This window comes from Streptomyces sp. G7(2002) (genome assembly GCF_028870195.1).
GTDB classification, from domain to species: domain Bacteria; phylum Actinomycetota; class Actinomycetes; order Streptomycetales; family Streptomycetaceae; genus Streptomyces; species Streptomyces nigrescens.
Genome location: NZ_CP102609.1, coordinates 8,242,953 through 8,472,161, shown reverse-complemented (window position 1 = coordinate 8,472,161; position 229,209 = coordinate 8,242,953). Strand labels below are relative to the sequence as shown.

General features: G+C 71.1%; 195 protein-coding genes and 6 pseudogenes (2 of these 201 running past the window's edge). 114 read left to right on the top strand and 87 right to left on the bottom strand.

From position 1 onward, the window contains the following. Both uriH and uriT read left to right on the top strand, forming a co-directional pair. Window positions 1–830, top strand: the 3' portion of a protein-coding gene (gene uriH / locus NUT86_RS36355) for a uridine-preferring nucleoside hydrolase UriH (protein ID WP_274739611.1). The gene continues 118 nt to the left of window position 1, outside the view; 830 of the gene's 948 nt are visible here — the last part of the coding sequence; its start codon lies beyond the left edge, outside the window; it ends in the stop codon at window positions 828–830. Continuing rightward, the gene (uriT, locus tag NUT86_RS36350) at window positions 827–2,284 is read left to right on the top strand and encodes a uridine transporter UriT (RefSeq protein ID WP_274739609.1); all 1,458 of its coding nucleotides are present in this window, start codon (window positions 827–829) and stop codon (window positions 2,282–2,284) included. The genes uriH and uriT overlap by 4 nt, the downstream gene beginning before the upstream one ends. A 131-nt stretch (window positions 2,285–2,415) precedes the next feature. Here uriT and NUT86_RS36345 read toward each other — a convergent pair whose 3' ends face one another. Both NUT86_RS36345 and NUT86_RS36340 read right to left on the bottom strand, forming a co-directional pair. Continuing rightward, on the bottom strand, window positions 2,416–2,544 hold the full coding sequence (locus NUT86_RS36345; protein ID WP_018088708.1) for an LPFR motif small protein: 129 nt from the start codon (window positions 2,542–2,544) through the stop codon (window positions 2,416–2,418). A gap of 103 nt (window positions 2,545–2,647) precedes the next feature. Then, complete coding sequence (locus NUT86_RS36340) at window positions 2,648–3,787, bottom strand: baeRF2 domain-containing protein (protein ID WP_159484632.1); 1,140 nt, start codon at window positions 3,785–3,787, stop codon at window positions 2,648–2,650. A 275-nt stretch (window positions 3,788–4,062) separates the two neighbouring features. Between NUT86_RS36340 and NUT86_RS36335 the strand changes: the two genes are divergently transcribed. Together NUT86_RS36335 and NUT86_RS36330 are read left to right on the top strand one after the other, a co-directional pair. Continuing rightward, on the top strand, window positions 4,063–4,473 hold the full coding sequence (locus NUT86_RS36335; protein WP_371874779.1) for a DUF2795 domain-containing protein: 411 nt from the start codon (window positions 4,063–4,065) through the stop codon (window positions 4,471–4,473). Window positions 4,474–4,593: 120 nt separating this feature from the next. Continuing rightward, the gene (locus tag NUT86_RS36330; protein ID WP_093639342.1) at window positions 4,594–5,073 is read left to right on the top strand and encodes a DUF5709 domain-containing protein; all 480 of its coding nucleotides are present in this window, start codon (window positions 4,594–4,596) and stop codon (window positions 5,071–5,073) included. A gap of 74 nt (window positions 5,074–5,147) precedes the next feature. On the opposite strand, the gene NUT86_RS36325 is transcribed toward NUT86_RS36330, so the two are convergent. Both NUT86_RS36325 and NUT86_RS36320 read right to left on the bottom strand, forming a co-directional pair. Next, on the bottom strand, window positions 5,148–5,687 hold the full coding sequence (locus tag NUT86_RS36325) for an isochorismatase family cysteine hydrolase (RefSeq protein WP_266445148.1): 540 nt from the start codon (window positions 5,685–5,687) through the stop codon (window positions 5,148–5,150). Window positions 5,688–5,701: 14 nt separating this feature from the next. Beyond that, window positions 5,702–6,328 (bottom strand): DNA polymerase ligase N-terminal domain-containing protein, encoded by a 627-nt coding sequence (locus NUT86_RS36320; RefSeq protein WP_018088703.1) that lies wholly within the window; start codon window positions 6,326–6,328, stop codon window positions 5,702–5,704. A 410-nt stretch (window positions 6,329–6,738) separates the two neighbouring features. Here NUT86_RS36320 and NUT86_RS36315 point away from each other — a divergent pair, with 410 nt between their 5' ends. From NUT86_RS36315 to NUT86_RS36305, 3 genes are all read left to right on the top strand, one after another. Continuing rightward, window positions 6,739–8,046 (top strand): NAD(P)/FAD-dependent oxidoreductase, encoded by a 1,308-nt coding sequence (locus NUT86_RS36315; RefSeq protein ID WP_274740734.1) that lies wholly within the window; start codon window positions 6,739–6,741, stop codon window positions 8,044–8,046. A 126-nt stretch (window positions 8,047–8,172) separates the two neighbouring features. After that, window positions 8,173–8,817 (top strand): hypothetical protein, encoded by a 645-nt coding sequence (locus tag NUT86_RS36310; protein ID WP_018088701.1) that lies wholly within the window; start codon window positions 8,173–8,175, stop codon window positions 8,815–8,817. Beyond that, the gene (locus NUT86_RS36305; RefSeq protein ID WP_229837863.1) at window positions 8,814–9,824 is read left to right on the top strand and encodes an SMP-30/gluconolactonase/LRE family protein; all 1,011 of its coding nucleotides are present in this window, start codon (window positions 8,814–8,816) and stop codon (window positions 9,822–9,824) included. Before NUT86_RS36310 ends, NUT86_RS36305 begins: the two co-directional genes overlap by 4 nt. A gap of 44 nt (window positions 9,825–9,868) precedes the next feature. Here NUT86_RS36305 and NUT86_RS36300 read toward each other — a convergent pair whose 3' ends face one another. Then, window positions 9,869–10,282, bottom strand: coding sequence for an Asp23/Gls24 family envelope stress response protein (locus NUT86_RS36300; RefSeq protein WP_018088699.1), 414 nt, complete (start codon window positions 10,280–10,282; stop codon window positions 9,869–9,871). A gap of 256 nt (window positions 10,283–10,538) precedes the next feature. On the opposite strand from NUT86_RS36300, the gene NUT86_RS36295 reads away from it, so the two are divergent. The 3 genes from NUT86_RS36295 (at window position 10,539) to NUT86_RS36285 (ending at window position 14,763) form a co-directional block, all read left to right on the top strand. Then, on the top strand, window positions 10,539–11,171 hold the full coding sequence (locus tag NUT86_RS36295; protein ID WP_018088698.1) for a class I SAM-dependent methyltransferase: 633 nt from the start codon (window positions 10,539–10,541) through the stop codon (window positions 11,169–11,171). A gap of 350 nt (window positions 11,172–11,521) precedes the next feature. After that, window positions 11,522–13,024, top strand: coding sequence for a sodium/proline symporter PutP (gene putP / locus NUT86_RS36290; RefSeq protein ID WP_274739603.1), 1,503 nt, complete (start codon window positions 11,522–11,524; stop codon window positions 13,022–13,024). Window positions 13,025–13,350: 326 nt separating this feature from the next. After that, window positions 13,351–14,763: an amino acid permease gene (locus tag NUT86_RS36285; RefSeq protein ID WP_093639362.1), complete on the top strand. Its 1,413-nt coding sequence runs from the start codon at window positions 13,351–13,353 to the stop codon at window positions 14,761–14,763. Window positions 14,764–14,787: 24 nt separating this feature from the next. On the opposite strand, the gene NUT86_RS36280 is transcribed toward NUT86_RS36285, so the two are convergent. Further along, window positions 14,788–15,399 (bottom strand): GOLPH3/VPS74 family protein, encoded by a 612-nt coding sequence (locus NUT86_RS36280; RefSeq protein ID WP_159484640.1) that lies wholly within the window; start codon window positions 15,397–15,399, stop codon window positions 14,788–14,790. A gap of 252 nt (window positions 15,400–15,651) precedes the next feature. Here NUT86_RS36280 and NUT86_RS36275 point away from each other — a divergent pair, with 252 nt between their 5' ends. After that, window positions 15,652–16,512: a DUF4190 domain-containing protein gene (locus NUT86_RS36275; protein WP_018088694.1), complete on the top strand. Its 861-nt coding sequence runs from the start codon at window positions 15,652–15,654 to the stop codon at window positions 16,510–16,512. A gap of 169 nt (window positions 16,513–16,681) precedes the next feature. Here the strand turns inward: NUT86_RS36275 and NUT86_RS36270 are convergent, their stop codons facing one another. Together NUT86_RS36270 and NUT86_RS36265 are read right to left on the bottom strand one after the other, a co-directional pair. Further along, window positions 16,682–18,085, bottom strand: coding sequence for an alpha/beta hydrolase family protein (locus NUT86_RS36270; protein WP_274739599.1), 1,404 nt, complete (start codon window positions 18,083–18,085; stop codon window positions 16,682–16,684). Window positions 18,086–18,356: 271 nt separating this feature from the next. Then, window positions 18,357–18,785: a DUF6010 family protein gene (locus NUT86_RS36265; RefSeq protein ID WP_266445132.1), complete on the bottom strand. Its 429-nt coding sequence runs from the start codon at window positions 18,783–18,785 to the stop codon at window positions 18,357–18,359. Window positions 18,786–19,488: 703 nt separating this feature from the next. Between NUT86_RS36265 and NUT86_RS36260 the strand changes: the two genes are divergently transcribed. After that, the gene (locus NUT86_RS36260; RefSeq protein WP_274739596.1) at window positions 19,489–20,145 is read left to right on the top strand and encodes a TetR/AcrR family transcriptional regulator; all 657 of its coding nucleotides are present in this window, start codon (window positions 19,489–19,491) and stop codon (window positions 20,143–20,145) included. A gap of 264 nt (window positions 20,146–20,409) precedes the next feature. On the opposite strand, the gene NUT86_RS36250 is transcribed toward NUT86_RS36260, so the two are convergent. Both NUT86_RS36250 and NUT86_RS40525 read right to left on the bottom strand, forming a co-directional pair. Beyond that, window positions 20,410–20,577: a hypothetical protein gene (locus NUT86_RS36250; protein ID WP_266445198.1), complete on the bottom strand. Its 168-nt coding sequence runs from the start codon at window positions 20,575–20,577 to the stop codon at window positions 20,410–20,412. A 90-nt stretch (window positions 20,578–20,667) separates the two neighbouring features. Next, window positions 20,668–21,855 carry a DUF6214 family protein gene (locus NUT86_RS40525; protein ID WP_323182496.1) on the bottom strand — a complete coding sequence of 396 codons (1,188 nt, stop codon included), beginning with the start codon at window positions 21,853–21,855 and terminating at the stop codon, window positions 20,668–20,670. Window positions 21,856–22,048: 193 nt separating this feature from the next. Here NUT86_RS40525 and NUT86_RS36235 point away from each other — a divergent pair, with 193 nt between their 5' ends. Next, on the top strand, window positions 22,049–23,446 hold the full coding sequence (locus NUT86_RS36235; RefSeq protein ID WP_274739595.1) for an FAD-dependent oxidoreductase: 1,398 nt from the start codon (window positions 22,049–22,051) through the stop codon (window positions 23,444–23,446). 221 nt (window positions 23,447–23,667) lie between these two features. Here NUT86_RS36235 and NUT86_RS36230 read toward each other — a convergent pair whose 3' ends face one another. Continuing rightward, on the bottom strand, window positions 23,668–24,039 hold the full coding sequence (locus tag NUT86_RS36230) for an ArsR/SmtB family transcription factor (protein WP_274739594.1): 372 nt from the start codon (window positions 24,037–24,039) through the stop codon (window positions 23,668–23,670). Between the two features lie 166 nt (window positions 24,040–24,205). Here NUT86_RS36230 and NUT86_RS36225 point away from each other — a divergent pair, with 166 nt between their 5' ends. From NUT86_RS36225 to NUT86_RS36190, 8 genes are all read left to right on the top strand, one after another. Continuing rightward, on the top strand, window positions 24,206–25,309 hold the full coding sequence (locus tag NUT86_RS36225; RefSeq protein ID WP_109894865.1) for an NADH:flavin oxidoreductase/NADH oxidase: 1,104 nt from the start codon (window positions 24,206–24,208) through the stop codon (window positions 25,307–25,309). Between the two features lie 145 nt (window positions 25,310–25,454). After that, a complete protein-coding gene (locus NUT86_RS36220) occupies window positions 25,455–26,540 on the top strand; it encodes a WD40/YVTN/BNR-like repeat-containing protein (protein WP_026169471.1) in 1,086 nt (361 codons plus the stop codon). Window positions 26,541–26,699: 159 nt separating this feature from the next. Next, entirely contained in the window at window positions 26,700–27,377 is a 678-nt protein-coding gene (locus NUT86_RS36215; protein WP_026169470.1) for a uracil-DNA glycosylase, read from the top strand. A 23-nt stretch (window positions 27,378–27,400) separates the two neighbouring features. Continuing rightward, entirely contained in the window at window positions 27,401–28,501 is a 1,101-nt protein-coding gene (locus tag NUT86_RS36210; RefSeq protein ID WP_274739592.1) for a phospholipid scramblase-related protein, read from the top strand. Beyond that, window positions 28,494–29,522: an N-acetylglucosamine kinase gene (locus tag NUT86_RS36205; protein ID WP_274739590.1), complete on the top strand. Its 1,029-nt coding sequence runs from the start codon at window positions 28,494–28,496 to the stop codon at window positions 29,520–29,522. Before NUT86_RS36210 ends, NUT86_RS36205 begins: the two co-directional genes overlap by 8 nt. An 84-nt stretch (window positions 29,523–29,606) precedes the next feature. Beyond that, entirely contained in the window at window positions 29,607–30,560 is a 954-nt protein-coding gene (locus NUT86_RS36200; RefSeq protein WP_371874780.1) for a sirohydrochlorin chelatase, read from the top strand. Window positions 30,561–30,839: 279 nt separating this feature from the next. Then, a complete protein-coding gene (locus NUT86_RS36195) occupies window positions 30,840–31,583 on the top strand; it encodes a VOC family protein (protein WP_159484652.1) in 744 nt (247 codons plus the stop codon). Between the two features lie 69 nt (window positions 31,584–31,652). Beyond that, window positions 31,653–31,994: a nuclear transport factor 2 family protein gene (locus NUT86_RS36190; RefSeq protein ID WP_159484654.1), complete on the top strand. Its 342-nt coding sequence runs from the start codon at window positions 31,653–31,655 to the stop codon at window positions 31,992–31,994. A 17-nt stretch (window positions 31,995–32,011) separates the two neighbouring features. On the opposite strand, the gene NUT86_RS36185 is transcribed toward NUT86_RS36190, so the two are convergent. Continuing rightward, window positions 32,012–33,109 carry a lactonase family protein gene (locus NUT86_RS36185; protein WP_159484656.1) on the bottom strand — a complete coding sequence of 366 codons (1,098 nt, stop codon included), beginning with the start codon at window positions 33,107–33,109 and terminating at the stop codon, window positions 32,012–32,014. 179 nt (window positions 33,110–33,288) lie between these two features. Next, window positions 33,289–34,797 carry an FUSC family protein gene (locus tag NUT86_RS36180; protein WP_274739587.1) on the bottom strand — a complete coding sequence of 503 codons (1,509 nt, stop codon included), beginning with the start codon at window positions 34,795–34,797 and terminating at the stop codon, window positions 33,289–33,291. A 226-nt stretch (window positions 34,798–35,023) separates the two neighbouring features. On the opposite strand from NUT86_RS36180, the gene NUT86_RS36175 reads away from it, so the two are divergent. Beyond that, window positions 35,024–35,503, top strand: a complete 480-nt coding sequence (locus tag NUT86_RS36175; RefSeq protein WP_018088677.1) for an Lrp/AsnC family transcriptional regulator — start codon at window positions 35,024–35,026, stop codon at window positions 35,501–35,503. Window positions 35,504–35,528: 25 nt separating this feature from the next. Further along, window positions 35,529–36,287 carry an HAD family hydrolase gene (locus NUT86_RS36170; protein ID WP_159484660.1) on the top strand — a complete coding sequence of 253 codons (759 nt, stop codon included), beginning with the start codon at window positions 35,529–35,531 and terminating at the stop codon, window positions 36,285–36,287. Between the two features lie 84 nt (window positions 36,288–36,371). On the opposite strand, the gene NUT86_RS36165 is transcribed toward NUT86_RS36170, so the two are convergent. Next, window positions 36,372–37,451 carry a sugar ABC transporter substrate-binding protein gene (locus NUT86_RS36165; RefSeq protein ID WP_229837868.1) on the bottom strand — a complete coding sequence of 360 codons (1,080 nt, stop codon included), beginning with the start codon at window positions 37,449–37,451 and terminating at the stop codon, window positions 36,372–36,374. 641 nt (window positions 37,452–38,092) lie between these two features. Then, window positions 38,093–38,941, bottom strand: coding sequence for an SDR family oxidoreductase (locus tag NUT86_RS36160; protein ID WP_274739584.1), 849 nt, complete (start codon window positions 38,939–38,941; stop codon window positions 38,093–38,095). A 96-nt stretch (window positions 38,942–39,037) separates the two neighbouring features. Here NUT86_RS36160 and NUT86_RS36155 point away from each other — a divergent pair, with 96 nt between their 5' ends. The 3 genes from NUT86_RS36155 to NUT86_RS36145 all read left to right on the top strand — a co-directional run bounded on the left by NUT86_RS36155 (window position 39,038) and on the right by NUT86_RS36145 (window position 41,610). Further along, entirely contained in the window at window positions 39,038–39,499 is a 462-nt protein-coding gene (locus tag NUT86_RS36155; RefSeq protein ID WP_026169467.1) for a MarR family winged helix-turn-helix transcriptional regulator, read from the top strand. Between the two features lie 66 nt (window positions 39,500–39,565). Then, window positions 39,566–40,225: a TetR/AcrR family transcriptional regulator gene (locus NUT86_RS36150; protein WP_148588585.1), complete on the top strand. Its 660-nt coding sequence runs from the start codon at window positions 39,566–39,568 to the stop codon at window positions 40,223–40,225. Then, window positions 40,222–41,610, top strand: a complete 1,389-nt coding sequence (locus NUT86_RS36145) for a carotenoid oxygenase family protein (protein WP_274739583.1) — start codon at window positions 40,222–40,224, stop codon at window positions 41,608–41,610. Before NUT86_RS36150 ends, NUT86_RS36145 begins: the two co-directional genes overlap by 4 nt. Window positions 41,611–41,652: 42 nt before the next feature. Here the strand turns inward: NUT86_RS36145 and NUT86_RS36140 are convergent, their stop codons facing one another. Next, window positions 41,653–42,819 carry a PucR family transcriptional regulator gene (locus NUT86_RS36140; RefSeq protein ID WP_274739582.1) on the bottom strand — a complete coding sequence of 389 codons (1,167 nt, stop codon included), beginning with the start codon at window positions 42,817–42,819 and terminating at the stop codon, window positions 41,653–41,655. Between the two features lie 111 nt (window positions 42,820–42,930). On the opposite strand from NUT86_RS36140, the gene NUT86_RS36135 reads away from it, so the two are divergent. The 8 genes from NUT86_RS36135 (at window position 42,931) to NUT86_RS36100 (ending at window position 54,499) form a co-directional block, all read left to right on the top strand. Then, window positions 42,931–44,100 (top strand): lactate 2-monooxygenase, encoded by a 1,170-nt coding sequence (locus NUT86_RS36135; RefSeq protein ID WP_159484666.1) that lies wholly within the window; start codon window positions 42,931–42,933, stop codon window positions 44,098–44,100. Continuing rightward, window positions 44,097–45,110: a 2-hydroxyacid dehydrogenase gene (locus NUT86_RS36130; RefSeq protein WP_274739581.1), complete on the top strand. Its 1,014-nt coding sequence runs from the start codon at window positions 44,097–44,099 to the stop codon at window positions 45,108–45,110. Before NUT86_RS36135 ends, NUT86_RS36130 begins: the two co-directional genes overlap by 4 nt. A 309-nt stretch (window positions 45,111–45,419) precedes the next feature. Beyond that, window positions 45,420–46,706, top strand: a complete 1,287-nt coding sequence (locus NUT86_RS36125) for an MFS transporter (RefSeq protein WP_274739580.1) — start codon at window positions 45,420–45,422, stop codon at window positions 46,704–46,706. Between the two features lie 284 nt (window positions 46,707–46,990). Next, the gene (locus tag NUT86_RS36120; protein WP_274739578.1) at window positions 46,991–48,298 is read left to right on the top strand and encodes a hypothetical protein; all 1,308 of its coding nucleotides are present in this window, start codon (window positions 46,991–46,993) and stop codon (window positions 48,296–48,298) included. Window positions 48,299–48,467: 169 nt separating this feature from the next. Beyond that, window positions 48,468–49,517, top strand: coding sequence for a UDP-N-acetylmuramate dehydrogenase (locus NUT86_RS36115; protein WP_274740733.1), 1,050 nt, complete (start codon window positions 48,468–48,470; stop codon window positions 49,515–49,517). Between the two features lie 207 nt (window positions 49,518–49,724). After that, window positions 49,725–49,865: a hypothetical protein gene (locus NUT86_RS36110; RefSeq protein WP_020397713.1), complete on the top strand. Its 141-nt coding sequence runs from the start codon at window positions 49,725–49,727 to the stop codon at window positions 49,863–49,865. A 93-nt stretch (window positions 49,866–49,958) separates the two neighbouring features. Next, window positions 49,959–53,099 carry a lantibiotic dehydratase gene (locus NUT86_RS36105; RefSeq protein WP_274739575.1) on the top strand — a complete coding sequence of 1,047 codons (3,141 nt, stop codon included), beginning with the start codon at window positions 49,959–49,961 and terminating at the stop codon, window positions 53,097–53,099. Then, the gene (locus NUT86_RS36100) at window positions 53,096–54,499 is read left to right on the top strand and encodes a lanthionine synthetase C family protein (RefSeq protein ID WP_274739574.1); all 1,404 of its coding nucleotides are present in this window, start codon (window positions 53,096–53,098) and stop codon (window positions 54,497–54,499) included. Before NUT86_RS36105 ends, NUT86_RS36100 begins: the two co-directional genes overlap by 4 nt. Before the next feature lie 74 nt (window positions 54,500–54,573). On the opposite strand, the gene NUT86_RS36095 is transcribed toward NUT86_RS36100, so the two are convergent. From NUT86_RS36095 to NUT86_RS36085, 3 genes are all read right to left on the bottom strand, one after another. Next, complete coding sequence (locus NUT86_RS36095; RefSeq protein WP_018088661.1) at window positions 54,574–54,858, bottom strand: acylphosphatase; 285 nt, start codon at window positions 54,856–54,858, stop codon at window positions 54,574–54,576. Between the two features lie 70 nt (window positions 54,859–54,928). After that, entirely contained in the window at window positions 54,929–55,702 is a 774-nt protein-coding gene (locus NUT86_RS36090; RefSeq protein ID WP_159484680.1) for a DUF72 domain-containing protein, read from the bottom strand. A gap of 80 nt (window positions 55,703–55,782) precedes the next feature. After that, window positions 55,783–56,604: an alpha/beta fold hydrolase gene (locus NUT86_RS36085; RefSeq protein ID WP_174876299.1), complete on the bottom strand. Its 822-nt coding sequence runs from the start codon at window positions 56,602–56,604 to the stop codon at window positions 55,783–55,785. A 76-nt stretch (window positions 56,605–56,680) separates the two neighbouring features. Here NUT86_RS36085 and NUT86_RS36080 point away from each other — a divergent pair, with 76 nt between their 5' ends. Further along, on the top strand, window positions 56,681–57,154 hold the full coding sequence (locus NUT86_RS36080) for a MarR family winged helix-turn-helix transcriptional regulator (RefSeq protein WP_018088658.1): 474 nt from the start codon (window positions 56,681–56,683) through the stop codon (window positions 57,152–57,154). 102 nt (window positions 57,155–57,256) lie between these two features. Here NUT86_RS36080 and NUT86_RS36075 read toward each other — a convergent pair whose 3' ends face one another. Further along, on the bottom strand, window positions 57,257–57,874 hold the full coding sequence (locus tag NUT86_RS36075) for an MBL fold metallo-hydrolase (RefSeq protein ID WP_274739570.1): 618 nt from the start codon (window positions 57,872–57,874) through the stop codon (window positions 57,257–57,259). Window positions 57,875–58,077: 203 nt separating this feature from the next. Between NUT86_RS36075 and NUT86_RS36070 the strand changes: the two genes are divergently transcribed. The 3 genes from NUT86_RS36070 (at window position 58,078) to NUT86_RS36060 (ending at window position 59,969) form a co-directional block, all read left to right on the top strand. Beyond that, entirely contained in the window at window positions 58,078–58,809 is a 732-nt protein-coding gene (locus NUT86_RS36070) for a dienelactone hydrolase family protein (RefSeq protein WP_274739568.1), read from the top strand. 286 nt (window positions 58,810–59,095) lie between these two features. Beyond that, complete coding sequence (locus NUT86_RS36065) at window positions 59,096–59,728, top strand: TNT domain-containing protein (protein WP_148588590.1); 633 nt, start codon at window positions 59,096–59,098, stop codon at window positions 59,726–59,728. Window positions 59,729–59,735: 7 nt separating this feature from the next. Next, window positions 59,736–59,969 (top strand): hypothetical protein, encoded by a 234-nt coding sequence (locus NUT86_RS36060; protein ID WP_159484685.1) that lies wholly within the window; start codon window positions 59,736–59,738, stop codon window positions 59,967–59,969. A 72-nt stretch (window positions 59,970–60,041) separates the two neighbouring features. On the opposite strand, the gene NUT86_RS36055 is transcribed toward NUT86_RS36060, so the two are convergent. Together NUT86_RS36055 and NUT86_RS36050 are read right to left on the bottom strand one after the other, a co-directional pair. Continuing rightward, a complete protein-coding gene (locus tag NUT86_RS36055; RefSeq protein WP_274739566.1) occupies window positions 60,042–60,689 on the bottom strand; it encodes a response regulator transcription factor in 648 nt (215 codons plus the stop codon). Then, window positions 60,674–61,939 carry a sensor histidine kinase gene (locus tag NUT86_RS36050; RefSeq protein ID WP_274739565.1) on the bottom strand — a complete coding sequence of 422 codons (1,266 nt, stop codon included), beginning with the start codon at window positions 61,937–61,939 and terminating at the stop codon, window positions 60,674–60,676. Before NUT86_RS36050 ends, NUT86_RS36055 begins: the two co-directional genes overlap by 16 nt. Before the next feature lie 261 nt (window positions 61,940–62,200). Between NUT86_RS36050 and NUT86_RS36045 the strand changes: the two genes are divergently transcribed. Further along, window positions 62,201–62,641 carry a hypothetical protein gene (locus NUT86_RS36045; RefSeq protein ID WP_274739563.1) on the top strand — a complete coding sequence of 147 codons (441 nt, stop codon included), beginning with the start codon at window positions 62,201–62,203 and terminating at the stop codon, window positions 62,639–62,641. 37 nt (window positions 62,642–62,678) lie between these two features. Here the strand turns inward: NUT86_RS36045 and NUT86_RS36040 are convergent, their stop codons facing one another. Next, window positions 62,679–63,146: a MarR family winged helix-turn-helix transcriptional regulator gene (locus tag NUT86_RS36040; RefSeq protein WP_266445048.1), complete on the bottom strand. Its 468-nt coding sequence runs from the start codon at window positions 63,144–63,146 to the stop codon at window positions 62,679–62,681. Between the two features lie 379 nt (window positions 63,147–63,525). On the opposite strand from NUT86_RS36040, the gene NUT86_RS36035 reads away from it, so the two are divergent. Together NUT86_RS36035 and NUT86_RS36030 are read left to right on the top strand one after the other, a co-directional pair. Further along, a complete protein-coding gene (locus NUT86_RS36035) occupies window positions 63,526–64,077 on the top strand; it encodes a DUF4142 domain-containing protein (RefSeq protein ID WP_274739561.1) in 552 nt (183 codons plus the stop codon). Next, window positions 64,050–64,196 (top strand): hypothetical protein, encoded by a 147-nt coding sequence (locus NUT86_RS36030; RefSeq protein WP_274739560.1) that lies wholly within the window; start codon window positions 64,050–64,052, stop codon window positions 64,194–64,196. The genes NUT86_RS36035 and NUT86_RS36030 overlap by 28 nt, the downstream gene beginning before the upstream one ends. 94 nt (window positions 64,197–64,290) lie before the next feature. On the opposite strand, the gene NUT86_RS36025 is transcribed toward NUT86_RS36030, so the two are convergent. Beyond that, the gene (locus NUT86_RS36025) at window positions 64,291–65,430 is read right to left on the bottom strand and encodes a substrate-binding domain-containing protein (protein WP_274739558.1); all 1,140 of its coding nucleotides are present in this window, start codon (window positions 65,428–65,430) and stop codon (window positions 64,291–64,293) included. A 554-nt stretch (window positions 65,431–65,984) separates the two neighbouring features. On the opposite strand from NUT86_RS36025, the gene NUT86_RS36020 reads away from it, so the two are divergent. The 7 genes from NUT86_RS36020 to NUT86_RS35990 all read left to right on the top strand — a co-directional run bounded on the left by NUT86_RS36020 (window position 65,985) and on the right by NUT86_RS35990 (window position 75,491). Then, complete coding sequence (locus NUT86_RS36020) at window positions 65,985–68,360, top strand: ATP-binding protein (RefSeq protein ID WP_401849920.1); 2,376 nt, start codon at window positions 65,985–65,987, stop codon at window positions 68,358–68,360. A gap of 25 nt (window positions 68,361–68,385) precedes the next feature. Further along, window positions 68,386–68,817, top strand: coding sequence for a roadblock/LC7 domain-containing protein (locus NUT86_RS36015; protein WP_018088646.1), 432 nt, complete (start codon window positions 68,386–68,388; stop codon window positions 68,815–68,817). A gap of 153 nt (window positions 68,818–68,970) precedes the next feature. Then, window positions 68,971–69,384 (top strand): DUF742 domain-containing protein, encoded by a 414-nt coding sequence (locus tag NUT86_RS36010; RefSeq protein WP_018088645.1) that lies wholly within the window; start codon window positions 68,971–68,973, stop codon window positions 69,382–69,384. Next, window positions 69,332–69,946 carry a GTP-binding protein gene (locus NUT86_RS36005; protein WP_159484697.1) on the top strand — a complete coding sequence of 205 codons (615 nt, stop codon included), beginning with the start codon at window positions 69,332–69,334 and terminating at the stop codon, window positions 69,944–69,946. The genes NUT86_RS36010 and NUT86_RS36005 overlap by 53 nt, the downstream gene beginning before the upstream one ends. A gap of 269 nt (window positions 69,947–70,215) precedes the next feature. Next, a complete protein-coding gene (locus NUT86_RS36000; protein WP_274739555.1) occupies window positions 70,216–71,973 on the top strand; it encodes a PKD domain-containing protein in 1,758 nt (585 codons plus the stop codon). 322 nt (window positions 71,974–72,295) lie between these two features. Next, a complete protein-coding gene (locus tag NUT86_RS35995; RefSeq protein ID WP_026169457.1) occupies window positions 72,296–73,255 on the top strand; it encodes a LysR substrate-binding domain-containing protein in 960 nt (319 codons plus the stop codon). A 229-nt stretch (window positions 73,256–73,484) separates the two neighbouring features. Continuing rightward, a complete protein-coding gene (locus tag NUT86_RS35990; RefSeq protein WP_018088641.1) occupies window positions 73,485–75,491 on the top strand; it encodes a collagenase in 2,007 nt (668 codons plus the stop codon). Window positions 75,492–75,550: 59 nt separating this feature from the next. On the opposite strand, the gene NUT86_RS35985 is transcribed toward NUT86_RS35990, so the two are convergent. From NUT86_RS35985 to NUT86_RS35970, 4 genes and pseudogenes are all read right to left on the bottom strand, one after another. Next, window positions 75,551–76,597, bottom strand: a complete 1,047-nt coding sequence (locus NUT86_RS35985; RefSeq protein WP_274739553.1) for an NAD(P)H-dependent flavin oxidoreductase — start codon at window positions 76,595–76,597, stop codon at window positions 75,551–75,553. Between the two features lie 131 nt (window positions 76,598–76,728). Continuing rightward, the gene (locus tag NUT86_RS35980; protein ID WP_018088639.1) at window positions 76,729–76,977 is read right to left on the bottom strand and encodes a hypothetical protein; all 249 of its coding nucleotides are present in this window, start codon (window positions 76,975–76,977) and stop codon (window positions 76,729–76,731) included. Between the two features lie 85 nt (window positions 76,978–77,062). After that, window positions 77,063–77,806: a DUF4232 domain-containing protein gene (locus tag NUT86_RS35975; RefSeq protein ID WP_266445028.1), complete on the bottom strand. Its 744-nt coding sequence runs from the start codon at window positions 77,804–77,806 to the stop codon at window positions 77,063–77,065. A 160-nt stretch (window positions 77,807–77,966) separates the two neighbouring features. Continuing rightward, window positions 77,967–78,258: pseudogene (locus tag NUT86_RS35970) on the bottom strand (hemin ABC transporter ATP-binding protein); the annotation flags it as partial. A 274-nt stretch (window positions 78,259–78,532) separates the two neighbouring features. On the opposite strand from NUT86_RS35970, the gene NUT86_RS35965 reads away from it, so the two are divergent. The 3 genes from NUT86_RS35965 to NUT86_RS35955 all read left to right on the top strand — a co-directional run bounded on the left by NUT86_RS35965 (window position 78,533) and on the right by NUT86_RS35955 (window position 81,763). Further along, the gene (locus NUT86_RS35965) at window positions 78,533–79,594 is read left to right on the top strand and encodes a PP2C family protein-serine/threonine phosphatase (RefSeq protein ID WP_018088637.1); all 1,062 of its coding nucleotides are present in this window, start codon (window positions 78,533–78,535) and stop codon (window positions 79,592–79,594) included. A gap of 41 nt (window positions 79,595–79,635) precedes the next feature. Continuing rightward, on the top strand, window positions 79,636–80,037 hold the full coding sequence (locus tag NUT86_RS35960) for a hypothetical protein (RefSeq protein ID WP_274739550.1): 402 nt from the start codon (window positions 79,636–79,638) through the stop codon (window positions 80,035–80,037). Window positions 80,038–80,518: 481 nt separating this feature from the next. Next, complete coding sequence (locus tag NUT86_RS35955; RefSeq protein WP_274739547.1) at window positions 80,519–81,763, top strand: GNAT family N-acetyltransferase; 1,245 nt, start codon at window positions 80,519–80,521, stop codon at window positions 81,761–81,763. A 243-nt stretch (window positions 81,764–82,006) separates the two neighbouring features. On the opposite strand, the gene NUT86_RS35950 is transcribed toward NUT86_RS35955, so the two are convergent. Further along, complete coding sequence (locus NUT86_RS35950) at window positions 82,007–85,318, bottom strand: BTAD domain-containing putative transcriptional regulator (RefSeq protein ID WP_274739546.1); 3,312 nt, start codon at window positions 85,316–85,318, stop codon at window positions 82,007–82,009. A gap of 146 nt (window positions 85,319–85,464) precedes the next feature. Between NUT86_RS35950 and NUT86_RS35945 the strand changes: the two genes are divergently transcribed. Continuing rightward, on the top strand, window positions 85,465–87,021 hold the full coding sequence (locus tag NUT86_RS35945; RefSeq protein WP_274739544.1) for an FAD-dependent oxidoreductase: 1,557 nt from the start codon (window positions 85,465–85,467) through the stop codon (window positions 87,019–87,021). A 120-nt stretch (window positions 87,022–87,141) separates the two neighbouring features. Then, window positions 87,142–87,804: a GDSL-type esterase/lipase family protein gene (locus NUT86_RS35940; RefSeq protein WP_266445016.1), complete on the top strand. Its 663-nt coding sequence runs from the start codon at window positions 87,142–87,144 to the stop codon at window positions 87,802–87,804. Between the two features lie 153 nt (window positions 87,805–87,957). Here the strand turns inward: NUT86_RS35940 and NUT86_RS35935 are convergent, their stop codons facing one another. The 5 genes and pseudogenes from NUT86_RS35935 to NUT86_RS35915 form a co-directional block, all read right to left on the bottom strand. Next, the gene (locus tag NUT86_RS35935) at window positions 87,958–89,022 is read right to left on the bottom strand and encodes a D-alanyl-D-alanine carboxypeptidase family protein (RefSeq protein ID WP_274739542.1); all 1,065 of its coding nucleotides are present in this window, start codon (window positions 89,020–89,022) and stop codon (window positions 87,958–87,960) included. 373 nt (window positions 89,023–89,395) lie between these two features. Then, complete coding sequence (locus NUT86_RS35930; RefSeq protein ID WP_148588989.1) at window positions 89,396–89,818, bottom strand: hypothetical protein; 423 nt, start codon at window positions 89,816–89,818, stop codon at window positions 89,396–89,398. Window positions 89,819–90,263: 445 nt separating this feature from the next. Continuing rightward, window positions 90,264–90,908 carry a vitamin K epoxide reductase family protein gene (locus NUT86_RS35925; RefSeq protein WP_274739541.1) on the bottom strand — a complete coding sequence of 215 codons (645 nt, stop codon included), beginning with the start codon at window positions 90,906–90,908 and terminating at the stop codon, window positions 90,264–90,266. A 259-nt stretch (window positions 90,909–91,167) separates the two neighbouring features. Next, the gene (locus tag NUT86_RS35920) at window positions 91,168–91,809 is read right to left on the bottom strand and encodes a response regulator (RefSeq protein WP_018088630.1); all 642 of its coding nucleotides are present in this window, start codon (window positions 91,807–91,809) and stop codon (window positions 91,168–91,170) included. Beyond that, window positions 91,806–92,549: pseudogene (locus NUT86_RS35915) on the bottom strand (sensor histidine kinase); the annotation flags it as partial. The pseudogene NUT86_RS35915 and the gene NUT86_RS35920, both read right to left, overlap by 4 nt. Here NUT86_RS35915 and NUT86_RS35910 point away from each other — a divergent pair. After that, a complete protein-coding gene (locus tag NUT86_RS35910) occupies window positions 92,520–93,077 on the top strand; it encodes a GlcG/HbpS family heme-binding protein (RefSeq protein ID WP_274739538.1) in 558 nt (185 codons plus the stop codon). The pseudogene NUT86_RS35915 and the gene NUT86_RS35910 sit on opposite strands and share 30 nt — an antisense overlap. 629 nt (window positions 93,078–93,706) lie before the next feature. On the opposite strand, the gene NUT86_RS35905 is transcribed toward NUT86_RS35910, so the two are convergent. Beyond that, window positions 93,707–94,609 carry a LysR family transcriptional regulator gene (locus NUT86_RS35905; protein ID WP_018088627.1) on the bottom strand — a complete coding sequence of 301 codons (903 nt, stop codon included), beginning with the start codon at window positions 94,607–94,609 and terminating at the stop codon, window positions 93,707–93,709. 188 nt (window positions 94,610–94,797) lie between these two features. Between NUT86_RS35905 and NUT86_RS35900 the strand changes: the two genes are divergently transcribed. Continuing rightward, window positions 94,798–95,103 carry a DUF1330 domain-containing protein gene (locus NUT86_RS35900; RefSeq protein WP_274739537.1) on the top strand — a complete coding sequence of 102 codons (306 nt, stop codon included), beginning with the start codon at window positions 94,798–94,800 and terminating at the stop codon, window positions 95,101–95,103. 245 nt (window positions 95,104–95,348) lie between these two features. Here NUT86_RS35900 and NUT86_RS35895 read toward each other — a convergent pair whose 3' ends face one another. The 5 genes and pseudogenes from NUT86_RS35895 to NUT86_RS35875 all read right to left on the bottom strand — a co-directional run bounded on the left by NUT86_RS35895 (window position 95,349) and on the right by NUT86_RS35875 (window position 100,171). Continuing rightward, window positions 95,349–95,675 (bottom strand): helix-turn-helix domain-containing protein, encoded by a 327-nt coding sequence (locus tag NUT86_RS35895; RefSeq protein WP_148588997.1) that lies wholly within the window; start codon window positions 95,673–95,675, stop codon window positions 95,349–95,351. Window positions 95,676–95,705: 30 nt separating this feature from the next. After that, on the bottom strand, window positions 95,706–96,440 hold the full coding sequence (locus NUT86_RS35890) for a hypothetical protein (protein WP_274739534.1): 735 nt from the start codon (window positions 96,438–96,440) through the stop codon (window positions 95,706–95,708). Between the two features lie 683 nt (window positions 96,441–97,123). Then, window positions 97,124–97,963: a hypothetical protein gene (locus NUT86_RS35885; RefSeq protein ID WP_274739533.1), complete on the bottom strand. Its 840-nt coding sequence runs from the start codon at window positions 97,961–97,963 to the stop codon at window positions 97,124–97,126. Window positions 97,964–98,246: 283 nt separating this feature from the next. Further along, window positions 98,247–98,573 (bottom strand): annotated as a pseudogene (locus NUT86_RS40760) (MerR family DNA-binding transcriptional regulator); the annotation flags it as partial. A 914-nt stretch (window positions 98,574–99,487) separates the two neighbouring features. Then, window positions 99,488–100,171 carry a restriction endonuclease gene (locus NUT86_RS35875; RefSeq protein WP_274739531.1) on the bottom strand — a complete coding sequence of 228 codons (684 nt, stop codon included), beginning with the start codon at window positions 100,169–100,171 and terminating at the stop codon, window positions 99,488–99,490. A 177-nt stretch (window positions 100,172–100,348) separates the two neighbouring features. On the opposite strand from NUT86_RS35875, the gene NUT86_RS35870 reads away from it, so the two are divergent. Beyond that, window positions 100,349–100,492 (top strand): hypothetical protein, encoded by a 144-nt coding sequence (locus NUT86_RS35870; RefSeq protein WP_274739530.1) that lies wholly within the window; start codon window positions 100,349–100,351, stop codon window positions 100,490–100,492. Window positions 100,493–100,550: 58 nt separating this feature from the next. After that, window positions 100,551–100,807, top strand: a pseudogene (locus tag NUT86_RS35865) (transposase); the annotation flags it as partial. On the opposite strand, the gene NUT86_RS35860 reads toward NUT86_RS35865, so the two are convergent. The 4 genes from NUT86_RS35860 to NUT86_RS35845 form a co-directional block, all read right to left on the bottom strand. Next, complete coding sequence (locus NUT86_RS35860; RefSeq protein WP_274739529.1) at window positions 100,797–101,111, bottom strand: hypothetical protein; 315 nt, start codon at window positions 101,109–101,111, stop codon at window positions 100,797–100,799. The pseudogene NUT86_RS35865 and the gene NUT86_RS35860 overlap by 11 nt on opposite strands. 175 nt (window positions 101,112–101,286) lie before the next feature. Then, a complete protein-coding gene (locus tag NUT86_RS35855) occupies window positions 101,287–101,577 on the bottom strand; it encodes a hypothetical protein (protein WP_148589005.1) in 291 nt (96 codons plus the stop codon). Next, a complete protein-coding gene (locus NUT86_RS35850) occupies window positions 101,574–102,188 on the bottom strand; it encodes a ParA family protein (RefSeq protein ID WP_266444979.1) in 615 nt (204 codons plus the stop codon). Before NUT86_RS35850 ends, NUT86_RS35855 begins: the two co-directional genes overlap by 4 nt. 908 nt (window positions 102,189–103,096) lie before the next feature. Continuing rightward, window positions 103,097–103,558 carry a MarR family winged helix-turn-helix transcriptional regulator gene (locus tag NUT86_RS35845; protein ID WP_274739527.1) on the bottom strand — a complete coding sequence of 154 codons (462 nt, stop codon included), beginning with the start codon at window positions 103,556–103,558 and terminating at the stop codon, window positions 103,097–103,099. 92 nt (window positions 103,559–103,650) lie between these two features. On the opposite strand from NUT86_RS35845, the gene NUT86_RS35840 reads away from it, so the two are divergent. Then, window positions 103,651–104,022, top strand: coding sequence for a VOC family protein (locus NUT86_RS35840; protein WP_274739525.1), 372 nt, complete (start codon window positions 103,651–103,653; stop codon window positions 104,020–104,022). A 2-nt stretch (window positions 104,023–104,024) separates the two neighbouring features. Continuing rightward, entirely contained in the window at window positions 104,025–105,005 is a 981-nt protein-coding gene (locus NUT86_RS35835; protein ID WP_274739524.1) for a DNA-3-methyladenine glycosylase family protein, read from the top strand. Window positions 105,006–105,842: 837 nt separating this feature from the next. Here the strand turns inward: NUT86_RS35835 and NUT86_RS35830 are convergent. Next, a complete protein-coding gene (locus tag NUT86_RS35830) occupies window positions 105,843–107,156 on the bottom strand; it encodes a cytochrome P450 (protein WP_274739522.1) in 1,314 nt (437 codons plus the stop codon). Between the two features lie 614 nt (window positions 107,157–107,770). Here NUT86_RS35830 and NUT86_RS35825 point away from each other — a divergent pair. The 3 genes and pseudogenes from NUT86_RS35825 to NUT86_RS35820 all read left to right on the top strand — a co-directional run bounded on the left by NUT86_RS35825 (window position 107,771) and on the right by NUT86_RS35820 (window position 109,454). Beyond that, complete coding sequence (locus NUT86_RS35825) at window positions 107,771–108,511, top strand: hypothetical protein (protein ID WP_018088612.1); 741 nt, start codon at window positions 107,771–107,773, stop codon at window positions 108,509–108,511. Between the two features lie 364 nt (window positions 108,512–108,875). Further along, window positions 108,876–109,000: pseudogene (locus NUT86_RS40755) on the top strand (IS481 family transposase); the annotation flags it as partial. Between the two features lie 76 nt (window positions 109,001–109,076). Continuing rightward, window positions 109,077–109,454, top strand: coding sequence for a nuclear transport factor 2 family protein (locus tag NUT86_RS35820; RefSeq protein ID WP_018088611.1), 378 nt, complete (start codon window positions 109,077–109,079; stop codon window positions 109,452–109,454). A 153-nt stretch (window positions 109,455–109,607) separates the two neighbouring features. On the opposite strand, the pseudogene NUT86_RS35815 reads toward NUT86_RS35820, so the two are convergent. From NUT86_RS35815 to NUT86_RS35805, 3 genes and pseudogenes are all read right to left on the bottom strand, one after another. Next, window positions 109,608–110,458, bottom strand: a pseudogene (locus tag NUT86_RS35815) (transposase). A gap of 125 nt (window positions 110,459–110,583) precedes the next feature. After that, complete coding sequence (locus NUT86_RS35810; protein WP_229837880.1) at window positions 110,584–110,961, bottom strand: DUF6193 family natural product biosynthesis protein; 378 nt, start codon at window positions 110,959–110,961, stop codon at window positions 110,584–110,586. A 564-nt stretch (window positions 110,962–111,525) separates the two neighbouring features. Continuing rightward, on the bottom strand, window positions 111,526–113,595 hold the full coding sequence (locus NUT86_RS35805; protein WP_274739519.1) for an FAD-dependent oxidoreductase: 2,070 nt from the start codon (window positions 113,593–113,595) through the stop codon (window positions 111,526–111,528). Here NUT86_RS35805 and NUT86_RS35800 point away from each other — a divergent pair. Together NUT86_RS35800 and NUT86_RS35795 are read left to right on the top strand one after the other, a co-directional pair. Next, window positions 113,532–114,233 carry a DUF317 domain-containing protein gene (locus NUT86_RS35800; RefSeq protein WP_266444956.1) on the top strand — a complete coding sequence of 234 codons (702 nt, stop codon included), beginning with the start codon at window positions 113,532–113,534 and terminating at the stop codon, window positions 114,231–114,233. The genes NUT86_RS35805 and NUT86_RS35800 overlap by 64 nt on opposite strands. Further along, window positions 114,188–116,824 carry an NACHT domain-containing protein gene (locus tag NUT86_RS35795; protein ID WP_229837882.1) on the top strand — a complete coding sequence of 879 codons (2,637 nt, stop codon included), beginning with the start codon at window positions 114,188–114,190 and terminating at the stop codon, window positions 116,822–116,824. The genes NUT86_RS35800 and NUT86_RS35795 overlap by 46 nt, the downstream gene beginning before the upstream one ends. Before the next feature lie 363 nt (window positions 116,825–117,187). On the opposite strand, the gene NUT86_RS35790 is transcribed toward NUT86_RS35795, so the two are convergent. Then, window positions 117,188–117,610, bottom strand: coding sequence for a secondary thiamine-phosphate synthase enzyme YjbQ (locus tag NUT86_RS35790; RefSeq protein ID WP_018088602.1), 423 nt, complete (start codon window positions 117,608–117,610; stop codon window positions 117,188–117,190). 145 nt (window positions 117,611–117,755) lie between these two features. On the opposite strand from NUT86_RS35790, the gene NUT86_RS40750 reads away from it, so the two are divergent. The 6 genes from NUT86_RS40750 (at window position 117,756) to NUT86_RS35765 (ending at window position 123,743) form a co-directional block, all read left to right on the top strand. Then, complete coding sequence (locus tag NUT86_RS40750; protein ID WP_362608349.1) at window positions 117,756–117,845, top strand: putative leader peptide; 90 nt, start codon at window positions 117,756–117,758, stop codon at window positions 117,843–117,845. 386 nt (window positions 117,846–118,231) lie between these two features. Then, window positions 118,232–119,155 (top strand): ABC transporter permease, encoded by a 924-nt coding sequence (locus tag NUT86_RS35785; protein WP_262371297.1) that lies wholly within the window; start codon window positions 118,232–118,234, stop codon window positions 119,153–119,155. After that, window positions 119,128–119,991 (top strand): ABC transporter ATP-binding protein, encoded by an 864-nt coding sequence (locus NUT86_RS35780; RefSeq protein WP_401849786.1) that lies wholly within the window; start codon window positions 119,128–119,130, stop codon window positions 119,989–119,991. The genes NUT86_RS35785 and NUT86_RS35780 overlap by 28 nt, the downstream gene beginning before the upstream one ends. A gap of 118 nt (window positions 119,992–120,109) precedes the next feature. Then, the gene (locus tag NUT86_RS35775) at window positions 120,110–121,153 is read left to right on the top strand and encodes an ABC transporter substrate-binding protein (protein ID WP_274739512.1); all 1,044 of its coding nucleotides are present in this window, start codon (window positions 120,110–120,112) and stop codon (window positions 121,151–121,153) included. 1 nt (window position 121,154) lies between these two features. After that, window positions 121,155–122,360, top strand: a complete 1,206-nt coding sequence (locus NUT86_RS35770) for an LLM class flavin-dependent oxidoreductase (RefSeq protein WP_274739510.1) — start codon at window positions 121,155–121,157, stop codon at window positions 122,358–122,360. 180 nt (window positions 122,361–122,540) lie between these two features. After that, entirely contained in the window at window positions 122,541–123,743 is a 1,203-nt protein-coding gene (locus NUT86_RS35765; RefSeq protein WP_274739509.1) for an NAD(P)-binding domain-containing protein, read from the top strand. Here the strand turns inward: NUT86_RS35765 and NUT86_RS35760 are convergent. The 6 genes from NUT86_RS35760 to NUT86_RS35735 all read right to left on the bottom strand — a co-directional run bounded on the left by NUT86_RS35760 (window position 123,704) and on the right by NUT86_RS35735 (window position 130,508). Next, the gene (locus NUT86_RS35760) at window positions 123,704–124,297 is read right to left on the bottom strand and encodes a GTP-binding protein (RefSeq protein WP_159484739.1); all 594 of its coding nucleotides are present in this window, start codon (window positions 124,295–124,297) and stop codon (window positions 123,704–123,706) included. The two genes, NUT86_RS35765 and NUT86_RS35760, sit on opposite strands and share 40 nt — an antisense overlap. Continuing rightward, window positions 124,278–124,652, bottom strand: a complete 375-nt coding sequence (locus NUT86_RS35755; RefSeq protein WP_018088595.1) for a DUF742 domain-containing protein — start codon at window positions 124,650–124,652, stop codon at window positions 124,278–124,280. The genes NUT86_RS35760 and NUT86_RS35755 overlap by 20 nt, the downstream gene beginning before the upstream one ends. 10 nt (window positions 124,653–124,662) lie before the next feature. Continuing rightward, window positions 124,663–125,070 (bottom strand): roadblock/LC7 domain-containing protein, encoded by a 408-nt coding sequence (locus NUT86_RS35750; protein ID WP_018088594.1) that lies wholly within the window; start codon window positions 125,068–125,070, stop codon window positions 124,663–124,665. Then, a complete protein-coding gene (locus NUT86_RS35745) occupies window positions 125,067–127,517 on the bottom strand; it encodes a sensor histidine kinase (protein WP_274739506.1) in 2,451 nt (816 codons plus the stop codon). The genes NUT86_RS35750 and NUT86_RS35745 overlap by 4 nt, the downstream gene beginning before the upstream one ends. A 168-nt stretch (window positions 127,518–127,685) precedes the next feature. Then, window positions 127,686–128,450, bottom strand: coding sequence for an MHYT domain-containing protein (locus NUT86_RS35740; protein ID WP_274739504.1), 765 nt, complete (start codon window positions 128,448–128,450; stop codon window positions 127,686–127,688). A gap of 735 nt (window positions 128,451–129,185) precedes the next feature. Further along, window positions 129,186–130,508 carry an MFS transporter gene (locus NUT86_RS35735; protein ID WP_274740732.1) on the bottom strand — a complete coding sequence of 441 codons (1,323 nt, stop codon included), beginning with the start codon at window positions 130,506–130,508 and terminating at the stop codon, window positions 129,186–129,188. Between the two features lie 122 nt (window positions 130,509–130,630). On the opposite strand from NUT86_RS35735, the gene NUT86_RS35730 reads away from it, so the two are divergent. Genes NUT86_RS35730 through NUT86_RS35720 form a run of 3 tightly spaced genes read left to right on the top strand, consistent with a single transcriptional unit; the run spans window position 130,631 to window position 133,526 of the window. Then, the gene (locus NUT86_RS35730) at window positions 130,631–131,383 is read left to right on the top strand and encodes a (Fe-S)-binding protein (RefSeq protein WP_274739503.1); all 753 of its coding nucleotides are present in this window, start codon (window positions 130,631–130,633) and stop codon (window positions 131,381–131,383) included. Continuing rightward, window positions 131,380–132,870 (top strand): lactate utilization protein B, encoded by a 1,491-nt coding sequence (locus NUT86_RS35725; RefSeq protein WP_266444924.1) that lies wholly within the window; start codon window positions 131,380–131,382, stop codon window positions 132,868–132,870. Before NUT86_RS35730 ends, NUT86_RS35725 begins: the two co-directional genes overlap by 4 nt. Then, on the top strand, window positions 132,867–133,526 hold the full coding sequence (locus NUT86_RS35720) for a LutC/YkgG family protein (protein WP_274739501.1): 660 nt from the start codon (window positions 132,867–132,869) through the stop codon (window positions 133,524–133,526). The genes NUT86_RS35725 and NUT86_RS35720 overlap by 4 nt, the downstream gene beginning before the upstream one ends. A gap of 92 nt (window positions 133,527–133,618) precedes the next feature. Here the strand turns inward: NUT86_RS35720 and NUT86_RS35715 are convergent, their stop codons facing one another. Continuing rightward, on the bottom strand, window positions 133,619–134,002 hold the full coding sequence (locus NUT86_RS35715) for a hypothetical protein (RefSeq protein WP_078518555.1): 384 nt from the start codon (window positions 134,000–134,002) through the stop codon (window positions 133,619–133,621). A 306-nt stretch (window positions 134,003–134,308) separates the two neighbouring features. Further along, the gene (locus NUT86_RS35710; protein ID WP_148589818.1) at window positions 134,309–135,469 is read right to left on the bottom strand and encodes an NAD-dependent formate dehydrogenase; all 1,161 of its coding nucleotides are present in this window, start codon (window positions 135,467–135,469) and stop codon (window positions 134,309–134,311) included. 356 nt (window positions 135,470–135,825) lie between these two features. Between NUT86_RS35710 and NUT86_RS40745 the strand changes: the two genes are divergently transcribed. The 5 genes from NUT86_RS40745 (at window position 135,826) to NUT86_RS35690 (ending at window position 140,655) form a co-directional block, all read left to right on the top strand. After that, on the top strand, window positions 135,826–136,104 hold the full coding sequence (locus NUT86_RS40745) for an FmdB family zinc ribbon protein (protein WP_159484749.1): 279 nt from the start codon (window positions 135,826–135,828) through the stop codon (window positions 136,102–136,104). 78 nt (window positions 136,105–136,182) lie between these two features. After that, window positions 136,183–136,821, top strand: a complete 639-nt coding sequence (locus NUT86_RS35705; protein WP_020397710.1) for an AmiS/UreI family transporter — start codon at window positions 136,183–136,185, stop codon at window positions 136,819–136,821. Window positions 136,822–136,845: 24 nt separating this feature from the next. After that, a complete protein-coding gene (gene fmdA, locus NUT86_RS35700) occupies window positions 136,846–138,096 on the top strand; it encodes a formamidase (protein ID WP_159484751.1) in 1,251 nt (416 codons plus the stop codon). A gap of 143 nt (window positions 138,097–138,239) precedes the next feature. After that, a complete protein-coding gene (locus NUT86_RS35695; protein ID WP_229837887.1) occupies window positions 138,240–139,691 on the top strand; it encodes a hypothetical protein in 1,452 nt (483 codons plus the stop codon). Between the two features lie 166 nt (window positions 139,692–139,857). Further along, entirely contained in the window at window positions 139,858–140,655 is a 798-nt protein-coding gene (locus NUT86_RS35690) for a hypothetical protein (protein ID WP_274739498.1), read from the top strand. On the opposite strand, the gene NUT86_RS35685 is transcribed toward NUT86_RS35690, so the two are convergent. Then, the gene (locus NUT86_RS35685) at window positions 140,549–141,133 is read right to left on the bottom strand and encodes an NUDIX hydrolase (RefSeq protein WP_342456272.1); all 585 of its coding nucleotides are present in this window, start codon (window positions 141,131–141,133) and stop codon (window positions 140,549–140,551) included. The two genes, NUT86_RS35690 and NUT86_RS35685, sit on opposite strands and share 107 nt — an antisense overlap. A 330-nt stretch (window positions 141,134–141,463) precedes the next feature. Between NUT86_RS35685 and NUT86_RS35680 the strand changes: the two genes are divergently transcribed. Together NUT86_RS35680 and NUT86_RS35675 are read left to right on the top strand one after the other, a co-directional pair. Next, the gene (locus NUT86_RS35680; protein ID WP_274739496.1) at window positions 141,464–143,341 is read left to right on the top strand and encodes a WD40 repeat domain-containing protein; all 1,878 of its coding nucleotides are present in this window, start codon (window positions 141,464–141,466) and stop codon (window positions 143,339–143,341) included. Between the two features lie 191 nt (window positions 143,342–143,532). After that, window positions 143,533–144,363: an SDR family NAD(P)-dependent oxidoreductase gene (locus NUT86_RS35675; protein WP_274739494.1), complete on the top strand. Its 831-nt coding sequence runs from the start codon at window positions 143,533–143,535 to the stop codon at window positions 144,361–144,363. A gap of 34 nt (window positions 144,364–144,397) precedes the next feature. On the opposite strand, the gene NUT86_RS35670 is transcribed toward NUT86_RS35675, so the two are convergent. After that, on the bottom strand, window positions 144,398–145,870 hold the full coding sequence (locus NUT86_RS35670) for an aldehyde dehydrogenase family protein (RefSeq protein WP_274739493.1): 1,473 nt from the start codon (window positions 145,868–145,870) through the stop codon (window positions 144,398–144,400). A 330-nt stretch (window positions 145,871–146,200) separates the two neighbouring features. Here NUT86_RS35670 and NUT86_RS35665 point away from each other — a divergent pair, with 330 nt between their 5' ends. Further along, on the top strand, window positions 146,201–147,379 hold the full coding sequence (locus tag NUT86_RS35665; RefSeq protein WP_274739492.1) for an SGNH/GDSL hydrolase family protein: 1,179 nt from the start codon (window positions 146,201–146,203) through the stop codon (window positions 147,377–147,379). 80 nt (window positions 147,380–147,459) lie between these two features. Here the strand turns inward: NUT86_RS35665 and NUT86_RS35660 are convergent, their stop codons facing one another. Continuing rightward, complete coding sequence (locus NUT86_RS35660) at window positions 147,460–148,341, bottom strand: AraC family transcriptional regulator (protein WP_274739491.1); 882 nt, start codon at window positions 148,339–148,341, stop codon at window positions 147,460–147,462. A gap of 167 nt (window positions 148,342–148,508) precedes the next feature. On the opposite strand from NUT86_RS35660, the gene NUT86_RS35655 reads away from it, so the two are divergent. Beyond that, a complete protein-coding gene (locus NUT86_RS35655; protein WP_274739490.1) occupies window positions 148,509–149,282 on the top strand; it encodes an alpha/beta fold hydrolase in 774 nt (257 codons plus the stop codon). A 185-nt stretch (window positions 149,283–149,467) separates the two neighbouring features. Here NUT86_RS35655 and NUT86_RS35650 read toward each other — a convergent pair whose 3' ends face one another. Beyond that, window positions 149,468–151,285 (bottom strand): ABC transporter ATP-binding protein, encoded by a 1,818-nt coding sequence (locus tag NUT86_RS35650; RefSeq protein WP_109894725.1) that lies wholly within the window; start codon window positions 151,283–151,285, stop codon window positions 149,468–149,470. Window positions 151,286–151,409: 124 nt separating this feature from the next. Between NUT86_RS35650 and NUT86_RS35645 the strand changes: the two genes are divergently transcribed. Continuing rightward, window positions 151,410–151,868, top strand: coding sequence for a MarR family winged helix-turn-helix transcriptional regulator (locus NUT86_RS35645; RefSeq protein WP_274739489.1), 459 nt, complete (start codon window positions 151,410–151,412; stop codon window positions 151,866–151,868). 86 nt (window positions 151,869–151,954) lie between these two features. After that, window positions 151,955–154,885, top strand: a complete 2,931-nt coding sequence (locus tag NUT86_RS35640; protein ID WP_274739488.1) for an FAD-binding and (Fe-S)-binding domain-containing protein — start codon at window positions 151,955–151,957, stop codon at window positions 154,883–154,885. Window positions 154,886–154,997: 112 nt separating this feature from the next. On the opposite strand, the gene NUT86_RS35635 is transcribed toward NUT86_RS35640, so the two are convergent. Next, window positions 154,998–156,368, bottom strand: a complete 1,371-nt coding sequence (locus tag NUT86_RS35635) for an alpha-amylase (RefSeq protein WP_159484773.1) — start codon at window positions 156,366–156,368, stop codon at window positions 154,998–155,000. Window positions 156,369–156,699: 331 nt separating this feature from the next. Between NUT86_RS35635 and NUT86_RS35630 the strand changes: the two genes are divergently transcribed. Beyond that, entirely contained in the window at window positions 156,700–158,118 is a 1,419-nt protein-coding gene (locus NUT86_RS35630; RefSeq protein WP_262040689.1) for a Gfo/Idh/MocA family protein, read from the top strand. Between the two features lie 56 nt (window positions 158,119–158,174). Here the strand turns inward: NUT86_RS35630 and NUT86_RS35625 are convergent, their stop codons facing one another. Next, window positions 158,175–159,596 (bottom strand): cation:dicarboxylate symporter family transporter, encoded by a 1,422-nt coding sequence (locus NUT86_RS35625; RefSeq protein ID WP_148589257.1) that lies wholly within the window; start codon window positions 159,594–159,596, stop codon window positions 158,175–158,177. Between the two features lie 260 nt (window positions 159,597–159,856). Then, complete coding sequence (locus NUT86_RS35620) at window positions 159,857–160,624, bottom strand: hypothetical protein (protein WP_401849772.1); 768 nt, start codon at window positions 160,622–160,624, stop codon at window positions 159,857–159,859. Window positions 160,625–160,849: 225 nt separating this feature from the next. Here NUT86_RS35620 and NUT86_RS35615 point away from each other — a divergent pair, with 225 nt between their 5' ends. Together NUT86_RS35615 and NUT86_RS35610 are read left to right on the top strand one after the other, a co-directional pair. Next, window positions 160,850–162,649 carry an ABC transporter transmembrane domain-containing protein gene (locus tag NUT86_RS35615; RefSeq protein WP_274739486.1) on the top strand — a complete coding sequence of 600 codons (1,800 nt, stop codon included), beginning with the start codon at window positions 160,850–160,852 and terminating at the stop codon, window positions 162,647–162,649. Then, window positions 162,646–164,427, top strand: a complete 1,782-nt coding sequence (locus NUT86_RS35610; RefSeq protein WP_274739484.1) for an ABC transporter ATP-binding protein — start codon at window positions 162,646–162,648, stop codon at window positions 164,425–164,427. The genes NUT86_RS35615 and NUT86_RS35610 overlap by 4 nt, the downstream gene beginning before the upstream one ends. Window positions 164,428–164,636: 209 nt before the next feature. Here NUT86_RS35610 and NUT86_RS35605 read toward each other — a convergent pair whose 3' ends face one another. The 3 genes from NUT86_RS35605 to NUT86_RS35595 all read right to left on the bottom strand — a co-directional run bounded on the left by NUT86_RS35605 (window position 164,637) and on the right by NUT86_RS35595 (window position 166,858). Continuing rightward, entirely contained in the window at window positions 164,637–165,458 is an 822-nt protein-coding gene (locus NUT86_RS35605) for a hypothetical protein (RefSeq protein WP_274739483.1), read from the bottom strand. A 170-nt stretch (window positions 165,459–165,628) separates the two neighbouring features. Continuing rightward, a complete protein-coding gene (locus NUT86_RS35600; protein WP_274739481.1) occupies window positions 165,629–165,937 on the bottom strand; it encodes a hypothetical protein in 309 nt (102 codons plus the stop codon). 129 nt (window positions 165,938–166,066) lie between these two features. After that, window positions 166,067–166,858 (bottom strand): metal-dependent hydrolase, encoded by a 792-nt coding sequence (locus NUT86_RS35595; protein ID WP_093646792.1) that lies wholly within the window; start codon window positions 166,856–166,858, stop codon window positions 166,067–166,069. A 1,245-nt stretch (window positions 166,859–168,103) separates the two neighbouring features. Here NUT86_RS35595 and NUT86_RS35590 point away from each other — a divergent pair. Both NUT86_RS35590 and NUT86_RS35585 read left to right on the top strand, forming a co-directional pair. Beyond that, the gene (locus NUT86_RS35590; protein ID WP_159484783.1) at window positions 168,104–170,617 is read left to right on the top strand and encodes a DEAD/DEAH box helicase; all 2,514 of its coding nucleotides are present in this window, start codon (window positions 168,104–168,106) and stop codon (window positions 170,615–170,617) included. Window positions 170,618–170,669: 52 nt separating this feature from the next. Continuing rightward, a complete protein-coding gene (locus tag NUT86_RS35585; protein ID WP_018088563.1) occupies window positions 170,670–171,539 on the top strand; it encodes an acyl-CoA thioesterase in 870 nt (289 codons plus the stop codon). On the opposite strand, the gene NUT86_RS35580 is transcribed toward NUT86_RS35585, so the two are convergent. Both NUT86_RS35580 and NUT86_RS35575 read right to left on the bottom strand, forming a co-directional pair. After that, window positions 171,470–172,366: a DUF6397 family protein gene (locus NUT86_RS35580; RefSeq protein WP_266444237.1), complete on the bottom strand. Its 897-nt coding sequence runs from the start codon at window positions 172,364–172,366 to the stop codon at window positions 171,470–171,472. The two genes, NUT86_RS35585 and NUT86_RS35580, sit on opposite strands and share 70 nt — an antisense overlap. Window positions 172,367–172,445: 79 nt before the next feature. Further along, window positions 172,446–172,853 carry a roadblock/LC7 domain-containing protein gene (locus tag NUT86_RS35575; protein ID WP_093646789.1) on the bottom strand — a complete coding sequence of 136 codons (408 nt, stop codon included), beginning with the start codon at window positions 172,851–172,853 and terminating at the stop codon, window positions 172,446–172,448. A 169-nt stretch (window positions 172,854–173,022) separates the two neighbouring features. On the opposite strand from NUT86_RS35575, the gene NUT86_RS35570 reads away from it, so the two are divergent. Continuing rightward, on the top strand, window positions 173,023–173,451 hold the full coding sequence (locus NUT86_RS35570) for a PPOX class F420-dependent oxidoreductase (RefSeq protein WP_026169442.1): 429 nt from the start codon (window positions 173,023–173,025) through the stop codon (window positions 173,449–173,451). Between the two features lie 46 nt (window positions 173,452–173,497). Here NUT86_RS35570 and NUT86_RS35565 read toward each other — a convergent pair whose 3' ends face one another. Then, window positions 173,498–174,112, bottom strand: a complete 615-nt coding sequence (locus tag NUT86_RS35565; protein ID WP_018088559.1) for a GTP-binding protein — start codon at window positions 174,110–174,112, stop codon at window positions 173,498–173,500. A gap of 320 nt (window positions 174,113–174,432) precedes the next feature. On the opposite strand from NUT86_RS35565, the gene NUT86_RS35560 reads away from it, so the two are divergent. Further along, a complete protein-coding gene (locus NUT86_RS35560; protein ID WP_266444231.1) occupies window positions 174,433–175,044 on the top strand; it encodes a class I SAM-dependent methyltransferase in 612 nt (203 codons plus the stop codon). Window positions 175,045–175,068: 24 nt separating this feature from the next. On the opposite strand, the gene NUT86_RS35555 is transcribed toward NUT86_RS35560, so the two are convergent. Further along, on the bottom strand, window positions 175,069–175,965 hold the full coding sequence (locus tag NUT86_RS35555) for an oxygenase MpaB family protein (protein WP_266444228.1): 897 nt from the start codon (window positions 175,963–175,965) through the stop codon (window positions 175,069–175,071). 101 nt (window positions 175,966–176,066) lie between these two features. Beyond that, window positions 176,067–176,513: a hypothetical protein gene (locus NUT86_RS35550; RefSeq protein WP_106430823.1), complete on the bottom strand. Its 447-nt coding sequence runs from the start codon at window positions 176,511–176,513 to the stop codon at window positions 176,067–176,069. Between the two features lie 89 nt (window positions 176,514–176,602). On the opposite strand from NUT86_RS35550, the gene NUT86_RS35545 reads away from it, so the two are divergent. Beyond that, complete coding sequence (locus tag NUT86_RS35545; protein WP_018088555.1) at window positions 176,603–177,385, top strand: hypothetical protein; 783 nt, start codon at window positions 176,603–176,605, stop codon at window positions 177,383–177,385. A gap of 629 nt (window positions 177,386–178,014) precedes the next feature. Here NUT86_RS35545 and NUT86_RS35540 read toward each other — a convergent pair. Further along, the gene (locus NUT86_RS35540; protein ID WP_042161392.1) at window positions 178,015–178,197 is read right to left on the bottom strand and encodes a hypothetical protein; all 183 of its coding nucleotides are present in this window, start codon (window positions 178,195–178,197) and stop codon (window positions 178,015–178,017) included. A gap of 148 nt (window positions 178,198–178,345) precedes the next feature. Here NUT86_RS35540 and NUT86_RS35535 point away from each other — a divergent pair, with 148 nt between their 5' ends. Both NUT86_RS35535 and NUT86_RS35530 read left to right on the top strand, forming a co-directional pair. Further along, window positions 178,346–181,324 carry a DEAD/DEAH box helicase gene (locus tag NUT86_RS35535; RefSeq protein WP_274739472.1) on the top strand — a complete coding sequence of 993 codons (2,979 nt, stop codon included), beginning with the start codon at window positions 178,346–178,348 and terminating at the stop codon, window positions 181,322–181,324. Next, the gene (locus NUT86_RS35530) at window positions 181,321–182,634 is read left to right on the top strand and encodes an SWIM zinc finger family protein (protein WP_174876301.1); all 1,314 of its coding nucleotides are present in this window, start codon (window positions 181,321–181,323) and stop codon (window positions 182,632–182,634) included. The genes NUT86_RS35535 and NUT86_RS35530 overlap by 4 nt, the downstream gene beginning before the upstream one ends. A 22-nt stretch (window positions 182,635–182,656) precedes the next feature. Here the strand turns inward: NUT86_RS35530 and NUT86_RS35525 are convergent, their stop codons facing one another. Next, window positions 182,657–183,577, bottom strand: coding sequence for a LysR family transcriptional regulator (locus tag NUT86_RS35525; protein ID WP_274739469.1), 921 nt, complete (start codon window positions 183,575–183,577; stop codon window positions 182,657–182,659). Between the two features lie 251 nt (window positions 183,578–183,828). Between NUT86_RS35525 and NUT86_RS40515 the strand changes: the two genes are divergently transcribed. From NUT86_RS40515 to NUT86_RS35475, 11 genes are all read left to right on the top strand, one after another. Continuing rightward, complete coding sequence (locus NUT86_RS40515) at window positions 183,829–183,927, top strand: putative leader peptide (RefSeq protein WP_316246551.1); 99 nt, start codon at window positions 183,829–183,831, stop codon at window positions 183,925–183,927. A 194-nt stretch (window positions 183,928–184,121) separates the two neighbouring features. Next, window positions 184,122–185,285: a dimethylsulfone monooxygenase SfnG gene (gene sfnG / locus NUT86_RS35520; protein ID WP_274739467.1), complete on the top strand. Its 1,164-nt coding sequence runs from the start codon at window positions 184,122–184,124 to the stop codon at window positions 185,283–185,285. Window positions 185,286–185,331: 46 nt separating this feature from the next. Next, window positions 185,332–186,549, top strand: a complete 1,218-nt coding sequence (locus NUT86_RS35515) for an acyl-CoA dehydrogenase family protein (RefSeq protein WP_274739466.1) — start codon at window positions 185,332–185,334, stop codon at window positions 186,547–186,549. 63 nt (window positions 186,550–186,612) lie between these two features. Further along, the gene (gene ssuE / locus NUT86_RS35510; RefSeq protein WP_274739464.1) at window positions 186,613–187,167 is read left to right on the top strand and encodes an NADPH-dependent FMN reductase; all 555 of its coding nucleotides are present in this window, start codon (window positions 186,613–186,615) and stop codon (window positions 187,165–187,167) included. A gap of 65 nt (window positions 187,168–187,232) precedes the next feature. Then, the gene (locus NUT86_RS35505) at window positions 187,233–188,438 is read left to right on the top strand and encodes an SfnB family sulfur acquisition oxidoreductase (RefSeq protein ID WP_274739462.1); all 1,206 of its coding nucleotides are present in this window, start codon (window positions 187,233–187,235) and stop codon (window positions 188,436–188,438) included. Between the two features lie 49 nt (window positions 188,439–188,487). After that, a complete protein-coding gene (locus NUT86_RS35500; protein ID WP_274739460.1) occupies window positions 188,488–189,648 on the top strand; it encodes an LLM class flavin-dependent oxidoreductase in 1,161 nt (386 codons plus the stop codon). Window positions 189,649–189,812: 164 nt separating this feature from the next. Next, on the top strand, window positions 189,813–192,872 hold the full coding sequence (locus NUT86_RS35495) for a glycoside hydrolase family 2 TIM barrel-domain containing protein (protein ID WP_274739458.1): 3,060 nt from the start codon (window positions 189,813–189,815) through the stop codon (window positions 192,870–192,872). A 149-nt stretch (window positions 192,873–193,021) separates the two neighbouring features. After that, window positions 193,022–193,942 carry a homocysteine S-methyltransferase gene (gene mmuM / locus NUT86_RS35490; RefSeq protein WP_159484801.1) on the top strand — a complete coding sequence of 307 codons (921 nt, stop codon included), beginning with the start codon at window positions 193,022–193,024 and terminating at the stop codon, window positions 193,940–193,942. Window positions 193,943–194,095: 153 nt separating this feature from the next. After that, window positions 194,096–194,893 carry a basic amino acid ABC transporter substrate-binding protein gene (locus tag NUT86_RS35485; protein ID WP_274739456.1) on the top strand — a complete coding sequence of 266 codons (798 nt, stop codon included), beginning with the start codon at window positions 194,096–194,098 and terminating at the stop codon, window positions 194,891–194,893. A gap of 11 nt (window positions 194,894–194,904) precedes the next feature. Beyond that, a complete protein-coding gene (locus tag NUT86_RS35480) occupies window positions 194,905–195,690 on the top strand; it encodes an amino acid ABC transporter permease (protein WP_026169437.1) in 786 nt (261 codons plus the stop codon). A 5-nt stretch (window positions 195,691–195,695) separates the two neighbouring features. Continuing rightward, window positions 195,696–196,526, top strand: coding sequence for an amino acid ABC transporter ATP-binding protein (locus NUT86_RS35475; RefSeq protein WP_446750805.1), 831 nt, complete (start codon window positions 195,696–195,698; stop codon window positions 196,524–196,526). 123 nt (window positions 196,527–196,649) lie between these two features. Here NUT86_RS35475 and NUT86_RS35470 read toward each other — a convergent pair whose 3' ends face one another. Next, window positions 196,650–197,507, bottom strand: coding sequence for a hypothetical protein (locus NUT86_RS35470; RefSeq protein ID WP_159484803.1), 858 nt, complete (start codon window positions 197,505–197,507; stop codon window positions 196,650–196,652). A 134-nt stretch (window positions 197,508–197,641) separates the two neighbouring features. Between NUT86_RS35470 and NUT86_RS35465 the strand changes: the two genes are divergently transcribed. Beyond that, window positions 197,642–198,607 carry an acetylxylan esterase gene (locus NUT86_RS35465; protein ID WP_159484805.1) on the top strand — a complete coding sequence of 322 codons (966 nt, stop codon included), beginning with the start codon at window positions 197,642–197,644 and terminating at the stop codon, window positions 198,605–198,607. A gap of 24 nt (window positions 198,608–198,631) precedes the next feature. On the opposite strand, the gene xylA is transcribed toward NUT86_RS35465, so the two are convergent. Then, window positions 198,632–199,795: a xylose isomerase gene (xylA, locus tag NUT86_RS35460; RefSeq protein WP_026169436.1), complete on the bottom strand. Its 1,164-nt coding sequence runs from the start codon at window positions 199,793–199,795 to the stop codon at window positions 198,632–198,634. Between the two features lie 130 nt (window positions 199,796–199,925). Here xylA and xylB point away from each other — a divergent pair, with 130 nt between their 5' ends. From xylB to NUT86_RS35430, 6 genes are all read left to right on the top strand, one after another. Beyond that, window positions 199,926–201,356: a xylulokinase gene (gene xylB, locus NUT86_RS35455; protein WP_274739452.1), complete on the top strand. Its 1,431-nt coding sequence runs from the start codon at window positions 199,926–199,928 to the stop codon at window positions 201,354–201,356. A gap of 64 nt (window positions 201,357–201,420) precedes the next feature. After that, window positions 201,421–202,695 (top strand): ROK family transcriptional regulator, encoded by a 1,275-nt coding sequence (locus NUT86_RS35450; protein ID WP_274739451.1) that lies wholly within the window; start codon window positions 201,421–201,423, stop codon window positions 202,693–202,695. A 162-nt stretch (window positions 202,696–202,857) separates the two neighbouring features. After that, complete coding sequence (locus tag NUT86_RS35445; protein ID WP_274739448.1) at window positions 202,858–204,270, top strand: family 2B encapsulin nanocompartment shell protein; 1,413 nt, start codon at window positions 202,858–202,860, stop codon at window positions 204,268–204,270. A 125-nt stretch (window positions 204,271–204,395) separates the two neighbouring features. After that, the gene (locus NUT86_RS35440; RefSeq protein ID WP_018088537.1) at window positions 204,396–205,811 is read left to right on the top strand and encodes a family 2B encapsulin nanocompartment shell protein; all 1,416 of its coding nucleotides are present in this window, start codon (window positions 204,396–204,398) and stop codon (window positions 205,809–205,811) included. A 243-nt stretch (window positions 205,812–206,054) separates the two neighbouring features. Continuing rightward, window positions 206,055–206,693, top strand: a complete 639-nt coding sequence (locus NUT86_RS35435; RefSeq protein WP_159484813.1) for an N-acetylmuramoyl-L-alanine amidase — start codon at window positions 206,055–206,057, stop codon at window positions 206,691–206,693. 152 nt (window positions 206,694–206,845) lie between these two features. Beyond that, a complete protein-coding gene (locus NUT86_RS35430) occupies window positions 206,846–208,060 on the top strand; it encodes a phosphodiester glycosidase family protein (RefSeq protein WP_446750846.1) in 1,215 nt (404 codons plus the stop codon). Window positions 208,061–208,096: 36 nt separating this feature from the next. Here NUT86_RS35430 and NUT86_RS35425 read toward each other — a convergent pair whose 3' ends face one another. Continuing rightward, on the bottom strand, window positions 208,097–209,278 hold the full coding sequence (locus NUT86_RS35425) for an MFS transporter (protein WP_274739443.1): 1,182 nt from the start codon (window positions 209,276–209,278) through the stop codon (window positions 208,097–208,099). After that, window positions 209,275–209,469 (bottom strand): hypothetical protein, encoded by a 195-nt coding sequence (locus NUT86_RS35420; RefSeq protein WP_018088533.1) that lies wholly within the window; start codon window positions 209,467–209,469, stop codon window positions 209,275–209,277. Before NUT86_RS35420 ends, NUT86_RS35425 begins: the two co-directional genes overlap by 4 nt. Window positions 209,470–209,766: 297 nt before the next feature. On the opposite strand from NUT86_RS35420, the gene NUT86_RS35415 reads away from it, so the two are divergent. Beyond that, a complete protein-coding gene (locus tag NUT86_RS35415; protein ID WP_159484817.1) occupies window positions 209,767–210,627 on the top strand; it encodes an Ig-like domain-containing protein in 861 nt (286 codons plus the stop codon). Between the two features lie 68 nt (window positions 210,628–210,695). After that, window positions 210,696–214,013: a bifunctional lysylphosphatidylglycerol synthetase/lysine--tRNA ligase LysX gene (lysX, locus tag NUT86_RS35410; protein ID WP_274739440.1), complete on the top strand. Its 3,318-nt coding sequence runs from the start codon at window positions 210,696–210,698 to the stop codon at window positions 214,011–214,013. 117 nt (window positions 214,014–214,130) lie between these two features. Here lysX and NUT86_RS35400 read toward each other — a convergent pair whose 3' ends face one another. From NUT86_RS35400 to NUT86_RS35360, 9 genes are all read right to left on the bottom strand, one after another. Further along, window positions 214,131–215,282 carry an alkaline phosphatase family protein gene (locus tag NUT86_RS35400; RefSeq protein ID WP_342456271.1) on the bottom strand — a complete coding sequence of 384 codons (1,152 nt, stop codon included), beginning with the start codon at window positions 215,280–215,282 and terminating at the stop codon, window positions 214,131–214,133. An 87-nt stretch (window positions 215,283–215,369) separates the two neighbouring features. Beyond that, window positions 215,370–216,293, bottom strand: coding sequence for a galactokinase (locus tag NUT86_RS35395; protein WP_274739439.1), 924 nt, complete (start codon window positions 216,291–216,293; stop codon window positions 215,370–215,372). Beyond that, window positions 216,290–218,152, bottom strand: coding sequence for a class I SAM-dependent methyltransferase (locus NUT86_RS35390; RefSeq protein WP_274739437.1), 1,863 nt, complete (start codon window positions 218,150–218,152; stop codon window positions 216,290–216,292). The genes NUT86_RS35395 and NUT86_RS35390 overlap by 4 nt, the downstream gene beginning before the upstream one ends. 5 nt (window positions 218,153–218,157) lie before the next feature. Then, a complete protein-coding gene (locus tag NUT86_RS35385; protein WP_266444245.1) occupies window positions 218,158–219,429 on the bottom strand; it encodes a glycosyltransferase in 1,272 nt (423 codons plus the stop codon). Between the two features lie 2 nt (window positions 219,430–219,431). After that, complete coding sequence (locus NUT86_RS35380; RefSeq protein WP_109894659.1) at window positions 219,432–220,241, bottom strand: alpha/beta fold hydrolase; 810 nt, start codon at window positions 220,239–220,241, stop codon at window positions 219,432–219,434. 7 nt (window positions 220,242–220,248) lie between these two features. Then, window positions 220,249–220,566, bottom strand: coding sequence for a phosphopantetheine-binding protein (locus NUT86_RS35375; RefSeq protein WP_159484827.1), 318 nt, complete (start codon window positions 220,564–220,566; stop codon window positions 220,249–220,251). Further along, window positions 220,556–222,076, bottom strand: a complete 1,521-nt coding sequence (locus NUT86_RS35370; protein ID WP_342456270.1) for a 4'-phosphopantetheinyl transferase superfamily protein — start codon at window positions 222,074–222,076, stop codon at window positions 220,556–220,558. The genes NUT86_RS35375 and NUT86_RS35370 overlap by 11 nt, the downstream gene beginning before the upstream one ends. A gap of 116 nt (window positions 222,077–222,192) precedes the next feature. After that, a complete protein-coding gene (locus NUT86_RS35365) occupies window positions 222,193–225,507 on the bottom strand; it encodes a beta-ketoacyl synthase N-terminal-like domain-containing protein (RefSeq protein WP_274739434.1) in 3,315 nt (1,104 codons plus the stop codon). Next, window positions 225,500–229,209: the 3' portion of a type I polyketide synthase gene (locus tag NUT86_RS35360; protein WP_274739433.1), read on the bottom strand. It continues 3,475 nt past the right edge of the window; the window shows 3,710 of its 7,185 coding nt (coding positions 3,476–7,185); the start codon falls outside the window, past its right edge; its stop codon occupies window positions 225,500–225,502. The genes NUT86_RS35365 and NUT86_RS35360 overlap by 8 nt, the downstream gene beginning before the upstream one ends.

Here is a 229,209-nt window from a genome sequence, read left to right as displayed (position 1 = left end):
AGACGCTGGAGAAGGTGACCCGCAACGCCCTGTCCGTGGCGCGGATCGCCGGGATCACGGGTGTGCCCTTTGCCGCCGGCTGCCCGCGTCCGCTGGTCCGGGCCATCGAGACGGCGCCGGACATCCACGGCGAGACCGGCCTCGACGGCCCGGAGCTGCCCGAGCCGGCCATCGAGCTGGACCGCCGGCACGCGGTGGACCTGATCATCGACACGGTGATGTCCCACGAGCCGGGCGAGATCACCATCGTCCCGACCGCGGGTCTGACGAACATCGCGCTGGCCGTGCGCAAGGAGCCGCGGATCGCGGAGCGGGTCCGTGAGGTCGTCCTGATGGGCGGCGGCTACCACGAGGGCAACTGGAGCGCGGTCGCCGAGTTCAACATCATCATCGACCCCGAGGCCGCGCACATCGTCTTCAACGAGCGCTGGCCGGTCACCATGGTCGGCCTCGATCTGACGCACCAGGCGCTGGCGACCCCCGAGGTCGATGCGAAGATCGCCGCGGTCGGCACCCGCCCCGCCAAGTTCGTCGGTGAGCTGCTGGACTTCTTCCGCGAGGCCTACCGCGAGAACCAGGGCTTCGACCACCCGCCGGTGCACGACCCGTGCGCGGTCGCGTATGTCATCGACCCGGACGTCATGACCGTACGCAAGGCCCCCGTCGACATCGAGCTGCGCGGCGCGCTGACGGTCGGCATGACCGTCACGGACTTCCGTGCGCCCGCCCCGGACGACTGCACCACCCAGGTCGCGGTCACGCTCGACCACGAGCGGTTCTGGAACCTCGTCGTGGACGCGCTCGAGCGGATCGGCGACATCGAGGCATGAACACTCCCACCGAGACGAGCACCGCCACCGGAGAGCGCCCCGCCGAGGGGACCGGCGGCGGGTCCGGTGTCCGCATCGGCGTGCTGGTCACCGCGCTGCTCGCGGCCTGTTTCGCCTTCCAGCTCAACGCCAGCATGCTCAGCCCCGCGCTGAAGAACATCGAGGACACCCTCGGGGCCAGCTCCGCGGAGATCGGTCTCACCCAGACCGCGTTCTTCACCTCGGCGGCGCTGTTCTCGCTCTTCCTCCCTCGGCTGGGCGATGTCATCGGGCGCCGCCGGGTGCTGGCCGGGATGCTCGCCCTGATGGTCGTCGGCTGTGTCGTCGCCGCGCTGGCGACCAGCGTGCCGATGCTGTTCGCCGGCCGCATCATCCAGGGGGTCTGCGGTCCGGTCGTCCCGCTGTGTCTGATCATGCTGCGGGTGGAGGTGCAGGAGCCGAAGCGGTACGGCACCCTGCTCGGCGTGATCACCGCCGTCAACGGCGGGATCGCCGGTGTCGACTCGCTCGCGGGCGGTTACCTGGCCGACAGCCATGGCTTCCAGTCGGTGTTCTGGGCGATGGCGGTCGTCGCCGCCCTGGCCACCGTCCTGGTCGCCACCCTGACCCCCGAGTCGAAGGCGCCCGCCGCGACCCGGATGGACTGGCCCGGAGTCGCGCTGCTCGTGGTCTCGGTCGGCTCACTGCTGATCGCACTCAACGAGGCTGGCAAGCTGGCCGCCGCCGACTGGCCGCTGATCGCCGTGCTCCTCGTGCTGGCCGCGGCCGCCTTCGCCCTGTTCTGGCGGACCGAGAACCGCAGCGCGCACCCGCTGGTCGCCACCCGGCACCTCCAGCAGCGTGCGACCTGGGCGACCCTGCTGACCACCGTGCTCACCATGACCGGGGTGTTCGCCGTCATGAACGGGCTGATCCCGGCGTTCGCCCAGGACGCCCAGGCCGGTCTCGGGATGAGTGCCGAGCAGTCCGCGTTGTGGACGCTGTCGCCGTACGCGCTCGCCGGACTGGCCATGGGCCCGCTGGCCGGCCGCCTCGCCGCGACCTTCGGCTACGGCCGCATCCTGCGGTTCGGCCTGGTCGGTTCGGTGGCGACGGTCGCCCTGATGCTGTTCACGATGCACAGCCAGTCTCAGCTCCTGCTGCTGGTGACGTCCATCCTGGTGGGCATCGCCTACGCGGGCGTGGCGAACATCGTCCTCAACGGGCTGGGCATCGTCCTGTCCCCCAGCGAGAACCCGGGCTTCCTGCCCGGTCTGAACGCGGGCGCCTTCAACCTCGGCGCGGGACTCAGCTTTGCGCTCCTGTACGCGGTCAAGACCGCCGCGTCACCGACGGACCCGGCGTCGTCCGGCGGCTACACCGCCGGCATGATCGCGGGCGTGGTCATCCTGGCCGCGGCCATTGCGACGTCCTTCCTGATCCCGAAGCCGGTGGCGGCCGAAGCACAGAGCTGAGGCGGCGCCGGAGACAACGGACCGCCCGCCGACCGGATTTCCCCGGGCGGCGGGCGGTTCCGTCGCGGTGTGCGTCGTCTGCGGTGTGCGGCGTCCTGGTTTCCGCCGTCAGTGGTGTCCGCTTTCCGCCGTCAGTGGTGTCCGCGCGCGGTGTCCGAAGCCCCGCCGAAGAGCCGGGCCACGGCCCGGAACGGCAGGGTGACGACGGTGGCGAGGGCACCGCCGATCTGCCTGAGAACATCTGCGATCGCTCGCAACATGAATGAGCCTCCGTCATGGCCGTCCGGCCGCACACCTCACGTGTCGCCGTTGGCCGGTCGATGTCCGGGTCACATGGTCAGGAGCGCCTGCCGGGGCGGCAGGTCACTCGGGTGTCGCTTCGTCCGTCCAGCGCAGGATGGCGCCGAGCCCGCCGGACGGTGCCCGCTCGGGGTCACGGACCACCACGATGTCGGCGCCGCTCGCGGCCGCCGACCGCACCAGTGCGTCATCCGCCCGTGCGGCTGCCGGACGTGTCTCACCGAGGTACGGCAACTCCGTTCCCCGTACCCCGAGTTGATCGACTTCGGAGCCCACCCAGACCTGCCGGGCGATGTCCGAGCCGTGCGGGCTGACCAACAAGGTGTCGATCCGGTGTTCCCGGGCCGCCTCGACCAGGGCGGGGATGCCGGCCGCGGCGTGCGGGGCGCTCTTGCCTCCCGGCCCCGCACCGGTGCGGAAGCGGTCCGTCACCTGCGCGATGTGCTCACGCTCCTGAACTGCCCTCACCTGGGCGATGTCCCGGTCCACCAGCGTACTCTCAGCGCCGGGCGCCCGCCCGCCGTGTTCGCTCTCATACGTGAGGGCGCGCAGCGGTTCGGGCAGCTTGTCGTGCACCAGGTGGCGTTCGCGGGCGTCGCCGATCAGGATGACGGCCTCGGCGCCACACTCCTCGAACGCCTTGTGCACCGCCTCGGCGATCTCTCCCGCGTTGTGTTCCCAGGTGTTCTCCACCTTGGCGCGGAAGTGCCCTTCGGACCAGTCGCCCGAGGCGGTGCGGTGGAGGGGCCAGTCGGCGCCGCTGACCTGACCGGCGTCCTCGGTGCCCCGGTGGCCGAGTACGGCGAAGTCCGCTCCCGTCCGGTCCAGACGGACCACGAGGCAGACCGGGTCGTCGCCGACCGCGGCCAGGAGGGGAGTGACCCGGGGCACCGGCCCCCAGGCCGCGAACGGGGTGGCCGGGGGCCCGGGGAGCGGGGTGTCCAGCACGATCACCCCGTGGGCGGCGAACAGCACCCGCCCGGAGTGCTCCCCGGGATCGCCTTCGTGCCGCGTGAGCAGCGCTTCGTGCACCGCACCGCAGGTGGCCTCGTCCGCGCCGAGCGCGAACAACTGCGCCGTGGTGGCACTCGCCGTCAACTCTTGCTGTTTTTCGGCGTCCTCGGTGTGGTGCGAGATATCGGCATAGACGGATGCCCAGGGGCCCGGCCGGTCGATGACCGGTTTCAGGAGCGAGAGTCGCATGGCGCTGCCTCCTTGGCTTCCTCGGATTCCGTGGTTTCTCCTGTTGTGCGGTGGGCTGTCGTCGGTGTGTGGTGGGCTGCCTTACGAATTCCCGTTCCCGAAAGGCGTATGCATCAAGGGCATATGCATCTGCGGTCACGTTCCGTGCCCGTCCGCGCGATTTCCGTGTGCATGGTTGAAACAGCGCCGCCGGGTTGTTAGGGCTGGGGGACCAGGGAAACTGGGAGTAACGCGACGGGTCTGTATGACTCGTGGAGCCGGAGGCACCCATGGTCATGGAACACGGAACGGACAAGACCGGCCCCGCCCGGGACGACGTGATGAAGAAGCAACTGCGGGGGCAATTGACGGCGGAGCGCTCCCTGCGGACGGATGAGGAGCATGAACTCCAGCCGGCGGGCGAGGACCAGCCGGTGGCGGCCTGGTCCCCCGAGAGTGACTTCCGGGGCGGCACACCGAGCGGGATGACCGAGCAGGACGTCGGGCTGCGCTCCGAACTCGCCCAGCACCTCGGGCGGAGCCTGTACCCGGCCGACAAGAACGCGATCATCGAGACCCTTCGGCGCAACAACGCACCGGACCGGCTGGTCTCCATGGCCGAGCGGCTGCCCGCACACGAGCGGTTCGGCAATGTGCAGAGCATCGCCGAGGCCGTCGGGATCGCGACGGAACACCGGCGCGCCTGAGGCCGGGCCGGTCCGCCCGTTCCTGGCGCTGCCGGGAGCCACCAGGTGGCGGACAATTGGCGTAGACGCACCTGCCGCACCCCGCGGCCGGGCGAATGGACGGGAAGAGGGAGGGCGGTCATGTCCGACGACGCGATGGGCGACGAGGTCTACCAGCCGCCCAGATCCGATCCCCAGGACAACCCCAACGACCTCGACATGGAGGACGCCCTCGACGAGCCGGGCCTCGACGAGACGCTGGACACGGGCTATTCGCCACCCGAGAGACCTTTCGTGGTGAACCACGAGGGGACCACCGCGCGGGAGCTGCACGACCGCGAATCGCTCGAACACCGGCTGTCGGTGGAAGTGCCGGACGTCTGCGCTCCCGACGGCGACGGGATCGGCGATCTTCCGGACGGGGTGGGGGAACCGACGGACCTCGAATGCGGCGACGAGCGGGCCGGCCGGCTCGTGGGCTCCGACGAGGGGTTCTGGCGCGGTGGCAGCAATGACATCGCCGCCCGGGACGTCGGGATCGACGGCGGCGCCGCGTCGGCGGAGGAGGCGGCGGTGCATATCGCCCGGGACAATGCGGGGGACGGAGAGGGGGAGGTCTAGACCCTGTCGCCACCGTCCCGCCCGCTCGCTCCGGGCCCCCGGGGCCCGCGGTCTCCCCGGTTCACGGCATTCCCTCAGAACACATCGGCATCCGCTGAGCGCACGATCCGGGCCTGCATATTGCGCTCCATCATGCGCAGCGCGGCATCGGCGAGATCCTGGTGGATATGCGCACAGGCGTCCTCGGCGACGATGACCTGAATATGCCGGATATGGGCATCGAGCGCCGAATAGAGCACGCATTGTTCGGTGACCTGGCCACAGAGCACGATCGTGTCGATACCGTGCTGTCGCAGCAGATATTCCAGCGGCGTTTCAAAGAAGGCCGAGTGCCGCGCCTTCACCACGAACAGCGATTTTCCGTCCGGCCGGACCGGTTCCACCAGATCGGCGTGCGGGCCGCTGAGCACCGTGTCCAGAAGTTCGTCGTGGTGCGACCGCCACAGGCCGAAATTGTCATTGACGTAGATGACCTCGACTTCGTTCTTTCGGGCCCGTTCGATCAGCTCGGTGATATGCGGCAGGACCTGCCGCACCGAGGGCAGGAGACGTTCCGCGTCCTCGTGCTCATAGGCATTGAGCATGTCGATCACAATGAGCGCCTTCGCCGCCATGGCACGGTCCCCGGTCAGCCGCCGCCCCGCCCGGTGCCCTCCTCGGCGGCCACCCGCTTCAGGGTGCGACCGCTGCGTACGGAGCGGGCCCGCCGGGCGTCCGGTGTACCGCGCCGCCCGGCCCGGTCGTCGTGCTCCTTGACCAGCAGCCAGGACTCCCGCTTCCCGGGGCCCTCGCCGGTGCGGAACCGGGTGAGCGCATAGCCGCCGTGGAGCTTGCTGCCGTCGAGCCAGAAGGAGACATGGCCGTCCTCCAGCGCCTGGCGGAACGACAGGGCGCGGCCCTTCTTCTTCCGGGGCAGCGGGCGGTAGCTGCCCTGGTCCCAGACGATCACGGTGCCCGCGCCGTACTCCCCCTCCGGGATGACGCCCTCGAATTCCCGGTACTCCAGTGGATGGTCCTCGGTGGGCATCGCCAGCCGCTTGTCGTGCGGGTCGGCCGACGGGCCCTTGGGCACGGACCAGGACTTCAGCACCCCGTCGACCTCCAGCCGGAAGTCGAAGTGCAGGGTGCTCGCGTCGTGGATCTGGACGACGAAGGAGGAAGTGTCCCCGGCGCCCGCCGGGGCGCCCGGTGGCTCGCGCGTCCGGTCGAAGTGCCGTTTGCCGCGGTATGCCGTCAGTCCGTCCTTGGCGCCCATGTGCCCCGCCTGCCCTTCGTGCCGATGGCCGCATCTCTCACTGTCACGCGGGGCGGCCGGCGACGCATGTGCGGACGTGACCACCCGGTCGGGCGGGCCGCCGTGCGGTACCGCCGGTCCGGCGCTGCTCACCGGCTCGGCCCGCACCCGCTTCGGTGTCTTCGCGGCGGCCTCGCCTCCGCGCGGGGCCCGGCATGCACGGTGCTCCCTCAGCGTGCCGCCAAGGGGCCGGGCTTTCAGAATGAGAGGGGACCCATGTGTACCCGGCCGCACACCGGTTAGCCGACAGGGCACCACGGTGTGCCCGCGCCGGCCGTCGGCCCGCACCCCACTGTGCCCCGTCAGGCCCGGCGCCCGAGCACCATCCTCGACAGGCAGGAGTCCCCGTGAACCGCCGTCGTCCTCGGATCGTGATCGTCGGAGCCGGCTTCGCCGGTTACGAATGTGCCCGCACGCTCTCCCGGCAGGCCAAGGGGGCCGCCGAGATCGTGCTCATCAACCCCAATGACTACTTTCTGTATGTGCCGCTGCTGCCGGAAGTGGCGACCGGGATTCTGGAGCCCCGCCGGATCTCGGTATCCCTCACGGGGACCCTGCCGGGCGTCCGGCTCGTCCTCGGAGAGGTCCATGACGTGGACTTCGATGCCCGTCGGGTGGACTACACCGACCCCGAGGACCGGGACGGCTCGCTGACCTACGACCGGCTGGTGCTGACCGTCGGCAGCGTCAACAAACTGCTTCCCGTCCCCGGCGTCGCCGAGCATGCCCACGGCTTCCGCGGGATGCCCGAAGCGCTGTACCTCCGCGACCACATCACCCGTCAGATGGAACTGGCCGGTGCGGCCGAGGACCCGGCCGAACGGGCCGCCAGGACCACCTTCGTCGTCGTGGGCGCCGGCTACACCGGTACCGAAGTCACCGCCCAGGGCGCGCGGTTCACCGACTCCCTGGTCCGGCAGAACACCGCACTGCGGGACGGCCCACGCCCCCGCTGGCTGCTGCTGGACATCGCCGACCGGCTGCTGCCCGAGCTCGACGAGCGGCTGTCGCGCACCGCCGACCGGGTGCTGCGCGCCCGCGGCGTCGAGATCCGCACCCGCACCTCCGTCAAGGAAGCGACCATGGACGGGGTCCTGCTCGACGACGGCGAGTTCGTCAGCAGCCGCTCCCTGATCTGGTGTGTGGGCGTACGGCCCGACCCGCTGGTCTCCTCACTGGGGCTGCCCACCGACAAGGGGCGGCTGTGCGTCGACAAGTTCCTGGGAGTGCCCGGCCGGCCCGAGGTGTTCGCCTGCGGTGACGCCGCGGCCGTTCCCGATCTGACCCGCCCCGGCGAGACGACGCCGATGACCGCCCAGCACGCCCAGCGACAGGGCAAGGTCGCGGCGCGCAATGTGGCGGCGTCCTGCGGGCAGGGCACCCCGCGCGCCTACGAGCACCTTGACCTGGGCTTCATGGTGGACCTGGGCGGAATCCAGGCCGCGGCGAACCCGCTGCACATCCCGCTGTCCGGCCCGCTCGCCGGTGCGGTCACCCGCGGTTACCACCTCATGGCGATGCCGGGCAACCGTATCCGGGTGGCCGCCGACTGGTTCCTGGACGCGGTGCTGCCGCGCCAGGCAGTCCAGCTGGGCCTGGTCCGCTCCTGGTCGGTACCGCTGGACACCGAGACCCCCGAAGTGGCCCGGGTGGCGGGCGGCAGGCCGGAACGGGCGTGAGGGCCGGGGGCGGGTGTTCCGCGGATGCCGAATGCGGAGGGGTCTGCTTGGCTTGCCGGTGAACGATCCGTGCGGCGTGTACGGGCAGTGTCCGCAAGCCGTCGACCACAGGATTCCGGAGGCGAGATGGACCTGCACCGTAGCCCGGTCGCCCGCGCATGGCGGAATTGGCGCCGGCCCGCCGACCGCACCGTCCCCCGCGGCCCGCTGGACGCCGAGGACACCAGCCGGCGGTTTCTGATGTACGGCGTCATGCCGCTCTGGTTCGTCCCTTCGGTGGCGGACTGGATCATGCACCGGCGTACCCGGATCGAGGAGACCAGCGGAGTCCGGGAATCGGCGGTGCATGCGCTGATGATGGCGGAGGCCGGGGTGCCGGTCGCCATGGGACTGCTGGCCAAGGTCAATCCGCTGGTGCTGACCGTCATGGGCGGTGCGGCCCTGGCGCACGGCGCGACCGCGCTGTGGGACGTGAACCTGGCGACGACCGAGCGGGAAGTCCGTCCCATGGAGCAGCACATCCACAGCTTCCTGGAGGTCCTGCCGCTCACGGCGCTGGCATTCCTCGCCTGTCTGCACGCCGACCAGGTCCGCGGCACACTTCGGGGCGGCCGCGGCGCCGACGACTGGAAGCTGCTGCCCAAGGAAAACCCGTTGCCCGCCCGCTATTTGGCCGGCATCGGACTCGGTCTCAGTGTGTGCGTGGCGCTGCCGTACGCCGAGGAGATGACCCGGTGCGTCAAGGCGGCCCGGCGCCGCGGGACGCTGTGAGCGGCCAGCTCACGGAGCGCGCCGGACGGGCCGGGCCGCAGGCGTTGCCGGCGCTCCGTATCGTCGCGCCCGAGATCGAGGGCCCCGAGGACGTGGTGGCCGACGCGGACGGCAACCTGTTCGCGGGCGCCGCGGACGGCACGATCTGGCGGCTGCGCCTGCCGGCGCCGGACGCGGCGGGCCGCGCAACGGCGGTGGCACACACCGGTGGCAGACCGCTCGGCCTGCAGCCCCTCCCGGGCGGCGGGCTGCTGGTCTGTGACGCCCGGCGCGGTCTGCTGCGTATCGACCCGCGGCACGGGACCGTCCGTGTGCTAGCCGACGAGGTGGACGGCGCGCCCCTGCGGTTCTGCAGCAATGTCACCGCCGCGGTGGACGGCACGGTCTACTTCACCGTCTCCAGCCGTCGCTACGGCCTCGACGAGTGGCTGGGCGACTTCCTGGAGCACACCGGAACCGGGCAGCTGCTGCGCCTGCGGCCCGACAGGGCCCCCGAAGTCCTTCTGGAGGGGCTGCAGTTCGCCAATGGCGTGGCCCTGGCTCCGGACGAGTCCTTCCTGGTCGTGGCCGAGACCGGGGCCCGCCGCCTCAGCCGCTACCGGCTCACCGGCCCCCGCGCCGGGACCGCCGACACCCTGGCCGCCGATCTGCCCGGCTACCCCGACAACATCTCCCGCGGTCCCGAGGGGGAGTTCTGGGTCGCCCTGGCACGGCCACCGGCCGCCGGTGTGGAGTTGCTGCACGGCATGCCGCGCGGGGTCCGGCGGGCGGCCTGGGAGGTCTCGAAGCGGCTGCGGCTCTCGCTGCCGCCGCATCCCACGGCGCGGGTGCTGGCGGTCCGTCCCGACGGCGGAACGGTCCGCGATCTGCGTGCCGTGCGGTCTCCGTACCGGATGGTCACCAGTGTCTGCCGGACGGAGCGTCTGCTGGCCATGGGCAGCGTCGCGGAACGCGGTATCGCCGTCTGCGCCCTCCCCGGCGCGGACGGCACGGCGTCCGCGCACTGACCCTCTGCGCGCTCGGCGCCCGCCGCCGCGGACCGGCAGGGCTGCTACCGCACCCGCTCCGGCTCTTCCTCCTCGTCGGGGAGCCGCACATCGCTGACCGCGATGTTGACTTCCACGACTTCGAGGCCGGTCATCCGCTCCACCGCGGAAATCACGTTTTCCCGCACCGCCTTCCCCACCTCGGGGATGACCTCGCCGTACTCGACGACGACGTCCAGGTCCACCGCCGCCTGTTTCTCACCGACTTCGACCTTGACGCCGTGCGTGGTGGACGTACCTCCCCCGGGTACGCGTTTGCGCAGGGCTCCCACCGACCGCGAGAGTCCGCTGCCCAGGGCATGAACTCCTTCCACATCACCGGCCGCCAAAAAGGCGATCTTCGCGACCACACCGTCGGCGATGGTCGTCCGCCCCAGCTCCCCGGTGTTCCGCGACCCGCGCTCTGCGAACTCGGTCATTGCTCATCACCCCAGTACTCCATCGAGGGGAAGTCTTCGGCCCTCTCTTCACGCTATGGCCGTACGGGTGACGCTGCCTCCCGAAACGGGCCGCGGCGGCTGCGGGCGGCCGGCCCGCCACCCTCCCCACCTTTGCCGATACAGCAAGGAACGTTGTCAATACCGACGGTCCGGCGGAACATCCCGGCAAGGGCGGTACGGCACGGAAACGGCGGTACCGCACCTGACCCTTGCGCACGGACCGAGGAGGACACCCATGACCCATGACGTCACCGTCCCGGACCAGGAATTCTGGGACGCCCGCTACGCGGAGAGCGACCGGATCTGGAGCGGCCGCCCCAATGCCGCCCTGGTCCGGGAGGCCGGCGACCTCACCCCGGGCAGGGCACTGGACCTGGGCTGCGGGGAAGGAGCGGACGCGCTCTGGCTCGCCGAGCGGGGGTGGGAGGTCACCGCCGTCGACATCTCCCGTGTCGCCCTCGACCGGGCGGCCGGGCACGCGGCGGCGACAGCCGTCGCCGACCGCATCACCTGGCAGCACTGCGATCTCGGTACCGCGTTCCCCGCCGGTACCTTCGATCTCGTCACGGCCCAATTCCTGCATTCCCACAGCGATATGCCCCGCGAGGACATCCTGCGGAAGGCCGCCGGCGCCGTCGCGCCCGGCGGGGTGCTGCTCATCGTCGGCCATGCGGGAATCCCCGCCTGGGAACCCGACTCCGAGGTACCGCTCCCCACTCCGGACGAAGTCGTCGGGGCACTCGGCCTCCCCGACGGACAGTGGGACCTGCTGCGCTGCGAGGAACACCCGAGCTTCCGGACCGGCCACGACGGAAAGCCGGACCCCCGCACCGACAACACCGTGAAGCTCCGCCGCCGGACCGCCTGACGCCCGCCGCGCCCCCCGGCCCCCATGGCCGGAGCCCCCCCCAACCCCACCCGGAACCTCCAAGTCCCGTACAAGGAAGGGGGGTTGCCCCATATCAGGGGCCGGGCACCGCGATATGGTCCTGGCCCGGCCCCGTCCCGGGCCCGCGGGGACCGGGGGCCGGGGGGGCTTGCGGTCGCCAAGGACATCTGTCAAAAGGGTGCCGCTCCCGGTGGCGGATCCGTATCGTCTGCTCGCGCCGGAGCCTTCTCGCCCCGGGATCTCCTCGTGAGATCTCCCCGGGGGCCCGTGCCTTCGATGGCAGTGCCAGCAGCTAGGGAGCAGTGGTGACACCCCTGATCGTACCCGTCATGATCACATTCGGGATATTCCTGCTCGCCATGGTGGCCGTGGGCATCTGGACGTATCAGGACACCGTGACGTTCTCCGATTTCGCACTGGGCGGGCGCCGGCTGCGGGCACCACTGGCGGCGCTGTCCGCGGGCGCCAGTGACATGTCCGGCTGGCTGTTCCTGGGGCTGCCCGGCGCCGTGTACGCGGCCGGCATCGGCGCCTCATGGATCGCCGTCGGCCTGGCCATCGGCACCTATCTCAACTGGCTTCTGGTCGCACCGCGGCTGCGTACCTACACCGAGCTGGCCGGCGACGCCAAGACGCTCTCGTCGTATCTGGAGGAGCGGTTCGAGGACGGCAGCAGAATGCTGCGCCTGGTCTCGGCGACCGTCACCGTCGTGTTCTTCACCGTCTACGTGGCGAGCGGACTCCTGGCCGGGGGCGTGCTGTTCGAGGGAATCTTCGGAGGCGGCTTCGAGTTCGCGCTCACCGTCTTCGCCGTGGTGATCGTCGTCTACACCGTCCTGGGCGGCTTCCGCGCGGTGAGTGTCACACACTCGATACAGGCCACGGTGATGTTCTGCGCGGCAGTGGCCCTCCCGGCGATCGGCATCGCGATGCTGGGCGGGTTCGGCGCGCTGCACGGTGCGCTCACACGCGAGAGCCCGGCCCTGCTGGACATGAGGGCGGAGGCCGGCTTCGACGGCAGCCGGTGGACGTCCGGCGGGCCGCTCGGCGCGGTGGCGGTGATTTCCCTGCTCGCCTGGGGACTTGGCTACTTCGGCCAGCCCCACATCCTGGCCCGCTTCATGAGCATCCGCAGCACCCGCGAGATTCCCCGGGCCCGCCGGATCGGCGTGAGCTGGGTGGTCGTCTGCCTGGCGGGCGCCTCGCTCGTGGGACTGGTGGGGATCGCCGCGCTCGACCAGACGCTGGAGAACCCGGAGACCGTCTTCATCGCGCTCTGCGCCCAGTTGGTCAATCCCTGGGTCGCCGGCATCCTGCTGGTCGGCGTGCTGGCCGCGATCAAGTCCACCGCGGACAGCCAGCTGCTGGTGTCGGCGATGGCCCTCACCGAGGACTTCTACCGGGCGTTCGTCAAGCGGCAGGCCTCGGACGCGACCATGGTGCTGGCGGCGCGCGCAACGGTGGTCGTGGTCGCCCTGGTGGCCTACGTCATCGCACTCAGCGGCGGCGCCGTGCTGGACATCGTCGCGTACGCCTGGGCGGGCTTCGGTGCGGCCTTCGGCCCGGTGATCCTGCTGTCACTCTACTGGCCGCGCATGACCCGGGCCGGGGCGATGGCCGGCATCGTGACGGGGGCGGCCACCGTCGTCCTCTGGAAGCACATCGACCCGCTCCTCGGGCCGCTGCAGTCCGGCATCTACGAGATGGTACCGGGGGTCCTCGCGGCCACCGCGGCGGCGCTGCTCTTCGGCAAGTTCGTCGGCCTCCCGCCGCGCCGCACCTGGGCGGGCCCCATGGAGCGCAAGCCCGCCACGACGGTGCCGGTCGGCTGAGGTCAGCGTTTCCTCGCGAACGCGCGAACTACCCGACCGAAGTACCGCGTTCGGGGCCGCCCGGTCAGCTACGGACGGTGAGCGGCACGGAAGTGGCTGCGGACGGCCCGGCAACAGCGCCCGATCCGCGCAACTCGCGCTCCACATGCGGTCGTTACGCCCCCTTGCGGGGACCGATCACCGAAAGGTCCCACTTCACCGCGTGCCGAAGCATTCACCCCGCGTAAGTAGACCGTCCGAATAGCGGGCGTTCACTCCGTAGCGCAACACGTCCCCTCACACTCGTCAGGCTCACCGAACGTCACACCCAATGAACAGGCACGACCATGAGTCGGACAATCACCCGGTCACCCCAGGACTCCCCGGACGCCGGGCAGAACTCCGAGTCCGTGTTGTCGCACGGCCTCAAGCAGCGCCATCTGTCGATGATCGCCCTCGGCGGGGTCATCGGCGCGGGGCTCTTCGTAGGCTCCGGGGTCGGTATCGCCGCGGCCGGACCGGCCATCGTCCTCCTCTTCATGGGTACCGGCGCACTGGTCATGCTGATCATGCGGATGCTCGGCGAGATGTCCGCGGCCCGGCCGTCCACCGGCTCGTTCTCGGTGCACGCCGAGGAGGAGATCGGCTCCTGGGCAGGGACCACCTCGGGCTGGATGTACTGGCTGATGCTCTGCGCCGGTGTGGCCGCCGAGGCGACCGCGGCGGGCACGATCATGCACTCGTGGGTGTCGTTCATCCCCGCCTACGGCTGGGTGGCGATCTTCATGGTGTTCTTCTGCGCCAGCAATCTGACCGCGGTCAAGAACTTCGGCGAGTTCGAGTTCTGGTTCTCCGCGGTCAAGGTCGCCGCGATCGTCGCGTTCCTGGTGCTGGGCCTGCTCGGCATTCTCGGAGTGTTCGGCAGCGCGCCCGGAACGAGTCATCTGACCGGTCACGGCGGCTTCTTCCCGACGGGCGTCGCCGGACTCGCCGCGGGGCTGCTGACCACCATCTCCGGGTTCGCCGGCCTGGAGACCGTCACCATCGCGGCCGCGGAGTCCGACAATCCGAGCCGGAACGTGGCCCGCGCCGTCCGCACCGCTGTCTGGCGCATCGCCGTCTTCTACATCGGCTCCATGGCCGTGGTCGTCACACTGGTGCCGTGGAACGACCCCAAGGTCGCCACGGACGGCCCGTACGTCACCGTGCTCGACCAGCTCGGAATCCCGGCAGCCGGCACGATCATGCAGATCGTGGTGCTGGTGGCCCTGCTCTCCGCGATGAACGCCAACATCTACGGCTCCTCGCGCATGGCGTACTCCCTCGTCAGCCGGGGCCAGGGCCCTCGCTTCCTGGGCAAGGTCACCAGGGGCGTGCCGGCCGCGGCGGTGCTGGCGTCCTGTGTGTTCGGCTTCGCGGCCGTGATCGCCGGAATCGTCTGGCCGACCACCGTGTTCGCCTGGCTGCTGAACATCGCCGGCTGCTCGGTGCTGGTCGTCTGGTCCATCGTCTGCCTCACCCAGCTGAAGATGCGCCGCCGGCTGGAGCGCGAGTCCCCCGAGCTGCTCTCGGTGCGGATGTGGGGCTTCCCCTATCTGACCTGGCTCACCCTCGCCGGCATCCTCGGTGTCTTCGCCGTCATGGCCGCCAACGCGGACGGCCGTCATCAGCTCATCGGCACGGCCGTCGTGGTGGCGGTACTGGCCGGCGCCGGCCACCTCAAGCAGCGCCGCGACCGGCAGGCCGCCGAAAGCGCCTGAGCGCGGTACACCGCACCGGGACGCTCAGTCGCCGTTCCCTCGCCAGATGTTGTCGAAGGCCGCCTTCTCGAGGGAGCGGCGCTGCCGTTCGGCCTCCAGCTCCCTGACGGCGTCGTGGACGGCGACGAGCACGGTGGACACCGCGTCGTCGGTCACGCCCGGCTCGTCTCCGGTGCGTGTGCCGTTGATCCCGGCGGCTGACGCGAGGGTGGTGAGGACGGCCTCCTGCGAGGTCCAGCGGTCCTCGGCCTGACGGCGGGCGGGGGAATCGGCCAGCACCGTCCGACCGGTCCGGAAGGGCCGCCAGCGGCGGTGTTCCCGAGTGACCTGCCCGTCGTCCTCAAGGGCGGCCAGATAGGCCGCCGCCAGGCCCTCGCCCCTGCGCCACAGCCAGTCGTCGACCGACTCGTACGGCGTCTGCTGGACGAGCGACGAAGCGGCTTGGTCCAACAGGCGGTCCGGAATCGTCGGCCGGTAACCCGGCACGATCTGATCGCCGTCCAGCCGCACGGCCCGGGCGCCGAGAAGATCGATCAGTTCGGCTCCCGCAAGCGCGAGTGACAGGTCACCCCGCTCAAGAGGGCGGCCGGACTCCACGTCCATGGCAACGATCAGCAGGTCCCGCGGTGTGGTCATGGAGGGCTCCTCTCCGTCCCATGGTCGCGCTTCGGACGGCTGATCGCCCGCCGGCCGGCCCAGCTGTCCGCTGCTCCTGGAACAGGCGGCCTCGACCGTGGCCGTCGGATGACGCCCGGTGAAGGGTCTGACGGGACTGACGGCATGTGAGCGACTACAGGTGCCAGGCCTGTCCGGACCTGTCCGAAATTCCGTAATGAGTGAGCAAAGCGACTGCTAATCTCGTCAGTTCATCTACTTCGAGGACTGTGCATGACCGTGCCCACTCCCCCCGACGGCAAGCAGCCCGGTGACCGGACGCCGGACGACCACAACCCGTGGAGCCCGCCGCCGCCCGGACCGCCCCCGGCCCGCTGGGAGCCGTATCCGATGGCCCCCATACCGGCGTCGCAGGCGCGCAACGGCATGGGTATCACCGCCCTGGTACTCGGCATCGTCGGCATCGTCCTCGGCCTGCTCATCATCTTGTTCTGGATGTCCTGGCTGCCGGCCCTGCTGGCCGTGATCTTCGGCTTCGTCGGGCTGAGCCACGCGCGCACGGGCCGGGCGACGAACAAGGGGATGGCACTGACCGGCGTGATCCTGGGCGGGGTCGGCCTGCTGGCCGCTGCCGGTGGCGGCATCTTCACCGTCACCGTGGTCAAAAAGGTCACCGACAGCGCACGCAGCAAGGTCAAAGAGGTGAAGGCCTCCGCGTCGGCGTCGGAAAAGGCCCGGCACCTGTCCTTCGGCGAGTCCTACACCTTCGAGGACGGACTGAAGGTCACGGTCACCAAGCCGGAGCCGTTCACCCCGGACGACTACGTCCTCGGTCACGCCAAGGGCAACAAGGCGGTCCAGGTGACGGTCAAGGTGGTCAACACCGGCACCGAGCGCGTGAAGGTGGACACCGGACTGCCCGAAGTCAGCGACGCGAACGGAGCCTCGACGGAGCTGGTGATCGACGGAAGCGGGCGGCAGAAGGTCATCACCGGCTACGTCCTCCCCGGCAAGGAAGCCGTCGGGAAGTACGCCTTCTCGCTGCCGCCCGATGCCGCCGACCGGATCGAGGTCGAGTTCAGCCCCGACGCCATGCGGTGGGACGACGCCTACTGGAGCGGCCCCACCCGCTGATGGGGCATCTCCGCACTCACTCACTGATGGGGCAACTCGAAGCCACCGCCGCCCGGTGAGTGCGGATCTGCGACCAACTCCCCTACGCTCGCCCGGCCCTGCGAGGTCGTCGGAGACTGAAGTACCTGCCGGACACCGGCGGCCCGCGACGAGGACGCCGCGGCGGAGCTCAGCGGCCGGACAGTTTCTCCTGCAGCCAGTCGAAGACGACTTCGCAGTGCTGCTGCGGGGCCATCGGGGAGCAGTGCAGCTGCGCCCCGGTGGCCGCGGTGAGTTTCACGTAGTCCTTGGGCGCTGTCAGCTTGTCGAACAGCTGGCGTGGCTGCCCCGGATAGAACTGCTCGAAGTCGTAGTCGAGCACCAGCGTCGGCATCTTGATGCGGCCCACGACGTCCGTGATGTCCAGCGACTTGATGAGGGTGGCCGGGGTGTAGAAGTCGGTGAACATCTTGCCCTGACGGGCCGCGAGCATCGCCGGCACCGAGAAGGGTTCGAAGCGTTTCTTCATCGTCGCGGCGGCGGACGGCGGCAGCTCGGGGACGACCTCTTTGTTCCAGATGTTGTTGGTCTTCTCCTTGTCCGGGGTGAGGATCTCCCGGATCTCCGGAGGGAAGCCCAGCCAGGGCGAGAGCACACCGGGCATCGCCACCAGAGCGGCGATCCGGTGCTCGAAAGCCGCTGCCCGTGGGGCCAGGTCCCCGGCCATGCTCAGCCCGGTCAGCCCGATCTTTCTGCTGTCCACGTCCGGGCGGGCGGTCAGCCAGTCGACGATCGGGGTGACGACGGTCTCCCAGCGCGGCGTGAAGACCACTTGGTCGACGAAGAGCAGCTGGCCCTGGCCGGGCCCGTCGTACACCAGGGCGTTCCAGCCGCGCTGCAGGGCGGCCGCGACGCCATAGGTCCACATGTCGACGTCCTGCCCGTCGCTGCCGTTCGTGAGGATCACGGTGGGGCGCCGCTCGCCGGAGCTGTCCGGCCGGAAGAACCACACGGGCAGGGGGGTCTTCCCGTACGGGATGCGCGCCGTCACCGGGACCGGGTCGCACCGCTCGCAGAACGCGTCCCAGGAGCCGCGTCCCGCCTTGTACAGCTCCTCCTCGGTGCCGGGGGTGTCGGAGCCGAGGACGAAGAACAGTGCCTGGGCGTAGTACTGCGCGGCCCGCAGTGCACGGAAGCGAGTGGTCTCCGTCCCGGGCTCACCGCTGCTGGGCGGCTTCCTCAGCTGATCGCCGAGATTCTTGAAGGTCTCGGTGTACGTCTGCGCGGAGAGGCCGGCCTTGTTGATCGTGTTCACGGCGGTGAGGACCTCGCCCACCTCACTGGCGCCGTAACCGGAACCGCCGAGCGCGAGGAGCCCGTTGAAGTTGAAGGCGGGGTCCTTGAAGAGCGTCATCACGCCGGGCGTGGGATCGCTCGCCGAGGCGTAGGCCCGGGCCGTGCGACGCGCAGTGGGCGCCGTCGCGGGCGACGCGCTGCACCCGGCGGCCAGGAGGGCCCCGGCCCCACCGACGAGCCCGGTCAACGTGGTGCGGCGCGTGGGGCCGGAGGCGCGATCGGCCGATACGTACGTCATACGGCCCGAACGTACGAGCCGCGCCCCCCGGCCCCCCTCTGCGACACCCGCCCTTCCCCCGAACGCCACGCCCCGCAGCCCGCGGGTTACCCGGCGGCGCAACCGGGCGCCGCCTCCCAGTGAGAGCAGAGCGGTGCGAGCAACTTGGTGGGAACAACTTGGTGGCTTTCACTGTGAAGATGGGCCGCTCTGCGACACGGCAGCGTTAAGGAGGTTGACCGCCGCGCGCCCTTCGCCGCGTTATCGGCGGGCAGCCTCCGGTACATGCGCGCTACGCGGGCGGCAGTTGTTCTGCGGTGCGGCGACGTGCCGCAGGCCCGTTACGGAGGAAACCGACCAATGACGGGCCCCCTCGCAAGCACCACAGGGCGATGACAGGGTCGCAAAGGGCGCATCCGAGGGCGGAGTCGTGGGCGAAGGGCAGAATGGGGTTGCCCTTGAGGTGGTGGAGCAGGTCCCAGGCGGTGTGCAGCAGCCAGGCGATGCCGATAAAGGTCCAGGATTCCAGCCCGCGGTAGCCAACGTAGGTAATGACAGCCGTTCCGAGAAGCTCCCAGCCACCGAAACCGCCGCCGCTCAGATAAGCGGCGCCTGCTCCCACCACCATGATCGCATTGAAGCGGCGCCGGTGCGGCTCGCGAATCAGGCCCATGCACAGGGCGTACAGGGCGCCGACCAGAACGGGCAATAGGAATTCCATGCTTGGTGACCTTTACAGAGTACGGCTGGGTGGTGGTGGGGTGGTGTAGTGGTGTGGCAGGCAAGTCACTGAAGGGCAAGGACCCGCTTGTAGGGTCGAGTCCAGCCTGCGCCCCGAACCAACCTTGACGTTATGCGGCCGCAGCGCCACCGCCCAGGTTCATTGATGCCAGCTTTCAACGGCATAGCGCCAAGGGCTGTTAAGGGGACCTGACGGGGCATGGCATTTTGCGCGCCGGCATCGGACTGGAATTCCCGCCCGGCGAATCTGCGTCTTGATGGGGCGTCTTGGAGTCGTAGTTGGAAATGCCACGGACGGCGCTATTGCCTCTACGGAGATCGCGCCTTGTCGCCCACCTCGGCCGACAGGACGTCACACTCACCGCGAGCTCGCCCTGCCGGGCCTCCTGAGCAAGCCTGATACACCGTCAAGAACGTCACGAAAAGCGCCGCAAAAGCTCAGCTGGAGTACGGCCAGAGGCGGCCAGAGATGATCGAGCCCGTATCTCGACGTGAGCCCGGGACGGCTCGTTGACCTGGGAAGACACAGGTCACGAGACCGTCCCGGGCCTCATCGTCACCCGATTCGGGCGATCCCCCGCGTCGCCCGAATCGGGCTGCTTGACCGGATCCGTTCCGAGGACGGAGATCCGGAGTCATACTGAGTGTGTTGGCCCCCAGCCAGTCAACGCAGGAGTTACAGGATGTCCCCCCGCAGCGCATCGGTCAATGAAGAATTGCGGCGGCGCTCCCGCGAGCGGCTGCTGCAGGCGACGGTCGAGCTGGTGGCGGAGCACGGCTATGAGGCGACGACGCTCGCGGACATCGCCCGTCGGGCGGGGGTCGCGCGCGGGCTCGTCTCGTACTACTTCCCCGGTAAGCGGCAGTTGCTCCAGTCCGCCGTGCACCGGCTGATGCACCGCACGCTGCAGGCGGCGCTGGAGCGTGCGCCGCGGCCGAACGGACCGGACGCGGGGCAGGAGCTGATGGCTCGGGCCATCGACGCGATCCTGGGGCTGGCGCATGATCACCCCTTGCTGATGCGGACGCACATGGCAGGAATTCTGACGGCCGCGGGGTTCATCCAGTGCCCCGAACAGCAACGGCTGGCCCAGTTGCTGCGGGAGACGGTCGTGGCGTACGGGTCGTCCGATCCGGATGCCGACTATCCGCTGCTACGGGCGCTGTTGATGGGATCGGTGGTGGCGATGCTGCTGCCGGGAGCGGCCATGCCGCAGGCGCGGCTGCGTGCCGAACTGCTCCAGCGCTACGGGCTCGCATGGGAGTCGGGGGTCCCGCCGGACGAGGGGGCACCCGGCGGGACGCGGACACCGGGACCGGTGCGGGGCGGTCAGCGGTAGCCGGGCTGAGGCTGGACGTTGAGTGACCGTGGCTCACTTCCCGGGCGGTGGAGGGGTGGTCGCTGCGATCCGGGCCCGAAATCGGCGCCATGGAGGGCTGGTTGTGCGGCCATGCCGGGCGGCACACGGTGCAGGCATCACCACCACGGGACATGCCCGGGAGGGCGACCGCCGCCCAGCTCGACCGGCTGCGGGCGGCGGACGACGGACGGCGGGCGGCGCGCGGTTCGACCTGCTCTTCCTGAATTTGGCGATCGCCCGCCATCAGGGCGCGGTCTCCATGACGGCGGATGTGCTCTCGCAGGGCAACAACGCGCCATGGAGGAAGTCGCGTAGGAAGTCGCGTAGGAAATAGCGAACGAGGTCATCGAGCAGCAGGGCGCCGAGATCGGGCGACGCATGCAGCGGATACAGGCGAAGGTGGTGGCCCACCAGGGCCTGTCTCCCCGGTCCCCGTGGGCCTGCGGCGGCTCGGCACCAGCCGCCACAAGCGGCGGCCCACGGAGATCGGGGAGACAGGCCCTAACGCTTGTTGTGACGTGGTGTCAGGAGACCCTCGTCGCGGGCGCCGGCGATCAGCCGAAGCGATCTGCGGCGGTTACGGCCGGTGGCGAGCATGACGGCCAGCACCGGATCGCGCCCCTCCCGCTGCGCTTGGCGGTACGCGTCCGCGGCGATCTTGCGGCGCTCACCGGTCCGCGTCCGGGCGAGGACGGCGGAGCGGGCGCGCTCGGCCGGTGTGGCGGAGGCGGATGGCGAGGACGGCGGCGAGGCGTCGGGGGGCGGCGACGGCGCGGCGGACGTGGACGACGCGGCGGGCGAGGACGGCGCGGACGATGCGGAGGGGACTGGCTGCTCGGAGCTCTGCCCGGAGGCTCGCTCGTAGGTCTCCTCGGAGGCATGCCCGGAGATCTGCTCAACAGGAGAGTCGGTGGACGCGCCGGCAGGCGGGTCGGCGGGGTAGCCGGTGCCGGTTCCCGTGGCCGTCCGGTGCAGTACGCCCTCACCATGGGCGAGGCCGGTCGCACCCGTCGGCCCCGCGCCCATCGGCCCCGCGCCCGCCGGTCCCGCTCCCGGCAGTCCCGCCCCCATCGCCCCCGCCTCCGCCGCCTCACCCGTCAAAGGCGTCGCGCTCTCCGTCGCCGCTGCCGCTGCCCCCGTTCCGGCGGCCGTCGGTTCCGCTTCCGGATCGTGCCCCGGCGCCGGTCCGGCCGTGGTGGGCCGGAGGTGCCCCGTCGGCCCGTGGGGCGACGACGGCCGCGGGCCGCGCATCGGCTCGGGTGCCGCGCCGCGCGCCGGGGCCGGCTGTGGCCCGGCCTGCGGTCCGCCGGCCCGTTCCGGTGTGGCGTCCGCCGGACCGGCCTGCCGGGGTGTGGGCCGGGTCTTGCGCGGGCGCCCGGTGGCCGCCCGGAAGGCATCGTCCAGGGGGCCCTCGATCCAGCGGGCGAGGTCGGCGAGGCCGTCGAGCGTCAGCGGTGGGTCGGCCCGTACGTCCTCGACGGTGATGTGGTCGTCGGAGACCGTCACGAGGACATCGACCCGGGCGCCGTCGGCAAAGGTCAGCCGGGCGCTGCACCAGGGGCCCAGCGGGTCGAGCCGGGGCAGCGGGCACCCGGGGCCGTGGGAGCCGGCCGGTTCGTCCGGGGCGGCGGGGTCGGGGGCGGGCGCGGCGGAGCCGTGCGCCTGCAGCTCCCACGTGGGCCACTCCAAGGGCGCGCCCTGGGCTTCATATCGGTGATTAACGGTATAAAAGTCACTTTCCGACACATTGAAAACCTAGCCCCCAGCTCACCCGGCCCAGTAGCGCGGCACGCTCATCCCACGGGGAGCAACCCCGATAGCGCATCTCCCGCCGCGCGCCCGCCGGTGCGATCCTGGGGGTATTCCGCGGAAGGGGCCACTCGTGCTTCGTGTCGCAGTGATCGGTTCCGGGCCCAGCGGCGTCTACACCGCCCAGTCCCTGATCGAGCAGCAGGCCGTACCGGACATCGAGGTGTACGTCCTGGACCGCCTGCCCTGCCCGTACGGTCTGGTGCGCTACGGCGTCGCGCCGGACCACGAGAAAATCAAGTCGCTGCAGAACAATCTGCGCACGGTTCTGGAACATCCCAAGGCCCACTTCCTGGGAAACGTCGAGGTGGGGGCGCCGGGGCTGGGCGTCGAGGAGTTGCGGCAGATCTTCGATGCGGTGGTGTTCTGTGTGGGCGCCGCCACCGACCGGCATCTGGGCATCCCCGGCGAGGAGCTGCCCGGCAGCCACCCGGCGACCGAGTTCGTCGCCTGGTACAGCGCGCATCCGGATGCGGCCGCGCTCCGTTTCACCCTCGCGGCCAGGTCCGCCCTCGTGATCGGGGTGGGGAACGTGGCGGTGGACGTGGCGCGGATGCTGTCCCGTGGGGCCGCCGAACTCGCCGCGACGGATATGCCGCAGGGGCCGCTCAGCGCGCTCGCGGACAGCCGCGTCGAGGACGTCTGGATGGTCGGCAGGCGCGGCCCTTCCCAGGCCAAGTTCACGACCAAGGAACTACGGGAGCTGGGCTCGCTCCCGGATACGGACGTGCTGGTACGGCCCGAGGAGCTGGCACACGATCCCGCGTACCGGGACCCGGGCGAGCTGCCCGCGGTGGCGCGGCGGAATGTCGAGGTGCTGCGCGGCTGGGCGGAGCGGCAGGCGGCGGGCCCGGAGAGCCCGGACGCGGGGCCCGCCTCGTCCCCCGCGCGCCGTCGGCGCCGGATTCATCTGCGGTTCTTCCTGCGGCCCGTCGAAATGCTGGGGGACGCCACCGGTGTGCGTGCGGTCCGGTTCGAGCGGACGGCGCCCGACGGGCGCGGCGGGGTCGCGGGGACCGGTGAATTCGAGGAGATCGAGGGGCAGTTGGTACTGCGTTCGGTCGGCTACCGGGGGACGCCGCAGCCCGGTCTGCCGTTCGACGAGACGACGGGGACGGTGCCGCATCTGGCGGGGCGGGTACTGCGGGACGGGGCGCCGCTCCCGGGTGTGTACGTGGCGGGCTGGATCAAGCGGGGTCCCACGGGGGTGATCGGCACGAACCGGCCCTGCGCGAAGGAGACCGCGTTGTCGCTGCTGGCGGACGCCCCCGCATTGGCGGAGCGCGCAACGGCCGGGGAGCCGGTGGAGGCGCTGACCCGGGCGGGGCAGCGGCCGGTTCCGTGGCCGGGCTGGCTCGCCATCGAGGCCGCCGAGGCGGAGTGGGGCCGCGGACTGGGCCGTGGCACCGTCAAGCTGCCGGACTGGACAGGGCTGTTGGACGCGGCGCGCTCGGCGGGGCAGATCGGCTGAGACCGCGGGCGGAGCGGCGGAAACCGCGGGCAGGGAGCCAGGGGCGCGGGCGGATCGCTCAGCTCGGTCGCGGGCGAGCCGATCGGCTCGGTACGTGGCGGATCGCCCAGCTGGGCAGGTGGGCGGACCGATCAGCTAGGCGCGTGGGCGAGCCGATCACCCGGATCCACGGGCGGACCGCATGCGTCCGCAGGTGAGGCGCCGTACCGGACCCGGGCCTGTCACTCCTCCCCGAGGCGGCGGGCCTGCAGGTCCGCCCCCCGGAGGACGCCGTCGATCAGGCCGGGGAACAGTTCGTCCAGGTCGGCCCGGCGCAGTCCGTTCAGCTTGGCCGTGCCCCGGTAGAGCTGCTGGATGACGCCGTGCTCGCGCAGCACCCGGAAGTGGTGGGTACAGGTCGACTTGCTGACCGGGAGCTCGATGTCCGCGCAGTTCAGTTCGCCCTCGGCGGCCGCCAAGGTGCAGACGATGCGCAGACGCATCGGGTCGGCGAGCGCATGCAGCACGTCGGCGAGCCGGATGTCCTCGCGGGCCGGGTGCTCCAGCGAGCGGGCGCCCGACGAGGTACGCGGGGAGGTCGTATCGGTCGGCATGACGGCTCCTGATTCCTTCTGCGGGACGCGGTAGGGCCTGGCGCACCGACCCGCCCGCTCATTGTACGAGAAGCGTCGTAGTTTGACATCCACCGTAGTACGACGCCTATCGTATGAGGGCGGGTTCCGGTCGGTACCCGTTCATCTTCAGGTACAGGAGCCTGCTGTGAGCGCACTGTTCGAGCCCATCACCCTTCGCTCGCTGACCGTCCCGAACCGCCTCTGGATGGCGCCGATGTGCCAGTACTCCGCGGCGCCCGACGGCCCGGCAGAGGGGGCGCCCGGCGACTGGCACTTCCAGCACCTGGCCGCGCGAGCAGCGGGCGGAACCGGCCTCATCCTCGCGGAGGCGACCGCGGTGAGCCCCGAGGGCCGTATCAGCCCGTACGACCTCGGACTGTGGAACGACACCCAGACCGAGGCGTTCCGACGTATCACCGACTTCCTCAAGGCGCAGGGAACCGTTCCCGGCATCCAGATCGCCCACGCCGGCCGGAAGGGCTCCACCGAACGCCCCTGGGTGAACCGCGGCGCCCCGGTCCTCCCCGGTCAGCGGCACGGCTGGGAGCCGGTCGCGCCGAGCCCGGTGCCGTTCGACGACGGGTTCACGACGCCGGCGGAGCTGTCCGTGGCGCAGATCCGTGAGCTCGTCGCGCAGTTCGGCGCGTCGGCGCGGCGGGCGCTGGCGGCCGGCTTCCAGGTGGTCGAGATCCATGGTGCGCACGGCTATCTGATCAATGAGTTCCTCTCCCCCTTCACCAACCGGCGCACCGACGAGTACGGCGGCTCGTACGAGAACCGGACGCGGTTCGCGCTGGAGGTCGTGGACGCCGTACGGGCGGTCTGGCCCGACGAACTGCCGGTCTTCTTCCGGATCTCGGCGACCGACTGGCTCACCGAGGACGAGAGCGATGCGCGCGAGGGCTGGACGGCCGACGACACCGTGCGCTTCGCCCGTGATCTGCGGGAGCACGGCATCGATCTGCTGGACACCTCCTCGGGCGGCAACGCGCCCGATGCGAAGATCGCCACGGGGCCCGGCTACCAGGTGCCGTTCGCGGAACGGGTCAAGAAGGAGAGCGGCCTGGCGGTGGGCGCGGTCGGTCTGATCACCGAGGCGCGGCAGGCCGAGAAGATCATCGCGGACGGTCAGGCGGACGCCGTGCTGCTCGGCCGTGAGCTTCTGCGCTCCCCCAGCTTCGCGCAGCACGCGGCGCGGGAACTGGGTGCGGAGGTCACGTTGCCGCAGCAGTACCACCGGGCCGTCTGAGGCCTCCGGAGGGCGTGCGGCGTCCGCGGGCGAGAGCGGGTGCCGCACCGTCCGACCTGCACGGATACGTGCCGGGACGCCATTGTCAGTGGTCGGGTGCAGACTTGCCACATCTGAGACAACGGCGTCCCGGAGGTGTTCCGGCATGACTGACGTACTACTCGCGGTGGGCACGCGCAAAGGGCTCTTCATCGGCCGTCGGCGGCACGGTGACTGGGAATTGAGCGGTCCGCATTTCCCCGCGCAGGCGGTGTACTCCCTCGGGATCGACACCCGCCGCGCGACGCCCCGGCTGCTGGCCGGTGCCGACAGCGCCCACTGGGGCCCGTCGGTGTTCCACTCCGACGACCTGGGCGAGACCTGGCACGAGCCCTCCCGCCCCGCGGTCAAGTACCCGCCGGACACCGGTACTTCGCTGGAGCGGGTGTGGCAGCTGCATCCGGCCGGGCCCGCCGCGCCCGATGTGGTCTACGCGGGCACCGAGCCCGGTGGGCTGTTCCGCTCCGAGGACGGCGGCGAGACCTTCGAGCTCGTACGGGCGCTGTGGGACCACCCGAGCCGGGAGCAATGGGTGCCGGGCGGCGGCGGGCTGGCCGTCCACACGGTGATCACCGACCCGCGGGACGCCGACGCGGTCACCGTCGCCGTCTCGGCCGCCGGGGTCTTCCGTAGCCGTGACGGGGGCGCCAGCTGGGCCCCGTCGAACAAGGGCGTGAAGGCGGTCTTCCTGCCGGATCAGCATCCGGAGTTCGGCCAGTGCGTCCACAAGATCGCGCAGGACCCGGTCAACCGCGACCGGCTGTATCTGCAGAACCACTGGGGCGTCTACCGCAGCGATGACGCGGGCGCGCAGTGGACGGACATCGGCAGCGGACTCCCCTCGGACTTCGGCTTCGCCGTCGCCGCACATCCGCGCACGGGGGATGTCGCCTACCTCTTCCCGATCACCGCCGATATCGACCGGGTGCCGGCCGAGCACCGCTGCCGGGTCTACCGCACCGGCGACGCCGGCCGGAGCTGGGAGCCGCTGAGCGCGGGACTGCCGGACGAGGACCATTACGGCACGGTGCTCAGGGACGCGCTGTCCGTCGACGACAGCGACCCCGCAGGGGTGTATTTCGGCAATCGCAACGGCGAGGTCTACGCCAGCGCGGACGACGGCGACAGCTGGCAGCAGCTCGCCTCCCATCTGCCGGATGTGCTGTGCGTGCGGGCGGCCGCCGTTGCCTGAGGGGGAGGAAGACGGAGGAAGGTGGAGGGCGGGGAAACGGCCGGAGCACCGGGGAACGGAGCGGTGGGGCAGGGCAGTTGGGGCCTCCCGCCGCTCCGGGTGGCCGGAGCGCGGGCCATCGGTTGAAGGGGAGGGGGCCGCGGCCAGTAGGGTGATCCCGTGGCTGCACAACCTCTCCAAGACATTGTCGAAGCGGGCTGGGCCAAGGCACTTGAGCCCGTTGCCGGACGGATCTCCGCGATGGGTGACTTCCTGCGGGCGGAGATCGCCGCGGGACGCACCTATCTCCCGGCCGGCAACAACGTGCTGCGCGCCTTCCAGCAGCCCTTCGACGAGGTGCGGGTCCTCATCGTCGGGCAGGACCCCTATCCCACGCCCGGGCATGCGGTCGGGCTCAGCTTCTCCGTGGCGCCGGACGTCCGCCCATTGCCCGGCAGCCTGGAGAACATCTTCCGCGAGCTGCACTCCGACCTCGGGCTCCCCCGCCCCTCGAACGGCGATCTGACACCGTGGACCCGGCAGGGCGTACTGCTGCTGAACAGGGCGCTGACCACGGCTCCCCGCAAGCCCGCCGCACACCGCGGCAAGGGCTGGGAGGAGGTCACCGAACAGGCCATCCGGGCACTGGTGGCGCGCGGACGCCCGCTGGTGTCGGTGCTGTGGGGGCGCGACGCACGCAATCTGCGGCCGCTGCTCGGCGATCTGCCGGCCGTCGAGTCCGCCCACCCCTCCCCCATGTCCGCCGACCGGGGCTTCTTCGGCTCACGGCCCTTCAGCCGGGTGAACGACCTCCTGGTGCGGCAGGGCGCACAGCCCGTCGACTGGAGGCTGCCCTGACACCGGGCGATAGTGTGCCCCGCATGACGAATGCGAACATCCCTGCGGGTTGGTACGCCGATCCTCAGGGCACCCCCCACCAACTTCGCTGGTGGGACGGGTCCCAGTGGACGGAGCACACCCACCCGGGACAACAGGCCGCGGCGCCGGCCCAGGGCGGGGCACCCCAGCCGGGCCCCCAGCCGGGCCCCCAGCAGGCGCCTCAGCAGCAGGCCGCCCAGCAGCCCCCGCAGCAGCAGATGCCGCAGCAGTTCGCTCCGCAGCAGCCCCCGCAGCAATTCACTCCGCAGCAGCCCGCGCAGACACCGGGCCAGGCCCCGTATCCGGGCCCACAGCAGGGCGGCGCACCGCACGGCCAGGGTTACGGCTACCCCCAGCAGGCGCCCGGCCAGCACGCGCCCGGCCAGCCGATGCAGCAGCCGTACGGACAGCAGCCGATGGCGGGCCCGCCGGGAGCGCAGCCGGGCGCCGTACAGCAGCAGGTGCAGCAGCAGGCCGGCGTGGCGCCCGGCGGTCCGGGCGGCGGCACCCTGTTCACCGAACCGGTGCTGGTGGTCAACCAGAAGGCCAAGCTCATCGAGGTCACCAACGAGTACGGCGTCTTCGACCAGCACGGCAACACCCTGGGCGCGGTCGTCCAGGTCGGTCAGAGCACGGCCAAGAAGGTGCTCCGCGTCGTCTCCAGCCTCGATCAGTACATGACCCACAAGCTGGAGATCCGGGACGCGTACGGCCAGCCGCAGCTGGTGCTGACCCGGCCCGCGAAGTTCATCAAGTCCAAGGTGATCGTGCAGCGTCCGGACGGTTCGCCGGTCGGCGAGATCGTGCAGCAGAACGCCATCGGGAAGATCAACTTCGCGATGATGGTCAACGGCCAGCAGATCGGCGCCATCAAGGCCGAGAACTGGCGCGCCTGGAACTTCGCCATCGTGGACCACGCCGACACCGAGGTCGCCCGGATCACCAAGACCTGGGAGGGCCTCGCCAAGACGATGTTCACGTCCGCGGACAACTACGTCCTGCAGATCCACCAGCAGCTGCCCGACCCGCTGCTGAGCCTGGTCGTCGCCACGGCCCTGACCGTCGACACCGCCCTCAAGCAGGACGCCCGCGGCTTTGGGTGAGCCGGCCGGCCGCGGCCCGGACACCCTCGGGGCCGGCCATGTCCTCGGCGTCGACTCGGGCGGCTCGGGGCTGCGGATCGCCGTCGCACGCGCCGACGACGCCGAGGCCCGGCCGCTGGCCGTCCGGGCCTCGGACGAGCCGGTACGCACCGGCCCCGCGGGCATCGACGCGGAGCATCTGCTGTCCCAACTACTGCCCGCAGCAGCCGAGTTGGCGCGGGAAACCGGGGCCGACGGGTTCGCCGCGGTGTGCGTGGGAGCGGCCGGGATGGCCACGCTGGGCGAGGAGCTCCGCGCCCGGCTGCCGGACGCGCTGGCGACCGCGTTCGGGGTGCGGCGGCTCGCGCTCGCCGCGGACGCGGTCACCGCGTACGCCGGGGCGCTGGGCCAGCGGCCCGGTGCGGTGATCGCCGCGGGCACCGGCATGATCGCCCTGGGCACCGACCTGACCCCGGCGGGCGGTTGGCGCCGCGCGGACGGCTGGGGCCATCTGCTGGGTGACTGCGGCGGCGGCGCCTGGATCGGCCGCGCCGGGCTGGAGGCCGCGCTGCGGGCGTACGACGGACGACCGGGCGGTTCGGCCGCCCTGCTGGCGCGCGCGGAAGCGGTGTTCGGGCCGGTCACCGGGCTGCCCGGCGCGCTCTACCCACGCCCCGACCGGCCCGCCGTACTGGCCTCGTTCGCCCCGGAGGTCGCCCGCTGCGCCGCCGAGGACGACACGGTGGCCCTCGGCGTCCTGCGTGCCGCGGCGGGTCATATCGCCGATGCCGCGGCCGCGGTCTGCCCGCCGGGCGCCGGCACCACAGTGGCCTGTACCGGTGGGCTGTTCCACATGGGCGAGCCCCTGCTGGCTCCGCTGCGTACGGCTCTCGCCGAGCGGCTGCCGGACGCCCGTACGGCAGCCGCCGCCGGCAGCCCGCTCGACGGGTCGCTGGCCATCGCCGCAGCACTGGCCCGCGACCGGCTGACGCTGCCCACCGATCGGAAGTTGTTGCAGATCACACGGCCTGCGCCGGGGTGACGCGCGGGATAAATCGGGACGGATACCGCTCCACCGAACCCTCCCTCCGCGCGAGGGCGGTCGGAGGCGTTAGCATGCGACGCCATGAGTTCCCCCACTGGGCCCGCACCTGGCTCGCCCGATTTTGACGCCGCCTCCCCGAGCCCGGGAGCCGCACCCGGTCTGCCTGTACGAATGCCGCGACGGCAGTCCGGCCGCCACCGCAAGCCGGAGCCGCTCGCCGCACCCGAGGGCGCTCCCGCCCTGGTGCTGGCCGTACCGGGCTCCCCCTCCGCCGCCTCGCGCAGCCTGGCGGAGGAGGTCTCCAGCATCGCCCGCTCCGAACTCCCGGGCCTCGACGCCCGGATCGGCTATGTCGACGGGGGCGACGACGAGTTCCCGTCCCTGGAGGCCGTACTGGCGCGCGCCGCCGCCGAGCACAAGGACCGGGTGGGCGCCGACGGACAGCCCGACCCCGGCCCCGCCGCCGTCGTGGTGCCGCTGCTGGCCGGACCGGACAGCGCCCTGCTGCGCCGGATACGCCAGGCGATGATGAACAGCGGCTCCGGCGCCGAGCTGACCGATGTCCTCGGCCCGCACCCGCTGCTCGCCGAGGCACTGCACGTCCGGCTGTCCGAGGCCGGTCTTGCCCGGGCGGACCGTGCCCGGCTGTTCACGGTCGCCACGGCGGCGGACGGCATCATCCTCGCCACCGTGGGCGGCGAGGAGGCCGTACAGGCCGCCGGGATCACCGGCATGCTGCTCTCCGCGCGGCTCGCGGTGCCGGTGCTGGCCGCCGCCCTGGACGAGGAGGGCGCGATCTCCCGTACCGCCGAGCAGCTGCGGGGCTCCGGTTCGCAGCAGCTGGCGCTGGCCCCCTACCTGATCGGCCCGGAGATCACCGACGGCCTTCTGGAAGCAGCCGCGGCGGAGGCGGGCTGCGCCTCGGCCGAGGCGCTGGGCGCCTACGGCACGGTGGGCCGGCTAGTGCTCTCGAACTACGCGGCGGCGGTGGGCATCACCCTGCCGACGCAGGCGCAGGGGGTTCCGGTCCGCTAGGCACTCCGGGACCGGACACCGTTTTCCGAAGGGCCGTCTTCGCGCAGCGCGCGGGGCGGCCCTTCGCCGTGTCCGGGCGGAGGCGATACGTCCGATTCCTCGCTGAGCGGCACAGACGCCCGTCAGGCGGCCCAGAAGGGCGGAGTTCACGGTGACGGCGGGCGGAGGGCGGTACGCCCGCGAGAGACGCCCACAGGGCGCTTGCCGTACCCCTGGCGCGCCGACCGATGAGTCCGGGCATCCGGTGACGTTGCAGAGCGGGCGCATAGGATCGCCGGCATGGCACTGCGACCTGTTCAGGTGAACATCAAGGCCCTTGATGCGTCGGCGGTCGGCCGGTTCTGGGCGGAGGCGCTCGGCTGGAGTGCTTACAGCCCCGGCGTGACCACCTATGTCGGCCCCGCCGGCGGCCCCGTGTGGCCGGCCCCGGTCGCCGTCGGCATCGACGTCGTTCCCGTCCCTGGACCCAAGACAGCAACAAAGAACCGTGTGCACCTCGATCTCGCCACCACCTCTGCGGCCCATCAGGCGGAGTTGGTCGCGCGCCTCCAGACGCTCGGTGCGACACCCGCCGACGTGGGCCAGGGCAACGTGCCGTGGACTGTCCTCGCCGACCCGGAGGGCAACGAGTTCTGCGTGCTGGAGCCTCGGGAGATCTACCGGGACACCGGGCCGATCGCCGCGGTGGTGGTCGACTGCGCGGATCCGCGGGCCATGGCCCGGTTCTGGGGTGAGGCGATGGACTGGACCCCGCACGAGGTGACTGACGATCAGGCGGTGTTGCGCTCCGCCAAGGGTGCCGGCCCGTACCTCGAGTTCCTCCGCACGCCCGGCGTGCAGACCGTGCCGGACCGCGTCCATCTCGACCTGTTGCCGTACCCCGGTGACGACAAAGCAGCGGAGGTGGCCCGGCTGCGGGCCCTCGGCGCCACCGACCTCGACCTCGGCCAGGGTGACGTCCCGTGGACGTGCCTGGCCGACCCGGAGGGCCACGAGTTCTGCGTCCTCGCCCCGTCACCCTGACGTCCTGGAGAGACCGGTCGCCGGCCGCTCGTCCTCCTGGGCGAGCGGGCCGCCCACGGAGGGAAGTTCATGTCGCACGTCGATGTCGTCCGCGCCGCCTTCGCGGCCTATCTCGCCCAGGACCGCGGGGCCATGGACCGGCTGCTCGCCGAGGATTCCGTCTTCACCAGCCCGCAGGACGATCACCTCGACAAGGCCGCGTTCCTGGAGATCTGCTTCCCCACGGCGGACCGGCTGCGCCGGCAGGAGATCCTCGATGCCGTCGCCATCGATGACGAGCAGGTCTATGTCCGGTACGCATACGAGCTGGCGACGGGCGAGTGCCATCGCAATGTCGAGGTGATGACGGTGCGGGACGGCCGGGTCACCGAGACCCAGGTGTACTTCGGCGGGCGCTTTCCGCAGGGGTGAGGCGGTCCCGGCGCAGGTCAGCCGAAGACCACGCAGGAGGCGGCCGGTGCCTGGACGGATCCGGTCCTGACCGGGATGCCGGTTGCCGGGTCGACGGTGAACCAGGTGACGTCACCGGAGCGCTCGTTGGCGGCGTAGAGGTGCCGGCCGTCGGGGTGGAGTGTCAGGTCGCGGGGCCAATGGCCGCCGCAGGGAACGGTGGTGACGAGAGCTGCGGTGTCGCCGGACGCGCCGAGGGAGAGGACCGCGAGGCTGTCATGGCCCCGGTTGGCGGCCCAGGCGAAGCGGCCGTCCCGGGAGAGGACCAGTTCGGAGGGGAAGGTGCTGCTCCCCTGCGTTCCGCCTCCGCTCCGTGCCGAGTCCTCGGAAGCGGAGCCCTCGGCGGCCCCGTCCGGGAGGAGGCGGGTCTCCCCCAGCGGCGTCAGCACCCCACGGCCGGCGTCCCAGCGGCAGACCGTCACCGTCGGGTCGAGTTCATTGATGACGTAGGCACGGTCGCCGCGCGGGTGGAAGGCGAGGTGGCGCGGGCCGCTGCCGGGCCGCAGCCGGGCCTCCGCGTGGACGGTCAGCGTCCCGTCGCCGGTGCCGAGGGCGCAGCTGCGCACCGAGTCGGTGCCCAGGTCGACGCTGAGCAGCCAGCGGCCGCTGGGGTCGGGCACCACGGCATGGGCATGCGGGCCTTCTTGGCGGTCGGTCCGCGGGCCGTTGCCCTGGTGGGCGAGCACGGTGGCGGGGCCGGAGAGTGTGCCGTCGTCCCGTACGGGGAGCGTACTGACGCTGCCGGAGCTGTAGTTGGCGGTGATGAGCCGGCCGTCGGCCAGGGTGAGGTGGGTGGGGTCGGCGCCGTCCACGGGGACGGCGGGGGCGAGCAGCTCGGGCCCGCGGGCGGTGAGGGCGAAGGCGGCCGCGGCGCCGTCCGGGGTCTCGCTGACCGCGTAGAGGTGCCGGCCGTCGGGGCTCGGCGCCAGGTAGGAGGGGTTGGGGACGGCGTCGGTGGAGTACAGGGGGGTGAGGGCGCCGGAGTCCGGGTCGACGGACGCGGTGGTGATGCCGAGGCCGCCGGCCGTGGTGAACGATCCGATGTACGCCCGCCGGCCGTTGACGCTCGTCCCCACTGGTCCGCCCTTCGTCCGCCTGCCCGTTGAGGTGCTGCGGCGACGCTAACAGTCACGGGCGGGGCGTCCGGGGCGATGGCCGGTTCCCGCCCTCGGGCCCCTGACGTACGCACGCCACAGGGCGCTCGGGACGCCACGGAGGGCGCGTGGGCGGGCCGTCCGTGCGCGGTGCCCGCGGGTCAGGCGTCGACCAGCGGGGAGCGCGGGGAGCTCCGCAGGGGCGCCGAGAGTTCGGCCAGCGCCCGCTCCAGGCCGTGCAGATGGACCAGCGCGGGTTCCGCCGCGGGAGGCTGGGACACCGCGACGGCGGCGGCCGCCGTGTGGCGTGTGCTGCGTGGTGTGGTGAGGGCCTCGACGGCGGCCTCCACGCGCTGGCAGGCGGCGGTGAGCCGGGCGTCGTGGGAGGCCTCCGGGTCGGCGGCGATGGAGGCCAGCCCGCGGACCTCACGGGCGCAGTCGTCGAGCAGCGACAGCACCTGACGGGCCCGTGCCTTACGGGCGCGCAGCGGGCTGAGGGGGTGCACCAGCGGGGCGAGCGAGAGCCGCACCCGGCTCAGCAAGGGCGCGAGTTCGGCGACGTGCGGGGCGGGGTCCGCGGTCGTGGAGCCCGCGAGGCGGGCGGCGGCCTCGGCGGTGCACTGGTGGACACAGCGCAGGGCACGCTGGATCCAGGCGTCGGTGGTGGCGTGGGTGGTGACGGGCAGCACGAGGAGCACGGCCAGGGCCGCGCCGAGCGCCCCCACACCGGTCTCGGCGAGCCGCAGCGCGAGCAGCGCGGGATCCAGCACTCCCAGCAGCCCGTACAGCAGCCCGGCCATCAGCGTCACCGCGAGCATCATCCAGGTGTACGAGACCGCGGCCGTGTAGAAGATCCCGAACACGCAGACCGCGACGAGGGCCATCGTGGGGACGAGCGCTCCGTGCAGCGGGACGGCGACGACCAGCCCGATGCCGATGCCGAGCACCGTGCCGAGGGCCCGGCGGAAGCCCCGGACCAGGGTCTCGCCGCGCGAGGTGGTGTTCACGAAGATCCACCATGTGGCACCCACCGCCCAGTACCACCGCTGTTCGGAGAGCAACTGGCCCACGAGGAGGGCGAAGGTGCTGCCGGCGGTCGCCTGGATCGCCTGGCGGGTGGTCGTCCGGGCCAGCCCCCTCGCCCCCTGCGGGACGGGCACGGCCACCTGAGGCAGCCGGAGCTCGTAGCACCACACGGCGAAGCGGACGGTGGAGGAGGCGAGCAGTGCGAGGGTGACCGCGGTGCACAGCTCGGGCAGCTGGGACGGCACCGTGTGCAGGAACTGCGTCGCGAAGAAGGTCATGAACGCGAACACGCCCAGGGCATGACCGCGTGGCCCCCAGCGGCGGGCGTAGACCCCCGCGCCCACGACGGCGACGAAGACCGCGTCCCGCGCCACCGGGTGATCATGCAGCACCGCCGCGGCGGCGAGCACCGGGAAGCCGACCGCGGGCAGCAGCGCGGTGGTGGTCATCTGGCCGCGGACCGTGGTGTCGGTGACCGTGAAGAGGGCGAGCAGCGCGGCGAGCCCGCCGGTGATGGCCGCGACGAGCGAGTGTCCGGTGAGCCCGCACACCATGACCGCCAGGCCGATGCCGAGGACGGACCGAGTGGCGCTGCGCAGCCGCAGCAGCCCTGGATCCGGAGCCACGAACACCCTCTTCAGCACAGCTTCCGCCCCTTCGACATGTCCGCATGAAAAAGGCGCCGCGGGATCCGCAGCGCCATCGACGGGGCCATCACAGCATCACTTCGGCAGGTTGCTCAACACAGGCCATGGATGCTGTGCCATTGGTACAGTCTCATGGCCTCCATGTACGCCGAGAGGAGGCCAATGGGCGGGAGCGTGACCGAGGGTGACAGCTCCTGACAGCCCCCGTGAGGAGATGTTGAGCATGGCCGTGGACGCCCTGGACGCCAAGATCCTGCGGCTGCTGCTGGAGCAGCCGCGCACCAGCGTCCGGGAGTACGCCCGCCTCCTCGGCGTCGCCCGCGGGACCGTCCAGGCGCGTCTCGACCGCCTCGAACGGGACGGCGTGATCACCGCCTACAGCCCCCGGCTGTCCCCCGCCGCGCTCGGCCACCCCGTCCTCGCCTTCGTCCACATCGAGGTCACACAGGGGCATCTGGAGGAGGTGGCCGACGCACTGGCGGAGGTGCCGCAGATCATCGAGGCGTTCTCGACGACCGGCGGCGGGGATCTGCTGACCCGGGTGGTGGCACGGGACGCGGCCCATCTGGAGGATGTGATCCAGCAGCTGATCAGCCTGCCGGGCGTGGTCCGCACCCGTACCGAGATGGCGCTGCGGGAGCGGGTGCCGCACCGGATGCTGCCGCTGGTCGAGGCGGTGGGCGGCGGCGCCGGGCCGCGATGAGCCGCCGCTTGGCATCCTGGTGGGCATGAGCACCTCGCCCGCCTCCCCGGTCACGTCCGTCCCGCCCGCTCCGGTGATCTTCGATCTCGACGGCACCCTGGTGGACAGCGAGCCGAACTACTACGAGGCGGGACGCCGGCTGCTGGCCGACCACGGCGTGCCCGACTTCAGCTGGGAGCACCACACCCGCTTCATCGGCATCGGCACCCGCGAGACGCTGGAGACGCTCCGCCGGGAGTTCGGCCTCGACGCCCCGGTCGAGGAGCTGCTGGCCGGCAAGAACCGCGCCTATCTGGAGCTGGCGCGGGCGCACACCGAGGTCTTTCCCGAGATGCGCGTCTTCGTGGAGCGGCTGTCGGCGGCCGGGCATCCGATGGCGGTGGCGTCCGGCTCGTCGCGGGCCGCGATCGAGGCGGTGCTGGCCGGTACCGGGCTCGATGCGCTGCTGACCACGGTCGTGTCGGCCGAGGAGGTGGCGCACGGGAAGCCGGAGCCGGATGTGTTCCTGGAGGCCGCGCGCCGACTGGGTGTCGCTCCCGCGGACTGTGTGGTGCTGGAGGATGCGGCGCCCGGTGCGCTCGCGGCACACCGGGCGGGGATGCGGTGCATCGCCGTTCCCTATGTGGCCGGCACCGTCGACGACCCGGCGTTCGCCCGCGCCGGACTGCTGTTCAAGGGCGGCCAGGGGGAGTTCACGGCACAGGCCGCGCACGACTGGCTGCGACGAGGGGGAACCGCCGCGGTTGAGGAGAGGCCCGGCCGGGGTGGCCGGGCGGGCAGCTGACGGCCGCGCCTGTCGGTGGCCGGCGCACGATCACCGGCCGCCGACAGGCGCGTCTTGCCTCATGCTGCGCTCACTGAGCGTTTGTCACTCCAGGCCGACGGACTTGCATGCGTCGGCGAGGTCCTCGCAGAGCAGGTCGGTCCGGACGGCGCCGTCGCGCACCACGGTGTTCTTCATGTTCTTCTTGGTGACGATCTGTGCCTTGAACAGCTCGGCGGGGATACCGGACTTGCTCTTGCTGTCGGCAGTGGTCGTCGTCAGGGACTTGATGCTCTTGCCGCGCAGCAGACGGAAGGCGATTTCGGCGGCGGTTTCGGCCTCCGGCCTGACTTCCTTGTAAATGGTGAAGTACTGGGTTCCGGCCACCAGCCGCTGCAGCGCGGGGAGTTCGGCGTCCTGGCCGCCGACCGGAACATCCTTGATCCCGGCAGACTTGAGTGCCGCGGCGATGCCGCCCGCCATACCGTCATTGGCCGAGTAGACCGCGTCGAAGCCCTCCGCGCCCTGGGCGTTGATGACGTCGGTCATCTCCTTCTTGGCCGTCGCCGCCGACCAGTTGGGGATGTCCTTCTCGTAGACGATCTTGCGCACCTTGCCGTCGAGGACCTCATGGGCACCCTTCTTGTAGGCCGGTGCATTCGGGTCGGTCGGCGAGCCGTTCATCATGACGACGTCGGAGGCGGCCGCCTGGGAACCGAGGGCGGCGAGAATCCCCTGCGCCTGGAGCCGGCCGATCTTCTCGTTGTCGTAAGAGACATAGGCCGCGACATCGCCTTCGGCGAGCCGGTCGTACGCGACGACCTTGACGCCCTTCTTCGCGGCCGAATCCACCCAGCTCTTGGACGCCGCGGCGTCGACCGGGTCCAGAATGATGACCTTGACGCCCTTCTTCACCAGGGCGTCGAACTGTCTCCTCTGAGCGTCGACCTGCTGCTCGGCATTGTGGTATTCGACCTTGCATTCGAGGCACAGCGATGCAATACGCGACGAAATGATACGGCGGTCGAACTTCTCATAGCGGGCCGCTTTACTCTCCGGGAGGAGCAGACCTATGGAGTCCTTGCCGGCACCGGCATCCTTTTGATCGCTTCCGCAGGCCGCCAAGGGTGCTGCGAGCGAAAGCGCCACCGCGCCGGTGAGGGCACGCCGCATTATTGCATTCATTTCCGGTACCTCCAAAGGGGCCGCCTGACCGGCCCAGAACGGCTGAAGTGAACGCCACCTGCGGCCCTACCGTCAAGAATCAAAGTCACAACGATATGAAAGTGAGTTGTGAGTTGACTCTCTGAACCGCCGTCACCCGACGGGCGTTCCGGACAGTACCGAAAAGTTCAATTCGTTCCGTATCACTCCGGAACGTTCCATTTCCCGGCCCGGCACCCGACCTCGAATCCCGAAGTGTAACGCGGGGTAACACCCCACCCTTCCCCGTCACCCCATCCGTCAACCAGGGCATATCTGAACGGAGTTGCCCGACCACGCCGGACCACCGCTCGCGAGCGGTACAGCGGGCACCTTTCCTCTCGCGTACCGGACCGCGAAGAGGGGGAGAGGGAAAATAGGTGCTGCGCACAGCTTTCCGGAGTGGCCGGTGGGCCGACTAGCCCCCGGCGCCGTCCTGGTCAGGACAGCCGATGCGCCGACTGCCGCCGCCCCGATGACGAACTGTCGCGGAACATTTCCCGGCCGCACACCGCAGTCAATTACAGCGACACCAATGGGAATTCCCCGGGAATCACGCCGGGGACTTCCCTCGGGAATCCCTTCGACTTGATCTTCTGCCGCCGATTCCCTCTGATTCCCCCTCAGCCGACCCAGCCACCCGTGAGGCCGAGCACCGCCGAGCCGTCGAGGTCGGTGAGCTTGGTGCCGGTGAACTCGCGTGCCCAGTCCGACGTCTGGAGGCGGAACGCGGGCCGGTCCGCGGTGAGCGCCTCCAGCACGGCCCCGGCGGCCTCGGCGGGAGTCTGTGCACTGCCGAGGAACTGTGCGACGGTGCGGTCCAGGTACGCCTGCAGCGCGTCCGCGTACGGCCCCGCGGCGGCCACCTCGGCCGCCAGATCGACCCCGATGTTGTTGACGAACTCGGTGGCGACGGCGCCGGGCTCGACCACGGACACGGACACACCGAGTCCGGCCGCCACCGGCGCCAGGCTCTCCATGTATCCCTCGACGGCGAACTTGGCCGCGCAGTACGCCTCGTTGAAGGGCTGACCGATGATCCCGCCGACGCTGGTGACGGTGATCAGACGGCCACCCGTGGCCCGCAGATGCGGCAGTGCCACCTTCGAGACATGGAGGACGCCGAAGAAGTTCACCTCCATCACCGCGCGCACATCGGCGACGCTCTCGTTCTCCAGGGTGCCGAGGTGTCCGGCACCGGCGTTGTTGATCACGGCGTCGAGGCGGCCGTGATCGGCGATCACCCCGTCGACCGCGGCGGCGACGGAGCTCTCGTCGGTGACGTCCAGCTGCCGGACATCGAGCTCCACCCCCGCTTCCTCTGCCGCCTTGCGCAGCGCACCGGAGCGGCCGGTGTCGCGCAGCGTCGCCACCACCCGCCAGCCGGCGCGCGCCGCGGCCACCGCGGCGGCCAGGCCGATACCAGAGGACGTACCGGTGATCAGAACAACCTTGGACGAGGGGGAAGACATGGCGAACCTTTCGGCTGACGTAACGAGACGAGTTAAGTGCGTGTACACACACCATAAGCATTATGTGTGCATGCACGCAACCGGTAGCCTTGCCGCATGGCGAAAAGGAAGCTCACCCAGGCCGAGATGCCCGTGGCCGATCACGCCTTCTACGGGCTGGTCTGGGCCGGAACCGTCCTCACCGAGCGTGTGGACCGCGCCCTGAGCAAGGCCCACGACCTGCCGGTCTCCTGGTTCGAGGTCATGCTCTGGCTCGCCTCCAGCCCGGAACCGGTCCCGGCCTCGGTGCTCGGCAACAGCACCATGCTCAGCCGCAGCCAGGTCTCCCGTGTCGTGGACGCCCTCCAGAGCCGCGGACTGGTCACCCGCACCCCCTCCGCCCGCGACGCCCGCTCCGTCGAGGTGTCCCTCACGCCGGAGGGCCACCAGCTCTTCGAAGAGGCCGACGCCACCCGGCGCGCCTGCCTGGCCCCGGTGTTCACCGACCTCCTCGACCAGGAGGACCTCGAAGCGCTGAGCGCGGTGTGGCGGAAACTCAAGGCCAACAAGGACGGCTGATACGGCGGGATCCGGGGTGGGATCCCGCTCGGGTAACAGTGTTACCCACAGGGTACGTTGTTACCCATGAGCACGCTCTATCAGGATGCCCAGCGCGCCGGCCAGGAAGCCGTGCGCACCGCGATCCTCGACCGCGCCATCAGCCTGCTGGTCGCGGAGGGTCCCGCCGCGCTGACGATGCGACGGATCGCCACCGAGGTCGGCTCGTCGACCAAGGTTCTCTACACCATGTTCGGAGGCAAGGAAGGGCTCGCCGACGCCCTGTACCGGGAAGGGTTCGCCCGGCTGCGCCGGGCGCAGGAGCGCGTTCCTGCCGCGGCCGACCCGTTGACACGACTGAGCAACCTCGGGACGGCCTACCGGGAGCACGCCCTGGCCGAACCCGCCTACTACCGCGTGATGTTCGAGCAGGCCGTCCCCGGCTTCCGGCCGAGTGCCGAGGCACTGGCCGTCGCCGAGACCGCATTTGAGGCCTCGACCGCTGCCGTGACCGCCTGCATCGACTCCGGGGCCTTCCGGCCGGGCGACGCCCAGGAGATCGCGAAGATCCTCTGGGCCGCGTCACACGGGGCGGTGAGCCTGGAGATCGCCGGACACTTTCCCCCGGACACCGCCGCGCACCGCTACGAAACGCTGATGAAGGCGGTGGCGCAGGCCTTCAGCGCCCGGCCCGCCACCGCCACCGCCGACTCCGCCTCCCCCACCGAAGAGGGCCAGACTTCATGACCGGCAACCGCTATCTCTCGGGGGCGTTCACTCCGGTCACCGAGGAGATCACCGCCTACGACCTGCCCGTCACCGGCCGGTTACCCGCCCATCTCAATGGCCGCTACCTGCGCAACGGGCCCAACCCACTGGGCATCGAGGACGCCGCCACCCATCTCTGGACCCTCGGTGCGGGCATGGTCCACGGCGTCCGGATCCGCGACGGCCGCGCCGAGTGGTACCGCAACCGCTGGGTCCGCTCCACCGCGGTCGCCGACCGGCTCGGTGAACCACGGCGCGGGACGCCCGTCGACGAGTTGATGGACATCTCCCCCAACGTGCAGGTCGTCGGTCTCGCGGGCCGTACCTTCGCACTCATCGAGGGCGGGATACGCCCGTACGAACTCACCTACGACCTGGACACGATCGGCCCCTGCGCGCTCGGGGCGACACCGCAGGGCTACAGCGCCAACGCCCACTCCCTCTTCGACCCCCGCACCCGTGAGCTGCATTCGCTGGCCTTCCGCTACGGCTCCGACCAGGTCCAGCACATCGTGATGGACGAGTCCGGCGTGGTCCTGCGGGCCACGGCCATCGAGGTGCCGGGCAACCCCTATATGCACGACTTCGCCCTGACCGACCGCCATGTGCTCCTCTTCGACTCGCCCGTGGTGTTCAGCGCCGCTCATCTGCCCACCGGGATCCCGTTCGTCTGGGACGGCAACCGCCCGGCGCGGGTGGGCGTGATGCCGCGGGCCGGGGGTGCGGTGCGCTGGTTCGAGGTCGCGCCGAGCCTGGTGGGGCACACGCTCAACGCCTACGAAGACGGCAGTGAGGTCGTCATCGACGTCGTCCGGCACCCGGAGGGCTTCGACATCAGGGATGTCGGCACCAGCCGCCCCACACTGGACCGCTGGACGGTCGATCTGACGGCCGGAAAGCTGCGCGAGGACCGGCTCGACGACCGTGTCCAGGAGTTCCCACGGCTCAACTCCCGCTACAGCGGGCGTCCTTACCGGTACGGGTACACCGCCGCGGTCGAGCTCTACGCGCCATCCGCCGGGCCCGGCGACACCCGGCCGGACGAGGGGTTCAGTAACGCGCTGCTCAAACACGATCTGCTGCGCGGCACGTCCGAGGCGCACGAGTTCGGGCGGTACGGGGCTGTCAGTGAGGGCGTGTTCGTCCCCGCCGGGTCGCCCAACGCCGAGGACGACGGATATGTGATGGCGTACGTCTTCGATCCGGAGCGCGGCGCCACCGATCTGGTGCTGTTGTCGGCCCTGGACTTCACCGGTGAGCCGATCGCCCGTATTCATCTGCCCGTGCGTGTCCCGCTCGGTCTGCACGGCAGTTGGGTGCCCGGGGACGAGCGGGAGGTGCCTCGCTACGCCCTGGCCGGGTGAGCCTCAGCAGCCCGGTGGCCGGGCGGGGAGCCGCCGGGCTGTTCAGTGGGCGATGGTCCGGGCGATGTCCAGGGTGAGGCGCTGCCAGGGGTCGCGTGGGTCGCGCTGGGTGAGGTCGCTGATGCGGCGCAGACGGTAGCGCAGCGACTGGGGGTGGAGGCCGAGCCTGCGGGCGGCGGCGTTCGCGGAGCCCGTGTCGAGGTAGGTGGTGAGCGCCTCCATGAGGTGGTGGCGGCCGGGCTGGACGAGGGGGCCGAGGATCAGACGGCTGAGGTGTTCGGGAGTGGCGGCGGGGCGGCCGCCGAGCAGCGCCAGTACCTGGGCGTCCCCGTCCGTCAGCACCCGCGCGGGATGGTGGGCGTGTGCGGGCGCCGTGTCCAGGGCGTCGGCCGCGAGACGGTAGGCGACGGCGATCCGGTCCAGGCTCTCCCCCGAGATCGCACAGCCGCGCAGGCCCCGCTCGTGCAGGACCTCCGGCGCCCGCCCGCCGGCCGCGGCGGGCAGCAGCAGGACGAGGCGCGAGCCGCGGACCGTCGCCGGGAAGGTGCTCGCACCGCCGGGACCGTTGAGCGCGGCGAGGAGCCCGAGGGCGGCTTCCTGGGTCACGGCGGGTCCGGCCACCTCCGTGGGCTCGGCCACCAACAGGCAGTAAGGGTCGGGGAGTTGGACTCCCAGCCGTGCGGCCCGGTCGGTCAGTGCCCCGATGGAGGCGTGCCGGCCGGTGATCAGGTCGTCGAGGAGCAGCCGCAGTGCCCGGTCACGGTCCCCGGCGAGGTCCTCGCTGGTGGCGGTGTACGCCGTGGCCATCTCCTCGGCGAGCGTGTCGAGGGTGGTCAGCGCCATGCGTGTGAGGGCGAAGGCGTCCGGTGCGCCCAGCGGGGGCGTGGCGGCCGCGATCGCGTCCGTCAGGACCGTCGCCGCGACCCGGTAGGCCCGCAGGACCGCCGGCATCGGGCGGCCGTCCGCGGCCCGCGCCGCCGCGATCCCGCGGAACCGCCGGAGATCGGCCGGGGTGAGTGCGCCGTCGGTGACCCAGAGATGGAGCAGCCGGTCCAGTGCCCAGGCGGCGATGGCACGTACCTCGTGCAGCCGGCTGTCGTCGAGCGCGGCGTAGGCCGGTACCTGCTCGCGCACGGCGGCGACGATCGTCGCGACGGCCCGTGGGTCAGCGATCAGCTGCTGCCGGACGCGCTCCCGTTCCTCTGTCACAGGGTGATGATTCCACCCGCGTGTTGTGCGCAGCGCGGTGGACGGGTCTTGTCACTGTCGCCAGGATCTCGGGTGAGCACGCAGTCTCAGCGACGAGAGGCGGGAGTACGGATGGCGAAGCACTGGGCGGACTTCCAGTACGAGATCTATCTCCACGGCATGACGGGCGCCGTACCGCGGCTGCCGACGGATCTGACCCGGCTGGAGCGGCTCGCCGAGCAGCGTCTCGGCCCCGGCCCGGTCGGCTATGTGGCGGGCAGCGCGGGCACCGGCAGCACCGCCGACGCCAACCGGGCCGCACTGGACCGCCGCCGGATCGTCCCGCGGATGCTCCGCGATGTGCACGAACGCGATCTGTCCGTGGAGGTGTGCGGCCGTGCGCTGCCCGCGCCGCTCGCGCTGGCGCCGGTCGGCGTGCTGTCGATCATGCACCCGGACGCGGAGTCCGCCGCCGCGCGGGCCGCCGCGGCGCAGGGCCTGCCGTACATCTTGTCCTCCGCTTCCAGCACGCCCATGGAGCAGGTCGCCGAGGCGATGGGTGACGGGGAGCGGTGGTTCCAGCTGTACTGGGCGAAGGACCGCGAGGTCACCAGGAGTTTTCTGCACCGGGCGAAGGCGGCGGGCTACACCGCACTGTTCGTCACGCTCGACACCCCGCTCCTCGCCTGGCGGCCGCGCGATCTCGACCAGGCCTATCTGCCGTTCCTGCACGGTGTGGGCACCGCCAACTACTTCAGCGACCCCGCGTTCCGGGCAGGGCTCGCCAAACCGGTCCACGAGGACCCGAACGCGGCGGTCCGGCACTTCGTGGGGATGTTCGCCGACCCCGCCAAAACCTGGCCGGACCTGGCGTTCCTGCGGGAGAACTGGGACGGCCCGATCGTGCTCAAGGGCATTCTGCACCCGGATGACGCGCTGCGGGCCGCCGAGGCCGGTGTGGACGGTGTGGTCGTCTCCAACCACGGCGGCCGCCAGGTGGCGGGCTCCGTGGCCGCCGCCGATGCGCTGCCCCGGGTCGCCGAGGCGGCCGCCGGCCGGCTCACCGTCCTCTTCGACAGCGGTATCCGCACCGGCGACGACATCTTCAAGGCGCTCGCCCTGGGCGCGAAGTCGGTGCTGGTGGGGCGGCCCTACGCCTACGGGCTCGGCCTCGACGGCCAGGCGGGTGTCGAGCATGTGCTGCGCTGTCTGCTCGCCGAGTTCGACCTCACCCTCGCGCTGTCCGGGCACTCCCGCCCCACCACTCCGACCGCCGACGACCTCATCGAGGGATCCGTATGACCACCGCGCCGCAGTCGGCCCCCACCCCGGAGCCGCACCCCGTGAAGAACCTGCTCGCCGTCGTCTCGCCGCATGTCGGCGGCCGTACCGCCGGTGCCGCGCTGGCCGGTCTCTTCCCCGGCCAGGCCCGGGTCACCGTCGTCGAGTCGGCCGACGAGGACCCGGCGGCGCTGCGCGAGGCCCACCTCCTGATCACCGGTCTGAGCCCGGTCACCGCGGACCACCTCGCCGCCGCACCGCATCTGGAGCTCATCCAGTGCGCCAGCCACGGCTTCGACTACGTCGACCTGGACGCGGCCCGCGAGCGGGGCGTCCCGGTCTGCAACATCGGCTCCAGCGGTGCGGAGAAGCAGAACGTGGCGGAGCAGACCTTCGCCCTCATGCTCGCCCTCGCCAAGCAGCTGGTCCCGGCCCACACGGCCCTCGTCGAGGCCGACTGGGCGCTGCCGCGCCTCCAGCAGTCGCTGACCGAACTGTCCGGCAAGACCCTCGGCATCATTGGCCTCGGCCATATCGGCGAGGAAGTGGCGCGCCGCGCCGTCGCGTTCGACATGACCGTCGTCTATACGGGGCCGAGGCCCGCCGGACCGGAGACCGAGGCCCGCCTCGGCGGCGCCCGCCATCTGAGCCTCGACGACCTGCTCCGCACCGCCGACTACGTCACCCTGCACGCCCCGCTCAACGACCGGACCCGCCACCTCCTCGACGCGGAGCGGCTCGCCCTCCTCAAGCCCACCGCGTTCGTCATCAACACCGCACGCGGCGCCCTCATCGACCAGGACGCCCTCGCGGACGCCCTGGAGGCGGGGGCCCTCGCCGGCGCCGGCCTCGACGTCTTCGACCCCGAACCGCCCACGGCCGCGCTGCGCCTGCTCAAGGCCCCGAACGTGGTTCTCTCCCCGCACGTCGCGGGCGTCACCCGCGAGACCCTGGTCCGCATCGCCCTGGCGGCCGTGCAGAACGTCATCGGCCATCTGGAGGGCAAGCCGCTGCGGGACGTCGTGTCGTAACGGCAACGGCACCCTCGCCGCGGCGAGGCGCGGGTGCGTGCTCCTTTCTGAATTTCAGCCATTGTTCCGGGCGCCGGACGTCGGGCCCGAACACAGGAGCGGTGCGGCGCGGTGGCGCGTTCCTGGCGCGCCACCGCCATTTCTCGACACTTTCGACGGCTGACGCCCCGGCAACAGGAGTAGCGTCCGCCCGGCATCGGCTCCGATGCGCTCCTCGCCACCCGTCGGTGGGCACCCCTCAAGCGGTGCCCGCCGACGGGTGCCCGGGGGCGCAAGGCAAGGCTCACCAGGAAAGGCTGGCGCACGCTCGTGGAACCCCGTGGACGCACCCGTTGGGCGATCGGCGGACTGCTCGCCGGCGGTATCGTCGTCAACTTCCTTGACCGTACGGCGATATCGGTGGCGAGCTCCTCGATCGCCGACGAGTTCGGGCTGGACCTGCAGCAACTCGGTGTGGTGCTCTCGGCCTTCACCTGGTCGTACTGTCTGGTGCAGTTACCCGCCGGCATGCTCGTGGACATCCTGGGCGTCTCGCGGCTCACCCGGATCGCCTCCGCGTTGTGGGCCGTCGCGGGCCTGCTCACCGCGGTGGCCGGCGGGGTCGGCCCCATCATCCTGGCGCGCCTGCTGCTCGGGGTGGCCGAGGGTCCCTCGATGGTCGGGGCCTCCAAGGCGACCGCGGCGTGGTTCCCCGTCAGTGAGCGCGGGATGGCGACGGCGCTGTTCGACGGCGCCACCAAGCTGGCCAACATGGTGTCGTTCCCGGTGCTGGCGTTCGTGATGAGCGAGTGGGGCTGGCGGGCGGGGTTCCTGTTCAGCGCCGCGGTCAGTCTGCTGTTCACCGTCGTGTGGTGGTGGGGCTACCGGGACCCGTCCGAGTACCGCTCCCTGCGGCCGGCGGAGCGGGAGTTCATCCTCCGGGGCGGGGCACGGGACACCGACCGGGGCGGGCTGCGGCAGTTCCGCTCGGCCCTGCGCTCCGGCAGGGTCTGGACCGTGGCCTGCGGTTTCGCCTGTTACGGCTACACCATCAACATCGTGCTGACCTGGATGCCCGAGTTCCTTCAGCGGGAGTTCCATGTGCGGCTGCTGCAGTCCGGCTTCTACTCGATGGTCCCCTGGGCGATCGCGACGGTCGCCGAACTCGCCGTGGGGGGCTGGCTGGTGGACCGGCTGATCCGCCGGGGCCGCGACCCGTGGGTGGTCCGCAGGACCGTGTTGACCTGCGGGCTGGCGCTGGGCGGCACGATCGGCGCCGCGGGGAGCGCCGGATCACCCGCCGTCGCGGTCTGCTGGATGTCCGTCTCGCTGGCGGGGCTGGCCATCGCCGCGCCGGTCGCCTGGGCGCTGCCCGGGCTGCTCGCACCGCCGGGAGCGGTGGGGGCGGTCAGCGGGCTGATGAACTTTCTCAATACGGCGGCCACCGCGGGCGGTGTGCTGCTCACCGGCTGGCTGGCGCAGATGACCGGGTCGTTCGACGCGCCCTTCCTGTTCGCGGTGGCCGTGCTGGCGGTCGGGGTCGGGCTCTACTGGAGGGCGCTGCGCCCGGTACCCGTGCGGGAGCAGGATCCGGCCCGGCAACTGCACAAGGTCTGAGGCACGGGGTTGCGACGCCTCATGATCGGCTCCGGTACTTGCACATCATGTGCAAGAGCTGTGTCAGTCATCACAGATTCGCTGTCCGGCTCCCGGGAATCCCTAGTATGGCTGGGCAGTTGGCGGCAGGGGGCGTGGAAAGCGGCTATGGAGACCATCGGTCCGATTCCGCTCCCACCCGACCCGGCTCCGGAGCGCCTGCGGCAGTCGCCGGAGCTGACCGGTCCTGCCCCGGACACCACTTTTCCCGCATCGAGCGCCGCCGCGGCCGAGGTTCTCCGCCGATGAACGATACGTCTGTGTTAGCGACCTGTCTGGCGCGATTGTCCTGGCCACCGGAGCGGCTGGCCCGTGAGATCAACAGGCGCTGCGGCAACGGCACCATCAGCAGCAAGGCCCCGTACAACTGGCTGAAGGGCTCCTGCCCCCGGCGCCGGCTGCCGTACATCATCGCCAAGATCCTGTCCGACCATCTCGGCGAGCCGGTGACGGTCGAGGCGTTGTGGCCCGAGCACTTCCCGTCCACGGCCCCGCAGTTCCGGCCGGCCCCCGCTCGGCAGCGTCTCGCGACGCCCGTCCAGCGGCCGGCCGCCCTCGATCCGCTCACCGCGTCGGTGGACTGGCTGGTGGCCGACGAAGCGGTGCCCCCGCCCTCGCGGTCGCGCGGCGACGAGGTCCCCGGGGTCGCGGTCGAGATGCTGACCGTCAGAATCCAGCAGCTGCGGCAGCTGGACGACAGCGGCAGCAGCGGTCTCGTACTGGACTGGGCGCTGCAGGACCTCCAGTGGGCGGAAAGGCTGGCCGCCAAGTACTCCTACGACGCCTCGACCGGGCGGCGGCTGCACCGCATCATCGCCGAACTCGGCCAGCTCACCGCCTGGCTGACGGCCGATCAGGGCATGGACGAGCTGAGCAACTCCCGCTTCCTGTCCGCGCTGGGCGCCGCACGGGCCGCCGGCGACCGGCCGCTCGCCGCGTACATCATCTCCTGTATGAGCTACCGGGCCGGGTGGGCCGGCCGGGCGGAGGAGGCGCTGCGTCTGATCCGTATCGCCCGCAAGGGGTCGGCGCAGGAGGACATGGGCATCGGGCAGGCGCTGCTGGCCACCCGCGAGGCCAGAGCCCATGCCAGTCTCGGCGACGAGGCGGCCTGTCAACGGGCCCTGGAGGACGCTGCCGAGCTCAGCCGGACGGGCAGGCCCTCGGCCGAGCCGCCCTGGGCGTACTGGCTCACCCCCGCGGTCATGGTCGCCGACGCCGGCCGGGCCTGGCTGGAGTTGGGGCGGCCCAAGCGGGCGGAGGAGCATCTCACCCGCGGGATCGACATGCTCCAGGGAAGCCAGCCGCGCAATCTGCTGCTGCACAGCGCCTCGCTGGCCGAGGCGCGACTGGCGCGCTGCGAGCTCGACGGCGCGGCGGAGGCCGCCACGGACGCGCTGGCCCTGGCCGAGAACGTCAGCTCGCAGCGCGCCCACGCGCGGCTGATGGCGCTCCGGCGGCGCTTTGTGCGGTACGACAGTGCGGTGGCGCGTGACATCGTGCAACGGGCCGACGATCTGCTGACGGCGGGCCAGGCGCAGGCGGCGGGCTGAGGCGTGAGCGCGTTGTCCCGTCGTCCGCCGTGCCGTTCCCGGGCCGTCGGCAGGACACCGGCCCCCTCCCCTCGTGCGGGAGCGCGGCAGGGCGTCCCGCCCGTCACACACTGAGGGACGGCCGCAGCACCGCGCGCTCCCCTGACACGACCCCTCGACACGGAACGGCATCCAGGAGAAACAGGAACATATGCGAGTCACTCACGAGGCACCGCTCGCCCCGATGACCACGCTGGGCATCGGAGGACCGGCGGCGGTCCTCTTCGAGCTGTTCGACCCCGCGGACTTCCCCGAGTTCGTCACGCTGGCCGACGCCTCCCCCGGCGAGCCGGTCTGTCTCGGCGCAGGAAGCAATGTGGTGGTCAGCGACGCCGGATGCGAGGGCGCCGTGCTGCGGATGAGCACCAAGGGCCTGCGCATGACCGGGAGCACCGCCGATGGACGGGTGCTGGTCGAGGTCCAGGCCGGTCATCCCCTCGGCGACCTGGTCGACACCACCATCGCCGAGGGCCTCACGGGGCTGGAGATGCTCGTGGGCATCCCCGGGACCACCGGCGCCACCCCGGTCCAGAACGTCGGCGCCTACGGTCAGGAGACCGCCGACTGCCTGGTGGAAGTGACGGCGTGGGACTGGGAGTTGCACCGTATGGTCACCCTGGACGCCGCGGCCTGCGGGCTGGGCCACCGCACCAGTGTCTTCAAGCACTCCCGCCGGTGGACGCTGCTGACCCTGGTCTTCGCGCTGCGCCGGTCCGCGCTGAGCGCGCCGGTGACCTACCGGACGGTGGCCGGTGTGCTCGATGTCCCGGTCGGGAGCAGCGTTCCGCTGGAGGAGGTGGCCCAGGCGGTGCTCACTGTGCGACGGAGCAAGGGCATGGTGCTGGGCTGCAGCGGCACCGACGACCGATCGGTGGGCAGTGTATTCCTCAGCCCCGAGATCTCCGCCGCGCAGGCCAACGGCCTGCGGGCGCGCCACGCGCCGGTGAACCGCTTCCCCGACGGCTCGACCCGGGTGAGTGCGAGCTGGCTCATCCGGCAGGCCGGTTTCGAGCTGGGCACCCCGGTCGTCACGGGCGTTCGCCTTTCCTCGCTGCACTACACACTGGTCGCCGATGAGGGGGCGACCGCCGCCGGTTTCACCCGGGCGATCGAGCTCGTACGCCAGGAGGTGCTGCGCCGCACGGGGGTCCGGCTCACCTCCGAACTCGACTTCCTCTGAGGCGGCACACCGGCCGTGCGGGGCGCGTGCGGCCGAGGCCGGGCGCAACGTAACACAGGCCCGGAGCAGGGGCGTTGCTCCTTGGCCAAACATCAAACGTGCTTGACCCCGGTCCGCGGCCTCGGATGGAATACGTCGGCGGTTGCGAAATATCCGCGCAACAACCGGAAATACTCCGGAATTGAATTAACTTTCTTGGAGGGGATCATGGAGAACGTCACCATCAACGTGGACGAATTCGACCTCGACCTGGACATGGAAATCATGGAGTCGGCCGACACCGCCGTGAAGGCGCAGGACTCGAAGCTCATGACGCAGGTCTGCCCGCCCACCTCCTGGCGCTGCTGAGACACGGGTGCGGGGTGGTGCGGGAGGTCGTCCCGCACCACCCCGCACCGTCGTCGGGCGAAGCGATGACAGGGGAACGGGGCGGGGGCGGACATGAGCGGTACGGGTGAGGTGGCCTTCGAGTGCGGGACGGTGGCTCTGGTGCGGGCCGCGGCCCTCCTCCTGCCACCGGACGATGCCCCGGCCCGGCAGCCCGACGAGGCCCTGCCCGAAGAGGAGCGGCTGCGACGGCACATCGCCCAACTCGCCGCCGACCCACGACTCATGGAGGCGGTGAGCCTGGCCAGCGCGAGCCTGGCAGCGGAGGCGGACCGGGTTGTCGCGGGGGAACGGCTCAGACTCAAGTCGCTGCGTCGTCTCGCGATATCGCTGACGAAATACCGCTCACGGATGTCCCACCGCCCCACCCCGTTCGGCTTGTTCGCGGGGGTCGGTCTCGCCGGATTCGGACCGGCGCCCGCACGGGAACCGGTCGGCGGCGGGCGCAGCGTGACCCGGCCGGACGCGGCCTGGCTGGACGCCGTTCTGGAGCCCCTGCGCGAGGTCCCCGCCGTACTGGAGCGTTCACGGCTCACGGCCAACAACCTGCACACCGTACGGAACGGCCGGCTGGTGCTGGTCGACCACCATGACCGCACCGGAGAGCGGCAGTTGGCCGGATCGGTGAGCCACACCCGGGTGGTCCGGCACCTCCTGGCCGCAGCCGCGCGCGCCACCCCCTTTCCCCGGCTGGTGGAAGAGGGGAAGCGGCAGTTCCCGCAGGCGCCCGAAGGCGCGGTCGAGAGCAGCATCGTGCAGCTGGTCCGCGGCCACTTCCTGCTGACCGACCTGACGCCGCCGCCCGACTGCACCGCCCCCCTCGACCACATACGCGACCGGCTGCACGGGGTCGACCATCCGACGGCGCATGAACTCCGCTCCATATATGCGGAGTTGCAAGCCCTGGACGCCGCGCCGCCGGGCGGCCGGCGGGCCCGGCTGACCGCGGTATCCGCGCGGATGCGGGCGCTCCAGCCGGCGGCCGACGTCCTTCAGACGGACCTGTCCCTGGACGTGCGGCTGACGCTGCCGGAAGAAGTGGCCCGGGAAGCGGCCCGTGCCGCGACGGTGCTGTGGCGGACCTCTCCCGTCCACCGCGGCAATCCGCATCTGCGCGACTACCGCCTGGCCTTCCTCGAACGGTACGGCACCGATCGCCCGGTGCCGGTGCTGGAACTGCTCGACGAAGCGCGGGGGTTGGGGCTGCCGCGCCCCCACAGCGGGCCCGCTGCCCTGCCCTCCCCCGAGCCCGGGGAGCGCGACCGGGTCCTCGGCGAACTGCTGATGGACGCGGCCCGCCGTGGCGCCCGGGAAGTGGTGCTCGACGAGGAGACCGTACGTGCCCTGGAACCGGCGGAGCGCGGACCGGCCCCCCTGAGCATGGAGGTAGGAGCCGAGCTGGTGGCGCCGGACTGGGAGGCCCTGTGTGACGGGGACTTCCATCTGGTGCTCGCGCCTCAGGCAGTGTCGCCGCTGGCGGGGGCGATGTTCAGCCGGTTCGCGCCGGTGCTCGGCCAGTCGGGCGCGCGGATTCAGGAGCTGGCGCTGCACGCGGAGCAGAGCGCGCCGGACGGCGAGATCCCGGCCTGTGTCGCCTACCGGCCCAGGGTGGCGCGCTCCGGCAATGTGTCCGCCGTTCCGCAGTGGCTCTCCCATCGCCTCCCCCTGGGTGTGGGACCCGCCATGGCGGAGACCGCGCAGGATCTGCGTCTGGAGCATCTGGCGGTCCATGCGGATACGGACGGTCTGCGGCTCGTCGACGGAGCGACCGGCCGCAGGGTGCGGCCGCTGTCGTACTCCATGCTCCACCCGGGCAACGGTCATCTTCCGCACGTGGCGCGGTTCCTGCTGGAGCTCGGGCAGGAGGGCCGGTCCTTCTGCGCACCGTGGAGCTGGGGCAGCTGGGCCTCGGCTCCGGCGCTGCCGCGGGTGCGCCACGGCCGGACCGTGCTCTCCCCGGCGCAATGGCTGCCGGACCGGGCGCTGCGCGCCGCGGCCGGCCGGGGGGACGAGGAGTGGGGTGCGCAGGTCGGGCAGTGGCGGCGGCGCTGGGGCGTCCCCCGGCGGGTGCTGCTCACCAAGGCCGACCACCGCGTCGCGGTCGATCTCGACGACCCGCTGCAGCTTCTGGTCCTCCGCGACGAGGTGCGGCGGGCGACCGGTCTGACGCTGGTGGAGCGGTTCGGCGGCCAGGAGGAACGGCAATGGTTCCAGGGCCCCGAGGGCTCCCATGCCGCCGAGTTCGTCTTCCCCGTCTTCGCCCGGCCCGCCGGCCGGAGCGCCGCGCAGGGCACCCGGCAGGCCCCTCCCGTGACGGCGCCGACCCCGCTCCTGACGGGTGGACCCGACAGCGGCCGCGGCGCGCGTACTCATCTGCCCGGTGGCGAGTGGCTCTACGCGAAGATCTATGTGCCCCGGGCCCGCCAGCCGGAGGTGCTGGCCCGTCACCTCGGGGCGCTGACCGACCCCGAGCTGCTGCGCAGGGCGGGCGCCGACCTCTGGTTCTTCCTCCGTTACGAGGATCCCGTCCCGCACATCCGGCTGCGGTTCCACGGCAAGCCGGACTCCCTGTGGCCGGTGCTGCTGCCCGAGCTCCACTCCTGGGCGCGGGCGCGTGCGGAGGCGGGGCTCCTCGGGAACGTGGTCCTGGACACCTACGAGCCCGAGGTCGAGCGGTACGGCGGACCGGCCGCCCTCGGGCACGCCGAGCGCGTCTTCCACGCCGACAGCGAGTCCGTCGTCACGCTGCTGGCCATGGCCCCCGACCAGTTGGACGAGCCGTCGCTGCCGGCCGCGCTGGGCATCCTCGACATCCTCACCCGCCTCGGCTCTCCGGACGAGGCGCTCAACTGGCTCAGCAGCCCGTCGGTGCTGGAGCGCCGGGGAGAGGTCCCGCGGGCCCGGAAGCAGGAGGTCGCCGCACTGCTGGACGCACACGCCCGGCCCGGCCCGCCGGCCGCGGCGGACGGCTGGGGCGTCGGGTGGAGCACCCGCGGCCCGGCGCTGGCCGGCCTGCGCGAGGTGCTGTCCGCCGGTGCGACGGCCCCTGACCGGACGGCGCGGATCGCCCTGAGCCTGACCCATATGCACTGCAACCGGCTGCTCGGCCCGCTGCGCGAACAGGAACTGACGGCACATGCGACGGCCCGTGAGGCGCTGGCACTGTGGCTCGGACGGAAGCGGAACAACAGATGACCGCACCCCTCGCGCTGTGCGACGCGGCGTCGGACCTCGCCCACCGCGTCGCCGATCTGCTGAGCTCACCGGAGCAGGTGGCCGGCACCGCCCACGAGGCGTTCGCCGCGCTGCCGCCGGAACTGCTGCAGCCCGCCTGGCAGCCCGCGTCGCTGCTGCTGGGACACCCCGGCATCGCGCTGCTGCACACCAGGTGCGCCCGGAACGACGCCCGGTATGCGGCGGTCGGGCACGCCCACCTCGCGGCGGCCGTCGCGGCGACCACCGAGGCCGGCCCGGCCGCGGTCGGTGATCTGCTGCTGCCCGCCCGGCTGCACGCCCAGGAGCACGGCGGATACACCCGGCTGCTGACGCGCAGCGCCGAGGTGCACGCCGGATACGTCCGGGCCCATGTCGCCCGGCTGGTGGCCCGGCGGCAGGAGCACGGCCCGGGGCTGGCGGCCGGCGATTACGACGCGATCTCGGGCCTGGCGGGCGAGGGCCGTGGCCTGCTGCTGGCGGCCGACCACGGCGACGAACGGTGCGCGCGGGCGCTCCGCGACGTCCTCGGCTTTCTGGTCGGGATGACGCATCCCCTGCCGTCCCCGGCAGGAGACGGCAGCCGGATTCCGGGGTGGTGGTGCGCCCCCGACCGGTATCTCGTCCCGCGGGACCGGGCGGAGTTCCCGAACGGCGACTTCAACGTCGGTGTCGCGCACGGGATTTGCGGCCCGCTCGCCCTGATGTCGCTGGCGTACCGCTCCGGACACCGGGTGCCGGGGATGCCGGATGCCCTCCGCCGGATGGCCGACTGGGTGGTGAGCCTGGGCCACCCCGACGAGCTGGGCACGCAGTGGCCCGGCCGCGTCGCCCACCCGGAGGCATCCGGGGAGCCTTCCCACCCGTCCCGGCAGCGCCGGCGGTCCCGGGAGGCGGGGGCGAGGAGCCGGCCGGGATGGTGTTACGGGACCTCCGGGATCGCCTGGACCCTGTATCTGGCCGGGCGGGCGCTCGGCGACCGCCGGCTGACGGACCTGGCCGAGGACGCGCTCAGCGGACTGGTGCGCCGCCCGTACGATGCGGCCGTGTCCGCCGACCCGGGCTTCTGCCATGGCCGGGCGGGCATCCTGCACACCGTCAGCCGGATGGCCGTCGCCACCGGGCGGACCGAGTGGTGGGCTGCGGCGGACGAACTCGCCCGGGAGCTCGTGGCGGAGTGCGATACCCGAACTCCCTTTGGCTACCGCCAGGTTCTGCCGCCCTCCCCCCTCTCGGAACCCGCACCGCACCGGGTGCACAACCCCGGTCTGCTGGACGGCGCCGCCGGAATCGCCCTCGTACTGGCCGACTACGCCGACGCCCGCCGGGGAGTCGCCCTCGACGAGGTGAACGGCTGGGACGCGGCTTTCCTCATGGGCTGACGCGGTCGTTCAGGGTGCCAGCCCGTGACACATCGGGGCCGGGGCCGGGGCCGGGGCCGGGTCCCGTGGCCAGGTCAGAATCCCCCGGGTGTCGGCCGGATCTCGAAGCCCGTCAGCCCTTCCGGCTCTTCCTCCCGTACGGACACGGCATCGACGGTGGCCAGGGGCGGCCCCTGGTGCGCCCAGTCCACCAGCTTCTGCACCCGCCCGGGCTCCCCCTCGCACACGGCCTCCACCGTCCCGTCCGGAAGGTTCCGCACCCAGCCGGCCACTCCGAGCCGGTCGGCCGTGCGCCGGCAGGTGTCGCGGAAGAACACACCGTGCACCTCTCCGGAGACCACCACCCGTCTGCGGATCACCCGTGCCTCACCTCGTCACCTCGTTCGCTCGCCCCGCCGGTACGAGCGCAGATATATCCCGGCCCCACGGTCACCGGGCGGCGCCACGCCCGGACGGCGCACGGCTCACGGAGCGGCCGGCGGCCGCGACGGCCCGGGCGAATCGGGTGGCGTCACGGACGGCCGCCCCGCCCGGATCGTTGTTGAAGTAGGTGTAGACGTCGGCCCGGTCCGGCCAGGTGTCGGCGATCCTCCGCGCCCAGGTGGTGAGCGCCTGTCCGCCGTAGCGCGGCCAGGGTTCCGCGCGGCCCTCGTGGAAGCGCAGATACCCCCAGTCGGCGGTCCGCCACAGGGGCGTCACGGGCCGGGAACCCCGGTCCGCCCAGCACAGCGCGGCGCCCCGACGCTCCAGCACCGTACGGATCTCCGCGGTCCACCACGACGGGTGGCGGGGCTCGACGGCCACCCGGGTGCCGGCGGGAAAGCAGCCGAGGCAGTCGTCCAGCAACCCGGCGTCCACCCGGAGCGTGGGCGGCAGTTGGAGCAGAACGGGCCCGAGCCGGGGGCCGAGGGCGGCGGCCCGCGACATCAGCCGCCCGACCGGCTCCTCGGGATCGCGCAGCCGCTTGATGTGGGTCAGATAGCGGCTTGCCTTCACGGCCATCACGAACCCGTCGGGGGTCCGGTCCCGCCAGTCCGCGAAGGTCTTCTCCTCGGGAAGCCGGTAGAAGGCGGCGTTGCTCTCGACGGTGGCGAAGTGCCGCGCGTACTCCTCCAGCCACAGCCGCTGCGGCCGGTCCTGCGGGTAGAGGACCTCCCGCCAGTCCTTGTACTGCCAGCCGGAGGTTCCGACGAGAACGGTCATGACCGCATCCTTGCCCGCGGCGGGGCCCGGCATATCAGCCGTGCGGGGCGCCGGTGCACTACCGCGCATCTCGGCGCCCCCTACGCGCCTACGGTGCGCAGAAACTCCCCCAGGGACGCGTTGAAGGCTTCCGGGCGTTCCATGTTGGGGTAGTGCGCGGCGCCGTCGATGGTTCTGGCACGGCCGTGGGTGACGCTGTGCACCAGGCGTTCCCCCATGCCGATTTGGTCGGGGGCGTCGATGGCGCCGCTGAGGGCCAGCACCGGAACGGTGATCTTCGCCGCCCGCGCCCAGGTGTCGGCCACGGGGACCTGCCAGTCCGGTTCGGTGCCGGTGTGCTTGGCGAGCGTCCGTGCGGTCATCTCCCGCAGTCGTCGTACGACGTCCTGGTCGACGTCGTCGAGTGTGCGGTGGGGGCCGGGCGCGAACAGCATGAAGGCGTCGATCCAGCCCTCGACGTCACCGGCGGCCAGGGCGCGGGCCTGCTCGGCCATGACGTCCTTGACCCAGGGGTCATGGAACTCCGGCTCACTGGTCCCGGCGCCGCTGACGACCAGCGCGCGCACCAGCCCGGGGTGCTCCAGCGCGGTGTCCACCGCGGTGGCCGCGCCCATCGACAGCCCGACGAGGACCGCGGGGCCGACGTCCAAGTGACGCAGCAGCGCGGCGAGATCGTCGGTGTGCCGGAATGCGCGGGTCGCGTTCGAGGAGGCGCCGTGGCCGCGGGCGTCCGGGGCGATCACCCGGTGGTTCCGTGTGAGGGCCGGTAACTGGTCGTCCCACATGCCGCTGTCCAGGAAGCCGCCGTGCAGCAGGACCACCGGCCGGCCGGCACCGATGTCGCGGTAGGCGAGGTGGCCGTCCCCGGTCTCGAAGGAAGACATCTCAAGGTCATCAGTCATGTCAGCCAGGTCAGTCATGACAACCAAGGTGCCATCTCTGGCGGGGAATTGGCAACCAAGGTGTCATCCTGGTGGAATGACCGATACCGAACCGCCCCTCGCGCCCGACGACCTCGCCCACCGGCTCACGGAGGTGTTCGACCTCGTCGGCCCCCTGTACCGCCGCGTACAGCGCAAGGTCGAACAGTCCGCACCGATCGAGGGGCTGTCCGTCGGCGTGCGGGCCGTACTGGACCTGCTCCGCGACAACGGACCCATGACCGTTCCGCAGATGGGCCGCGCACAGGCGCTGAGCCGGCAGTTCGTCCAGCGCATGGTCAATGACGCCGCGGCACGACAGCTGGTCGAGATCACACCGAACCCCGCCCATCAGCGGTCTTCCCTGATCCGGCTGACCGATGAGGGCAGGGCCGCCATCACCGCCGTACTGGCGCGTGAGCACGCCCTGCTCCGTCAGGTCGAGGGGGATCTGACCGACGCCGACGTCACGGCGTGCGTGCAGGTGCTCACGAAGATGCTCGCGCTCTTCGACCACGTGGAGGTGGGCTGAGGAGCGCGGGCGCTTCGCCCCGCGCTCCCGGGCACGGCCGGGTCACGCGGCGACCGGTCACCGCCGGGCTCCCAACGGGCGGCTACCGTTCCCGACAAGCAGTCACCGCTCCGAGCACGGCGACAGCGCGCCCGGCGGCAGCCAGCTGTAACACCCGCCCGCTTCCTCGTCGAGCCAGCCGTTGACGCTGTGCAGGCCCCGCTCGTTGATCTGCGCGTCATGGATGCCGTAGGCACGCTCCGGCTTGACCGCCCGGACGAAGTCGATGGCCTCCGACGTGCGCAGCCACGATGCCTGCATGGGCACGAACAGCGTCTCCACCGGCTGGTCGGGCACATGGAGCGAATCGCCGGGGTGGTAGAGCCGCTCGTCGATCAGATAGCCGAGGTTGGCGCAGTCCGGCAGCTCACCGTAGATACGCGCGTGCCGGCCGCCGTGCGCCGTGACAGCGAAGCCCGCCGCGCTGAACTCCTCGCCCGGCTCGACCTCGATGACGTCCAGGAGACCGCCGAAGTCCGCGCCCCTGGGCGCATAGACCGGCGCGCCGAGGCCCCTGAGCCGCAGCACATCGACGTGGTCGGCATGCTCGTGCGTCACCAGGATCGCGTCGGCACCGTGCAGCGCCCGTGCCTCGCTCCAGATGCCGGGATCGATGACCAGCGTCCCGCCCCCTGGGTGTTCCAACCGGACACAGGAATGCGTGTACTTGGTTATGCGCATCCCGTGGAGAGTAGGCGTCCGGGGTGCGGGCGTCGACCATCGGCAGCGGCCTGGGATGGACCCTTCGTGATACCTTCGGCGCCGCCGTGTACTGCTGCGCACTGAGGAGGTGAGACCGATCAACGCTGTGACGGGTCGGGGCTCCCTCTCTTACATGGCCTGGGGAGTGCCCGCAAAAGGCATCCCGAAAGGCTTGAAACGCTATGCGCTTCACCTCTGAGACGTCGTCCGACGGTGTCTCCGAACAGATCTTCACCCTCGGCGAGATTCCCGGCGTGCTGTGGACGCCGAAAGGTGCCGCCGGTACGCGTCCCCTCGTTCTGATGGGGCACGGCGGCGGGCAGCACAAGAAGGCACCGGGCATCGTGGCCCGTGCGCGCCGCCTCGTGGCCGAGTGCGATTTCGCGGTGGCGGCGGTGGACGTACCCGGCCACGGCGACCGGCCGAAGGATGAGGAGTACGACCGGATCGCCACCGAGAACCAGGCACGTGTGGCTGCCGGAGAGGAACTGGCTCCGCTGATCGCCGGCTTCCAGGCGCTGGTAGCTCGCCGGACCGTCCCGGAATGGCGGGCGGTCCTGGACGCGGTCCAGGGGCTCGCGTACGTCGGTGCCGGTCCGGTGGGTTATTGGGGTGTGTCGCTGGGCTGCGGACTCGGCGTTCCGTTCGTCGCTGCCGAACCCCGGGTCCGCGCGGCGGTGTTGGGCTTGGGCGGGGCACAGGCATCGGCGGAGACCGCCGCACGGATCACGGTCCCGGTGGAGTTCCTGCTGCAGTGGGACGATGAACGGGTGCCGCCCGCCGAGGGCTTGGCGTTGTTCGACGCCTTGGCTTCAGACGAGAAGACCCTGCACGCCAACCCCGGCAAGCACGGGGAGATCCCGGCATTCGAACTGGACAGCATGATGCGGTTCTTCACCCGGCACCTCGGCTGATTTCGCCGTCTGCTGTCCGGGACGCGCCGACCGGGACCGTTCCCGATCGGCGCGTCCAGCGCACACCGGTCGGCGTGGTCCGCAACAACGCACGCACCGGCCGGCGCATGCCACCTGTTGCAGCATTCAGGCACACCCATCGTGCTCGATCCATTACCTTGCGTAAGTGGCGGCCTGATCCGGCACTCGCCGATCAGGCCGGTCCGTCAGAGCGTGAGGAGACTCCTGAGTGAAGCGAACCCGCACCGTCCGCACGGTACTTGCCGCCCTCGGTATCGCCGTGGCCATGGCGACGGCCCCGGCCGCGGCTGCCGCACCGCACCAACAGGACCGGCAGCGTCCGGCCGCCGCACCCCGGCCCGCGCCCTGCACCGGGGAGTTCCAGGGCGAGGCCCGGCTGGGCCCCAAGTGGCTGCCGAAGAAGTGGCATGCGCCCGTGGGACCGCTCCTGAACGGGTGGAAGCGGACCGGGGCGCTGTCGCCTTCGGCCTTCCTGAAGAAGTACTGGCAGGGGCCCGCCGACAGCGGCAGCTGGAAGTACCCGCCCAACGACGGCTTCGCCGAGGTCAACGGCGAGATCGACAAGGAACCCACCAAGCTTCGCCCGGGAGCGCGACTCGACCGTTTCGGATCCGTATACGGCTCCTATCTGGCACCGGCCGGTGACCGGTACGCCGAGCGGGCGCTGCCTCCGCAGAACCTCAACACCCGTGAAGCGGCGGCGCCGTGCGACTACCACGTCTACAAGGTCACCAAGCCGTTCTGGGTGTGGGAAGGCAGCATCGCCCCCTGGTTCGAGCAGCCCGGCGGCGGCCGGCAGATCAAGCTCGACCCGGTGTTCCTCAACCCGAGCGAAGGACAGCGGCTGAATGTGAAGTGGCTGCTGGAGCACGGCTACCTCGCCGCGGTTCAGCCGTAGCGCGGCAGTGGACCGCCATGAGCTGCGCGCCGCGCTGACCGCGGCGGGAGTGGCCGACGGCTACTACCGCATCGAAGGCGTCCATGAACCCGTCCCCACGCCCCCCGATTTCCTGTATCTGCGCAGAACAGCGGACGGGGCGTGGGAGACCGGAGCCTATGAACGCGGCACCTGCCGGCCCATCGCGCGGCATCCGGACGAAGAGGCGGCCTGTGCGCATCTGTGGCGGCTGCTGACCTGACTCCGGGGCAGCAACTGAGGCGCCGTAGCGGCTGGTTCGTCGCACTCGCGCAGCAGGGGGCCGAGAGGCGCGTCAGGGCTCGTTCAGGTAGGTGAGGACGGCGAGGACGCGACGGTTGGTGGTGCCGTCATCGGTGATGCCGAGCTTGCCGAACAGGGAGGTGGTGTATTTGCTGATGGCGCTGTCACTGAGGAAGAGCCGCCGGCCGATGGACTGATTGGACAGCCCTTCGGCCATGAGGCTGAGCACGGAGTGTTCGCGTTCGGTGAGCCCTTCGAGGCGTCGGTGCGAGGAGCCGCTGGACAGCAACGCGGCGATGACGGCGGGGTCCATGGCCGTCCCACCACCGGCGACCCGTTCCAGGGCATCGATGAACTGCTCGGCGTCGAACACGTTCTCCTTGAGGAAATAACCGATGCCGCCGGCGCCGTCGGCCAGGAGTTCGCGGGCATAGAGCTGTACGACGTGCTGCGAAAGGATCAAGATCGGGAGTCCGGGCAGTTCGCTGCGGGCGGCGAGGGCCAACCGCAGGCCTTCGTCCGACTGGGTCGGCGGCATACGGATGTCGACGACGGCAGCATCCGGCCGCCATGTCAGCAGCGCGTCGAGCGTCTCGGGCCCGGTGGCTGCCGTCGCCACCACCTGGTGTCCGTACGCCTCGATGAGGCGGACCATCCCCTCGCGCAGGAGGTAGAGGTCCTCGGCTACAACGATGCGCACGGGACCATCATCCTCACACGGGTCGGACCGCCTGCAGGGCTGGTGATCTCCAGGGTGCCGTCGAAGACCGCAAGGCGGCGGCGCAGCCCCTCAAGTCCGCCGCCGGCCCGCACATCGGCGCCGCCCCGGCCGTCGTCCTCGACATCGACGACGATGCCGGTGCCGGTGTCGTCCCGGGAGAGGGAGATCCGTGCCCGGGTCGCCCGGGCGTGCTTGGTCGCGTTGGTGACCAGTTCGGCGATGCCGAAGTACAGGGCGGACTCGATCGGCGGGTCCAGGCGTAGCGGAACCTCGGCGCTGACCTCCGCTTCGAGGGGGCTGTCCAGGGCCAGAGCGCGCACGGCATCGATGAGCCCGCGCTCGTTCAGCACCGGCGGGTTGATGCCCATGACCAGTTCGCGGAGCTCGGTCAGGGACGTGGCGGCGCCGGCCCGTGCTTCCCGCATCAGCGCCTTGGCCTGGTCGGGGTCGGTTTCCATCAGCTTCTCCGCGGTCGCCAAAGAGAGCCCGAGCCCGACCAGGCGGGCCTGCGCCCCGTCGTGCAGATCCCGCTCGATCCGGCGGATCTCGGCGGCCTGTGCGACCGTCGTGTCCGCGCGCTGGGCCGTCAGCTCTGCCACCCGGTCCGCCAGCACCATCGCCGGCGACGCGCGCAGGAAGCGGACGGCCACCGGCTCGGCGGACCGCCAGGCATACGGGGCGCCGGCGACGGCCGCAACCAGACCGAGCACCCCGACAAGGCGTGCGGAGAGCTCCGGCTGGCCGAACCCGAGGACCGCCACCGCGACGCCGGCCGGCGGGAGGGCCGCGATCACGCCCGCGGTGATCGGTGCGATCCCCGTGAAGCGCAGGTCCCGCCAGGTGGCCGGATCACTCCACCGGATCCGCCACCGCTGGTCCAGGAGGGCGTCCCGACGGGTGCGCTCGTAGGAGAAGCCGTTCCACCAGAAGCCGGTGGACATGCGCACCACCGGTTCGGCCCGCCGATACCCGGCGGGAATGTCGGTGGCTGTCCACGTCGCGACGAGGAAGCGGAACATCCGGCAGACGGGGCGGGACAGGGCGAGCGTGCCCACACCGCCCAGCACCAACACCGGCATCCATGACCACGGGTTTGCCGCCCCCCACCGGATCGCCACCGCCACGGCAGCGGCCCACACGGCCGGGACCAGCATGCTGACGGCCACCACCACGCACGCCCGCGCAAACCCGACGCAGGCGCCGGCCATCCACGACACCACCTGTCGCATGACCCCCCTCTTTCTGCTTCATCACCCCGGCCGTGGCACCCGTGATTCCCGGAATGTGCCCAACCGGCCGGTGCGGCTTGGTGGTTCCACTGTGCACCGCACGCCACCCGCTGACCGCCGGATCGGCTGCGAAGTGGGTCTGGCCCCACCCCTCCGTAGGCCCAGGCGCATACCGCGCCCCTGATGCGCTCCCTAGCGTCGACACCAGGTCAGGCCACACCGGGCCAGACCACATCAGTGCAGAAGGAGACGCAGAGAGACATGGGAACCGCCAGACACACCACGGCCGAGACCGCCCACCTCAACCGTCCGCACCCCCACCGAGCCTTCGGCAGGGTGAAGGCGCTCGTCGCGGCCTACGGCGCGCTGAGCGCCGCGGTCCTCATCAGTGTCGTCGTCCTCGCGAGCACCGGACACACGGTGACCGCGTTCATGTGGGGCCGCTCGGCCGGTGTGCTCGCGAGTGCCGCGGTGACCTACTGGCTGACGGTCCTCGCTTCACGGGGAGCACGAGGGGCCTATCTCCGTGTGCGCATCATCTCGGTCGTCGTGCCGATCGCCATCGTCGCCATCGACATGATCCCCGGTGCGCTCCCGCCGTGGTTCGTCCTGATGCAGGTCGGCTGCGCCCTCGTCCTCGGTGCAACCGCTTTCCTCGTCAACGGGGCCGGTCTGCGCGCCGCCTTCCCCGTGTCACGCTGAGCTCCCAGGAGCGGCGGGCGGCGGTGCCGGTGTCGGCTCACCCCAGCGGGTGCGTCTCCTCCGGTGAGTCCACGGGTGGTTCGCCGCCCGCCTCGTTGAACGCCGTGAGTGCCTCGATGAGCGAGGCGCGCTGCTCGGGGGTTAGGCGTTCGACGATGGCGCTGATCTCGGCGCGGCGGCGGACGGTGACCTCCTCGACCGTACGCCGCCCCTCGTCGGTGAGCTGGAGCAAGGTCTCGCGCCGGTTGCCGGGGTTGGCCTGACGGTGTGCCAAACCCGCCGTGATGAGCCGGTCCACCATGCGCATCGCGGTCGAGGGAGCGACCTGCAGCAGTTCGGCGAGGGCAACGAGCTTGGTGGCGCCTCGGGTGGAGAGGACCACCAGCATCCGCAGCTGCGGCAGCGTCACCCGCTCCTCGGCCTCCCCGAGTGACCGCGCCGACACCGCAACCAGCAGCCTCGACGCCGTGAGCACCGCCCGGGTCACCGCATCCACATCATCCATGGCCCTCGTGGGGGCTCCGTGCTCCACCATTCCCTATTTCTACCGCCCTGATCTCCCGGCCTGCCCACCGGTACGCCGCGCAACGACGGGCAGGGACCGGCAACCGGGCCGTGGGACAGCCATGTCCATGCGGTGCGCTCGGCGTTGCGGCTCCCCGGGGCGCCGGCCATCCCTTGCACCTTCCGGCAGTGGCACCCGGAATCCTGGGCGTACGAAGGAAGCGCGGCATCGTAACTCATCGTCGCCAACCGCTCCCTGGATTTGAGCATCGGCGCTGAATCGGCTTCTTTGCTCAATGCAATGGTTAGCGTGACCGTGCCCCAACAGCCCCATGGGCGACAGCGCTCCGGCGACCCTCGCGCGCAATCCAGGAGGCATGATGAAATCTCACGCACGGAAATCGCAGCCCACATCGAGCCGTGGCCGTCTGATAGCCGCCACGGTCGCTCTCATCGCTGCCATCGCGACCGTATCCGTGTGGCTCTCCCAACGGAACAGCTCCGCCGACGAGCCGGCCTCCGCCCATGCCCCTGCCGCGAGAGCGCCCCTGGCCGGTCCTGGGGGAGGGAATACCGGCGCGGTCGGTGCCCTGGACAAGACCTTCCTCACCAAGGTCCGGCAAGCGGGGCTGTGGGAGATGCCGGCGGGCCGGCTCGCCCAGACGCACGCATCCAGCGAGGCCATCAAGCGCGCCGGTATGCATCTGCTCGAAGGGCACAGCAAGCTCGACCAGCTGGCCCGTGAGGACTCCGAGGCGCTGAACGTGCCCATCCCCGACGAGGCCACCGCCGAACAACAGGGCTGGGTGGACCAGTTGGAGAAGGCCCGGGGCAAGGAGTTCGACCAGATCTTCGTGGACCTGCTCCGCGCTCCCACGGCAAGATCTTCATCACCATCGGCGAGGTGCGCGCCACCACCAAGAACTCCTTGATCCGGCGGCTGGCCACTCAGACCAACAACACCGTCCAGGACCACATGGAGGTACTGGAGGACACCGGACTGGTCACCGACGCCACCCTCGACGACGTGGCCTCGACCGTTCCCAAGTAATCATTCCCGGTGGCCATTCCCGGTGAAGTTCCCCAAGTGGCCATCCGTTGACGTGACATGAGCGGCGGCCGGGAATCCGCGCCGGCCGGTGACCTCAATCGCCCCAGATCTTGCGGTACGCCTGGCGGTAGCCCTCGGAGTCCCAGGACAGTGCACCGCCACTGTTGGCGGCCGTGGCGATGTGGACGGGGGCGACGTACCCGCTCTCCGGGGCGTCGGAGAACGCGCGGTTGAACTCGTCGACGATCTGCCAGCCCTGTTCGGAGAGCGGCTCGGGCACGGTGGCGGCCTGGAACTCCTTGCCGTTGACGCGCTGGAAGGCCGACGGGTCGCCGTCACCGGCACCTATGTTGAACGGGGCTCCGGCGCCGTCCTTGCCCGCGGCGCGCAGCGCGGGGGCGGCGTGCTGGAAATACAGGTCGTTGATGGCGGCGGAATAGGTCCACTTGCGGCCGAAACGGGACAGCAGGGAGCGGACTTCCCCGATGGACCGCCTATTGACCTGGGGAATGGGCATGTTGGTGTAGCTCAGCAGCTTGGTGCCGGAGCAGGTGGCGAGTTCCTTCTTGATCAGGTCGGACTTGCGCTTCGCGAAGGGCACCGTGGCGTCGGTGAACAGGACGACGCCCGCGCGTCCGTTGGACCGGGCGATGATCCAGTCGGCGCTGATCTTCGCGACGTCCTCGACCCGCGAGGTGATGTTGCTGAAGAGCTGCGGATCCTTACTGGGTCCGGGAGCCGGGGCCGCGTGCCAGCCGATCAGCGGAATTCCCTCAGAGTTTGCCTTCTTGACCTCCGCAGCGGCGACCCCGGGGTCAAAACCGCTGATGACGATGCCGTCCGGCTTGAGGCGGAGGGCCCGCTTGAAGGCGGCCCGGAGACCCTCGGGCGTGCCCTCGCCATTGAGGGTGCGGGCCTGCCACCCGACGATCTTGGCGGCTTCCTGGACGCCTCGGGCGACTCCGGCGACTCCGGGATTCGTCAGGGTCTGGGCGATGTAGACGACGCTCTTGCCGTGGACGGCCTTCGGCCCGGTGGTGGGACCCCTCCAGGGCGCGTTGACCGCCTCGGCCTTCTTGACCGCTTGCTTGGCCCGGGAGAGGGCGGTGGGGCATCCGGGCGTGGCGGAGCTCCGGTGGGACTCGGCGCCGCCGGCACCGGATTCGCAGCCGGATGCGGTGGCCATGACCAGGAGTGCGGCGGCGGTCACGGCCGCCTTGCGGGTGGGGTGCACGGTTTCCTCGCAGGGCAGGATGAGGATACGGGTCGGTCTGGGGGAGACAGAGTACGGGTGGCGAGGCACGGCGGTGCAGCCACCATCGGGAAGGTCCGGCGCCTGCCGCCGACACCGGGCCCGGTGAGGAACCAGCCGGTTGGCACGCTTCCCCTACGGACACCGGCCTATCGGCCGAATGGCATTCCACAAGCAAGGAACGGGCCAAACATGACAAAGAGTTGAATACCGTTTGGCCATTGATCGTCATGTGTTGCATGCGCGTGCGCAGGCGGTAATGTTCACGGCCGGTCGGACATGTGGCGCAATCCTTTCGCTCGCAATTGGGGCGAAATCCATAAGCGTCACGTTTCCCCATCGTCGGCGGTCGGCAACAACACCACCTCGGTCACCGCTCAGGAGCACGTCGCAAGGAGGCCTGGGTGTCTGTGGACACAGTGGACCCGCCACACGAACCGGACCGGTCCCGGCGTTCACCGTTGAGGCCGACATTCCGTCATCAGGCGGGCGCCCTCCTGGACCGATGGCCGTTCCGGCGGAAACTCAACGTTCTGGTGATCGCGCCGGTCGCGGTCGTCGGCGTGCTGCTGGCCATCGGCGTCAACAACCAGATGGACAAGGCCCGGGACGCCGACCGGACCGCGGCGCTGGTGCGCGACAGCGAGCAGGTCACCAGGCTGATCAACGACGTCCAGGCCGAACACCGGCAGGCCCTGCTGCTGTCCGTGGAGCAGGAGTCGGTCCGGCCGGGCGACGCCCTGCCCTCCACCGCCGACTACCGCCGGACCCAGCAGACCACCGACGAACAGGTCACCGCCGTGCGTTCGGCGTTCGGGCCGGGCCTGCCGAAGGACGAGGCTCGGGCCCTCGACTACATCCGGAGCCTTGCGGTGCTGCGCGACAAGGTCGAGCGGGGCTCGGTTCCGGCCGCCGGTATCGACCCCGCGTACGCCGCCGCGGTCGGCTACCTGATCGACGGCATCGGGCTCGACCGCTTCATCGGCACCTCGTCGTCCTCGGTCACCAATCTCCTAGACACCGTGCTGCGCGCCGACGCCGCCCACGCGTCCTTCGAGAGCGGGGTCTTCTCGGCCCAGACCCGGGATGCCAACGCGCTCACCGAGTACACCCGTGCGGCCGGCGCCCACCACCTCTACGACGAACAGGCGGAACGCTTCGGCAGGATCGCCGACCCGGACCAGGTGCTGCGCCTGGGCGGGATCGAGCGGGATGCCGAGGAGAACGGCATCGAGGCCCAGTTCGCGGAGCTCCAGATCGATCCGGGCTCCCTGCAGGGCCAGTCCCCGCAGCAGCTGCGCAAGGCGATCGCCGCCGGCACCCGGCAGGCCGAGGCCCGCCTCGACATCACCCGGACCCTGATCGACCAGATCGCCGCCCGGGCCGACAGTCTCTCCACGGACGCCCTGCGCAACGCGCTGGCGATGCTCGGCCTCGCCCTGCTCGGCTTCGCCTCCTGGCTGACGTTCTCCGTCCTGGTCCGGCGCTCGGTCGTCCGCCCCCTGACGGCCCTGACCGGCGCCGCCCAGCAGGTGGTCGACGTGGCCGGCGGGGAACTCGCCAAGGTCGAGGACGATGAGTCCCCGGAGCGCACCCCGCTGCAGCCGCGGCCGATCCCCGTCCCGGTCCACGACGAGATCGGCCACCTGGCCGAGGCCTTCAACCAGGTGCAGATCACCGCCGCGGCGCTGCTGGAGCGACAGGTGCTCAGCCGCCGCAACGTCGCCGAGATGTTCGGCAACGTCGGACGCCGGGTCAGCAACCTCACCTCACGCCAGCTCATGCTGATCGACGCCGTGGAACGCGAGGAGACCGACCCCGACGTCCTGGAGCGGATGTACCGCATCGACCACATCGCCGTACGCCTCCAGCGCAACGCCGACAGCCTGATGCTGCTCGCCGGAATCCGGGACCCCGAGGTGGAGGCCCGGCCGACCACCCTGGTCAATGTCATCCGGGCAGGGCTCGGCCAGATCGAGGGCTACCAGCGGGTGTCCCTGCGGTCCGAGACCGAGGTCACCGTCGGCCCCGACATCGTCGACGATCTGACGCTGATGCTCGCCGAACTGCTGGAGAACGCGGTCTCGTTCTCCCCGTCCGACACCCCCGTCGAGGTGGTCGTGCGGCCCGGCACCGACATCACCTCGGACGGTGGTGCGCTGATCGAGATCATCGACCACGGCCTCGGGATGAGCGCGGAGCGCCTCGACGAGGAGAACTCCCGGCTGGTCCACCGGGAGCGGCTCGACCTCGTACCGACCAAGGTCCTCGGCCTGTTCGTGGTGGGAAACCTCGCCCGGCGCTCGGGCATCCGGGTCACCCTGAGCCGTACGCCGGGCGGCGGGGTCACCGGCACCGTCTGGCTCCCCTCCGCACTGCTGCTGGCCGTGCACCCCGCCGCCACACCGTCCGCGGCGGCGGAGGTGGCCGGGCCCGATTCCGTATCGGAGCACCAGGCCACGCCCGAGCAGGAACCCACCGCGCCCGAGCCCGACCCCGAGCAGGCCGCCGCCACTCCCCTGCCGGTGCGGACGCCCGCCGCCACGCCCGAGCGACGGCCCGCCGCCGCCCCCTCGCGGCCGGGCGAACTCCCCCGGCGCCTCCCGCACCGCACGGACGCGGAGCGGACCGCCTCCGCCTCCGCGTCAGAGCCGCGGCCGGCGGACGCCGCCCGCCCGCTGCGACGGCGGGTACGCGGCGCGACGCTCAACATGACCACCCCGACGGCCGACCGAGAGGCCCAGGCCGCGCGCCGGCCTGTCGACGCCGACGCGGTCCGTTCGGAGCTCGACGAATTCGAAGCCGCCGTACGCAGGGCGGAGCAAGAAAGTGCTCCCGCCCCGAGGGACTCAGCGCCCTCGTCACACCAGCAACCCCGGAAGGAGTCGGGCAGTGACGACGCCGACAGGTAAGAGCAGTTCCGAGCGGGCGGAACCCATGGATCTGACCGCCGCCGCGGCCGACTTCACCTGGCTGCTCGACCGGTTCGCCACCCAGACCGCCGGCGTCGTCGACGCCATCGCGGTGTCCTCCGACGGCCTGCTGATCGCGGTCTCCCAACTGCGCGAGCAGGCCGACTCCGAGCGGCTCGCGGCGATCGTGTCGGGCGTCACGAGTCTGGCCGCCGGTGCGTCCGGCAACTACGGCCTCGGCGGCCTCAACAAGGTCATCATCGACCTGGAGGGCGGCCATGTGCTGGTGTCGGCCATCGGCTGCGGTGCCGTCCTCGGCGTGGTGACCTCGAAGGAGGCGAAGCTCGGCAACATCGCCTACGAGATGACCCTCTTCGCCAACCGGGCCGGGAGCGCGCTCACCCCCCAACTGGTCCTGGAGCTCAAGAAAAACGCCGGTGCCGCACCGGCCCGCTGACCCGTCCCCCACCGCGGAGGCAGGGAAACAGCCGCTGAGAAGAGGATCATGATGGCCGCCGGTGAACCAGGACCGGACGAGGGTGGGGGTCCCCCCTGCGCATGGGGGTCCCCCCGCTCGAGCGGAGCCGAGAGTGGGGGAAGAGCCGAGAGCTTGGGGGAGGGCAGCGCCCCGGATCCGTCGGAGCCGGTCGGCCGTGCTCCCGCGATCCGGCCCTTCCTGCTGACCGCCGGCCGGGTGGCGGGTGGCTCCGGCCCACCGCTCCCGGTCGAGACCCAGATCGTGGCAACCTCGTCCGGGCTCGCCGTGCTGCGCTCGCTCGCCTTCGAACGGCACGACATCGTGGCCGCCTGCCGACGGCCGCAGTCGGTGGCCGAACTGGCCGCGCACCTGCACCTCCACCTCAATGTGGTCCGGGTGCTGGCGGAGGACCTGCGCGCCGCCGGGCATCTGGCGGTCCACGTCCCGAACGCCGGCACAACCCAGGACATTTCCGTACTGCGAAGGGTTATTGATGGTCTCCGTGCCGTCCCCGACTCACGGGACACACTCCGTGACAGCGGTTGAACAGCCGCCGGTACCGGTCAAGTTGGTCATCGCCGGCGGCTTCGGCGTCGGCAAGACCACGGCCGTCGGCTCGATCTCCGAGATCCGGCCGCTGACCACGGAGGCCGCCATCACCGAGGTCGCGGCAGGCGTGGACGACCTCACCCACACCCCCGACAAGACCACCACCACGGTCGCCATGGACTTCGGCTGCATCACCATCGACCCGACGCTGAAGCTCTATCTGTTCGGCACACCGGGCCAGGACCGGTTCGGGTTCATGTGGGACGACGTGGTCGAGGGCGCCCTCGGCGGTCTGGTCATCGTGGACACCCGCCGTCTGGACGACTGTTACGCGGCAGTGGACTACTTCGAGCACAAGGGCATCCCGTTCGCCGTCGCCGTCAACGCGTTCGACGGCGAGGTCCACCACAACCTCGACGAGGTGCGGTGGGCGCTGGACGTCTCCGACCATGTACCGCTGGTCGTCTTCGACGCGCGCAACACGGGTTCGGTCCGGGACGCCCTGCTGGTCGTACTCGAAGTCGCCCTGTCCCGCGCGGAGAACACCACGGCGGGCTGACTCCCGGGGCCGCACCGCGACGGGCGGCTCCCTGCGCCGCGGCCCGTAACTACAGGTAAGTGATCAGTTTCACTCGGTACGGAACCCCGCCCGCGGTCCATACCGCCCTCCCGGCTGCCATCATCCCTACCGATGCGGAATTCAGCTGGTTCCGCACGGACCTAAATGACAGCGAAAACAGGGGTGTTGGCGTGAAACCAGGGTGGTCGCGGTGGACCGGTCGACGGCGGGCGGGCACCGGCGCGGGTTCCGTTCCGCGTGGGCCGGGGGTGGCCCGCCGCTCATCGGCGGCGCGGCGTTTCGCGGCGGCCGGCGCGGCCGCCGTGCTCCTCGGCCAGCTCCTCCTCGGCGGGAACCCCGCCGCGGCACAGGCCGTCGCCCTGCCGGGTTCGGCGTTCCCCCTCGTCCTCGATGTGGACATGACGCCGAATCCGGTGTGCAGCGGAGCCGTGCACGGCCGGGTGCAGGTCTACGACCCCGCGGCGGCGAAGGCCGGAGCCACCGTGGAGTGGCGCGTGCGCGCCGGTGCGAAGCAGCTGGCCGACGGGCACCTCGCCATGACCTCCCGCATCGGCACGGCGGAGTTCCGCATTCCCTACGACCGGGTGCCGGCAACCGAGACCGCCCTGCAGATCGACGCCCGCATCGCCGCCTCGCCCGGGGGCCATGCGCCCGGCCGCTACGGCAAGGTCTGGCGGGACACGATTCGCCGGGGGTGCGACCCGGTGCGGGTGGCAGCCGTCGGTGACTCCGTGGTCTGGGGACAGGGCCTGGACCACGACCAGAAGTTCTCCTATCTGACCGGGCAGTCGCTGGGCCGTGAGACCGGCCGGGGCCATCAGCTCATGGACTACTCGATCTCCGGCGCGGTGCTCGACGCGCCCGGGCTGCCCGCGGGCAACAAGGACGCGGCCTGTCTGCACCGGACCGAGAAGCAGGACCCGGACGGCGACGGGGAGATGGAGTTCGGCGAGGTCACCCAGCAAATGCCGGATGTGTTCTGCCAATTGGAAAAGGCGGGCGCACAGGCACGGGCGGGCGGCTACGGTCTCGATGCGGTCGTGATCAACGGGTGCATCAACGACCTCGATCCCTTCTTCGGTATCGGCGTCGGTATCACCCCCGGCTCGAAGAACCTGCCCGAGGCGGTGCGGCGCGAGTGCTCCGGCATCGGCGCGGCCCCGGAGAACCCGGCCAAGGACGTGCCCTATTTCAGCGGGGCGAAGGTCGGATACGGCGGACGCGGGATGCGGGCGGCGATCGAGAAGGCACATTCCCTGCCGGGGCGGCCGAAGGTGATCGTGGCCGACTTCTACTACGCGCTGAGCCGCAGCAGTTCTCCGATCCCGGTCAAGACCTGCTCGACCCCGGGAGTCACCGCGGCACGGCTGACCTCCTGCAAGGGCGCCCTCGGCAGGGTGGCCGAGCGCTACGAGCAGTACACACAACTGGCCAATGCCGCCTACCACCAGGCGGCGGCCGCCGCCAACAAGGCGTCCTCGGACGGTCCCTATGCGGTCGCGGCGGACGGACTGTTCACCGTGGACAATGCCGTTCTCACCCCGGACTCCAAGGTCTGGTCCACTCCGGTCACCGACCCGGCGTTCCCGCTGCGCACCCGGGCCTGCCCCGAGCTCAGCTCGACTCCGGCGCAGTGTCTGAGCGCGGCCGTCGGGCACCCCGACATCGCGGGTGCCCGCCAGTACGCCGATTCTTTTCTCCTCAACCCGAGTGTCCGGAAGTGGTTTCACCTCCCCCGGCAGGGGCCGCAGGCACAGCTGAAGGTCCCGGCGAAGGCGCACGTCGGCAGTAAGGTGCCCCTGACGGTGACGGTGGACGGAAAGCCGCCCGCCGCCGGGTACCGCTACCACTGGTACTTCGGCGACGGTACGCAGCAGGAGACGGACCAGCCGGCCGTCACCCACGCCTACGACCATCCGGGGCCCTGGCTGCCACGGCTCGTGATGACCGGCCCGGAGGGCAAGAAGGTCCTGGTCGAGGCCACCCGCGCGCTCACCGCGGACTGACGGCTCGTTCCAAGGGGGGCGGCTCGCACACGCGGGCCGCCCCCCTTCGCGCTGCCCACACCGAAGCGGCCGATGACGCCGCACCGACCACCCTCCCGGCGGGGGCTCCCCTGCCGGCTGGGGCTCTCCTCCCAACAGGGGCTCTCCTGCCGCCTCCGGAACCTCGGATGTCCGCGAAGCGCGCCCGGCCCTGGCGCGAGCGGGCAGAGAACGATGAGGTGGGCTTCCACGCCGAACTGCCGAACGAGGGCCATGTGCCCGCCGCCCCGCGGTGGCACCGGACGGTTCGGACAGGAGCAGCGCGGACGGGAGGACTGCGGGCATGGAGTTGGAGCTTCGGCACCTGAGAGTGCTGTGTGCGATCGCCGACGCCGGGAGCGTGGGCCGGGCCGCCTCGGACCTGGGGTACTCACAGCCCGCCATGAGCACCCAACTCCGGCGCATCGAGCAGTACTTCGGCAACCCGCTGTTCGAGCGGAACACCTCCGGGGTGGAGCTGACGCGGTACGGCACGGAGGTCCTGGCTCAGGCCCGGGACGTCCTGGCCCGCGCGGCGGCGATCGGACGCCGGCCGGCCGCGGACCGTGCACGGACACGCCGCCCTCTCCGCCTGGCCACGACCAATTCACCGGTCCTGGCCGGCATGCTCATCCGGCTCCGGAGCCAACTGCCCGATCTCACACTCACGGTGAGCAGTGTGTATCCGTCCTCGGAGAGCGTCGAACTCCTGGAGCACGGTGAGGTGGACGCCGCGATCGCCGCGGACTACCCCGGACGTGAACTGCGGCATTCGGCCGCCGTGGCGCACCGCGGGATCGTCACCGAGCCGTCGTTCGTCGCCCTGCCGGCCGGGCACCGGCTCCGGCACTGTCCAGAGGTGGCGCTCGCCGACCTGGCCGACGACGCGTGGTTCCTGACCCCGGACGACGGGGCCGGCTGGCCGGGAGTGTTCTACGCGGCCTGCCGGGCGGCCGGGTTCACCCCGGCGGCGGTCCACGAATTCCTGGGCGACCAGCAGCAGTTACAGAACATGATCGCTGAAGGCATCGGCGTCTCCATCGTGCAGGCGACCCTCCGGCCGATCCCCGACGTCCTCGTCAAACCATTGGTCGGCACCCCCCTGTGGTGCCGTTATGTGCTGGCCTGGCGACGCGAGAGCGTTACCGACGAGACAGCGGACACGCTGTTCGGCTCCGCCGCCGCGGCCTACCGGGCTCTCATCGCCCAGTCTCCGCACTTCCGGACCTGGGCCTCCCGGACCTGGAGCGTGACCAGACCGTAGCGCGGGGGCGGGCGCCCACACCCATATCTTCGTCAACTACCCCACACCAAACCGCCGTTGGTGCCGCCCTCCTCCTCATCCACCGCCCCGACCTTCAGCCCCGGGTGTTATGACGAATGCGCCTCAGGTGCTATGTCACACCTTATTGCCGCCCGTCAGTGGGCGCTGAGATGGTGCCACTCACGCCTCAGCTCAATCCCGAGGCGCATCTGTCCACGAAGGAGCATGGATGCGCTACCGCTTCCCCCTGCCCAGATGTGTGGCCGGCGGACTGGCCGCCTGCCTCGCCACGGCCGGTCTGCTGGCCGCGCCGGCACTGGCGGCGCCACGCTCGCCGGATGCCGACGGGGCCGTCACCGCGTCCCGGACCACCCACCACCCCGTCCCCCCGATCACCGGCCCGACAGCCGGCGCGAACGAAAGGCCCGCACTGCAGGGCCGGCCGCGCGGCGTCGCCCAACTCCCCCCGCTCAGCGCGAAGAATCCCCCCACTTCTTCGACTGCGGCGGCGCGACACAAGAACGGCACGAAGCACGGTGCCGCGGCCTCCTGCACCCCGTCCGACTTCGGCAGCCGTACCGGATCCGAACTGGTCACGTTCGTCCAGGCGTCGACCACGGACTGCGTCAACACCCTGTTCAGCGTCACCGGCAAAGACGCGCACGACGTCTTCCGCGAGGACCAGATGGTCACCATCGCCCACGCCTTCCAGAGCGGGGCGACCGCGTATCCCGGTGACAACTCGGGCAACGTGCTGCAGCTCGTACTGTTCCTGCGCGCCGGCTATTACGTGCAGTCCAACCATCAGGACGATGTCGGCGACTACGGCCCGACCCTGGCAGCGGCCAGCCAAGGCGGGCTGGACGCCTTCCTCTCCAACTCGCACTCCAAGGACGTCACTTCGGGCAACGGCGATGTCCTGAGCGAGGTCATCATCCTCACGGACAGCGCCAACGAGCAGGCCCGCTACCTGAACACCTACAAGCAGGTGCTCAGCGGCTACAACAGCTCCTACGACGACATCCCCAGCATGCTGGCCGCCGTCAACGACGTCTACACGCCTCTCTGGCGCGGGAACTGGAACCCCGACTACGTCAAGGCGGTCACCGCCGATCCCAGCATCGTCGACACCCTCAACACCTTCGCGCTCGACCACCTGGACATGCTGGGCACCGACAATTCCTACCTCGACTCCAACGCCGGGATGAACGTCGCGCGGTACGTCGAGCACCCGGCCCTCAAGGACAAGGTCCGGCCGCTCATGAAGGGCCTGCTGGACGCCTCGAAGATCACCGGTCCGACCGCTCCCCTGTGGGTCACCGTCGCTTCCCAGGCCGACGCCTACGACCAGGCCAACTGCTCGTACTTCGGGGTCTGCGACCTGTCCGGCCAGCTGACCAAAGCAGCACTGCCGATCACCCACACCTGCGACGCGACACACACCGTCAAGGCGCAGTCGCTGACGCCCGAGGAGCTCGAAACCACCTGCGCCAGCGTCCTGGGCCAGGGCTCGTACGTCCGCGACCTGGTGAAGAACAACGGCCCGATCCCCGGCCAGTACGAGTCGACCATCCAGCTCATCGTGTTCGGCAGCCGCAACGACTACCAGACCTACGCCGGGGCCATCTACGGCGTCGACACCAACAACGGCGGCATCACGATGATCGGGGACCCGACCAAGCCCGACAACCAGCCCATGTCCCTGATGTACCAGCGGAGCGACGACAACGGCTTCCCGGCCCGGATCTGGAACCTCAACCACGAGTACACGCACTACCTCGACGCCCGTGACGACATGAAGGGCGACTTCGGCCAGCAGACGTCGGTCCCGGACATCTGGTGGATCGAGGGCCTCGGCGAGTACGTCTCGTACAGCTACCGCAAGATCACCGACAACGAGGCGGTCACCGAGGCCGGCAAGCACACCTACAAGCTGAGCACGCTGTTCCAGAGCACCTACGACAACAGCGATGTGACCCGCACCTATCCCTGGGGCTACCTCGCGGTCCGCTACATGTTCGAAAAGCACCCCGAGGACATCGCCACCATGCTCAGCCACTTCCGCACCGGCGACTACGCCGGCGGCTACGCCGTCTACAACACCGACATCGGCACCCGCTACGACGCCGACTTCGACGCCTGGCTCACCACCTGCGCCAACGGCGCCTGCGCCGCCAAGCCAGCCCCGACCACCACACCTCCGTCACAGCGGCCTCCGGCCCGACCGTCCACCTGACAGGCAGCGTCGGCCCCGGAGCTTCCGGCTCCGGGGCCGAGCGATACCGAGAACCGGGATCAAACGCCCCTGAGGGCTGCGGCACGAGCGGCGATGTCGGCCACGATGCGGCCCGCCGGAGCGACGTCATGGACGAGTCCGGCGCTCTGGCCCGCGTAGAGGGCAAGAGCTTCCAAATCGCCTGACATGCCGGGCACGGGGACCATGTCCTCGTAGCGCGACCAAGTCCGACCGTCGGCGCTGCCGGCCAGCACAGCGCCTTCACCAGGACGGTTCGGCGCGGCGGGACGGCCCGCGGCCTCCCAGGCGCTGAGGGTGGAGTTGCGCAGTGCCCGATGCGGGGCGTCGGGCCAGCCTCCGTCGAAGCACCGCGTGTGCACCGCGTCCTGGGGCGCCGCCCGGATCACGGCCTGGCGGTAGACCTCGTGTGTGGCCGCCTCGCACGCCGTCAGGAATCGGGTGCCCAGCCATCCGGCCTGGGCCCCGAGGGCCAGTACGGCGGCGAGCCCGCGCCCGTCGGCGATGCCGCCGGCCGCGATGACGGGCACCGGGTGTACGGCGTCCACGACGGCGGGAACGAGCGCCATCGTGGTGGCCTCCCCGCGCACGTGACCGCCTGCTTCACACCCCTGGGCCACGATCACATCGACGCCTGCGGCAACGGCGCGTTCAGCCTCGGAGACGGAACCGACGGTGTGGAGGTGAACGGCACCGGCCGAGCGCGCCCGTTCGGCGACGGCCGAGGGATCCCCCCAGAACGTCGAGATGATCGGCACGCCTTCCGCCAGGCAGGCATCGAGGATCTCGTCGACCGGGAAGTCCAGCACCAAGTTCACAGCGAAGGGCCTCGGCGTCAACCGCCGAACCTCCCGGATCCGACGCACCGCCTCGTCCGCGGTGACCCACGTCAGAGCGAGGGTTCCGAGCCCACCCGCCTCCGCCACCGCAGCCACCAGATCCGTCGTGACCGCGGACCCGATGGGCGCCTGCACCACGGGCACCTCGATTCCCAACTGCCGGCACAGAGGCGTGGTTAACGGCGTCACGTTGCCCTCCCCAAGCGTTTCGGTTTCCGAATCACTGGGCGATCTTAATTTTTCGGCCACCGGAACACCAGGGGTTGAAGACGGCCGCCGGCCTGGTGATGCGGATGGCTCGCTGCAGAGCGGAAGGTCCGCTGCCCCGGTGTGTCACACCGGGGCAGCGGACCTTCTTGGCGCAGGGGCGGTGGTGGCGGTCAGCGGTTGTAGATGGCCATGATGGGGTTGCTGTCGTCGCACCACACCTCGTGGTATCCGTTCGCCTGGGCTTGCGGGAGTTCCGTCGCTTCGCACTCCGCCTTCGAGGGGTACCTCTCGGCACCGACGGGGACCCAGCCATCGCCGGGGGGAGGGGCGGCGGAGGCGGTGGTGGCGGTCAGCGGAATGGCGACCGCTGCGGCACCGACAGCGAGACCGACACCGATTCGAGTACGCCACGACTTCATGGTGATCTCCTTGCTTGTCTTTCACGTTCTGAGCTGGTCCTGCTCAGAGATGTTCTCGGCTCCTGTCCAGGGAGCGCCGAGGTGGTCAGCCGATGGGGTTGACGAAGGTGGCCGGGTGGGTGGCGCTCCGCTGGTCGACGAGCGTGCCCCAGGGCCACTTCAGGGTGAGCGCGGTGGTCTCGTTCGGCGGGGTGACAACCGCAAAGGCGGGCTGGTAGAAGCCCTTCTCTTCCTTGGTCAGGGCCAGGTTGATCGTGAAGTCGGTGCTGTCCCCAGGCTTCAGGGTGATCGAGCTGAACTTCTTCGACGAGCGGGCCAGCGACCAGCGCTCGCCGCCGTTCTCGGACTTGAGATCCACGCCCGGGAAGCCGCCGATCTTGCAGGTGCTGCTGCCCTTGTTGGTCAGCACGATGCTGGTGGTCGTCGAGCCGCCCGCGTTCGGGTCCGGGACCGCATCGCCGCCCGTGGCGAACGACGCCTTCAGGCCGGAAGTGTGGCAGCGCTGGACGCCCGAGCCCGCCCCGGCACCGTTGGCGGCACCCCCGCTGCCCGACTGCTTGGCCGCTGCGCCCGCCTTGCTGTCGGCCTTGCTGTCGGCCTTGGCACCGGGGCCCGCCTGCGCATCGGAGCCCTGCGCTCCGGTGGAGGAGCCCGCCCCGCTGGACTCGGCGGCGGCCTCCGTGTCCGTGTGGTCCGCGGGCCTCACGCCGGTGGCGTCCGAGCCGGAGCAGGCGGTCAGGGTGAGGCCGGCGGCTGCGGTCAGGGCCGCGGCGGCCATGCGCAGGGTGCGGCGACGACGAGCGGTGCGGACAGTGGTGCTGGAGCTCATTACGGGTCCCCCGGGTCAGTGGTGTCGTTGTTCCCTCGGTACGTCCCCCACTCTGGTCGGGGCCACTATCGCGAAGCTGCCGCTCCGCTAACGCCCGGCTAACACGGCTGTGAGTAGTGGAAGGACGCCACGGAAAACCCGAAGAACCAGGCCGCGCCGCCTAGTTGGGGAACACGCAGCCGCTTGCCGGAACCAGGGGCGGGTGTGCGATCACCACCTCGACCGGTTGGCGGTAGACGCGGGAGAGCAGCTCCGCGGTGAAGACCTCGACCGGGGGCCCTGTGCGGCGATCTGTCCGTCGTGGAGCACCGCCGTGCGGTCCGCACAGGCTGCGGCCAGTCCAGGCCCAGGTCGTGCAGCACCACCACGACCCCGTCACCGCCTGCCGCCCGCTCCCTGCAGATCCTGAGTACCCATTCCTGGTGGCGCAGGTCCAGCAGCGCCAGCACCTCGCCGCTCGCACGGCCAGATGCCGCCACCACCCCATCGACGAAGGACGCGGGCGGCGAGAGCAGCCACCCGATCGCCTCGGCGGAGCCCGACCACTCTGCGCGGTCTCGGCACCTTCGCCCAGCAGGGTGCACCGTCCGGGCGCAGGCGGCCGACTCCGACTGACGAGAGCGCCATGTCCCGCTCTGCGTAGATATCCTCCGAAGTGTGATCAAAACTGGACGGCTGCGCCTCCGTCGTCGCCACGGCCGGGGGCCACTTACTCTGCTGTCTCCGGTGATCCTGACCGTGGTCATCGCCGGCCTGGCGTACGCCACTCCCCCGGAACTGGCTTTCAGCCGGCTCCTGCCCGCGGCACCGGCCCTCGCCGCCGCCATGTGGCCCGTGCTCCCCACCGTCCTGCTGGGGACGGTCTGCCTTCTCCTCATGATCGGCCTCGGCATCGTGTTCCCCGACCTGGGGACGTGGTGGACGGCGGCGGGGGTCGTCGCCGTGACCGTGGCGGCCGCGTACGGAAGTCATGTCCGGCTCCGGCGGGAGCAGACCCTGTTCCAGGTCCGGCTCGTCGCCGACACGGCGCAGCAGGTGGTCCTGAGCCCGATGCCGCGCCGCTTCGGGGGCATCGAGATCGAGGCGCTGTATCTCGCGGCCGCGGCGGAGGCCAGTATCGGCGGCGACTTCTACGAGGTGGTCGACACGGAGTACGGGGTGCGGCTGCTCATCGGCGATGTGCGGGGCAAGGGTCTGCCGGCGGTGGGCACGGCCGCGGCGATGGTCAACTGCTTCCGGGAGGCAGCCTACGACGAGGCCGACCTGGTCGATGTCGCCCGTCGCCTGGAGGCCAGCAGCACCCGTTACAACGCCGCCTTTCCTCCCGAGGGCCTGATGGAGCGCTTCGCCACCGCCCTGCTCGCCGAGATCCCGCATGGGGGCGGCAGTATCGGAATCCTCAACTGCGGACATCCCCCGCCGCTGCTCCTGAACCACGGGGAAGTCCGCGCCCTGGAGCCCACCGCTCCCTCGCCGCTGCTCAACCTCGCGGAGCTGATCGGTGATCACTACAGCATCGACACCTTCGACTTCGCCCCTGGCGACCTGCTGTTCCTCTATACCGATGGTGTCGCCGAGGCTCGCGACCTCGACGGCGAGTTCTTCCCGCTGGCGGCCTGGCTGCGCCGGCAGACCCCGGGACGGCCCGGCGAACTGATCAACGCTCTTCACCATGACCTCCTCCACCACAGCAGAGAAAGCCTCGACGACGACATCGCCGCCCTCGCCGTCCGCTTGTGCGCCTCTCCGGAGCCGCCGCCTGACGGTCAGAGGAATCAGCCCGCTTAGCCTGGATCCACCGGCCCCATCATCCTGCCTACGCCGGGGTGGTGTGGCACGCGCTGCTGATCGCCCTGATCGTCTGGCAGCACACCGCGCAGCCGTACCGGACCGACGGCGGCATCCGCCTCGATGTGCTCGACCCGGGCCTGTGGTCGGGCTGGATCTGGCCGATCCTGGCCGGGCTCGTCGGTCTCGTGACGCTCGACGCGATCCGGGCGGTACGGGCGTGGACGCGTGCACTGGCGGTCTGGAGCGTCTGCGCCGAGGCGGCCTTCGCGCTGCCGCTGGCGTGGGTCCTGCATCGGCAGGAATGCTTCAACCCGGCCTTCCTGTCCGACGTCAACGGCGGCTGGCAGACCCCGGACTCCTTCTACACCGTGGCGGTGGCGGGGGTCCTGGCGGTGGGTGCGGGCGAGGTCGTGAAACGGTTCCGCGAGGCGCGGGGCTGAGTCCGCTCCTTCCGCGGGCGCTGCGGAGCAACGCCCTGCGAGTCGCCCCCGGCACCGCAGATCTGACATGGCTGTAGTGGGATGAGGCGACGCGCGCCGGCCGCCGGGCCGGGAGGGCAGCATCCGACGGAGGCCGTGCGAGCGTGCGCCGGGACAGTTCGTGATCCAGCCGGCCCGCGCATGCGGATGACCGGGCGGGCCGACTGGCTGACACGTAGCCGGTGCTGCCGGTTTACATGGCAAGGTCAGCGGGATCGCAGAAGGCTCGGGCCGCTCCCTGGAAGACGAGGCACCGTCTCGCATCGCCCGCCGATCCAGCCGGCGTCGGCCGGGCCGGGCCGGAACCAGGCTGGGACCAAGCTGTGCGGTGACCGGCTGCGGGCCCGGCCGTAATTCGCTTGCCCTGGCCATGGGTCAACGCTGCACTGTGGCCGGACACCACGGGTCGTGGTGCCGGTATTTCGAGGAGGCAGCGGCGGCAATGGAGATTCGTTCCACGACCGATGAGGACCTTGACGTCTTCGTCGACACAGTCCATGCCGCGTTCGGGCGCTTCCCGGAAACCCCGGTCGAGGGCGGCGGGCTCTGGTGGTCGGCACTCGAAATGGACCGCGGCCTGCTCGCCCTGACGGCGGACGGGCGGCCCGTCGGCACCGCCGCCGCGCACTCCTTCGAGCTCACCCTGCCCGGTGAGACCCTCGTCCCGGCCGCCGGCGTGACCGCCGTCGGCGTCCTGCCCTCGCACCGTCGCCAGGGCGTGCTCAGCGCGATGATGCGACATCAGCTCACCGAGCTGCGGACCCGCGGGGAGTTCCTCTCCGTGCTGCTGGCCTCTGAGGCCCCGATCTACGGCAGGTTCGGCTACGGACCGGCGACCTACACGGCGCGGCTGACGGTGCCGCGCCACAAGGCCGCCCTCGCCGTTCCCCGGGCGCGCGCAGGGGCCGACGCACCAGCGGCCGGCTCGGACAACGGCTCGGACAACGGCTCGGTCGAGGTGCTGCGTCGTGCCGAGTGCGGAGAGATTCTGGAAGAGGTCTACGACCGGTATCGCCGCACCCAGCCCGGCGCGCTGTCCCGGCCGCACCACTGGTGGGCCCGGCGCGCGGGGCAGCCCCCTATCGCGCCGGCGCCGCGCTATGTCGCCGTTCACCGTGACGCCGACGGCGTCCCCGACGGGTACGCCAGCTACTCGATCGGCGAGTCCCAGACCTTGACGGTCGACGAGACCATCGCCACCGACGACGCCGTCTTCACGGCCCTGGCCCGGTTCGTACTCGGACACGACCTGGTCTCTCAGGTCGTGTTCAAGCACGTCCCGCCCGAGCACCCGCTGCGCTGGCAGTTCGCGGACTTCCGCGCCGGCGAGGTGAGTGGCGACACCGACTGGCTCTGGGTGCGGCTGCTGGACGTCCCGCGTGCTCTGACCGCGCGCGGCTGGTTCATGGACGGCGAGCTCGTCCTCGACGTCGAGGACCCGTTCCTCGGCGAGCACGGCCGCTACCTGCTGACCGTCCGGGACAGCAAGGCCGACTGCGTCCCGACGGACCGGGAGCCCGACCTGTCCCTGGACGTGAGCGACCTGGGCTCGGTCTACCTCGGCGGCACCGCCCCGAGCACACTCGTACGTGCCGGACACATCCGGGCCCACCGCCCGGGCGCGGCCGCCCTCGCTGACGCCCTCTTCCGCGCCGAACGCTCCCCGCACTGCCTGCACTGGTTCTGACGCTGGAGGTCTGACGCTGGTTCTGACGTCTGACGCTGATGCTGATGCTGATGCTGATGCTGATGCTGATGCTGATGCTGACCGCGCGCTCGGCTACCCATTCCGACCGCAGTCTCGTCGTGCTACAGAGATTCGCGCGCGTGGCAACCCGATCACGCACCTGGTCGCCTCCGAACACGACCGCTCGGACAGCCCGGTCGAGTTCCACCTGCTGGTCGTCTTCGTACCGCTCGCGCTGTGGGCTCACGCCCGCCGTGTCTGCGCGCCGTCCGGCTCGGGAGGTGACGCGGACGACGACGTGCGGCGCAGCCGCGCCGGGTCGGTCCGGGACAGGGCCGCTGTCACGTCCAGTTGCCAGCCGGTCTCGTACGCCTCGGCGAAGCGCTCGTTGCCGAGCGCGGCTCGGCTGCGGTCGCTCAGCGTGCGGATCTGCGGATCCGTGCGGTCGTGGGCGCCGCGCAGGCGGGCCGCCGCGCCGAGCAGGACAGCGACTTCGCGGTACCGCCCGTGCAGCGCGGCGAGGCCGGCCACGGTCACCGCTATCGTCGCCACGATCGGCATGTCCCTGCTGTCGACCGCCGCCGCGTACGCCCGGCCCAGCGCCTCTTCGGCGCCCGGCCCGTCGCCGAGTTCGAGACAGAGCGCGCTCCGCACCGCGCCGAGCAGTGCCTGCCCCTGGTCGCCTCCGAACACGGCCTGCTCGGAAAGTCCGGCCTCGATCGACTCGACCAGCTCGCGCGCTTGGGTCAGATCGCCGGTGCGCACCCGCAGAGCGGCTTCCCGCGCGTCGAGCAGGATGGCCATCTCGGGCGACGCCGAGCGCAGCACGCGCTCCCGGGCCACGGCGATCGTCTCGGCCGCCCGCGCGGGCTCATCGAGCCGCACGTGCAGATCGATGCGGCGCAGGTCGACGAAGATCTCGTCGCTGAGGCTGAGCGATCCGAACTCGCGGGCCAGCCGTTTGGCCTCGTTCAGGTCGGCCAGTGCGCCGTCGAGATCGCCGTCGTACTGCCGCACCAGCGCGTGCAGTGGCAGCGCCTTGGCCAGGCCCCAGCGGTCGCCCGCTCGGGCGAAGCACTCCAGCGCGGTGCGCACGTCGCTGCGGACCTGGTCGAAATGGCCGTCATTTTCGGCGAACTGGGCCCGGAAGAAGCAAGCCATCCCGGCCAGCCATACGTCGGGCCCGTCGACCAGCTGATGGAGGACCGTCGGCGACACCTCGGTCTCCGTCAGGGAGGCCAGCCCGAGCGCAGTCAGCACGCCGTGGAGGCCCGGCAGTTCGGGATGGCTCAGCAGCCGGGCGACGAGCGCCCGCAGTTCCTCGCGCCGCTCATTGATCCAGTCCTTGGCCGGCGCCCCCCGGGTGGCGACGGTGTTGAGCGCCAGAAGCACCTCGGCGATGTCGCGTTGCACGCTCGGCCGCTTGGCCGGCAGCGCGACCGTCTCACCGAGCCAGTAGGCCGCGTCGGGATGCCGGCCGAGCATCTGCCAGTACCAGCTCAGATCCACCGCGAGCGCGATCGCGCCGACGGCGTCGTCGGTGTCACAGAGGTGGCGAAGGGCGGCGAGCACGTTGTCGTACTCGGCGTGCAGCACGTGGAGTGCGTCGAGCTGCTCGGGGCCACGAAGCAGCGGGTCGTGGCGGGCGACCAGCTCGCCGAAGTAACGGGCGGCCAGGTCCCGTACGCCGGTCAGGGTGCCTTGCTCGGCCAGGCGCTCCAGGCCGTACTCGCGGAGGGTCTCCAGCATCCGGTACCGGCCGGTGTCCGGCACGAGCTGCAGCAACGACCGGTCGACCAGGTCCGCGAGCAGCTCGGGGACCTCGGCGGCGGCCACCGCGGTGCCGGCACAGACCGCGGTGGCCGAGGCCGGTGTGACGCCGCCGGGCAGGACCGAGATGCGCTCCGCGACCGTACGGGCGTCCGCGCCGAGCAGGTCCCAGCTCCATGCGATGACCGCGCGCAGGGTGCGATGCCGGGGGAAGGCGGTCCGGCTGCCGGTTGTCAGCAGGCGGAACCGGTCGGACAATCCGGCGGCCAGGCCGGCCAGCGAGAGTGTGCGCAGGCGGGCCGCGGCCAGTTCGAGTGCGAGCGGCATGCCGTCCAGGCCGCGGACGACGCGCAGCACCTCGGCGAGGTTGTGCTCGTCGACGTCGAACCCGGGCCGCACGGCCGCCGCCCGCTCGGTGAACAGGCGCACCGACGCCGTACGGCGGGCCTGCCCCGCCTCCTCGTGCGGCTCGGGCAGGGCGAGCGGGCCGAGTGGGACCAGCGCCTCGCCGTCGACCGCCAGTGGCTCCCGGCTCGTGGCCAGCACCCGCAGCGCGGCGCAGCGGGCCAGCAGCGCCGCGATCAGGTGCGCCACAGCGTCGATCAGGTGCTCGCAGTTGTCCACCACGAGCAGGCTCTCCCGGCCGTCCAACTGGTCCGCCAGTACGTCCAGTTCGCCGACCCGGTCGCCGCGCAGCTTGGCCGAGGCCTCGAAAAGCGCCGAGCCGCGCAGCCCGATCGTGGCCAGCAGCGCCGCGCCGACCTTGGCGGGCTCGGTGACCGAGGCGAGGTCGATCATCCAGACGCCGTCGCGGTACTCGTGCCGGTGGCGGCGGGCGGCCTCGACCGCCAGGCGCGTCTTGCCGGCGCCGCCGGGACCGAGCACCGTCACCAGGCGCCCGGAGGCGAGCAGCGTGTCGACCCGGGCGAGGTCGTCGTCGCGGCCGATGAAACTGGTCAGCGGTGCGGGCAGGTTGCTCTGTCTGACCTGCGCGGCGTCGGGGGCGGGGGCGGGCCGCTCGGCGCGCAGCAGGCGCAGGTGGCGTTCGCGCAGGGCGGCGCCCGGGTCGGTGCCGAGGACGTCGGCCAGGCGCTCGCGGATCCGCTCGTACAGGGCGAGGGCATCGGCCTGACGCCCTTGGGCGGCGAGCGCGTCCATGAGCAGGGCGGCGGCGCGCTCGTGGACGGGGTGCTCGGCGAGCAGGGCGGACAGACGGGCCGCGGCCGCATCGGCACGGCCCCGCGCCAGCTCGGCGTCGGCGAGGTCGGCGACGGCCTCGATCGAGGCGTGCGCCAGCCGGGTCGCGACAGCGGGCGCCACCGCGGCGACGACCGTGGGCTCGGCACCGGGACGGTCGCCCCACAGCGCCACGGCCTCGCCGAGCACGGCCGCCGCGGCATGTGGGTCGCCCGCGCGCAGGCGGTCGCGGCCTTGGGCGGCGAGCTGTTCGAACCGCAGCGCGTCCACGCCGGCCGCGTCCACGGCCAGCCGGTAGCCGCCCGCGAACTGCTCGACGTCACCGGCCGAGCCGAGGGCCCGGCGCAGCCGCGAGACCAGGGCCTGCAGGGCGTGGGCCGGGCCGGCCGGCGGGTCCTCGGCCCAGATCGCGTCGATGAGGCCGCTCGTCTCGACCGCATGCCCGCCGGCGAGGGCCAGCCGTACGACCAGAGCCTGCAACCGGGCGCCGGGTACGGGCAGTTCGGTGTCACCGCGGGCCAGCTCAAAGACGCCGAGCAGCGCGACACGCAGCCGCGCGGCCCCGCCACCCCCAGCACCCCCGTCCATTGTCCGATCCTCGCACGCGCACGGTCGGGTCCTCACATCAGGACGGTGCCCGTGTGCCCTCGTGTCAGCGCCGTGTGGGCAGCATGTGAGTGGCCCGCAGCAATCTTGGCGTGCCGCTAACAACCGGCATCGGAAAGGGACTTCTCATGCATGACGTAGTGATCGTGGGCGCCGGCCCCGTCGGTCTGTTCCTCGCCTGCGAACTCGGCCTCGCGGGCTGCTCTGTCCTGGTGCTCGAACGGGACCCGGAGCCCGGCTCCCCGTGGCGGGCGGACCCGCTCGGGATGCGGGGCCTGTCCGCCGCGTCGGTCGAGGCGTTCTACCGCCGCGGGATGCTGCGCCCCCTGCTGACGGCGTCGGGCGTCCACGACGATCCCGGCCCGGGCCCCGACGCGGACGAGCCGTCACCTCCTCGTGGCGTGGGCCACTTCGCCGGCATCGTGCTCGATCCGGCCAAGGTGGACCTCGCCGCCCTGCCGTTCCGGCTTCCCAGTCCGGCGATGGACGGTGTGCTGACGAACCTCGAAGCGGTCGAGACGGTGCTGTCCGAGCGGGCTTCCCAGCTCGGCGTGGAGATCAGGCGCGGCGTCACGGTCTCGGCCCTCACGCACGACGACGAGAGCGTGGTCGCACACGCCGGCGAGCACGAGTACGCGGCGCGATGGCTCGTCGGCTGCGATGGCGGACGCAGCGCGGTGCGCAGGCTGGCGGGCTTCGAATTCGTCGGCACCGAGCCGCTGTTCACCGGCTACTCCATGCTCGCCACTGTCGCCGATCCCGACGAACTGAGCCCCGGGATCCACCTCACGCCGACGGGCATCTACCTCCGGATGTCCACCGAGCACATCGGCATGATGGACTTCGACGGCGGCGCGTTCGATCGTTCGCAGCAGCCGACTCGCGACCACCTCCAGGCGGTGCTGCGCCGCGTGTCCGGCACCGATGTGACGCTGAGCGACGTCCCTCTCGCCTCAAGCTTCACCGATCGGGCGATGCAGACGACGACCTACCGGCTCGGGCGCGTCCTGCTCGCGGGCGACGCCGCGCACATCCACTCCCCCGCCGGCGGACAGGGACTCAACCTCGGCATCGGCGACGCCATGAACCTGGGGTGGAAGCTCGCGGCGACCGTGCACGGGTACGCGCCGGACGGGCTTCTCGACACCTACACCCGCGAGCGGCATCCGATCGGCGCCGCGGTGCTCGACTGGACGCGCGCCCAGGCGGTGGTGATGAGGCCGGACCCACACGGCCGGGCGATCCAAGGAGTGATGCGCGACCTGCTCGGGACCCGTGACGGCACGACCCATGTGTTCGAAAAGCTGTCGGGGGCGTCGATCCGCTACGACCTCGGCAGCGAGCAGCCGCTGGTCGGCCGCAGCGCCCCGGACCTCCGTCTCGAAGACGGCACTCGCCTCGGCGAGCTGTTGCAGGACGGACGAGGCGTCGTGCTCGATTTCAGCCCCGACCGCCGCCTGCGCGATGCGGCGACGGGCCGGCAGAGCCGCCTTCGTTACGCGGCCGGGGTGGCGAAGAACGACCTCGGACTGCGTGCCGCGCTCATCCGGCCGGACGGCGTCGTCGCCTGGGCGGGCGATCGCGACGTTGACCGCAAAGCGTTCGAAGCATTCGAGCGGGCCGCCACCCAGTGGTTCGGCACTTCAGGTATCAACACTTCGGGAATCGGCACTTCGGGAATCTGAACCGCCGCACTGTTCCCTCCTGCTCCCGCCTGCCCCTTCCTGCCCATCCTGCTCCCGCCTGCTCCCCCCTGTCCCCTGTTGAACCTTCTCTTCCCTCAACCCACCTCTCAAGGAGCACTTATGACGATCACCCTCCGCCCGGGAACCACTGTGATGTTCACCGGCGATTCGATCACCGACAGCCAGCGGCTGGAGAGCGAAGACGGCCTCGGGTTCGGCTACCCGCTGCGCGTTGCGGGCGAGTGGGCCTTCCGGCACCCGGGCCGGCCCGTGACCTGGCTGAACTCCGCGATCGCGGGCCACAAGGTGAGAGACCTCGAACCCCGGTGGCAGGCGGACGTGCTCGACGCTCGCCCGGACGTGGTGTCGATCCTCGTCGGGGCCAACGACATGGGCTGGCACACGCTGGACCCGGAGGGGTACGTGATCCCCGTGGAGGAGTTCAAAGCGGGTTACGACCGCCTGCTCGCGCCCCTCGCCGAGGCGGGTACGGAGCTGATCCTCATCGAGCCGTTCCTCCTGCCGATCCACGGCGTCGTCGAGGCCGGTGCCGCGCTCGTCGGGGAGGCAGAGCGAAAGGAATGGCGCGCCGACCTGAACCCGAAGATCCAGGCCGTGCGGGAGCTCGCCGACAAGTACGGTGCCCATCTGCTCCCCGCCGACGGCATGTTCGCCGAACTCGCCACGACGACCGGACCGGAATACTGGGCCGAGGACGGCGTGCACCCGACGCCGGCCGGTCACGCCGCACTCGCGGCGGCCTGGCTGCGCCTGGTCTCGTGACCGTGTCCCGCGATCGCCCGCGACACCGGTGATCGCGAGGAGCTTCGCTGGGGAATTGCCGATGACTCCGCCTACGCCTGCTCCCCACACGCACGGGGTGGTCCCCTGTGGACGCTCACGCAATTCCCCAGGGGAACTTCACGTAATTCCCCTTCAGTGGGCGAAGCCCCAGTCGAGCATCTTGGTGGCGTCGTCGAAGCGGCCCTGGTCGTCCTTGAGGATTGCGCCGACCAGGGTGCGGTTGTCCCGCTTGGCGGCGAAGACGAGGGAGTAGCCGGCCTCCGGGCCGCTGCCCGTCTTGATGCCCAGGGCACCGTCGTAGCTGCTCAGCAGCTTGTTGGTGTTGTCCCAGGTGTAGTACCGGGTGCGGCCGTTGGCCGCCGGGGCCTCGGTCTTGAACTGCTTGTTCTTCACGATGTCGGCGAACACCGGCTGCAGCATGGCGCGCTGGCCGAGCCTGGCCAGGTCGCGGGCGGTGCTGTGGTTGTTGCCGTGCGAGATGCCGTCGAAGCCGTCGAAGTGCGTTCCGGTCAGGCCCAGTTGTTGCGCCTCGGCGTTCATCTGGTTCACGAAGTCGGCGATCCGCGCGTCCGCGGTGTCCCCGGAGCCGAGGTTGTCAGCCAGGGCCATCGCGGCGTCGTCACCGGACGGGATCAGCAGGGCGTACAGCAGCTGCTCAACGGTCAGCGTGTCGCCGATCTGGAGATCGGCGGTGCTGCCGCCGACCTTCTGGACGTAGTCCCGGTACTCCTGCTTCACCGTGATCTGCCGGTTCAGCCACTCCGGGTGCTTGAGCGCCACGATGGCCGTCATGATCTTGGTGGTGCTGGCCATCGACACGCTCTCGTCCGCCTTGGCCCCGCCCCACAGCTCCCGCTCCTGGCTGCCGTCGCGAGCGTCCAGCAGGAAAGCGTGGTCGGCGTTGATCTGGGGAGCGGCCTGGTCCTTCGCATCCTGCGCATCGGCTGCCTTGTCCTTGACAGCGTGCGGTGCCGCCTGAACAGACTGGAACTGCCGCTGTGTGCCCTGCTTCTGGGCGACCGTTGAGGTGGCCTCGCTACCCTGCTGGCCGTTCTCGTCTGCAGAGTGCGCGGCGCCGGAGGTGGCCGCCTCGGCGAGGCCGCCGGAAGTGATCGGCAAGGCAGCACCGACGAGTGCGACCATCGCGATCCGGACTCCGGTGCGGTGTATTCGGTTGGGGCGGGCGTGGGAACCCATGCGGCGTCCGTCCTCCCGGCGAAGGTGCCGCCGGTGCGTAGTAGAACTCGGTTCACAGCGAACCTACTTGTGCGATGACAGCGACTCAAGCCGGCACCGTCATCACCACCTGGGCGGGTGCGGCCCCGGCCGTACTGCGTACCGTCACGGGACCGGGGCCTGTCCCGGCACTAGCCTCCGGCGCGGGCCGGCAGCGGGCCTGGTCCGTCCGGGTGTGCGGACGCGAGCACCGTCGGGAACACCGGCGACGGGAGCGCCAGTTCAGCACCGCGCCCCGGCACACTGGATGCCGGGGCGCTCTCCCGAGAAGCGATTCGGTGCGCGGCCGTGGGCAGCGGTCGTGCCGGCTGCTGTCCACGGCCGCGCTGCCGGCTCAGCGGACGTGCACCGTCACCACGTCAGAGGCGTGCAAGCGCACGGGATTCTGGTCGTGCGGGCCGGTCAGGCCGTACAGCACCGCACGGAACTGCAGGTCGCCGCGGCGCGCGGACGTGCCGTGTGCCGTGACCCGTGCGTCGCCCTCGACCGCGGCGCTGCAATTCTCCTGGTGCCACCCTTGGCCGAAGCCCTTCTCCTCCAGGCACAGCTGATGCAGGAAGCCGGCGCTGTCATCGCCGCCGTGCGCCTTGACCGTGATGGTCTGGCCGACATGCGCCGTGCGCGGCGCCGTGATGTCCACACCCCCCTTGGCGAACGCCGGCCCGGCGGCCAGAGCCACTGAGGCCAGACCCAGCGCACCGATCACAGCCACACGGCCGCCCCGCGTCTTGACCCCGGTCTTCTTCGTCCTGGTCATGGACTTCCCCTCCCGCGGATCCCCCACCTGGTAAGACCCACCCTTCGCGAAGGCGCCCGGTGCGCCTCGCCGATCATCCAGATGAGCCGGCCGCCCCGCGCGTTGCCCCTCGCCCGGCGCCTTTGCGAATTCATGACATAGCCCGCTAACCAAGACTTGATCCCACCAACAGACACCAAATCACTTCTCGGGCGCGGTAGTCCGCCAACCTGAGCGCTCCGATATCGCCAACAGCAAGAAGGGGCGTCGTCCAGCGGCAGGCGCTTCTGGGCCTTTCGGCTGTCTCAGGTGACAGCTCGTAGGGCACGCGCGGTAAGCACGTCCTGGATACCCGGCACGACACCCTTCTCGCTTACGGATGTGCTCGTCCGGGTGGAGGGGCGTTGGCCCCGGCTGCGGCCCGCGGTCCAGGGCGTCAGGGCCGGACAAGCAGCTCAGCGGTTCCCTAGAGCAGGGTGCTCCAGAACGATGTCCACCACCGGGTGAGGATCAGCAGCGCGATCACGCCGTACCAGAGCACCGGGAGGACCCAGTGGAACTCCAGCACCACCCGGCGCAGCCCCGCGGGGGCCGGGATGATGCCGTGCTTGAGGTTGTGCACGGTGGTGCACCAGAACATCAGGATGGTGACGCACCAGGTCAGCGTGCACCACAGGCACAGCGAGTTGATGTGGTACAGCGACTGGACCATCAGCCACATGCAGAAGACCGCGGCGAGCCCGGTGCCGATGTTCAGCCCGGCCCAGTACCAGCGGCGGAAGCGGGCGCCCGCCAGCAGGGCCATGCCGATCGCGACGACCGCGCCGAAGCCGACCAGCCCGGCCATCGGGTTCGGGAAGCCGAAGACGTCCGCCTGCTTGCTCTGCATGACGTTGGTGCAGGAGATGATCGGGTTGAAGGTGCAGGCCGGCTTGTGGTTCGGGTTCTTCAGCAGCTCGATCTTGTCCAGGGTGATGATCCAGGACGCGAGGATGCCCAGCGCGCCGGTGATCACCAGGAGCAACGCGAAGCCGCGACCCGAGCCGATGGTGCCCGTACCGCTCACGCGGTCGTCGTCGGCGGTCACGTCGTCAAGCTCTGTCGTCGTCATATCGCCGTTCCGTCGATCCCTCGGGAGGTGAGCAAGCGGGCCCACGCCGCGGTCGCGGCACGGCCGTTCATTCTGCCCCAACTCACCATGACTCACGGTGCGATGAGCCTGAGGAGACGGCGGCCGCACACCGAGTTCTCTCAGCTTCCGCTCTGCTCCGGCCCGGCCTGTCAGCCGGCCGGCGAGCGGGCCTATGTTCGGTCTCAGTGCCATGGCGAATTCCTGTGCGCGGGCCGCCGCCGGTTACGTGAGACCGCCCTCACGGCACCAGTCGCCGCTCCTTCGCGACCGCCACGGCGCCCGCGCGGGTGTCCACACCGAGCTTGTCGTAGATGCGGCGCAGGTGGGTCTTGACCGTGGCCTCGCTGATGTGGAGGGCGCGGGCGATGTCCCGGTTGCCGATGCCACGGGCGAGCTGGGCCAGGATGTCGCGTTCGCGGTCGGTGAGGGTGGGCCGGGGCCGGCGCAGATTGGCCATGACGCGGCTGGCGACCGGCGGGGACAGGGCGGTACGTCCCTCGGCGGCGGAGTGGATCGCGGCGAAGAGCTCATCGGGGCGCTCAGCTTTGAGCAGATAGCCCGTGGCGCCCGCCTCGATGGCGCGGGTGATGTCGGCGTCCGTGTCGTAGGTGGTGAGCACCAGGACGTGGAGGGAGGCTCCGGGGACGGAGGTGAGGCGGCGGGTGGTCTCCACGCCGTCGATGCCCTCGCCCAGTTGCAGATCCATCAGCACCACGTCCGGGGTGAGCTTCGCGGCCAGCGCGAGCGCCTCCTCGCCGGTGCCTGCCTCCCCGACGACCTCGATGTCCGGGGCGCTGTCGAGCAGGGCGAGCAGCCCGGCCCGTACGACGGCGTGATCGTCGCAGACCAGGATGCGCACGGGAGCGCGGTGGGCGGTCATCGGGGCACCTCAAGGGGGATGGCGGCGGACAGGACGGTGCCCTCACCGGGCGTGGACTCGATGGTCAGGGTGCCACCGAGTGCGCGTAGCCGGGCTCGTATGGCGGGCAGCCCGTGCCCGCGCCCGCTGCCGGGGGAATCGGGCAGCGCGGCGGGGTCGAAGCCGTGGCCGTCGTCCGAGACGTCCAGGACGACCTCGTCGCCGAGGAGGGTGAGGGTGAGGGTGGCACTGCTGGCGGCGGCGTGCTCGCGGACGTTGGCCAGGGCGCCCTGAGCGATGCGCAGCAGGGCGGACTGGACGCGGTCGGGCAGCCGGGGAAGCCGGCCGTCGTCGTCGACGTGGACGCGTACGGTGAGGTCCGCCCCGGACTCCCGCGCGGCCAGAGCGCGCAGCGCCTGATCGAGGCCGCTGCCGCGGGCGAGGTCGGTGGGGGCCAAGTCGTGCACGAAGCGCCGGGCCTCGGCGAGGTTGTGCTCGGCGACGGACGCGGCGGTGCGTACGTGTGCGCGGGCCTTGTCCGGTTCGGTGTCCCACACCCGGTCCGCCGCCTGGAGCAGCATCCGCTGGCTGGACAGGCCCTGGGCGAGCGAGTCGTGGATCTCCATGGAGAGCCGCTGGCGTTCAGCGAGGGTGCCCTCACGGCGTTCCGAGGCGGCGAGTTCGCGGCGGGTGCGGATCAGATCGTCGATCAGGACGCGCTGGCGGGCGGTGTGCCGTTCCATCTGCAGGAAGACGGCGGTGCCGTGCTCACCGCCGTCGCCGTCTCGGGCTTCGGTGCGGTGTCCGCGAACGCCTCCGCGAACGCCTCCGCACCCGCCACGACGTCCGCCACTGCCGCCTCGGCCTCCGTCCCGGCCCGGGCCACCACCACCTCCACCCATCTGACGATCGACGCCGCCGCCAAGGCCGCGCAGGCCGCGCTCGACGCCGCCGAGAAGGAGAACCAGCGGGTCACGGTCGCCGTCGTCGACCGCAACGGCAACACGATCGTCACCCTGCGCGGCGACGGCACCGGCCCGCAGTCCTACGAGTCCGCCGAGCGCAAGGCGTTCACCGCGGCCGCCTGGAACGCCCCCACCTCCCAGCTGGCCGAGCGTCTGCAGCAGGCCCCGAACCTGAAGGACATCCCCGGCACCCTGTTCCTGGCGGGCGGTGTCCCCGTCACCGCCGGGAACGCGCCGATCGCCGGCATCGGCGTCGCAGGCGCTCCGTCCGGGGCACTGGACGAGAAGTTCGCGCAGGCGGGAGCGAACGCGGTGGCCCGCTAGCCGAAGCGTCCGGGCCTTCGGGGCTGAACATCCGGTTCCACGGCGGTAGCCCGCCAGGAACCGGATGTTCTCCGGTTCCACGGCCGACACCTCGCTCCAGACACCGCGCTTCCGTCCCCCGTGATTCCACTGCCCTCCGAGTCCGGCCTCGGGACTGGTAGGCGCGCATGTTGAGGTGTCGCGTATTCCTGATGGGTGGCGGTGGCGGTGTCACCGTGTGTGGTCGCCGGAGGCTAATCGGCTCCAGGTGCCGCCAGCCTCGGTGACGAGCCGGGTAGCGGTGTTGTCGTGGCTCGGCCTCGGGGAGCAAGGGAACAGTGGTTGGCGTCAAGCATTGACCGACGTCATGGACGCCGTTGGCGGCGGGCGTTCCCGCCGGTTACCCGTGCTTGTCCGGTTCGGCGTCGGCGAAGGCGCGGTATCCGCCGAGATCTCGGGCTGGGCGAGGCGTCGCCGCGGTGTACGACTCGGACCGGACCCGGGGCCATCATCGGATGCTGATCCGCCGGCGTAGCGAGGTCGTGTCGGACATTCAGCAAGACCGCCGTCGTCATCACCGCGAAGTCCGCCGGGCGCAAGGTCTTCGGCATCGCCACCGCAGGCGTCCGTCTCGCTTGACCTCTTGCGCGTCAGTCCGGCAGCCAGTGCAGCTCGTGCGCCAGGGTTTTGGCGACGGCACGGATGCGGCGGTGTAGCGGCGACTGCTCGCGTGGGAGGACCAGGTGGATCGTCAGGCTGGGCGCGCCCCGCAGCGGTCGCCAGGTGAGACCGGCCGGTTGTGCCGTGACCGCGGCTTCTCCGGCCGGGGCGAGGGTGACCCCGTCGCGCAGGTCACGCTGAGACATGTCGAAAGAGACTGCGGGCGTGTGGAATCGGGGGTGTGGTCGGGTGTCTCGGAACAGTGCGGACAGCTGATCGTGGATCACGGGGTTGGCCGCACGGTCCGGGAGTCGCAGCGGATACGCGGCCGCGTCGGCGATCTCGATCTCCGGGTGTTCGGCCAGCGGATGGTGCTGCGCCAGCTGGACCCCGATGCGCGCACGCCGCAGCAGGAACCGGCGCACGCCACGGCCCGGCTGTTCACCGCGGGTGATTCCGGCATCGATGCGGCCGTCGGCGACCGCGGGGGAGATCTCCGGTGTCGCCATCGGGACCGCGCCGACCTCGAGTCCGCTGTTGCCGCGAATCAGCCTGTCCACCAGGGCCGGTGCCGTCTCGGCCCCGGCGCTGAGGCTGTATCCGATGCGCAGCGTGCCCAGTTCACCGGCCGCCGCGCTCCGGGCGGTGTCCCATGCCCGGTCCAGCGCCGCCAGCGCGGGCGGCGCGGACTCCGCCAAAGCCGCACCGGCCGTGGTCAATACGACGCTACGCGTGTTACGGACCAGCAGGGCCGTACCGAGTTCCGCCTCCAATCGGCGCATCCGGGCGCTGAGTGCGGGCTGTGCGATACCGATCCGTGCGGCCGCGCGGGTGAAGTTCAACTCCTGCGCCAGCACCAGGAAGTACCGCAGGCTCACCGTATCCGGCGCCACGTGCCCTCCCTGCCGATTGATAACGATCCGTTCTGAGTCTATCCCGTACCGGTCTTTCCCTCGACCGCATATCGAGCCCTAACCTGCGCATATGACGATTCAACTGACCGCGGTACCCGTCGCCGGGATCGATCGATCTGAGTGTCAATTCGAAGTCGGACGTGTCCGGCCGAACACAGGAGGTTTCCATGGCTAAGGGCTACTGGGTCAGTGTCTACCCCGCCATTTCCGACCCTGAGAGGCTGACTGCCTACGACAAGCTGGCCGGTCCGGCTGTCCAGGCTGAGGGCGGGCGCACCCTGTCCCGGATCCCGTCCCGTGGCGGTCGAGTCGTCGCCCACGAGGCCGGAATCACGCAACGCGTCGTTCTGATCGAGTTCGACAGCTTTGAACAGGCCGTCGCGGCATACGAGAGCGAGGCATACCAGAAGGCGCTGGTGGCCCTCCCCGACGGCGTCGAGCGCGACTTCCGCATCATCGACGGCATCGACTGACCGGCGGGCCCAGCGCGGGTGATGCCGGCGCAGTCCCGACAGAGCGGCTGGCCCTGATCATTGCGGCCGGGCAGGAGCCGGTCGGCGGAGCACCCGGGGCAACGGCCCCGGACGCGCATGGCCCGCTCCAGGGCAGGTGCGGCAGATCGGTCCGTCCGACCAGTTGGCGGACTTCGCCGCCCGCCGGCCGCAGCGGGCGCAGTCGCGCAGGTGCCAGCGTTCGTACTATTCGGGCGTCACGTCAGTCACCCCTCGTCGGTGAGCCGGACCCGTGTCGGCCGACGGGCCGCGAGGTTGATTGGTGCGTCCTGTCCGGCGGTGCGGCGCAGGCGGACGTTCTCGGCGCTGGTCGGGATCAGGTCGCTGGCGGTGCAGTCGAGGATGTCGCAGAGCGCGGCGAGCACCGGCAGGGACAGCCGCTCGGGGGTGCCGGAGACGAGGCGGTGGACCTGGGAGGCGGACAGGGTGATCCCGCGTTCGGCCAGGTGCGGCATGAGCTCGGGGACGGTGAACATGCCGCGGGCGGCCATCAGCTCGCGCAGGCGCCACCGGTAGGTGATCTGGCGGGACATCACGAAGTCCTTCCCGGCCGCATCGCGGCCTCAACGGTGGCGTCCAGGGCCCGGCGAAGGGTGCGGGTTCGGAAGTCGGAGCAGACGCACGTGTAGATCGCGGTGGTGGATGCGTACTCGTGGCCGACCTGCTGCTGGACGAACAGCGGATCGTAGCCGTCTTCGATCAGGTGGGTGATGTACGACCTGGCGCAGCGAGTGGAACTCCAGCGCCGGGTCCAGGCCGAGCGCGTCACGGTAGGCGGCGAAGCGGGAGTCCAGCCGCTGGAGCCCGACCCGCAGCCCCCGCTCGGAGGGCCACAGCGCGGGCCCGTGGGCGTGCCGCATCCCGGGACGCACCTCGGTGACCCACTCCTCGATGACGACCGGCGTCCACTGACAGACGGTCAGCACGCTGCGGCGCTTGGGCGGCGAGCCCTTCTTCGCCTTCCCGTGTCGCACCATCAAGGTGCCGTAGTCGCCGAACTCCCGACCGTGCGGGTTGGGGCCGAAGTCGACCTCGTTGAGCATGCGGGTCTCGTTGCGGCGCAGGCCATAGCCGTAGGCTGTCTTGAACAGCGTCGCGTCCCGGAACGTCGGCAGCCAGCCCTTGCATCCCTTGCCCCGGACGCGCACCACCTGCTCGTCGGCGTAGTCGAAGAACGCCTCCAGCTCGGGTCGAGTGAAGGCGCGGCGCTCGGGTTCGCCCTCGCCTTCGTCGGCATGTACCGCCGCGTTCCAGTCGTGGACCACCTGGACCGGGTGCGGCCGAACCGCAGCAGGCACTCCTCCGCCCAGCCGTACGCCGGGTTGGTCACGAAGTCGCAGAACTGTCGTACCGCGCCTTGGTAGTTGCGCACCGTGGAGCGCGCGCAGCCCCGCACCGAGCGGAGGTCCACCGACCACTCCTCCACGTGCTGGGGCGCCCACTTCCACGGGAGGCCGTCCGCGTGCCGGGCGAACGCGCGCACCGTCCGCTCCTGGTCGCTGACGTAACCGAAGGACAGGTTCCTGGCCAGCTGCTGGTTGCGCCAGCCGGCCAGCATCGCCTCGAAGACCTGCTCCTCCGGGCGCAACAGCGGCAGGCAGTCGACCAGGTGCAGCCGTGCCGAGCCCGGCACCAGGGTGTCCCCACCCATCCGATCACTCTCCGTCCATCGCATTCGACGCGAGAATCTCGCATCAGATGTGACCGAAGGGTGTTTTCGCAGGTCCAGGTCCGGAGTCGCGAGTTCGCATCAGCTGCAATTGGCGTCGGTAGGAACATCGGTACAGCCGTTGGCGCTGAGATTGATCGTGAGGTCTAGCGTGGCGCCACGTCGCGGCGAAGGCCACGGGCGTCCGACCTCCTGCACGTCGCCGTAGTACTGCTCATGCAGGGTGAGTGTGATGGTGGCCAGGGAGCGTCGTTGGGTAAAGGGCGAAGTTGATTTCGCCTCCGCCGGTGCGGTCGGAACCGATCTGCGTGGTCAGACGGGCTGACGGAGTGCGCTGACCAGTGCGCGCGGGTCGTCTGCGTGGAAGCGGATGGTGTGGGCCTCTTCCGTTGCGCCGAGCGGGCGGGTGAAGGGGAGTGGCCGGTTCAGCTCCAGGGTCACCGAGGTCTGGCTGCCCACGATCAGGTCGAGGACCCCGTCCTCGGAGAGGGTGATCAGGCGGCCCTTGGGGGAGCGCCGGTCGACCCGGACCGAGGCGATCGCGTCCGGCGGTACGGCGAGGTCGAAGAGGGCTCCGTAGCGGATCCGCAGAGAGCCGTCGGGGCGCACGACATGCGGCCGGGTGACGCAGGCGGCGTGCAGGGCCAGCACGAGGACGACTCCGTACAGGTCGAGTAGCAGGATCACCCGGTGGACTGTCGGCCAAGGGATGAGGAAGGCCAGGCCCACCGTCTCGATGACCATCACGAAGAGCAGTCCGTACATCATCGCGGTCTGGGGCCCGGTGTACGCGGCAGCGAGGTCCCCGGGGCGCACCCCGTGCGTGCCGCGCCGGACCCACCGCCCCAGGGAGGCGAGGGCGCGCAGTTCGTGGAGGACCAGGCGGCGGACCGTCACCGGCACCGTCTCCTGTACGGCGGCCCGCCGTGCCGCCCGGCGGTCCGCGCCGCGGGCGCGCGCGGCGACGTACAGCGAGCGCATCACCCAGGTCTCCAGCAGCAGCACCGCGAGCACCAGCGATTCGGCGCCCGCCAGCGCCCACCCGGGCGGCCGGGCCTCGGCCACCAGGCAGGCTGCCAGGGCCAGTTCCCCCGGCAGCACGGCAGCCACCGCGATCCGCGCCGCCCGTACGCGCCTTGGCCGGCCGCTCATGCCCGGCCCCTCTCCACGAACGCGTCCATGAGCCGACCCACGACTTCCGCCTGCGCGGGGGCGTACTCGGCGAGCAGTGCCTTCTTGAACCCGGTCACGATGACCCCGTCCTCGGGTATTGCGGCGAGCAGCTGCTCGGGGACGGCTGCCAGCAGGTCAGCTGCCAGGGGTGCGATCCGCGGATCGGTGGCGGGGGCTTCGGCGAGCGCGTCGAGGCGCTCATACAGTTCGACGACCGCGGGATCGGCGACCAGGTTCCGAGCAGCGCGAGCATCTCTTGGTTACCGGTGCTGGTGGCGTCCACCAGCGTGAGGCACTCGCGGTCCTCGGCCGCGCTCGGCGAGTCAGTTCGGGGGCCTGTGCCAGCAGTGCGGCGAGGGCGGGTGAGACGGGCTCTGTCGCGCCGGGCGGCTCGGCGAGAAGGGCGCCGAGCCGACAGCGGCGCTCCCGGATGGCGGCCTCCTGGCGGGTCAGGTCGGCGTTCGCAGACGTTATGGGCCCGGTAGCCGTTAGGGCGCCGCTCCGGTTCCGGAAGCAGCCCGACATGGTGGCAGTGCCGCATCGCTCGGGTGGTGAGCCCCACGAGCGCGGCCATCTCTCCGATTCGCATGCCGCCATGAGAAACCCTGCCGTTGCGCCAAGGTCAAGCGGTGAAAGTATCGTCGGGCGCAAAACGATTCAAGCGCGTCTACACCCGGAGTGGTGCGTCCTCGCCAGCGCACATATCTGGCCAGAGTCCGCTCCCGCTACCCCTCGTCGTCCTCGTCGAGTTCAACTCTGTCCGGGTCGCGAAGCGGGCGCAGGGCGCCGCCAGATGGAGTGGAGGCGGTGAAGCTGTAACGGCCAGGACGTTGCGGTTGCGGTGCTTGAGCGGGGACAGGCGAGCGATGGCCTCGTCCCGGACCTCGTGGCCCTCGGCACGGTGTCGCCAATGAGAAGCAGGCCCGCCAGCTGGCTTCGGGGTGACACACAACGCTGTACGGCAAGCCTGAACGTCTTCGCACCCGTCTGCCTTCGTCATTCGGACTGCTGAGGAGCAGGCCGTGCAGTTGCGGAGAGCTACAAGCGAACTCGTCACAGCGCTCAGGGGCAGGTACCGGCGCTGTCTGAGCAGACTCGCTCCGAACGAGTTGGCCGAGCATCAGGCTCTACGGGAGCAACTTCGTGATCAGTTGAGTCAGCTTTAGGCCCAAAGCGATGCGTTGGGCGGTGGCGCAGCTGCTGTTCTGAGACGCTTTGACGACCTATGCGAGAGTGCAAACGCTGAATCTTCACTACGGCACTCCTGACCCGCGCTACCTACCAGTGTTGATGTCTCCGACACCAGGTCGCAGCCAGCGCCCCAGCCGCACCGCGCCGAAGACTGTTCCCCGCCCGCGCGGGGATAGCTCCCTCCTGCCGGCCCTGACCCGAGCCACACCGGCTCAGTCGGTCCCAAATGGCTTGTTGCGACGCGCCGAAGCCCCCAGCGGGCCCAGAGCGGAATCAAGACACGGTGTCCGATGCGAATCCCCTATTGCGGCCTCAGGCCCAGGGGGGTCTGCCGCCGGACGCCCAGCGGGCCAGGCCGCGGCCATCAATGAGGCGCAGGGACTTGGGCAGCATGGCGTTGGTGCGCTCGGCGTCTGCCGTGAAGGCGCTGGTGGTGATGATGGCCGCGCCGAAACAGTTGTGGATGTCCCGGTAGGTGCCGTTGATCTTCATGACCTCTTCGGAGCCGACGCGGCCTTTCCAGCGCTTGCACTGGAGGAGGTAGCGGTCGCCGCTGTGGAGATGGACCAGGACGTCGAGGCCGCGGTCGTTCTTGCCGCCGGAGACGTTGGTCCTGCGGACGGCGGGGTCGCGGCGGGCGAGGTCCGCCACGGCGTGCTCGAACTCGGTGTAGCCCATGGCCTGGTAGGCGGCGATGGTGTGGGTGAAGTCCCGGCGCGGACCGACTCCCGCTGCGCCGGCTATGCCCGCAGGGAGGTGGAGCCGGCCGGTCCGGGCGAGGTAGATGGTCAGGGCCGCAGCGGCTGCGAGGACGATGACAATGGTGCTGACGACGGGGTAAGCGCTCACGACCGCGATGCCGAAGGCCCCGATGAGGACGGCGGCGAGGGCTTTGCCTTCGCGTTCACGGCGTCGGGCGGCTTTGCCACGGGGGCGGCGCTTCGGGCGGGTCGGTCGTCGGGTGGCGGCGGAGCGTCGGCGTGCGGGTGTGGCCATGCGATTCCCCCGGAGATGCTGTCTGGTCTGTTCAGTGTCGTGTGGCGACGACCCCCCGATGGGCAGACCCGGTGAGGTTGGCTGGTTGTGCTTCGTTGTTGGCGTTGTCCCCGATCACTTGTCAGGGGACGAGCCGGAGCAGAAGGGATAGGCCTCTCCGCCGTGCCCTCTTGAGCGATGCGCTCGGCGCTGCTCCCCGGGATCCCCGGGCTCCCCGGGCTCCCGGAATGGCACCTCCCTCACCTCCTGAGCGTGGGGGCAGGCGAGCTGATCGAGCTGCTCGTTCTGGCCGACGCCGGCGCGGCCTCCGGCCTGCCCTGATACGCGATCCCATGTCTGTCGGGGCTATTCGCAGCCGGTATGTCGGCCTCGGCTTCGCGTTGTCCTGGCGGACGGCGGCTATCAGGGGACCGGCACCCTGATCCCGCACCGCCGCCGTCGCGGACAACAGCGCCTCACATTCGAGCAGGAAGCCGACAATGCCGTCCACCCCAGGGCCCGGGCAGCCAGAGTCGAGCACGTCTTCTCATGGATGAAGAACTGGAAGATCCTGCGTGGCTGCCGTCTGCGTGGAGCCGGCGTGCGCCACGCGATGCTCGGCGTCGCACGGCTCACAATCTCGCGCTCAGTGGATGAGCTGGTCCCGCCTCACCGTGAACTCCTCGCGGCCATCGGGCGTGGCGACGCCGTGCGGCGAGGTGGAGACCGTGACGGCCTCCTCGTCCTCCGGCAGACCGTGGCCTTCGGCGACCACGCAGGTGACGGCGACCTCCACCGGAAAGGTCGAGTCCGGGCCGAGCTCGCCCATAGAGTCGAAGACCGGGGCCTTGTCGAACAACGACCAGCACCGTCCCGCCGCGTCCGTGAACTGAACCTCCACCACCCCGGGCCACGGCTCATCGTCCACCCAGCGGACCGCCTCACACCGCAGCTCAACCACGAAGCCCCCAAAGCTGAACAGGTCAACAACGAGCGCCAGTATGCCGCGGGACCTCGGCCGTCGACATACGGGACAGCCTTTAGCGGAAGGCCGTCACCGGAGCCCGCACACCACGTGCTGGGCGTTGCTCCTCGCGCCGATTTCCGTCGTCGCCGGCAGTCGCGGTCCTACGTCGTCAGCGACCCGAATCCGGAACCTCGCGCGGGGCGGACGGAGCCTGATCTCCGGGCCGAGCGACCCAGCCGACAGTGGCGGCCAGAGTACGCAGGACGGTAGCGCCGACGAACACTGCCGAGGAGACCGGCCATCCCATCCATCGCGTCAGATCACCTCGCAGGTCGGGATCGACCTCGACGGTCACCCGGATGTATCTGCTCTCCAACCTGGTGACCTTGGTGGACCGAGGTGCCGAGACATCCGGCCCGCGCCGCAATGCCGCGCGGTAGCTCTCCTTGCGCTGGCTCATGCCTCATCCTGACGCTTGATCAGTTCCTCCGCGAAGTCCATGTACGCCGAGCCCTTGGCCTGGACCGGGTTCCCGAAAGACTGGGCGTACAGGTCGAGCCGCGCGATATGGGTATCCAGCACCTCGAAACCCCGTTCGGTGAGTGCCTCGCGAGCGTCCGCATCGGGCCCGGTGCGCGTGGCATCGGGACGGTTGGTGCGATTGAGCAGCACCGCCGAGCGGGCCGGCTCGGCACGCAGGGACTGCACGTCCGCCATCTCGCCCAGGATGGGTGCCATCCGGTCCAGTTCGATGGGGGCGGGAGTCACGGGCACGATCCACTCGTCGGCGTACCTCATGATGCTGCGGGCGATGCGGGGATGGTCCTCCAGCTGGGGCGCATCGAGCACGACGGCCTGCCGGTCGCCGAGGAAGTCGTTCACGCGACGGTGGACGTCCCCCACCGGCAGAGCGATCACCGGAAACGGAAAGCCATGGGCCAGCTCGCTCCAGCGCAGCGCGGAAGCGGCCGGGTCACCGTCGACCAGCAGCGGCGACATACCCGACTCATAAAGCGCGTGGGCCAGCCACACAGCACTCGTCGTCTTTCCGACGCCGGGCTTGAGATTCACAAACGCACAACTCAAAGGCACAAGAGAGGACAATAATGGGCTTGATCGTCCATTTTCGGTCGGCACGACGGCGTGGTCTCGTGGTTCACCCGCAAGCAGTGAGAAACGTTGGACACCCGGTTGTGGTCGCGGTCGCCCCGTGCGGCACCGGTTGCCCTTTCCTGCCCCTCGTTGGATGGCATTCGGCCCCACCCATCCGTACCGACTACTCCGCTCGGCCCCGCCACGACCGGCCACGAAGCCTGGCGGGACCAGCGCGAACGAGACGTGGACGGCGCGGCCTCAGCCACCTGTTGGCGATCCGAGATCGGCTCACCCAGTAGGGGGCGGCCCGCAAGCCTCAAGGACAACACCCCTTGGACGCCCGCCCGTCCCTCGGCCGGATGCCGGAACCAGGCCGTTTCTTTCGGGACCACCGTGCGGTCCAGATGTGGGTGGCTGCGAGGCGGAGTGCCGCTTGGTAGATGGTGGCGGTCTTGGCATCGACGAAGGCGAGCGGGCGGCCTCCGGCACGGCCCCGTCGTCTCCGGGTCGCGATCTGGTCGGCCGACTGCGGGACGACTGCCCGGATCCAGCGGTTGCGCAGGTGGTCACGGATCGCGCGGGACGAATTCGCCTTGCCGGCCAGGACGGCGCCGGGCCGGACCCGTGGCCGTCCGCGCCGCCGGGGACGCAGATCTTGGCCATGACCAGCTCGCATGCGGGTGCGCCCCCTACCTGGCCAGGCGTCAGGATGAAGGCGAGGGGCCTGCATCGGCCGTCCGAGGCGAGGGGGATTTTGGCGGTCAGAGCGATTCCCACGCGCCACCGGCCGCCCGGCACACCGATGATCAGTCGTGAACCGGCAGGATCGGCGAGCAGCTTCTCCAGGGCGGCCCCGGCGGAGTTCACCGCCCCAGAGAGTGGGGTCATTCCTCCAGTGCTGCCGCCATGCGGTCGAGGTCGGCGAGGAGCACTGCCAGACGCTGCGCCGGGATCGCTTCGACCATGCGCTGCTCGATGGCGTAGACGGCTGCCTGGACGGCGGCCAGGCGCGCGTTGCCCTCCTCCGTGAGGTGGGCGGGCCGGGCGCGACCGTGGTCGGCGGTGGCGGGGCGGGCGATCAGTCCCGCTTCCTGCAGACCCCGCAGAACGACGTTCCCGGATTGCCGGGTGACGAAGGTCGCGCGGGCGAGGTCGGCGTTGGACATGCCGGGATGCAGGGCCAGGAGTTCGAGGGTGGCGTACTGCGGCACGGTCAGGCCGTGCTCGCGCAGGACCTTGTCCATGGCCCCACGGAGGGCGGCCTGGGTGCGTTTGAGCAGGTATCCCACGTGTTGAGTGACGTCTTTCGTGGGGTGGGACGGTTCGGCCGACACGTTCTCCAGCATGTCAGCATTTTGACATACGCGACGCGGTCGCCTTAGCCTCGACCATGTCAAAGTCCTGACATTGCATCCTGACATCGAGTTCGAGGAGACCCATGACTGTCACCATCGACGGCCCCGACTTCGTCGCCCTGCAAGTGCGCGACCTGAACGCGGCAGCGGACTTCTGCGAGCAGCACCTCGGTCTGCGCCGGGCCGCGGTCTCGCCACCCCACGCGGTCGTCTTCGACACCAAGCCGACCCCCTTCGCCGTCCGCGAGCTCCTCCCGGGCGTCGACCTCGCCGACACCGCACGGCCCGGACTCGGCGCGGTGCTCTGGTTCCAGACCTCCGACGCCCATCGGCTCCACGACCAGCTCACCGCCGCCGGGGTCAAGATCCTCACCCCGATCGCGAACAGCCCCTTCGGGCCGATGTTCTCCTTCGAGGGCCCCGAGGGCTACACCCTCACCGCGCACGGAGGCTGACCGTGCCCGCCGTCACCCTCACCCCGGCCGGGCCCTTCTCGCTCGCCTCCAGCATCCGGTTCTTGGAGGGCTTCAGCCCCGCGAGCTATGCCCACGCGCCGGACGGAATCCTCCGCCTGGCCTTCCCCGCCGACGACGGCGCCTCGGTCGTCGCGGCCGCCGTCCGGCAGGAGGTGAGGGCAGACGGCGGCACGGGAACGGTCCGGGCCGAATTCACCGTGCATCCCGGCACCCCGCACCCGGCGACGGCAGTGACCGCAGAGGCAGCGGCCAATCAGGCTGTGCGGGCCCAACTCGCCCGCATCCTCTCGCTCGACGTCGACGCCACCGGATTCCCCGGCCTTGCCGCGGACCCCATGGTGGCCGGGCTCACGGCGGACCACCCGGGGCTGCGCCCGGTGTGCTTCCACTCCCCCTACGAAGCCGCCACCTGGGCAATTATCGGCAACCGCATCCGCATGACCCAGGCAGCCGCCATCAAGGCCCGCATCGCCCACCAGCACGGACACCGCGTCCACATCGCAGGCCAGACCCTGCACGCATTCCCCACCCCCGCGGCCCTGCGCACCATCACCCACGTGCCCGGCCTCACCGGCATCAAGATCCAGCGGCTGCACGCGCTGGCCGAAGCAGCCCTCGACGGGAAACTCGACGCACCCCACCTGCGTGCCCTGCCCGCCGACCACGCCCTCGCCGAACTGCGCACCCTGCCCGGCATCGGCCCCTTCTCGGCCGAACTCATCCTCATACGGGGAGCAGGACACCCCGACGTCTTTCCCCGCCACGAACCACGCGTCCACAAGGCCGTCGCCACCGCATACGGACTCGGCGCCCCGACCACCGACGACGACGTCACCCAATTGGCCAAGATCGCCGACCGGTGGAAGCCCTACCGCAGCTGGGTCGCCTTCCTGCTCCGCGTCCGCGCTCATGACACGTCCCTGCCGGGCCCCATGTGCCACAGCTCCCCGCCATCGTCCTGACGTCGTCTTCCGCACTCGCTGAAATGAGTCGTTCTGATCTGAGAGGAGTCGGAGTCCACCGCGATGGCTGGCCCAGTCGAGGCCGCACTCGGCATCGGCTCGGGCGAGCAGGACGGTGAAGACCTTCCCCCACGTGCCGTCGGCCGCCCACTTCCGCAGCCGATTGCGGACTTACTCCCCTCACCCTTTCAAGCGCCAACCAGGACGTGTCACCCGTCACCAATGTGCCGGGACAACACACTTGGGCACCTCGGTGCGCGGCGCTCCCGTGTGCTCCAGAGCCTTGCGGGCACCGAGTTGGCCCACAGTCTGAAGGCCGTCTGAAGGTCGTCTGAAGGCCGGTTCGTGGGAGCCGAATGTCTCGGCGTGGGCCTGCCGCAGCACCACCTTGGTGGCGGTCACGACCTGTGCCCCGTCCAGGCCGGGGTGCCCGGGCGGCCCCATGGTCAGCCGTGCCAGCCGCTGCCGGCACGCCTGGTCGGCGAGGCCGTCAGCTCAGGCCAGCTGTGGCGGTGCCGGTGGCAGTCACATCCAGATACTGGCCGTACCTCACTTCGGTCCACAAGACGTCGATCACGGGCAGCACAGCGTTGAACTGACGGCTGGTCACGGCACCGCGCGGCGTTGCCGACACCTCCCGATAGCTCCGCCATCGGGCCGCTCCCGGCGCCTTGCGATGTAGCTCGGCATCCGTGGAACAAAGGAAGAGCCGAGACGGAGAGAGCGATGAGGGTGACCCCCGCGCCCCTAAGGCGTAGAGGAGAACGCAGTGCACCGGACACCGCACCACCTTTCCGACTGGAGCCATCGGTCCGACCTGGACCCATCGGACAGGCCCTAGAGGTCCCGTGGCCGCACCATCATCCGGATCCCGTCCCGCGCCCACAGCACGAACCGTTCCACCTGCGTCACTTCGTGCCCCGGCGCGGGCCGAAAGCGCAGTCGCTTGAGGAGGACGGCCAGGACAACCTGGGCCTCTACCGTGGCCAAAGCGGCGCCCTCGCAGCTGCGTGGCCCGATCCCGAAGGGGACGTACGCGAGCCGCGGCCGCTTGGCCACCTCCTGCGGAGTGAACCGCTCGGGGTCGAACCGCTCCGGCTCGGGCCAATGCTCAGGGTTCAGGTGCACCGCCCAGAACGGATAGAACACCGTCGTCCCGGCCGGGATCTCGTACGGGCCCAGAACCAGGTCCTCGGTCGTCTCGCGTGCGCCGTACGGGCCGGGTGGGAACAGGCGCATCGACTCCTTGAGCACCATGTCCAGATACGTGAGCCGCCGCAGATCACCGTAATCGGGCGTGGCGCGCTCGCCCAACACCTGGTCCAGTTCGGCGGCGACCCGATCGGCCGCTTCGGGATGGCGGCCCAGCAGGTGCAGCGTCCACGAGACGGCGACGCCGGTGGTGTGGTGGGCAGCGAGCAGCGTCATCATCACGGTGTCCCGGATCCGCGCCGGGCTCTGACCGGCCTCGACGAGCGCCCCGATCAGGTCACTGCGGTCGGTGCGGCCGTCCGAGCGGTGCGCCGCCACCACGCGGTCGACCGTCGCGCGCAGATATGCAAGGGCCGCCTCGGCCCGCTCCGCCGAGCGGGGGTCGGCCCGCGCCACCTGGTAGAGCCGCCCGAGGTGCTCGGTGAGCACCTCCTCGAACGCGGCGACGACACGGTCCGTGTCGGTTTCCGCGCCGCCGAGCGCGAACCCGCAGATCATACGGAGCGACAGCGCGGTCAACTCCTTTTGCAGCTCGACGGGTTCGCCGTCGGCCTGCCCCGCCCAGCGGTCCGCGAGCTCCCGCGCCAGCTCGGCGAAGCGCGCGAAATGCCGCTCATGAGCCGGCCGTCCGGCGAGCACCGAGAGCAGCAGTCGGCGCCAGGGGGTGTGCTCGTCGGCGGGTAGCACTTGCAGGTTGCCTGCCTCGCACAGCGGGTCCAGGAACGCGAACAGCTCCTCGGGCCGCGTGTCGATGTGCGCCGTGGCCTCCAGAAGCACGGGATCGGCGACCGACACTGCCGTGTCCGCGCCCGGCAGTTGGAAGCGCACGACAGGTCCGTACGCCTCGTGCAGGCGTAACTGGTACCGGTGCAGCCCGCCCGCAGCCGCAACGGCGCTCAGCCCGCCGTCCTCCTGGCGCTCGGGTCCGGGGATACGCATAACAGTGCCTCCTGTCCCAAGTCCTGCCCTCGATCGAGTCTGTTCCGAGGGGCCTCGCAACTCGCCCTTGCATCAGCCAGTTCCCTCCCCCCGGTCCCCGCTTCCCTACCCCACGACGGGTCTCCCGTCCCCGCACTGCCCTGGGCAAGCATTTCGGGGATCACGGAGGGGTGTTGCACGCCAGCACCGGAATGGTGTCCTGGAGTCCTGGTGTCATAGAAGCGCTCGGCCACTGGGCCGGCGGAAGTGCGCGGCGTATCGCCTCCACGCCACACGTGAGGTGCACCGACACTCGGAGGCAATTCCCAAGAGCGGCCAGTCTCTCTCCCCCCCCCGCAATCAGGGTTCCTTTTTACCTTCAGAAGCTCATTACACCGAGTTCCGGGATGAAGTCCATATCCAATGTGGTGAGGCGGCATCCGGCCACGGAGCCGCTGCAAAAAACCCGTTGGCGGACCACGGCGACCGCTGCTACCTTCCGGAAGGCCGTGCGAGAGAACGAGGAGGTGGTACCCGTGAACGCAGTATCGACATGGGTGCTCCCCTCCGGGGTCACGGTCGGGCGATAGGTCGTCCGGGAGCGCCGTTCAAGCGCACTCCCGAAAGGCACGACCATGCACTTCACGTCAGAACAGCACCTCGACGACGGCGTCCTCGAACGCGAATTCACCCTCGGCGAGATCCCTGGCATCCTCTGGACGCCCGCATCTGCATCCACATCGGCACCGGCGCCGCTGATCCTGCTCGGCCACCCTCCGCTCGGGCTGCGCACGATGTACCCCCGGCTGGCGGGGCGGGCCCGGCACGCCGCGGCGGACGGCTTCGCCGCGGCCACCATCGAGCTCCCCGGGAGCGGTGACCGGCCCCGTTGGGCCGCCGCCGAGCAGGCCCGCGCCGACCTGCGCCGGGCTATGGAGGCCGGCGAGCCGGTCGGCGACGAGATCATCGACGCCCTCGTCCTCCCACTCGTCGAAAAGTCGGTCCCGGAATGGCAGGCCGCCCTGGACGCCCTCCTGTCACTGCCCGAGATCGGCGGCCCGGTCGGGTACTCGGGGGGAGTGATCTCCATCGGCATCCGGCTCGCGGTGGTCGAGCCGCGCATCTCGGCCGCCGTTCTGTTCGCCGGGAGTCTCGTGCCCGCCGCCATGTTCGAGGAGGCCCGCCGGGTCACCATTCCGCTGCACGTCCTGCTGCAGTGGGACGACGAAGGGAACGACCGGCAGGCGGCCCTGGACCTGTTCGACGCCTTCGGCTCCAAGGAGAAGACGCTGCACGCCAACATGGGCGGGCACAGCGGCGTCCCACAGTTCGCGGGGGACGCCGCGGCCCGGTTCTTCGCCCGGCATCTGCACTAGCCGCGGGCCGGCGCCACCAGGCCAGTAGGCGGTAGACGGTAGGCGGTGCCGGCCAGCACGCCACTCGCCACTCGCCACTCGCCAAGGACGGGCTCTGGCCCTCCTCGATGGCCGTGGCCAGCAGATGCACAACCGCCCCGATCGCGGCGGCACCGGCCGTCGGCGGCACCGGCCGGTCGGGGCGGCGCTCGGCCCGTTCGTGTCCAACAGGACATGCATCTTGGATGCCTGGCCTACCCCGATCCTCGGACCTCGGACCTCAGACCTCGGACCTGTGAGTTCGCCCCCTTCTCAGCGCCGACATGGGCGGAGTCAAGGACCGCTCGGGAGAGATCGAGGAGGCCCGCATGGTCGAGCAAACGCCGACCGCCAAGCCGCATTTCCCGACTGGCTGGACTGGTACAACTACCACCGCCCCACACCGGAATCAGCGGCCACACCCCAGCCAGCCGCGTCTCCACTGTCCAAACAGCACACCTAGTGCTGTGACCGGGATGGTTCACCGTGGTCGGGAGACGGCTCACGGGACGAGCGCGGTCCGCGAGGCGACTGGTATTACTGGTGCATGCAGGAAGAAACCGCGCGGTCCGCGATCGACACGTTCATCTCCGCGTTCAACGCCTCGGACGACAGCTATGTGACTGCGCTGCTCTCCCAGGCCCTAACCTCGGACGTGGTCTTCTGGGGACCGTTGGGCCGCAGTGAGGGGATCGAGGCGGTCGAGCGGTTCGTGCTGGACATCCGGCGCCACCCCGCGGGGACCGGCACGATGGTGCGCTGTTCGGCGGTGGACATGCCGGGCGAGTGGGCCCGGTACCAGTGGGTCTTCACGACGCCGGATGGAGGCCCCCGCCTGGCGGGAACGGACGTCGTCCATCTGCGGCGGAGCCTCATCGACCAGGTCATCGTCTTCGCGGGGGAGATCGAGCCGTCCGCCTCCTGAGTCATTCTCCTCTGGCGCCGTCCTTCTCCTGAACCGGCCCCGTTCGGGGCTCCGGGTCTGCCCAGCCGAGATCATCTTCACAACGCTTCGGTCGTCCACGCTTGGCCACGAGCGGACCGATGATGCGCTGTGGCTGTGTAAGTTCGCGGTTGGTCAGGCTGCGGTGTTGAGGGGGCGTCCGCCCCAACGGATGCCCTTCTCGCTTCGGATGCGGGCGCGTTCCTTGCGTTCGGCGGCCAGGACGTCGCGGTGGCGGGCGTTGGCGTTGCGCCAGCGTAGATAGGCGTGCAGGGCTCGTGTCTGCACGGTGTGGTTGGGGTGGTTGGAGTTGGCGATGGTGAACTGCCTCAGCGGTCCGAAGTGGGCCTCGATGGGGTTGGCCCAAGAGGCGTAGGTCGGGGTGAAGCACAGCTCGACCTTGTGCTTTGTAGCCCAGCGGCGGATGTCGGTGCCTTTGTGGGCGGACAGGTTGTCCAGGATCACGTAGATGGGGGCGCCGTCGGGCCGGGGGGCGCGGATCGACTTGAGCGCGGCCAGCGTGTTCGCGGCACCCTTCTTGCGGCGGTTGACGCCCCACGACATGTTGTCGCCGACCGAGTAGCAGCCGTGGAAGTACCGGACTCCATGGGTGCGGTGGTAGGTGGCCGGCACCCGGTCGGAGTGTTTTTGTTCGGCCCAGCCCGAGCCTGCGGTGGGCCGGATCCCGAGTGGGCCGAACTCGTCGAACGCGAAGACCCAGTCGGGGAAACGATCCAGGACGTGCTCGATCCGGTCCAGCTTCGCCTCGCGGTCCGATCTCGTTGAACCGGTGGATCACATCGCGCACGGTGTCCTCGTCGGCCGCCACCAGCTGGGCGATCACCGGCACCCGATTCCCGCCGGCCGAGGCCAGCAGCATCATCGCGCGCCGATAGCGCACCGAGTTGGTGCTGCCCCGGCGCACGATCTGCTGCAGCCGCTGCCCCCTGGTCGGGCAGTCTGCGCACACGGACAGGCTCGGCCACCGCGCCTCCAGCGGTCGGATCGGACGTCACCGCACATCCAACCGCCACGACGACCAACCCGGCGAACCTATGCGGTCACAGCACTAGCTCCTACGACTTGACGTCTACAGGAGCATCCACTCTCACTACTCCGCCTGTTCCTTTTCCGCCAGTTCTTCTGGCGTGCCGACGAAGGCTCGACCGCAGCCCGGCGGAAGTCGTTCGACCACCATCGCGATGGCAGCCTCCGCGGTCGGGGCGGGGCCGACGCTCTGGGACCGCGAGGGCCCGCCGACGAGGAAGCCTCCGCCCATCATCGGGGCGATGTACGGCACGTCCCAGGTCCAACGCAGCTCTGTGCACCGGCTGAAGTGCAGCTCGCCCATGCCGACCCAGGGGAACAGCTGCCGTAGTCGGGGCTCGGCGTAGGCGGCGCGTAGCAACCGGCCGTCCACGCGATGGGCAGTGAGCAACTTCTGCCATGCGGCTTCGATGATGTCTTCCTCGGGTGCGCCCTCCGTCATGCCCCGCATTCTGCTCGACACCGAAAGATTTCGGCCAGCTCACGGCGATAACTCTTGGCCCCGCCCCGGGGCACGCCGCACCTCCAGAGGGCAAAATGTCTCGCGTCGTCCCGTGTGGGCCGTGCGGGCACCCGGGTACGAGACGGTCCAGCGGGTGTAGTGCCACTCCTCCCCGGGGCCGGGCCACGCGCGGCGCGGTCGAGAGCCTCACTCCGAATGAGGCTTAGTCGAGCAGCCAGGCGCAGCGCTTGTCCCTGGTCGTGCGCTGGCCTTGGTGGCGGCACCGTACCCACGCATCCACGATGCAGACCTGCCGCCCGCAAACGGCCGGGCGTTGCGCTCGGCCGGGCGGTAGTCGGACCCCTCGTCGGCGTCTCCAACGGCACCCCCTCGGGCCCGGTGACACCCCCCAGGTCATCCCCTCGGCAGGGGGACACAGTCAGGTCGGGCCCGGAGGCAAGCGGCCCTCTTGCAGGACCGCGAAGAAACAAAACGGGGGGCGCTGAGCGGACGGGGCCCCGGTCCGGTGTCCCGGCGAGTGGGGCGCCGGACCGGGGCGTCCCATCACCCCTGTCGGCCCGTGTGGACCTTCAATGCCGTCCGGACGGCGGATTCGAGGGCGCCTTCGATCCAGGCGGGCTTGATGGACGTGTGGTCCCCCGCGAAATGCAGCGGCCCTTCGGATGCGGGAACGTCGGGGAAAAGTTCCGTGTGCTGGCCGGGGAAGAGCACAGAAGCCTCACCATAGGCGTAGTGGTCGCGCATCCACGACTGGGTCTTGCACTTGTTGGTGAAGAAGACCTCGCAGCGGCGGCCGAAGACAGCCTGCACTCCAGCGAGCGCGCGCAGATACCGCTCCTCGTCGGCGAAGGCGTCCCACTTGAGGGCGTCGTCGGACCAGCTGTAGGAGGCGAGCATGATGCCTCCGTCGCTGCCCTCCAGAGGGTGTGCGTGCTCGAAGTACATGAAGCGGTTGGCGTTGTCGCTCACGGAGCCGCCGCCACGGACATGAGCGGCATCCGGTTCGCTGCTCCCAACAGGCCGGAAGACGGCGAAGCACTTCTTGAGTTCGTCGGGGATCGTCACCCCCAGGGCCTTCACGGACTTGTGCGCGCCGAGGTACTTGCCGTGCTTGACCCCGCCCGCCTTGTACTTCTCGTAGAGCTTGTCCTCGATGGAGTTCAGCGCCTCCTTCCATTGCGCCTCGGTGAACTCCCACCAACGGCGGGAGAACTCCAGCAGCACCTTGGTCGCGGCGTCGTAGTGCAGTTCCGTGACGGCCCGGCGCTTGCCGTAGGTGAGCGGAGGGTCGAAGGCCACGTGGCGCAGTCCGGAGAAGGGGACGGTGATGATCGCCTCGTCGCCCTCGAAGACCTCCGTGACACCCCCCTTGCCGGTCTGGCAGTCCTCGGAAACGGTGTGCACCCTGACCTTGCCGTTGTTGCGTTCGATGCGTAAGGCGCGCCTGTCGAGCCTTACCTTTCCCTTCACAGGCGCGTACAGCGCGTCGGCGAGCAGCGCGGTGCCGCCCTTGATCTCCCAGAACTTGGTCTTGGGGTCGATCAGCGCGGCGGACAGGAAGCTGTGCGTGAAGGAGAGGTGCAGCCGGGAGGTCAGGTTCTGGATGGTGCCAATGAGGTCGATGGTCCTGGTGTCGAGTCTGGCGACTTCGGTGAGATACCGGTACATGGACCAGTGGCCGTACTTCTTGAGAACCTCGCCCCATCCGTTGACGAGGGCCGGCCCTTCCTTACCCCGGATGAGCTGGTGTGCAGGTTCGAGGGCCTGCGCGAGGATGGCAGAGGCGGTCTTCGTGCGGTTGGGGCCCGTGACACCGAAGGTGTCGTTGATCTTTTCGGGGTTCTTCTCGTAGTCGGCACGGCGCATGTGGATGCCATTGACGTGGATCCACGTGCGGTTGGCCTTCTTCGTCGGGTTGTCGACCTCCACATCCACCAGGTAAAACTCCTGAAGCGCGAGGTCGAGCTTCTTGATCAGTGCCATCAGGAGCGGGTGGCTGTCGGGCAGCCGCATGGCCCCGGCTTCGGCGTACTGCTTGGGGTCGGCGAAGGGCTGCTGCCCGTTCTCGTGGCCGCCCTTGCGGAACGTCTTGATGCGGCCGCCGACGCGGTTGCCGTTGGCCTCGATCACGACGACATCGTGGCCTGCCCGGTGGAGCAGGTTGGCGGCGAGCAGGCCGGCCGGTCCGGCCCCGACGATCAGGACCCGCTTCGTTGCCTTCGCCCGGCTGGCGGGCAAGCCGTTCTCGATGGCCTTCACGTAGGCCGGGACGAGGGGTTTGTCGTGCTCGTCGTAGACGGCGATGGCGCGGGCGACCGTGGTGTACGCCTTGGGATCGAGGCCGGGCGGCACCGCGGCCGGCGCCGTCGAGGGTGCGGTGGCGGGGCTCAACGCGGTCGCGGGCGCGACGGAGGCGGCGGTGAGCCCGGCAGCGAGCGCCGAGGCACCGGTCGCCGTGACCACGGAGCGCCGTGAGGGCTGCGCGCCGTGCGACCGAGGCGAGGGATGCGAGGCGCGTGAAGCATCCGACGCGAGTCGCTCCTCGCTCGATGCGTCCGTGTTCTTCGTGCTCGGAATGCTCAGGCCTGGAGTGCTCATATCTTGTGTACTCATCGGGCATCACACTTGGCATACGAGCGACGCGGAGCCAGTGCATTCACACGGACGAGGACGGTAAACCACTCGAACCGCTACATGACGCGGCTCCCCTATCAACGTCCACACGAGTACCGGACGCTCGCTCCCTCGTCCCTTCCCGAAGCACCTTGACCAGCACAATCCAGCTCGCCTGCGATGGCCACGGTCACCCGTTGGCGCCGTCCGCCTCGCCCCCGGATCGAGAGCGCGGCAAGGCCCCTCGGCGGCACGGTGGCGAGCTGTGGCGCATCAACGTCAAGGGAGCCGACGGTGCAACCGCCTGGCACCAGGGCTTCGGACCGGACACTCCTGCACAAGCCGTCGCCGGATTCCTCGCCGCGCTCATCTCCTCCCGAAGCCGCTACTACGACTGCATCTGGCATATCGGTCTCCAGGCCCCGGCCGCAGTCTTGGAGACCGGTCGTCAGGTCTGGGAAGCAAGCGCCATGGCAGCGATTGGCGGCGTGCCACCGCACTTGGACTGTTTTCCGGGCAGCCCATCACTCCATCTCCTAAGCTGCTGCCGGGCCGACGGTTGGCTGCCGTCCTCACACCGACCGGGGAGTAAATGGAAGCCGCTGCCATTGGTGCTCGCCTCGCCTCAAGCGTTGTAGCGCCGCTGATCAAGAGACTCTTCGTAGCTGACGGCCCGGGTGCCGGTTTGGTCGACAAGCCGCTGCGCGTCTCGAAGCTCGTTTCGTTCAAGGGAGAGAAACGAGTCCTGTCGGACGAAGATCTGCACAAGATCGCCGAGGAACTGGTGAACCGCGCCGCGCAGTCCACCGGTGTCAAGGAACGTCTGCCGGCATACGAACAGCGTGCTGTGGCACATGCCGTAGCGGACTCACTGAGGTCGCTCGGCTACATCGACATGGACGACGTGCAAGCCGTGCAGCTCGGGCACCTGGCGCTCTCCCGGCATCTGCGGTCGCAGAGCCCCTCGGCCACTCTCGGTTTATCCAGCGACGCGGTGACACTTCATGCGAGCGTGCTCGACACCGCGTGCCTGCACATCCTGCAGTTCTTCACCCAGAGATCAACTTTTGTGGCCCGTACGCTGATCGAACACAGCCGCCGGATCGAAGAGTTATCTCTCAAGATCGACTCTCTGATCGCCCGCACTCCGTCGCCAGCCGACGGGCCGTTCGAGGAGCGCTACGCCGAGTACATCGCCTCCAAGCACGGCAAATTGACCATTTTTGGACTCGATCTGTCCGAGGCCCCTGAGAATTGGCCGCTCGACGCCGCATATCTGAGCTTGGACGCGGCGGGCGGCAGAACGCATGACCTCCCCACTCTCCTCCCCGCCGATCACATCTTGGCCGGCCGTGATCGAGTATTGCTCCGGGGCGTGGCGGGGTCAGGGAAAACTACCCTCGTGCAGTGGCTGGCGGTATCCACGGCGCGGAAGGCTCTCGACGAACGTCTGCTGTATCTCTACGGCCTGGTGCCGTTTGTACTGCCGCTGCGCACGCTGACCCGAGGCGGCGCCAAACTCCCCACACCCGACGGATTCCTGGCCTCCGTTGACTGTCCCATCGCCAACCTCCAGCCCACAGGGTGGATCGACAGGGTACTGAGGTCAAAGCGTGGGTTGATCCTGATCGACGGGATCGACGAAATTCCGGAAAGCGAACGCCAAGAGGCTCGCCGTTGGCTGCAGGAGCTGGTCAGCGCCTACCCGAACAACCGGTGGCTGGTGACCTCTCGGCCTTCGGCCGTACGCCAGGACTGGTTGGTCGGTGACGACTTCGCAGAACTCGACCTTGCTCCGATGAGCCGGGAGAACGTCGTCGAGTTCATCAAGCGGTGGCACAAGGCCGCGGGCATTGGTGATCGCTATGCCACAGATCTCCTGCAGTCCGTACGAGACAAGCAAGACCTGGGCCGGCTCGCCACCAACCCCCTGATGTGCGCACTGATCTGTGCCCTTCACCAGGACCGTCGTGGCTACCTCCCGGATGACCGGAAGGAGATCTACGACGCTGCCCTTTCCATGCTGCTGTCCCGGCGTGACCGTGAGCGAGGAATCTACAAGCCGGGCACCATCCGCATCGGCGAGGAACACCACATCCAGTTGATCCAGAAGCTGGCCTACTGGATGATCCGCAACGGTCGTTCCGAGATGGACCGGGCCGACGCCATCGAGCTGCTGGAGCACGCACTACCCGCGATGCCGAAAATCGCCGATCAAGGAACGGCCGAGGAGATCTATCGCCACCTGCTGATCCGAAGTGGTCTCCTGCGCGAACCAAGTACAGGTTCGATGGATTTCATTCACCGCACTTTTCAGGACTACCTAGGTGCCAAGGCTGCTGTGGAAGGCCTTGACTTCGATTTCCTCATCGCGCACGCGCATCTCGATCAATGGGAAGACGTCATCCGGATGTCCGTCGCCCACGCTCGAATCATGGAGCGAACCCGGCTGTTGACCGGTCTCATAGAACGAGGTGACACATCGGAGAAGGACAGCCGGCGTCTCCATCTGCTGGCAGCGGCCTGTTTGGAACATGCGACAGAACTGAATCCGGACGTGCGGATGGAGGTGGAGCAGCGGGCCGCGGCACTTATTCCACCCCGATCGGCGGATCAGGCGCGCGCTCTGGCTGATGTGGGACCAGTCGTTCTGGACCTGCTTCCCGGTCCGCAGGCACTCTCCGACGACGAGGCCTACTTCACGGTACTGTCCGCAACCCGTCTTCCCACCGACGCCGCGATCTCCGTGCTGGCGCAATACCGCGACCTCTCAGACCTCCGTGTCCGTTCGGAACTGGCCAGGGTCTGGAGTCGCTTCGAGTGCGATCGATTCGCAGAGGAAGTCATTGCTCACCTCGGAGAGGAAGATCTCTACTTCTGCGTCTCGAATGCGCAGGAACTGCATGCGCTCCGAAGGTTCGGTGGCCGTTCTCGCATCCGGGTAACAGGCACGATCACACCTGAGGAGTTCCAGACTGCCTGCGACCCGTCTCGCCTCACTCATTTGTGGGTGGAGGCTGAGTCGGGCGCCACCTGGGAGTGGCTGGCGTACTTCCCGAACCTCAACACCATCACCTTCGAAAGCCCGCTAGCCAGTATCGATGTGAGCAGTCTCAAGAAGGTCAGGTCCCTGCGCACCATTCGACTCCCCGAGGAATCCGTATTCGTGGGATCCGAGGCTCTTCCGCCGTCCACGAAAATTGTGCGAGCGTGCCTGACCACGACCTGATGGACTTCGTCCGCACCGCAGATGCCCACCGATGCCGTGCACGTGCCTCCGGGCCTCCCTCTTCACCGTGCCGGCGGCTCTGTGCCGACCCCTCGGGGATATGCGGCTTGCGGAAGCTGCGTTGCATGCGATTCCGCTCATGAGTGCAGGCAGGCGCCACCGAGCGTGCCGTCGTAGCCCACAGCCTGGGCCGCGACCTCCAAGCTCGGGCAGTCCTGGCTGATTCCCTCGCCGATCACCGGGCAGGCGCTTTCCGATTCGTCACAGGGCGATCGACCACGTTCACGTCCGTACCGCGCAAGGTCTCTCGGTTTCGGGCACGCAGGATACGGAGAATTCGCGGCCACCCCAGGACGATCTCGGTCACCCCAGGAAGCTCAGTCGTACCTGGCGGTTCGGGTTGTCGACGTTGGTATCGACCAGGCACACGGACTGCCAGGTGCCCAGCTCCATGCGGCCCGCTACCACGGGGAGGGTGGCGTGGGGTGGGACGAGGGCGGGCAGGACGTGGTCGCGGCCGTGGCCCGGGCTGCCGTGGCGGTGGCGCCAGCGGTTGTCGGCGGGCAGGAGGTCGTGCAATGCGGCCAGGAGGTCTTCGTCGCTTCCTGCGCCGGTTTCCAGTACGGCAATGCCGGCAGTCGCGTGCGGGACGAAGATGTTCAGCAGGCCGTCGCGGCCGTCTGCCGCCTCTCGGAGGAATGCGGCGCAGTCGGCGGTGAGGTCGGTGACGGTTTCCGTCGAGCCGGTGGTGACGGCAAGGGTGCGGGTGGTGAATGCGGTGCTCATGCGTTCATTTTCGTATGGACGGCCCGCTCTCGTCCGCACCCCCGCGGGTGTCGCCCGCAATGCTGTCTCCATGTTCCGGCAACAAAGGTCCACCAGCCGAGACGACGTTTGACCCCTGTCGGAGCGCACCGCTACGTTCAGCGACATGTCTACATCAGCCCTGCTCACCACGCGCGGTCACATCGACCTGGTGCGGGTGGCCTCTGCCGCGTGTCGCCGCGGCGGCCGTTGCTGATGCGCTGCTGTTCTTGAGGGCGTTGGCGGCGCTGAGGACGGTGCTGACGCTGATGCCGATGGTGTCGTTGATGCCGATGATGTCGCTGATGACGTTTTAGGTTTCGCCTTTCGTGGCTTGGGACCCGGCAGTTCTGGTCTCTCTTCAGGCCTGTGGGCCTTGTGGGTTTGTGGTCTTGCGGCCCTGTGGCCTTGTGGCATTCCTAGGTTTGCCGCGTCCGTCCCGCATTCGCCCCTTCCGTTATTGCCGGTTGTCCCGGATTCCCCGTACCCGGTTCCTTGCTGCTGTCCGGGTGAGGGGTCGTGGGGCGTCCTGGCATGTGACCGCCCCTCGTCTCCCCCTCGTCTCCGTTCCCCTCCCCTCAGTTCCTCTCCCGTGGAGCCTTTATGTCTCTCGACCAGGCCGTGGCCGGCCATGCCCCACCCGATAGTGCCGCTGACGCAGCGCGACCGTCGCTTTCCAAGGGCGTGAAGGCGCGGGCGGAGTCGGCTTCCCGTGGCGGCGGGCCCGTGCTCGATCGTGTCGTTCCGGTTTCGGGGCGGCGGCGGTCGGTGCCGCGGTGGCTGCGTCGTGCGGTGGGGCCCGTAGCGCTGCTGGTGTTGTGGCAGGTGCTCAGTGCGAGCGGGGCTCTGGAGGAAGACATCCTGGCGTCGCCCGGCACCATCGCTGCCACTGCCGGGGATCTGCTGTCGGACGGGACGCTGCCGTCGGCGATGCTGGTGTCTCTCCAACGGGTCGCGGTGGGGCTGGTGTTGGGCGGGGTGACCGGCGTGGTGCTGGCGCTCGCCTCGGGGCTTTCGCGGCTCGGCGAGGATCTTGTCGACGCCACCGTGCAGATGCTGCGGTCCATCCCGTGGGTGGGTGTGATTCCGCTGTTCATCATTTGGCTGGGGATCGGTGAGGCGCCCAAGATCGCGTTGATCTCGCTGGGTGTGGCCTTCCATCTGTATCTGAATGTCTATGCCGGTATCCGTGGTGTGGATGCCCAGTTGGTGGAGGCCGGGACCTCGCTCGGGCTGAGCCGGTGGGGGCTGATCCGGCATGTGGTGTTGCCGGGTGCGCTGCCGGGCGCCATGACGGGGCTGCGCTACTCGCTGGCCACCGCCTGGCTCGCGCTGGTCTTCGGTGAGCAGGTCAACGCCGATGACGGCCTCGGATTCCTGATGAACCAGGCCAGGGAATTCTTCCGCACCGACGTGATCGTGGTGTGCCTGGTGGTCTACGCGATCCTCGGGCTCATCGCCGACTTCCTCGTCCGTACCCTCGAAAGGCTGCTGCTGCAATGGCGACCGACGTTCACGGGTCAGTGACCGACGTTCACGGGTCAGTGACCGACACCGCGGCCGGGAAGGATCCGGGCTCCGCGCCTTCCGGTGCCGCCGTACAGGTGGCGGGGCTGGTGCGTGCCTTCGGCGACCGTGCCGTTATCGATGATCTGCAACTGACCGTCCAGCCGGGCGAGTTCGTGGCGCTGCTCGGGCGCAGCGGCTGCGGTAAGTCGACCCTGCTGCGGGTGCTGGCCGGGCTCGACCGGGAGATCGAGGGTGAGGTGCTGGTGCCGCGCCGGAAGGCCGTGGCGTTCCAGGCGCCGCGGCTGATGCCCTGGAAGCGGGTCTGGCGCAATGTGCTGCTGGGGCTGCCGGGACGCCCCGAACGTGAGGCCGCCGTAACGGCGTTGGACGAGGTCGGGCTCGGTCATCGGGCGGATGCCTGGCCGAAGACGCTCTCCGGCGGTGAGGCGCAGCGCGCGTCGCTCGCCCGGGCCCTGGTGCGTGAGCCCGATCTGCTGCTGCTCGACGAACCGTTCGGGGCGCTCGATGCGCTGACGCGGATCAAGGCCCAGCGCCTGGTGGCCGAGCTGTGGCGGGAGCGGGGCTGCGCGGTCCTGCTGGTCACCCATGACGTGGAGGAGGCCCTGCTGCTCGCCGACCGGGCGCTGGTGATGGAGGGCGGCCGGATCGCGTACGAGACCACGGTGGATCTGCCGCGGCCGCGTGACATCGCCGATCCGCGGTTCGGCGCCCTGCGTGCCCGTTTGCTCGACCGGCTCGGTGTGGAGGGCAGTACGGACGACGGGGCGGGAGGGACCGACCCCGCGGAGGCGGAGGCGGAGGCCACGGAAGACCGCTCCGCCGCTGCTGCCTGACCACGTCGGGGCCGGCCCACCACTCCCCCGGCCACACGAAGACCGACCGTTCCAAAGACCAACCGCCCCAAAGACCGACCGTTCCACCATTCCAAGATTGAAACGGACACAACACCCCATGAGAGCACGCCACCTCGCCCCAGCCGCCCTGCTGCTTCCGTTCACCCTGCTGCTGGCCGCCTGCGGTGGTTCGTCGCGGGCCGAGGGGGGCGGCGGGACCGGGAGCGGGACCGACGGCAAGGGCTCGCTGACCCTCAACGTCGGTGACCAGAAGGGCGGTTCGGAGGCGTTGCTGCGGGCCGCCGACGAGCTGGACAACCTTCCGTACAAGATCAAGTGGTCGACGTTCACCTCGGGCCCGCCGCTGCTGGAGGCGGTCAACGCCGGGGCGGTGGATGTCGGCGCTGTCGGCAACACCCCGCCCGTGTTCGCCGCCGCGGCGAAGTCGAAGATCAAGGTGATCGCCGGGTCGCACAGCAGGTCGGACGGCGAGACCATCCTGGTGAAGAAGGACTCCCCGCTCAAGCGGCCGGCGCAGCTGAAGGGCAAGTCGGTCGCCGTGGCCCAGGGCAGCTCCGCGCACTACCAGCTCGTCGCCTCGCTGAAGAAGGCCGGGCTGACGGCGAAGGACGTCACGCTCAACTACCTTCAGCCGGCCGATGCGCTCGCCGCGTTCACCAGGGGGAAGGTGGATGCCTGGGCGGTGTGGGACCCGTATACCTCGCAGGCCCTGGATCAGGCCGATGCGCGGGTGCTGACCACCGGTCAGGGCCTGGTCAACGGGCTCAGCTTCCAGGTTGCCGCGCCGGCCGCGCTGGACGACAAGAAGAAGTCGGCGGCGCTCAAGGACTACACCGACCGGCTGCGGCGGGCACAGAACTGGGTGTTCAAGCACCCCGACGTCTGGGCGAAGGCCTGGGCGAAGGAGACCGGGCTGCCGGAAAAGGTGGCGCTGGACGCGGTCAAGCGCACCCGGGGGACGGCGGTCGCGGTGGCCGTGGACAAGGCCGCCATCGCCTCCGAGCAGCAGATCGTCGACTCGTTCGCGGCGCTGAAGCTGATCCCCCGCTCCTTCGACTTCGGGGAGTTCGTCGACCCCCGTTTCAACGGTGACCTGCCGCCTTCGGGCACGGCGCCGCGTACCTATGGAAAGGCCCACTGAGATGTCCGTACACCTGCATTGGTTTCTGCCGACCGGCGGCGACGGGCGGACCCTCGTCGACCGGCATGCCTACACCGACGGCGGGATCCGGCGTGACCGCATCACCCCAGTGAGCGGGGTACGGGCCCCGGACATCGAGTATCTGGCCCAAATCGCCAAGGCCGCCGAGCAGTTGGGGTTCGAGGCGGTGCTGACACCGACCGGTACGTGGTGCGAGGACGCCTGGCTGACGACGGTGGCGCTCACCCAGGTCACCGAGCGGCTGAAGTTCCTGGTCGCGTTCCGGCCGGGGGTGATCTCGCCGGTGCTGGCGGCGCAGATGGCCGCGACCTATCAGCGGATCTCGCGCGGGCGGCTGCTGCTGAATGTGGTGACCGGCGGCGACTCGACCGAGCAGAAGCGGTTCGGCGATCATCTAGGCCATGACCGGCGGTATGCCCGTACCGATGAGTTCCTGCAGATCGTACGGGGCGTGTGGGGTGGCCGGCCGTTCGACTTCCAGGGCGAGCACTACCAGGTCGAGGGCGGTCTGACCGCGCTGCCGCCGGACCCGCTGCCGCAGATCTTCTTCGGTGGCTCGTCCGCGGCCGCCGGGCCGGTCGCCGCCCGGAATGTGGATGTGTATCTGACCTGGGGCGAGCCGCCCGAGGAGGTCAAGCAGAAGATCGACTGGATTCGCGGGCTGGCGGAGAAGGAGGGGCGTACGGTCCGGTTCGGCATCCGGTTGCACACGATCTCGCGGGACTCGTCGAAGGAGGCCTGGGCGACCACCGGCCGGCTGCTGGACGACCTCGATCCGGAGACGGTGGCGGCCGCGCAACAGGCGCTGGGCAAGAGCGAGTCGGTGGGGCAGCAGCGGATGCTGGCGCTGCACGGCGGCTCCCGCGACAAGCTGGAGATCTCGCCCAATCTGTGGGCGGGGGTCGGCCTGGTGCGCGGTGGCGCCGGGACCGCGCTGGTCGGCAGCCATGCCGAGGTGGCGGATCGGATCGAGGAGTACCACTCCCTGGGCATCGAGCACTTCGTGCTGTCCGGCTATCCGCACCTGGAGGAGGCGTACTGGTTCGGCGAGGGCGTCCGGCCGGACCTGGCCGCCCGGGGGCTGCTGGATGCGGGCCCCGCTCCTCTGGACGGTGTACCGGCGGCCAATGGCCGGCCCGCTTCCGCGCCGGGTGGTGCACCGCTGCTGATCGCCGGCGGTCGCTGAGCGTCATGGGGGTCGCTGTGGCTTGGCCGAGGGGAAGCGGCACCGCTCCTCATCGGCCCGGCCACGGCGCTCCCGGGGCTGGTATGGACCACCCTGTCGTACGGAGCGGCCGGCCGGAGCCCCGGAAGGACCGGTGCGTCCCACGGGAAGACCCGACCCCCTCCCCCGGTTAGTAGAAGCATGAACTACACCGGGGTGCGTGAGGTCGAGGTCGTGGTGGTCGGTGCCGGGCAGGCCGGCCTGGCTGCCGCCTTTCATCTGCGGCGGGTCGGCTATGAGCCGGACCGGGACTTCGTGGTGCTCGACCACTCTCCACGCCCGGGCGGTGCCTGGCAGTTCCGGTGGCCCACGCTGACGTACGACAAAGTGCACGGGATGCATGCGCTGCCGGGCATGGAACTGACCGGCGCCGATCCGCGCCGCCCGTCGTCCGAGGTGATCGGCGGGTACTTCGACGACTACGAGCGGACCTTCGGGCTGCGGGTGCACCGGCCGGTGAGCGTGACAGCGGTGCGTGAGGAGGGTGGGCTTCCCGCCTGGACGAAGCCTGTCGTAGCCCGTGCGGGGTCTCTCGGGGCCCTTACGGAGTCTGTCGGGGCACTTGAGGGAGGGCGACGGCTGCTGGTCGAGACGACGGAGGGGGACTATGCGGCGCGGGCGCTGATCAATGCGACCGGGACCTGGGACCGGCCGTTCTGGCCGCGGATCCCCGGGCAGGAGGTCTTCGGCGGCCGTCAGCTGCACAGTGCGCAGTACCGGGGGCCGGAGGCGTTCCGTGCGGCGCGGGTCGTGGTGGTGGGCGGCGGGACGTCGGCCGTACAGCAGCTGCTGGAGATCGCGCCGGTGGCGGCCGCCACGACCTGGGTGACCCGCCGGCCGCCGGTGTTCCGCGAGGGGCCGTTCGGCGAGGAGCAGGGCCGGGCCGCGGTCGCGCTGGTGGAGGAGCGGGTCCGGCAGGGGCTGCCGCCCCGGAGCGTGGTGAGCGTGACCGGGCTGCCGATGACCGAGGCGATCCGGCGGGGGCGGGAGAGCGGCGTGCTGGAGCGGCTGCCGCTCTTCGAGCGCCTGACGCCCACCGGGGCGGTCTGGGGCGACGGGCGCACGGTCGAGGCCGACGTGATCCTCTATGCGACGGGCTTCCGCCCCGCCCTCGACCACCTCGCCCCGCTCCGGCTGCGCGAGCCGGGTGGCGGAATCCGGATGGAGGGCACCCGCACGCTCCGTGACGCGCGGGTGCACCTCGTCGGTTACGGGCCGTCGGCGAGCACCATCGGCGCCAACCGGGCCGGCCGCGCCGCGGCCGTCAGCATCCGCGGAATGCTGACGGAGGACTCTCAACCAGCCTATGAAGAAACGGAGTTGGCGGGGAGTCTCGCCTCGTAGGACGAGGCCGCGTGCTCCACCAGACCGATCAGCACCTCCTTGCAGGACGCGCGCTCCCGGGCGTCGCACAGCAGCACCGGGGTCTCCGGATCGAGGTCCAGGGCCCGGGCCACCTCCTGCGCCTGATGGGCGCGGACGCCGTCGAAGCAGTTGACGGCGACGACAAACGGGATGCTGCGGTGCTCGAAGTAGTCGATGGCCGCGAAGCTGTCGGCGAGCCGCCGGGTGTCCGCGAGCACCACCGCGCCGAGCGCGCCCTGCGCCAGCTCGTCCCACAGGAACCAGAACCGGTCCTGTCCCGGCGTACCGAACAGATACAGCGCCAGGTCGTCGTGGATGGTGATCCGTCCGAAGTCCATGGCCACGGTCGTCGTGGTCTTCTGCTGGACCCCGTCGAGCCGGTCGACGGGGCGGCCGGCCTCGGTCAGCCGTTCCTCCGTGTTGAGCGGGCGGATCTCGCTGACGGAACCGACGAGGGTCGTCTTGCCCACGCCGAACCCTCCGGCCACCAGGATCTTGAGGGCCATGAAGGAGTCAGAGCGCGCGGAGTCCATCGATCACTTCCCTGAGTATGTGCGCGTCGGGCAACTGGGCGGGCGGCACGGGGCGGTTGACGCGGATCAGCCCCTCGGCCAGGAGATCGCTCAGCAGCACCCGGACCACGCCCAGGGGCAGCCCGGAGTCGGAGGCGACCTCGGCGACCGGGCGGGGGCGTTCGCCGCACAGCGTGAAAATCGTGTGCTGCTCGGGCGACAGCGCGGGGGCCTCGTCCGGGCGGGGTTCGGCCTGCACCACGGCCATCAGATCGAAGGCCGCACTGCTCGGCCGGGCCCGCCCGGCGGTCATCGCATAGAGCCGGACCATCGGCCCCGCTTCGTCGTCGTACCAGCGCGGGGTGGAGTCGGTCATGGCAGGCCGGTCACTCCGATCCTGCGCGCACGGGGGTACCGAGGTGTGCGCCGACCTGCTTGACGAGCCGGGCCATCTCGTAGGCGACCAGGCCGATATCGGCCTCGGCATCGCCGAACACCGACAGGCACGAGCCGTCGCCGGCCGCCACCACGAAGAGGAAGCCGCCCTCCAGCTCGACCATGGTCTGGATGACCTGGCCGGCCGCGAAGTGCCGGCCCGCTCCCTTGGCGAGGCTGTGGAAGCCGGAGGCGATCGCCGCGAAGCGCTCGCTGTCGTCACGGGTCAGTCCGCTGGACGTGCCGACGGCCAGGCCGTCGCCGGAGAGCACCACGGCGGAGCGGATCTCCAGCACACGGGAGACCAGGTCGTCGAGGAGCCAGTTGAGTTCGCCGGACAGCTGCTGGTCGACGGTCATGGTGTTTCTTCTCCTCGTGATGCATTGTCGTTCGTCCCGTTCGGGTGCCGCGGGCCCTGCGGGTGCGGCTGCTCCTGCGGCTCCCGAGGCGCGGGCTGCGGGTGCTGGGGAGGTGTGGCCCCGCGGCCGCGCGCCCAGCCGGCGCGCAGCGACGCCATGGTGGCGCGGGCCTGTTCCGGAGACCGGCGCGGTGCGGGTGTGCCCTCGGTGCGCGGCACCCACTCGGGCTGCTGGTCCGGACTCGTCCGCAGCTCGGGCGCCAGGTTGGCCTGGCGCACCCGGCGCGGCAGAACGGCGTCCGTGTCTGCCGCGGTGTCGGACGGCGGTGCGGGGGTGGAGGCGGCGGGTGCGCGGTGCGCGGGCGCGGGGCGTTCCGCCGCTGTGCCGGGCGCGGGGTGTTCCGCCGCTGTGTCGGCCGCGGCGGGCGGGAGCGCGTTGCGGCGTGGCACCACGGCCGGCGGGACCCGGTGTGCGGCCGGCCGCCGCCGGTGGAAGAGCGAGGCACTCTCCTCGGACGGCTCCGGGCTCCGCGCGTCCGGCGTCTCCTCGTCCGCTCCCGCGGCGAGCAGGGCGTCGGGCACCAGCACCACGGCCGTGATGCCGCCGTACGGTGAGGGCTGGAGGGCCACCTTGACGTGCCTGCGGTGGGCGAGCCGGTTGACGACGAAGAGACCGAGCTGTTCGGTGTCCAGCAGGTCGACCTCTTCGGCGTCCTGTATACGGCGGTTGGCCTCGTCGAGCGCCTCCTTGTCCATACCGAGGCCGCGGTCGTGGATCTCCACGGCGATACCGGCACCGACCCGTTCGGCGCGCACCTGCACCGTGGTCTGCGGCGGCGAGAACATCACCGCGTTCTCGACGAGTTCGGCCAGCAGATGGGTGAGGTCGGCGACCGCGCCGCCGATCAGCCGGGCGTCGACGAGGGCCTGCACCTCGACCCGCGGGAAGTCCTCCACCTCGGCGACGGCCGCGCGGACCACGTCCAGCAGCGGTACGGGATGGCGCCAGCCCCGTCCGGGCGCGGCGCCGGAGAGGATGATCAGGCTCTCGGCGTGCCGCCGCATCCGGGTGGTGAGGTGGTCGAGCCGGAAGAGGTCCTCCAGTTCCACCGGGTCCTCGGTACGGCGTTCCATGGTGTCCAGCAAGGCGAGCTGGCGGTGCAGCAGCAGCTGGCTGCGCCGCGCGAGGCTCACATAGACACCGGAGATACCGCTGAGGGCCTCGGCGCGGCCGGCCGCCGCCTGGAGCGCGGCACGGTGCACCGCCACCAGGGCCTCGCCGACCTGCCCCACCTCGTCGCGGCCGGTGCCGCGCGCGCCGAGCGGGGCGACGGCGTCGATGTCCACCTTCTTGCCCGCGTGCAGCAGACGCATGGCGGCGGGCAGATCCCGGCGGGCGACCCGTAGCGCGGAGTTGCGCAGCTCCTCCAGCTCGACGACCAGCCGACGGCCGATCTTGACCGAGATGAGGAGCGAGAGCAGGACGCCGGCCAGGCCCAGGGCGACGGCGATCCCGGGTCCGCCGAGGGTGCCGGCGGACAGCGGGTCGGCGTCATGGGCCGCCCCGGTGCTCGCGGCCCGCTGGGCGGTCCGCAGGTCGTGCAGGACGGTGTCGCTGACATCGGTCCAGTGCACGGCGGAGACGGCGGTGGCGGCCGGGGTGCCCGCGCCGGCGTCCCGTACGGCGTTCTCGGCGGCGCGCAGTTCGCGGTAGGCCGCGCCGTCCAGGATCCGGTGGTAGGCCGCGGCGTCATGGGGCCGCAGATCGTCGACGGCGGCGGTGAACAGTGCGCGCTGGGTGTGCACCGCGCCGGTGAACGCGTCGAACTGCCCCGGTGACATCCGGCCGGAGAGCTGGGCGGCGCCGAGGACCGCGTCCTCGCGGGCGAGCGCCTCGCGGGCCCGGGAGAGTTCCAGGACGACGCGCACCTCCGAGGAGACCGCCGTCTTCTCCAGGCCGGTCAGCGCACCGACGGTGGCGAGACCGTCCTCGACGACGCCGGTGTAGCCGGCGACCAGACGGTCCCGGTCGGGCTTGTCCCCGTCGACGCGTCCGCGCAGCGCGGCCAGCCCGTCGGCGTCGTGCAGCAGCCGGTCGATACGGCCGGGCAGCTGGGGGTCGACGGCCGCCACGTCGGCGCTGCCGGAGGCGATGCCGTCCCGGAGGTCGACCGCGGCGGAGTCGGTGGCCCGCTGCCGCTCACGCAGCGTCTGCTGTCGTCCGGGATCAGGGGAGGCGAGGGCGCGTGCCGCGGCGCTGCGTTCTTCCTGTACGGCGGAGACGAAGTCCCCGACCGGGGCGACCAGGGTGGCGTTGACGTCCTTGAGCCGCTGGAGATCGGAGACGTTCCGCGCGGTGGTGACGGTGGCGAACGCCCAGAGGGCGATCAGGGACACCACGGGGACCATGAGCAGCGCGACGATCTTCGCGCGCACCGATCGGGGCATCAGGCGAATACGGTAATCCGCGGTGAATTCCGGGGACTTGGCAGCTGCGGGCAGCGCATGTCTGGGGCAGCCGCTCCCGGGCGGCTGGGCCTCCCCTGCGGGCCCGGAATGGTCCGGGGTCTGTCGTCTGTGCATGAATTCCTCAACAGGTCGGGCGAGATGGGGAGTTCAGTGCTCGTGCAGCGAATCGACGGAGGCGGCTGCAGCACGTTCGCGGGCGGTCGGGGACAGAGCGACAAAGGCCGCTGTGAGGAAGAGAAATGAACCGAGTGCGACGGCCAGCGGAAAGATGAATTCCATTGCGACGACACCCGGCAACGGCGCACGGCTGGGCGTCAATTCGATGCGCACGGCAGCCATTCCGGTGTAATGCATGCTGCAGACGGCGAGCCCCATGACGAGGGAGGCCACGGCCGCGCCGACGGTGCCCCGCACGCTGAGCGCGGCCCACAGGGCGGCGGTGGCGGCGCCGGCGGCGATGACGACCGAGAGCGCGACCAGGGCCGGGTCGAAGTCGACGTGCCCGTGCAGCCGCATGGCGGCCATGCCCAGGTAGTGCATGGCCGCCACGCCGACACCGGTGCCCAGCCCGCCGAGCAGCAGCGAGCGCAGTCCGGGGGCGCCGTAGCCCACGGTGAAGACGCCGGCGCCGACGACCACCATGGCGATCAGCAGGCTGAGCACGGTGAGCGGGACGTCGTAGTGGACCGGGCTGCCGGTGACCCCGAAGCCGAGCATGGCGATGAAGTGCATGGTCCAGATGCCGGAGCCGATGGCGACGGAGGCGGTCAGCAGCCAATTACGGCGTGAGCGCCCCTCGGCCGCTCGCGCCCTTACGGTGCAGCGCAGGCCGAGGGCGGATCCCACGCATGCCATGGCATAGGCGAGAACCGGAGATATCCAGCCCGCGCTGAAGTGGTGCAGGTGGCCCACGGAGTTTCCTTTCGCGTATTCGGTTCGCGGCGACGGACGCTAACACGTGATCGTCTTGTGAAACTCGGACACCGGCACCGAGGGATTCCGGCGGGAATATGGAGTTCTTGACGCACCGTTTCGCTACCGGCGAGTTCAGTGATCTCACTTTCGGGTATATGTCCGCCCTTGCCCGGGCGCCCGGCACTTCTGATTGCACGTCAATTCCAGGCGAATACCGCCCGGCTGCATTTCAGCAATGAGATCGAAAATGAGAAAGGTCACGCGCGGCGCGGCCACTGTGTCCGCACAAGCACCGCCATGCCCCCTCAAAGGCCGGCAGGGGTGCCATAGGGGACATCGCGAGGACTCCACACGATGCGAACAAACGAACGCGGGAGCGAGTGTTCGCCGGTAAGCATGATCGAAGAGGGAAGGCCTTCAATTGACTCGCAGCGACGAGCCATGATGACGGGGCGCGAGCGACGTGCTGCAGACCGTTACCGCGCCTCCGGTCGATATCCCTTGCTGGGCCGGAGAGTTGAGTCCCCCGACTTCAAGGAGACGAATCCCCATGGACATCCTCACCCATCTGCTGGCCAACATCCTGCACTTCGTGGGTTGGCTCGTCTGACAGACCACATCCCCAAGGCGCCGCCCGTCCCTGTCCCGGGACGGGCGGCGCCTTCGTGTCCGCCGGGCCGGGGCCTGTCCTCGGGATCAGCCGCGGGGCCGGGCTGATCCGCACGACAGGCCCTACTTGTCCAGTTTCTGCCGGGCCGTCTCCGGCAGCGTCAGATAGACGAAGAACGACACCAGGCACAGCGCGGCCACGTACCAGGGGAAGAGACCGGCGTGGCCGGCCTGCTTGAACCAGGTGCCGACGTACGGGGCGGTGCCGCCGAAGAGGGCGACGGTGAGCGAGTACGGGAAGCCGATGCCGGCGGCCCGCACCCGCGCGGGGAACACCTCGGCGTTCACGGCCGCGGCGACCGAGGTGTATCCGGTGAGCAGCACCATCCCCGCGCACTGCACCAGCAGGAGCGAGACGAACGCGTCGGTGACCAGGTGCAGCAGCGGAACGGCCAGGACGGCGAAGCCCAGGGAGAAGCCGAGCAGCAGCGGTTTGCGGCCGATACGGTCCGAGAGCATGCCGCCGAGCGGCTGGAGCAGCGCGAAGAAGACGAGCGAGAGGGTACCGACGGTGAGCGAATCACCCTTGTCGAAGCCCGCGTTGACCTGCGCGTAGGTGGGCAGGTAGGTCGTCCATGTGTAGTAGGCGATGGTGCCGCCCGCGGTGATGCCGCAGATGAGCAGCGACTGGCGGGGGTGGCGGCGCAGCGCCTCGAAGAGGCCTGGTCGGTCGGCCGTCTGCTGCTTGGCGTCAGGGGTCTCCGCGGAGTGGAGGGTCTCCTGGGCGCCACGCCGGATCCACAGTCCCAGCAGGCTCAGCAGCGCGCCGAAGAGGAACGCCACCCGCCAGCCCCACTGGCCCATCTGCTGCTCGGTGAGCAGCGCCGCGAGCAGGGCCGCGGTCCCGGACGCCAGCAGCTGGCCGGCGGTGGTGGACACGTACTGGAAGCTGGAGAACAGCCCGCGCCGGCCGGGCCCCGCCGATTCGACGAGGAAGGTCGTGGAGGCCGCGAACTCACCGCCCACCGACAGGCCCTGCACCAGACGGGCGATGACCAGCACGAGCGGTGCCAGCAGTCCGGTGGTCGCATAGGTGGGGGTGAGCGCGACCAGCAGGCTGCCGCCGCCCATCAGCAGGATGGTGAGGGTCAGTGCGGTCCGTCGTCCGCGGCGGTCGGCGATGGCGCCCATCAGCAGTCCGCCGACCGGCCGCATGAAGAAGCCGACCGCGAAGACCGCGAAGGTCGAAAGCAGCGGTACCAGGGAGTTGCCGGCGCCCTCCGGGAAGACCTGCCCCGCGAAGTAGACCGCGAGGAAGGAGTAGGCGTACCAGTCGTACCACTCGACGGCGTTGCCGATGGAGGCGGCGGCCAGCTGCCGCAGCTGTGAGGGCGGGCGGGCGCCGCCGGGCGCCCGGTCCTCGGCTATGTGTCCGGCGTTCGACATGGTCCTCCGCTCCCGGTTCTTCTCCTCGGCCTGCTGCTGGGGCAGGATGAGCCGACAGGTGATCATGTACCGCGGAAGCGGATGGCCGCCAGAGGCCGGAGCGGCCGAAAGGAGATGGCAACGTGCGTGTAGCACTGTTCGTCACCTGCATCAACGATCTGCTCCATCCGCGGACGGGGCAGGCGGTGGTGGCGCTGCTGGAGCGGCTGGGGGTGGAGGTCGACTTCCCCCACGGGCAGAGCTGTTGCGGTCAGCCGCAGTTCAACACCGGATACCGCCATGCGACCGAGCCGTTGGTGCGCCGCTTCGACCACGCGTTCCGCGACTACGAGTATGTGGTCACCCCGTCCGGTTCCTGCGCCGCGATGGTGCGGGACAACTATCCGCGGATCGGGGCGAAGGCGGCGGCAGAGGGGCGCGGACGGGAGCTCGCCGACGCGGCGGCGCTCGCGGTGCCCAAGACGTATGAGCTGACCGAGTTCCTGGTGGATGTGCTGAAGGTGACGGATGTCGGCGCCTATTACCCGCATACCGTCACCTACCACCCCACCTGTCACGGGCTGCGGATGCTGGGACTGGGCGACCGGCCGCGGCGGCTGCTGGAACAGGTCAAGGGGCTGGAGCTGCGGGAGCTGCCGGGCGCGGAGGAGTGCTGCGGGTTCGGCGGCACGTTCGCGGTGAAGAACGCGGCGGTGTCGGCGGCCATGGGGGCCGACAAGGTCCGCAATGTCCTGGGCACCGGCGCCGAGGCGGTCTGCACGGTCGACAACTCCTGTCTGCTGCACATCGGCGGGACGCTGGCCCGGCAGGGCTCGCCCGTCCGCCCGGTTCATATCGCCGAGATCCTGGCCAGTACGGAAGGGGGCGTGCGATGAGCGGCACCTACCTGGGCATGCCGGACTTCCCCCGGGCCGCGGCCGCCGCCACCCGCGACACCCGGCTGCGTGCCAACCTCACCCACGCCACCCACACCATCCGTGACAAGCGGGCCAAGGCCGTTGCCGAGCTGGACGACTGGGCGCAGCTACGGGCCGCGGGCGCCGCGGTGAAGGACCGTACGCTGCGCCATCTCGACCACTATCTGGAGCAGCTGGAGGCCGCGGTCGTCGCCGCGGGCGGGCAGGTCCACTGGGCGGTGGACGCGGACGAGGCCAACCGGATCGTCACCCGGCTGGTGCGGGAGACCGGTGAGCGCGAGGTCGTCAAGGTCAAGTCGATGGCGACGCAGGAGATCGGGCTGAACGAGGCACTGGCCGAGGCCGGCATCCGCGCGTACGAGACGGATCTGGCCGAGCTGATCGTGCAGCTCGGCGACGATCTGCCCTCGCACCTCCTGGTCCCCGCGATCCACCGCAACCGCTCCGAGATCCGCGACATCTTCCGCCGGGAGATGGGGAGTTGGGGGCGGCCGGCACCCGAGGGGCTGTCCGACTCCCCCGCCGAGCTGGCCGAGGCGGCGCGGCTGCATCTGCGGGAGAAGTTCCTGTCCGCGAAGGTCGGGATCTCCGGCGCCAACTTCATGGTCGCCGAGACCGGCACCCTGGTCGTCGTGGAGTCCGAGGGCAACGGCCGGATGTGCCTGACCCTTCCCGAGACGCTGATCTCCGTCGTGGGCATCGAGAAGGTGGTGCCGCGCTGGCAGGACCTGGAGGTCTTTCTGCAGCTGCTGCCCCGCTCCTCCACCGCGGAGCGGATGAACCCGTACACCTCCACCTGGACGGGCACGACGGACGGCGACGGGCCGCGGACCTTCCATCTCGTACTGCTCGACAACGGGCGCACCGACACCCTCGCCGACACCGTCGGACGGCAGGCGCTGCGCTGTATCCGCTGCTCGGCCTGTCTGAACGTCTGCCCGGTCTACGAGCGGGCCGGCGGGCATGCGTACGGCTCGCCGTACCCCGGCCCGATCGGCGCCATCCTCACCCCGCAACTGCGCGGAATCGAGGGTGCGTTGGAGGCTTCGCTGCCGTATGCGTCGTCACTGTGCGGGGCCTGCTACGAGGTGTGCCCGGTCGCCATCGACATCCCCGAGGTGCTGCTGCATCTGCGCGAGCGGGTCGTCGAGGGCGGGCCGGTCACCCGGCGCGGGGCGCGGACCGTCCTCCAGCCGGCCAAGGGGCATGCCGCGGAGCGGGCCGCGATGCGCGCGGCGGCCTGGGCTTTCGATCACCCGGGCGTGCTGCGTGCCGGGGCGCGGCTGGCGGCCCGCACCCGGCGGCTGCATCCACGGCGGCTGCCGGGGCCGGGGCGCGCCTGGTCGGCGACGCGTGAACTGCCCGCGGTACCGGCCGAGTCCTTCCGCGACTGGTGGCAGCGCACCCGCGGTACCTCGTCCGAGCGGCAAGGAGGCGCCAAGTGAGCAGCCGGGACGTGGTGTTGGGGCGGGTGCGCCGGGCGCTGGCGGATGTGCCGCGCGGTGAGGGGCCGGACGATCCGCCGGTGGTGCGCGACTATCACCGGGTGCACGGGCCCCGTACCGCCGCGCAGGACGTCGACCTGCTCGCGGAGAATCTCGCGGACTACCGGGCGCTGGTGCATCGCAGCACCGCCGGGGAGCTGCCGTCGCTGATCCGCCGCCTGCTGGCGGAGCGCGGGGCACGGACGGTGCTGGTGCCGCCGGGCCTGGATGCCTCGTGGACGGCCGGCGCCGGGGTCACCCTCGTCGGGGACCGCGCATCGAGCACGCCCCGGGAACTCGATGCCGTGGACAGTGTGCTGACGGGCTGTGCGGTGGCCATCGCGGAGACCGGCACCCTCGTCCTGGACGGCGGCCCCGACCAGGGCCGGCGTCGGATCACGCTGGTGCCCGACCATCACCTCTGTGTCGTCCGGGTCCCTGACCAGGTGGTCGGCTCGGTGCCGGAGGCGCTGCCGCGGCTGGCGCCGGAGCGCCCGCTGACCTGGATCTCCGGCCCGTCCGCCACCAGCGACATCGAACTCGACCGGGTGGAGGGAGTGCACGGGCCGCGGACGCTGGAGGTGATTCTGCTGGCCTCATCGCGAGCGGCGGACTGAGGGCTGCCCCGTAGGCAGTGTGCGGACGCGGGAAAGCACTGAGGGAGCCCCCGTGCGGGGGCTCCCTCGGTACGCGCTCGGACTCGTGCGCGTCAGAGCTTTCCGCCGATCTCGCACGCCCGGCACGGCGGCCGGCCGCAGGTGCACTGCATGATGGCCTCGAGCACCTCACGGTCGTGGTAGAGGCACTCGTCCTTGCAGGTGTGGCGCGGGATGAAGCCCGCGGGGATCTCACCGGGCCACGGCTCGTGGCCGTCCCGGCAGCGGAGGAACCGCTCGGGGTCGGTGGAGTGCAGGTCGTGCATGGTCGACCGGGCCTCGTCCTCCAGCTCCCGCACCCGCTCCACCAGGCTCCTGAGCTCGGCAGCAATGCTGGAGTACCGGTCGGAGCCGGTCCGCACATGTGCGGACCGCAGCGCCATGGCCGCGTTACCCAGAAATCTGCCGGCATCCTGCAGGTCGGTCACGTGATGCATCTGAATGCCGTTCACGCCTCGTACCCACACGGCGTCCGTGCTGCTCACTGATCCACCTTCCCGGCGTTGACCTTGGTTTTCTTGCGAAACAGTATGCGCGGCGCCGTTGCCTTCGCATAAGGGAAAATCCAACTATTTACGGACGCTAAAGGTCTCACCTCGCGCCCGTCCAGGAATTTCGGCGTGAGTCCGCTCACAGGAGGGTGGTAGATCTTTCTGCTGGAATTCCTCCAAGAATTCTGGATCTTTCAAAGACCACTGAATAACTTCCGGCGATTTCTCGTGCGCCGCGGCCGCCCTGTGCTCTCAGGCGACCGTGTACGAGCGTGCTCCCGCCCCGGCGAGCCCGCCGCCGTCGACGATCAGGTACTCCTGGCGGACGGGGCGCCCGTCGAGCCAGCACTCCAGGATCTCCCGGGCCCCGGCGGCGTAGCGGGCCTGCGCGGACAGCGTCGAACCGGACACATGGGGTGTCATCGCCTCGTACGGCATGGTGCGCCAGGGATGGTCGGGCGGTGGCGGCTGCGGATACCAGACGTCACCGGCGTAACCGGCCAGCTGTCCGCTGTTGAGGGCCCTCACCACGGCGTCCCGGTTGACGATGAGCGCGCGTGCGGTGTTGACGATGTACGCACCGCGCTTCATGGCTCCGATCAGCTCGTCGTCGAAGAGGTTCTGCGTCTGCGGGTGCAGCGGAGTGTGGATCGACAGGACATCGATCGAGGAGGCCAGCGAACGGACGTCGGGGTGATAGATCAGTCCCAGCTCCTCCTCGACGCCCTTGGGCAGCCGGTGCACATCGCAGTAGTGCAGGGTGACGCCGAACGGCTTGAGGCGGCGCAGCACCGCCTGGCCGATACGCCCGGAGCCGAGGACGCCGACGTCCATGCCTTCGATGTCGTAGGCGCGCGACACACTGTCCGCGATGTTCCAGCCCTTCTGGGTGGTCACCCAGTCATGGGCGGGCAGGTAGTTGTGCACCAGGGTGAGCATCTGCATGACGGCGTGCTCGGACACGCTGATGCTGTTGCTGAAGGTCACCTCCGCCACCGTCATGCCGTGGGAGATGGCGCTCGGCAGGTCGACGTGGTCCGACCCGATTCCGGCGGTGATCGCGAGTTTGAGCCGGGGGGCCGCTGCGATGCGCTCGGGGGTCAGATAGGCGGGCCAGAAGGGCTGCGAGATCACCACGTCGGAGTCGGGCAGCTCACGGTCCAGTGCGGAGCCGGCCCCTTCCTTGTCGGACGTGACGACGAAGGTGTGGCCCCGCTCCTCCAGGAAGCGGCGCAGTCCCAGTTCTCCCGAGACGCAGCCGAGCAGCTGTCCCGGGGTGAAATCGATGGCTTGCGGGGTCGGCGCGGTCTGACCGCCCGGATAGCCGGTGATGGTGGGGATCTCGTCGCGGGCGTAATCGGGGGGATAGCCGCCCACGGGGTCCGGATAGAGCACCGCAAGAATCTTTGCCATGGCCGTCCTCCATCGGTGGGGGGCCATTGCTCCTGTAAACCGGCGGGTCATCTTGGACCAGGACGGTTCGCCGGTGATCTTGAATTTTAGTCGAGTGGGCATCGGCGCTGCAATGCCCGTCGACAAGGGACGAACTGTGCCGGTGGATAGGGATACAGCGCAGCGGGAGCGGTGATCACCCGGCTCGCCACCGGGGCGTTCCGGCAAAGGCCGGGCCCCAGCCGTCAGGGACTTGACATGTGGATCTACGAGACGTCTCCTTGAAAGAGACGAAGTGGATTGTGGCGCACGCTGATCGAGGCGCGCCGCACCCGCACTCGGGTTGACCAGCGTCCACCGGCATCCGGAGGCTGCTGATGGCAACCTATGAATATCTATGCAGCCGCTGTGGGCCCTTCGACGTGAAGTTGGCGATCGGTACGGCGCCCAAAGCATATGGCTGCCCTGTTTGCGCAGGCGCCGCGAGACGCGTGTACTCCTCGCCCGGCCTCACGCTGACCTCGCACACGGTCGCCGCCCTCCAAGACCGGGAGGAGCGGGCCCGTGAGGCCCCGGCAGTGGTCTCCGAGGTGCCGCCACGCACGAGGGTGCCAAGGCGCCCGCATCCCGCGCTCTCCCGGTTGCCGCGCCCCTGAGGGCGGTGGTCGGCCAGGCAGAACGTCGCAGGCGGGCTTCGCCGATTCCGCCCACGCGGACTGAGGAGGTGCGTCCCCGTGGGTAACGTGGGACTGCTCTTTGTCGGTGCGGTGCTCTTCCTCAACGGAATGCTGTTGCTCGGAAAGGTCGATGGCCGGGCCGCAGCGGTGTTCAACCTTTTCGTAGGCGCACTGCAGGTGCTGACGCCGACCTACCTCATCATTGCCGCCGCTGGTGATCCCACCAAGATCCTGGCGGTATCCGGCATTTACCTGTTCGGCTTCACCTACCTCTATGTAGGTATCGGACTGCTCGCCGGTCTCGACACCACCGGCGTCGGCTATTACTCGTTGTTCGTGGCCGTCGCGGCCCTGGGATACTCGTTCGCCAGCTTCCATCTCCTGAAGGACTACCCCTTCGGCGTGATCTGGCTCTACTGGGCATTCCTATGGTTCCTGTTCTTCCTGCTGCTCGGTCTGAAGTTGGACAGACTCACCACCTATACGGGCTATGTCACGGCAATCGAGGGCTGGGTCACCGGCGTGATTCCCGCGGCGCTGCTGCTCTCCGGTTACTGGAAGCACCCCACCGAGACCGCCATCGCACTCGCGGCCTTCGGCGTGGTGGTGTTCGTGGCGCTGTGGCCGCTCACCCGGAAGTCGCGGCAGAAGCCCCCTGCGGCCCCGGAGGCCGAAAGCGCGGGCGCACCAGCGTGACCGGACCAGAAATGAGGAGCTGTCATGCCCGAAATTGTCTTCACAGTGGACCAGAGCAAGTCGATGCGTGACCAGGACGTCCCCGGGCACAACAGGTGGCACCCGGACATCCCCACCGTCGCCATGGTGAAGCCGGGAGCGGAATTCCGCATGGAGTGCCGCGACTGGACCGACTGCCAGGTCGGCAACAACGACTCCGCCGACGACGTACGTGACATCGACCTGACCATCCCCCACATGCTCAGCGGCCCGATAGGCGTGGAGGGCGCCGAACCCGGTGACCTGCTCGTCGTCGACATACTCGACCTCGGCCCCGTGCCGCAGCAGACCGGCGACGCGGCGGGCCAGAGCTGGGGCTACACCGGCATCTTCGCCAAGGCCAACGGCGGCGGCTTCCTGACGGACTACTTCCCGGACGCCTACAAGGCCATATGGGACTTCCACGGACAGCAGGCGGTCTCCCGCCACCTTCCCGGGATCCGCTTCACCGGGATCACCCACCCCGGTCTCTTCGGAACCGCTCCGTCCACCGAGATGCTCGCCCGCTGGAACACCCGCGAGAAGGCACTGATCGACACCGACCCGAACCGGGTCCCGCCACTCGCCGTACCGCCGGACAGCTCCCATGCGCTCGCCGGCACGGCCACCGGAGACCTCGCCACCCGCATCGCCGCGGAAGGCGCGCGTACGGTGCCCGCCCGCGAGAACGGAGGCAACCACGACATCAAGAACTTCACACGCGGTTCGCGGGTCTTCTACCCCGTATACGTCAAGGACGCCAAGCTTTCGGGAGGCGATCTGCACTTCAGCCAGGGCGACGGTGAGATCACTTTCTGCGGCGCCATCGAGATGGGCGGCTTCATCGACTTCCACGTCGAACTGATCAAGGGCGGCATGGAGACGTACGGCATCACCACCAACCCCGTCTTCATTCCGGGCAACGTCGAGCCGCGGTACACGGAGTTCCTCACCTTCATTGGTGTCTCCGTCGACCACGACACGGACACGAACTACTACCTGGACGCGACGCTGGCCTACCGCCGGGCCTGCCTCAACGCCGTCGAGTACTTCAAGAAGTTCGGCTACAGCGGAGAGCAGGCCTACCTGCTGCTCGGCTCCTCGCCCATAGAGGGACGCATCAGCGGCATCGTCGACATTCCCAATGCCTGCTGCTCGCTGTACGTACCCACCGCCATGTTCGACTTCGACGTCCGCCCCTCCACTGCGGGCCCGATGAAGGCCGACCGCGGCCAGTGCGCGATGGCGAGCGCCTGACCGGATCGCGGCGAGGGCCCCGCAGCCCCTGGAGGACTGCGGGGCCTCGCCCTGCTGGGGGGCGATGACCGGGGGCGATGGCCGGGAAGGGCTGCGACAGGTGTGCGACCCCGCTGTCAGTGGGGATTCCTACACTGATCGGGATGCCCTTCGCACAGGCCGTGCGGGGGCGCGCGCCCGGGGGGAGGGAGCAGCAGATGGTGCTGCGGCAGGACTTACCACCACAGCGTTCCGGTGCGGCCGACCAGGCGCCCGTGCCGGACCCCGGCCCGCCCTCCGACGACGCTCCGCGGGCCCTGGCCCCGTCCCGGCTGCTGCCCTGGCTGGGGCGGCTGGGCGTTCCGGCCGCCGCGTTCGCGGTGTTCCAGGCGCTGTTGGGGATCCTGCCGCAGAATCTCGCGGGTGAGGCGGCGCGCTACTGCGTGGCGGCGACCGCCGGTGTCGGTGTCGGCGCCGTGGTGTGGCTGGCGGCTGCCCTGCTGCGGGCGCGCGGTGCGGCCGCATCCGCCGTGCCCCCGCCCGTCCCCGTGCCCTCCCCCGCCGGGTCGCTGCCCGAGCTGGTGGACGGCACCTACCAGGCGTTGCGGCGCGGCCTCGCGGTGATCGAGGTGCCCGGCCGCGGGCCGCTCACCGGCTGGCCGCACTCCCTCGCGGAGAGCGAGCCGCCGGTGCATCCGACGGCGTTCGGCACGGCGTACGGGCTGCATCTGCTGCTCGACATCGCGCCGTACGACGGCCGAATACGGGCCGGTGAGGTCGCCGAGACGCTGTGGCGGCTGCGGCTTCCCGGCGGCGGGTGGGCCGCCCGTTCCCAGGGCAGCGGGGCGCGCCCCGAGGTGTCCGCGATCGTGCTGGGTGCGCTGGCGCGGGCCGGTGCCGATCCCCGGCTGCTGGAGGCCGAAATACGCTCCTGCGAGGTCCTGTGGGACCCGGACCATGACGCGTCGGGGCTGGCGAACACCTACGTGGTCACGAATGTGCTGCGCGGGCTGCTGCGGGCGGCGCCCGGGGCCACCGCGCTGGGCGGACTGCGTGAGGTGCTGGTCAACGGCGCCACGGCCGATCCGGCACGCGACCACCATCGCTGCTGGGGCGCGGCGCTGGCCACCGGCCACGGAAATCCGGCGCCGTCCGCGGTGCACACCGCGCGGGCGGTGGTGGCGCTGGACCGGGCCGCACGGGTGCTGGGCGAGGACGAACGGCAGCGCACGGTGCGCGAGGAAGGGCTGCGCTGGCTGCTGGCCGGACCGGAGGCGCCCGGGGGCGGCGCCGCCGATCTCCAGAACTGTCAGGAGGAGGTACGGCGGCCGGTCCAGGAGGATCCGCTGCATCAGGAGCTGCTGTCCGTACGGCACTTCGCGGCCGCGTGGGTGGCCCGTGCGCTGATGACGGACGGCGCCCGGCAGGTGGCGGCCGAGGAGGTGGGGCTGCCGGTGTGGGAGGCGCAGCTGACCGCTGCCGTGGCGCGGGTGCACGGGATGCAGCAGGGCGGGGTGTGGCGGTGGGACGACGGACCCATGGGCCATCCGGTGTGGATGGCGTATCAGGGCCTGTCGGTGCTGCGGCGGTATGCCCTGATGGTCTGCCGGCCGTGAGGCGCGCCGGGTTCGGTTCCGAGGAGCGGTCGGCGAGGTGATGTCCCGGGCCGGTGCGGTTCAGGAGGCCGGTGCGGCGGGGCCAAGGGGACAGTGCGGGGCCAAGGGGACGGTGCGGGGCCAGGGGGCGGTGCGGGACCAGGGGGTCGGCGAAGGGGAGTCGGAGATGCAGGTCGAGGAGGCCCGGCGGCTGCTGGTGGAACGGCTGGGCGGGGGGCCGGAGCCGCCTTCGCCCGAGTCGGCGCGCGAGGTGATCGCCCAGCTGGCGCACCCCGGCACGCTCGGTCCGCTGGTGCGCCGATTATCCGTGGGTGATCTGGAGCTTGCGGAGTGCATCCGGCTCTCGTACCGCCATGTGCTGGGCTTCGACAAGCTGTTGCTGCTGCCCGGCGCGCCCCGGTTCATGCTGCGGGTCCACTTCTGGCACGGCACGGCCGGCGCGGTCTCCGAGGACATCCACAATCACCGCTGTGCGATCGCCTCGGCGGTGGTGCGCGGCAGCGTACGGATGGAGTGCTACCAGCCTGCCGCGGACGGCGTGCCCGCCGTCGCCTACCGGGAGTCCATCGACGGCCCCGGCGGGGCGTGGCGCCTGCGGCGGGTCGGCGAGGCACGGCTGCGACTGCTGCACTCGGAGCAGTACAGCGCCGGGCGGAGCTACGGCCTGGCCGCCCGTACTCTGCACCGGGTGGTGAGCGAGGAGCCGACGGTGACGCTGTTCCTGGAGACCGCCCCGCAGCGGTCGGTGACCGATGTCTATGTCAGGAGCCGCGGACGTGCCGGGGGCAGCGGCTCCGTCGTGCACAGCGGCGATGACCCGGGCCGGACCGTCGGCCCCGTCCGGGTCGTGGGTGACGTCAGTGCCGCCCGCGCCGAGCGCGCGGATCCACCGCCCAAGACTCCGCTGCCGCCGGCCGTCTATCTTGCCGAACTCGACGCTCTGGCAGGGTCTTTGGGCTACTGAAAGGGGGCGGACCCGGGCGCACGAAGCGGGCCGTCACGGCGTGGAGCCCGGCGGTGTCCAGCCGGCCGCCGAGCGCCTGGCGGATCACCGTGAGGTTGTAGGCGTCCACCCCGGCCTCGGCCAGCTCGGCGGGCCGGACCCAGCGGTAGGCCTGGTCCGCGCTGGGCAGTACGACATCCAGTGTGAGCGGGCGGACGACGAAGTTCTCCTGATGGTTGTGGACGCGGCGGCCCTGGTAGTCGCTCAGGAAGCTGGTCGAGCCGGTGTGCGCGACGATCGTGCCGAGGAGCCCGGTCTCTTCCTTCAACTCCCGTAGGGCGCCGCTCTCGGCGGACTCCCCACGATCGAGCTTCCCGCACGGCACCCCCCAGGCACCGGGCAGAAATCGCTCGCGGTAGCTACGGCGCACGATCAGCACGCGGGCGTGGTGCACCACCACCGCCGCGGCCAGATAAGTGTCGGCTGCAATCTGATGCATCGGACTTCTCGCAATCCGAAGAGACGGGCGTCAGGCCCGTGGCGGACGTCCACCGTACCGGCGATGAATCAACGGCGGACCGGTTCCGGAGCACCCGGCCGGCCACCTGGCCCATGAGCTCCCGACGGAGCGGCGGGCCGGCGTCTTCGCCTTCTGGAGCGCTGGGATCCCTCTGGGCGACAAGCCCCACGGGCTGAGGCGCGCAGTGCCGAGGAGATCGCGTGCCACCTCCCGGGGAGCAGTTCCCGCGCACCTCAACTTCCCGCTTCGAAATGGCTGTTGAACGCCACGGGAAGGCCGTTGTCAGTGGCTGCGGCTACGGTCTGGAGCATGGATGTACGAGGGAAGTCGATCGTGCTCATCGGCCGCTTCGAGGGCGTGCGCCAGGACGAGGCGCAGCGACGGCTGGAGGAGCTGGGTGCCCGGGTGACGGGTTCGGTGACCGGCCGGACGGATCTGGCGTTCGTGGACAGCCTCCACTTCAACGACGGGAAGAAGCTCCAGGAGGCACGAAGGCGCAGCATCCCGATATTCGACGACGACGCGCTACGGGCCCTGCTCGCCGATGAGGACGCCCCCGACCGCGACGAGCCTCAGGCCGGGGCGGTGTCGGATCTGGTGACCCTGCGGGCCCGGCTGCTGAAGCTGGAGCGCGAGCAGGGCATCACCGAGGAGCACCGCGCCGCCACGCGAGAGCTCCGCGAGAGTCAGGGCGCGATCCTTCGCCATCCGGACACCCACAAGGCGGAGATCAACGACTACGCTCTCAGCCCCTGCGGCCGCTATCTGGCCACCGGCACCCTGACCGGCGACGACTACGGCGGCAGCTTGCAGATCTGGGAATTGGTCACCGGACGCTGCGTCAATGTCATCGGCATTGAGGGCGGCATCGGCCGGCCCGGCTACGAGCGCAGCATCCAATGGTCGGCCGACAGCCGCCGTATCGGCCTCGCGTACAACACCCACCACATCGGTGTCTTCGATCCGTTCAGCCCGTACCTCGGTTCCGTCACCCTCGCCCAGTGTCTGATCACGGACGGCTTGGCCCGGCCGGTGCCCTGGGCGCTGGCGCCCGACGGGAAGCAGGTCTTCGTGAATTCCGGGACTCCGTGCGAGGTGGGCGGCTGCATCGTCCCCATGGAGAGCGGCGAACTGCAGTGGACGTCCCGTGACGCCACGCCCGGGCACCCCTTCCTGCTGGCCGACAGGCTCCGGGAGGACCTGCGGACCGAGGAGATGGACGCGCACGACGACGTCACGCTCCAGGCCGACGCCTGGGCCCGCTGGTCACGGGACGGCACCCGGTTGCAGGCGCAGGGCGGGAGCAGGGGCCACACGGAGGCATTCGTCGTCGACGTCTCGTCCGGGCAGGTGAGCTGGCTGGCCGGAATCGGCGAGCTCGCCGCCTGGAGCCCGGATGACCGGCTGCTCGCGCACTACGACAAGGGGCTGTGTTTCCTCGACGCGGTGACCGGCAAGCCGAACGGGAAGGGGGCCGGGCATCAAGGCGTTTCGGCACTGCAATGGGGCATGCAGGGCGATGTGCCGCGGCTGGCAGCCCTGGTGGGCGAGGGCAACGCCGCTGGGACACAGCCAGGTGTCCTCATCCATGACGAGGACCGGTTCCGCTACCGCCTCGACGTCACACCGGTGGAAGAGGCCATGGTCTACGCCGATTCCTGGGCATGGGCCCCGTCCGGCGACGCGGGAGCCTGGCTCACGGCCGACGGGCGGGTGGAGGTCTGGTCGCTGGACGGGGACGAGCCGCGGCGGCTGCGCACCTTGGACGTCCCGTCCGAGACCGGTGTGCTGCTGTGGGGCGCCGACGACGTCCTGGTCGCGATGAGCCCGACCACCCTGCGGTTCCTCCGGGCCGGATCCGGCGAGGTCCTCGGCGACTTCACCTTCCTCCACAGACCGCGGGGCCCCAAGCCGTTGGGGAACAACTACTGGTTCTTCGCGAGGAGGCACTTCGCGCCGGATGACGCGGCATGGTGCGCACTGTTCGAGGAGGGGGTGGTGATCGCTCCGGACGGCCGGGGTGCGGAGTCGTTGGACAAGGTTCTCGCCTGGACCGTGGAGGAGCGTCTGGCCTGGCCGGTGCGCTGGGGAGAGCTCGCTGTCGTACCGGACGCCCGGAGCGCGGGCTACGCGCTCGGGGACGCGCCGGACGGCGAGTGGCTGCGTGAGTACTGGGACACGATCTAGGTGTGTTGTCCGGGCAGTTCCGTTGCCCCCTCTGACCGTTGGGGAGCCTCGGTGATCGCGGCGCGCGCTGTCACCAGGACGGGGCACGCCCCGGATCCGCGGCTCGGGCCGATCGCACGACGGGTGGTGGTGGTGACACCAGGTTCAGCAGACACTCCCGGTCATCGCGCCGTGCCGTCAGGCTGGCTGTCATGACTCGACGTACCACTTTGATCACCGGCGCCACCCAGGGAATGGGCCGCGGCCTCGCGCTCGATCTCGCCACCCGCGGTGGCACCGTTCTGCTGCACGGCCGTGACCGTAGCCGTCTCGACAAGGTAGCGGCCGAAGTGCGGGCCGCCGCCCCCGAGACCACCGTCCGTACCTACCTCGCGGATCTGGCCGATCTCGATGAGGTGCACGCGATGGCCGACCGCATCCGGGCGGCGGAACCCCGGCTCGACGGTGTGATCAACAACGCCGTTGCGGGCGGCGGCGCCGAGCCGCTCCGGCGCGAGGTGAGCCGGCAGGGCCATGAGCTGCGGTTCGCGGTGAATCACCTCGCCCCGTATGCCCTCACCCGTGCGCTGCTGCCACTGCTGACCGCCTCGGCGCCGGCCCGCGTGGTCAACGTCGCCTCGATCGGGCAGGAGGCCATCGACTTCGACAACGTCATGCTGGAGCGGGACTACGAGGGGCTGCGCGCCTACTGCCGGAGCAAGCTCGCGCTGATCATGGCAACCTTCCATCTGGCCGACGAGCTGGCGGGCACCGGTGTCACGGTCAACACGCTCCACCCGGCCCATCTGATGGACACCGACGGGGTGCGCGCGTACGGCCTGACTCCGGTCATCGGCATCGAGGAGGGGGTCCGCCCGACCGTCCGGCTGCTGCTCGACCCGGATCTCGCCACCACCACGGGCCGCTACTTCGACCGGTTCACCGACACCCGGGCACACGCCCAGGCCTACGACACCGGGGCCCGGGAGCGCCTGATGAAGCTGACGCACACCCTCATCGACCGGGATGTGCAGGCCGGGTGACCTCCGGGCCCCCTGAGCGGCCCGCACGGCGCACTCACATGAACCGGCGGATCAGCCGCTCCTTGGCCGTGGTGAAGGGCGGGTACACGGCCCGCACGGTGTCGGGGAAGAGGGGTTTGTCGAGCACGGCCTTGGCGTTGCTGAACGTCTCGACCGAGTGACGCCCGTGATAGCGCCCGAGGCCGCTCTCGCCGACCCCGCCGAACGGCAGCCCGGGGACCGTGAGATGGGCGTTGGGCAGCCCGAAGCCCACCGCTCCGGAGGAGGTTTCGGTGAGCAGCCGCCGTCTGGTCCGCCGGTCGGTGGTGAAGGCATAGAGCGCGAGCGGCTTGTCGTGGGCGTTGATGAAGGTCAGCGCGGTGTCCAGGTCGGGCATACGCAGGATCGGCAGGAGGGGGCCGAAGATCTCCTCGGCCATGACGGGGGCGTCCGGCTCGACGTCGGCGAGCACCGTCGGGGCGATATAGCGGGCGGCGCGGTCGTGTCCGCCGCCGGTCACCACCCGGCCGTGGCCCAGCAGCGCGGTGAGCCGGTCGAAGTGGCGGTCGTTGATGATGCGGCCGTAGTCGGGGCTGCGGGCGGGGTCCGGGCCGTACATCGCCCTGACCGCTTCGGCGAGGTGCCGCTCCAGGGCTCCGGCCGTGTCGCCGATGGCCAGTACGTGGTCGGGAGCCGTGCAACTCTGCCCGGCGTTGAGGAACTTGCCCCAGGCGATCCGCCGGGCGGCGGTGGCGAGGTCGTCTCCGGGACAGATCAGTACGGGGCACTTGCCGCCGAGTTCCAGGGTGACGGGGGTGAGGTGGCGGGCGGCGGCCGTCATCACGATGCGTCCCACCGTGCCGTTCCCCGTGTAGAAGAGGTGGTCGAAGCGCTGTTCCAACAGCTGGGTGGTCTGCCGGACCCCGCCTTCGACGACGGTCACGGCGTCCTGGTCCAGATAACGAGGCAGCAGCCGGGCCAGCTCGGCCGAGGTCGCCGGCGCCAGCTCGCTCGGCTTGAGCACCGCGCAGTTCCCCGCGGCCAGCGCGCCCACCAGAGGCGCCAGCGAGAGCTGGACGGGGTAGTTCCACGGGCTGATGATCAACACCACGCCGAGCGGTTCGCGCACCGTCCGCGCCCGGGCCGGCAGCAGCGCCGCGGGCACCGGCACGCGCTGCGGGCGCAGCCAGCGGTGCAGATGGCGCAGCGTGTGATCGATCTCGTTCGTGACCAGGCGCACCTCGGAGGTCAGCGTTTCGACCGGGCTCTTCCCCAGGTCACGCCGTAGCGCCTCGGTGAGTGCGGGGGTCTGCTCGGTCAACAGGGCGCGCAGTGCGTTCAGTTGACGACGCCGCCAGGCCAAGGACCGGGTCCGTCCGGTGGCGAAGGTTTCGCGCAAGCGGCCGACGGTCCGGGCTGCGTCGTTGGCTTCTGCCGCTTCGTTGACGTCTGCCACGTCGTTAGCTTCTGCCGCTTCGTGGACGTCCGCCGTGTCCTGGATTCCCCCGGCGAACAGTTGGTTCCGCACTGTGCCCCTCCCCCTCCCCAGCAACGCAACGGTGCGTTGCGTTGCGCTGTGCGTGACGGTAGCGCGCCAACTCTTCGTATGCAACGCAACGTTGTGTTGCATGCGGACACAGGCGGGCGGAATTGCGACGGGCGCGGCACCGGCCTGCGACTGCGACTGCGACTGCGACTGCGCGGGGAACGGGGCGATGAGGGTGACCCTGGCATTGGCAGGCATCCGAAGCGTACGAAGAGCAGAGGTCTGGGTAGCCCGCACGCCCGCCGGAAGACTCACTGCCCTCGCCACCCGGCGAACGACAGAGAGACAGTGAGGCAGAGAGGCAGCAGCACCATGAACGACAACACCACTTCCCTTTTCTGGAACGCCGGTTGGGCCGCGGCCATCCAGCGCCCCAGCGAGGGGTTCCACAAGAACTGGGCACAGGAAGGGTTCGCGGACCAGACCGTGCGCCAGATCGTGCGGGTCACCGGCTCCGGCACCTCGGCCCGGATCAAGCTCTCGCACCGCTACGGCACCGCCCCGCTGGAGCTGGCGGGCGCCACGATCGCCCTGACGGACAAGGGGGCTGCCGAGCGGGCCGGCTCGGTGCGCCCGCTCACCTTCGGCGGGGCCCGCTCGGTGCGGGTCCCGGCGGGCGAGGAGATCTACAGCGACGCCGCCGAGGTGCATGTGGCACCCTTCGAGTCACTGACGGTGTCGCTGTACTTCGCGCGGCCGACCGGGCCCGCCTCATTCCATGCCCAGGCGTACGCCACCACCTATCGCGCCGAGGGTGACCAGCTCGCCGCGGCCGATCCGGCGGTGTTCGGCGAGACGACGGTGTCCTGGTACTACCTCGCCGCCGTCGAGCTGGCGGACGGCGGTCCGGCGCGGGACGACACGGTGGTGGTCTTCGGCGACTCCCTCACGGACGGGTTCGCCTCGACCATCGACGACAACCGGCGGTACTCGGACGCGCTGGCCGAACGGCTCGCGGACCAAGGCACCCCGCGCCCCGTACTCAATCAGGGCATCGGGGGGAACCTGCTGCTCAACGACTCGGCATGGTACGGCGACCGGGCCGGTGACCGCTTCCGCCGCGATGTGCTCGACCAGCCGGGTGTGCGCTCCGTGGTCGTCCTGGTGGGCCTCAACGACATCGGCTTCAGTGAGATCGAGCTGCCCACCTACCGCCCCAACCCGGACCAGTCGCCTGCTGAACTCATCGCGGGTTACCGGGAGTTGATCAGACAGGCGCGTGCCGCGGGGGTGCGGATCACCGGGGCGACCATCATGCCGTTCAAGGGGGCGGAGTACCACACGCCGACCGCCGAGGCGAAGCGCCGGGAGGTCAACGCCTGGATACGCACCTCGGGCGAGTTCGATGCGGTCGCCGACTTCGCCACGGCGCTGGCCGACCCGTCCGACCCGGACGCGCTGCTCCCCGCCTACGACAGCGGCGACCACAAGCACCCGAACGACGAGGGCTATCGCGCGATGGCCGCCGCCATCGACCTCACCACGCCCTGATCACACGCCCCTTGGGCCCGCCATGTGACGGCCCCCCTCCTGAGTTTCGGGAGGGGGCCTCTGCTTTCCGGCTCACGGGCTCAGCGGCCGTCGTGCCCCGTGCGCCAGCGGCTGGGGGACAGACCGGCCTGACGCTGGAAGAACGTGGTGAAGTTCGCGGCGTCGTGGAAGCCGAGGTGCTCTGCGCAGCGCGCGGCGGGCAGGTCGGTGTGTGCGAGCAGCCGTTTGGCCTCCAGCAGGATCCGTTGGTCGAGGAACTGCTTGGCGCCCAGGCCCGTTGCGGCGCGGGTCGCCCGGGTGAGGGTGCGCGGGCCGTAGCCGAGGATGGAGGCGTAGTCACGTACGTGGTGGTGCCGGGTGAACTGTTCCTCCACCGCGGCCCGGTAGCGGTGGAAGACGGTGTGTTCGTGGGGCTGGCCGGTCGGGGGCTCGGCCGGCTCGGCGGGCAGCACCCGCAGCACGAGGGCCGACAGAAGGTGGGCGAGCACCGGGACCGAGGCCAGTCGTGGATGCGATACCGCTGCCGCGTGCTCGTGCCGCAGGTGGTCCGAGGCCCGCACGGCCAGTTCCCAGACGTCCTCCTCCAGTTGCCAGCAGACCGGGCCGAAGACGTCCCCCGCCGCGTGCGCCACGGGGCCCGGAGCGGGCGGGAAGCCCTGCTCGAAGAGCAGGAGGGGGCCTTCCAGATCGTCGACATCGGTCCAGCGGTGCACCACACCCGGGCGTATCCACACGACGGTTCGCTCTCGCAGGGGGTACTCGATGAAATCGGCGGTGTGCCGTCCTACGCCCGACTGCACCAAGGCCATGACATGGAAGTCCGGGCGTTGAGGGCGGGTTCGCCGGCGGCCGCGGTCCATGAGCCGCAGTTGCGCGAAGCTGAGCATCTCGACATCGAACTCCGCCTGGGGAGCCGGTGCGTAGCGCAGCTGCCTGACCCCGGGAAGCTGACCGCTTTTCACAAGAAGCTCGCACCTTTCGACCGGGATTCCGCTGCCTCGCGACTGTAGCGTCTGCGCCATAACCCCCTGCTCAGCCGCGTGAACTCAGGCTGGAGCAGCTCTTCGTACCCTTCCCCGATACATACAGCTCAGAGGTCTCCATGGCGACAGAATCCACAACACACCACGTGCGCGTGGCAGACGGTTCGATCGAGGTCCGCCGGCGCGGGCGGTGCGGGCCCACGCTGGTGTTCGTGCACTACTGGGGCGGGTCCGCCGGTACGTGGGACGCCGTCGTGGAGCGGCTCCCGGCGGATCGTGACACGGTCCGTTTCGACCAGCGCGGCTGGGGTGCGTCGCGGGCGCTGCCCGGACCGCACCGACTGGACCAGCTCGCTGAAGATCTCATCGACATCGTCACGGGCCTGGGCCTGGACAACTTCGTCCTCGTCGGCCACTCGATGGGCGGCAAGGTGAGTCTGCTCGCCGCCGCCCGCCGTCCTGCGGGCCTGGCAGGGCTGGCGCTGCTGGCCCCCGCACCGCCGGAGCCGCCCGCCGCGGTGACGACCGAGTACCGGTACTCCCTCTCCCACGCCTACGATTCGGCGCAGTCCGTCGGGCAGGCGCTCGACCACGCCCTCACCGCCACGCCACTGTCGGGGGCCGTCCGCAGCGCCGTGGTGCGGGACAGTCTGAACAGCGACGAGGCCGCGCGTCTGGAGTGGCCGATGCGGGGTATTGCCGCGGATGTCACGGACGCCGTCAGGGCGGTCGATGTCCCCGTCCTCGTCCTGGCCGGCGAGCACGACCAGGTCGAACCGCCGCACGTCCTGCAACGCCACCTGCTGCCCAGCGTCCCCCAGGCCCGGTTCGACATCGTCCCGGACAGTGGGCACCTGCTACCTCTGGAGGCTCCCGCCGAGGTCGCCACGGCACTGGAGGGCTTCACCACTGGTCTCTGAGACCGGCCGAACTGGTCCTTGAGACCGACCGAACTGATCCTTGGGACCAGCCGAACTGGTCCTTGAGGCCGAACTGACTCTTTGAGACCGGCCGACGCGGCGGGCCAGGCAGCCGAGGAGTGGGTGCGGCGGCCACCCCGACCATTGAACTGGCCGCCGCGCATCCGACCTTACCCGCGGGTCACTTACGGGGCCATGACTTGATCACCGACCGGGGTGAGGTATGCGTCACGCCGTACCAGCGCCGCATAGCGCCCCTCGGCGGCGAGCAGCTCGTCATGGGTGCCGCACTCGGCGATCCGGCCCGCGTCCAGCACGACGATCTGGTCGGCGTCGCGGACCGTGGAGAGGCGGTGCGCGATGGTGAGGGTGGTGCGGCCCTCGGACAGCTCGTCGATGGCCTGCTGCACGGCGTGCTCCGTGCGGGTGTCCAGGGCGCTGGTCGCCTCGTCCAGGACGAGGACGGGCGGGTCGCGCAGGATGGTCCGGGCGAGGGCGAGGCGCTGTTTCTCGCCGCCGGAGAAGCGGTAGCCGCGCTCGCCGACGAGGGTGTCGTAGCCGTCGGGGAGGGCGGCGATGTGGTCGTGGATCTGGGCGGCCCTGGCGGCGCGTTCGATCTCCGCGTCGGTGGCGTCCGGCTTGGCGAAGCGGAGGTTGTCGGCGACCGAGGCGTGGAAGAGGTAGGTCTCCTGGGAGACCACGCCGACCGAGCGCGCGAGGGTGTCGAAGTCGAGGTCGCGGACGTCCGTGCCGTCAAGGGTGACCCGGCCTCCGGTCACGTCGTAGAGCCGCGGCACGAGATAGCTCAGGGTGCTCTTGCCGCTGCCGGTCTCCCCGACGACGGCGAGGCTGCCGCCGGCGGGGACGGTCAGTTCGATGCCGTCGAGGGTGGGGGCGGCCTCGGGGTCGTAGCGGAACGTCACGTTCTCGAAGCGGACTTCGCCGCGCGGGGCCGCGATACGGACCGGCTCGGCGGGCTCGGTGATGGCGACCGGCAGATCGAGGTATTCGAAGATGCGCTGGAAGAGCGCGAGCGAGGTCTGTATCTGGACGCCGGTGGACAGCAGGGAGACGGTGGGGCGCAGCAGGCCCTGCTGGAGCGAGACGAAGGCGACCAGGGTGCCGAGGGAGAAGACCGGGCCGCCCATCTGGAGGACCAGTCCGGCCGCCCAGTAGATCAGCGCGGGCATGGCGGCCATCACGATCCCGATGGTGGCCATCCGCCAGCGGCCGGCCATGTTGGCGCGGACCTCCAGGTCGACCAGGCGCTCGGATTCGTCGGCGAAGGTCCGGGTGAGGGAGTCGGCGCGGCCCATCGTGCGGCCGAGCAGGATGCCGCTGACGGAGAGGGACTCGGTGACCATCGCGGACATGGCGGCCATCTGCTTCTGCCGCTGGGTGGTGATCTTCTTGCGTTCGTTGCCGACCCGGCGGCTGATCCAGACGAAGAGCGGAAGCAGCAGCAGGGAGACGACGGTCAGCCGCCAGTCGAGGGCGAGCATGGCGCAGACGGTGGCGAGGACGGAGGTCAGGTTGGAGACCAGGGAGGTGGCGGTGGAGGTGACCGTCGCCTGCATACCGCCGATGTCATTGGCGATCCGGGACTGGACCTCGCCGGTACGGGTGCGGGTGAAGAAGGCCAGCGGCATCCGCTGGAGCTTGGCGTAGACCGCGGTGCGCAGATCGTGCATCACACGCTGGCCGACGGTGGTGGACAGCAGGGTCTGCAGCACCCCGAACACGCTGGTGACGACGGCGGTGACGATCATGCCGAGGGCGAGCAGGGTCAGCAGTCCGGTGCGCCGGCCGGGTATCGCCACGTCCAGGATCTCCCGGAGGAGGAACGGGGAGGCGACCGAGACCAGCGAGGAGGCGCCGACGAGCAGGCCGACGACGGCGAGCCGGGCGCGGTAGGGGCGGAAGAGGGCGAGGATCCGCCGCAACGGGACCGGCTTTTCCGGGTCCTTGGGCGGTGGGGTCCATTGGGGTTCGTCGCTGCGCATGGGCTCCTTCGAGGGTGTGCGGCATCGCGGCAGGGGCGGCCGGGGAAACAAGCATCGTGGAGCCTAGCTCATTGTTACCTATACTCACAATGAATTAAGTCCTGCTGTCCGCTATCCTCGCCGTATGCCCTCCCCCGAGCCGACGGTCAGCACCACGAACCTCGCCGAGCAGCTGGTACGGCTGACCCGCCGGATGCACCGCGCCCAGAAGCACCATCTGGCACACCTGGACATCGCCTTCACCCCCGCGCAGTCCCGGCTCCTGCGGATCGTCGGCCACTACCGCGACGCCCCGCCGCGGATGGCCGACCTCGCCGAGCGGCTGGAGGTCGTCCCACGGGCGGTGACCACGCTGGTGGACGCGCTGGAGACCCATGGCGCGGTGCGCCGGGTGCCCGATCCGGCCAACCGGCGGGTGATCCGGATCGAGCTCACCGACACCGGCCGTTCCACACTGCGGGCGTTGCGCAGCGCACGGCGGGCCGCGGCGGAGGAGATCCTGGCACCGCTCACCGCCGATCAGCGCGAGGTGCTCGGCGGACTGCTGTCCACCCTGGTCGACGGGCCGGGGGCCCCGCACTGACCCAAGGCCTGTCCGGTGGGCCGGCGCGGGCCCGTGCCGGCCCACCGGACAGGTCCTGACGCCCAGTCAACCGGAGGAGTGCCGCCATGCCCCTGCTGGAGCCGGACCCCGAGACCCTGCGGCCCACCGCCACCGGCGGCCCGGCCCACGACCGGGTGGCCGGCCCGTGGGCGTCCGGCACCCCCGAGCCGCTGCGCGGTGAGCTGATCGCGCTGCTCGGCGCGGACAAGGTGCTCCACAAGATCTCCGACCTGGTCCGCTACGCCTCCGACGCCAGCCCGTACCGCTTCGTCCCGCAGGTCGTGGTGGTGGCCGAGGACCTCGACGACATCTCCGCGGTCTTCTCCTACGCCCACGGCAAGGGCCGCAAGGTCGTCTTCCGGGCCGCCGGGACCTCGCTCAACGGCCAGGCGCAGGGCGAGGACATCCTCGTCGACGTCCGCCGGCACTGGTCGGGCCTCCAGGTGCTCGACAACGGGGCCCGCGTCCGCATCCGGCCGGGCACCACCGTGCTGCGCGCCAACACCACCCTGGCCCGCTACGGGCGGCTGCTCGGGCCCGATCCGGCCAGCGCCGTCGCCTGCACCCTGGGCGGAGTGGTCGCCAACAACGCCTCCGGGATGACGGCCGGCACCACCCGTAACTCCTACCGGACGCTGGCCTCGGTCACCCTCGTGCTGCCGTCGGGCACGATCGTGGACACCGCGGAACCGGACGCCGACGCGGAGCTGGCGCACGCCGAACCGGCGCTGTGCGCGGGCCTGCTGGCGCTGAAGGCGGAGATCGAGGCGGATCCGGATCTGGTGGCCAGGATCCGCGCCAAGTACGAGATCAAGAACACCAACGGCTACCGCCTGGACGCCTTCCTCGACGGCGCGACACCGGTGGAGATCCTGCGCGGGCTGATGGTCGGCTCCGAGGGCACCCTCGGCTTCGTGGCCGAGACCGTCTTCGACACCCTGCCGCTGGACCGGTACACCTCCAGCGCGCTGCTGTTCTTCCCGACGCTCGGTGCCGCGGCCGCGGCCGTACCGCGGTTCAACGCGGCGGGCGCGCGGGCCGTGGAGCTGATGGACGGCAACACGCTGCGCGCCTCGGTGCGCGTGGCCGGGGTGCCCGCCGACTGGGCGGCGCTGCCCAAGGAGACCACCGCCCTGCTGGTGGAGTTCCGGGCGCCCGACGAGGCCGGCCGGGAGGCGTACGAACGGGCCGCGGCGCAGGTGCTGACGGAACTGGAACTGGTCGCGCCGGTCCCGTCCGTCACCAATGCCTTCACCCGGGACCCGGGGGCGATCGGCGGCTACTGGAAGGCCCGTAAGGCGTTCGTGACGGCGGTGGGCGGCTCCCGGCCGCCCGGGACGACGCTGATCACCGAGGACTTCGCGGTGCCGCCGGCCCGGCTCGCCGAGGCCTGTACGGCCCTGCTGGAGCTGCAGTCCCGGCACGGTTTCGATGCGGCGGTGGCGGGCCACGCCGCACACGGCAATCTGCACTTCCTGCTCGCCTTCGACGCGGCGAAGCCGGCCGAGGTGGACCGCTACGCCGCGTTCATGGACGAGTTCTGCCGGCTGACCGTCCAGCGCTTCGACGGGTCGCTGAAGGCGGAGCACGCCACCGGCCGGAACATCGCGCCGTTCCTGGAGCTCGAATGGGGCCCCCGGGCAACGGAGTTGATGTGGCGGATCAAGGAGACCGTGGACCCGCACGGCATCCTGGCGCCGCGCGTCCTGCTCGACCGCGACCCGCGGGCGCATCTGCGCGGGCTGAAGACCATCCCCCGGGTCGAGGCGCGCGCCGACCCGTGCATCGAATGCGGCTTCTGCGAACCGGCCTGCCCCAGCGGGGACCTGACCACCACACCCCGCCAGCGGATCGTGCTGCGCCGCGAGATGCTGCGCCAGCCGGCCGGCTCCCCCGTCACCACCGAGCTGCTGGACGCCTACGGCTATGACGCGGTGGACACCTGTGCCGGCGACTCGGTCTGCAAACTGGCCTGCCCGGTGGGGATCGACACCGGCGCGCTGATGAAGGACTTCCGGCACCGGCGCCACACTCCGCGCGAGGAGTGGGTCGCCGCGCAGGCCGCCCGGCAGTTCAAGGCCGTCGAGAAGGCGGCGCGGCTGGCGGTGGCCGCCGCCGACCGGATCGGCGACCGGCTGCTGATGTCGGTGACCGGCGCCGCCCGCAGGGCCGTACGCCCCGACCTGGTGCCCGAGTGGCTGCCGCGGATTCCCGGCGCGGCGCCCCGGACGCGGCCCGCGACCCGGAGGGCGGGAGCGGCCGCGGTCTACTACCCGGCATGTGTGAACCGGATCTTCGGCCCGCCCGCCGGATTTCACGGTCTGCCCCTGCCCGAGGCGGTGGTGGCGGTGTCGCGGCGGGCGGGCCGGCCGGTGTGGATCCCGCCGGAGGTGGCCGGTACCTGCTGCGCCACGATCTGGCACTCCAAGGGGTACGAGCGCGGCACCGCGCTGATGGCCAACCGGATCGTCGAGGCGGCCTGGGGCTGGACGGCCGGCGGGCGGCTGCCCCTGGTGGTGGACGCGTCCTCGTGCACGCTGGGCATCGCCCATGAGGTCGTGCCGTATCTGACGCCCGGCAATCGCACGCTGCATGCCGGGCTGACGGTCGTCGACTCGCTCGTCTGGGCCGCCGAGGAGCTGCTGCCCCGTCTGGAGATCGTGCGTACGGTCGGCTCGGCGGTGCTCCATCCCACATGCGCCATGCAGCACTTGGGCGACGGGACACCGCTGCGCCGGGTCGCCGAGGCCTGTGCGCGGGAGGTCGTGGTGCCGGACGACGTGGGCTGCTGTGCGTTCGCCGGTGACCGCGGGATGCTGCACAAGGAGCTGACCGAGTCGGCCACCGCGAAGGAGGCGGCCGAGGTGACCGCCCGGCACTTCGACGCGCATCTGTCGGCGAACCGGATGTGCGAGGTCGGGATGGACCATGCGACGGCGGGCCGGGGCTACTACTCGGCCCTCCAGGCACTGGAGTTGGCCACCCGGCCCGCTTGAGGGGCGTGCGGTGCCGCGGTGCGGTACGGGCCCGGCGGCGGGTGCGGAACGGCCGGTGTCCCGCACCCGCCGGGAGCGGCAGGTCCGCCCGGCGGGTGCGGCAGTGCGCCGGTCAGCGCGTGCGGTGCAGCGCCACCGCTCCCTTGGCCGGGACCGAGAGCTGTGCCTTTCCGTCGTCTCCCACGGTGACCGTGTGGCCGTCGCACGCGGACGGTGCGGCCGCCACGACATCGCAGTAGGTGCCGGCGGGCAACGAGGTCGCGAAGGTCTGCTTCAGTTCCGCGTCACCGTTGTTGAGGGCGACGAACCCCTTGCCGTCCCGGCCGAAGGCGATCGCGCCGCCGCCGTTGTCCCACCAGTCGGTCAGCTTCGCCGAGCCCACCGCGTTGCGGAAGCCGACCATCCCGGTGATCGCCCGCTTGGCATGCTGACGGGTCCATCCGCCGCTGCCGCTGGGCGGTCCGGCGTCCTTGTCGGACCACTCGTAGCCGGAGTGGACGTTCGGAGACCCGTAGGGCGAGGCGAGCATGAAGACATTGGCGAGCGTGTAGGCCGCGCCGTCCTTGTAGGTGAGCGTCGAGCCGTTGCGCTCGGTGTCCCAGTTGTCGACGAAGGTACGGGCCTTGTCGCTGCCGAGCTTGCCGTCCGCGATGGACTTGAGCCGGTCGAGGCTGCCGCCCTGGAAGGCGCTCTTGAGGTGGTGGCCGTAACGGAATTCGTCGACATCGCCGTTGCCGGTGTACTCCTCGGGCTGCACCGCCTCACCGGCGCCGTGGATGACCTCCTGCACCCAGTAACCCGGGTCGCGCATCTTGCCCTTGATGGCGGCGAGGTCGGCGGCGGAGATGTGCTTGGCGGCGTCCACCCGGAAGCCGTCCACGCCCAGTGACCGCAGGTCGTCGAGGTACTTGGCGATGGTGGTGCGGACGTAGTCACGGCCGGTGTCGAGGTCGGCGAGGCCCACCAGTTCGCAGGTCTGGACGTCATTGCGGTCGCCGTAGTCGGAGATGCTCTTGCGGCAGCCGTGGAAGTCCTGGTCCTGGTAAGTGCCGGGGTAGTCGTACTTGGTGTACCGGGTGCCGCCGGTGCCCGTACCGGAGCCGGCCGCCATGTGGTTGATGACGGCGTCGGCGATGACCTTGACGCCCGCGGTGTGGCAGGCGCTGACCATCGAGGCGAACGCCGTCCGGTCGCCGAGCCGTCCGGCAATCTTGTAGCTGACGGGCTGATAGGAGGTCCACCACTGGTCGCCCTGGATGTGCTCGGAGGCCGGTGAGACCTCGACGTAGCCGTAGCCGGCCGGACCGAGCTCATCGGTGCAGGCCTTGGCGACGTCCGCGTACTTCCACTCGAACAGCGTGGCGGTGACGGTCTTTTCGCCGGGAGGGGCGGCCTGGGAGGACCACGGCGCGAAGGTGGCGAGGCCGGCCGCGGCCAGCACTCCGGCCAGCGCCCCGCCCAGCACACGGGAACGTTGCTGCATCTTGCGGCTCCTTGGTCATGGGGCGCGGCAGCGCGCACCGCGCCCACGAGAGCAGCCACGCGCCGGGCCGCCGTGGGGGGATTTCCGTACCGGAGCCTGCCGTTTGCCTTGTGGACACGTCAAGGCTTTCTGCAAGGCTTTTCAGCGACTTGCGAAAGGTGCTGACGGTGGCCCGTCCGGTCTTGCCGCCATGGGTCCGGTAATACGGCAAAGAGTCCAAGCGTGCCGTAACAAGAGTCCAATCGGCCCTCTTGTGCCTCAGGCCTCCGGCCGACAGGGTCCTGACCGAGGTTCACGTAGGCCCCGGCAGACCACCGCTCCTGGAGGACCGATGAACGAGGCACCATCGCAGCACCACGACGACCACAACGAGGCGGGGCCGAGCCGCCGTTCGGTCCTGTGGACCGCCGGTGCGGCGGGCGCCGGGCTGGGGCTCGGCGGTCTCTCGGCCGGACCGGCCGCGGCGGCCGCAACCACGACGGCCGCCGCCTCCCCCCGCGCCACGGGCCGGACGATGATCGGGGTGCCGTTCGAGCGGCGCAGCACCGTACGCGTCGGCATCATCGGCCTCGGCAACCGGGGCGGCAGCATGATCGACCTCTTTCTCGCGGTGCCGGGCGTCCGTGTCGTCGCCCTGTGCGACCCGGTGAAGGAGAAGACCGCCAAGGCCGCCAAGAAGGTCACCGCCGCGGGGCAGCCGGCGCCGGCCGTCTACACCAACGGCGAGCATGACTTCGAGAACCTCTGCAAGCGCGGCGACATCGACTTCGTCTACACGGCCACGCCCTGGGACTGGCACTTCGACATGGCGAAGACGGCGATGCTCAACGGCAAGCATGTGGGCGTGGAGTGCCCCCTCGCGCTGCGCCTGGACCAGCTGTGGGAGCTGGTGGATCTCTCCGAGCGCACCCGCCGACACTGTATGCAGCTGGAGAACTGCTGTTACGGCAAGAACGAGATGCGGGTGCTGCGGATGGCCCACGCGGGCCTGTTCGGCGATCTGCTGCACGGCGCCGGCGCATACAATCACGATCTGCGTGGCCTGATGTTCGACCCCAAGTACTACGAGGGTCCCTGGCGCCGGCTGTGGCACACCCGGCTGCGCGGCGACCTCTACCCCAACCACGGCTTCGGCCCGGTCGCCAACTACATGGACATCAACCGCGGCGACCGCGCCGTACGGATCTCCAGCTTCGGTACGCCCGCGCTCGGACTCGCCGCCTACCGCAAGGAGCACATGCCGGCGAACGACCCCAGCTGGAAGGAGTCGTACATCGAGAGCGACCGGACCATCAGCCTCGTCCAGACCGCCAAGGGGCGGGTGATCCGGCTGGAGCACGATGTCTCCACTCCGCACCCCTACAGCCGGATCAACAGCCTCGGCGGCACCAAGGGCGTCTTCGAGGACTACCCCGAGCGGATCTATCTGGAGCCGGACCAGAGCAACGACGAGTGGGGCGACTTCAGCAAGTACGCGGAGTGGGACCACTGGCTCTGGAAGGAGCACGCCAACCCGCCCGGCGGGCACGGCGGTATGGACTACATGCTGGTCTTCCGGCTGATGCAGTGCATGCGGCTTGGCCTCGTACCGGACTTCGACGTCTATGACGGGGCGACCTGGACCGCACCGGTGCCGTTGAGCGATCTGTCGATCAAGGCGAAGGGCGCCCCGCAGGAGATTCCCGACTTCACCCGCGGACTGTGGAAGAAGGCGCGGCCGGGGATGGATTCGAAGAAGCCCGAGGAGTAGGAGCCGGTTGCGCTCCGGGCCCGGCGGGCGGCGGCGCGCCGGCCGGGCCCGCCGCCTCAGCTGTCGCGGGGCGGGGCGGCTGCGGCGCCCGGTTCGGTGACCGCTCCGGGCGGCGTGTGCGGCCCGGGTTGCGCCCGCTGGGACACCCGGTCCTGCTCCGCCGGCCCGTCGGCCGGGGCGGAAGCCGGCTCTTCACCGTTCATGACCTTCTTCGCCGTCACCCGGTCCAGTGCGCCCTCCCAGCGGGAGACCGCGAAGACCGCGACACAGTTGCCGAGCAGATTGGTCGCCACCCGCATCGAGTCCATGATCCGGTCGACACCGAGCAGCAGGGCGACCGCGGAGGCCGGGACGACACCCAGCGCGGAGGCCGTCGCGGACAGCGCGAGGAACGCCGAACCCGGTACGCCCGCCATGCCCTTGCTGGTCAGCATCAGCACCAGCACCACGGTGATCTGCTGGCCGAGCGACAGATCGACGCCGATGGCCTGCGCGATGAAGAGCGTGCCGATGGAGAGGTAGATCGAGGCGCCGTCGAGGTTGAAGGAGTAGCCGGTCGGCAGCACCAGACCCACCGCGTCGTCCCGGCAGCCCGCGGCCCGCAGCTTCTGCATCATCCGCGGCATCACGGTCTCGCTGGAGCCGGTGCCGAGCGCCAGCAGCAGCTCCTCGCGGGTGTAGCGGACGAACCTCCACAGGCTCAGCCCTGTGACGGCCTTGAGGGCGCCCGCGAGGAGGACCAGGAAGGCCAGCGCGACGCCGTAACAGACCGCGATCAGCTTGCCGTACGTCGACATCGCGCCCAGGCCGTACTCCCCCACCAGGTGGGCGGTGGCACCGAGGACCGCGAGCGGGGCGAGCCTCATGATGAAGCCGACGACGGTGAACACCACGTCCTGGGCCTGCTCGATCAGCGGCAGGATCTGCGGCACCTTCGTCTGCCCGAGGTGCAGCAGCGCGGCGCCCACCAGGCAGGCCAGTACCAGGACTTGCAGCAGGGAGTTCTCGGCGAAGGCGCCGACCGCGCTGTTCGGCAGCGACTCCAGGACGAACTGGGTGGTGGAGGGCAGCTGTCCGCCGCCCGTCTTGGCATCCACCGCGCCCTTGTCCAGGGACGCCGGGTCGACATGCATCCCGGCACCCGGGGTGAAGACATTGGCGGCCAGCAGGCCGACGACGAGCGCGATGCTGGTCGCCACCTCGAACCAGATCAGGGCCTTGACCCCGATCCGGCCGAAGGCCTTGAGGTCGCCCGCCTTGGTGATGCCGGCGACGACCACGCAGAAGACCAGGGGCGCGATCATCGCCTTGATCAGCCGTACGAAGCCGTCACCGAGCGGCTGGAGCGACGTACCCGCCTCCGGCCACAGGCGTCCGACGAGAACGCCGAGGACCAGGGCGATGAGGACCTGGGTGAACAGGCTGGTGCGCAGATGACGGCCTGCGCGGCGGGCGAGAGTTCCGGTGGCGTGCGGCACGGGCACTCCTCCATGGACGGATTCTGGGATGCGGAAGTGGACTTCCGCGATCCGTCACTATTGCCGCTTGGTGTTCACCACGAAAGAGGCCGAGGTAACTTCCCTGGAAATCTTGGAGCTTGGTCCAAGGCGGAGCATGCACCCCGGAGGGTTTCGGTCAGCTATGACCGCACTCGCCGCTTTCATCCCCTCGCGGCCGCGCCAGCGTCGGACAGCCCCGTTACACCCCGTTACACCCCGATGCTCCCTGCCTGAGCCCCTCAGGCCGCGAGGTGCACCTTGTCCCCCATGACGACGACGGGGTGCCGCGCCGGATCGAGGGCGCGCAGCAAGGCCCGCATCCCGGACTTCGAGACGCTGACGCAGGCGGACGTGCCGCTCCCGTGGTCCAGATGCAGCCAGACCCCGCCGCCCTTGGACTGCCCCTGCGGCCGGGTCGGGTCCAGCGGGGAGGTCCCCTTGACGCGGTTGTAGTTGATCGCGACGACATGGTCGAAGTCGTGACGGGTGCTCTTGGCCCAGTACGAGGGCGGGGTGAACGCCGAGGAGTGCGTATAGGGCAGCTTGGCGCCGGGGTCCGGGAGCACACCGCCCGCATCCGTCAGCGTGAACACCCCGACGGGGCTGCGCTTGTCCCCTTCGTGATGATTCACCGTCCAGCCGCGCCGGCCGTTGTGCGCGTCCCAACTCCCCTTGCGGTCCCAGCCTTTGGCGCCCTTGTCATAGAGGACGACGGTGGCGTCGGCGGAGTTCACGCCCGCGCCGTAGACCGCCACGACCTGCCGGGAAGCGGCCGGAATCCGTGACCGCAGGGCCGGGCCGACCTCGGGAATGTGCCGGAGGTGGGTGGTGGACGACCCGCCGCGGGCCGGGCCGCCGGGGCGCTCCCCCTTCGCCGCACCGTCGTCCTTGCCGCCGCCGTCCCGGCCGTCGCCCGCACCGCCGCCGCAGCCCGCCAGAAGAACCAGCCCCGCCACGGCGACCGCCGCCGTCCGCCTCGCACTGCCCGCTGTCCGCATGACCCCCATGGTCCCACCCCGGTCCTGACGGCCGTTCAGCGCCCGCCCGCCACCTGCCGGCCGCCGCACGATTGTCCGAATCACGTGGTCACAGCGGAAAAACCGTTTGAAATCCGCCCAGTCCACGGGCCAATCTTCCAAGACCTCCGCGGACGACGAAGCGCGCGAGAGGGGCATTTCGCCTGCCGGGACGGCCTCCTGCCGCCCCCTCACCACGACTCCGGCTGGAACAGCATGCACCTTCGTGACCTTCCGCACCCCGACCCGGGCGTCCCGGACGTCCGTACAGGCGGCGCCTTCCTCCGGTGGCTCTACAGACAGCAGCTCGGCGGCCAGCTCAAGGCCCTCGCCTGGGGGCTGGTGAACGTCGGCGCCATCGCCGCCTCCCCACTGCCGGTGGGGCTCGCCGTGCAGGCCGTGGTCGACCGCGACGGCGGCCGGCTCCTCCTGGCCGGCGGCCTGATCCTGGCCCTGGGCGTACTGATCGCGCTCGGCGACACCATGCTCCACCGCGCGGCCGTCACCAACTGGATCACCGCCGTCGCCCGGATGCAGCAGCTGCTCGCCCGCAAAACCACGGAACTGGGCTCGGCCATGACCCGTCGGGTGGCGGCCGGCGAGATCGTCACCGTCAGCACCGGCGACCTGGAGAAGATCGGCTGGTTCGTCGAGGCCCTCTCCCGGTTCGGGGCCGCGGCGCTGATCACGGTCGGAGTCTCCATCGCCCTGGCCGTCTACCAGCCAGAACTGGGCATCCTGGTGGCCCTCGGCGTACCCGTACTGGCGCTGGCCGTCCTGCCGCTGCTGCCGCCCGCCACCCGGCGCGCCGACGCCCAGCGCGAGAAGGCCGGCCAGGCCACCGAGCTGGCCTCCGACACCGTCGCCGGGCTCCGCGTCCTGCGCGGCATCGGCGGCGAGGAACTCTTCCTCGGGCGCTACCGCAACGCCTCCCAAGAGGTGCGCAAGGCCGCCGTCCGCAGCGCCCGGATGTGGTCACTGATCTCGGCCGTCCAAGTACTGCTGCCGGGCCTGCTGCTCATCGCGGTGGTCTGGTACGGCGCCCGGCTCGCCCTCGACGGCACCATCGCCGTCGGCGATCTCGTCACCATCTACAGCGCGGTCGCCTTCCTGCTCTCCCCGCTCCGGCGCTTCGAAGAGATCGCCCAGGCCTACTCCTTCGCCAAGCCCTCGGCGAAGCGCACGGCCCATGTCCTGGCACAGCACCGGCCGGCCGGCGGACGGACCGGGGACCAGGCGACGACGCCCGCCGGCGCGCTGCACGACCCGGTCAGCGGTCTGACCGCCCCGGCCGGCCGGCTGACCGCGGTGGTCTGCGGCGACCCCGACGCCGCGGGCCGGCTCGCCGAACGCCTCGGCGGCCACCCGGCACAGGCGGAAGAAGACGGCGGCGACGCAGTCGACCTGTCCGTGGTCCTCGGCGGCACCCCGCTCGACGACCTGCCGCGGGACACCGCCCGCCGCGCCGTCCTCGTCCAGGACAAGGACCCGATGCTGCTCTCCGGCACGCTCGGCGAGCTGCTCGACGTACCGGGCTCCGGGCGGGTGGACGCGACGGACGCGCTGGCCGCGGCCCAGTGCGGCGATGTGCTGACCGCGCTGGCGCAGGCCTCGGCCGACGACTCGGGAGACCCGATGCGCACCTACATCACCGAGCGCGGACGGTCGTTGTCCGGCGGGCAGCGACAGCGGCTGGCGCTGGCCAGATCGCTGGTCACCAACCCGGAGGTGCTGGTGCTCGACGAGCCCACCAGCGCCGTCGACGCACACACCGAGGCCCGGATCGCCGACGGTCTGCGGACGGTCAGGACCGGGCGGACGACGGTCGTCCTCACCTCCAGCCCGCTCCTCCTGGACCGGGCCGAGCAGGTGGTGTTCCTCCAGGAGGGCAAGGTCGTCGCCGCGGCCACCCACCGCGAACTGCTGCACAGCCACCCCGCCTACCGCGCGGTCGTCACCCGCGAAACGGACCCCGAGCCGGCGCTGTCGACCGGCCAGACCGAGGAGACCGCATGATCGGCCTGGCGCCGCCGGACCACGATCCGGACGCCCCGCAGACCCTCACGACACTCCCCGTCGGCTCACCGGCAACCGTCCGCAGCTACGTCGGCGGCCTGATCCGCCGGCACCGCAGGGCGTTCACGGTACTGATCGCCGCGAACACCGCCGCGGTGATCGCCTCCATGGCCGGCCCGTACCTGCTCGGCGGCGTCGTCGAGCAGCTGTCCGCGGGCGACCGCGACCTCCAACTGGAGCGCACCGTCGCGGTGTTCGCCGTCGCACTGGCCGCCCAGACGCTCTTCGTGCGCATGGTCCGGCTGCGCGGGGCGATGCTCGGCGAGCGGATGCTGGCGGATCTGCGGGAGGACTTCCTCGTACGGTCCGTGGCGCTGCCGCCGGGCGTACTGGAGCGGGCCGGCACCGGCGATCTGCTGTCGCGGATCACGACGGACATCGACCGGCTCTCCAGCGCGATGCGCGAGGCCGTACCGCAACTGACCATCGGCGTGGTGTGGGTGGCGCTGCTGATCGGCGGGCTGACGGTCACCGCGCCGCCGCTTGCCCTGTGCGTGGTGATCGCGCTGCCACTGCTGGTCGTCGGCTGCCGCTGGTACTTCAAGCGGGCGCCGAGCGCCTACCGTTCGGAGGCCGCCGGTTACGCCGCGGTGTCCGCCGTACTCACCGAGTCCGTCGACGCGGGGCGTACGGTCGAGGCCCACCGGCTGGGCGCCCGCCGGATCGCGCTGTCGGAGCGCCGCATCCGGGAATGGACCCAATGGGAACGCTTTACGCTCTTCCTGCGCTCGGTGCTCTTCCCCGTGGTCGAAATGACCCATGTCCTGCTGCTGGGCTCGGTGTTGCTGCTCGGCGGCGCGTTCGTCCTGCAGGGCTGGATGAGTCCCGGTCAGCTGACGACGGGGGCGCTGCTGGCACAGATGATGATCGAGCCGCTCGGCATGATCCTGCGCTGGTACGACGAGCTGCAGGTGGCCCAGGTGTCCATCGCGCGACTCGTCGGCGTCCGGGAGGTCGCACCGGAGGCCACCGACACGGACCGGCGCCCGGACGGCCGGGACGTCCACGCCGACGGGGTGAGCTTCGGCTACCGCGCGGGCGTCGATGTGCTGCGCGAGGTCTCGCTGCGGGTCCGGCCGGGGACCCGGCTGGCACTGGTCGGGCCGTCCGGCGCCGGCAAATCGACGCTGGGCCGGCTGCTGGCCGGTATCTACGGGCCCCGCGTCGGCAGTGTCACCCTGGGCGGCGCCGAGCTCTCCGCGATGCCCGCCGAGCGGATCCGCGAGCACGTGGCGCTGGTCAACCAGGAACACCATGTCTTCGTCGGCTCGCTCCGCGACAACCTCCTGCTGGCACGCACCGGAGCGGCCGACGCCGAACTGTGGGCCGCGCTCGGTGCGGTGGACGCCGACGACTGGGCGCGGGCCCTGCACAAGGGGCTGGACACCGAGGTCGGCTCGGGCGGACACACCCTGACTCCCGCCCAGGCACAACAGATCGCGCTGGCCCGGCTGGTGCTGGCCGATCCGCACACCCTGGTGCTGGACGAGGCCACCTCCCTGCTCGACCCCCGGGCGGCCCGCCACCTGGAACGCTCACTGGGCAGAGTGCTGAACGGCCGCACGGTCGTGGCCATCGCACACCGGCTCCACACCGCACATGACGCCGACGTGATCGCCGTCGTCGAGAACGGCAGAATCACCGAACTGGGCAGCCACGACGAACTGGTCGCCGCCGACGGCGCATACGCGGCACTCTGGCGGTCGTGGCATGGCTGATGCGGGGGGGCAGTGGGGAGCGGACTGGGCGCGGTGACGGAATGGGGTGAGGGCTGGGCGTGGTGACGGAATGGGATGGGGACTGGGCGCGTGGTGGCCGGGCGGGGCCCGGGTCGACCCCGGTGATGCCGGCACCGGACGGCGGCGCAGACGTCATGAAGTCTGCGCCGCCGCTTCGGGGTGCGGGGCGGGTCAGCCGGCGGGGCGGGTCAGCCGGCGGAGCCGCTGCGCATGGCCTTGCGCAGGTCGCTCGTCTGCTGAGCGAGGGTCTTCAGGTCGACCTTCTTGAGGGAGGACGAGGAGGCGTCGCCCACCCCGATCACGTCACCGACCGAGGTGCTGTCGGCCCAGACACACAGGGGGATATAGGCGCCGCCGCCCTTGGAGATCCCGCAGCGCAGGACGGCTCCCTTCGCGTCGGGGTCCTGGAGATCGAAGTCCTTGGGCGCGACGGCCATCTCGTTGGGGGCGAAGGCTTCCTGCACCCGCTGCGCGGCGTTGGACACCGTTCCCCCGCCGGTGTGGACACCCAGCATGACCGAGGGGTTGTTCTCCGGGTGGTAGACCGAGTCGACCTGCGCCAGGCCCTTCAGCTCCGGGTACGACGAGGGGTCCCGCTTTGCCGGCGGGTACATCTGCGCGGTGGCCTTCGCGTCATAGCGAAGTTCAGCCGGCGTCGACTTCACCACCTCGGGGATTGCCAACTTCGCCCCCTCCGGGGTGTTCTCCCCCTGCCCCTGACTCTGCCGCTGGCTCTGCCCTTGCCCCTGCCGCGCCTCGGTGTCGTCCCCACCACCGAGCATCGACCACGCCAGAAAGCCGCCCCCGGCGAGCAGCACGACGGCCACCAGGACGACGGTCAGGATCAGTCCCGTGCGGCCCTTCTGAGGAGGCGGAGGCGGAGGCTGCGGAGCGAAGGGCGCGCCCCCCTCGTAGCCCGGCAGTCCGGTCGACGGCGTCGAGCCATTGTGCGGCGGAACCGGTGCGCCGGGGTATGGCGGCTGCGGGGCGCCATACCCAGGTTGCGGCATCTGCGGAGGCTGGTGAGTCACGGTGGTCGGTTCCCTCGTCATCGTGGGTTGCAGGAGCCTGGACATCCTTCCGCACCCCTCGCAGGCGTGGGCGTCAGGGTGCTGGTGTGGGGCGACTTGGGCAGCTACCGACTCCGGCAGTCAGCCTGCCCCGTCTCCAGCAGGGCAGGTCAGGCCCGAGCCCAACCCCGGCTCCCCGGGCGGATGTTGTGCCCCCACGGAATGCCGTTGTCGAGCACGTATGGAATCCCGTACAGCACCACCTGCTGTTCGGCCAGCAGCTTGCGCCCTGCGTCCTGCGTCCTGCGTCCTGCGTCCCGGGTACGGAACCGGCGCTCCTTGCCCGGCAGCAAGGGATCGATCAGCTCCCACAGTTCACCCGACGCCCTCCACGGTGGCGTTCCCACGACCAGGCCGACACCGAGTACCTCGCCCGGACATAGCTGCCAGCTCAGGTCCACCTCACTGCGTCCGGGCATCTGGGTGTCCGGGTGTCTGGGCCGACCCCATCGGCGCTCTGCTGCTGTGCGGCGCACGTCAGGGGGGAGGCGCGGCGACATCGGGCATCAGGTGCACACCAGATGCCCGACGTAGCCGCGCGCGAGATGTCAGATGTAGCCGAGCGCGCCCAGCCCGCCGAGGCCACCCAGCACCATGAACAGCGGCATCAGCACCTTCAGCTCCACCCAGCTGCCGGCCTTGAAGCGCATGCCCTTGGGCGGGCCGACGGGGTACCAGCGCTTACGGCCTATCGGGATGGGCCACAGGACGGGGCAGCCCGAGACGGTCAGGGCATCGCCGATGTCGTGGACCAGCGCGCCGAGGACGACCGGCAGGCCCAGCCAGAGGTACTGCTGCCCCGGCTCGGTGAACAGCCAGCTCGCACCATTGCCCGGCTGGTCGAGAATGCCGGCCAGGATCCAGGCCGAGGCCGCACCCAGCAGCCACACCAGCACATCGCTGGACACCCGTGCCGCCCGCCACAGCAACCCCTCGATGGCGAGCACCATGTGGACGAAGAGGATGCCGAGGACCGCCCAACGGCCGCCCTGCATCGCCAGCAGCGACATCCCGCCACCGACCAGCACGGCCCACACCCAAGTGTGGGTGAGCGTGCGGTGCCCTCCGTTGCGGTTCGAGTCCCCGCGCATCTTGGTCGCCTTGTAGACGGCGTGCGAGATGGCGTCGACCACCTCGCACAACATCCGCGACAGCGGGCCGAAAGCCCGTGAGATGGTCGCGGACTTGTGGTCGAGGTCCGGGGCAAGCGCCGCTCCGGCACAGATCAGAGCCCCACAGACGAGCACCGGCCAGGGCATCGGATGTCCGGCGGCAGCCGCCGCAGCGCCGACCCCCAGCCAGGCCGCGGCCCCGGACAGCGAGTGCGCCGGTCCCATCATGGTTCTTCCCACCCCTTGTTCTCTTGCACGTGTCCACCTGCGCGGTGGCTCTCACCCTGCTGAGCCGCGCCGCTGACACCCGGTCGGCGACTCAGCGTAGCGCCAGATGATCTCCGCACGAGGAGGGGGTGAACCAACTCCTGTCCCGCCCGACGGGGACAGTCCACTCCAGCAAGGCGGGGGAGTGTGGTGCTCGCGAGCACTGTTCGCCGATCACACGCTCCTGACGTGACGTCAGTTTCCGGATGGGGCGGGAGCCGCCAGGGCGCGAACAAGGCCGGGAGCAAAGGAGGCGAGCGAGACCGGGGGTGGGTTGGGGTGGAGGAGGGAGAAGGGTCGGCTGACGAAGGAGACGAGGAGGATGAGCCGAGGGGGCAGGCGGGGATGGGGCGGAGTTGCGGAGCGAACAGAGGCGAGAAGGGCGAGCAAGACCCGGGGGCGAAGGGAACCAGCGGGGATGGGTGGGGATGGGGGTGGGCGTGGGGAAAGCGGACTGGGATGGGGGCGACTGAGGCGGACTGGCGACGGGGCCGGGGTGAGGTGGGTGGGGTGGGTGGGTGGGTGGGTGGCCTGGTGGGGTGGGGTGAGGCGAGTCCGTGCTCCGGGGCCTCCCTCCCTCCTCCTTCCACCACCTCCGCCACCACCCACCTCAGCCCGATCTCCCGATCAGGCGTCGCCCCGGATCCGCGTCGCCCCCGATCAGACGGCACCCCGAGCAGACGGCGCCCCGATCAGACAGCGCCTCGATCACGTGACGCCCCCACCCGCGGCGCTCCAACCCCGCCGCCCCCGGACCCCGAAGGGCGCCTCCCTCACAGCTCAGCAGCCACCGCGCATCGGGTGATCTCCGCCACGCGCCGAGCGCACCGCCATACGAAGCGGGATCAGCGATGACGACAGTGTGTCCGCAGTCGTGTACGGGTTGTAAAGACCTTGCGCGGAAGCCTCCCTGGATGCCGGGGCTGTCGGGGCCACCGGGGGCCGCAGGGGGGCGGCACCGTCTTCCTTCCGGCGGCGGCGCGGGTTCACCCGCCCCGGTGAGGGGCGGCCGGCTATCGGGCCCGGCGGTCTACGTTTTTGCAGGTCAGGCCGGATATCGCGGTGGCGGGCAGGGCTGCGGCTGGGGGCTTTGCGGGGAGGGTCGGGCCGCAGGGCGAGTGGTTTGTGGGGGTGTCGATCTTCGGCTGGTCTTCCTCTGGGCCGCCGGTTCCCTGATCTGGGCCGAAGACAGGCAGTATGGGGGGCGTGACCCTCATCGATCATCTGCCGAACGACGCCGACCCCGATGCCCTCTTCGAAGCCTTTTCGGGCTGGGCCGAGCAGCAGGGCATCTCGCTCTACCCTGCCCAGGAGGAGGCGCTGATCGAGGTGGTCTCCGGAGCGAACGTCATCCTGTCCACCCCCACCGGCTCCGGTAAGAGCCTGGTGGCGGCCGGCGCGCACTTCACCGCTCTCGCCAATGATCAGGTCACCTTCTACACCGCGCCCATCAAGGCACTGGTCTCGGAGAAGTTCTTCGATCTGTGCAAGATGTTCGGCACCGAGAACGTTGGCATGCTCACCGGTGACGCATCGGTCAACGCCGACGCACCGGTCATCTGCTGCACCGCCGAGGTGCTCGCCTCGATAGCGCTGCGGGACGGCAAGGACGCCGACATCGGCCAGGTCGTGATGGACGAGTTCCACTTCTATGCCGAGCCGGACCGTGGTTGGGCCTGGCAGATTCCGCTGCTCGAACTGCCGCAGGCGCAGTTCATTCTGATGTCGGCGACGCTCGGCGACATGTCGCGCTTCGAGGGGGACCTGACCCGTCGCACGGGGAAGCCGACGTCGGTCGTGCGCTCGGCCACGCGGCCGGTGCCGCTGTCGTACGAGTACCGCACGACGGCGCTCACGGAGACGCTCACCGAGTTGCTGGAGACCCGCCAGTCTCCCGTCTACATCGTGCACTTCACCCAGGCCGCCGCCGTGGAGCGGGCGCAGGCCCTGATGAGCATCAATATGTGCACGCGTGCCGAGAAGGACGAGATCGCTCAGCTCATCGGCAACTTCCGGTTCACCACGAAGTTCGGCCGCAACCTGTCGCGGTATGTCCGCCATGGCATCGGCGTGCATCACGCCGGCATGCTGCCGAAGTACCGCAGGCTCGTCGAGAAGCTGGCACAGGCGGGTTTGCTGAAGGTCATCTGCGGTACGGACACGCTCGGCGTGGGAGTCAATGTCCCCATCCGTACGGTGTTGTTCACCGCGCTGACCAAGTACGACGGCTCGCGGGTGCGGACGCTGCGGGCGCGGGAGTTCCATCAGATCGCCGGCCGCGCCGGCCGGGCGGGCTTCGACACCGCGGGCTTTGTGGTCGCGCAGGCACCCGAGCATGTCGTGGAGAACGAGAAGGCGCTGGCGAAGGCGGGCGACGACCCCAAGAAGCGCCGGAAGGTGGTGCGCAAGAAGGCGCCGGAGGGCTTCGTCAACTGGGGCGAGAACACCTTCGAGAAGCTGATCGCGTCCGATCCCGAGCCGCTGAACTCCCGTTTCCGGGTGACGCACGCGATGCTGCTGTCCGTGATCGCCCGGCCGGGCAATGCCTTCGTGGCGATGCGCAAGCTCCTCGAGGACAACCATGAGCCGCGCAAGAACCAGATCAGGCACATCCGGCGGGCCATCGCGATCTACCGCTCGCTGGTGGACGGCGGGATCGTGGAGCGGCTGGCGGAGCCGGACGCGGAGGGCAGGATCGTCCGGCTGACCGTGGACCTCCAGCAGGACTTCGCTCTCAACCAGCCGCTGTCGACGTTCGCCCTGGCCGCGTTCGACCTGCTCGACCCCGAGTCGCCGTCGTACGCGCTGGACATGGTCTCGGTGGTGGAGTCCACGCTGGACGATCCCCGGCAGATCCTGGCCGCGCAGCAGAACAAGGCCCGGGGCGAGGCGGTCGCCCAGATGAAGGCCGACGGCGTCGAGTACGAAGAGCGCATGGAACGGCTCATGGACGTCGAGTACCCCAAGCCGCTGGAAGAGCTGCTCTTCCACGCCTACGGCCTCTACCGCAAGAGCCACCCGTGGGTCGGCGACCATCCGCTGTCGCCGAAGTCGGTCATCCGCGATATGTACGAACGCGCCATGACCTTCACGGAGTTCACGTCCTTCTACGAGCTGGCGCGCACCGAGGGGATCGTGCTGCGCTACCTGGCGAGTGCGTTCAAGGCGCTGGACCATACCGTGCCGGACGATCTGAAGTCCGAGGACTTCCAGGACATCATCGCCTGGCTGGGCGAGATGGTGCGGCAGGTCGACTCCAGTCTGCTGGACGAGTGGGAACAGCTCGCCAATCCGGAGGTGGAGACGGCGGAGCAGGCCGCGGAGCGGGCGGATCAGGTCCGGCCGGTCACGTCCAACGCGCGGGCGTTCCGTGTGCTGGTGCGCAATGCGATGTTCCGGCGGGTGGAGCTGGCGGCGCTGGACAAGGTCGAGGAGCTCGGCGAGATGGATGCCGATTCCGGCTGGGACGTGGACGCCTGGGGCGAGGCGATGGACGCCTACTGGGACGAATACGACGAGCTGGGCACCGGTCCGGATGCGCGCGGCCCGAAGCTGCTGCAGATTCAGGAGGATGCCGAGCACGGACTGTGGAAGGTGCGGCAGACTTTCGCCGACCCGAACGGTGATCACGACTGGGGCATCTCCGCGGAGGTGGATCTGGCCGCCTCCGACGAGGAGGGGCGCGCGGTCGTGCGGGTCACGGACGTGGGTCAGTTGTGAGGCGGTGGCTTCGGCCGAAGCCGCCGAGGGATATGACGGAGGGCCACCGGTCATGACCAATCCTGCCGAGAAGCTGGTCGATCTGCTGGATCTCGAGCAGATCGAGGTGAACATCTTCCGGGGCCGCAGTCCCCAGGAATCGCTGCAGCGGGTCTTCGGCGGGCAGGTCGCGGGCCAGGCGCTGGTGGCGGCCGGGCGGACCACGGAAGGGGACCGCCCGGTCCACTCGCTCCATGCGTACTTTCTGCGGCCCGGCCGGCCGGGGGTGCCGATCGTGTACCAGGTCGAGCGGGTCCGCGACGGGCGGTCCTTCACCACGCGCCGGGTCGTCGCCGTCCAGCAGGGACGCACGATCTTCAATCTGACCGCCTCCTTCCACAAGCCGGAGCCCGGCTTCGATCATCAGTTGCCGATGCGTCGGGCGGTGCCCGACCCGGAGGATCTGCCGACGGTTGCGGACGAGGTCCGCGAGCGCCTGCGCGATCTGCCCGAGGGCCTGGAGCGGATGGCGCGCAGGATGCCGTTCGAGATCCGGTATGTCGACCGGCTGCGCTGGACGCCGGACGAGATCGAGGGCGCGGAGCCGCGCAGCGCGGTGTGGATGCGCGCGGTCGGGCCGCTGGGCGACGATCCGCTCGTCCACACCTGCGCGCTGACCTACGCCAGCGATATGACGCTGCTGGACGCCGTCCGCATCCCCATCGAACCGCTCTGGGGGCCGCGCGGGTTCGACATGGCCTCGCTCGACCATGCGATGTGGTTCCACCGTCCGTTCCGCGCGGACGAGTGGTTCCTCTACGACCAGGAGTCGCCGATCGCCACCGGCGGCCGGGGGCTGGCCCGCGGGCGGATCTACGACCGGGAGGGCAGGCTGCTGGTCTCGGTCGTCCAGGAGGGGCTGTTCAGGAAGCTCGGCGGCTGACCGGGGCGGGCGGCGGAGCTCGCGGCCGCGGGTGTCCGCAGCCGTCCCGGGTCTTCCCTGCGGGCCGTTTCGAGCTCGCGGGAGAGGTTGACGCGGTACCACATCACCTCGTCGAACTCGTCCGCTGTCAGCACGCGTTCGAAGGATTCCCGGGCGGCCGGGGTCACGGTGATCACGGAGGCCAGAACGGGCCGGAGCCGGCGCAGCAGGGACCGCTCCCGCGGGTCCTCGGCCACCGATGCCAGTTCCTCCGGGGGCAGCACGGCGGCGATCACCGCTGCCGCTTCCCAGGGGTCGTCGGTCTGCCCCATGAGCTGGGCGACCCGTCGGCTGCGCCACTGGCGGGCCCGCCAGTCCTGTCCGCTGTCGAGCATCACCCGCATCGCCGCGGGGGTGTTGCCCCGCATCAGGTCGGGTTCGCGGTCGGCGAAGTCGGTGACCTCGGCCGCGAGATAGAGCCAGACCACCGCGCCGTAGCGGTTCACATAGAACCTGACGGGGCCGAAGCAGCCGGCCCGGGTCAGGCGCACGACCCGTCCGGGGCCGATGCCCATCAGCTCGGCCGCCTCGTTGGTGCTGACCGTGCGGATCCGTTCGCGGAGTGCTTCGGGGAAGCACGGCTCGGCCTGCAGGCGGGCGATCTCCTCCGCCGGGACCCGGCGTCGGCCGAGCGATCCGCCGGCTCCCGGCCGGCCACCGGTCCCGGTCAGGACCGTCCGCACCTTTCCGAGCTGGGTGGCGAGCTCCAACTCGCCGGTCCTCAGCTCCAGTTCACGGGCCGCTCGCCCCATGGCGAGCGTCTGCTGCCCGTCGCACATCACTGTCATGTCGTTTCCCCCGCAACTCGGTCGATCACTGACAGTGACGACTGTAGCCGCAGGCGATGACAGTGGGTCAACCCCCGCCTCAGACCTGTGGATAACTTTCGGGCTGGCGGACCGCGACGCCCAGATGCTCGCCGACACGGTTGACCAGCAGCGTCATTTCGTAGGCGACCTGGCCCAGGTCGGCGTCGGCGCCGGCCAGCACGCACAGGCAGCTGCCGTCCCCCGCCGCCGTCACGAACAACACCCCGTCGTCGAACTCGACCATGGTCTGGCGCACCCGCCCGATGCCGAAGTGGAGCGCCGACCCTTTCGCGAGGCTGTGCAGTCCCGAGGCGACCGCCGCGAGATGCTCGGCGTCGTCCCGCTGGAGTTTCTCGCTCGCCCCGGTCACCAGGCCGTCGTTGGACAGCACCAGTGCGTGCCGTACCTTCTCCACCCGCTTGGTCAGGTCGTCCAGCAGCCAGTCGAGTCCGCTGCTCAATGCCATTGCTGCTTCCTCCCCGTGTCTGAGCCCGCACTCTTGGCCGGACCGCAGCCCGTGGTCCGTTCAAAGGCTGCCCTGCCAGCCTGTCCCACCTCCGCCGTCTCGGCAAGCGGCCCCACGGTCCGGCGTGCCACGCGGCGCCGGTTCGTACCGCATGGCCGAGGATGTCGGCATGGCACACAAGATGACGAAGGACGAGTGGCAGAGGTTCCTTTCCGAGGGCACCCGTACCGGCAAGCTGGCGACGGTACGGGATGACGGCGGCCCGCACGTCGCCCCGGTGTGGTTCCTCATGGACGGTGACGAGCTGGTGTTCAACACCGGGCAGGAGACGGTCAAGGGCCGCAACCTCGCCCGCGACGGCAGAGTGGCACTGTGCATCGACGACGACCGGCCGCCGTTTTCCTTCGTGGTGGTACACGGGTCCGCGGAGATCAGCAACGAGCTGGCGGACGTCCGTCACTGGGCGACCCGGATCGCGGCCCGCTACATGGGCGAGGAGCGGGCGGAGGAGTACGGCGCCCGCAACGGTGTTCCGGGCGAGCTGGTGGTACGGGTCAGGATCGACAAGGTCATCGCCCTGGCGGACGTGGCGGGCTGAGGGACACGTGGCGCGGGCCGTCCGGCGCCGCGCCACACGCCGCCGGTCATCCCACCGAATCCAGCACCCTGGCGGAGTGCCGCCGCCCCGCGTGCTCGACGAGCCGCACCAGTACTTCCTTGCCGGAGTCGCGGTCCCTCGCGTCACAGAGCACGACGGGGGTGCCGCGGTCCAGGTCCAGCGCGCGGGCCACCTCGTCGGCGCCGTAGGACCGGGACTCCGCAAAGCAGTTGACGGCGACCAGGAACGGGATCGCGCGGCGCTCGAAGTAGTCGACCGCCGGGAAGCAGTCCTGCAGTCGCCGGGTGTCGGCCAGGACGACGGCGCCCAGAGCGCCCTCCGACAGGTCGTCCCACAGGAACCAGAAGCGGTCCTGACCCGGGGTGCCGAAGAGGTAGAGGGACAGGCCCTGCCGGATGGTGATGCGGCCGAAGTCCATCGCCACCGTGGTGGTGCCCTTGCGGTCCACTCCCCCGGTGTCGTCGACCGTCTCACCCGCCTCGCTGAGCCGTTCCTCCGTACGCAGCGGGTGGATCTCGCTGACCGAGCCCACCAGGGTTGTCTTGCCCACGCCGAAGCCGCCCGCGACTAAGATCTTCAGGGTCAACTCGGCGTCGAGGCCCGGGGCTGCGCCCTCCGGGGCCCCTTGTGCGGCGTTCATCGGCCGTCTCCTCCAGGATGCAGGGTCCTGCGCGTCAAGGGGTATGCGGATCCATGGCTCGACGGGGGGAGCCTTCGGCGGCAGAGGACCGCCCGAAATCCATGGCGAGGAACGTACCGCCCGCTGAAAGGGATTTTCTCGAAAATGCCAAAGCCGTCACGTCTTCCGATCAAGAAGCCCATGTACCTCCGAATTCGTGATAGTTGGACCGTGGCGAGGCCGAACGGCACCGGTCACCGCCCGGCGGCGACCGCCTTCGCGGGCGCCCTGTGCGCCCGCACCGCCTCCCTCGCCGACCGTCGCACTCCCGGAGGAGCCCGATGAGCGACCACCACGCCGACCGTCCGCATGAGGTCCGTGCGTTCTTCGCGTCACGCGCCGCCACCTGGGACGCGAAGTTCCCCGACGACGGCCCCGCCTATGCGGCAGGCGTCGCCGCACTGGGCCTCCAGGAAGGCGAGCGTGTCCTGGACGCCGGCTGCGGTACGGGACGCGCGCTGCCCGCGCTGCGGACGGCCGTGGGACCGCGCGGAACGGTGCTGGGCGCCGATCTCACGCCCGAGATGCTGCGGGCCGCCGTCCGGGCCGGGCGCGACCGTGACGCGGCGCTGCTGCTCGCGGACGTGACCCGGCTGCCGCTGCCCGACGCCGCGCTGGACGCCGTCTTCGCCGCGGGTCTCCTCTCGCATCTGCCGGACTCGGCGGGCGGCCTCACCGAACTCGCCAGGGCCGTACGCCCCGGTGGCCGGCTGGCTCTCTTCCACCCCATCGGGAGGGCCGCCCTCGCCGCGCGCAAGGGCCGCCCCATCACGCCCGACGATCTACGGGCGGAGCCGAATCTGCGGCCCCTCCTCACCGACTGCGGCTGGGACCTCGTCCGGTACGAGGACGAGGACGCCCGCTACCTGGCGCTGGCGGTCCGCCGGGGATGACGTCACGCGGACGGCACCGGTGTCTCAGGACGCCGCCGGGCCCTCCCCGTGCGGAACCGGGCAGCTGCCGGTGCGGCGGGAAGCGGGGAAGGTGCCGAGCTCGGCCACCCGGAAGCCGTTCGGATAGCCCTTGATCTCGGGGTTCTGGCGGGCGTAGTGCGGGGTGCGGCGGGGCGGCAGCAGCCGTACGGCCTTGGCGCGCAGCTTCAGGGCGGTGCGGACCGCCTTCTGGACCGCCGGCTTGGGCCGCTCGTACCGGAAGGCGTCCAGCAGGGAGTCGTCCAGGAGGGCCATGCTGGCGCCGCGCACCACCGGGGCGAGCGGGCCGTACCACCCCGCCATCAGGTCCAAGGTCGCGTCCGAGACCCTTCGCGCGCCCTCGTCCCAGCCGAAGTGCGCCTCCTCGTAGGCATCGAGACACTGCTCGAAGTCCTCGTAGGTCTGCGGGAGTTCGGTGATGCCCATATGGCGGCCGAGGGTGCGGTAGTAGGTGGCGACGGCATGCTGCTCGTGGGCGGTCAGCCGCCGCCAGCCGTACTCGTCGAGCCACCGTTTGGGCACCACCACGAAGGTGCACAGGACATAGCGCATGTCCTCGTTGCTGATGTCGTAGCTGCGGTGCATCTGGTTGATGCGGCGGATCGCCGTCCGGCCGTCGTCGCTGTCGAAGCCGTGCTCGACGACGGTGTCCAGGAGGAGCGCGGTGTCGTCATAGCGCTTTTGGGTACGGTCCGTCAGCTCCGCCGTCTCGGCGAGAAGCCGGCCGATGCTCGGCACGGCATAGGTGCGGTAGAGCGCCAGCTCCAGGGCTCGGGTGAAGTCCCAGGGGAATTCATGGGTCGCGATGATGCGGTAGATCCGCAGGAAGTCGCGCTCCGGGTCGAGCCGCCGGATCTCCCTCAACCAGTCGTAGCGCCGCACCTGACAACCGTCCCTTCGTTCGCGAAGCGCCAATTTTACGGACGTGGGCGGCAGTTGAAGGGTGCTGCGGGGTGTCAGATCACGTCGCGCGGTGGCCGGAATCAGTCGCGCCGGGAGGTTTCCCGTGAGCGCCTCGGCACACCGACCGACTGTCGACCGCCTCGGGTGCCGCGCCCCGGGGTCCGCGCGTCGGCCCCGTAGCGGTCGGTGAGCGTGGGATCCACCACGGCCAGCGCCGCCTTGACCGGCATGCTGGTGCGGCCGGCGAGCGCCAGCCGCTCCTGGACCTCACGTGGTGTGCGCGGACGGTAGCCCGGCCCCGTACCGCAGCATCCGCCGTGGAAGGTCAGCCCGGCGCGCAGCACGGCCTCCAGCGCACGCCAGCCGGCCACGTCGCGCCGCTTGGGCACCGCCAAATCCGCGCCCGCGTCGATCAGCTCACCACGGCACTGCGGGCAGTGGCCGGGCCCCCGCGAGACCGGCGTCTTCTTCCACGCGGCCCGGCAGGCCAGGCACACAAAGTGCATCCGGCGGCTGTAAAAACACATCCGCGCAGCGTACGGCTGGTGACAAGGCCGTACCAAGCCAATTAGGGTGCGCCGACGTACTCCGCAATGGACCGGATGGGGAGGCCCGCGTGCCCACGACCGAGAGCGCCGACAACGACCAGTTGTTCGTGCTGACGGCGGTGCTGCTGACGCCCGCGCAGTTCCCGAGCGTGCTCGGCGACGACTACCCCGAGGTGTGCGCGGGGCTGGGCCTCGAACCGTACGCGGAGGGCTACGGGCTGGTCCTCGGTCAGGACGGCGACGGGGCGCGCTGGACCGTGGTGACGGAGGACGTGTCGCTGGTCGCCTGCGCGATCGCGGCCTGGGACTGCGGCATGGAGTACGACCTCTCCCCCGGCGAGAACAGCATCGTCGGGGCCCTTCCCGGCTGGCCGCTCGCGCTCGCCGTAGCGGCACCGGGTGTGCCGCAGCCGCACGACCCTGAGCCGCAGGAAGGCGACCCGGCACCGCTCACCCCTCCGGACGCCGAGGAGTGGGGGCCGGCGCAACGGCGGCTCGGCGCGGACGAGATCGCCATGCAATGGGCGGCGTGGCGGGAGCAGGTGGAGGGCGACGTCAGCTTTGCCGAGCCGGGTGATCAGGCGCACACGGGGGTGCGGCGGGTGCTGGAGGAGGCGCGCGGCTATGTGAACGATCCGCCGCCGCCCGGGCGGGTGCGGTCGTCGTTCGCGGCCGGTGAGGCGCGGACGCTGCGGGTTGACGGGCCTGGATGGAGCATGGTTGCCCGTACCGATGACATCGCGTTCGTGCTGCTGGACGAGGAGCCGGGCGAGGTCCATCCGGTGGGGCGCGGGCCCGAACTGCCCGGCCTGCTGACGTCACTCGACGAGCTGTCGACGCGGCCGGTCTGAGTCGCGGGCTCGACGGGTTGGGGTGGGGGCTTTGCGGGGGCGTTGCTTGTCTGCGGGTGCGGCTGTGGCTGGTCGCGCAGTTCCCCGCGCCCCTTCGTGGCGCGGCCGGTCCGTCACTTGCTTCTGGGGCGGTGCGGCTTGGTGGGGGCTGGGGTTTTGCGGGTTGTGTGGTTGCCGCGGGGGTCGGAGGGGACGCACCGGTACCCGTCCTCGGCGCGGGCGACGCGGCTACGTGTAGTTGATTGCCCCGGCGTTCGCTCCAGTCCTGCGGGCGGGCACCGGTACATCCCCTCCAACCGTTCAGCGTTGCCGGCTGCCGGCCGGTGACACCGTCCGTTACGGCACAGACCCTGGCCGTGCCCCATCTGCGGGGGGCCGACCAGGTCCCTGCCAAGGGGTGCCGCGCATTGGTCGTGACGGTGATTGGTACGGCGGGAGAGCCGCGCACGTACGGCGGTCGGAGGGGATGTCCGGTGAGCCGCCCGCAGGACCCGGAGCGAACAACGGGGTGAAGAACCTCTGGGACCCGCGTCGCCCGCGCCGAGGACGGGTTACCGGGCGTCCCCTCCGACCCCACCACCCACACCCCGTAGGCGGACCGGCCCCAGCCCACGGCAAACCGCGTACGTTCAGCGGCCGAGCTGTTTGCGGCTGACGCGGCGTAGGCGGCGGCGTTGGGAGGAGTCGAGTGTCAGATACGCGACGGCCGGGATTCCGACCATGACCAAGAGGGCCGCCCAGAAGGGCAGCAGCCACAGCAGGATCACTCCCACCGCGACCCCGCCGACCGCGACCTTCGCCTGTGTGGACATCCTTCACGCCCCTTCCGCGGCGCATGCCGCGCTCTGTGTACTCCATTGAACGCCGTATTCGCGCCGCAGGTTCCTTCCAAGGGTGCATTGTCATGTACTCTCGGGCGCTCCAGTCACCAGTAGTCAAACTTGAGGAGTTCGGGACCCAGTGACATCCCTCCCCGCGGTCACCCCCGCTCAGCTCTCCGCACTCGCGCAGTGCGCAGCGGTTTTCCTGCCGTCGGATCCGCCACGGGCCGGGCGGATCGCCTTCTGGCGGCCTGATGGTGAACCCGTGGGGGACGCGTCGCTGGGCGTGGCCCTCCCGGATGACGACGGCGGGGTCTCCTTGTGCGAGGTTCCGGCCCTGCTGCTGACGGTGGCCGACGCGGTGCCGGTGCTCACCCGTGCGCGGGCCGGCCGGGACGCCCATCCGGCCGCCGCCTTCTGGGGGGCCGCCTCCGTACTGGCGCTGCAGCTCGCGGCCCGTGGCCGGATACTGCCCGGGGTCAGCCCGGCCGGATACGACGCCTGGCGGCTGGGACCGCTCGACCCGGAGGACCTGGCGCGGCTGCGCGATCTCGCCGCCGCGATGCCGCCGTACGCCCATGCCGCCCCGCTCCCGGACACCGACCCGTTGCAGCTGCCGGATCCCGAGCGGCATGTGCGGGCCTTCCTCGACGCGGTGGCGGACGGGCTGCCGCGCTCCCCCGGCGCCGCGCTGGTCACCGGAGCGCCGGCCTTCGCGGTGACCGCCCCGCAGCACATCCCCGAACAGCGCGCCTGGGCCGCTGATGTCGCCGCGGGGCACGACGCGGGCGTACGGATCTCCCTGCGGGTGGAGGTGCACGGCGCGGAGGCGGAGGAGCCGATGGCCTTCGGGGAGCAGCGCGGCGAGGTGGATGCGGCGGGAAGCCCGCTGCGCGGTGATGCCGCGGGCGCTCTGTCCTCCATCACGTTCAAGGCCGTTCTCCAGTTGCACAGCCTCACTGATCCGACGCTGGTCGCGGATGCCGCGGAGGTGTGGGCGGGGACTTCGACGGCCGGGCAGGCGTTCGGGGCGCGGGCGCGGATGGACACGCTGCTGACGTTGCGGCGGGCGGCGGACGCCTGGGCGCCGCTCACCCCGTTGTTGTCCGCGGCGGTGCCCGATGCGCTGGATCTTGCCGACGAGGAGATCGCCGAGCTGCTCGGGCCGGCCGCGGGTGCGCTGGCCGCCGCCGGGGTGCAGGTGCACTGGCCGAAGGAGCTGACGCGCACGCTCAGCGCGCGGGCCGTGGTGGGGCCGCCGGAGGCGGGCGGCGGTGACGTTTCCGAGGGGAGGGGCACGGGGCTGCCCTCGCTGTTGTCGGCGGATGCCCTGCTCTCGTTCAGCTGGCGGTTCGCGGTCGGGGACCAGGAGGTCGACAGGGCGGAGCTGGACCGGCTGGCCGAGGCGGGGCGGCCGCTGGTGCGGCTGCACGGGCAGTGGGTGCTGATCGATCCGGCGGCGGTGCGGGCCGCCCGGGACCGGCAGGAACGCAAGGTCACGCCGCTCGATGCGCTCGGCGCCGCGCTCACCGGCAGCGTCGAGGACGGTGACGGCGGCCGGGTGGAGGTGGCGGCCTCCGGCTGGCTGGCCCGGCTGCGCGACCGGCTGGCCGACCCGGAGGGCTGCGACACCACGCCGGTCCGGCAGCCGGCGGCGCTCACCGCGACGCTGCGCGACTACCAGCTGCGCGGGCTCGGCTGGCTGCACCGGATGACCTCGCTGGGGCTGGGTGCCTGTCTCGCCGACGACATGGGGCTGGGGAAGACGATCACGCTCATCTCCCTGCATCTGCACCGGCAGACCACTCCCGAGTCGGCCGGCCCCACCCTTGTCGTCTGTCCCACCTCCCTCATGGGCAACTGGCAGCGGGAGATCGAGAAGTTCGCGCCGGGCACACCGGTACGCCGCTTCCACGCCGGGCGGCGCAGTCTGGCGGAGCTGGCGGACGGCGAGTTCGTGCTCACCACGTACGGGACGATGCGGGTCGATGCCGGGAAGCTGGCGGAGGTGGGCTGGGGGCTGGTCGTCGCCGATGAGGCCCAGCACATCAAGAATCCGTTCTCCGCGACCGCCAGGGCGCTGCGGACCCTGCCCGCCAAGGCCCGGGTGGCGCTGACCGGTACCCCGGTGGAGAACAATCTGTCGGAGCTGTGGGCGATCCTGGACTGGACGACACCGGGACTGCTGGGGCCGCTGGGCCGGTTCCGTACGCACTATGCGCAGGCCATCGAGGGCGGTGCGGCGGCGTCCCCGGAGGCGGGCGCGGCAGCCGAGCGGCTGGCCCGGCTGGTGCGGCCGTTCCTGTTGCGCCGCCGTAAGTCCGATCCGGGGATCGCGCCGGAGCTGCCGCCCAAGACGGAGACCGATCGTGCGGTGGCGCTGACCAAGGAGCAGACCGGGCTGTACGAGGCCGTGGTGCGCGAGGGGCTCGCCGAGATCGCCGGGACGGACGGGTTCGCCCGCCGCGGGCTGGTGGTCAAGCTGCTCACCTCGCTCAAGCAGATCTGCAACCACCCCGCGCAGTACTTGAAGGAGAGCGGCCCGGCGGAGGACGGCCGCGCTGCGGGAGCGGTGCGGATCGCGGGGCGTTCGGGAAAGGTCGAGCTGCTGGACGAGTTGCTGGACAGCATCCTCGCCGAGGGCGCGAGCGTGCTGGTGTTCACGCAGTATGTGCAGATGGCGCGGCTGTTGGAGGGGCATCTGGCGGCGCGCGGGGTGCCCACGCAGTTCCTGCACGGCGGTACGCCGGTGGCCCGCCGTGAGGAGATGGTGCGGCGCTTCCAGGACGGGGCGGCGCCGGTGTTCCTGCTGTCGTTGAAGGCGGCGGGTACCGGTCTGAACCTCACCCGGGCGGCGCATGTCGTGCACTTCGACCGCTGGTGGAATCCGGCCGTCGAGGCGCAGGCCACCGACCGCGCCTACCGCATCGGGCAGACCCAGCCGGTGCAGGTCCACCGGATCATCACGGAGGGCACGATCGAGGACCGGATCGCCGACATGCTCGCCCGTAAGCAGCAGTTGGCCGATGCGGTGCTGGGGTCCGGCGAGGCCGCGCTGACCGAACTCACCGACGCCGAGCTGGCGGATCTGGTCGCACTGCGGGGGAACGAGCGATGAACACGCCTGGAGATGAGGGACCGATGTACCTGGACGAGGGGGCTTCCGCTGCCGCTGAGCGGACGTTCGAGGCATTGCCCGCGGCCCGTGGGAGGGCCTTTGCCCAGAGCTGGTGGGGGCAGGCGTGGCTCAAGGCGCTGGAGGACACCGCGCTGGACGGCGCGCAGGTGAAGCTGGGCCGGCGGCATGCGCGGGCCGGTGCGGTCGGCGCGGTGTCGGTGCGCCCCGGCCGGATCACCGCGGTCGTCCAGGACCCCGACCATACGCGGCACCGGTCCGATGTCCTGCTGCAGCAGTTGAGCGCGGCGGACTGGGACCGCTTCCTGGACATGGTCGCGGACCGGGCAGGGCACATCGCGGCGCTGCTGGACCGTGACATGCCGCCGGTCCTCGTCGAGGACGCCGCCGCGGCCGGGATCGAACTCCTGCCGGGCATCGGGGACCTGGAGCCGGAGTGCAGTTGTGGTGCCTGGGACCACTGCGCGCATTCGACCGCGCTGTGCTACCAGTTGGCGCGGCTGCTGGACCAGGACCCGTTCGTCCTGCTGCTGATGCGCGGCCGGGGTGAGCGGGAACTGCTGGACGAGGTGCAGGCGCGCAGTGCGTCGCGGGCGGAGCTGCCGGCGGGCGGGGCCGCGGCGGAGCCGTCCGGTGCGGGGGTGCCGGCGGCCGAGGCGTATGCGGCGCGGGACATTCTGCCGCCGCTGCCCGCGGCGCCGCCGCCGGTCGCCGCGCCGGGTGCCCCGCCGGTGCTCGGTGGCGGCACCCCGCCCGCGCCCGGGGTGGAGGTGGCCGCGCTGGAGTTCCTGATCGGGGACGCGGCGGCGCGCGCCCAGCGGCTGCTGGCGGAAGCGCTGTCCACCGGGCATCCGGACAGTCCGCCGCCGCCCGTTCCGGCGCCCGGCCAGGATGCGGTGCGGCTGGCGGCGGCCGGTCCGGGGGCGGCCATATCGGCGCGGCTGGCGGCCGGTTCGGGACGGGATGCGCGGGGTCTGGCGTCGGCCGTACGGGCCTGGGAGCTGGGTGGCGCGGCGGGGCTCGCGGTCCTGGAGGAGGAGTGGACACCGGAGCCGGAGGCGCTGGCACGGGCCACCGGCCGGCTGGCGGCCGCGTGGGAGGACGAGGAGACCCGGCCGCGGCTGCGGGTCACCCGTAACCGCTGGACGGTGGTGGGCGGCGCGGCCCAGTTGCGCTACGGGCGGGACGGCCGCTGGTGGCCGTATCGCAGGGAGGGCGGGCAGTGGGTGCCCGCGGGCCCGGCCACGGACGATCCGGCGGGCGCGTTGGCGGGGGTGTCGGCGGAGGAGTGAGGAGGCACGGGCGGGGGCGGGGTCAGGTCCCGTCCTCGCCCGCGCCGCGGTGCGCGGCTGCGCGCCGTACGAAGAGCTCGTGCAGATCGCGGGCTGCCTTGGGGACCGAGCCGGAGCGGCGGCGCTGAATGACCATCAGGACGTCGGTGCGGTCGGCGGCCAGCGGGCGGTAGGTGATGGTGCCGCTGCGCTCCAGGGGGTCGCCGATGATGCTGAAGTCGGGCAGGACCGTGACGCCCAGGCCCTCGGCGACCATCAGTTTGCCCATTTCGGCGCCGTCGGTGGAGTACGAGAAGGAGGGTGTGCGGCCCCTGAGGAGCCGGTGGACGAAGCGGTGCATCACATAGCCGGACCGCATCACGATCAGCGGCTGGGTGAGGAGTTCGGTCACCGGGACCTTGCTCCTCGCGGCCAGTGGGCTGTCCGGGCGGAGGCACACCACGGGGCGGCCGCGCAGGAGTTCGGTGGTGTGGAAGTCCGGCGGCAGGTCGTCGCCGCGCAAATAGTTGACGAGCCCCAGGTCGAGACTGCCTTCCAGCAGCGCGCGGTGGATCTCGGCCTGTTGGGCACCGATCACCTCGACCTGGGTCAGCGGATGGCCGGCCCGGAACTCGCGGATGGCCGGTACCAGCAGCGGAACGGTGGCGGCGTTGACGGTGCCCAGTCGCACCATCCGGCTGATGTGGTGCTGGTCGCCCGCGGCCCGGCGCAGTTTGTCGACCGCGTCGAGCACACCGACGATATGCGGCAGCAGCTCCCGGCCGTCGTCGCTGATCTTCGCTCCGGAGCGCTTGCGGTCGAGGATGTCGACGCCGAGTTCGCGCTCCAGATTGCGGACGGTCTCGCTCAGTGCGGGCTGGGACAGATGGAGTTCCTCGGCGGCTCTGCGCAAGGAGCCGAGGCGGGTGACGGCCGCAATGTATTCGAGTTGCTCGATCCGCACGGAATGCACCTCCCCGGCGATCCGGTGCCGATGGTGAAGGTCAGTGGAGTCAGGTGCCGTTGAGGCTTCTCGTGGGTTTGTTTCCCTTGGTTCAAGGGGGACCCTATCACCACCTCGCGCATACCGTATCGACGCTGCGCAGCACGGTCGCTAAACTCGGCAGGGATGCGGCCGCATTGACCGGGAAAGGGCCGCAGGGGCCGTTGCCGAGAGGTCGGTGCGGCGAATTGTTGCGAGGAGGTGACGCATTCATGAACGAGCAACAGAAGCAGCTCACCCAGCGGCGTCACGTCGATCTCGCACGGCTCTCCAGCGCGCTCTGTCGCGGTGCCGTGGCCCGCGAACGCTGACGATCGGAGGCCGTCCGGCGCCGGCCGTTGATGGCCGTTGATGGCCTTGCCGGTCCGCCCGGAGATCCTTTTCTTCCGCATCTCGGCTGCTCGCACATTTCGTTCCGTAGATTCCTCGTGCTATTCGCGCGAACCGCGCGTGCTTCCTTTGTCGCGCCCTTTTGCAGTTGGCTTTCTTCCACCGGGAGTTCCTGATGTCCGACCTGCCCGCCCCGGGCCCCGCACGCTTTGCCTATTGGGTGCCCAATGTCAGTGGCGGCCTGGTGACCAGCACCATCGAGCAGCGCACCGATTGGGGCTATGACTACAACCGCAAGCTGGCGGTGCTGGCCGAGAACAACGGTTTCGATTATGCGCTGAGCCAGGTCCGCTATATGGCCAGCTACGGCGCGGAGTTCCAGCACGAGTCCACGAGTTTCAGCCTGGCGCTGCTGCTGGCCACCGAGCGGCTGAAGGTGATCGCCGCCGTGCATCCGGGGCTGTGGCACCCGGGTGTGCTGGCGAAGCTCGGCGCCACGGCCGATCACCTCTCCGGCGGGCGGTTCGCGGTGAACGTGGTCAGCGGGTGGTTCAAGGGCGAGTTCAGTGCGCTCGGGGAGCCATGGCTGGAGCATGACGAACGCTACCGGCGGGCGGAGGAGTTCATCCGGGCACTGCGCAGCATCTGGACCGAGGACCACGCCGAACTGGCCGGGGACTTCTACCGCATCCGGGACTTCTCGCTGAAGCCGAAGCCGCTCGGCACCGTCGGGCGTCCGCACCCGGAGATCTTCCAGGGCGGCAACTCCACCGCGGCGCGGGCGATGGCCGGCCGGGTGTCCGACTGGTACTTCAGCAACGGCAAGGACTTCGACGGCGTCACCGAGCAGCTCAGGGACGTCCGGGCCGCGGCGGCGTCCGCGGGCCGGACCGCGCCCCGCTTCGGGCTGAACGGTTTTCTGATCGCCCGGGACACCGAGGCCGAGGCCCGGGAGGTGCTGCGGGAGATCATCGCCAAGGCGGACACCGAGGCGGTGCACGGCTTCGGCGCGGCGGTCCGGCAGGCCGGGCAGTCCACGGCCGACGGCACCGGTATGTGGCAGGACTCGTCGTTCGAGGACCTGGTCCAGTACAACGACGGCTTCCGCACGGGCCTGATCGGCACACCGGAGCAGATCGCCGAGCGGATCGTCGCGTACAAGCGACTGGGCGTGGACCTCTTCCTGCTGGGTTTCCTCCATTACCTGGAGGACGTCGAGTACTTCGGCCGGCGGGTGCTGCCGCTGGTGCGTGAGCTGGAGGCGCAGGAGGACGGCCCGCGGGCCGCAGCGGACACGGCGCAGCCGACCGGTCCGGCGGTCTCCGGCGCCCGGCGCTGAGCCCCCGTCCCACCGATCATCACCCCACTTCCAAGGGAGACTTCAGATGAGCACCGTCGCTCCGTCCGACTGGACCACCCGTCCCGCCCCCGAGGGCCCGCAGGGCTGGATCGAGCGCGCCACCGAGGTGGCCGCGGTCCTCGCCACCGACGCGGCCGCCCGTGACCGCGCGGGCGCCACCCCGTACGACGAGGTGCGCCTGCTCAAGGACTCCGGCCTGGTCACCCTGCTCGGCCCGGTCGGGCACGGGGGCGGCGGGCAGGACTGGCCGACCGCGTACCGCGTGATCCGGGAGGTGTCCAAGGCCGACGGGTCCATCGGCCAGCTGCTCGGCTACCACTATCTGTGGAACTGGGCGGCGCGGCTGGTCGGCACCCGTGAGCAGTGGGAGGCGGTGGAGGCCGAGGCCGCCCGGCAGCGCTGGTTCTTCGGCGGTGCGGTCAATCCGCGCGACAAGGACGTGGTGGTGCGGGACGAGGGCGGGACGCTGGTCTTCTCCGGCCGGAAGTCGTTCTCCACCGGCAGCAAGGTCTCCGATGTCACCGTGCTGGAGGGGGTCCTGGAGAGCACCGACAGCCATGTCTTCGCCATCGTGCCGTCCGACAGCGACGGTCTGACGTTCCACGGCGACTGGGACAACATCGGGCAGCGGCTCACCGAGAGCGGCAGCGTCACCCTGGACGGGGTGCGGGTGCCGTGGTCGGCGGCCGCCGGGTACGTCGACAAGGAGTTCCGGCCCCGTGTCTACAACACCCTCAATGTCCCGACCATCCAGCTGGTCTTCGCCCACTTCTACCTCGGGATCGCCGCGGGCGCCCTGGAGACGGCCGCGGTCTACACCCGTACCAAGGCGCGTTCCTGGCTGCACGGCGGCCATGAGCGGGCGGCCGACGAGCCGTACGTCATCGACACCTATGGCGATCTGACGGCCAAGCTGTGGGCCGCCGAGGCGCTGGCCGACCGGGTGGCCGGGGAGGGGCAGCGGCTGCACGACGCTCCGGACGCGGTGACCGAGCAGGACCGCGGGGAGTTCGAGGTCCGGGTGGCGGCGGTCAAGGCCCGCGCCACGGAGGTGGCCCTGGAGGTCACGAACCGGATCTTCGAGGTGACCGGGGCCCGGTCCACCGCGTCCGCCGAGGGCCTGGACCGCTTCTGGCGCAATGTCCGTACCCACACCCTGCACGATCCGGTGGCCTACAAGCGCCGTGAGGTCGGCCGGTTCGTGCTCGACGGCGCACTGCCCGAGCCGACTTGGTACTCCTGACCGGCCCCGCTCCGCACACTCCGCGTTCCCACTCCCGCTCCGCACTTCGAGGTGATTCTCTTCATGGCCACCGTCCTGTCCGTCTCCGGCAGTCCCTCCGCGTCCTCGCGTACCGCCCGCCTGTTGCGTCAGCTGGACGCCGAGCTCACCGAACAGGGGCACCAGGTCGTTCCGCTGGATGTCCGCCGGCTGCCCGCCGAGGCGCTGCTGGGAGCCGATTTCGGCCACCCGGCGATCGTCGAGGCCACCGAGCTGTTCGCCCGGGCCGACGGCGTCGTCATCGGCACGCCCGTCTACAAGGCTGCCTACTCCGGTCTGCTCAAGTCGCTGCTGGATCTGCTGCCGCAGTACGCGCTGACGGGCAAGACGGTGCTGCCGCTGGCGACCGGCGGCAGCACCGCCCATGTCCTGGCCATCGACTACGCGCTGCGGCCGGTGCTGTCGTCGATGGGCGCCGCGCACATCGTCCAGGGCTGGTTCGTGCTCGACCGGCATCTGGCCATACGGGAGGACGGCTCGCTGGCCGTCGACCCCGGGGCACGGGAAGGGCTCGACCAGGTCCTGGACCAGTTCTCCGGCGCGCTCGGACGCAGCCCGCTGCTGTCCGTCGCGAGCTGACCGCCGCCCCGTTCCCCCGGGCTCCCGAGGCCCGCCCCCGTCGACACTCCTCTGGAGGCAGCACCGTGACCGCTCCCGCGCGGCCCGCCACCGCCCATGTGATCTCCGACGACGCCGAGGCCCTGGCGGTCGCGGCCCAACTGGCCGAGGCGTTCCGGGCCGGTGCCGCCGAGCGGGACGCCGCCCGCCGGCTGCCGCATGCCGAGCTGGCGCGGCTGTCGGCGAGCGGGCTGCTGGGCATCACCGTGCCGCGGTCCCATGGGGGCGCGCAGGTGCGGACCGAGACCCTCGCCGAGGTGGTGCGGCTGCTGGCGGCCGGGGACGCGAGTCTGTCGCAGATTCCGCAGAGCCACTTCGTGTACATCGAGGTGCTGCGCCGCCAGGGCACCGCGGAGCAGCAGGCGTTCTTCTTCGGTGAGGTGCTGGCGGGGCGGCGGCTGGGCAATGCGCAGTCGGAGGCGGGCACCCGGCATGTGCAGGACATCCGTACCCGGCTGGTGCCCGCCGCCGACGGCTCGTATGTGCTGAGCGGGGTGAAGCACTATGCGACCGGTGCGCTGTTCGCCGACTGGGTCCCGGTGCTGGCGCGCGGCCGGGACGAGGAACTCCATGTGGCGTATGTGCCGCGGGAGGCGCCGGGGGTGCGGATCGTCGACGACTGGGACGGGATGGGGCAGCGGACCACGGCCAGTGGCACGGTGCACCTGGCGGAGGTACCGGTGCCGGCCGACCGGGTCGTACCGCATCACCTCACCTTTCAGGGGCCGCAACTGCACGGTGCGGTAGCCCAGTTGCTGCATGCCGCGATCGATACCGGGATCGCGTCGGGCGCGCTGGCGGAGGCCGCCGGGTTCGTCCGCACCAAGAGCCGGCCGTGGTGCGAGAGCGGCCTCGACAGCGCCGCCGAGGACCCCCTGCTGATCCAGCGGTTCGGGGAACTGGCGGTACGGGTGCGGGCCGCCGAGGCCCTGGTGGCGACGGCGGCGCGGACGGTGGACACCGCGGCGCGGGCTCTCACCGACGACTCCGCGGCCGGGGCGTCGATCGCCGTGGCCGCGGCGAAGGTGGTGGCCGCCGAGGCGGCGGTGGAGACCGGCAGCGCGCTGTTCGAGGTGGCCGGGACCCGGGCCGCGCTGGACGGACTGAACCTGCACCGGCACTGGCGGGACGCACGCACCCACACCCTGCACGACCCGGTCCGCTGGAAGGTGCAGCACATCGGCCGCTATGTCCTCAACGGCACCCGGCCGCCCCGGCACGGTCTGCTCTGACGGCCGCCCCACCCCGCCCGCACCCCCGTTTCCCCCTCTCGGAGCTGCCATGTCTTCCCTCACCTTCCACTGGTTCCTGCCCACCTACGGCGACAGCCGTCATGTCGTCGGGGGAGGTCATGGCCTGCCCGCCGGTGCGGCCGGCGGGGAACGGCCCGCCACGCTCGGCTATCTGACGCAGATCGCCCGCGCCGCCGAGGACCTGGGCTTCGAGGGGGCGCTCACCCCCACCGGGGCGTGGTGCGAGGACGCCTGGCTCACCACGGCGATGCTGGCCCGTGAGACCGAGCGGCTGAAGTTCCTGGTGGCCTTCCGGCCGGGGATCATCGCGCCGACCCTGGCCGCCCAGATGGCCGCCACCTTCCAGCGGCACTCCGGTGGGCGGCTGCTGCTGAATGTCGTCACCGGTGGCGAGAGCCATGAGCAGCGCGCGTACGGGGACTTCCTGGGCAAGGACGACCGTTATGCACGCACCGGTGAATTCCTCGGCATCGTACGGGAGTTGTGGGAGGGGAAGACGGTCGATTTCAGCGGGGAGCAGCTGCGGGTGGCGGGCGCCCGGCTGGCGCGGGTGCCCGATCCGGTGCCGCCGGTGTACTTCGGCGGATCGTCCCCGGCCGCCGGGGAGGTCGCCGCGCGTGCCGCCGATGTCTATCTGACCTGGGGCGAGCCGCCGGCCGAGGTCGAGCGGAAGATCGCCTGGATCCGGGGGCTGGCGGACCGCGCCGGGCGCCGGGTGCGGTTCGGAATCCGGCTGCATGTGATCACCCGGGACACCGCGGAGGCGGCGTGGGCGGAGGCGCAGCGGCTGCTGGACGGTTTCACACCGGAGGCGATACGGGCCGTGCAGGCGGGGCTGGCCCGCAGTGAGTCGGAGGGGCAGCGCCGGATGCTGGCGCTGCACGGCGGCCGCACCGACGGACTGGAGATCGCGCCGAATCTGTGGGCCGGTATCGGGCTGGTGCGGGGCGGGGCGGGCACCGCGCTGGTGGGCAGCCATACGGAGGTGGCGGAGCGGATCGTGGAGTATCAGCGGCTGGGCATCGAGGAGTTCATCCTCTCCGGGCACCCCCATGTCGAGGAGGCGTACTGGTTCGGGGAAGGGGTGCTGCCGGTGCTGCGGGAGGCCGGGCTGTGGCGGCATCCGGCCGCGCGGCCCGAGGACGCCACTGCCGCCGGGATCCCGTTCGCCGCCGGGGTGGGCCGCTGATCCGGAGCCGGACGGGCAGCTCCCCGGCCGCTGATCCGGGACCGGCCGGGCGGCTCCCCGGCCGCTGTGGCCCGATCCTCCCCATCCGGCTGCGCCGTGCCGCCGCGCATGGTTCGCTGAACTGATCCCCCACGCCAGGCACGCCGCCCGCAGCAGGAGGACCAGTGACCGGCACCCCGCCGCACACGCCGCACCCCATGCCGTCCGCACCGCCCGCACGGACCCCCGACGGGACGGACCACGCACCGCACCACCCCGGCCGGCCCCGGCAGCTCCCGTACCACGAGGACCCCTCGCCGGGAAGCGGGGCCCTGCCGCCCCGTGCCTGGTACGCGCGCTCGGACGCCGCCCGCATCTCGCTGCACGGCACCTGGCGTTTCCGGCTCTCGGCATGCGCCACCGCCGAGGACGACGCGTTCGCCCGGCCCGACTTCGACGACTCACAGTGGCAGGAGCTGCGGGTGCCCGGCCACTGGCCGCTCATGGGACGCTTCGCCGCCGAGGGCTCCTACGGGGGCGGTGACCGGCCGCAGTCCGGCGGGGCGCCCGCCTACACCAACACCGCCTACCCCTTCCCGGTCGATCCGCCGCGGGTGCCGGACGAGAACCCGACGGGCGATCACCGGCGGCTCTTCGATCTGCCGGAGGGCTGGGGGGAGGGGCCCGCGGTGCTGCACTTCGGCGGGGTGGAGTCCTGTGCCCGGGTCTGGCTCAACGGGGTGGAGCTGGGCCACTTCAAGGGCAGCCGGCTGCCGCACGAGTTCGAGGCCGGGCATCTGCTGCGGCCGCACCGCAATGTGCTGGCGGTGCGGGTGCACCAGTGGTCGTCGGGCAGTTATCTGGAAGACCAGGACCAGTGGTGGCTGCCCGGCATCTTCCGGAACGTCTCGCTCCATCGCCGTCCCGAAGGCTCGGTCGCCGACCACTTCGTCCACGCCGGGTTCGATCACGTCACGGGCCACGGCACCCTGCGGGTGGAGTGCGCACCGGCCGGCCGGGTGACCGTCCCGGCGCTCGGCCTCGATCTGGCGACCGGGGAGAGCGCCACGGTGCCGGTCCGTCCCTGGACGGCCGAGGAACCGCACCTCTACGACGGGGAGCTGGTCACCCCCGGCGAGCGGATCCCGCTGCGGATCGGCTTCCGTACGGTTCGCGTCGAGGACGGGCTGCTGAAGGTCAACGGCCGGCGGATCCTGCTGCGCGGCGTCAACCGCCATGAGTTCCATCCGCGCACCGGACGGGCTCTCGGCCCCGAGACGATGCGCCGCGATCTGCTGCTGATGAAGCGGCACAACATCAACGCGGTGCGCACCAGCCACTATCCGCCGCACCCCGCCTTCCTCGACCTGTGCGACGAGCTGGGCCTGTGGGTGATCGACGAGTGCGATCTGGAGACGCACGGGTTCGCCCAGCAGGGCTGGCGGGACAATCCGGTCGATGACGCGCGCTGGGAGCCGGCGTTGCTCGACCGGGCCCGGCGGATGGTCGAGCGGGACAAGAACCACCCGAGCATCGTGCTGTGGTCGCTGGGCAACGAGTGCGGCACGGGACGCGGGCTGTCCGCGATGGCCGCCTGGATGCGCGAGCGCGACCCGTCCCGCCCGCTGCACTACGAGGGCGACCGCAGCTGCGCCGACACCGATGTCTACTCCCGGATGTACGCCGACCACGCCGAGGTGGAGCGCATCGGGCGGCGCGCGGAGGAGCCGCTGCCCGACCCGGAACTGGACGCGCGGCGGCGGGGGCTCCCGTTCCTGCTCTGCGAGTACGCGCATGCCATGGGCAACGGTCCCGGCGGACTGAGCGAGTACCAGCGGTTGTTCGAGCGTTACGAGCGCTGCCAGGGCGGTTTCGTCTGGGAGTGGATCGACCACGGGCTGCGGCAGCGGACCCCCACCGGTGAGGTGTTCCACGCCTACGGGGGCGACTTCGGTGAGGAGCTGCACGACGGGAATTTCGTCTGCGACGGGCTGGTCCTGCCCGACCGGGTGCCCTCCCCCGGCCTGCTGGAGTTCAAGAAGGTCATCGAACCGGTGCGGATCGAGGCCGGGGGCGCCGGCACCGGGGCGGCCCACGCGGTCCGGATCACCAATCTGTACGACTTCGCCGGCCTCGGCCACCTCGCATTCCGCTATGTCTACGAGGTGGACGGCATGCCCCACGGCCACGGCCGGCTGGAGGTGCCCCCGTTGGCGCCCGGCGCATCGGCCACAGTGGAGCTGCCGGCGCCACCGGAGGACGGGCCGGACGACGACGGGGAGCGGATCTGGACGGTCCAGGCCGTCCTGGCCGAGGACACCGCCTGGGCACCCGCCGGGCACGAGGTCGCCTGGGGCCAGCTGGCCGCGCCGCGCCCCGCCACCACTCCCCCGGCGGCCAACGCCACCCCGCGCCGCGGAGAGGGCAATGTGATCGTCCTCGGTCCGGGGACCTTCGACGCCACCACGGGAACGCTCGGCTATCTGGACGGCGTACGCCTCGACGGGCCCCGGCTGGATGTGTGGCGGGCGCCGACCGACAACGACGAGGCCGCGCCCTGGCAGCCGGAGCCACGGCCGGCCACCGAGTGGCGACGGCTCGGTCTGCACCGGATGCGGCACCGCGTCGACGCCGTCGAGACCGGCCCGCAGTCCTTGGTGGTACGCACCCGGGTCGCCCCCGCCGGGACGTCGTCGGCGCTGCGCACGGTCTACCGCTGGACGGCTCAACACGACCTGCTGCGGCTGGAGTTGAGCGTCGACCCGGAAGGCGACTGGCCGGTTCCGCTGCCGCGGCTGGGGGTGCGGATGCGGGTGTGCGGCAGCCTGGGTCTCGCCGGCTGGTTCGGCGGCGGGCCCGGTGAGGGCTATCCGGACACCCGGGCCGCCGCCCGGGTCGGCCGCTGGTCGATGCCGGTGGACGCGCTCCAGACGCCGTACGTCCGGCCGCAGGAGAACGGTGCGCGGCCGGGGGTGCGCTGGGCGGAGCTGACCCGTACGGACGGCTCGGGCCTGCGGATCGAGGGTGATCCGGACTTCTTCTTCGCCGCCCGCCGGTGGCCGGCCGAGGAGCTGACCGCGGCCCGCCACACCACGGATCTGCGGCCCGGCGAGGATCTGTGGGTCCATCTCGACCATGCACAGCACGGCATCGGCAGCCAGTCGTGCGGGCCGGGGGTGCTACCGCAGCACCGGCTGGAGGTGGCGCCGGCACGCTTCTCGTTCGTGTTCTCGTCGCTGGGCTGAACCCTGCGCGGCCCGTGCGCCGGCCGCGCTGTCCCGGCCGGCACACGGTGCGCGCGATGCCGTCCAGGAGCGTGCGCACCGGCCGGGGATACGATCTTGGGTGAGGCGTGGGTACCCGCGCGTCCCGCAGCACCGAGAGGCTTTGCACCATGGTCAGCACCTCCCCGCCGCTCGCCGACGCCCTCGCCGCGGGACCGGTCGTCCTCGACGGCGGGCTGTCGAACCAGCTGGAGGCCGCCGGGCACGACCTCAGCGACGCCCTGTGGTCGGCGCGGCTGCTGGCCGAGGAGCCGGCGGCCGTCGTGCAGGCGCATCAGGCGTACTACGAGGCCGGGGCGCAGGTCGCGATCACCTCCAGCTATCAGGCGACGTTCGAGGGGTTCGCGCGGCGCGGCATCGGTGCCGGGCAGGCCGCGGAGTTGATCACCCGGAGTGTGGAGCTGGCCCGTGAGGCGGCCGGGCGGGCGTCGGCCGGCGGAGTCACCGGGCCGCTGTATGTGGCCGCCTCGGCGGGCCCGTACGGCGCGATGCTGGCCGACGGCTCCGAGTACCGCGGCCGCTACGGGCTGTCGGTGGACGAGCTGGAGCGGTTCCACCGGCCGCGTCTGGAGGTGCTGGCCGCGGCGCGGCCCGATGTGCTGGCGCTGGAGACGGTGCCGGACGCGGAGGAGGCCCGTGCGCTGCTGCGGGCGGTGCGCGGGCTGGGTGTCCCGGCCTATCTGTCGTACAGCGTCGCGGGGGACCGTACCCGGGCCGGGCAGCCGCTGGCGGAGGCGTTCGCGGTGGCGGCGGAGGCCGACGAGGTGATCGCGGTGGGGGTGAACTGCTGCGCACCGGACGATGCGGACCGGGCGGTGCGGCTGGCGGCGCAGGTCACCGGCAAGCCGGTGGTGGTCTATCCGAACAGCGGGGAGAGCTGGGACGCCGCGGCGCGGGCCTGGTGCGGCAGCCCGGCGTTCAGCGCGGACCGGGTCGCCGCCTGGGCCGCGGACGGTGCCCGGCTCATCGGGGGCTGCTGCCGGGTGGGCCCGGACGCCATCGCCGAGCTGGCGGCCGGGCTCGGCCGCTGACGGGCCCCGGGACCGGCGTCCCCGGACGCGGGCCGAAGGCGTTACACAGACGCAACCGACGCAGCGGCGACAGAGCCCCGGGCCGATGGCAGGATGCAGCCACATCGCAGCACGCATGGCTTGGTCGATGTTCATCCTGCCCCTGGAGGGCCTGTGTCCGCTCGCTCCGCGTTGCCTGTCATAGCCGTTGCCACGGCCGTCGTCGTCCTGGCGGGGTGCAGCAGCACCAAGTCCGACGGGAAGAAGGGTTCCGGTGGTCTGGAACTGGTCTCTTCCGGGACCCTGAAGACCTGCACCCACCTTCCGTACGCACCGTTCCAGGTGAAGAAGGACGGCAAGGTCGTCGGGTTCGATGTGGATCTGGTGGACCTGGTCGCCAAGGATCTCGGCGTCAAGCAGGAGATCGTCAACACCCCCTTCGAAGGCATCGAGACCGGCCAGGACTTCACCATCCGCAAATGCGACCTGGCGGCCGCCGGCATGACGATCACGTCGGCGCGGGACAAGGTCATGGATTTCTCCGACCCCTATTTCAATGCCACCCAGGCGCTGCTGACGAAGCAGGGCAAGCCGGTCAAGAAGATCGAGGACCTCAAGGGCAAGAAGCTCGGCTACCAGAAGGCCACCACCGGCGGGATCTACGCCAAGAAGCACGGCAAGGGCGTCGAGCTGGTGGAGTTCGAGGATCTGGGGCTGCTGCTGACCGCGGTGAAGTCCGGCCAGGTCGCCGCCGGCATCAATGACAACGGGGTGCTCTTCGACTATGTGAAGCAGAACCCGGACACCAAGGTCACCGCGGAATTCAACACCGGTGAGCACTACGGCATCGGCGTACGCACCGGCAATGACGCGCTGCGCAAGAAGATCAACGCGGCGATCAAGAAGGCGAAATCCGACGGGAGCTACGACCGGATCTACAAGAAGTGGTTCGGCACCACCCCGCAGAGCTGAGGCCGGCCATCATGCCTGTGTCCAAAAGACAGCGCGCGCGGATCACCCGCGGCGTGCAGTACGGCGTCCTGGTCGCCGCCGTGGTGGTCTTCGCGCTGATCGCCGACTGGCACCAGCTGCGGATGGCGTTCTTCGACGTCGAGGTCGCGAAGGCGCTCTTCCCCGAGATCATCACGACGGCGCTGGTGAACACCGTCCTCTACACCCTGCTCGGATTCGGTTTCGGTCTTGCGCTGGGGCTGGTGCTCGCGCTGATGCGGCTCTCGTCGGTGCCGCCCTACCGCTGGATCGCGGTCACCTATATCGAGTTCTTCCGCGGCATCCCCTGTCTGCTGGTGTTCATCGCCCTCGGCTTCGGTGTGCCGCTGGCCTTCGAGGTCGCGCTCGATATGAACATCACCGTGATGCTGTCGCTGGGGCTGGTGGGCGCGGCCTATATGGCGGAGACCATCCGGGCCGGTATCCAGGCCGTCCCCAAGGGGCAGACCGAGGCGGCGCGTTCACTGGGGATGTCGCAGGGGCGGGCGATGGCCTCGATCGTCATTCCGCAGGCGTTCCGTATCGTGCTGCCGCCGCTGACCAATGAACTGATTTTGCTGACCAAGGACTCCTCGCTGGTGTATCTGCTGGGGCTGTCCCTCACCCAGTTCGAGCTGGCCAACTTCGGCCGGGACGCGCTCAATGAGCACAAGAGCCTGACCCCGATCCTGATCGCCGGGCTGCTCTATCTCGTGATCACCCTCCCCCTCGGCCAGCTGGTCCGTCGGCTGGAGGCCCGTACGGCGAAGGCCAGGTGAGCGGCGTGACGACCGAGCAGGCGGCACCGGAGACGGCGGACGCGAAGGCCATCGATGTCCTGGGCCTGCGCAAGGCCTTCGGGGAGCTGGAGGTGCTGCGCGGTATCGACTTCTCGGTGGCGCGCGGTGAGGTGGTGTGTGTCATCGGCCCCTCGGGGTCCGGGAAGTCGACCCTGTTGCGCTGTGTGAATCTGCTGGAGGAGCCGAGCGCGGGCCGGGTCGTGGTGGCCGGCACCGAGGTCACCGACCCGGACGTGGACATCGACCGGGTCCGCCGGCGGATCGGGATGGTCTTCCAGTCCTTCAACCTCTTTCCGCATCTGACCGCACTGGAGAATCTCACGATCGCCCAGCGGCGGGTGCTGCGCCGCGACCGTACCGAGGCGGAGCGGATCGCCCGTGCCAACCTCGAACGGGTCGGGCTGAGCGACAAGGCGGCCGCCTATCCGGCGCAGTTGTCGGGCGGACAGCAGCAGCGGGTAGCCATCGCCCGTGCGCTGTCGATGGAGCCGCAGCTGATGCTCTTCGACGAGCCGACCTCGGCACTGGACCCGGAGCTGGTCGGTGATGTGCTGGCGGTGATGCGGTCGCTGGCGCAGGAAGGGATGACGATGCTCGTCGTCACCCATGAGATGAGCTTCGCGCGGGAGGTCGCCGACCGGGTGGTGTTCATGGACGGCGGGGTGATCGTCGAGCAGGGAACCCCGGAGCAGGTGGTGGGTGCCCCGCAGCACGAGCGGACCAGGACGTTTCTGGCGCGGGTGCTGGATCCGGCGGCCGCCGAGGTCGGCGAGGTCGCGGACAGCGGTGCGGCGGGCAAGCGGGTGGACCGCTGAGCGGCGGCTGAGGCCTCGGGCACCGAGCTGCCGCAGTACGCGCGCCGACGGGGTGAGGGCGGAACGCCGCAAAGGTGGCGTTCCGCCCTCACCCCGTAGAGGTCCGCCGTCCTCCGCCTCGGTTCAGGACAGCGGCTTGGTGAGCTTCTTGGTCATGGTGCCGTTGCCCGCCAGGCTGCAGCTGATGGTCTTGATGCCGAGCTTGTAGCCATTGAGGTTGGGGTACTGGACGTAGGTGCCCTCGGCGGTGCCGGCGGGCTGCCGGGCCGCCTTGCGCTCCAGCTCGTTGCGGCACAGCGACGAGGCCTTGTCCTTGATGTCCGACTCGGTGGTGAGTCCGGACCCCAGACGGTGGGTGCTGACGACCTCGGCGTCGTGCGGGCCGTTGCAGGAGGCCTCGTCGTTGGTGCCGCCGCCGCCCGCCGGGCGGTCGTAGCAGTCGCCGACCTTCAGCAGATAGAAGGGGATCTTGCCGTTGGAGGGCGTCGGCAGGGAGCTCTCGAAGTCGCTGTCGGTGGGCGTCGCGGTGGGCGTCGGATCGCCGAAGGGCGTCGGGGACGCGCTCTCGGACGGGGTGGCGCTGGTGCTCGAACCGGACGGCTGGGCACGGTGGTTGCCGCTGTCGTCGCTGTTGCTCACGACGATGACGGTGATGACGGCGGCCAGTACGAGCACCCCGCCGCCGATGATCGCCGCAATGGTCTTGCCGTTGCCGCCACCGCCGGGCGGGCCGGGCGGCTGCTGCCAGCCGCCGGGGCCGCCGGGGCCGGGCGGGCCGAAGCCGCCCGCGGGCGGGCCGTAGCCGCCGGGGGCCTGGTGGCCACCCGGGGGCGGACCGTAGCCACCCGGGCCGTAGCCTCCCTGGCCCTGATCGCCCGGACCGTAAGCACCGGCCGGCGGGCCGAAGCCGCCCGGGGCGGGGTGGGGCGGCTGGTTCGGCTGATTCGGCTGGTTCGGCGGCGGAGGCGGAGGAAAGCTCATGGCGAAATGATTACTTCTTCACTCGGTTTTACGGGACTCGGTGACCAACCTGGAACAATTCACGTCTGAATTGTCCGGACCCTGGGCACCGTTGGCGACAGACAACAAGCCAGCCTACGGCTCGGAGGTTTTCCGTGTTCACCGACCTTCCCCTGGACGCGCTGCGCACCTACTGCCCACCGCGTCCCGAGCCGGCCGGTTTTGAGGCGTTCTGGCGGCGCACTCTCGTCGAGGCCCGTACCCATGACCTCGACGCGCGCTTCACCGAGATCGATGCGGGGCTCGCCCTGCTCCGCACCTATGACGTGACGTTCGCCGGGTTCGGCGGGCACCCCATCCGTGGCTGGTTCCTGCTCCCGCGCGCCGCCAACGGGCCGCTGCCCTGCATCGTCCAGTACCTCGGATACGGCGGTGGGCGGCTGCTGCCGCACGACTGGCTGCTGTGGCCGTCGGCGGGGTACGCCACCCTGGTCATGGACACCCGGGGCCAGAGCGGCCCCAACCGGCCCGGTGACACCCCCGATCCGGTCGCCTCCGGCAATCCGGGCGTACCCGGCAAGCTGACCCAGGGGCTGCTCGATCCCTACGGCTACTACTACCGGCGGCTGTTCACCGACGCGGTACGGGCCGTGGAGGCGGCGCGCGGACATCACGCGGTGCACACCGACCGGATCGTGGTCGCCGGCCACAGCCAGGGCGGTGCCGTGGCCCTGGCCATGACGGGCCTGGTCCCCGGTCTGGCCGGTGCGCTGATCGATGCGCCGTTCCTGACGCACATCCGCCGCGCGGTCGAGATCACCGATGTCGGCCCGTACGGCGAACTCACCCGCTACTTCGCGGGTGCGCGCGACCGGATCGACACCGCGCTGCTCACCCTGGACCACTTCGACGGCCTGAACTTCGCCGCCCGCGCCACCGCCCCGGCGCTCTTCGGCACGGCCCTGCGCGACGAAGTGGTGCCGCCGTCCACCGGTTTCGCCGCGTTCCATCACTACGCGGGCGAGAAGGAACTGAAGGTGTGGCGGTTCAACGCCCATGAGGGCGGCGGCGGTGAGCAGCGGGCCGCCGAGATCGCGTTCCTGCGCGGGCTCTTCGGGTGAGCGGACCGGCCCGGAGGCGGCCTCTCACACCGCCCCGAGCAGGTGCTCCAGCGCCAGCTGGTCCAGATGCTCGAAGGCCATCCCGCGGGCCGCCGCCGCCTCGACGTCGAAGGTCTCGTAGGCGGTGCCGTCGGCGAGCAGACCGGCCAGGCCGTCCTCGGCGGTGGGGCGGCCCAGCTGATCCAGGCGCGCGGCCTGCAGCGCGTCCTGGACGGCCGGGTCGGACCGGAAGGCCGCCGCGCGCTCCTTGAGGATCAGATAGTTGCGCATACAGCCGGCCGCCGAGGCCCAGACGCCGTCCAGGTCCTCGGTGCGCGGCGGTTTGAAGTCGAAGTGCCGCGGCCCGTCGTAGCCGGCCGTTTCCAGCAGGTCGACCAGCCAGAAGGCGGAGCGCAGATCCCCCGCTCCGAAGCGGAGGTCCTGGTCGTACTTGATCCCGCTCTGGCCGTTGAGGTCGATGTGGAAGAGCTTGTCCGCCCAGAGCGCCTGGGCGATGCCGTGCGGGAAGTTCAGCCCGGCCATCTGCTCGTGGCCGACCTCGGGGTTGACGCCGTAGAGCTCGGGGTGCTCCAGCCGCTCGATGAAGGCGAGGGCGTGGCCGACGGTGGGGAGGAGGATGTCGCCGCGCGGCTCGTTGGGCTTGGGTTCGAGGGCGAACCTCAGGTCGTAGCCCTGCTCGAGGACGTACTGGCCGAGGAGGTCGAAGGCCTCCTTCATCCGGTCCAGGGCGGCCCGTACGTCCTTGGCCGCGCCGGACTCCGCGCCTTCCCGGCCGCCCCACGCGACATAGGTGCGGGCGCCCAGCTCGGCGGCGAGGTCGATGTTGCGGAGCGTCTTGCGCAGGGCGTAGCGGCGGACGCCGCGGTCGTTGGCGGTGAAGGCGCCGTCCTTGAAGACGGGGTGGGTGAAGAGGTTGGTGGTGGCCATCGGGACGATCAGGCCGGTGGCGTCCAGCGCCTGCCGGAAGCGTTTGACGGCCGCCTCGCGCTCGATGTCGCCGGCGCCGAACGGGATCAGATCGTCGTCGTGGAAGGTGACGCCGTACGCGCCGAGGTCGGCGAGGCGGTGCACCGATTCCACGGGGTCCAGGGCGCGGCGGGTGGCGTCACCGAAGGGGTCACGGCCCTGCCAGCCGACGGTCCACAGGCCGAAGCTGAACTTGTCCCCGGGCACGGGCTGACGGCTCATCGTGACTCCCTCGATCATTTCGTCAAGGCGCTTTACAAATTATGCCGCGGCCAAACTAATATGCGACAGCACACCGGGGAACCCCCTGGACCGAGACCATGGACGACGGGCCGCCGAGGGAGAGTGCACGATGGGCGCACAGGCAGCGGGACCGCTGGTCGTCGGGGTGGACAGCTCCACACAGTCCACCAAGGCGCTGGTCGTGGACGCGGTGACCGGTGCGGTCATCGCCCGGGGCCAGGCGCCGCACACGGTCAGCGGCGGCGCCGGCAAGGAGAGCGACCCACGGCAGTGGTGGCAGGCACTGGGCGAGGCGCTGGCACAGTGCGGCGACGCGGCGCGGCAGGCCTCGGCGGTGTCCGTCGGCGGGCAGCAGCACGGGCTGGTCACCCTGGACGCGGCCGGTGCGCCGGTGCGTCCGGCCATGCTGTGGAACGACGTCCGGCCGGCGCCCCAGAGCGAGCGCCTGATCGCGGAGCGGGGCGGCGCGGCGGCCTGGGCGGACCGGGTCGGGAGCGTGCCGGGCCCGGCGTTCACGGTGGCCAAGTGGGCCTGGCTGAAGGCGAACGAGCCGGCCTCGGCCGCCGCCACCGCCGCGGTACGGCTCCCGCACGACTACCTCACCGAGCGGCTCACCGGCGAGGCCGTCACCGATCGCGGCGATGCGTCCGGGACCGGCTGGTGGGCGTCGTCCACCGAGTCCTACGACGCGGAGATCCTGGCGCACATCGGGCTGGACCCCGCGCTGCTCCCGCGGGTGGCGCTGCCGGGCGAGGCCGCCGGGACCGTACACGCCGGTCATCTGCCGCTGCCCAAGGGGGCGTTGGTGGCCGCCGGCACGGGGGACAACATGGCGGCCGCGCTCGGCCTGGGCCTGCGGCCCGGCCGGCCGGTGCTGAGCCTGGGCACCTCGGGGACGGTCTATGCGGTCTCCACCCACAGGCCCGCCGATCCGACCGGCACCGTGGCGGGCTTCGCCGATGCCCGCGGAGACTGGCTGCCGCTGGCCTGCACCCTCAACTGCACGCTCGCCGTGGACCGGGTGGCGGCGCTGCTCGGCCGCGACCGGGAGTCCGTGGAGGACGGGGGCGAGGTGGTGATGCTGCCGTTCCTCGACGGTGAGCGCACCCCGAATCTGCCCGGCGCCTCGGGTCTGGTGCACGGGTTGCGGCACGACACCACGGGCGGTCAGCTGCTCCAGGCCGCCTACGACGGCGCGGTGTTCACCCTGCTGCAGGCACTGGACCGGGTGCTGGACGCGGACGCCGCGCCCGATGCGCCGCTGCTGCTGATCGGCGGCGGAGCGCGGGGCCGGGCCTGGCGGGAGACCGTGCGCCGGCTGTCGGGCCGCCCGGTGGTGGTGCCCGAGGCGCGGGAGCTGGTGGCGCTCGGGGCGGCGGCGCAGGCGGCCGGGCTGCTGCTGGAGGAGGATCCGGCGGCGGTGGCCCGCCGTTGGGAGACGGCGCGCGGCGCGGAGTACGAGGCGCGGCCGCGGGACGAGGCCGCCTGGGAGCGGCTGACGGCGACCCTCGCCGACGGCGCGCCGCTGCTACGGCGGTGACCGCGCCCCCGAAGCCGTGGACCAGGAGGGACACCGGCTCCCGCCCGCACCCGGAGGAGGCCCTGTGACCGCGTCCGGCGGCGACACCCAGCACGGCATCCGGCGGCGCAATCTGGCCCGGGTGCTGCGGACCGTGGCCGGGCACGGTCCGCTCTCCCGGGCCGCGGTCGCGGCACGCATCGGGCTGACCCGGGCGGGGGTGGCCCCGCTCGTCGACGAGCTGCTGCGGGCCGGGCTGCTGGTCGAGACGGGGCGGGCGGCGACCGGCGGCCGGGGCAGGCCGGGCAGTGAACTGGCGGTCAGCGACCGCGGCCCGGCCGGGATAGGGGCCGAGATAGGCGTCGACCATCTGGCGGTGTGCGCCGTCGATCTGCGCGGGCGGGTCCGGGCCCGGGTGGCGGCCGACGCGGCGAACCGGCACCGCGCTCCCGGGCCGGTGCTGCGGCACCTGTCCGCCCTGCTCGCCGAGGTGACCGCGGAGATCGCCGCCGAGGGGCTGCGGCCGGCCGGGCTGACGGTCGCGGTGCCCGGTCTGGTGGCCCGTGACGCGACGACCGTGGTGCACGCCCCCAACCTCGGCTGGCGGGCGGCCGATCTCGCACCGGGGCTCGCCGGGGCAACGGCCCCGGAGGAGGGCTCCTTCGCCATCCCGCTGACCGTCGAGAACGAGGCCAACCTCGGCGCGCTGGCCGAACTCCGGCTGGGCGGGGACGCCGGCCGGCCGGCCCCGCCGCCGGACTTCGTGCATGTGTCGGCGGAGATCGGGATCGGCGCCGCGGTCGTCGTGGACGGTCAACTACTGCGGGGCGCCCGGGGGTTCGCCGGTGAGCTGGGGCATGTGCCGGTGTATCCGGACGGCCCGCCGTGCGACTGCGGCGGGCGTGGCTGTCTGGAGCAGTACGCGGGGGAACAGGCCGTGCTGCGGGCGGGCGGGCTCACCCCCGAGCGGGCGGCGGCCCATCCGGGGCCGGGTGCCCGTATCGGTCTGCTGGCGCGCCGTGCCGCCGACGGGGACGCCGCCGTCGTCCACGCCCTGCACGAGGCGGGGACGGCGCTGGGCATCGCGCTCGCCGGGGCGGTGAATCTGCTCGATCCGCAGGCGGTGGTCCTCGGGGGTGCGCTGGCCGGGCTGGCGCCCTGGGTCCTGCCGTCCCTGGAGCGGGAGTTGGCGCTGCGGACGGCCGTCACGGCGGAGGACGGGCGGGCCGGCGGGCCAGGGGTGAGGGTGTCGCGGCTGGGCGCCGACGGACCGCTGCTCGGGGCGGCGCACGCCGCGCTCCAGGGCGTCCTGGACGACCCCCTCCATTCCTGCGCCCCGGCACACTCTCCCCGGAATTGAGCCCGCTAAACCTTTCCATGGAGCGGGAATTCCATGCCACCCAATCGAGCGATTGTGCCGATAAAAACAGCACCACTACCTTCGGTTCGGCGGGTTGCCGCGGGACTGCCTTGAAACGGGGTTTCGGGGCGGCCGCACAGCACCCTCGAAGAGATAGGTGGCATGGTGACGATTGCCGACGAATCGCTGCACGGCAGCGCGGAAGACGCCCAGAATTCCAGCCTGAGTACCACCGCGGCACGGAATTTGGCGACCACCACCAAAACCGCACCGCAGATGCAGGGCATCACTTCCCGGTGGCTGCTGCGGCTGCTGCCCTGGGTGCAGGTGTCCGGTGGCACCTATCGCGTGAACCGCCGGCTGAGCTACACCCTCGGCGACGGGCGCATCGATTTCGACACCAGCGGCAGCGATGTGGCGATCATTCCGGACGAGCTGCGCGAGCTGCCCGCGCTGCGGGAGTTCACCGATACCGAGGTGCTGGCGGCCCTCGGCGACCGCTTCACCCAGCAGGAATACGCGCCCGGTGAACTGATCACCGAGGCCGGCGGGCCGGGCGACCGGCTGGTGTTGCTCGTACACGGCCGGGTGGACCGTATCGGCACCGGCAAATACGGCGAGGACGCGGTGCTCGAAGCGCTGGCCGGCGGGGATCACCTCGGCGACGAGCCGCTCACCGACCCCGAGGCGACCTGGGGGTTCAGCTATCGCGCGGTGACCCGGGTGACCGTCATGACGCTGTCCCGGCAGGCCGCGCAGGAGGTCATCGACCGCTCCCCCGGGCTGCGCGAGCATCTGGCGACGGCCCGTCAGGGCTCTGCGCAGCCGATGAACGCGAGTGGGGAATCGGCGGTCTCGGTCGCCTCGGGGCACCATGGCGAGCCGTCCCTCCCCGGCACCTTCGTCGACTACGACCTGACGCCCCGGGAGTACGAACTCAGCGTGGCGCAGACGGTGCTGCGCACCCACAGCCGGGTCGGCGACCTCTACAGCGACCCGATGAACCAGGTCGAGGAGCAGCTCAAGCTGACCGTCCAGGCGCTGCGGGAGCGCCAGGAACACGAGATGATCAACAACCCCGAGTTCGGGCTGCTGCACCACGCCGACCTCAAGCAGCGCATCCACACCCGTACCGGCCCGCCCACCCCCGACGACCTCGACGATCTGCTCGCGACGGTCTGGAAGGACCCGGGCTTCCTGCTCGCCCATCCCCTGACGATCGCCGCCATCGGGCGGGAGTGCAGCGCCCGCGGGCTGTATCCGACCGCGGTTGATTTCATGGGTCATTCGCTGCCCTCCTGGCGCGGGGTGCCGATTTTCCCGTGCAACAAGATTCCGGTGACGAAGGAGCGGACGAGTTCCGTTCTGCTGCTGCGCACCGGCGAGGAAAAGCAGGGCGTCGTCGGCCTGCACCAGACCGGAATTCCCGATGAATACGAGCCGGGCCTTTCGGTGCGTTATATGGGTCTGGACGACCGGGCGGTCATCAAGTATCTGGTCAGCGCCTATTATTCGGCGGCCATTTTGGTGCCCGATGCGCTGGGTGTTCTCGACGACGTACAGATCGGCCACTGAACGACTCCCGGCAGAAAACCGGCGCGCCCCGGGGAGCGGCAGTTCTCGCCGCCCTGACGCGCGGGCATTTCTCCGTACCGCACCGGTCTACGCACAGCACAGACAAGAACAGGTGAGCCTTCCTCATGACCACATCGGTGGACCCGACGTCCGGCCCGCAGGAGTCCGCGAGCGAGCAGATCCGCTCCAGCCTGGACACCGCGGCAGCGCGCAAGCTGGCGACCACGACCAAGACCGTGCCGCAGATGCAGGGGATCTCCTCCCGCTGGCTGCTGCGCATCCTGCCCTGGACCCAGGTCTCCGGCGGTGCGTACCGCGTCAACCGCCGGCTTACCCACACCCTCGGTGACGGCCGGGTGGAATTCGTTTCGACCGGCTCCGAAGTCCGGGTGATCCCGGCGGAGTTGCGCGAGCTGGCGCCGCTGCGCGGCTACGCCGACACCGCGACGCTGGAGGCGCTGGCGGACCGCTTCGTCCAGCGGGAGTTCGCGCCCGGTGATGTGCTGGCCCGGGCGGGCGGACCGACGGACCGGATCGTGCTGATCGCGCACGGCAAGCTCGACCGTATCGGCGCCGGCAAGTACGGCGACGAGACCGTGCTGGGGGTGCTGGCCGACGGGGACGCGATCGGTGCGGCGGCGCTGCTGACCGCGGACGCGGAGTGGGAGCACTCCGTACGTGCGGTGACCCGGGTGACCGCGCTGACCCTGTACCGCAGCGACCTGGAGGAGGTACTGGGCCGGTCGGAGTCGCTGCGCGGCCACCTCGCGGAGGTCGGTGCGGCGCTGGTGCCGGCGCAGAACAAGCACGGTGAGGCGGCCATCGAGCTGGCCGCGGGCCATGTCGGCGAACCGGCCCTGCCGGGCACCTTCGCCGACTACGAACTGGCGCCGCGGGAGTATGAACTCAGCGTGGCCCAGACGGTGTTGAAGGTGCATTCGCGGGTCGCCGATCTCTACAACGACCCGATGAACCAGCTGGACCAGCAGCTGCGACTGACCGTGGAGGCGCTACGGGAGCGCCAGGAGCACGAGATGGTCAACAACCCCGAGTTCGGGCTGCTGCACAACGCCGACCTCAAGCAGCGCATCCACACCCGCAGCGGTCCGCCCACCCCCGACGATCTGGACGAGCTGATCTCCCGGCGCCGCAAGACCCAGTTCCTGCTGGCGCATCCGCGGACGATCGCGGCCATCGGCCGGGAGTGGAACGCCCGGGGCATCTATCCGACCACCGCGGAGTGCGAGGGCACCGCGGTCCGCGCCTGGCGGGGCATTCCGCTGCTGCCCTGCAACAAGATCCCGATCACCCCGGACCAGACCAGCTCGATCCTGGCGCTGCGGGTCGGCGAGGAGAACCAGGGCGTGGTCGGGCTGCACCAGACCGGCATCCCGGACGAGTACCGGCCCGGTCTGTCGGTGCGCTTCATGGGCATCAATGACCAGGCGGTCATCAATTACCTGGTCAGCGCCTACTATTCGGCGGCGGTACTGGTGCCGGACGCGCTGGGCATTCTGGAGGACGTCGAGATCGGTCACTGACCGGCGGGTCCACGGGCCCCGGGTGCCGCGCCCACGAGCGGCCGTCAGCGCCGTCGGCGTGGCACCCGAGTGACGTCCGATCAGGTATCTCGCCACTCCTGACCTGCGCCGTTCCGCCTTTGGTCAAGCCATTGGCAGAACGGCCATTCCCTTGGCAGGGCGTGCCCTGTTGCGCATCATGAACGCACCGCATGTGCGTGACATGTACGCGACCACCCCCCTCGGTCCTTGTCAGGAGTTCACATGGAGCCCGCCCCCCACCGCCCGGCCCGCCGTCGCCTGCTGACCGGTGCGGCCGCGCTCGCCGCGTCCGCCGCACTCACCCCCCTCACCTCGGCCACCGCCGGTGCCGCCGCGCACCGGCGGACACCACCCGGCGGTACCTACCCCCCGGTCGAATGGATTCCGGCGAGCCCGGGCAACTTCACCACCGCCAAACGCCCGACGCAGTATCCGATCGAGACGGTCGTGGTGCATGTGACCCAGGAGACCTACGCGGACACCCTCAAGCTGTTCCAGGACCCGGCGCACAAGGCGGCCGCGCACTATGTCGTACGGTCCGCCGACGGCTATATCGCCCGGTGCGTACGCGAGCGGGACGTCGCCTGGCACGCCGGGAACTGGAACTACAACACCCGCAGCATCGGCATCGAGCACGAGGGCTGGATCGATGACCCGACGTGGTTCACCGACCCGCTCTACGAGCAGTCCGCGCTGCTCACCGCCGCCATCTGTGACCGGTACCGGATTCCCAAGGACCGGGAGCACATCATCGGCCATGTCGAGGTCCCCGGCACCGACCACACCGACCCCGGTGAGTTCTGGGACTGGGCCCGCTATCTGCAGCTGGTCAACGAGGTCTCCTGGCAGCACGCCGGATGAACACGGCCCGCGACGAGGACGGCGGCCGGCGACACGGCGGCCGTTCCGCGGGTGTACCGATTCATGACATCTCCAGGCCATAGTGAGCGTCTTCGGCACCTGGGACAGTTGGCGTGACGTCAGGGGGGATCGTGAAACGGCGATTCGGTCGAGTGCGCGCGGTGCTGACGGTGCTCATGGCCTGGGGTGTGCTGGCCGGCGGCGGGGTGGCGGCCGGGGCGCCGGCCACCGCCGCGGGCGCGGGCCTCCACCGCTCCGGTGCCGCGTCGGTGGCACCCGGTGTGGCCTACGGCGAATTCCGGATGACACTGCCGCGCGGCACCGTGCACGGGCATCTGCTGACCGTCGATCTGGCCGATCCGCGGGTCTCGGTGGATCTGCTGTATCCGGGGGCGGTCGGCGCACGGTCGCCGGTCTCCCAACTGGCCGCGGAGCGCCGGGCGGTGGGGGCGGTCAACGGTGACTTCTTCAATATCACCGAGACCCAGCACCCGGGTGTGCAGGCGACCGGCGCCTCGGTCGGTCCGGCGGTGGCCTCGGGGTGGCAGCTGAAGGGCGCGGTGCCCGACGGGCAGCGGTTCGGGCCGGTCATGCCGCCCGGCGCGACCACCGAGGACGTCCTCGGCGTCGGCTACGACCGCCGCGCCCGGCTGGACCGGCTGACGCTGCGCGGTGCGGTGCTGACCGGCGAGGGGACGCTGCCGCTGCGCGGACTGAACCAGTACGCGCTGCCGGTCGGCGGGATCGGCGCGTACACCCCGCAGTGGGGTCCGGCGTCCCGGGTGCGCGCCACCTGCGGTACGGACACCGACCGGGCGGCGCCGTGCAGTGCGGAGACCGCGGAGGTGACGGTCCGGCACGGCCGGGTGACGGCGGTCGGGGACGTGCCGGGCGCCGGCGGGGTGGCCGTGGGCAGTGTGGTGCTGGTGGGCCGGGAGGAAGGGGCGCGGCGGCTGCGCACGCTGCGGATCGGTGAGCCGGTGAGCATCAGCTCGTACCTCGTCGGCCGGGGGCACGGCCGGCTGCGCTGCGCGGTGGGCGGCTTCCCGATCGTGCGGGACGGCGCTCCGGTGGCTGGTCTGGACACGATCGCGGTGGCGGTGCGCACTTCCGCGGGGATCGGGGCGGGCGGCCGGTTGCTGTATCTCATGGCGCTGGACGGGGCACCGGGCCAGACCGGCCTGACGGTGCGTGAACTGGCGGACCTCATGGCGCAGTTGGGTGCGCGGGACGCGATGGATCTGGACGGCGGCGGGTCGTCGACCCTGGTCACCGGTGACGCGTACGGGGCCACGGTCCGCAACCATCCGTCGGGGGGCGCGGAGCGGCCGGTGCCCAATGCGCTCGGGGTGTTCTCCGCCGGGTGAGGCCCGGGGCCGCCGCCGGTCAGGGCCCGCCGCCGGTCAGGACCCGCCGGCGGGCGCGGCGCCCGCGGTGCGCATCCGGGCCAGGGCGTAGACACCGCCTGCCAGCGCCAGGTCGGAGAGCAGCAGAAAGCCGAGGGAGTAGGTGCCCTTGCCGCGGTGGACCGCGCCCAGGACGAGCGCGGGCAGAAAGCCGCCGAGGCCGCCGGCCGCACCGACGATGCCGGCCGCGCCGCCGATCCGCTCCTGGGGCGTCACCCGCGCCACCAGCGCGACGACCGCGCCGGCGGCCGCGCCCAGGCCGGCCGCCATGACCAGGAGGTCGACGGCGCCCATCGGGTTCAGCGCCGGGTCGAAGGCCTGGATGATCGCGCACAGGGCGGCCGCGCCCAGCGACCAGGCGGTGACGACGGCCGGGTGGACCCGGTCAGCGCACCAGCCGCCGAGGGGCCGGAAGACGGCGGCGACCAGGACACAGCCGGCCGCCCCGGTGCCCGCTTCGGTGACACCGAGGTGGTACCAGGTCCGCAGATAGACCGGCAGATAGACGCCCGCCGCGACGATGCCGCCGAAGGCGATCGCGTACAGCGCGGCCGGCTCCCAGGTGCCCCGCAGCCGCCCGGCCCGGGATGGCCGGGCGGCCGCCGAGGTCCGCGGAAGGTGTTGGTCCGGATGGTCGCTGATCATCAGGGCGCCGAGGAAGGCGAAGAGGGCGAGCGCCGTGGCGACGACGAGATAGGGCAGGTTCTCGTCGTAGTGGTGGATGCGCGGGGTCAGATAGCCGGAGAGGGCGATACCGGCCGTGCCCGTCCCGAGGACGCCCAGTGCCAGGCCCCTCCTGCGGGGCGGGAACCAGGCGTTGACGAGGGGGACGCCGATGGCGAACGTCGTGCCGCCCAGCCCGAGCAGAAAACCCACCGCGAGCAGCATGGCGAAGGACTGCCTGGCGGGGATGAGCAGCAGCACCGGCACGATGGTGAGGCCCGAGACCAGCGGGAACATCACCCTGGCGCCGAAGCGGTCGGTGAGCGCGCCGACCGGCACCCCGCCCAGCGAGCCGACCAGCAGCGGCGCCGCCACCAGCGCCGCGGTCTCGGTGCCGGTCAGGCTCAGGCCGGTCCTGAAGGTGTGACTCAGAGGGGGGAGCAGGTTCCAGGCCCAGAAGGTGACCGCACAACCGGTGGTGGCGAGGATGAGGTTCCGGTAGGCCGCCACCGTCACGGACGCAGACTGCTCACCACATCGGCGGCGCCGGACAGCCCTTGGTGGATGTCCGGAGCGAGGCTGCTGCTCGCCAGATAGAAACCGAGCAGCGCGCACACCAGGGCGTGCGAGAACTTGAGCTTGCCGCTGCGCAGGAAGATCACGGTCAGGACCACCAGCAGCAGTACGACCGAGATGGAAATAGCCATGGGACGCACACCTCCTCAACCGCCGCCCGAACGGGCGGCAAGGGGTGGCCAGTTTGGCGTATTTCAGGCTATGTCCGGTTCTCGTGCGGGTGCTCCGATCGGGTGATCACTGCGGGTCACGGACGGGCGGCGCGGGCCGGCGGCCGGGCGCCGGAGAACGGCGGCGGCGCGGGCCGGACGACCCACCCGGCCACTGTGGCGTGGATCACGTCACTCCCTGCAACGGAGTGTGGCGATCTGGCGTCTTAGCGGCCGACACCGCCGCCCTCCCCCCACTCGCAGACGGAAAGCCCCCAGATGAGCCGCTCCCCCTTCCCCCGCCGCCGGCCGACCCGGCCCCCGCGCGTCGCGCTCGCCGTGGTCACGGTGGTCGGCGCGGGCGCGCTCAGCGCCTGCGCGGGCTTCGCGGCGCCGGCGCCCGTGGGTGACCCGGTGAAGGTGGCGCTGGCGGCGGCCGGCGGCACCAGGACCGTGCAGGCCGGCGACAAGCTCAAAGTGACCGCGGAGGGCGGCGTACTGACCGAGGTGACGGTCACCGACCCCAGGGGGCGGCGACTGCCCGGCGGACTCGGGAGCGGCGGGACCGTCTGGACCTCCAGCGCCAAGATCGCCCCGGCCACCAAGTACTCCGTCGTCGCCAGGACCAAGAGCGCCGAGGGCGGTGTCGGCGCGGCCAAGGAGTCGCTCACCACCGCGAGGGCGGCCCGGCTGAACACCCTGGTGCTCGACCCCGGCGTACAGGACAGCGTGGTCGCCGTCGACCGGCTGCTCACGCTCACCTTCGACCAGCCGGTGACCGACCGGGCCGCGGTGGAGCGCCACCTGAGCGTCACCACCAACAGCCGGACGACCGGTTCCTGGGACTGGGCGAAGGACCGCAACGGCATGGACCAGGTGACCTGGCGGGCCGCCCAGCACTGGAAACCGGGTACCGAGGTCACGTTGCGGGCGGAACTCGACGGGGTGGACTCCGGCGGCGGCCGCTTCTTCACCGGCGACTATGACCTGAACTTCACCATCAGCCGGAGTTGCACCGACTCGGACATGGGACGGGTTTGTGGCAAGGTCCACGTGGGTGACCCCGCCGGGGTCACCGCATCCTCCGTACGAGGGAAAGACGACCACACCACCGGGATCGGAGACTGGAATGACGGCTGATCCCCGTGGCACAGAAACAGCGCCCCCGTGTCGAGCAGCTGACCCCTTTCAGAGCCTAATGTGACGGAATGAGCACCGTGCAGGACCAGGATCAACTCACGGGGTGGCGGCGCTTCCGGCGCCGTGTCCCCAATGGCTTCGCCATCATCTTCAGCGTATTGGGGCTCTTTTGTGCCCTGACGGCGCTGATCGGGCCGCTCCGGCGCGGACTCCACCCGGTGATCTACTGGCTGGACACCCTCACCATCCCGGTGGCACCGAACTTCGCCTATGCGGCGTTCCTCTTCCTCCTGGGCGCGGCGATGACCGCCCGGAAACGCGTGGCGCTGTGGTTCGTGGTGGCCTACATGGTGCTGGTCACCCTGGCCGACGCGCTCTTCCTGGCCCACGGGTACTGGGAGTTCGCGTTCTCGCTGGTGCTGTGTGCGGCGGCGCTGGTGCTGCTGCTCGTCTCGCACCGCGAGTTCTACGCGATCACCCGGCGGGGCGCGTTCCTGCGCGCGATCCTGGTGCTGGCCGGCGGACTCGTGGCCGCGGTGCTGATCGGCTGGGGACTGGTGTCGCTGGCCCCCGGCACGCTGGAGCCCGGCGCCGCCAACCGGCTGCTGTGGACGGCCAACCGCGTCTGCGGCGGGCTGGTCGGCGGTCATATCGTCGAGGGCCATCCGCCGCACTGGATCAGCGCCGTCCTCGGCCTGCTCGGTGCGCTGGCACTGCTCAACGCCGCGGCCACGCTGTTCCGTTCGCAGCGGATGGAGGCCGCGCTGCACGGCGACGAGGAGGCCCGCATCCGGGCACTGCTCGACCGCTACGGCAGCCAGGACTCGCTCGGCTACTTCGCCAGCCGCCGCGACAAGGCCGTGGTCTTCTCCCCCAGCGGCAAGGCCGCCGTCACCTACCGCGTCGAGGCCGGTGTCTGCCTGGCCAGTGGTGACCCGGTCGGTGACCGTGAGGCGTGGACGCAGGCCATCGAGGCATGGCTGGAGGTCGCCGGCCGGTACGGCTGGCAGCCCGCCGTCATGGGCGCGAGCGAGAGCGGCGCCAAGGCGTTCGCCCGCAGCGGCCTCGGGGCGCTGCAGCTCGGCGACGAGGCGATCCTGCATGTGAAGGACTTCGACCTGGACGGCCGGGAGATGCGGGTCACCCGCCAGGCCGTCAACCGCGTCGAGCGGACCGGTGCGACCTTCCGCGTACGGCGCCACTCCGCGCTGACCGACGAGGAGATGCAGGAAGTCATCCACCGGGCCGACGCCTGGCGGGACACCGAGACCGAACGCGGCTTCTCGATGGCGCTGGACCGGCTGGGCGACCCGGAGGACGGGGACTGCCTGCTGGCCGAGGCGTTCGACGGCGACGGCAACATGATCGCGCTGCTGTCCTTCGTGCCGTGGGGCAAGGACGGCATCTCGCTGGACGTCATGCGCCGTGACCGCTCCGCGCCCAACGGCGTCATGGAGTTCATGGTGGCCCGGCTGTGCGCCCAGGCGGGCTCGATGGGCGTACGGCGGATCTCGCTGAACTTCGCGGTGTTCCGGTCCGCCTTCGAGGAGGGCGCCCGGATCGGTGCCGGTCCGGTGCTGAAGTTCTGGCGCCGGCTGCTGCTGTTCTTCTCCAAGTGGTGGCAGCTGGAGGCGCTCTACCGCTCCAACGCGAAGTACAACCCGGAGTGGTATCCGCGGTTCCTGTGCTACGCGGACGCCGGTGCGCTGGCCCGTATCGGTCTGGCCTCCGGTATCGCCGAGGGCTTCGTGGCCGTGCCGAGCCTGGGCAAGCTGTGGGGCAAGGGGCACAAGAAGCGGGTGCTGGCCCCGGCCAGCACCGCGGGCCTGCCGTCGCTGGACGAACTCGGCCTGGTGCAGACCGCCCCGGCCACCGAGGAGGAGCGCCACGAGCAGGAGCTGGCCGCGCTGCCCGAGCAGGTGCGGGTGCGCCACCGCAAGCTGGAGCGGCTGCGGGAGGCCGGCACCGACCCGTATCCGGTGGGCGTGCAGCGGACGCACACCCTCGGTCAGGTCCGCGACGAGTATCCGGACCTGACGCCCGGCACGCGCAGCGGCAAGTCCGTCAGCGTCGCCGGACGGGTGCTGCTCACCCGTGACCACGGCGGAGTGCTCTTCGCGGTGCTGCGCGACTGGTCGGGCGATCTCCAGGTCGCGCTGACCCGGGACGGCAGCGGCAAGGAGCTGCTGGACCGCTTCGGCTCGGACATCGACCTCGGTGACCATGTCGAGGCGGAGGGCGAGGTCGGCACCAGCGACCGCGGTGAACTGACCGTGTTCGTCACCCGGTGGCGGCTGACCGCCAAGTGCCTGCGGCCGCTGCCCGACAAGCGGCGCGGTCTGTCCGACCCGGAGGCCAAGGTCCGCCAGCGGTATGTGGACCTGGTCGTCTCGACGGACGCGCGGGAGAACGTACGGGCGCGCAGCACGGCCGTGCAGGCGCTGCGCCAGGGGCTGATCGACCGGGGTTACCTGGAGGTCGAGACGCCGATGCTGCAGCAGATCCACGGCGGCGCCAACGCCCGCCCGTTCCACACCCATATCAACGCCTACGACCTCGATCTGTATCTGCGGATCGCGCCGGAGCTGTATCTCAAGCGGCTGTGCGTGGGCGGTATGGAGAAGGTCTTCGAGATGGGGCGGACGTTCCGCAACGAGGGCATCTCCTACAAGCACAACCCCGAGTTCACGATGCTGGAGGCGTACCAGGCGTTCGCCGACTACGACGTGATGCTCGATCTGACCCGGGAGCTGATCCAGGGCGCGGCGATCGCCGCGTTCGGCACCGCCACCGCCCGTAAGGCGGATGCGAGCGGCCGCCTGGTGGAGCACGACATCTCGGGTATCTGGCCGGTCAAGACGGTCTACGGCGCGATCTCCGAGGCACTCGGCGAGGAGGTCGACGCGGACACCGCGCCGGACCGGCTGCGCCGGCTGTGCCATGCCTCGGCGGTGCCGGTGAAGCCGGAGATGGGCCGCGGCGACATCGTGCTGGAGATGTATGAGCGCCTGGTGGAGGAGAAGACCCAGCTCCCGACGTTCTACAAGGACTTCCCCACCGATGTGTCGCCGCTGACCCGGCAGCACCGCAAGGACCCGCGGCTGGCCGAGCGCTGGGACCTGGTCGCGTTCGGCACCGAGCTGGGCACCGCCTACTCGGAGCTGACCGACCCGGTCGAGCAGCGCCGGCGGCTCACCGCGCAGTCGCTGCTGGCGGCCGGCGGTGACCCGGAGGCGATGGAGCTGGACGAGGACTTCCTGCAGGCCCTTGAGTACGCGATGCCGCCGACCGGTGGTCTGGGCATCGGCGTGGACCGGCTGGTGATGTTCCTGACGGGTCTGTCGATCCGCGAGACCCTGCCGTTCCCGCTGGTGCGGCGCCGCTGACGGCGGTCGCCCCCGAGCAGCACCGTCTCGCCCGTCACGGCGGGCGAGAGACCACAGGCCACCCTTGCGGGGGTGGCCTGTGGCGTGTGCGAGTGCCTCCCCGGGCCGGTCCGCCGGTCAGAACCAGTTGACGGTGAGCGGGAAGTCGCCGGTGGCGGTGGCGCCCGAGGAGTCGGTGGCGGTGACGGTGACCGGGAAGGTGCCGGTCTGCCAGGGCCTGCCGCTGATCCTGCCGCTCGCGGCGTCGAGGGTCAGGCCCAGCGGCAGGCCGGTGGCGTGGTAGGTGAGCGGGGGTTTGCCGCCGGTGGCGGCCAGTTGGACGGTGCAGCCCTGGCCGAAGCGGCAGGTCTGCGGACCGGGGGTGGTGAGCTCGATGCCGTCGCCGGGCGGCTCGGTGCCTCCGGTGTCGAACACCGCGGTGACGGGGGTGGCGGTGGCGGCATTGCCCGCGTGGCCGGTGCCGTACATGTCCTCGAAGGTCCGCAGCAGGCTGAAGTGGTTGTAGGCGCCGCCCACCGTGCCCTGCTTGACGTGGGCTCCATGGAAGACGGTCGCGATCCGGTTGGAGCCGAGGTAGTTGTCCTCGTCCCAGGTCACCATCAGCAGGCTGTTGTGGTCCTTGGCCCACCGGGCGTAGGAGTCGAGGTTGTTCTTGAGCCAGGTGTCGCCGCTGCCGACGGAACAGTCGTGCATGTCGTTGCACATGTCCGGGATGACGAAGGACAGCGTCGGCAGCTTGGTGAAGTCGTCCTTGGGGAACTGGGCGAAGGTCTTGCCGGTGGTCACCGGGACGTTCTTGAAGGCGAACCAGGGGTTGTGCTTCTGCGCGTACCGGCCGCTGGAGCAGGTCGTGGAGCCCTCGCTCGGCAGGCCCTCGTTGTAGCTGGCGAAGGTCTTGCCGGCCGCGATCAGCTCCTGGGCGAGGTTGGGAGCGGACAACGACTGCGCGGTGTAGCAGCCGTCGCCGGTGACGCCCTGGGTGGCGCCGGAGAAGAGGTTGAAGTAGTTCGGCTGGCTGGGGTGGGTCAGGGCCTTCATGCCGGTCAGTCCGGCGCCGTCCTGGGCGAGCTGGTTGAGGTAGGGGGCCTGGGAGTTGCCGATGATCTCGCCGTACTGCTTGTTCTCGAAGACCACGATCACGACATGGTCGTAGGACGGCAGCGCGGACCGCACGGTCCGCGCGTCCGCCGCGGAGGCGACGGCGAGCAGGCCGAGCGTGCCGAGTAGCGCGACGAGCGCTCTGCGCAGGTGGATCGCTGGTCGTTTCATCAGGTGTCAGCTCCTTGTCCGAGGGGGTGTGGGCCCGGTGGGGGGGCGGGCCCGGTCGGGGGGTGCGGAGCAGGTGGGTGCCGGGTGTCAGTCCTCGCGTCGGGCCGCGTCCGCGACGGCGATCCGCAGAAAGCGCGGTACGGGCAGTTCACAGCGGCGGCAGGCGTCGGCGACCGCGGCCCGGACCGCGGCGCGCCGGTCGGGCGGCATCAGCAGCAGCACGCTGCGGCCCGGCCGCCGTCCCGGCCACGAGGCTGACCAGGCACCGGCGCGCAGGGCGTCGTGGACCGCGGTGGCGAGACCGGTGGCCGTGGCCGCGGGATCGCCGGCGGAGCGGCGGGCGGTCACCAGCAGCAGGCTCGGTTCCGGGCCGCCGTCCGGGGCGCGCAGCGGCTGATGGCTGCCGTCGGGCGCGAGCAGCCGGCCGGTCCGGGCGAAGAGCACGGCCCGGCGCAGCGCGTCGTCGCCGGGCACGGCGGTGGTCAGCAGACGCGCCAGCTGTGCGCGGTGCGGCGGGCAGCCGCCCCCGTCGGCGTGCAGGGACGCGACCGCCAGCGCGGCCGCACACTCCAGCGGCTCGGCGACGGACAGCCCCACGGCGTCCGGCAAGGTGACGTCCACCTGCAGATCGGCGCCGCCCCTGCCGATTCCGGCGGCGGCGAGAGCGCGCAGCGCGGCGTACGGGCGGGCCGCCCAGTCGGGGGCGCGGCCGGCCGGTCCGGTCAGCGGGAGTTCGGCGGTCTCGGCCGGGTGCTGGAGCGAGCCGCAGCGCAGCATTCCGTCGTCGCGCGGGGCGACGGCCGCGGCGACATGCCAGTTGGCCGCCGCGACCCAGCCCGTCCGGGGCGCCGTACCGGTGCGGCGCGGGGCGGGGGGCGCGGTGAGCCGGAAGGCGTACGGTGCCCGCCACACCGCTTCGGGCAGGCGGTGGTAGGCCGTCGCGAAGCCATGGGCGAGCAGCCGCAGCAGGGGGGCCGCCGTCGCGCGGCGGGCCAGGTCCACCGCGTTCATCCCAGCTCTTTGCGGGCGAGCAGCCGGTAGGCGTTGCCGCCGTCGGTGGCCCGCGCGAGCGCGGTGCGCAGGTTGTCGAGGGCGAGGGCGGCGGCGTAGCCGGGAACCGCCATGGCCTGTACGGCACTTCGGGCGGCGCGGCGGGTGCGGGTGGCGGGGATGGTGGCCCAGGGCGCCTGCGGGTCGGGGGTGAGCCGGTTGGCGGCGAGGGCGACGGCGCCGAGGAAGTCGGCGTTGTTCTGGTGGGCGGCGCCGTGCTGCTCGGCGAGGACGGTGAAGCCCCGGGCCGCCAGGGCCTGTTTGAGGTTTCCGGCCGGCATCAGGTGCTGGTGCTGGGGCTGGAACCAGGGCAGCCAGTAGGGGCCGAGCAGACGGCCGATGCGGGACTCGGGGTCGGGGAGCTCGATCAGCAGATGGCCGCCGGGGGCCAGGACCTTGACGGCCGCGTCGAGTTCGGCGAGGGGGTCCCGGGTGTGTTCGAGGTAGTGGTGCATGCTCACGGTGTCGTAGCGGCCGGCGAGCCGGTCGGCGAGATCGGGGAACTGGCCCTGGTAGGCGGTGGTGATCCAGCCCCGCTTTTCGGCCTCGTGGACCCCTTCGCCCATGTCCAGCCCGTCGAAGCGGGTGCCGGGCCAGACGGCGCGGGCGGCGTTGCAGAAGTGCCCCGCGGCGGTGCCGACATCGAGCCAGTTCCTGGGGGTGGTGAAGGGCCGGAGCAGCTCGGCGCGGTCGCGGTAGGTGGCGCTCATCCGGCCGAGGACCAGGGCGGCGCCCTCGCCGCCGAGGCCTTCGTAGAAGTCGCGGTAGTAGAAGTCGAGTCCGTCCGGGGTGAGCCGGGGGTTCTGGAAGACATGGCCGCAGTGGCGGCACTCCTCCAGGGTGAAGCGGCCGGGCTTGCCCTGGAGGAGGTCGGGCATCCGGACCCGTACGACGGGGTCGGGTGCCGAGCACCAGGGGCAGTCGGCGCGGCGGGGTTCGAAGAAGCGGTCGGTGCCGGCCGCGAGGTCGGCGGTGTACGCGGCGTGGCGTGCCGCGGTGCCGGCGGCCCGGGGCGGCTCGGCGGGCGGGGTGGCCAGGGTGCGCAGCGCGGCGGACAGGGAGCGCAGCGGACGGGACGCGGTGGCGCGGGCCAGGCCGGCGGGGCGCAGGCCACGGGCCGGGCTCAGCACGGCGGCGGGCTGCAGCCAGTACAGGGCGGCCGCCGCAGCGCCCCAACGCGGCTGCGAGAGCGCGCACTTGGCCAGCAGCGCCAGGCCTGCCAGCTGGGCGGCGGACAGGAGGGCAGGCGGGAGGCCCCGGGCGCGGAGCTCCTCGGCGCGCCGGGCGGGGTCGGGGTGCGGCGACCGCAGACCGGGGGCGATGGCCCAGCCGGTGGCGTCCGGGGCGTACTCCTTGAGGGTGCGGAGCAGGCGGATCAGGCCGGCCACCGAGGGCGGCGGCGCCTCGGTGTCGAGCCCGGCCCGCCGGTGGATGTCGTCGGCCACCAGCAGGGCGTGGCCCGCGCCGTGTCCCGGCGCGCACCGGTCCGTGCGGTGGGCCGCCGGGTCGAGCAGCCGGAGCAGACCGAGGACGCTCTCGGCGTCCAGGTGGGCCGGGACCAGGTCCACGACGCGCAGTCCTTCGCGCGTGGCGTGGGCGACCGCGGCACGCAGGGTCGCCTCGTCGGCCACGACACCGGGCGCGGTGATCAGCTGCCAGCCGGGGAGCGGGGGCCGCGCGGGGTCGTACGGCCCGGCGGGGTCGAGCACCGGCAGCGCGGCGAGCCGGCGGCGGGCGCGTACGGTGCCCGCGCCCAGGGCCGTCACGGCGACGGCCGCCGCCCATCGCGTGCGGTGTCCCGAACGGTGCGCTCGCGTCATCTGGCTCACGGTCCCTTCTCGTTCTGGGTCGGGGCGGTGCCGGGTGCGGACGGGCCGGAGCGCGGTCCGGGCGGCAGTTTCTCCAGGCGGTCGGCCGCGGTGGCGGCACCGCCCGCCGCGGCGAAGGACGCCTGGATGCGGCGGGCCGCACGGCGGTGGGCCGGGTCGTCCAGCACGGCGGTCAGGGCCTGGTGCAGTTCGTCCGTACGGGCCCGGCCGAAGCGCACCCGCACGCCCGCCCCGGCCTCGGCCACCTGGCGGGCGACGATCGGCTGGTCGTCGCGTACGGGTGCCACCACCAGCGGCAGCCCGTACGCGAGTGCCTCGCACACGGTGTTGTGGCCGCCGTGGCACAGCACCGCGTCGAGGTGCGGCAGCAGCCGGAGCTGGGGGACGTACTCCTGGTGCAGCATGTGCGGCGGAATGTCTCCGGCGAGGTCGGCCGGGGCGGCGAGGATCAGCTGCGCCCGGTCCGCGAGGGCGTCCGCGGCGCGCAGTACCGCGGGGTAGAAGCGGGCGCCCGCCGCGCGGTTGAGGGTGCCCAGCGAGACGAGCACCCGGGCGCGCCCGGGATCGAGCCGGCGCCACGGGAAGTCGCCGGCGGGCGGGCGGGCGCCGAAGGCGGGTCCGACGAAGGCGTAGTGCGGCGGATAGCGCCCCGCGAAGCCGTTTGCCGCGTCCTGTACGTGCGCCGCGGTCCGCTCGGGCCCGCCGTCACCGATGAGCGCGGGGGTGGAGAAGACCAGGACGAGGTGCGGGGAGAAGCGCGGGTCCCAGCCGCCGGGCGCACCGCACTCGGCGAGCAGTGCCGCGATGCGGAGGTTCACCCACTCCCCCACCTTCGGGAAGTCGTCGAACGGCCGGATGATCTCCGCCGAGGTGGTCGCCGAGGTCGCCCAGGGCAGACCGTGCCGGCGTGCCACCAGCGGTCCGGCGAGGGCCTGTTGGTCGCACACCATGACGTCGGGACGGAAGGTTTCGACGGCGGTGTGCACACCGGGCAGCATCGCGCGGGCGAGCGGGATGAGGGCCTCCGCCCACAGGAAGCGCAGGGCGGCGATGCCCCGCAGATCACGCCATCGCGCGCCGCCCAGGTCATGGCCGTCGGCCGCGTCCCGGTCCCCCGCCGGGTACAGCAGGGAGCCGGTGGGGAGCAGCGGCGCCAGGGCCGCGGCGGGGCCGGTCCAGGCGACCTGGTGGCCACGCGCGGCGAGTTCGGCGGCGACGGCGAGGGTGGGGTTGACGTGCCCGGCCAGCGGCGGGACGACGAACAGCACTCTCATCGGGCCACCACCGCCCCGGCCGGTGCGCCGAGCCGGCCCAGCAGCGCGTCACACAGCCCCGCGGTGGCCTCGTTGAGCACGGTGTGCCCCACGCCGGGCAGCACGCACAGTTCACAGTCCGGCGCGTCCAGCGCCAACTGCCGTGCTCCTGGCAGGAGTTCGGAGTGCTGTCCGTAGACGGCGAGGACCGGGCAGCGCAGCCGGGCGAAGTCGCGGGAGGTGAAGGGCGTGCCCGCCGCGATGTCCTCGATGAGGGTGGTGTGGTTGAGCAGGGCGTCGGCGGCGGCGGTCAGCCGGGCCTCCTTGCGCCGCCCGAGCCCGGCCAACTGCTCGGCCAGCCCGCTGTGTTCGAGGCCGAGGGCCGCGACGGAGAGGGTGTCGGTCATGTCCTCGATCCAGTCGCCGGTCAGATGGGCGTCGATCAGGACGACGGAGGCGACGAGGTCGGGCCGGACGAGGGCGGTGTGCAGTGCCAGGGCGCCGCCGTAACTGTTGCCGACCAGATGGACCGGGCGGCCGTCGAGGCCCAGGGAACCGAGCAGGGCGATGAGATCGGCCACCGAGGTGTCCCTGTCGTAGCCGGTGGGCGGGCGTTCACTGCGGCCGTGCCCGCGCTGGTCGTAGAGGAGCACCTCGTGCCCGGCGCGGGAGACGGGGCCCGCGAGGGTGCAGTAGAAGCTCGACAGGTTGTCCATCACCAGCCCGTGGAGGAAGACGACGGTGGGGCCGTCGGGCCGGGGGCCGCCACCGTGGCCCGGCAGCCGCTGGGTGTGCAGGCGCAGCCCGCCCGCGGGTGTGAGGGCCATGGCGCGGTCAGCCCGCGCAGGCCGGGTCGACGGCGGTGACCCGGTCGATATGGGCGGCGAGTTCGCCGACCGTCATGGCCAGGATCTGGTCGATGTCCTTCTCCGCGAGCAGGCCGAGGAAGTCCACCGAGGTGCCGTAGCGCTGCTGCAGCAGTTCGGCCAGCGCCACGAACTCGATGCTCTCCAGGGCGAGATCGTCATTGAAGGTGGTGGCCCAGGTGATCTCACCCACGACGAGGAGCTCGTCGCCGACGACGCTCACCAGCATGTCGGTGATCTCGGCCAGGATCGTCCGGGTGCGCTCGGGAAGCGGGTCAGCTGCCATGGGTGGCCTCCGTGGGAGTGAGGGTGTCGGTGCCCGTACGGTCCGCGGGCCGCGGCCCGGTCCAGGCGACGACATGGCGCCCGGACAGATCGTCGACGGAGTCGAGGTGGACGAGATGGGGCCGGCGGTCCGGGGAGACCACCCACAGCGCGCCGCCCGGTGCGGGCGTCACGGCCCAGTCCAGCGGCCGCCCGTCGAGGCCGCTGCCCGCCGCCTTCGCCGCGGCTTCCTTGGCGCACCACAGCGCGGTGAGCCAGTAGGCACGGCCGGTGGTCCCGGGTGCGTGCCGTGCGCGCAGGTCGTCCGCCAGACGGCGTTCGGCCGGGGTGAGGGCGAACCGTTCGAGGGCCGGCGGATCGTCGGTGACGCGCTCGATGTCGATCCCCACGGGCCCCGACCGGTGGGCGAGGGCGACGGCGATCCGGTCCTTGTGCGCGAGCGAGAGATGGAGGCCGTGGGCGAGCGGACCCTCGGGACAGGGGCGGCCCTGGTGGTCGGTGCCGACCTGGATCTCGGCCGGGAAGACGGGCCCGGCTCCCGACTCCCACAGCAGTTCCCGCACCGCGTCCTTGGCCGCGATCCGGCCCAGCAGCCAGGCCGCACGGGCGCGGGGCGCACACCGTTCGTAGCGGGCCCGCTCGCCCGCGCCCAGATAGCGGCGCATGACCAGTTCCTGCGAGGCCGGGTCCGACCAGCGGCGCCGGGCCAGGCACCAGCCGCCCGGCCGGGGTTCACCGATGCCGCACACCTCCGGGGTGAACTTCATCGGCCACACCCGCTCATCGGCACCGAAACGCCGGTACGTCCAGCCCTCCAGCCGCGCCCATACACCGCCGTCGGCACCGCACAGCTCCACCTCACCGCGCACTGAGCCCGCCCTGACCTCGCGGATCCGGGCGGTGGCCGCCAGCAGCGCGCCCTCGCGGGGCGGCGGCCCGTAGAGCCGTACGCGGTCCAGGGTCGCGGGGAAGACCAGTCGGTCACCGCTCAGTTTCAGCTGCATCCAGTGGCCGAGGAGCTGCCCCGCGGCGTCCAGGAGGGCGCCGGGTGCGGGCAGTGCGCGCAGCGTTCCGCGGATGCCGTCGGCGGCGAGCGTGCTGACCTCGTGGACCCCGGCGAACGCGGGCCCGTGGAACATCCACCGGTCCCGGTACAGGGCCTGTGCGCTGACCGGCGCCGGCCGGCCGGACGTCAGATCCGCGGGGTCGGGGCGCGGCGGAGCCGGGTGCCGTGCCGCCAAGTGGACGGTGACAGCGGCGAAGTCACCAAGACTCACCCGCACCCGGCCGTCCCCCTCCGGGGTGGCGCTGACAGCCACGTCGACGGGCGGGGCGACCGCCAGCCAGCGCAGGGCCCGTACGTCGGAGTAGCCGGTGACCAGGTACCCGGGCTGCGCCTCCCGGGCCGCCTCCGCGGCGAGTTCGAGCAACGTGGTCATGGGAACGACGGGAAACCGGTCGGCGGCCTCGGGCCAGTCATCGGGCTGGAGGTAGACGCAGTGGTCACGCACGTACGGGAGGGTCGCCAGGGAGAGGTGGCGGATGGTGTGGCGGGGGGTGGGTGAGGTGGTGAGTGTGCTGGGAGTGGTTGCGGTGGGGTGGGGGGCGGAGGAGGTGCGGGGGCCCGCTACGGCTGCGGAGGCGGGGGCGCTTGGGGCAGGTGCTGCGGCGACGGCGGCGGCGACGGTGCGGGTGGCGGCCCGGGTTTCGGCGAGGACCGCGTCCAGGGCCTGCTGGACCGGTTCCGCGGCGGCCGGCCGAGGATGCGGCAGCGCTCCCCCGCCCCCTCCCCCGCCTCCCCCTTCGGGGGAGGGGGCGAAGGGAGGTGGGGTGGGGGTGGGGGTGGATCGGCGGGCGCGAGAAGCGGCCGGCCGGGCGTCCCCACTCCAAGGCGGACCAATGGCGAACCGAGGTCGAGCCGTATCGCCGCACGGGCTCCTTCCGGAACCGCGCCGCGGTCCGTGGCGCGGGCCCCGGCTCGGGCCGTGCCGCAGTCCGCGGCACCGTCCGTGCCGCAGTCCGCGGCGCCGTCCATGGCGCGGTCCGCGGCGCAGTCCGTGCCACGATCCGTAGCCGGGGCAGAGCCGCGCACCGAGACCGATCCACCCACCGGGGCAGCGCCACGCACCGAGACGTTGCCACGCGTCGAGGCAGCGCCACGCACCGAAGCGGGGCCACCCGCCAAGACAGAGCCACTCGCCGGGGCCAACCGCTCCCAGCGTGGGCTCAGGCCCTCGGTCCACAGTGCGGCGGCCAGGCGGCGGAGTTGGGCGGGACCGTCGCGGCGGGAGTCGGCTGCCGTGATGGCGAGATGGTCCTGACGGTGGAGGGTGTCGGAGACGAACCCGGGGAGGCTGCCGGCGCCCAGCTGGACGAAGGCGCGGACGCCCGTCTCGTACAGCCGCCTGGTCAGTTCCTGGAAGCGGACCGGTTCCAGGAGGTGGCGCAGCACCAGCCGGCGGATCGCGGAGGGGTCGTCCGGGAAGGGGGCGGCCGTCGTCGCCGACCATACGGGGAGCCGCTGGTCCCGTAGCGGCAGGGCGTCGAAGGCGGTGCCGGTCTGATGCAGGTAGGGCGCCCACATCGGGGTGTGGAAGCCGGAGCGGAAGGGCATCTCCTGGGCCCGTACGCCCTGTCCGGCGAGTCTGCGGACGGCCTCCGCGAGCGGCTGTGGCGCTCCGCAGATCACCGACTGGTGCGGGCAGTTGTCGTGGCTGACCGCGATCCGCTCCAGGCCCGCGAGCGCGGCGGCCGCCTGTGGGGCACCGCAGCCCACGGCCGCGTAGACCAGGTCGGGTACGGCGAGGGAGCCGGGCCGCAGCGAGTCGAGGAAGGCGTCCACGGCCTGGGGCGGATACATTCCGGCGACCACCATGGCGGTCCATTCGCCGAGGCTGTGGCCGGTCAACAGGTCGGGGGCGAGGCCCAGTTCGTCAAGTACGCGGGCGAGCAGCCGGCCGGTGGCGAGGGTGTCCACGGCGCGTTCGACCAGACCGCTGCCGCCGGAGACCGCGGGACGGGGCAGAGCCATCTGGTCGGCGATGTCGTCCACGGAGGGCGGCGGCTCCGCCTCCAGCCCCGGGAAGAGGAAGGCGAGCCGTGCTCCCTCCTGCGGGGCGTACGGGCCGAAGAGCGGGCTCGGGGTGAACCACACCTCGCCGCGGCCCCGCCAGGGCAGGGCCCGGGCGAGGATCTTGGCGGCCAGGGCGCGGCGCTGCGGGGTGGGGTCGGGCAGGGCGAGCCGGCAGGGGCCGTCGGGCGCGGGGGCGGACGCGGGGGCGGGGGCGCCGGTGCCGGTCGCCGCGCCGAGGTCCTCCATCTCCCGTAATTGGTCGGCCAGTTGGGCGGGGGTGTCCGCGGCGAGCAGGACGGTGCGTTCCAGCTCGGCCGTCCGCAACGGGGACGGCGCGAGCGGGGACGTCCGGGGCGGGGCCGTCCGCAGCGGGGCCGTCCGGTGCGAGGGCGCCCGTTGCGGGGGCGGTGCGGCAGGGCTCCGTCGTCCCGGGGCCTCCTCCAGGACGGTGTGGGCGTTGATGCCACCGAAGCCGAAGGCGTTGACTCCGGCGCGCAGCGGTGCCCGTCCGGCGTCCCACGGCTCGGCCTCGGTGACCGGGCGCATCCGGGTCCGTGCCAGGCTCTCGTGCGGCTCGTCCAGGTGCAGGGTGGGCGGCAGCGTCCGGTGGTGGACGGCGAGCGCCGCCTTGATCAGTCCGGCGATACCGGCGGCCTGCATGGTGTGGCCGAGCATCGACTTCACCGAGCCCAGGCCGACCGGCGGCACACCCGCACCCGGTGGGCCGAACACTCGGGCCAGAGTGTCGAGTTCGACGCCGTCGCCGACCGGGGTGCCGGTGCCGTGGGCCTCCAGCAGGCCGAGCGCCGTGGGGTCCGCCGGGTCCAGCCCGGCGGCGGCCCAGGCCTGCTCCAGCGCATCGATCTGGCCCTCCGCCCGCGGGCTCATCAGGCCGGCGGCGCGGCCGTCCCCCGCCACTCCCGTCCCGCGGACGACCGCGTACACCCGGTCGCCGTCGCGCTCGGCGTCGGCCAGGCGCTTGAGGAGGACGACACCGGTGCCTTCGGACAGCAGGGTGCCGTCGGCCCTGCGGTCGAAGGGGCGGATGTGCTGGGTGGGGCTGAGCGCACGCAGCTGGGTGAAGACGCTCCACAGGGTGGCGATATGGCAGTGGTGCACGGCTCCGGCGACCACGAGGTCGCAGCGGCCGGCGGCGAGCAGATCGACGGCCTGCGCCACGGCCAGCAGGGAGGAGGCGCAAGCCGCGTCGAGGGTATAGGCGGGACCGCGGAAGTCCAGCCGGTTGGCGGTGCGGGCGGCGGTGAAGCTGGGAACCAGGCCGATGGAGGCCTCCGGCTGTTCGGGGCCGAGGCCCGCCTGGAAGGCCTCCCGTACGGCCGCGATTCTCGACTCGCCCAATTCCGGAACGAGTTCGCGCAGTGTGGCGGCGAGCTGATGGGCCGTACGGACCCGCTGGTCGAGCCGGGCGGTGGCGACGCCCATGAAGCCGCCGCGGCCGAGGATGACGCCGATACGGGAGCGGTCGGCGGGCAGTCGCTCCTCGCCGCCCGCGTCGGCGATGGCGTCGGCGATGGTGCGCAGGGCGAGCAGCTGATCGGGCTCGGCGCCCCGGACTGCGGCGGGCATGATGCCGAAGCGGGTGGGGTCGAAGGCGGCCGGGTCGTCCAGGAAGCCGCCCCGCCGGCAGTAGAAGCGGTCGCTGCGGGCGGGACCTTGGGCACCCTGCGGGTCGTAGTAGATCTCCGGGTCCCAGCGGCCGGGCGGCACATCGGTGATGCAGTCCGTGCCGGCCACCAGGTTGCGCCAGTACGCGGCGAGGTCCTCGGCGCCGGGGAAGAGCGCCCCCATACCGACGATCGCGGCGTCCGTGGGCCGCGGTCCGGCCCGCCGGGCACGGGTCTCACTCATCGCCCGTCACCTCTTCGCCGGCCTCCGCCGCCAGCACGACCTGGGCCGCCGTGCCGTGGGCCAGTTCGTCCAGGAGGGCGGCGGCCGCGGCGTCGGGGTCCAGGAGCGGGATGCCCCGGCGTGCGTAGGCGCGCGCCAGTTCGGGGGTGACCATGCCGCCGCCCTCGGCCGCCCACGGGCCCCAGTCGACGGCGAGGACACGCCGGGACGTACGGGCGGACCAGGCCGTCGCGAGGGTGTCCAGGGCGTCGTTGGCGGCGGCGTAGTCGGCCTGGCCGCGGTTGCCGAAGACCCCGGCGACGCTGCCGAAGAGGACGAGGAAGCCGGTGTCGTCACCGGCGGCGGACAGCAGATGGCGGGCGCCGTCGACCTTGGTGGCGAAGACCCGGGCGAACGAGGCCGGGTCCTTGTCCCGCAGCAGCTTGTCCGCCAGGGTGCCCGCCCCGTGCACGATCCCGTCGAGACGGCCGTGCCGGGACCGGATGTCCTGCACCACGGCGTGGACGGCGGCCTCGTCGGTGACGTCCGCCGCGTGGTAGCGCACCGAGGCGGCGAGCGGTGCCAGGGCGGCGAGGGTGGCGGTGATCTCGCGGCGGGCCAGGACCGCGCCGGCCGCCGCCTCGATCTCGGCGGGTCTGCGCAGCCCTTGGGCGAGGAGCGCGGCGCGCAGCGCGATGCGGTCGTGGGCGTGGGCGAGGGCCGGGTCCTCGGGGGTCTCCGCCAGGGGCGTCCGTCCGAGGAGTTCGATGTGGCAGCCGTGGGCGCGGGCCAGGGCGAGGGCCGTACGGGCGGTGATCCCGCGCGCTCCGCCGGTCAGCAGCACCACGGAGCCGGCGCCGAGCGACGGCCGGCCGAGGACGGTCCGGTCGTCCGGCAGGGGTGCGGGGACCGTACGCAGGGTGGTGCGGGTGCCGTTGGTGCGGCCGACGACCACCGGTTCGCCGGGGGCGCACAGTTCGGCGAGGAGGTGGGCGGCGATGCGTTCGGGGCGGTCCTTGGGGTCGATGTCCACGGCGCGGATCAGGACGTCGGGGTATTCGAGGGCGGCCGTACGGGCGAAACCGCGCAGTCCGGCACCGGGCAGCGGGTCGGGGGCGTCCTCGGTGGCGTCCTGGCCGAACGTGCCGCCGGCCGCGGTGGCCAGCAGCAGCCGGCGGGCCCCGCCCGTCAGGGCGGTGCGCCACCCTTCGAACTGTCCGGGCAGTACGGCGCCGCGGCCCGCCCGCAGGGCGCTGAGGTCCACCACGCCGTCGGCCCCGTCGGCGACGCACCGCGCCAGCCGCTCGGCGGGGACGGTACGTACCCGTGCGCCATGGCTCTCCAGCAGGGCGGTCAGGGCCAGCGCCACACCCTGGCCGTCCTCCACCACGGCGAAGTCGCTGCCCGCCACCACCTCGGCGGGCGGGCGGGCCGCGGGCGGGCCGAGCGGGGTGACCCGGACCAGGGAGCGGGTGGGGCCCAGCACAGCCGGGCCGCCGTCGGTTTCGGCCAGGGCGGCCGGGTCCTGCGTGGTGGGCAAGGGAGCGGACACCGCGGGCTGCGGCGGCGCTATCGGTGCGGTCGGTGCGGTCGGTGCGGTCGGTGCGGTCGGTGCGGTCAATGCAGTCGGTGCGCTCAATGAGGCCGGTGGGGTCGGCGCGGCCGGTGTGTCCGGTGCGGGCGCGGGTTCGGCGGGAGCCGGCGGGGGCTCGGCGCGGGCGGCGGCGATCCATTCGACGATGCCGCTGATGGTCTTGACACGGGCGAGCTGTTCCACGGCCGACTCCATGGCCCCGTCCGCGTCCTGCGGCAGTCCGATCCGGTCGGCCAGCGCGCCGATGATCTCCACGCGCTTGATGGAGTCCACCGAAAGATCGGCCTCCAGGTCGAGCCCGGCGTCGAGCATCTCGTGGGGATAGCCGGTCCGCTGGTGGATGATCTCCCTTACGGCATCGAGGAGTTCGGCGGGGCTCAGGAGGCGTGGGCCGGGAGCGGGCGCCTGCGCGACCGCGGCGTCGGCGTCGGCGACAGCGGGCCCGACCCCGCCCCCGACCCCGGCGGGTTCAGTGTGCGGCAGGACGGTCCACTCCGGAGCGGGAGCGGGCCCGACCGGCTGGGCGGGTGCAGCCGCCTCCCCCAAGTACCGCAGCACGACGTCCCGTTGGGCCGCCACGAGCTCGCGAGTGGTGCGCAGATACTCCAGCACGGCGGCGTGCCGGGCGGAGTCCCCGGCAGCCGCACCGCCGTCGGACCACGCGCCCGCACCGGGAGTCGCACCGCCGTCGGACCGGGCACCCGCACCAGGAGCCGCACCACCGTTGAGCAGCGCACCCTCCCCGCCCTCCTCCCGCGCCGCACCCGTATCGCTCCGCCCGGTGTCCACCCGCCGCGCCGGGCGCAGTCCGCCCGGCAGGCAGGCGCCGTCGGCGGTGCGCACCGTATGGCCGTTCACCAGCCATCCGGGGCGGCGCGGTGCCGCGGCGGGCAGGGGCTGCGTACGGCCGCGGAACAGCGCCTCCGGGTCAACCGGGACACCGGCCGCGGCAAGCCGGGCCAGGACGTGCGGCAGCCGGGCCAGTCCGGACTCGCCCGGTACGTCCAGCGCCACCGCGGTGTGCGGACGTCCGCCCAGGATCTGCCCGACCAGACCGGTGAGCACCCGGCCGGGCCCGGCCTCCACGAAGGTGCGCACCCCGGCGGCGTACATGTCCTCGATCTGCTCCACGAAGCGCACCGGCGCGGCGACCTGGCCCGCCAGGGTGTCCCGCACCGCGGAGGCCTCGCGGGCGTAGGGGCGCGCGGTGGAGCCGGACCAGACCGGGAGGGCGGGCGCGGTCAGCTCGGTCGCGGAAAGTTCCGCGGCGAGCGTGTCGCGGGCGGCGGCGAGTTGCGGGCTGTGGAACGCACAGGCGACGGGCAGGCGGCGCGCCTCGGCGCCGGCCGTGCGCAGCGCCGCAACGGCCGCTTCCACGGCGTCCGTGGGGCCCGAGATCACGCTCTGTTCGGGCGCGTTGTGGTTGGCGACGACGACGCCGGTGTCACGGGTCAGCTCCCGTACGCGGTCCGGCGCGGCCACGACGGCGGCCATCGCGCCGGGGTCGTCACCGGCGGCCGAGAGGATCGCCTCGCCGCGTCGGGTGCTGAGCCGGAGCAGCGCCTCGGTGTCGTAGGCGCCCGCCGCCCACAGGGCGGTCAGCTCGCCGTAGGAGTGCCCGGCCGTGCAGTCGGGGCGGACACCGAGCGTGGTGAGCAGGCGGTGTGCGGCGGCGGAGGCGAGGCCGAGGGCCGGCTGGGCGACGCGGGTGTCGGTGAGGGCGGCCTGCTGGGCGGCCCGGCCCTCGGCGGTGAAGGCTGCGGGCGGGAACATGGCCGCGACACAGTCCGGATCGGCGTCGTCCAGGAGGCCGCGCAGCGCCGGGAAGGCGAGGAACAACTCGCCCAGCATTCCGGTGCGCTGGCTCCCCTGGCCGGGGAAGAGGAAGGCGAGCAGTCCGGGGTCGGCGTCCCGTTGGCGCAGGTACACGCCCTCGGCGGCCGCGCACTGGCGGGCCGCGTCCAGCTTCACGGCGAGGTCGTCGAGGTCCTCGGCCACCACACAGGCCTGGACCGGCCCGTCCGCCGCCGCGGTCTCGGCGGCCAGGTCGCGCAGCGGCCAGGGGCGCCCGGCCTGGTCGTTCTCCGCCAGGCGCGCGGCGAGGCGCTCCATGGCCCGTACGGCGGCGG

Coding starts and splice junctions, on each gene's coding strand:
- NUT86_RS35685 (WP_342456272.1), bottom strand. CDS start 141,133: ATGCATCAGATTGCAGCCGACACTTATCTGGCCGCGGCGGTGGTGGTG.
- NUT86_RS35620 (WP_401849772.1), bottom strand. CDS start 160,624: ATGGGGGTCATGCGGACAGCGGGCAGTGCGAGGCGGACGGCGGCGGTC.
- NUT86_RS36260 (WP_274739596.1), top strand. CDS start 19,489: ATGTCCCCCCGCAGCGCATCGGTCAATGAAGAATTGCGGCGGCGCTCC.
- NUT86_RS35565 (WP_018088559.1), bottom strand. CDS start 174,112: ATGAACGCCGCACAAGGGGCCCCGGAGGGCGCAGCCCCGGGCCTCGAC.
- NUT86_RS36160 (WP_274739584.1), bottom strand. CDS start 38,941: ATGTCTTCCCCCTCGTCCAAGGTTGTTCTGATCACCGGTACGTCCTCT.
- NUT86_RS35980 (WP_018088639.1), bottom strand. CDS start 76,977: ATGAAGTCGTGGCGTACTCGAATCGGTGTCGGTCTCGCTGTCGGTGCC.
- xylB (WP_274739452.1), top strand. CDS start 199,926: ATGGGCGCACAGGCAGCGGGACCGCTGGTCGTCGGGGTGGACAGCTCC.
- NUT86_RS35710 (WP_148589818.1), bottom strand. CDS start 135,469: ATGGCAAAGATTCTTGCGGTGCTCTATCCGGACCCCGTGGGCGGCTAT.
- NUT86_RS36110 (WP_020397713.1), top strand. CDS start 49,725: ATGGAGAACGTCACCATCAACGTGGACGAATTCGACCTCGACCTGGAC.
- NUT86_RS35790 (WP_018088602.1), bottom strand. CDS start 117,610: ATGAGCACCGCATTCACCACCCGCACCCTTGCCGTCACCACCGGCTCG.
- NUT86_RS35585 (WP_018088563.1), top strand. CDS start 170,670: ATGACCAATCCTGCCGAGAAGCTGGTCGATCTGCTGGATCTCGAGCAG.
- NUT86_RS35760 (WP_159484739.1), bottom strand. CDS start 124,297: ATGGACTCCGCGCGCTCTGACTCCTTCATGGCCCTCAAGATCCTGGTG.
- NUT86_RS36310 (WP_018088701.1), top strand. CDS start 8,173: ATGGACCTGCACCGTAGCCCGGTCGCCCGCGCATGGCGGAATTGGCGC.
- NUT86_RS35715 (WP_078518555.1), bottom strand. CDS start 134,002: ATGCATCACGTGACCGACCTGCAGGATGCCGGCAGATTTCTGGGTAAC.
- uriT (WP_274739609.1), top strand. CDS start 827: ATGAACACTCCCACCGAGACGAGCACCGCCACCGGAGAGCGCCCCGCC.
- NUT86_RS36075 (WP_274739570.1), bottom strand. CDS start 57,874: ATGCGCATAACCAAGTACACGCATTCCTGTGTCCGGTTGGAACACCCA.
- sfnG (WP_274739467.1), top strand. CDS start 184,122: ATGTCCGACCTGCCCGCCCCGGGCCCCGCACGCTTTGCCTATTGGGTG.
- NUT86_RS36120 (WP_274739578.1), top strand. CDS start 46,991: ATGAACGATACGTCTGTGTTAGCGACCTGTCTGGCGCGATTGTCCTGG.
- NUT86_RS35470 (WP_159484803.1), bottom strand. CDS start 197,507: ATGAGCTTTCCTCCGCCTCCGCCGCCGAACCAGCCGAATCAGCCGAAC.
- NUT86_RS36045 (WP_274739563.1), top strand. CDS start 62,201: ATGGGAACCGCCAGACACACCACGGCCGAGACCGCCCACCTCAACCGT.
- NUT86_RS35775 (WP_274739512.1), top strand. CDS start 120,110: ATGAGAGCACGCCACCTCGCCCCAGCCGCCCTGCTGCTTCCGTTCACC.
- NUT86_RS36105 (WP_274739575.1), top strand. CDS start 49,959: ATGAGCGGTACGGGTGAGGTGGCCTTCGAGTGCGGGACGGTGGCTCTG.
- NUT86_RS36070 (WP_274739568.1), top strand. CDS start 58,078: ATGCGCTTCACCTCTGAGACGTCGTCCGACGGTGTCTCCGAACAGATC.
- NUT86_RS35750 (WP_018088594.1), bottom strand. CDS start 125,070: ATGACCGTCGACCAGCAGCTGTCCGGCGAACTCAACTGGCTCCTCGAC.
- NUT86_RS35395 (WP_274739439.1), bottom strand. CDS start 216,293: ATGAACGCGGTGGACCTGGCCCGCCGCGCGACGGCGGCCCCCCTGCTG.
- NUT86_RS36325 (WP_266445148.1), bottom strand. CDS start 5,687: ATGGCGGCGAAGGCGCTCATTGTGATCGACATGCTCAATGCCTATGAG.
- NUT86_RS36200 (WP_371874780.1), top strand. CDS start 29,607: ATGAGTTCCCCCACTGGGCCCGCACCTGGCTCGCCCGATTTTGACGCC.
- NUT86_RS35745 (WP_274739506.1), bottom strand. CDS start 127,517: ATGCCCCGATCGGTGCGCGCGAAGATCGTCGCGCTGCTCATGGTCCCC.
- NUT86_RS35780 (WP_401849786.1), top strand. CDS start 119,128: ATGGCGACCGACGTTCACGGGTCAGTGACCGACGTTCACGGGTCAGTG.
- NUT86_RS35690 (WP_274739498.1), top strand. CDS start 139,858: ATGCAGGTCGAGGAGGCCCGGCGGCTGCTGGTGGAACGGCTGGGCGGG.
- NUT86_RS35365 (WP_274739434.1), bottom strand. CDS start 225,507: ATGAGTGAGACCCGTGCCCGGCGGGCCGGACCGCGGCCCACGGACGCC.
- NUT86_RS35990 (WP_018088641.1), top strand. CDS start 73,485: ATGCGCTACCGCTTCCCCCTGCCCAGATGTGTGGCCGGCGGACTGGCC.
- NUT86_RS36340 (WP_159484632.1), bottom strand. CDS start 3,787: ATGCGACTCTCGCTCCTGAAACCGGTCATCGACCGGCCGGGCCCCTGG.
- NUT86_RS36210 (WP_274739592.1), top strand. CDS start 27,401: ATGACGAATGCGAACATCCCTGCGGGTTGGTACGCCGATCCTCAGGGC.
- NUT86_RS36170 (WP_159484660.1), top strand. CDS start 35,529: ATGAGCACCTCGCCCGCCTCCCCGGTCACGTCCGTCCCGCCCGCTCCG.
- NUT86_RS36295 (WP_018088698.1), top strand. CDS start 10,539: ATGACCCATGACGTCACCGTCCCGGACCAGGAATTCTGGGACGCCCGC.
- NUT86_RS35635 (WP_159484773.1), bottom strand. CDS start 156,368: ATGCAGCAACGTTCCCGTGTGCTGGGCGGGGCGCTGGCCGGAGTGCTG.
- NUT86_RS36150 (WP_148588585.1), top strand. CDS start 39,566: ATGAGCACGCTCTATCAGGATGCCCAGCGCGCCGGCCAGGAAGCCGTG.
- NUT86_RS35500 (WP_274739460.1), top strand. CDS start 188,488: ATGTCTTCCCTCACCTTCCACTGGTTCCTGCCCACCTACGGCGACAGC.
- NUT86_RS35375 (WP_159484827.1), bottom strand. CDS start 220,566: ATGGCAGCTGACCCGCTTCCCGAGCGCACCCGGACGATCCTGGCCGAG.
- NUT86_RS35805 (WP_274739519.1), bottom strand. CDS start 113,595: ATGAGTACACAAGATATGAGCACTCCAGGCCTGAGCATTCCGAGCACG.
- NUT86_RS35605 (WP_274739483.1), bottom strand. CDS start 165,458: ATGCCGCAACCTGGGTATGGCGCCCCGCAGCCGCCATACCCCGGCGCA.
- NUT86_RS35975 (WP_266445028.1), bottom strand. CDS start 77,806: ATGAGCTCCAGCACCACTGTCCGCACCGCTCGTCGTCGCCGCACCCTG.
- NUT86_RS35445 (WP_274739448.1), top strand. CDS start 202,858: ATGGTGACGATTGCCGACGAATCGCTGCACGGCAGCGCGGAAGACGCC.
- NUT86_RS35640 (WP_274739488.1), top strand. CDS start 151,955: ATGCCCCTGCTGGAGCCGGACCCCGAGACCCTGCGGCCCACCGCCACC.
- NUT86_RS36320 (WP_018088703.1), bottom strand. CDS start 6,328: ATGGGCGCCAAGGACGGACTGACGGCATACCGCGGCAAACGGCACTTC.
- NUT86_RS35755 (WP_018088595.1), bottom strand. CDS start 124,652: ATGACCGACTCCACCCCGCGCTGGTACGACGACGAAGCGGGGCCGATG.
- NUT86_RS35440 (WP_018088537.1), top strand. CDS start 204,396: ATGACCACATCGGTGGACCCGACGTCCGGCCCGCAGGAGTCCGCGAGC.
- NUT86_RS36165 (WP_229837868.1), bottom strand. CDS start 37,451: ATGAATGCAATAATGCGGCGTGCCCTCACCGGCGCGGTGGCGCTTTCG.
- NUT86_RS36155 (WP_026169467.1), top strand. CDS start 39,038: ATGGCGAAAAGGAAGCTCACCCAGGCCGAGATGCCCGTGGCCGATCAC.
- NUT86_RS36090 (WP_159484680.1), bottom strand. CDS start 55,702: ATGACCGTTCTCGTCGGAACCTCCGGCTGGCAGTACAAGGACTGGCGG.
- mmuM (WP_159484801.1), top strand. CDS start 193,022: ATGGTCAGCACCTCCCCGCCGCTCGCCGACGCCCTCGCCGCGGGACCG.
- NUT86_RS36085 (WP_174876299.1), bottom strand. CDS start 56,604: ATGACTGATGACCTTGAGATGTCTTCCTTCGAGACCGGGGACGGCCAC.
- NUT86_RS35765 (WP_274739509.1), top strand. CDS start 122,541: ATGAACTACACCGGGGTGCGTGAGGTCGAGGTCGTGGTGGTCGGTGCC.
- NUT86_RS35515 (WP_274739466.1), top strand. CDS start 185,332: ATGAGCACCGTCGCTCCGTCCGACTGGACCACCCGTCCCGCCCCCGAG.
- NUT86_RS35735 (WP_274740732.1), bottom strand. CDS start 130,508: ATGTCGAACGCCGGACACATAGCCGAGGACCGGGCGCCCGGCGGCGCC.
- NUT86_RS35400 (WP_342456271.1), bottom strand. CDS start 215,282: ATGAAACGACCAGCGATCCACCTGCGCAGAGCGCTCGTCGCGCTACTC.
- NUT86_RS35600 (WP_274739481.1), bottom strand. CDS start 165,937: ATGCCCGGACGCAGTGAGGTGGACCTGAGCTGGCAGCTATGTCCGGGC.
- NUT86_RS35530 (WP_174876301.1), top strand. CDS start 181,321: ATGAACACGCCTGGAGATGAGGGACCGATGTACCTGGACGAGGGGGCT.
- NUT86_RS35795 (WP_229837882.1), top strand. CDS start 114,188: ATGGAAGCCGCTGCCATTGGTGCTCGCCTCGCCTCAAGCGTTGTAGCG.
- NUT86_RS35540 (WP_042161392.1), bottom strand. CDS start 178,197: ATGTCCACACAGGCGAAGGTCGCGGTCGGCGGGGTCGCGGTGGGAGTG.
- NUT86_RS36040 (WP_266445048.1), bottom strand. CDS start 63,146: ATGGATGATGTGGATGCGGTGACCCGGGCGGTGCTCACGGCGTCGAGG.
- NUT86_RS35930 (WP_148588989.1), bottom strand. CDS start 89,818: ATGACCAGGACGAAGAAGACCGGGGTCAAGACGCGGGGCGGCCGTGTG.
- NUT86_RS40515 (WP_316246551.1), top strand. CDS start 183,829: ATGAACGAGCAACAGAAGCAGCTCACCCAGCGGCGTCACGTCGATCTC.
- NUT86_RS35935 (WP_274739542.1), bottom strand. CDS start 89,022: ATGGGTTCCCACGCCCGCCCCAACCGAATACACCGCACCGGAGTCCGG.
- NUT86_RS36275 (WP_018088694.1), top strand. CDS start 15,652: ATGACCGTGCCCACTCCCCCCGACGGCAAGCAGCCCGGTGACCGGACG.
- NUT86_RS35940 (WP_266445016.1), top strand. CDS start 87,142: ATGACGATCACCCTCCGCCCGGGAACCACTGTGATGTTCACCGGCGAT.
- NUT86_RS35480 (WP_026169437.1), top strand. CDS start 194,905: ATGCCTGTGTCCAAAAGACAGCGCGCGCGGATCACCCGCGGCGTGCAG.
- NUT86_RS35840 (WP_274739525.1), top strand. CDS start 103,651: ATGACTGTCACCATCGACGGCCCCGACTTCGTCGCCCTGCAAGTGCGC.
- NUT86_RS35415 (WP_159484817.1), top strand. CDS start 209,767: ATGAGCCGCTCCCCCTTCCCCCGCCGCCGGCCGACCCGGCCCCCGCGC.
- NUT86_RS35845 (WP_274739527.1), bottom strand. CDS start 103,558: ATGCTGGAGAACGTGTCGGCCGAACCGTCCCACCCCACGAAAGACGTC.
- NUT86_RS35920 (WP_018088630.1), bottom strand. CDS start 91,809: ATGACCGCCCACCGCGCTCCCGTGCGCATCCTGGTCTGCGACGATCAC.
- NUT86_RS35800 (WP_266444956.1), top strand. CDS start 113,532: ATGCGTCCGTGTTCTTCGTGCTCGGAATGCTCAGGCCTGGAGTGCTCA.
- NUT86_RS36335 (WP_371874779.1), top strand. CDS start 4,063: ATGGAACACGGAACGGACAAGACCGGCCCCGCCCGGGACGACGTGATG.
- NUT86_RS36300 (WP_018088699.1), bottom strand. CDS start 10,282: ATGACCGAGTTCGCAGAGCGCGGGTCGCGGAACACCGGGGAGCTGGGG.
- NUT86_RS35955 (WP_274739547.1), top strand. CDS start 80,519: ATGGAGATTCGTTCCACGACCGATGAGGACCTTGACGTCTTCGTCGAC.
- NUT86_RS35665 (WP_274739492.1), top strand. CDS start 146,201: ATGAACGACAACACCACTTCCCTTTTCTGGAACGCCGGTTGGGCCGCG.
- NUT86_RS35825 (WP_018088612.1), top strand. CDS start 107,771: ATGCACTTCACGTCAGAACAGCACCTCGACGACGGCGTCCTCGAACGC.
- NUT86_RS35575 (WP_093646789.1), bottom strand. CDS start 172,853: ATGGCATTGAGCAGCGGACTCGACTGGCTGCTGGACGACCTGACCAAG.
- NUT86_RS36145 (WP_274739583.1), top strand. CDS start 40,222: ATGACCGGCAACCGCTATCTCTCGGGGGCGTTCACTCCGGTCACCGAG.
- NUT86_RS36345 (WP_018088708.1), bottom strand. CDS start 2,544: ATGTTGCGAGCGATCGCAGATGTTCTCAGGCAGATCGGCGGTGCCCTC.
- NUT86_RS36100 (WP_274739574.1), top strand. CDS start 53,096: ATGACCGCACCCCTCGCGCTGTGCGACGCGGCGTCGGACCTCGCCCAC.
- NUT86_RS35570 (WP_026169442.1), top strand. CDS start 173,023: ATGGCACACAAGATGACGAAGGACGAGTGGCAGAGGTTCCTTTCCGAG.
- NUT86_RS35680 (WP_274739496.1), top strand. CDS start 141,464: ATGGATGTACGAGGGAAGTCGATCGTGCTCATCGGCCGCTTCGAGGGC.
- NUT86_RS36265 (WP_266445132.1), bottom strand. CDS start 18,785: ATGGAATTCCTATTGCCCGTTCTGGTCGGCGCCCTGTACGCCCTGTGC.
- NUT86_RS36130 (WP_274739581.1), top strand. CDS start 44,097: ATGACCACCGCGCCGCAGTCGGCCCCCACCCCGGAGCCGCACCCCGTG.
- NUT86_RS36270 (WP_274739599.1), bottom strand. CDS start 18,085: ATGACGTACGTATCGGCCGATCGCGCCTCCGGCCCCACGCGCCGCACC.
- NUT86_RS36285 (WP_093639362.1), top strand. CDS start 13,351: ATGAGTCGGACAATCACCCGGTCACCCCAGGACTCCCCGGACGCCGGG.
- NUT86_RS35950 (WP_274739546.1), bottom strand. CDS start 85,318: ATGGACGGGGGTGCTGGGGGTGGCGGGGCCGCGCGGCTGCGTGTCGCG.
- lysX (WP_274739440.1), top strand. CDS start 210,696: ATGAGCACCGTGCAGGACCAGGATCAACTCACGGGGTGGCGGCGCTTC.
- NUT86_RS35645 (WP_274739489.1), top strand. CDS start 151,410: ATGCCCTCCCCCGAGCCGACGGTCAGCACCACGAACCTCGCCGAGCAG.
- NUT86_RS35580 (WP_266444237.1), bottom strand. CDS start 172,366: ATGACAGTGATGTGCGACGGGCAGCAGACGCTCGCCATGGGGCGAGCG.
- NUT86_RS35885 (WP_274739533.1), bottom strand. CDS start 97,963: ATGAGCGGCCGGCCAAGGCGCGTACGGGCGGCGCGGATCGCGGTGGCT.
- NUT86_RS35855 (WP_148589005.1), bottom strand. CDS start 101,577: ATGAGCCAGCGCAAGGAGAGCTACCGCGCGGCATTGCGGCGCGGGCCG.
- fmdA (WP_159484751.1), top strand. CDS start 136,846: ATGCCCGAAATTGTCTTCACAGTGGACCAGAGCAAGTCGATGCGTGAC.
- NUT86_RS36035 (WP_274739561.1), top strand. CDS start 63,526: ATGAAATCTCACGCACGGAAATCGCAGCCCACATCGAGCCGTGGCCGT.
- NUT86_RS35610 (WP_274739484.1), top strand. CDS start 162,646: ATGATCGGCCTGGCGCCGCCGGACCACGATCCGGACGCCCCGCAGACC.
- NUT86_RS36080 (WP_018088658.1), top strand. CDS start 56,681: ATGACCGATACCGAACCGCCCCTCGCGCCCGACGACCTCGCCCACCGG.
- NUT86_RS35770 (WP_274739510.1), top strand. CDS start 121,155: ATGTCCGTACACCTGCATTGGTTTCTGCCGACCGGCGGCGACGGGCGG.
- NUT86_RS35695 (WP_229837887.1), top strand. CDS start 138,240: ATGCCCTTCGCACAGGCCGTGCGGGGGCGCGCGCCCGGGGGGAGGGAG.
- NUT86_RS35945 (WP_274739544.1), top strand. CDS start 85,465: ATGCATGACGTAGTGATCGTGGGCGCCGGCCCCGTCGGTCTGTTCCTC.
- NUT86_RS40745 (WP_159484749.1), top strand. CDS start 135,826: ATGGCAACCTATGAATATCTATGCAGCCGCTGTGGGCCCTTCGACGTG.
- putP (WP_274739603.1), top strand. CDS start 11,522: ATGATCACATTCGGGATATTCCTGCTCGCCATGGTGGCCGTGGGCATC.
- NUT86_RS36230 (WP_274739594.1), bottom strand. CDS start 24,039: ATGCCGACCGATACGACCTCCCCGCGTACCTCGTCGGGCGCCCGCTCG.
- NUT86_RS35380 (WP_109894659.1), bottom strand. CDS start 220,241: ATGGCCCTCACACCCGCGGGCGGGCTGCGCCTGCACACCCAGCGGCTG.
- NUT86_RS35675 (WP_274739494.1), top strand. CDS start 143,533: ATGACTCGACGTACCACTTTGATCACCGGCGCCACCCAGGGAATGGGC.
- NUT86_RS35550 (WP_106430823.1), bottom strand. CDS start 176,513: ATGTGTTTTTACAGCCGCCGGATGCACTTTGTGTGCCTGGCCTGCCGG.
- NUT86_RS35820 (WP_018088611.1), top strand. CDS start 109,077: ATGCAGGAAGAAACCGCGCGGTCCGCGATCGACACGTTCATCTCCGCG.
- NUT86_RS35900 (WP_274739537.1), top strand. CDS start 94,798: ATGGCTAAGGGCTACTGGGTCAGTGTCTACCCCGCCATTTCCGACCCT.
- NUT86_RS35810 (WP_229837880.1), bottom strand. CDS start 110,961: ATGACGGAGGGCGCACCCGAGGAAGACATCATCGAAGCCGCATGGCAG.
- NUT86_RS35615 (WP_274739486.1), top strand. CDS start 160,850: ATGCACCTTCGTGACCTTCCGCACCCCGACCCGGGCGTCCCGGACGTC.
- NUT86_RS35870 (WP_274739530.1), top strand. CDS start 100,349: ATGCGCTCGGCGCTGCTCCCCGGGATCCCCGGGCTCCCCGGGCTCCCG.
- NUT86_RS35725 (WP_266444924.1), top strand. CDS start 131,380: ATGAGCGGCACCTACCTGGGCATGCCGGACTTCCCCCGGGCCGCGGCC.
- NUT86_RS36065 (WP_148588590.1), top strand. CDS start 59,096: ATGGCGACGGCCCCGGCCGCGGCTGCCGCACCGCACCAACAGGACCGG.
- NUT86_RS36220 (WP_026169471.1), top strand. CDS start 25,455: ATGACTGACGTACTACTCGCGGTGGGCACGCGCAAAGGGCTCTTCATC.
- NUT86_RS35995 (WP_026169457.1), top strand. CDS start 72,296: ATGGAGTTGGAGCTTCGGCACCTGAGAGTGCTGTGTGCGATCGCCGAC.
- NUT86_RS36175 (WP_018088677.1), top strand. CDS start 35,024: ATGGCCGTGGACGCCCTGGACGCCAAGATCCTGCGGCTGCTGCTGGAG.
- NUT86_RS35560 (WP_266444231.1), top strand. CDS start 174,433: ATGAGCGACCACCACGCCGACCGTCCGCATGAGGTCCGTGCGTTCTTC.
- xylA (WP_026169436.1), bottom strand. CDS start 199,795: ATGAGCCGTCAGCCCGTGCCCGGGGACAAGTTCAGCTTCGGCCTGTGG.
- NUT86_RS36195 (WP_159484652.1), top strand. CDS start 30,840: ATGGCACTGCGACCTGTTCAGGTGAACATCAAGGCCCTTGATGCGTCG.
- NUT86_RS36190 (WP_159484654.1), top strand. CDS start 31,653: ATGTCGCACGTCGATGTCGTCCGCGCCGCCTTCGCGGCCTATCTCGCC.
- NUT86_RS36015 (WP_018088646.1), top strand. CDS start 68,386: ATGGATCTGACCGCCGCCGCGGCCGACTTCACCTGGCTGCTCGACCGG.
- NUT86_RS35595 (WP_093646792.1), bottom strand. CDS start 166,858: ATGATGGGACCGGCGCACTCGCTGTCCGGGGCCGCGGCCTGGCTGGGG.
- NUT86_RS35390 (WP_274739437.1), bottom strand. CDS start 218,152: ATGACGCGAGCGCACCGTTCGGGACACCGCACGCGATGGGCGGCGGCC.
- NUT86_RS35895 (WP_148588997.1), bottom strand. CDS start 95,675: ATGTCCCGCCAGATCACCTACCGGTGGCGCCTGCGCGAGCTGATGGCC.
- NUT86_RS35875 (WP_274739531.1), bottom strand. CDS start 100,171: ATGGCCACACCCGCACGCCGACGCTCCGCCGCCACCCGACGACCGACC.
- NUT86_RS36050 (WP_274739565.1), bottom strand. CDS start 61,939: ATGCGACAGGTGGTGTCGTGGATGGCCGGCGCCTGCGTCGGGTTTGCG.
- NUT86_RS35925 (WP_274739541.1), bottom strand. CDS start 90,908: ATGACGACGACAGAGCTTGACGACGTGACCGCCGACGACGACCGCGTG.
- NUT86_RS35420 (WP_018088533.1), bottom strand. CDS start 209,469: ATGGCTATTTCCATCTCGGTCGTACTGCTGCTGGTGGTCCTGACCGTG.
- NUT86_RS35785 (WP_262371297.1), top strand. CDS start 118,232: ATGTCTCTCGACCAGGCCGTGGCCGGCCATGCCCCACCCGATAGTGCC.
- NUT86_RS36135 (WP_159484666.1), top strand. CDS start 42,931: ATGGCGAAGCACTGGGCGGACTTCCAGTACGAGATCTATCTCCACGGC.
- NUT86_RS35830 (WP_274739522.1), bottom strand. CDS start 107,156: ATGCGTATCCCCGGACCCGAGCGCCAGGAGGACGGCGGGCTGAGCGCC.
- NUT86_RS35650 (WP_109894725.1), bottom strand. CDS start 151,285: ATGCGCAGCGACGAACCCCAATGGACCCCACCGCCCAAGGACCCGGAA.
- NUT86_RS35630 (WP_262040689.1), top strand. CDS start 156,700: ATGAACGAGGCACCATCGCAGCACCACGACGACCACAACGAGGCGGGG.
- NUT86_RS36330 (WP_093639342.1), top strand. CDS start 4,594: ATGTCCGACGACGCGATGGGCGACGAGGTCTACCAGCCGCCCAGATCC.
- NUT86_RS40750 (WP_362608349.1), top strand. CDS start 117,756: ATGTCTACATCAGCCCTGCTCACCACGCGCGGTCACATCGACCTGGTG.
- NUT86_RS36280 (WP_159484640.1), bottom strand. CDS start 15,399: ATGACCACACCGCGGGACCTGCTGATCGTTGCCATGGACGTGGAGTCC.
- NUT86_RS36005 (WP_159484697.1), top strand. CDS start 69,332: ATGGTCTCCGTGCCGTCCCCGACTCACGGGACACACTCCGTGACAGCG.
- NUT86_RS35435 (WP_159484813.1), top strand. CDS start 206,055: ATGGAGCCCGCCCCCCACCGCCCGGCCCGCCGTCGCCTGCTGACCGGT.
- ssuE (WP_274739464.1), top strand. CDS start 186,613: ATGGCCACCGTCCTGTCCGTCTCCGGCAGTCCCTCCGCGTCCTCGCGT.